Raw genomic sequence first — 162,260 nt, forward strand, 5'->3', positions numbered from 1 at the left:
GCACTAGAGCACCGATCTGTTAATCTGGTCCATCTGCAGCCGTTAAGTAGTTTTCGCATTCTTGGGGAAGATAGATGCGGCATATGTCGCAGATGGCGTTGAAAGCAATCGAAGATCCGCCCGGGGGCTTTTCGCAGTAGGTTCTTGAGTTGCGAGAAGGCCATTTCAAATAGATCTAGGTCTGGAGAGTATTTCGGCAGGAACAAGCGAAATTTAGGATCGACCAAGCCGACTGCCGTATTTTGCAGAGAGCAGACGGAGCTCTGCGACACGGCCCGATGTGCCCTGCAGGGTTTCGATGAAGTTCGCTATATGGGCGAAGCAGGTCATCACTTGAGAGCCAACAACATAGAGGGATCAGCAATGCCCAGCCCCGAACACGAAGCATTGACGGCGCAATTTCGAGCCCATCCGCTGGAGGCGAGCCAGACTCCAGAGCAGCTTCGTTCCGGCTTTGCGGCCATGGCCGAAATGCTCGCTCCGCCCCTGGACGATGCGGAGTTTGAAGCGGTCGATGCTGGCGGGGTCCCGGGCGAATGGGTGAACCTGCCCGGCACCATTCCATCCCGGGTTCTCCTCTACCTCCACGGTGGCGGTTACTTCTTCGGGTCTGCAAAGGACTACCGTGGCATGGTGTCTCGCCTTTGCCGGGCTGCGGACATGCGGGGGCTATCGTTGGACTACCGGCTTGCGCCCGAAAACAAATTTCCGGCCGCCCTCGACGACGCTCTGGCTGGCTACCAATGGCTGCTTTCCCAAGGTGTGCCGTCAAACCAGATCGTAATCGCGGGTGACTCGGCCGGCGGCGGGTTGACCTTGGCGGTACTCGTCGCTCTGCGAGATCAAGGGGCTCCGCTCCCCGCAGCGGCGGTGTGCATATCACCGTTCACCGACCAAGCCAAGGAAGGCAGCTCAATACTCTCCAAGGCGGCGTTAGACCCGATAATCTCTTCCGACTTGCTCGATGTGGTGACCGACCATTACATCGGACGCGAGGGGGATCCGCGATCGCCGCTGGCGTCGCCGCTCTACGCCGAGCTTGCCGGCTTGCCACCAGTGCTGATCCTCGTCGGCTCATTCGAAGTGTTGCTCGACGATTCCACGCGCTTCGCGGCGCGCGCCAAATCCGCCGGAGTGGAACTGGAGATCGACGTTTGGGAAGGCATGACCCACATCTGGCCGTTCTTTGCGGCCATCATTCCCGAAGGTCGCCAAGCAATCGAGCAGATGGGCGCCTACATCGCCGACAAACTTGCCTGATGTAAGGTGACGTGACCGCCTTCTTGCATCCGGCTGCAACCATAAAACCAACCGCTATTGTTGTGCCGGAGCGCGAGCGAAGCAACGGGCGAGTTTCAACCCGCCGGTTGCATAATCGAGCGAAGATTGCGACCGCTCGATATTTTAGCCGTTGACCCAGTGCTTATGCAATGGGAGCGATTAAGGAGGATTCGATGAGCAAGCAAATTGTTTTCGATACGACCGGCGGGCCGGACGTGTTGCAGATCCGCGATGTCGTTCAGGCCTCTCCCGGCGCAGGCGAGGCCTGGATCGAGCAGGAGGCGATCGGCGTCAATTTTCTCGACGTCACCCACCGTAACGGGATGGTTCCAGTGGCGCTGCCAAGCGGACTGGGTGTCGAAGGAGCCGGCCGGGTGGTCGAGATTGGCGAGGGCGTCGGGAATGTCGCCGTCGGTGATCGCGTGGCTTATGCGCTAGGCCCGCTGGGTGGATATGCAAGTGCGCGCCTCATTCCGGCGGGCCGCCTCATTCGCATTCCCGACGTGCTGAACTTCGATCAGGCCGCGGCGCTGATGCTCAAAGGGCTGACCGCGCAATATCTGCTGAAGACTACGTTCCCGGTAGGTGCTGACAGCAACGTGCTGATCTACGGCGTGGCCGGCGCGCTCGGGCAGATCATGGTGCCTTGGGCGAAGCATCTTGGCGCGAAGGTGATCGGGGTAGTGTCCAAGGAGTCGAGCGCGGCGGCTGGCCGGGATGCGGGCTGCGATGAGGTTCTGGTCTGGGGAGCGTGTGACCTGCCCTCCGAGGTCAAGCGCATCACCGGCGGCGCGATGGCGGACGTGGTCTATGACGGCGTCGGGTGGTCCACATTCGATACCTCGCTCGACTGTCTGCGCGTGCGCGGCACCATGGTTTCCATCGGCGCGACCTCCGGCGTGCCCGATCCGATCGACATTCGCCGCATTAACAAGACCTCGCTCTTTGTCACCAGGCCGAGCCTCGCCGCCTATGCGACGGATCCCGAAGAATATGCCGAACGCGCCGCCGATGTTTTCGCTGCGGCACAGGCAGGGGTGATCCCGCCGAAGGTCTGGCGTAGCTTCCCGCTGGAGGAGGCGCCGCAGGTCCATCGCCTGCTGGAAAGCGGCCAGACGCAAGGCAGCGTCCTGCTGAAGCCCTGATCCAATCGCTTGCGAGATCGTCCATGCCCGATGAAGCTCCCGTGCGCGATCAGTCCTTCCTGCTCGATACCATGAGCTGGAGGACGACAGGTGTGCCGACGCACGCAGGAGCCACGCCGCACGTGTCGAGCCATCAGCGCTAAGGCCGCGTTGTTTGATCAAGGGCAACCCGCCTGTCCACCGCAAGTCTGGACTTGTAACGGTTTTGCGCGGGTCATCCTCGAGACCGGCAACGACAGCTTCCGGTTCAAGAACAGCTCGGCTCAGCAGCCCAAAACCAGGAAGGAGAAGACCCCATCTCGACCCAACCCTGACATCCGAAACATAATCGCAAGGTGGGTCACTTCTCGATAAAAACCCGGGTCACTTCTCAGCGGCAATCAACAGCAAGACCAATGTCGGAGCCGCTACTCGTCATGCGCCGAAACTCGGAAAGTTCGGGTTCGCTCGGTAAAGTGCCCTGCCGCCACAGAATCAGGCCAGCCCCATTTCGCGGCGAAGCCGGAAAACAAGATCCTCCTGATCCCGGCGAGGCTTGACGAGGATGGGGGAAGTTATGTCGGTTTCCTCGGGAACTTCGAATGCCAGATGCTGGTCGGGAACCCCCGTTCGTGATGCGATCTTCCATGCCTTGTCACGCCGTTCGAAAATATCGACATAGCGGCCAAACGACAGAACATCGACCGGCCGGTTATCAGCTATGGTGAGACCGGCGACCTGCGCGAAGGCCGCCGCTCCCGCAGGTGAATAGCGGATGCAGACGGTTACGCGGGATTCCACCAACGCGCGGTCCGCGCTTTCGAATTCGATGAGAACATTGGTCACATTATGGCTGGCGTGCAGGATATTACGATGCCGTTCCCGCATCCATGCGATCAACCCCGGCACATCGCCTTCGTAAAAGCCGTGATTGTCCACGGCATCCTCATGAAACAGGGGCGCGATCGCTTCGAGATCGCTGCGGTCTGCCGCGCGACAGAATTTATAGATGACGTCGGTGATCGCGAAGCGAGCTTCGACTTCGGTCAATCGTTGTTCGAGGTCACGCATGACGGCCCTTCCTTCATCAGAAAACGTCGAGGCCTTAAGCCTTCAACAGCGGCGCGAAACGGTCAATATAATTGGTGAAGCGCGCCCGGATCGCTTCGTTTGTCGTGCCGAATTTCTCGGACGAATAGGAATGGCCTCCATGTTTGTTGCGTGGGTTGCGTTCGGACCAATCGCGCATCGCCTGCTTGCTTCTTTCGGTGAGCGGCAGGCCGAATGCCTCGTAAATCTTGCGGACGACCGCCTCGTCGTTCGAAGTGACGTCCGAAAAGGCGATGTCGAGGATTTGCAGATCCGGATCACTGTCGCGCCATGCAAGATGATCGTCGGAGGAATTGCCGAAATAGCTTATCATCGCCGGCCCCTCGTTCGCATCGGATTCCACGTCCACGTCCACGTAGCACATACGCCAGTTGTGATTGACGCCCGCGATCGACGGAATGCATTTGATTGGATCGCGATGGGTGACGATGAAACGCGGATTGTCGAAAATCCGGTTCAGCTGCGTTTCCTGTCCGAAATGGATCGGCGTCTTGAGGAGCCAAGGCTTCTTACGATCTTGCGGGTTCTGCCATTGCAGATATTGCATCTGCATTTTCATATAATCATAAGCTGGCGTAGGATCGGCGCTTAACAACCACTGGAAATGGGAGGCCGAGCCGAACAGCCCGAATCCCGTGGTTCGAAATGAATATTCGAGAAGCTGCATCTCCTCTTCGGCCTCATCCGTGAACACGGGATGGCCCGTGATCATGTCAGGCGACACCTCATACAGCCATTTTTCATAGGCGCGCGTCTCGGCAATTCGCCGCTCGCGGCCGCCGTCGGGCGCGCCGGGGATGCGGGCGAACATATGACCCTTCCAATATTCGACGAGCTGGAAATCGCCCGACGCGCCCAGTAACCGGTGCAATTTCGTGCTGCCGGTGCGCGGCAACGACGTGATGATTATCGGCCCGTCGATGACTTCGTCGAGAATCTCGGGATGGTCGGTGAGATCCTTTTGAAACCACAGCCGGTTGATGAGGAGGCGCAGAAGATTTTCGCGCAACGCCTCCTCCCGATCGGGACGAACCGCAACGTCGGAATTGACGCATTTCACCACCATGTCCAGACCTTCGCGAAAATCGTCGGGTCCGAAATCGGACAGACCCGTCCGATCCTGCGCGATCCGCAGCAACTCTTCAGCGTCCAAGCTGTTCACTTCGCATCCTCCTTTAAAACCAGCGGCTTGTTGATGCCCCATAGCGCGATAGACGGATTGGAACACGGGCGCTGCGGAGCTCATCAGGGCCATCGGTCCAATGAGCACCTGTTCATCATGATGCAGCGCCGGAGCCGACCCTTTTTGCGAGATACGTCCCGCCGCTATCGACGGGATGCTCCGCCGTGCCCGCAACAGCGAAACAACGGCTCAGATCATGGGTTGAAGGTCTCGCCGACCATCTCTTCGCTGATTGTCCAGAGCCTGGTCGCGCGTGCGGGGTCCATCGCGTAGGCTCTGGGGCCGGCGTTCGAAGTGACCGTGGAATCATTCACAGGCACGACCCGACAATCCTGACTGTAGCGCCCTCCGACTTCGTCGGCTGGGGCCACGAACGCGCTCCACACCGTGGTCGCGGCGCCCTCTTCCATAGTCTTGATCCTGTGATGGAAGTCCTTTTCCGACTTCAGGAAGGCTACACGATCCTCCTCGCGCATGTGTCGCACCAGATCCGTGCCGAAGGCGACGCCCGGGTGCACAGCAGCGACGCGCACGCCACGGTCGCGCAAACGCCGATCCAGTTCGACGGCGAAAAGGACGTTGGCCGTCTTTGAACCCCCGTAGGAGGCCCAGGGATCGTAAGGCCTGCGTTCGAAATTGGGATCGTCGAGGTCCAGGTCGCCCATGCGGTGGGCCATCGACGAGAGCATGATGATCCGAGACCCGGAACGCAGGAGCCCAATAATCCGATTGACCAGTAAAAAATGTCCGAGATGGTTGACGCCGAACTGCGTTTCAAAGCCATCCTTCGTCCGCCCTTCAGGCGTGGCCATCACACCGGCATTGCAGATGACGACATCGAACGGGTCTCCTGCCGCCAGCAACATGTCGGCGCAGCGCCGGACGCTGTCCAGGGATGCAAGGTCCAGCTCGACGAGTTCGAAGGCGTCAGGAGCGGTAGCCGAGATCGTGGCGGTGGCCAGACGGGCCTTTTCCGTATCGCGAACGGCGCCAACTACGTAGGCGCCACGAGCGGCCAGGGCGCGACAGGTCTCCAGTCCAAGGCCGGAGCCCGCGCCCGTAACGAGGACCCGCTTGCCGCTAAGGTCCATGTCTCCCAACACCTCGTCGGCTGTCATGTCCCTGTCGATCTGATAATCCATCTTTTCTCTCCTCTTCCTACGTGCTGGCTTTTTTGTGCAAAGGCGCCCAATGACGGTACCCGCAGCCTGGCAAAATCCTTCGTGAATTACCCCCTTGATCGTTGCCCGTTTATTTGACCGTACTCACCGCTCTTTCCAGAATTCTTCGGCGCTCATTTTGAGCATTCGATATGATCGGGTTTTTCCGCAGCCTGCCAACCTCCATCGCCGAATACGGCCTGAACCCTTTGGGAATATGCGTCGGATCGAACCGCTGGATCATCCAGTTGAGGACATCGGCAAGATCCTTGTCGGAAATGTTCGACATGGCAACACCGGGCACCCGCGATAAATACTCTCGCCCTCCTTCCCGAGCGAGCAGACCACCCAGGCGCCCCGCGATCGCCGGCGCGCCTCCAGCGGACCCCTGCCCTTCGGTGCCGTGACAGCCCTGGCAGTGCATCGTCCAGTTGAGCGCCGCGCGCGATCGATCGATCGGCTGGGCGAGCGCGCGAACTCCGCCCCCGGCGAAACACGATATCGCCATGAGCAGGACGAAAGGCTGCCGAAGCGAACATCTCCAGCCACCCATCAAGGCGCCCCGCCAAGCGATGGCACCAGGCGACGCATGCCAAGGACAGTCGCCGCAGTAGCAGCGGGATAGCGTTTCTTCACCGCCGCCACCTCATCCCCGGTGAAGGGGCGCCATCCCGCTATTTTGTCGGCGCCATTGAGCTTGACGAGCACATAATTCAGGACGGTTGCGGTGCCGGCATCGCCAAGTACGGCGCCTTGCGGCGGCATCAGCCCGTTGAAGGTCAGTCCGTCGGCCCGCAGGCTGCCGAACAGCCCCTTCTGGACGGCCATGATGAGATAATCGCGCCCTTTCTGCGTCGATGGAACCTTGGCCAGCCGGTCCCTCAACGACGGCGCCAGCCCTGGAACGCCCTTTCCCGTGGCCAGATGGCATGCCGCACAGGGTTGAAAGGCGCGGGCGCCGTCGGTCGGGTCCGCCGCCTGCGCCTGCCCCCCGGCCGCGATGAAGGCGAACGCCATGATCGGCAAATGACATAAAAGTTTGCACATCTTGCTTCCGACCCTTTACCGACTGTCCATTGCGACGCCGACCACGTTTGCCGTGGTGCAGGCAATGGCGGATTCGCCGCTTCCACCGCACCAGAGATATCGTCCGCTGGTCTGTGGCCGCACTAGATGCGAGCTTTCATGGTTCTCAGATCCGCGATCGCAGGAACAGCGCTTGCACCCTGTTTTGCCGCAACAATCATTGTACGAGATGATGTAGCTTTTCCCATCCTTGGGATTTAGGCAGGTCCCGACCCACGCCAGCGACGACATCGTCGTACCTGGCGGGCACTGGTTTGCACTTCCTCCGCAACAGGCGCACAGATTTCCCGATATTCCGCAATAGCGCCAATAATCGCAGCTCGTGACGCTTCCCTCCTCATCGGGGCCAAGACTTGGCTTTGCCGCGACGCCAGGATAGGTGCCTTCCTTGTTCTTGCCCAGGTCCACAGGACCCGCGACAGCCCGGCCGACAGGAAGCAGCGGCAGCGCAGCGCCTCCGACGAGGAATATCCCCAGCCGTCCGATAAGACCGCGGCGCGATGTTCTGCCAGCCACGTTGCGGATCGCGCCTTCGACCGAATCCTCCACGCTCTTCATATTTCAATTCCTCTGACTGATGGATGGTTCGACCCGCCTGGTGTCCGCGCTGTGAGCATTACGAACCGGCACTTGCATGCCCTCGGAGTCACTCAAAAAATCTTGGATAGTCGGTTTCCCCAGCCGGCGCGCTTCGAGAAGGCTGTCCAGATGTTCGCGTGAATTGACGAGGCCGAGGGCCGTGATGTCGCCATCTTCGCCTATCAGCACGCCATAGGGCAGCTGCGCCACGGCATAGGCCCGGCCAAGAGCTTCTGAGAGGATATAGGGAAAATCCTCCAGCTTACGTTCGGTGACGAACGCGCGATGACTGTTCTCGGTGCCGCCGTCGCTCGCCAGGACAATGTCCAGCCAGGCAGCCTCGCGGCGGCGAAGCGACTGAATCGAGGGGAGCAGCGTTTTGCAGATGGGGCAGGTTGGGGAGAGGAAGAAAAGCAGCTGCGATCGCGCCTTCCCGACGTCACCGGAACCGCGAGGAGCAATTGCCACTTCCCGCCCATCGAGAGTGGTCAACACCATGCTGGGCGCCTTGTCGCCTCCAGCGAATTTCTGGTTCATGGCGAGCGCGCCGACGGGATCGATGCGCTGGTAGAGGATCCCCAACTGCCTCGCCAGGGCGAACACGACGACACTGAGAAGAATAACCATAAACCAAAGAAGTAGTTGCGATCCGATTAGGATATTAGCGTTCATCATGCATCTCCGGGTTCAAGTCGGGCGGCTGTGGAGATCATTTGATCACAAGCGAGATAGAGCAACCACAAGCAGCCAATTGCTGGGACTGCCTGAACAGATCGCCAGTCAGTTGGGCTGCTCGGCATATTCAAATAGACGATGGCGCTTGCGGCCGCGAGCACGGCGGCACGCACCACATGCCATCGCGAAAGTGGAGATGGCCGCTTCCCGAAGGAACAGCCGCAATCCGCGACCGCCAATCCTGACGAGATACTCCGCACGATGACGGCTAAATAGCTCAGCATGATGACGAGCACGAAGGGCGCCGCTATCGACACCGCTAACATCATGCCGGACAAGATTTCCGCTAAGGCGAGAAGCGTCGCCGCCAGCGGCAGAAGGGATCGAGGCACCATCCCATAGGATGCGAGAGCAGCGCGAAAATTATTGCCGGGAGCGAGCTTGCGACCACCCTCCACGACGAGGAGAGTTGCCAGGAACCCTTGCAGCGCGAGGACGACAAGCGGATCAATCATGGACGGCGCTGAGAGCGAGCGTCGATCCCTGCCTCCATCCGGCGATCTGTCGGAGAAGCTTGCCGCTGATCCCATCATAGACGTCAAGGCCGGCTCCGATGACCGGGTCCGGATCAGGTGTTACGACGAGATAGGGCCGACCGTGCGTCACGGCGATGGTCGAGCCACCGTGTACAAGCGGTATCCGAGCGACGCGCTTCTTATTGGCGACGTCATAGACCCAAACTTCGGTCGTCTCCGCCCTTCCTTTCGCCGCGTCGGCCGTTTGTCGAACCCGAACGTACAATCTATTCTGGTCGTCTGCGGCCAAATCGGATGTGTTATACTCGCCGATGCCGGTCACCCAACCCGCCGCCTTGTCTTCGGGGCTAATGAGCGCCCACTTGGAGAGCGCCTTCGGCGCATCGATGGACATGTCGATCGGCTGAACATTCCCACCGAGAGTCGAGAAATAGAAGATTTTCCCAATCCGGGCGGGCTCCGAATAGAGCGAATCATGCTCGAAATCGTTTATTTGCTCCAGCCTATTCTCGTGCGTGACATGACCGGCAGCATCCAGGACGAAGGTGGTCATCGAACCGTCGCCGCAAAGCGACGTGAAGGATCTGCGACCGGTTGGATAGATCAACGTACAGCCAGGAATGTCGACCTCGCCAACAATCTGCCGGCGATCCAGATCGACGACCGTCACCGACGTGGCTGGCGTGAAGTTGAAGATAAACACGAACTTCTCGTCTGCGGATAGCTGCATGCGGGTCAATCCGGCCGCGACGATCGCACGCTTGTCTTCGGGCAGGATAATTTCCCGGTCGGTCTTGAGGTTTTGCTTATTTGTAAATGCAAGAAAGTCGGTGCGCTTCCCAGTACCTGCCCGCTCGCGGACAGTAGTCGCCACGAGGACCTCAGGCCGCGTGCGCGGGACAAGAATACTTGAGATGTAACCGGCTTGAATGAAGCCTTTATAAGGATCTTGCTCATCGGCTACATCAATCACGGAGTAGCCATCGACGATAGGGTCGAGGAATTCGCGAACATATATCCAGCTGTCAGGATATTGCGCGGGCAGCGTCGCCACATTGGGCATCGTATCCACCGGCACCTCGGCCTGCGCCTGCGAATATAGCAGCGCCCCGCCAATCAAGGCGTACCGAAAGCCGCGAAAGAAGGAGAATTTACTCATCAAGGCTCCTTAAATCACTGAAAGGCGATGGCTCAGGCCGCCGACTTTATCGTCATGTGACAATCTTTGACGGTCCCGGTTCGGAAATTCCCGTCTCGAAAAACTGCAATGGAAGCGAACGGGTTTGACACAGAGGCGATCCAATTTTTCGGTTAAGCCGGTTGGAAGTATATTTTCAGAATATTTCCTAGTCTCTCACCGCTGTCTGTCCCAACATATGGGGACATGCATTTGCAGGGATCATGCAAGTCACCATATTCACTGACCTGAGGCGAGGCTGAAACAGGCCGAAACTTGTGTCTTCGATCCATTCGAGGATGGCGAGGCTCTGCGTGATCGCAGCATCGCCGTGGAGGACGAGTTGCTCGGTCATGGAGCGGGCAAGACTGTCGCACTGCACGCACCGAACCCGATAGCGACATGCCCTTCGACGCGGGCGTGCGCGCACAGCGTCACTTCGTCTCCGTCTTCAAGGAATGTGCGTGTCTCGCCGCCTGGCAATGCGATCGGACTGGTTCCGCCCCTGCCGATCTCGAGAAGACTCCCCAGGGCACCCGGCTCCGCTCCCGAAAGCGTCCCGGTGCCGATCAGATCGCCCGGCTGAAGATTGCAGCCGTTGGAGGCATGATGCGTCACGATCTGGGCTGGGGTCCAGTACATCGACGTCGACGATCCGCGACTTAGGACAAAGGGCGGCAATCGCAACTCGCGCATTCGTTGCGTGACAATGTGCACCTCAAGATCAAGAGCCAGTGCGCCGTTCATCTGGTCGGATGCGTCGAGTAAATAAGGCAGGGGCGCGGGGTCGGACTGCGGGCGCGCAGGCTGCGCCGTGCGGAACGGCGCCAGCGCCTCCCCGGTCACGACCCAGGGCGAGACGGTCGTATGGAAATTCTTGGCGAGGAAAGGCCCCAATGGCTGATACTCCCAGGCCTGCACATCGCGCGCGGACCAGTCGTTGAGCAGGGAATAGCCCGCGATATGCCCCTGCGCCTCGCCGATCGGGATCGGATGGCCAAGCGCGTTGCCTGATCCCACCCAGATGCCCAGTTCCAGTTCGTAATCGAGCCGGCGCGACGGGCCGAAGCCTGGTTCGGCATCGTTCGGGCCTTTGTGCTGGCCGTTGGGTCGGACGACCGGCACGCCCGACGGGCGCACCGACGAGGCGCGACCGTGATAGCCGATCGGCACATATTTATAGTTGGGCAGAAGCGGATTGTCCGGCCGGAACAGCGCGCCGACGTTGGTCGCGTGGTGGATGCCAACATAAAAGTCGGTGTAGTCGCCGATCGCGGCAGGCAGATGCAAGGCGCAATCCTGGGCACGGAAAAGTGAAGGAGCAACCTCTGCCCACAGGGCTTCCGTTGAAAGGATATGCGATAAGCGGCGGCGCAAAGCGACGCGATAGACTGACGGCAGCGCCATCAGCCCGTTGAGGTTAGCGCCGTCGAGGCACGACCGCACTTCATCCGGGAGCAGAGAGGAAACGGCAACGAGATCGAGGATCATATCCCCGATCGCGACACCCGGTCTGGGCGAGTCCGGCCCCGGCGAAAAAATGCCGAAGGGCAAATTCTGAATCGGGAAGTCCGGGTGGCCGTTTGCGCTCTCGACCCAGCTGATGCGACTGGGATCATGGGTTTCGTCGAGCTGGCTCACGGCAATCTGGCCTTGGTGAAGTTAGCCCAGCAGTCGTCATAGTCGAGCTGGCAGAGCGGACTTTCCGCGGCCCAGCGCGTCGGCCGGATCACCCAGCGGCTTTCGAACATAAAGGCCATCGTGCGTTCTATCCTGTGGGGCGCAAGCTCGGTCGCGACCGCCTTCTCATAGGAGGCGCGGTCGGGGCCATGACCCGCCATCTGGTTGTGCAGGCTGGCGCCGCCGGGTGCGAAGCCGCCTTCCTTGGCATCATAGGCGCCTTCGATCAGCCCCATGAACTCGCTCATCACGTTGCGGTGGAACCAGGGCGGGCGGAACGTATGGTCCGCCACCATCCAGCGCGGCGGAAAGATAACGAAATCCCAGTTGGCGGTGCCATGATGCTCGCTCGGGCTGGTCAGGACGGTGAAGATCGACGGATCAGGATGATCGAAGCTGACCGTGTTGATCGTGTTGAAGCGGGTGAGATCGTAGCGGCAGGGCGCGAGGTTGCCGTGCCAGGCTACTACGTCAAAGGGCGAATGGTCCAGGGTGGTGGTCCAAAGCCCGCCCTGGAATTTCTGGACGACTTCGTAAGCCTCGTCCCGGTCTTCATACCAAGCCGGGGGCGTTTCAAAATCGCGTGGATTGGCGAGGCCATTGGAGCCGATCGGACCCAAGTCAGGCAAGCGCAGGAGCTGCCCGTAATTCTCGGCGACATAGCCGCGCGACGGGCCGGCAAGCTCTACGCGGAATCGAAGTCCGCGCGGAATGAGCGCGATCTGGAGCGGTGCGACGTCGAACCGCCCAAGCTCCGTGACGATGGTAAGCACGCCCTGCTGCGGCACGATCAGCATCTCGCCGTCGGCATTCTGGAAAGCACGCCGGTCCATCGATCGATTGGCGGCGTAGAGATGGATTCCCAGCCCGGTCCCGGTCGCGACATCGCCGTTGCCGCCATATGTGACGAGGCCATCCACAAAGTCGATCGGTGTTCCCGGGAGGCCCAGCGGATCCCAGCGCAGACGGTTGGCCGTGGGCGGAAGCTCCTCGAACGGGCCGGAACGCAGCAGGGCCGCGCCGTTATAGGGCTGGAACGGTTTGTGGCTGGCAATCGGACGCAGGCGATAGAGCCAGGAACGCTTGTTCTCCGCGCGCGGCGATGTGAAAGCCGTGCCCGAGAGTTGCTCGGCATAAAGGCCGAACGGCACCTTCTGCGGCGAATTCTGACCTTGGGGCAGCGCCCCGGGGATCGCCTCGGTCGCGAAGTGGTTGCCGAACCCGGTCAAAAAGTTCGCCATGCTCGAATTCGTCATCGGTTCGCACCCTGGTTCGTCGCGGCCGCGATCGCGAAGGCCTCCTGCAAAACTTCCGGATCACCGACGTGATTGATGAGAAGCAATATGAGCCGCGCATTTATACGGAGGCTCTCCTCGGGGCTGCGGTCGGCATGAAGGTCTATCAGACGTTCATAGATATCGTCGGGCCGCGCTATATTTGGATTGGTCATGAGCCGGGTCACGATTGCCGCCCCTTCGCGCGCAATATGGCGCGATCGACCTCTTCCGCGCTCGGCTTCCGCCAGCGGGCTGCAACATATTGATCAGGCCGGATCAGATATGCAGATCCGGGTGTCAGATCCCATCGCTCGATCAGCAGGTCCGGCACCTCATCGGTTTCCGCTACGTCGAGGACTGTGGCGCCGCAGGGAGCGGCGCCGCGCCACCCGTTCGCCAGAACGACGAACCCGTTGCCGACGCGCTCAAGCAGCCATCCGCTTCCAAGCGGACCATCCAGAGGCGGGCAACCGGGCGCCGGCCCCCGCCACCTTTCGCCGTCTCCATCAGCTGTGTTCAATACGCTGTCGGGATAGCTGACGGGCGTCGACAATCTGCCTGAATTCACGAACGGTCGGGCGAAACTATGGTCATGCGCCAGCTCCAGCACCGCATCGCGAAAGGCATGGCCGACTTCACTCTTGGGCGTCATGAAATCGGTCGAGCGGCTAGAGCAGCGGATGTTCTCGTCTGCTGCGGTAATGGCCTCGTCATTATAGCTTTCGAGCAGCGCTGCCGACGCTGCGCCCGAAAGGACGAGATCCAGCTTCCAGGCAAGGTTCTCCGCATCCGCAACGCCGCCGTTGCACCCGCGCGCACCGAATGGCGAAACCACATGTGCACTGTCACCCGCGAAGATCACGCGGCCATGAACGAAGCGCGCCATCCGCCGGCATTGGAACGTATAAACGCTGTACCATTCAGGCGTGAATTCGACGCCTTCTCCCAATAAGCCACGGACGAACGGGGCGACGTTCTCGGGTTTAACGCAAGCCTCGCGATCGATGTCCCAGCCTAGCTGGAAGTCAAGGCGCCAGACATCGTCAGGCTGTTTATGCATGAGGGCGGAGCGGCCAGGGTTGAAGGGCGGATCGAACCAGAACCAGCGCTCGGTCGGCCGGGGGACCTTTACCTTGACGTCGGCGATCAGGAAATTGTCTTCGAAGACCCTTCCTTCAAAGGCGAGGCCAAGAAGGCTTCTGATCGTGGAGCGGAAGCCGTCGCAGGCAGCGACCCAATCGGCCTCTATCGCATATTCCCGACCCGCCGCCGAGACTTTCAGGTCCGCGCCGTCGGCACGCGGATCGATCCCGATGACTTCGTGTCCCCAACGGATCTCAACATTTTCAAGTTTCGACAGGGCGGAAAGCAGCACCTCTTCAGCATGATATTGCTGAAGATTGATGAAGCCAGGCATCTTCTGATCTTTCACCGGAAGCATGTCGAACTCGTATACCGGCTCTTCGCGGTCGCCCCAGAATACTTTGCCGAGGCTCCAGACCACCCCGCCCGCCAACATGTCGGCGCCGACGCCCAGGCGATCCCAGATGTCCAGGGTTCGCTTCGAGAAGCAGATCGCCTTCGACCCAGCGGGCACGAAGTCGAGGCGGCTCAGGACTGTCACACGCCGACCCAGCCGACCCAGCGCAAGTGCGAGTGTGAGGCCCACGGGACCTGCGCCGACGATCACGGTCTCAAGCCGTACTCGCTCGGCATCCGGGAACGGGCTGGCGCCCACTTGACGCCAGACCGGAATCGATGTCGTGCTCGCCATCGCTATCAGCCCTGAAGCTCGGCCCAAACTTCGCGGTCGCGCTCCATCGTCCAGATGCGCGGCCAGTCGATACCATCGAACTCGTCCCACAGACGCTGCACGTTGAAGGGCAGGCAGTGCTCGAAGATCGGCCACATGCCGAATTTCGGCGCCAAAGCTTCGTGCGTCGCCTCGAACGCCGCCTTCAGGCCCCGTCCATTGCGATGGGCATCGCCCACATGCTTGATCATGCCTGCCAGGAACTCGCGGGTCTGCTCGACTGCGGCGGTGCAAGCGTCGCGCCCACGCGCCACTGCACCGCGACCACCGATCAGGAACTCGGGATCGAAGGCGCGGACGCGATCCAGCGTGCCGCTGGACCAGTCCATGTGGAAGGCGTCGCCCGTGTACAAAGCCGCCTCCGCTTCGACGAGATCGCCGGCGAACAGGGTCCGGCTCTTTTCGTGCCAGGCGACGATGTCGCCCGCCGTGTGGCCACGTCCGCAGAACTGAAGATCGATCTGTCCGCGATCTCCGCCAAGCTGGATCGTCATGTGATCGGCGAACGTCAGATCCGGCCGGGTCAGGCCCGGAATGCCCTCCGGCTCCTTGAACAAACGTGGCATACGACCGAATTCGCTATCCCAGTCCTGCTTGCCACGCTCCTCGATCAGGTGACGTGTCATGTCGCTGGCAATGATGGACTCCGCCTCGAAGGCACTCGCGCCCAGCACTCGCACGGCATGATAGTGCGTCAACACGAGATAGCGGACCGGCTTGTCGGTATGTTCGCGCAGCTTGGCGAGCCAACTGCGCGCCGCGGCAGGTGTCGCGCGCGCCTCGAAGCACACGAGAAAATCCTCGCCCTCAATCGCGCCTACGTTCGGATCACCCTCCGCCGTCAGCGCGTATACGCCATCGGCAAGCACCTCAAGCGTCTCCTTCTTTTCCTGCGTGTCGGCACTGGAGGCGAACGGCTTAGACATCGACTCTATCCTAATTTTTCAGGTTATCTGCCGCAGATTGGCACCTCATGCGTATCGCCGCATTCATTCAGGCCGTCTGTCGCAATAGAAAGGGACATGCATTGTACAGACTAATTATGGTACACTTAAAGAACCCGGCGCGATCGTTAGCGCCGGCTGGGCAGATCCAAAAATTTGTCCGTGTTTACGATCTATAGAGGATCGCAAGTTTGCGCATCTTCGTTCTTATGCGCGAAAGTCCGCTGAAACCTTTGGGAACAAGAAACGTCTCACCCGCGCCGAACACCACGGTCTCGCCGGCCGCGTTCGTAAAATCGACCTCGCCCTCCAGCAGCAGCCAAAACTCGTCCTCCTTGTAGGGAAGGAGGCGAACAAGGGCGGGCGCGGCCTCGAACACCATTATAATGAACTTGCCGTCCTCGGACTTGTAAAGCAGGTCTCCGGCGCCCATCGGCATCGGACTGCCGGGCACCTGCCAGTCAGGGCCCATCGGACCCGCGGCACCAAGCGCCTTGCGAGGATCGAATTTGACGACCTGGCTCGTGTCGCCTGCCGCGGCCGCCGCCCCGGTCGTCAACATCTGCGACAACAGGCCCATTCCCGCGCCAAGCGCCACGGCGCGTGGGAGAAGGCCCAACGTCGCCCGGCGATCCAGCGCGCCTGTCACCCCATCCGGCTCACCGTTCATAGACATTTCCTTTCCTGCTCGCCTGTCGGCGTTCACCCTCGCAATGCATTCTGTTCCTTCGCCGCCCTGATACCCATCATCGCGGCGGACCCGGTTTCGGCGGACGCCGCGGCGTCCGAGTTGGCGATCGACACGCGACCGAAGCGCTCGCGCCCAATCTCGTTCGGCGCTTGCCCCGGACCCCACTTCGGATCGTCCATTCCGGATAGATTATCGGCATAGCCATGTGGCCAGCGATTGACGGTGATGGCGACGATGTCGCGTTCGGAGTCGAACCCGCCCGGACCAAGCGCGCGGTCGAGTTGATCGCGTATCTTCTGCTCGAACGTCTCGAACGGGGTCTGGTAGAGGAACATGCGCGCCGCGCGTCGCTGGTCGCGCGGCGACAGCGAACGATCCGTCGGGATGTGCGCAACGATGTGCAAAATGCACGGCTCGTCCGGGTTCATCGGCGTCTGATAATCGCCGATGCTCACCGCGAAATCGAGGCAGATCGAGTAAAACAGGCTGCCCGGACAGTAAATCTGGTTCAGGCCGAGCTTCTGGAGCGCCTGCGAATTCCGGATCGCCACATTTATGTATACCAGCGGAACCTTGACCTGGTAAAGGAGCGCCTCCTTCTGCTTTTCCGGCAGCTCCGGCATCAGGCGCGGTATGATCATGTTGTAACAGGCGAGGATCACGTGATCGGCGGTCACGAGATAGGGCTTGTTGCCCATCACATAGGTCACGATGACCTGCCTGGATGTCGCCGGATCACCAAGATGCTTCACCCTGGCGACGGTGCTGTTGAGCCGAATCCGCACGTTGGACGCCGGATCGTCGAGCTTGGCGTAATTCAGCCTGGATGTGACCAGATCCTCCATCGTCGAACCCGGCAGCGCGTCGGGTATCAGGCCACGCGCCAGAGACCGCGCGACCGAGGCATTGCCGTCGGGAAAGTGGCAAATATAGCCATAGCCGTCGATCGGCGTCATGCCCAGGTGCATGGCATCGGACAGATTGAACAGCGGGCACAGGAAAGCCGGATATGTCGGCAACCAGGTGCCCTGCGCAATCACGATCCACGCCGAGGTGACATCCGATCCAAGGCTATTCAACTCGCATGGGGAGGCATCGAAATATTTTACGACGTCCGGATGCGCCTTTACCTTGTCGATCAGGAACTGCTTGAAACTCGTCTGGCTGAGATAGTCGCGCTTCTCCTCGAACGTCATCCCCGCGAGAAAATCCTCGCGACCTGAATATAGGCGCGCCAGATCGGTCTTCGCCTGGTCGGCGATCGGCGCGTCGCGCCACATTTCGGGCGAGGGATTATCGGAGAGGCCCCGGATGGTCTTGTCCGCGCCGAACGTCTCCCGGTCGAAGAAGACGCCGGGCTGTAGTTCGCGGGTAACGTCTCGCTCGAACTTCCAATATTTTCGAAACCGGCGCATATCGATGCCGACCTCCGAAAATAGCGACAAGGCTTCCGGCGGATAGTCCGTCGACATCGTCTGGGTGCCGCCATAGCCAATGAGCTTTCGGTCGCCGACCTGGAACTCATTACGCTTGGCATGCCCGCCTATGTCGTCATGATTGTCAAGAACCAGAATACGCGCGTTCGGGTTGTTCTTGCGAAAGCTGTAGGCTGCGGAAAGCCCGCTAATGCCGGCTCCGACGACGATGAGGTCGTAGCGCTCGCCCCTATCTTCCCCGAGTGCTTCGGTCCATTGCCCCGCATCGCGAATCTGGTGCGCCGTCTGGAAGGAACCGGGATGGCTGCCGCGCATGCCGGTCAGGCCCGGCGGGTAATAGCGGGGGTCCTGCTGCGAAATCCCTTCTTCCATCAGCGGCGGAAGCGCCGACTTGTCCGGCCCGTCCACCGCCAGGTCTGCCTGCCGCTTTTTGGCTGCCGCGGGCGCTGCTACCGCGCCGATCGCAACCGCGGCACCCTGCAGAAAATCGCGCCTGTCGATGGTCGGCTTGTCGGCACGCTTGCAGTCGTCAGCCATGAAGCCCTCCAAAACTACTATTGCGCAAAGTCAGCGCGACTGGGATGACTGCGCTTTCAAAAAAGCGATCACGTCCTTTCGGGCGGCCGCATCTGGAACGCCGCCGAAAAACATCTTCGTTCCGGGAAACGTCGCGGATGGAGCTTTAAGAAACTTGTCGAGCAGCGCCGCGGTCCATGCGCCCTTCGCTGAAGCAAGGGCGCGAGAATAAGTATAGCCTGTCACCTTGCCGATCGGCCGGCCAACGACACCGTGCAGGTTCGGCCCCATTCCGTTCGGCTGTCCTGCACCCGTGCTATGGCAGACCGCGCAACGCTGAAAGATGACCTTTCCATTCTTGACGTTCTGCGCCTGGACAGGAGCGGAAACACTCACCAGGGCGCACATGGCAGCCGCTAGGAAACCCGACGCTGACCTGACCGACCGCGACATTTGGGCATGATTCATGCAGAAAATGGCCTTTTTCGTGAACAACGTAGATATCCCCGGATCAGGATGAGGACGCTTCCCGGCATGTTCGATTCTATTACAGGATGACGAGAGGAACTTGATCGGTCGCGCCATCAATGTTGACGCCCCGCGCTAATCGCAGGCGGCTCGATCGAACGCCGCCGGAACTCCCGCGGGCTCGCACGATATTTCTCCCTGAAGGCGCGACTGAAATGAGTCATGTCGTTAAACCCCCAGCTGAAAGCGATGTCGGTGATGGATGCTGACCGCAGCCGAGGCTGGTGCATGTCTTCGGCACATTTATGCAATCGCCGTTCGCGTACCAATTGGCTGAATGTCGTCCCGCTGCTCGCCAGTAGCCGTTGCAGGTGCCGCATGGACAATCCGTACTCGCTGGCGATGTCGTCGATCGTGAGGTCCGGGTCGCTCAGACGGCGCTCGATGAGGTCGAACAATTGGTCCAGGTGAATATCGTAAATCTTGGACCCGGTCCCCTCGCCCCTGGTACTGTCCGCAGCCATGCAGGCCACCAGATCGAGGAGCTGGGAGGCCAACAGACCGGAAAGTCCGCGACCGAGGGCCTCTTCCTCGGCCGCGGCAAGCATCGCCCCGACGACCCTGCCGGCCCCACCATCGCCCGAGAATGTGCGCGCGGCGTGGAGTGGTCGTCCAAGGGAGCGCGCATCGAGAAGCCGCCTCGGAAGGTGCACCGACAACTGGCGGCTGAAACCGTCGAAAACGAATTCCGATGACGTTTCGGATCGGATAAGCGTCATATTGCCGGCGGACAAAAGAGCTTCCTCGCCCCCCTGAATCATACGGCTCGCGCCTTCGATTTGCAGGATCAGGAAATACATCGGATCGGACACGCGCGCAGTCCGATAGCTGCGCGTGACCCGGTCCACATTGCAACCGACTTCAACCGCCGAACAGCCGAACACGTCCCGCTTCAGCACCTGCCCCTCAAACTGTGAATGCGGCCGCCGATCGACTTCCAGATCGCCGCATATGCCGCGCAGGGAACTGCACCAGCCGGTGAAATCGAACGACCCTTGGCCGGCTACGAAATTTTGCGCCTGTTGCATACGCTTAGCTCGATCTCCTGAACGACTCAGATCTTGGGGTTTCCTCACCAAGTGCAGCGGCAATTCTGACCAGATAGGCCTTTCATAGTCAAAGATGCTATTCCGTCGTGCAGCGACAGGCTGTCCCAATCGCTTATGACAGGCTTAATCTCTTCAAACGCGGGGCGAACAGGTCGTACTCAAGCTTGCAGGAACGCGCCCGTCGGCTCGACGCCGGTAAATCAGCATGCTGGAAACCGTGATGTTGAGATCGAGCGCGATCCCCCTCGGATGTGGATCCCAAACGGAAATGAGGTGAGGGTCGACCCGAATCATGGCATCGGTCGATAGGCCAGTTTGTTGGCGGTAAACGAGCCGAGCCAGAGTGTCTTGCCGACAGGAAGCCCAAAGGAGACGCCGGAAAATTGCGGATTGGCAGGCCGCCTGGTCAAGAACGTCACGGCCAACGTCTTAGGATTAACCACCTCGACATGATAGCCATCTACGCAAGGGGTGCCGTCCGCCGCTGCGGGGCAAGTATCGGTTCTCGGTCCGCCCGACATAAGGCGCCCGTTCACCCAGTGAATGTTGTCGAGTAGGCTACCCTTGACCTCGATACTTCTCAGCTTCCTGGCGGGGTTGGTGGTGGAAAAGGACGTGATGGTGCCATCACCGATGGTGATCGCGCTCATGCTGGCGACATATAGTGTCTTACCGTCTGGCGACACTTCGATGCCGTTATTGCCGACGAGGTCGGTCCCCGCCATCCGCTCGAACGCCGGGCTGCCGGGGGTCCATTTGTAGACGGCGCCGGTTGGCTTGGGCACGCCCGTCCACCAATCTCGTACAGAATAGCCCGGATGGTTCATTACCGTCGCGTAAACGGTCCCGTCGGATGCCGCGACAACGGCGTTGCCTTCCAACTTGCCGGACCAAGGAAGGCACCCCGCCCAGGTCAGGGTCGGCTTATCTTGCGCCATGTCGATGTCGAAAACTTCAATTCTTTCCCCGACGCCTCGACTGGCTCCGCCATGATTGACCGCATAGAGGGTCGCATGCCGGCGTCCGTTCTGACGAAGATTGATGCCGTCAATTACCAAATCGTCGGGGGCAGGCTGAACCTTGCATTGGTCAAAAGGAGCGCGGGCCTTGGCGCCGGCAGGCGCAATCCACCGCTGCCATCGTTTCGTGGCTCCGTCGACGAGGTGAAGCCCGCTTCCGCGCGCCGCCCCACTCGTGATGATCCAGCGTCCACCTTGCAGCACTGCCAGATCTTCGGGGATCTGGATCCCGCATAGGAACTTGAGGTCGCCCGAGGACGGGCATGTCTCCATGGCCGGTTTGGCCGAAATGGCGGACCCGGCCAATCCCAGAAGACCGACAAATAAACCCCCGATCGAAGCCTGTACCTTGTTCATGCGATTTTCCCCTCCATCGCCCAATCTCAGGGGCGCGAATAAGTGGACGCCGATCTACGTCGAGGCCGCCCAATAAGCCGCGCACGACGTTGCACCAACGGGTGAAATCGAACAGCCTTTGCCCGGCTAAATTTTGCGCCTACCGCATACGCTTTGCTCGATATCCTGAACGACCGGGGTCTCGGGATCACTCACCAGGTGGTACAGGCCATCTTGGTCAGAGGGCCTCATCATAGTCGGAGATGCTATGCCGTCGGCAAGCGATCGGCTGTCGCAAGGGCTTATGACAAGCCCAAACTCTCCAGGCAGAGGGCGAACAGATCATGCTGCGAACTTATCTGGAGGCGCTCGTAGGCACGACGCCGATACGTGAGGACACTGGAAACCGCGATGTTGAGATCGAGCGCGATCGCCTCCGACGTGAAGCCTAACAGGATGCGCTCGCAAACGGCCCTTTCCCGCTGCGTGAGCCGCGCGAACTGGGGATGATCGGAACCCAGCGCCTCGTGGACGAAGCTGCGTACGGATCCTTTGCCCCCCAGCGGCGAGCCAAGCCGGGGAACGCTCGCATGCGCCGCGATGACCGAACACAGCAGCGGGGCGGCCGTCTGGACGAGGCGCCTTTCATCCTCATTAAACAGCCCCTGGCGTTCGGTGCGGTAAAGGTTGCAGATCAACGTCCGGCTGTCGTCCCCGCCGCGCATCGAGATTTTGTCGATCAATCCCGTTCTCGAGAAAAAATGTTCCCGATACTCCCGGTCGTAACCCTCCTTGAAGTTCAGATGCTGAACATTTTCCGAAGGAAAACCGCTGCGCGCCAAGCCGAGCAGCCTGTAAAGCGGATCCCGGCGGAAATAGCGGCCGATATAGTCTTTCGCGAGATCATCTGCGGTCGTGCTAGCGACTGGACCGTCCGAAAATATGTGCTCGACCCCATCATACCTATAGGAAAAGACCGAACAATGGGTCGTAGGCGCCAGCCGGTTAACGAGACCCAGGAAGGCAGCTGGAAAGGCCGGCGTCCCGATCATCATTGATACGTTGCTCAGCGCGGCGAGCCAGCGCGCGGATCCAAGCTCTTCAGGAGAAAATCTGTGTCTTGCCGCTTCAGCCACCATTTACTCCAGACTGTTACCTCTCAGCATAGGTTGGGCTGTCGGAATCGGCAACCAAAGCGTGCCGCGATGAAGCAATTCACCCAGGGGGTATTGGAACATCGCGGCACCAAAAGTGACTGCAAAGGCCGCCCTGTCCGCTCAGTGACGATAGACGAGCGTTAGGCCAACCGTTCGAGGGCGGAATGTGGTGAGATAATATACCTGATTCCCGATCTGCGTATGCGAACGCGTCAGCTCCGCATGCGAATTGAGAACATTGTTCACGAACAGCGACAGGTCGGCGGGGCCGAATTTCGCGCCGATACGAAGGATCGTGTAATTGGACATTCTGAGCGGCGTGAAGTCCGGGTCGTAGCTTCCTGCCGTCGGATTGAGGCTCGTGACATTTCTGCTAACGGCTGCTGAATACTGATAGTCCCCACGAAAATAGGCGGGGTAGCCAAGCGCATCAAAGCTATAATCGACAGCCACCGACGCCGTCCACGGCGGGATTTCCACCTTGTCCCCTTTGCGCACGATGTAATTCACGTCGGCAGGATTCCCGCTGAGCAGCGTGCCCGCGTTAACCACGTCCTTCGTAAATTTTATGTTGTTGTAGCCAAGCGTACCGGACAGGTTCAAACCCCGCGCGATGTTCAACTGTGCCTGGATGTCGAAGCCTCGGCTGCGCGCATTACCTGTATTGGCGATATAGCCATAGCCGCAACTTGCAAGGATGATCGGCTGCTGAATGCTTTTCCAGTCGATCTGGTAAACGCTGGATGCAAGCTGCAACTTGCCGCCGAACAGGCGGTTCTTGGCGCCGAGTTCATAGCTCCAGACCGAATCGCCGTCGTAGGTTTGCGGGACCTGCGAAAGCCCAAGACCGGCAAGCTCGTCGTTGCAGGTGGATGAAACGGGATTGTTCGCGCCGCCGATGCGGAAGCCCTTCGATGCCGTGGCGTAGAACAGATTGTTCGTATCTGCCTGATACTGGATGTTCACCTTGGGCGTGAACGGATTCTGTTTGCTGGTGCCGTTGCCGGTCGTGACCCCGCCATTGTAAGGGCCATATTGATCGTTCTGGAAGCTGAACTTGGTCCGTGAGTAGCGGCCCCCAAGCGTCAACTTCAGCTTGTCGGTAAGAGCGTAGGTTACATCACCGAAGAATGCCAGTTGGCTGTCGATCGTCGTGAGCCGGGCATCCAGGCCGATGTCGCCGATCACAGGCGCGCCGAAGATATCCGTAGGCGTTGCTCCTGGAAACAGGCCGTCGATATAGGCTGCTATATATTTGTTACGGACAAGCTCCTGATTATATTGTTTGGCGTGTGAATAAAATAGGCCGAAAACATAGGTGAACCTTGACGACGGGTCAGACGACTGCAGTCGAACCTCCTGGGTCCAGTTCTTCTGTGTCGTCGTCGCGCGATCCGTTTCCTGGAGGTCCGGCACGCCGGGAAAAGCCGGCCCGGTCGGCGTGGTCACACCGAAAATGCCGGCGGTATAGGAGGAATAGTCGCGCGTGTTACTCTGACGCCGATCATAATATGAGGTGTTGGAAATCAGGTCTACGTCGCTGAGGGACATCTGTATCTTAAGGGCGGGAAGGATGAACCGATCCGTCCCGGACACCGGGACATTCCACGCGGCCTGCATCCTGCCCGACTTGAGATCGGAGAAACCGGCCCATAGAGTATCGGGAGCGTTCTCCTGCCGCTTCTGATAATATAGCGACGGCGTGATCTGAATATCTTCGATTGGCGCTAATGTAACAGCGGCCTGAAAGCTCGTTGCTTTGCGCGAATTGATGTTCTTGTCGACGCGCGCGCCATTCAGCCGATCGACAAGATCGATATAGCCACTATCGTAACGATGATAGGCGCTGATCCGAAAGCCGATCTTGTCCTCTATGATCGGCCCGCCGACACCCAGGCCCGCCTCGTAATTTGCGCCGCCGCCGTCGGTGGCACTCCCTTCGGCCCTTCCATAGACGCGAAACGCCTTCAGACTGGGCTGAGGCGTGATGTAGCGCAGCGTGCCGCCCTCTGAGCCGGCTCCGAACAGCGTACCCTGCGGCCCGCGCAAAATCTCGATACGATCAAGGTCGAAGGCCACAAGGGCGCTATTCTGCATACCCGCGCCACCGCCGCGAACCTGGATCGGGGTGTCGTCGATGTAAATCCCGGTCGTGCCGGCGCCCACGATGCTGCTGATGCCGCGGATGGCGATGAAATTATTCTCGCTATTCAGCGTGACGCCGGGGGTCAGGCGCGCGACATCTGCGATGCCCCTGACGCCGGCCTTGTCCATCGAGTCTTGCGAATAGGCGCTGATGCTGATCGGAACCTTGCTGATCCGCTGGTCCTGGCGCGTCGCGGTCACGATGATCTCGCCATCGGGCAGATCATCATTGGCGTTCGCCGGCGATGCGGCCTGGCCGGCCGTATCGCCATCGCTGCCGGCGGTCTGCGCGTGCAAGGCGGTGACGGAGAGTGACGCGGCGACTCCCGAGAGGAGCATAGTCTTGAAACAGGATTTCATCTTGATAACCCCCTTGGCTTTCGTTTTCGTGACTTAGTAAGAAGCCCAGATTGTTTTCATCTGCTGATACTTCTCTAGGCTGTGGAGAGACTTGTCCCGTCCGTAGCCGGACTGCTTGCATCCGCCGAATGGCACTTCGATCTGATGCGCATCCTCGTTGTAATTGTTGATCGACACAGAGCCGGCACGGATCGCGTTCGCCATGCGGTGTGCACGCGAAAAATCGGAGGTCCACACGGCCGAAGCAAGACCATAGCTGGTGCCGTTGGCGATTTTCAGCGCCTCGTCTTCGTCGGTGAAGGTCATCACCGACAGGACGGGGCCAAAGATTTCCTCACGAGCAATCGTCATATGCGGCCGGACTTCGTCAAAGATGGTCGGCTGCATATAGAAGCCGCCAGTCTCTTCGAACGCCCGGCCGCCGCCGGCGTACACTGTCGCGCCCTCTTGGACACCGAGACTGACATAACCCTCGACGCGGCGGAGCTGCTCGGCACTGGCGAGCGGGCCGGACAGGCTGGATTCGTCCAGCGGATCGCCCGGCCCGAATACAGGCAAAACCTGCATCACGGCCTCGAGCAAACTGTCCTTCATATCGGCATGCACGATCAGGCGGGAGCCGGACGCGCACACCTGACCGCCATTGACGAACACGCCTCCGGCGATACCCCGAACGAGCGCTTCCATATTCGGCGCATCCGGGAATACCACGCTCGCGCCCTTGCCGCCACATTCCAGCCAGACCGGCTTCATGTTGGATTCAGAGGCGTATCGCTGAAATCGCCGACCCACCTCTCCCGATCCGGTGAAGGTGATGACATCCACGTCCGGATGGCGACCAAGCGCCTCTCCAGCCGCGGGTCCACCCGTGACGACGTTGAACACGCCTTCCGGAAGGCCCGCCTCAAGCGCAAGTTCGGCGATGCGAATGGCGCTGGCCGATGATTTCTCGTCGGGTTTGACAACGACGCTGTTGCCCACCGCCAGCGCCGGCGCGACCTTCCACGCCAAAAGGCCAGTAGGCCAGTTCCAGGGCAAAACGGCGCCCACCACGCCGATCGGCTCACGCCGGATCATGGCGAGCACATTTGATGCGGACGGTGCGATCTCGTCGTAGATTTTGTCCACGGCTTCGCCAAACCAGCGAAAGGCGTTGACGGCCCAGGGAACACAGAAGCTGCGGCCCAGCGTGATCGGCATGCCCATCGAAACCGTATCGAGAAGCGCGATCCCGTCGGTGTTGCGCTCGATGAGTTCTGCGAGCCTGACCAGCACGAGCTTGCGTTCGCGCGGCGACCGGCCTGACCAGGCGCCGCTCTCAAAGACCTGGCGCGCGTTACGGACCGCGGCGTCCATGTCCGCTGCCGCGCCGCTGGCGGTGTCGCCGACGATCTGCCCATCGATCGGGGAGATCAGTTGGGTCACCTCGCCGCTCTGGGAATTTGTTAGACATCCACCGATCACGAGACGGTTCGATATCTTCAGCGTCTTAGCCGCCTCGCGGATGTCCGATCCGTTGGCCATCGTGTCGGTCTCATGCATGAACTAGCGCCTCTACCGCCCCGCGGTGAATGGATGGGATGATGGTCTCATTTAAGCAGCCGACCCGCACGAATTCTTTGCCCAACCCGTCAAGCTAGTTTGCCTGCAGCGCCATTCCTAAGCTGCATTGATTACGCCCCACGCGCCCATTGGCGACGACCGATGGTCATGATGCGCCAAGGCTGATCGATGAGCTTGGCCGCGTCCCGCGCCTGGCCCAGCGGCGTATGGTCTTGTTCTTCTGGCCGATGCGGGCCTCGTCCTGGAACCATATCTCTATCGGAGCGTCACGCGGAAGGGCGACTTTGATCTTTGCCAACTCGGCTGCGAAACCCCCTTTTTGAAGTCCTCCATCGCATATTCGTTTTGGGCGTGGTGGCGGGGGCGAGCCGTAAGTGTGACATAACCCAGCTTCTTCGACTCCCGCCCCGCGGTCGTCTCGTCCAATGACAGCGGAAACTCCTCGTGGAGCCACCGCACCAGATCGATCAGCCGCCAACGCACAACCCGAATAGGGCCGCTCTCGTCCACGGAGCGCCGACGCATCTGACGATACAGACGCATATGCGGATACACTTGTCCGGTCCCTATTCGGCCATGCGATCAGCGCCGTCGCTCAAGGCATCAGCCTAGAGCAGGCCGCACCATCCGCGCCTGTGCGATTGTCGCGCCGCCCGTCAGCAGGTCCGTTACCGGCCCTGCCTGATCCAGCCGCCTGATGATGGCCAGGAGCCGCTCGGCAGCTTCGGCGCCGACGACGGGAACGGCAAGGCTCATGAATTTGGCTTCTATTCTGGCACCCTGCCGCGCGAGATCATGCTCGACGACGCCGCTATCATGATCTGCAACATGACGCGTCCCGTCAGAGCACTCGACCACCACGTTCACCGCTCCGCCCGCCGGCATGTCCCCGTAAACCGATACCCGCTGCCGAATGGCTGCAAGCTCCGGGTCAGCGGCCCCTTCATCCGAAAAGGTCGCCAGCGCCGAGCTGTCTCGTCCGTGAAGGGCGAGCGCGGCGGCGTGTCGCAAGCTGAATTTCGATTGAAGCGCGTTCGATGGGTCGGCAATGTTGCACGCCGACAGATGGCCCGGCGCGACGTGGATTTCGACCGCCGCCACAGCCTGCGGGGAAAGCTTCGCCCGCTCGCGCAATTGGTTGAGGCAATCGATGGTCGAATGCGTCATGTAGCAGGCCGCATGATATTTGAAGAGGGTCTTGACGATCTGAACGCCTGGCCGGCTGATCACGACCGGGCGAGAAGGCTCGGCGCTCAGAGTCGAGATGAACCCTTGATCCGCCTCCAGAGCGGCCGGATTGGCGGTGAAGCCGCGCCTTGCCAGCCTGGCCGCGAGAACTCCGTTGGCGGCGGCCTTACCGGCATGCAGCGGCTTTGCCATGCTGCCGAACATCGCCTTCAGCCCGGCAGCTTGTGTCGCTGCCAGGCCGATCGCATTCACCATCTGCGCCTCGTCGAGGTCCAGCAACAGCCCGGCAGCGACGGCAGCGCCAACGGTGCCGATCGTGCCTGTTGCGTGAAAGCCCTTTGCATAATGCGAAGGAGCGAGCCGCGCGCCCAGAATGCAGGCAATCTCGTAGCCGGCGATATAAGCGTTCATCAGGTCGCGGCCGCTCTTCCCCTCCGCTTCGGCAATGGCGAGGGCGGCTGGGAATGTCGCTACGGTGGGATGACCCTGCATGGCGCGGCTGACGTCGTCGAAGTCGAGCGCATGCGCCGCAACGCCATTGGCGAGCGCCGCGTCCTGCGCCGAAAGCCGATGATGCCGGCCAATGACCGTGCACGATCCATGACCCGTAGACTCCAGTTCATCGGCGACAAGGATCGCGCATTGTTCCAGCGCGCCCGGCAGAACAACGGCAAACCAGTCGATGATGCACTGTGTGGCGACGGTCAGGGTGTCGGCAGGCAAAGCGGTCACGCGATAGTCAAGCGCCGTTTGGGCAAGCAACCTTGTCAGATCTTCCCGCCCCGCCATTGCCGGTCGGCCGATGCTGCGCATGTCGTCATCCATGAGGCATAGCCAGATTATTTTCCGGTTGCGGCACGTATCGACCCAAATGCCTTGACGCAATCGTCCTATCCGACACTATTACTCTCCACATCATTACCGTTTGTTTCCTGATCAATCTAGCGGTCCGGACGGACACGTTGGCAAGACCCAGCCGCCCGGCGCGCATTGAAATTGCATCAGTAATGACGATGATTTTGGGCTGTCGGCGCCGCGCATATAAGTGGGCGCTCCACAGATCTGCCATTCGAATACAGATGTAATGCCTTGGCCGGCGACTTGCCGATGCGTTCGGCCGCTGCATAATGGTCGATGAGAAAAGCAGACGTCCGCAGCGAACGGATGGATAGTGTCAAGGGGAGTGAAATGACGACCAAAATGGCTTTATTATACGGCTCGATCGGTATGATCATGATGATCCCGAGCGCCGCTCAAGCTCAACAGACCGCTGCCGAAGACTCTGGCTCTTCGGTCGGTATTCCCGAAATCGTCGTGACGGCGCAAAAGCGCGCGGAGAATATTCAAAAGGTCCCGGCAACTATAACCGCGCTGGGGGCGGAGGCGCTGGAAACACGTCAGATCACCGACGTCGTTGCGTTGCAGTCTCAGGTCCCTGGCCTGGTCGTGGGCGAAACGTTCGGCGCCAGCCTGATTTCGCTGCGCGGAATCAGCACCGGCGTGACGTCCGGGGCGGAGGACCCTTCCGTCGCGACCCATATCAACGGTGTTTATCAGCCGCGCTCGCGGACGATCGACTCCGCCCTGGCGGATCTCGAGCGCGTCGAAGTGCTCGCCGGCCCGCAAGGCACGCTGTATGGCCGCAACGCGACGGCCGGCGTCATCAACTATATCCTCAAACGGCCTGGCGACAGCTTGCAGGGCGAAGTGACGGGCAGCGTCGGCAATTATGAAACGCTCGGCATAAAGGGTCGGATTTCCGGCCCCCTGTCGGACAATATCCGGCTGCTCGTTTCCGGTGTGTATGAGAATCGCGACAAGGGCTTCACCAAAAATCTTGCGCCCGGCGCACCGCAGTCGCGTTTGCAGACCAACCGCATCGCAGGTGGGCGGGCCGCGCTCGATGTCGATCTGCCGGGCGGTGCGGAGATCCAGCTTGATGCGATCTATCTCGACAGCAAGAGCACGCCTACCACCGTTGCGTTCGGTGCGTCGCAGGAGGCATTCATTCAACCGGTGCTCAATCCGCAGTCGTTCAGGCCGTTCGAGGTATATTCCAACTACAGGTCGCTGGACCGGACCAAATATCTGCAGTTCATAGCGACCATCAATATTCCGTTGTCTGACAATGTGGATCTGAGGTCGATCACCGGATATCAGCGCTTTCGCAATCATCTGAGGTTGGATGGCGATGCCAGCGCGACTGCCATCGTCGAAAGCGACATCCGGTTCCGCAGCAATACTTTCAGCCAGGAATTCAACCTGAATGCCTCTCTATTCGATGACAAGCTGAAGTCTATCGTCGGGCTGTTCTATTATAACGACAAATTCAATCACAAGGGCAACAGTCCTTTCGATACATCGGCAATTTTCCCGACGTCATCAGCCTTTAATTTCTCGGTCGAAGGCCCCATCAAGGGCGAATCCTATTCCGTATTCACCGACCACACATATTCGGTAACGGATCGTCTGCGACTTCAGGCTGGCATTCGTTACAATCACGACAAGAAAACGGCGGCGACCAATGTCATTTTCGACGGGTTCGATGTCTGCCCTGCCCCGCCGGCCTCCAAGTCCTGGAACAGCTGGACACCGCGGTTCGGCGCCCAATATGACGTAGCCGACAACTCCATGCTCTATGCCCAATATACCAAGGGGTTCAAGGCAGGCGGCTTCGCGGCCTCCAGTTGCATGGATGATTTCGAACCTGAAAAGATCACTGGCGTGGAAGTCGGCTTCAAAGCCAAATTCCTGGACAATCGTGTCATGTTCAACATCGCCGGTTTCAGTTATCGCATCAAGGATCTCCAGGTTCAGAAGGTCGTCGATGTCGGGACGCTGGTGGTCGACAATGCCGCTCGCGCCAAGGTCTATGGCGTTGAAGCATCGCTGCAGGCGCAGTTGGCCGAGCATTTGCGTCTCGATGCATCGGGCGTGGTGCAGTCGGCCAAATATGACGACTTCCTCAACTGCAACCAGTTGCTGTTCATCGGCGCCTGCGGCGCATTCGACCCACGTACGGGCGCGGATCGCCTGTCCGACGCTTCGGGCAACCGGCTCAATCGTGCTCCGCCGTATACGGCCAATGTCGGGCTGGAATATGATGTGATGCTGAACGGCGGCGGCAAGATCCTGCTTCGCGGCGAATCCCTGTTCAGCGGACGAGTGGACTATGCCGAATTCCCGTCGCCGGGATCGCGGCAAAAGCCCTACAGCTTGCAGAATGCCTTCCTGTCATACACCAGCCCCGGCGACCGCTTCGTACTTCGAGGGTATGTCAAGAATATCGCCAACAAGGCTTATAAGAGCGGATATCTGTTCTTCCCCGCAACTCGCCAGGATACTGGCCAGTGGGCGCCGCCCCGCACCTTCGGGGCCGAAGCTACAGTGAAGTTCTAGATTCCGTTACCTTACTGTCCCCGCAGCGCATATTTCTGTGCTGCGGGGATTTACTTTCTTCCTTAGCCTGGAAAGAAGACAGCGATGATCGGCTATGTAACCTTGGGCACCAACGATCTGCCCCGCGCGATTGCCTTTTACGACAAGATCTGTGCCGAGTTGGGCGCCGGGCGGATGATCGAAATGGAAACGGGCGTTGTCTGGGCGAAAGACGGCGTGTGGCCTGGGCTGACCCTGACCAAGCCGTTCGACAAGAAGCCGGCGACGGTCGGTAACGGCGTGATGGTCGGCTTTCAGGCCAAAGACCATGAGCAGGTCCGGCGAATCTACGAAATCGCGCTGGCCAATGGCGGCACTGACGAGGGCCCTCCCGGCCCGCGTATCGACGGCTTCTATGCCGCCTATTTCCGCGATCCCGATGGTAACAAGCTCAATGCGTTCGTGATGGACTGAGCGGCAATGTCCGGGCCGGGATCAGGATCCCCGCCCCTTGAACACCGCGCGGCGCTTGGCCAGGAAGGCCTCCACGCCCTCGCGAAAATCCGGTTCGGTCACGCACTGGCCGATAGTCAGCACCTCCCGATGCATCTGGTCTGCCAGGCCGAAGCTGGCGCTGCTGTTGATCAGGCTCTTCGTGCGCCCCGCGGCAGCCGGCGCCGTGGCCGAAAACGACCGGACCAGGGTCTTCAACGCATCCTCCAGCGCCTCGGCGGAATGAATTTCGTCGATGATACCCAACGCTCTCGCCTGATCCGCGTCGAGCCTCGCGCCGGTGAAGGCCAGTTGCCGTGCCTTCTTGGCGCCGACCACGCGCGGGAGATAGTGAGTCAGACCAAGATCAAAGGGCAAGCCTACGCGCGTCTGCGCGAAAACCAGCATCGCATCCCCTGTCGCCAGTACGAAGTCGGAAGCGAGCAGAAAGCTCAAGCCCGCACCGGCGGCCGCCCCTTGCAGGAGCGAGATGACGGGGATCGCAAGGGCATCGAGACTGAGGAAGCACGCGCCATTTCCGCCCACACGCGCTTCGAAAAAGGCGCGGCGATGGGCATCCGGCAGCGAAAGCGTGTCGGCATAGGCGGCAAGATCGCCACCCGCGCTGAAGTTTCCGCCCGCGCCCCGAAGAACGACATAACGCACGTCCGGATCGTCCCGGATCGAATCCAGGAAATTGCGCGTGGCGTGCATCATCTCGGGGTTGAGTGCATTGCGCGCCTGAGGGCGGTTGAAGATCACAAAAGCGCCGCCGTCGCGCTTATCGAACAGAACTTCGCTCATTGCGTCTCAAATGCCTCATCATGAATTCACGGGTCGCGAAACGATGCCGCAAGCGGGCTGTTCGCGACAATGCGGAACACTGCCGAACAGGGAAAGATTACATGTGAATTCCCTGTCCTTTCTGGTTCGCCTGGCGTCGCCTGCCTTTCATCATGGGCCGTTTTCTCCATGATATTGCCCTTGTAATGCCTCTGGCTGCATGCCGTGATCCGTCGTGAAAATTTTTCCGCGCCGTCGTATCAGCATGGCCATTCATGCCGGCTTTTTCGGTTCTACTGCAGGTCCTGAAAATATATTCAATCTAGGGAGTGTTCGTGAGCAACTATAACCGCCCCGCCCGCTTGCGCCGGGTCCAGCTTTCCGTGCCGGGGAGCAGCGAAAAGATGCTGGCAAAGGCCGCCGCGTCGAATGCGGACCATGTATTTTGCGACCTGGAAGATGCCGTCGCCCCTTCCGCGAAGGTCGGCGCGCGGAACTTGATCGCCAATGCGCTGAATGAACTCGACTGGGGCCGCAAGACGCGCTGCGTGCGCATCAACGATGTCACGACGCCCTGGTGCCATGACGACATCATCACGCTGGTCGAGAAGGCCGGGCGCAACATCGACACCATCATGCTCACCAAGCCGCGCAATGCCGGGGACGTGCTCTTCCTCCACCATATGCTGTGCCAGTTGGAACAGAAGCTGAAGCTCGAACGCAGCATCGGCATCGAGGTGCTGATCGAGGAAGTCGAGGCGTTGCAGAATGTCGAGGAAATCGCGTCCTGCACCGACCGCATGGAGTGCCTTATCTTCGGCATGGGCGATTATTCGGCGTCGCAGGGCATCGACACGCGCGCCATCGGAGAAGGCGGCGCCTATCCTGGCGACATTTTCCATTATGCGCGGTTCCGCATGACGATGGCTGCCCGTGCGATTGGCATCGACGCTGTCGATGGCCCTTTCGGCAATTTCAAAAATGAGGCTGGCTACCGCGAACAGGCCACGCAGGCGCGTTCGATCGGTATGGTGGGCAAGTGGGCGATCCATCCCTCGCAAATCGACCTGGCGCTCGATGTGTTCAGCCCCGCACCCGAAGCCGTCGCACAGGCGCGCAAACTGGAAGCGGCTTATCGCGAAGCCGAAGCGCAGGGCCTGGGCGCGGCGCAGGTCGACGGCATGATGATCGATGCCGCGACCGTCCGCCTGGTTCGCAATACCCTGATCAAGGCCGACCTGATCGGCATGTGAACCGCGCGCGGCGCCGTCCGGCGAACCGCGCAGCAAAGGAGATCAACTCATGGCCGAAGCCTATATCGTGGACGCATTCAGGACGGCGGGTGGCCGCCGCCGCGGTCGTCTGGCTGGCATGCACCCTGCTGTTTTGGCTGGAAAGATGCTCGACGGACTGGTGAACAGGACGTCGATCGATCCGTCCGCCATTGAGGACGTCATCATGGGCTGCGTTACCCAGGCCGGCGAACAGGCGGTCAATATCGGTCGCCTTGCGGTCCTGGAATCCCGTCTGCCGCTGACTATTCCAGCAGTGACGATTGATCGCCAATGCGGGTCTTCGCAGCAGTCGCTGCAATTCGCGGCGCAGGCCGTCATGTCGGGCACGCAGGATGTGGTCATTGCTGCCGGGGTGGAAAACATGACCCGCGCCCCACTCGGCATGAACATTCCGCCAGATGGCGGCAATCCGCGCACGCCGGAGGTTCTTGAAAAGTTCGGCATCCAGCGGTTCAGTCAATTTGATGGCGCCGAAATGATCGCCGCCAAATGGGGCTTCACTCGTGAGCAGATGGACGCTTTCGGTCTTGAAAGCCATCGACGCGCCATCGCAGCAACTGAAGCCGGCGCATTCGACAAGGAAATCATTCCGGTCGAAGTCACCTTGCCGGACGGCACCACCGAAATGCACGTCCGCGACGAAGGCATCCGCTATGATGCGACATTGGATTCGATGGCCAGCTTGCAACCGCTCGCGCCCGGAGGATCCATCACGGCTGCCACCTCGAGCCAGATTTGCGATGGCGCCAGCGCTGCGCTCGTCGTTTCCGAACGTGCGCTCAAGGATCATGGACTGACTCCATCCGCGCGGATCGTGAATCTGACCATTTCAGCGGGCGATCCGGTCATCATGCTGGAAGAGCCGCTGTTCGCGACCGAAAGGGCGCTTAAACGCGCCGGCATGCGTCTTGACGACATCGACTTGTATGAGGTCAACGAAGCGTTCGCATCGGTGCCGATGGCATGGCTGCAGCATCATGGCGCCGATCCCTCGCGGCTGAACGTGAACGGCGGCGCCATCGCCCTGGGTCACCCGCTGGGCGCGAGCGGCACGAAGCTGATGGCGACGCTCCTCCATGCCCTGCATGCGCGCGGCAAGCGTTATGGGCTGCAGACGATGTGCGAAGGCGGCGGCATGGCCAATGTCACGATCGTCGAACGGCTGTAATTGTCAGCACCGCCCCTCATGCCCGAGCGCTCGCATCATTCGCGAGCAGCATGATCCGAAGCTTGACGAATATTTTCGTCCGCCGACAATGCACTGGCAAATTTCTCCAGCTCCTCCAGGATAAGGGCCTTCTTGGACTGTATACGGTCGATCTGCCCTCCGACCGCCACCGCGATCGGTGACTGGCCGAGCAAGGGGCGGATCGGCATGGCGATGACGGCGATCCCATCCAGGACATCGCCGCTCGTTTCCGCATAGCCGTTCTTCCGCACCTCCTCCATTTCGGCGATGATCCGATGCAGGCTCATCTTGTGGCGCGGTTCGACCTCCTCGTCATTTGCCCGATGGACCAGGCTTCGCACGACATCGTCCGGCTTCAGGCTCAGCAACGCCCTTCCCACGGCGGACGTGGCCAGCGGACGGGCCATTCGCGCCTGGACATCGAAACGCTGCGGCGTGTCGGGCTTCATGAACAGGATATACTGGACATGCACGCCATTCTGGATACCGATGAATGTCGTTTCCTGAACCGCGTTGAAAAGATTGCTCAATCGCCATTCCAGCTGACGATCCTGGACATAGGTCTGGTGGATCCAGCTGCCGATCAGAGCGATCCTGATCGTCGGCGTATAGGTCCGGGCATGGCGGTCCTGATCCAGATACCCCAGGGCGACCAGATTCTGCACCAGCATCGTCACGCTCGGCTGAGGTATCGCCAAAAAGCGCGAGATTTCGCCGACGGTAAGGGGCCGCTGCTTCGCGGAAAATAATTCGAACAGCGCCAGCGTCCGCTCCGCCGATTTTATGGAACGCAAAGCCATCTGTCCTGTCCCGTCTCCGCTCGATCAACCAGCTTCAATCATATCATTCCCGGCACGGCGTCGCCGCAAGTCATACCATATGTAATCCACGCTTTTGCAAGGACTGACTGTTCGTTGCGGGCGGGAGGGGGACCGGCGAACCCCCTATCGATCATGAAAGACTGGCGCGCGCTTTTGCAAAAAGGCGGCGACGGCCTCTTCATGATCCTGGGTGTGATGCGCCAGCGCCTGATAGGCGGCGGACAGTTCCAGCAGCGGCCCGAGTTTCATGTCCTGACCCTCGCGCAGCAACCGCTTCGCCAGCCGGGTGGCATGGCCCGGATTGGCCGCGATCGATTGGGCCACGGCCATGGCGCGAGGCAGTACGTCTTGCGGCGCCACCACTTCGCTGACCAGCCCATATTCCAGCGCCTTCGCCGCATCGATCATGTCGCCGGTCAGCGTCAGCAGCGTGGCGCGCGCCATCCCAATGACGCGCGGCAGCAACCATGCCCCGCCATCGCCGGGCACGATGCCCAGTTTCACGAAGCTTTCCGCAAACAGCGCCGATGAAGACGCGATCCGGACGTCGCACATGCAGGCAAGATCGAGGCCGGCGCCGATGGCGGGACCGTTCACCGCAGCGATTACCGGCACTTCCAGTTCGTAGAGCGCCGCCGGAATGCGCTGGATGCCGGCGCGATAGGAATTTCGCAGCGTCTGGGGAGATCCTTCGAACATTCCCTTCTTCTCGAGCATATGCTTGACATTGCCACCGGCGCAAAAGGCCGATCCCGCGCCGGTGAGGACAATGGCGCGAACGGACGTGTCCCGCTCCATATCACGGCAGAAAGCGGCGATTTCGTCGCTATGCGCGATTTCGGTGATGGCGTTGCGGACATCGGGCCTGTTGAGCGTCGCAACGACCACGGGACCGTCTCTTTCAACGAGCAGGAACGGCGCTTCTGACATGGTGCATTCCTCTTCTATGGCGCTGCGTCTCTTGGCGGCATTTGGCCGTGCCGAATCGTCAGCCTGCATATCGGGCTAGTGGCTGTGACGCCGATGCTCTAATATTGATTCTGAATTTTTCGATAGGCAAGGCATATCATGGATCTTCGCCAACTCCGCTATTTCGTTGCGGTCGCCGAAACCCGCAATTTTCATCGCGCGGCCGAACGGCTGAATGTTTCACAGCCTCCCGTCACCGTGGCGATCCGCAAGCTGGAAAGCGAACTGGGCGAACCCCTGTTCGTGCGCGATCCCCGTGGCGTGGCGTTGACGCCAGCGGGGCGCGCCGCCCTCCCCGCCGCTCGCGATGCAATCGCGGCGGCGGAACAGCTTCGCGACGTGGTTCGCGACGGCGCATCAGGTCTGCGGGGGCGGCTCAGGCTGGGCATAATAGGCTCGGCCAACAGTGATTTGCTGCCGCGTGTCATCCCTGCCTTTTGCAAGGCCTTCCCGGACGTTGAACTCGTGCTTGCGGAAATGAACAGTGTCGAGATCGTCCAGGCGATCGCCGCTCAGCAGATCGACGTCGGTTTCATTCGATTGCCGATGATTGAAGCAGCTCCGGTCAATGTCGAGGTCATCGAGCATGATGAACTGGTGGTGGCGATGCAGGCGACCGATCCTCTCGCTGGCCGCAAGCGCCTGGCCCTGGCCGAACTTGCCGACCGACCGTTCATTTTCTTCAATCCCGTCAGTGTCCTCAACGTCATCACGCATATCGCCTGCCAAAAGGCGGGCTTCGCACCCCGGATCCAGCAACAGGCCATGCAGGTTCAGACAGTGCTGAGCCTGGTCGAGGCGGGTTTGGGCATCGCGCTGATTCCCGCGCGCAGTGCCCGGTTCACCAGCGCCCGGCTGCGCGTCCTTCCCCTGGCAGAGCCGATCCCGATCGAGCTGGGCATGGCGTTTGCGCAGGATCCAAGTCCGCTGGCTCGCAACTTCGTCATGTCCGCGCGGCAGAACCGCGATAGTCTTTAGTTATCGGGATCGTACGATTAAATATTTGAACGATTGCCACGTTCGGCCCATCCTTTGCGCTCTGGAAGGATCATTGGCGCACATCGCGCACATATGACCAGGAGGAGAGCAAGTCCGCGTGTTCGACACATTTTCCATGGCTTCCCTGCCGGAAGCCGATGAAGACCTTCGTCCAGCAGTCCGCGATCTCGTCGCCCGATTCATCGCGGCCATGCCGGTCGACCGGCGGGCGCGCTCCTGGCAGGGATTCAGCGCGGAATTCAGTCGAATGCTCGGCACAGAGGGTTTTCTGGGCCTGACCCTGCCCGAACAATATGGTGGACGTGGTCGCGGCCCCTTCTCACGCTTCGTCGTTGTGGAGGAATTGCTCTGCGCCGGCGCGCCAGTCGCGGCGCACTGGATCGCCGATCGGCAGAGTGCGCCTCTCATCCTCAACTATGGCACAGAAGCCCAGCGGCAATTCTACATACCGCGCATATGCCGCGGCAAAGCCTTTTTCTGCATCGGCATGAGCGAACCGGGAGCCGGATCCGACCTTGCGGGAGTGCGCACCCGCGCAGAGCGTCAGGACGGCGGATGGTTGCTGAACGGGCAGAAAATCTGGACCACCAACGCCATGCATTCCGACTATATGATTGCGCTGGTGCGCACATCGGGTACGCTGGCAGACCGGCATAGCGGGCTCTCGCAATTGATCGTCGACCTGAAGGCGCCAGGCGTCACCGTGCGCCCCATCGTCGACCTGACGGGCGACGCGCATTTTTCGGAGGTATTCTTCGACAATGTCTCGCTGGGCGAGGATGCGCTGATCGGACATGAGGGCGATGGATGGAAACAGGTCACGGCCGAACTTGCTTTCGAGCGCTCCGGTCCGGAACGCATCTATTCCAGCGTCGTCCTGCTGGATGCCTGGGTCAGGCATCTCCAGGCGGTCGGGCGTGACGAGGCGTCGGGTCTGGTCGGCAAGCTGACGGCGGAACTCGCGACGCTGCGCGCCATGTCGATCGCCTGCACGGCCAGGCTCGCCGCAGGGGAAAGTCCGGTGCTGGAGGCCAGCATCGTGAAGGATCGCGGCACCGGCTTCGAACAACTGCTCCCGGTCGTCATCGGCGATGACCTCGCCGCCCATCCCGACGAGGCGGTGAGCGACGAGCTTTACCGCACCTTGATCTACGTAACGCACATCGCTCCGAGCTTCAGCCTGCGCGGCGGCACACGCGAAATCCTTCGCGGCATCATCGCCCGAGGCATGGGACTGCGCTGAGAAGGGAATGACCATGGACATGAACGAGCTGCTCGAACCTTTCAGGCGCCTGCTGGAATCCACCGTCACGCCCGCCGCCGTTCGCGCGGTGGAAGCTGGCGGCAGTTGGGAAAGCATGTGGCAAGCCATTTCGGAATCCGGCTTTCTGGATGCTCTTGTCGATGAAGATCATGGCGGCGCGGGTCTGACGCTCGCCGACATGGGGCCGTTGTTCCGGGCCATCGGCGCGCAGCCGGTGCCCCTCCCCGTCGCGGAAACGATGGTGGCCCGCGCCTTGCTCGCGGCGGCCGGCATGGCCCCGCCCGAAGGACCCATCATATTGGTGTCGGCCATGGGCCAGCCTGTCCCCTGTGCAGCCGTGGCGACCCATGCGCTGGTGGACACCGGCGACCATGTGCGCCTGGTCCCCATCGACGCGCTTTCTCCCCAGCCGACCGGCGCGCATCATTGCCTTTCCCGGCGTCTCGCGGGCCATCCGACAGGCCCTGGCCCTGCATTGCCCCGCCCCGCTGGCGGCCTGCGCGCGGTTGGCGCGGTCATTCGTGCCGCGCTGATCGCCGGAGCGGCCGAGCGGCTGACCCACATGTCGACCCTGTTCGCCAATGAGCGGGTTCAGTTCGGCAAGCCGATCGGCCGCCAGCAGGCGGTTCAGCATATGCTGGCTGTCATGGGTGAGGATATGATCGCCTGCCGCATCGCGGCGCAGATCGGTCTTTCGAAAGGGCTTCAGGTGCCGATGGCGGTCGCCGCGGCGGCAAAGGCAACCACATCAGCGGCAGCGCCGCGCATCGCGGCAACCGCCCATGCGGTTCATGGCGCGATCGGCATCAGCGAGGAATATGATCTCCAGCTGCTCACTCGCCGCCTGCATGAATGGCGTCTGGCGGATGGATCTGAAGGCTATTGGGAAAAATTGCTGGGTGCTGCGCGGCTGGCCTCTCCCGATGCGACCGTCGATTGGGTTCGGGCTGAAATCTTCGCCTGAGGGCGATGCCCGCAAACGTCAGACGACAGGCACATAAATTCATCGGCCGGAGGACACCCCGGCCGATGACATTTTTACCGTGTACCGCAAGGCGCGACCGGGATGATCAGCCCTTGGGTTTCCGAAATGTGATCGGCAGCGCGCGCAGGCCGTGCACCATGCCGGCTTCCGCATACTCGATGGGACCTTTGCTGGTATCGATGCAAATATCCTCGAGCCGGTCGAGGAGCCGGCCGAGCCCGATCCGGATTTCCGACCGCGACAGGTGGACGCCGACGCAATAATGGACGCCATGTCCGAAGCCGAGATGGTTCCGGACATTGCTGCGCGCCGGATCGAATTCGTTGGCGTGGCTGTATTTCGCTTCGTCGCGATTGCCCGATGCCAGACGGACATGCAGGCAGCTTCCCTTGGGAATATGCGTCTCGCCGATCATCGTGTCTTCCTTGGCCCAGCGCGTGGCCGCGGCGATGGGGCTGTCGAAACGCATCACCTCTTCGATGAACCTGGGGATCAGGTCACGATTTTCGGAAAGCTTTTTCAGCATCTCCGGGTTTTTGATCGCCGCGTAGAGCGTGTTGCCCAGGCCATTGGTGGTGGTTTCGTTGCCGCCCGTATTCAGGGTGGCAACCATCGAGATCACCTCCTGCTCGCTCAGATGATCGCCGTCGCGGGTTGCGCTATGGATCATATGGCTGAGCAGGCTGTCGTCGGGCTCGGCACGCAGCCTGTTGATATGCACCTGGACGAATTTCGTGAATTCGATCAGCTTGAGATGGGCGGCGACCCTTTCTTCCTCGCTCAGCAGACCGCCGGTCACGAGGGAAATGGAGGCAGCGCCCGCATCCTGCATCAGTTGGATATGGGTTCTGGGAACGCCCAGCGTGTCGCAAAAGAAATAGAGCGGGACCAGCAGCGCATATTCGCGATAGAGGTCGACGGAGCCTTCCCCATCCGCCCCGCGATCGATGAAGCCGTCGATCAATCCGTCCACGACCGCGACCAGTGCATCGTCCATCCGCTTGATCGCCGACGGCATGAAGCGGGGGTTGATCAGCTCCCGATACCGCAGGTGCAGATTACCGTCGGTCATCGCCAGCACCGGTACGCGGTGAGGAACGCCGGCTTCCTCGTAGAGCTTGAAATAGCGCTCGGTATAGGCGGCCATGGCCGTGGCCTGGTTGATCGGCGGCGTGTTCGAGAAAGTGCTGGTGTTCTGGAGCACAGCTTCGCTGTCGGCGAAACGGGAGATGACGAACGCATTGAGCGCCTTGGAGAAAAATATCTCCTCTTCGCCCCGAAGCTGCGAATAATAGTCATAAGGCGCCTTGAGCATTTCGGTTTCACCGAAACGATCGGGCAATTCCGTTGTGGCCATATCAACTCTCCGTTTCAACTTTATCGCGTGATCCACGCTCTGATGTCGGGCCGCGCACAACGTCGATGCGATCGACGCCAGGACAGGATGACAAGGGTAAAGGCGAATCACCGGACGATCCAGCGCACAGCATTTGCGCCATCGCCTTAGTGCGTATGTAATGGGGTAGACCCGGCGATTGCACCAGCGCTCCTGCAAGTCGACAGGAGCGTTGGCTGCCATGCAAGCAGATCAGACCTGTCGCCGACACCGGCCAGCCAACGAGGCGACCGGCACGCTCTCTTACGCCGTCTGCCCGCCTTCGACCGGGAGGATCGTGCCGGTGATGAAGGCCGACGCATCGCTCGCGTAGAAATAGATCGCCTGGGCGATTTCGTCCGGCTTGCCAAGCCGGCCCATTGGAACACCGCCGATGATCTTCTCGCGCGATGCCGGATTTGCTTCCACGGCAGCCAGCAGCATGGGCGTTTCGTGCGGCCCCGGGCAGATCACGTTCACGCGGATGTTCTGCTTGGCGAATTCGACCGCCGCGCCGCGAGTGATCGCCACCAGTCCGGCCTTAGAACCCCCATAGACGACCAGCGAAGGATAGCCCTTTATCGCGGCAGTCGACGCCACGTTCACGATCGACCCGCCGCCCCTGGCAATCATATGGGGAATGGCCGCCTTCATCGTCATGAAAGGACCGCGGAAGTTGACGGCGACCATCTTGTCGAAATTTTCGACGCTGCAATCGACCAGCGTCCCGCGATCGTCGCCGGTATAGCCGGCGATGTTGCAGAGGATATCGACGCCGCCGAACCTGGAAACGGCAAGGTCCACCATTGCGTTCGCATCCGCACTGTTGCCGACATCGCCGACAATTGCCGCCGCCCGATCGCCCAGTTCATCGGCGATGGCCATCACGCCATCGGAAATGTCCGCCAGGACAAGATAGGCCCCGTTCGCATGCATCAAGCGTGCAACCGACGCGCCCATCCCTGACGCGGCGCCGGTGATGACCGCAATCTTGCCTTCGACTTTTCCCGTCATTTCAATCCTCTCAATTGGCATGATGGCACAGCTTCACGATGACCGGATATCCTCCAGGCGGCTGTGCTCACGTCAGGCTGCGTCATAAAAGCTGCGCGGCCCGGAGTCAGGAAAAGATCGTTACTTGCTCGTTTCATCATATGTGCAATAGCGCGCGGTCCCCCATCGGATCATTCGAACCTCCGATTCTCCCACCAGGGGAAAAAGGACGGCATGTCCGTCGACACCTGGTCGGGGAAATGGGCCTTTCTCTTCTCCCGGAAGGCGGCGATCCCCTCGTCGGCGTCGGCGGAAAGGCCGCGTTCCGCCACCCCCCGGCTGTCGATCTTGTGGGCTTCCATCGGATGGTCGGCCGTCAGCATCTTCCACATCATCTGCCTGGTCAGCGCCACAGATACAGGTGAAGAGTCCGCGATGAACTGCTGCGCCAGTTCACGCGCGGCCGCCATCAATTGATCCTGCGGGTGAATCGAACGGATCAGACCTCGCTCGCTCGCCTCGGCGGCATCGAACACTCGTCCCGAATAGCACCATTCGAGCGCCGTCGATATGCCAACGATGCGGGGAAGGAACCAGGATGAGGCGGATTCGGGCACGATGCCTCTTCGCGCGAAGACATAGCCAAAGCGCGCAGTATCGCTGCTGATCCGCACGTCCATCGGCAGCAGGAGGCTGGCGCCAAAGCCCACCGCTACCCCGTTCACAGCGCCGATCACCGGTTTCAGGCTGTCGAAGATACGGAGCGTGACAAGGCCGCCTATGTCCAGATAGACGCCGTTGACCACCGGCCTGTCTTTTACGTCTTTCCGCTGACTGTAATCGAACAGGGCCTGCCCCTGTCCGATGTCGGCGCCGGCGCAGAATGCACGATCGCCCGACCCAGTGACGATCACCGCCTTGACCGCGTCGTCCGCATCTGTTGCGTCGAACGCGGCGATCAGGTCATTGGCCATTTCGCGGGTCAGGGCGTTCATGCGATCGGGACGATGCAGCGTTATGGTCGCGATGGAATCCTCGACCTCATATTTGAGCGTGTCGGATTTTTCCATCGATCGTCTCCTCGCCCTTTCCGTGCTCTCAGGGTCGGCACAGCGTCCGCCAGCCCGTCCCGACGACGATCAGAACTTGAACCGGATACCGGCAGTGAACGCCGTGCCGACCGTATCATAAACGTCCGTCAGGGTAGCCATGTAAAGGCCAGGGCTGGGTCCGGTGGCAATGAACGGGGGCTTCCGGTCGAACAGGTTGTTGGCCGTAAGGAACAACTCACTGCCCTGATTTTCACCCACGCGATAGGCCAGGGTGAGATCGGTGTAGAACACCGCCGGCAGATCGCGTTCGGCCCAGATGTTGATCGGCCCGCGCTTCATGCGTCCGATCATCCGTTCCTGCGCCGTCACGCTGAAACGATTGGCGGTATATGTCGCCTGGAGGCTCGCGCGCACCTTGGGCACGGACGCACCCACGGACGAGATGATGCCTTCCGTCCAGCCAGCCAGTTCGACCGGCGCCTGCAAGGCGCTGTCCTGAATGGTGTAACGGTCGACATAGGTCACGAACAAGCGGGTGAAGAGATCGCCCCCGAACAGCGGATGGCGGTAGCTTGCCTCGATATCGAAGCCTCTCGTCTTGAGGCCTGCAAGGTTGGCCGGCGTATTGATGATCGCGCGCGCCGCATTGGCGTCCGTCCGGTCGCTATAGGGCAGGGCGGGATTGCGAACGATGAGGGCGCACAGCGGGCTGGTTCCGCCGCTCGCTTCGCAGGTCCTGGCCGCCAGATCGGTATTGAGCGTCTGGATCGCCCCCTTCAATTTGACGTCATAATAGTCGACCGACAATGTGAAACCGGGCACCGCGCGCGGTTGGAGCACGACGCCCAGGCTCAACGTGTTGGCCACTTCCGGCTTCAGGTCGGGATTGCCCCGGGTCACGCGCGATACGACGATCTGCTTTTGCAGGTGCGGATCGAAGAAGGTCGCGTCGATTGCCGCTCCCCGGTTGTAAAGGTCGAACAACGTCGGCGCGCGGATGTCGCGGGACCGCGTCGCGCGGAAGCGCAGGCCGTCCATGATCTCCCAGACGGCGCCGCCCTTCCACGTCGTGACCGTGCCGCTGGTCGAATAGTCGGTGATGCGCGCGGCGCCGTTCAGTTCCAGCGATCTGGCGAAGGGTTGATCCTTGAAGATCGGAACCGCGATTTCCCCATAGGCCTCCTTCACATTGTAGGAGCCGTTGGCCGTCGCGAAATTGTTGAGCAGAAATCGTCCCGCGCCGGCCGGCAGGTTCCGAAGACCGGCGGGATTTGCAGGAATAAGCGGATCGGAATTGCTCGTCATGTTCAGGCTGGATTTGCGATATTCCGCGCCGACGGCGACGGCCAGCGGACCTGCCGGCAGGTCGAACAGGTCGCCGGTGATGTTGGCGGCGATATTGTCCAGCTTCGTGACCGCCGCATATTTCGACACATCGCGCACATAGGCGAGCGCATCTGCGGACGGCGCGCCCTGACCGAAGAGGTTGAGCGGAACGCAGTCGGCGAACCGTGCCCGCACGGCGGGATCGGGATCGAGCGTCGGCCGGCAGACGATCTGGCCGGACGGGCCCAGGACGGCATCGGTGGCGGCGGCCAGTCTTTCCTGCCGGATATCCTTGTTCCTGCTGCGATATTTCGACCAGGAATGCTGGTACGTCAGGTCCCAGTGAAATTTGTCGATATCGCCCTTCAGCCCGACAGCGGCATTGTAATAATCGTTGCTGTCGTGCGTACCATTATCCGCCGTTTCCAGGATCATCCGGCTCATTCTGAACGAGGATTGGCCCGCTGCCGTGAGGGCGGTCGCCATTGCAGGCGGGAGGAAGGGGTTTTCGGTGAAATATGTCCTGTTGAGCGGATAGAGCGTCTGCCCCTGGCCAACCCGGCCGTCGCCATCGGCATAACGCTGCTTCGTCTTGGCGCCGTTCACCTGCACGAACGCGGTGATGTCATCGCTGGCTTCGAAATTGACGCGCAGGAAGGCGGTGTCGGTTGTTGCTGGCACCGCCTGCCATTGTCCATCCCATTTGTGGTAATCGCCCCCGACGAACAAGCCTGGGCTTCCGGTCGCCCCGCCGACATTGATCGGCCGATAGACCCCTGGCGTGGTGAACACGTTATTGGCGAACGGTCCGCTGAGGATGTTGCCACCGGCGGTTGCAAGGGCAAAGCGGATATTCCTGCCATCGACCAGCGGGTTGGACAGGCTGCCTGGCGTTCCGCCGCCCGGTACGCTGCCGACCGCAATATTGTAATTCCCGTAGGGCGGCCGATCCTGGAATTTGAAGCCCCCCGTTTGATAGCGCTCGACTGCGGCTACTATATTGACGCTGTCACCCAACTGGGCACCATAGGCCAGCGCTATCCGATAATTCTGATTGTCGCCGCGCGATGCTATGGAACCCTGGGCAACGCCCTTGAAACCCACGAACTTGTCGTCCAGAATGAAGTTGACGACGCCGGACACCGCGTCAGACCCGTAGGTGGCGGAAGCGCCGGCGGTCACGACTTCGACGCGCTTGACCAGAAGCTGCGGTATGACCGAAGTATCGACGAGACCCGAGAATGTTGTTGGCGACAGGCGTCGCCCGTCCTGCAAGATCAACGTCCGAATAGCGCCGATGGCATGAAGGTTGACGAAGTCACCATGATTGCCGACGATGGCCGCAATCGATCGCGCACTGGTATTGGTCAGCGATCCGCTGAATTGCGGCAGCTGCGTAAGCCCGGCGATCAATGAGGTGGGCGCAACCTTGTTCAGGTCCTCCGCCGTTGAAACAGTCATCGGCGACGGCGCTTTCGATCCATCTCTTACGATGCGGCTGCCGGTCACGATGATATCGGAAATGGTGGCCGGCGCCTCTTCCTGGACCGGCGCCGCTTCTCCCGAACTCGGCGTCTCCTGAGCGAACACCAGGCCAGGACTTGATATGATCGCTGCCAGCGAACCAATCGAAATGGCTACCTTACGGTTCATCGAACCCCTCCCGTTCAAATCTTGTCGATTTTATGCGGCGCATTCTGTTGACGAGCGCCATGTTGCACAAGGAGTTGATCGAGATTTCGGGCAGCCGCAATATGCGGTGGTCAAGATTATGGATGCAATAAACCCCGAATAATCGGGCATCATTCCGTCCGTAATCTATCAATAAGACAGCAATCGTTTCATACCGTCCCAATATTTGAGGATTATGGGAGAGTGGACATCGTGCGTGCAGCAGTGATCCGGGGCATAGGCGAAAAATTCGAAATCGCGGACATCACGCTGGCGGCCCCTATAGGCCAGGAAGTGCTGGTCGAAGTGCGCGCCTCAGGGCTTTGCCACAGCGATATCACTGTCGCGCAGACCGGCATGGGCGTGTCGACGCCGATCGTGCTCGGCCACGAAATCGCCGGCGTGGTCAAAGCGGTCGGCCCGCTCGTCACGCGTATCAAGGTCGGGGACCATGTCGTTGCCGCGGCCTTGCAGCCCTGTGGCCGTTGTCCGGCCTGTCTTCGCGGCAACCTCAATGCCTGCTCGAACCCTGGAGCGCTCGACCGGGATCCCTCCGAAGCCGAATGCAGGTTGCATGATGATTGCGGATGTCTCGGTCAGCTGCAAGGCTTGGGCGGCTTTGCCGAACAGGCTCTGATCCACGAAAATCAGCTTGTCGCGATCGACAAGTCCATGCCTTTCCCGCAGGCGTCGATCATCGGCTGTGCGGTCGTAACCGGATGCGGCGCCGTCTTCAATGCCGCCAGGGTTTCTCCAGGACAATCGGTCGTCATCTTCGGCTGCGGCGGTGTCGGCCTCAATGCGATCCAGGCCGCGAAACTCGCGGGCGCAACCCGGATCATTGGTGTAGATATCCAGCAGGCGAAGCTCGATCTTGCCCGCAGGTTCGGCGCCACCGACATTGTCGACTCGTCTCAGGTGGACGCGGTCGACGCTGTCCTAGGCCTCACCGACAGAGCAGGCGTGGATCATGCCTTCGTGATGGTCGGCGTGCCGGCTGTCGCGGAAACGGCGATGGCGGTCCTCGGCTTTGGCGGCACGACATATCTGATCGGCGGCATGGCGCCCGGCGCCGAACTGACCTTGCATCCCTCGCCGGTAGAAAGCGGCATCCTGCCGCGTCAGCAGGGCATCCGGGGGCTATGGCTAGGCTCCTCGAACTTCTACCATGACATCCCCTTATATGTTGACCTGTATCTGCGTGGACAGTTGAACCTCGACGATCTCGTCGCCCGCACCATCGACCTGGATGAAATCAACGAGGCCTATGAAGCGCTGGAACATGGCGCCGTGGCCCGCAGCGTCATCACCTTCCCGCCTCGCGGATAAGCGAACAGCGTCCCGCAAGCGGCAGGACGCTGTTCCACCATCATGCGCGGGCGGCGACGACCGGGAAGCCCGCGATCGCTTCCCGTTCGAAATCGGCACGGATCCACCACAGCAGCATCATGCCGACCGCGCTGAGGACGGCGCAGACGATCGCCAGCCCGCTGCTCAGTCCGTTGACTTCGTTCACCATCGCTCCGACCATCGGGACGAGGACGGGAATCGCTCCCGCGCCGAACAGCGTGATGCCCATATAGAGAAGCGCCACGAAGGTCGCCCGCATCCGGTCTGGCGCCACCTCCTGCATCGCAATCACGATATTCATGCTGCCGCCCAGCGAGCCAATCAGGCCTGCCCCGATCAATGTCAGCCGCAGCGTGGGATTGGACAGGACGGGGCCGATCGCCAGCGACGCCAAGGTTACCGCCGCGAACGCGAAACAGACCAGAATGACGGCATCCGGGCGCCCCCATGCCCTCACGCGGCTGGTGAGCCAGGGCGCTCCCAAAGCGCCGGCCACGCCGCCGATGAAGATGACGGGCCCGAATGCCGACCCGGCCTCTATCGCGGTCCAGCCGAAATCCCGCTTCAGCGACTCGATCGTCCAGTAATTGAGCGCATAGCTGCACCCGGATGCGAACACGGAGCTGAAGAACAGGCCGGCATACAGCTTCTTGCGCGATGCGATCTGCCGCATCACGTCGCCCCTGGCGGGAGCGTGCGCCTTGCCACCCCCGCTTGTCCTCTGCGGTTCCCGCACCAGCAGCAGGAACAGGATCGCCAGGGCGAGGGACGGCACCCCCACCACGAAAAGCACGAGCTGCCAGACCTGCATATCTGTTTGAAAGCCGCCCGCCATCAGGCCTTCTATCCCGGAAATGACAAGCGCCCCGCCGCCAAAGGCCAGTGGCGCGCCGATCAGGCCGGCGGATGTGTAGAGGCTCGCGGCCAGGCTGCGCTTGTCGCGGGGGAACAGGTCGCCGATCATCGAATGCGCGGCGGGCGTCAGCACTGCCTCGCCGGCGGCCAGGCCCAGCCGAAGCAGAACCAGCGCAATATAGCTGTTGGCAAAGCCCGAAGCGATCGTCGAAGCGCACCAGATGAGCGCGCCGGCGACGATCAGCAATTTGCGGTTGCCGCTATCGGCAATGCGGCCCGCGGGGATACCCAGGAAGGAATAGACCGCCGCAAAGGCTGTTCCGATAAGCAGGCCGATCTGCACGTCGCTCAGCTGGAACTGCGCCTTTATCGGGCCGATCAGCAGGACGAAGATCTGGCGATCGATGAGGGAAAAGACATAAAGCGCGGACAGCATCGCGAGCACCAGCCAGGCCCGCGCGTCGGCATGGAGAGACGTTGGCGCTTGGGAGCGGGTGGACGCGGACATGAATTTCCCTCTCAGACGCCTTTTCCGGCTTGGCGCAGACACTAGGATGGGGCGCTGGCCAGGTCACGTGTGGATAGATTGCATGCGTAATGTCATGCTCGCCTCGACATCGACGCCACCGCCGCATTGCATATGAGATAACGGCGGTGCGGGAACCGTCTTGCTCCCGCCGCACCTTGCTGCCCTGTCCGGATATGGCCATGCTTCGGTCAAACAAAGAATGAAGATGCAGAGGACCGGCATGGACCAGATATTCACCTCAGGTGACGAGGCTTTCCGCCGTGAAGTGGCGGATTTCGTCGCCAGCGAATATCCGCAGTACCTGCGCGAAAAGACCGCGAGCAATGAAGAATATAGTCGCGAAGACTATATGACATGGATGCGAATACTCGCGAAGAAAGACTGGCTCGGATCAAGCTGGCCCAAGGAATATGGCGGAACCGGCTGGACCCTTACGCAAAGACACATCTTCCGGGAGGTGCTGGAAAACGCCGATACGATCCGCATATTTTCGATGGGCGTGTCGATGTGCGGCCCTGTCATCCAGCGGTTCGGAACGGCGGAACAGAAGGCCCGCTTCCTGCCCCCGATCGTGCGTGCCGAAACCTGGTGGTGCCAGGGTTTCAGCGAGCCGGGCGCCGGGTCTGACCTGGCAAGCCTGCGCACCACCGCCGAACGGTTCCGGGGCGACGATGGCAAGGACTATTATCGCGTCAACGGCCAGAAGACCTGGACTACTTATGCGCAACATGCGGACTGGGGATTTTTCCTGGTCCGCACCGACACCATGGCCAAGAAACAGGAAGGCATATCCTTCCTGCTGATCGACATGAAGTCGCCGGGCCTGACCGTGCGGCCCATCGAGACGCTGGGCGGGGATCTGGAAGTCAACGAGGTCTGGCTCGACGACGTCATCGTGCCGGTCGAAAACCGGATTCATGACGAAAACAAGGGCTGGACCTGCGCGAAATATCTGCTCCAGCATGAGCGGTCCAATCTGGCCGAGGTCAGCCGCTCCAAGAACCGCATCAGGAAGTTGCGGGCGCTTGCGTCCGAACAGCGGGACGCTCATGGCGATCCGCTGATCGATGTCCCGGCGTTCAGGCGGCAGATCGCGCAGCTCGAAATTGAACTGATGGCGCTTGAAGTCTCCGACTTGCGCGCGCTGGCCGCAACCACATCGGGCCAGGATGCAACGCCGCTGTTGAGCGCGCTGAAAACAAAGGGCACCCGGATCGCGCAGCGTGCCGCGGAATTGATAATGGACGCGGCCGGGCCTCAGGGCCTGATCGACCATGAAGGCAAGCCGCCCAGCGCCGATGGCGGCATGGCAGGCCCACGGGGCGGCAGGCGTGCCGCCGACACATATCTGAACATGCGCAAGGCGTCGATCTATGGCGGATCGAACGAGATACAGATGGAGATCATCGCCAAACGGGGGCTTGAACTGTGAACCCGGTTCGATGCTTGCGGCAGATGGATGCGACGAGATGAATTTCGATTATAGCGACGAACAAAATATGCTGCGGGAAGCGCTCGCGGCCTTCCTGCGGGACCGTTTTCCTTTCGAAAAGCGCCGCGAGACGGTGAAGACCGCCGAGGGCGTCGATCCCGGCATCTGGCAGGCATTCGCAACCGAACTGGGTCTGCTGGCCGCCCCCTTCCCCGAAGCCATGGGCGGTTTTGGCGACGGTGCGACCGGCAACAGGATCATCATGGAAGAGATGGGCAAGGCCTTGTCGCTAGAACCGTGGCTGGAATCCATCGTCATGGCCCCGCCGCTGCTCATCGGCTCGACCCCTGCCGCCGATCAGGCTGTTCAGGCGGTGATAGCCGGAGAGGGGATCGTCATCCCTGCCATGAACTGGCCGGTCGTCGCTCCAGGCGGCATCAACGCGCTTGTCGCGCGGCCGTTTGATGAAGGCTTCACCCTGTCCGGGCATGTCCAGCTCGTGCGCCATGCGGCCAGGGCTACGCAATTCCTGGTCGCTGCCGATCTGGGCGGTGCCTCCGGCCTCGCCCTGTTCCTTGTGCCGGCCGATCTTCCCGGCATCTCTCGGGAGGACGCCAAGCTGGTAGACGGCGGGCGCTGTGCGGATATTCATTTCGAAAATGTCGTCGTCCCTGCCGAAGCGATGATCGCCCGGGGCGAGGATGCGGCGAGCAGAGTGTCGGCATCCTTCGATGCCGGCGTTGCCGCGCTGTGCGCGGAATGCCTCGGCATTCAGCGGATGCTGCTGCAATGGACCGTGGACTATTCCAAGCAGCGCAAGCAGTTCGGCAAGGCGATCGGCGAATTTCAGGCGCTCCAGCATCGCATGGCGGAAATGTTCATCAAGGTTGAAGAGAGCTTTTCCGCGACGATCATGGCGGCCGCCAGCCTTTCGGCGCCGGCCGAAAGCCGGGCCAAGTCGGTTTCGGCGGCAAAGGTCCTGATTGATCAGGCGTCCAGGTTCGTTGGCGAGGCGGCCGTGCAAATCCATGGCGGCATGGGCATGAGCAAGGAATTGCCGGTCGCCGATTATTTCACCCGCCAGATTGCGATCGCACATCAGTTGGGTTCGACCGAATATCATTTCCAGCGCTATGAAGCGGCGTCCTTTGCCGCCTGACTCCGCATCGAGAGCACAGGCCGATGGCCCGCACGCTCGCTGACCTGCTGCGCAGCGACGATGTGGTTCGTGACGATCCCGCCGCCCGCCGCGCCGCGAAGGCGGCCATCGCGCGCTTTTACGCGGCGATCGGGCGGCGCGACTGGGATCCGGTGCGAAACGCGCTGACTGCCGATGCCGTCTATGAATTTCCCTTTTCCGAAACGGGGTCGAGCGATCCGTCGGAATGCCGCCGCTTCGAAGGAGCCGATGCGATCGTCGGCTTCTGGCGCGACACGCTTGCGCGCGACATGCGGTTTGCCGCGCCGGAGGATGTGGACCTCTCCATCCTGGCAGACGGAAGCCGTCTGTTCATCGAACAGCGCGGCAATATCGTGCTGGCCGACGGCACGCCCTACCGGAACCGCTACATCTTCCGCTACGACATTCGCGGCGGCCGGATCGCGCATGTTCGCGAATATATCAATCCCGTTATCTCCGCCCGCGCCTTCGGGCGGCCTCTGGGCCCGTCAAATGGCGCCTAACCCGGCGACTTTCAATGAAACAGGAACAGGATCATGCAGAACAATCCCGTGATCGTCGACGTTGTTCGGTCCCCGATGGGGCGTGGCAAGGCAGGCGGATCGCTCAGTCAGGTCCATCCGGTCGATCTGTTGGCGCAGACGATCGCCGGCCTTCTGGCGCGTCATCCGTCGCTCGACCCTGGACTGGTCGACGATGTCATTGTCGGCTGCGTGAGCCAGGCGGGGGAACAGGGCTTCCCGCCTGGCCGGTCCGCCTGGCTGGCCGCCGGCCTGCCCGCCCATGTTCCCTCGACCACTGTCGACCGGCGGTGCGGATCGAGCCAGCAGGCGCTCCACTTCGCGGTCCAGGCCATTGCATCGGGCGACTATCAGATCGCGCTCGCGGGCGGCATTGAATCGATGAGCCGCGTACCGATGGGCAGCGCCCGGCTGGGGCAGGATGTTTTCGGAAAGGGATATCGCGCTCGCTACCCTGTGGATGTCGGGCAGGGCGTAGCGGCCGAACTGGTGGCGGCGAAGTGGCAGATCAGCCGGGAGGAAATGGATGCCTGCGCGGTTCGCTCGCACAATCTGGCCGACGCTCGGCGGCGTGACGGATCGCTGGCGCGTGAGATCGTGCCCATCCTGACGCCGGAAGGGACGGTCGGGGAAGACGAGACGATCCGTCCCGGCACGACGGTCGAAGCCTTGGGGCAGTTGCGCACGGCGTTCAACGACGATGCCATCGCCGCCCAATTCCCGCAGATCAACTGGAGCGTGACCGCAGGCAATTCCTCGCAGATCACCGACGGAGCGGCGATGGCGCTGGTCATGTCGGAGGCTGCGGCATCGCGGATGGGACTGACGCCGCGCGCGCGCATCGTGGCGCTGGACGTCATCGCGGATGATCCACTGATGATGCTGACGGCGCCCATTCCCGCGACGCAGCGCGTGTTGGGCAAAGCCGGACTGACCGCCGACGCCATCGACCATTTCGAGGTGAACGAAGCCTTCGCATCGGTGCCGCTGGCCTGGCAGCGCGAAATGCGCGTCGATCCCGCGCGTCTCAATCCCCGTGGCGGGGCGATTGCGCTGGGCCATCCGCTCGGCGCGTCAGGCACGCGCCTGCTCGCTTCGCTGCTGAACGGACTGGAAGAAACGGGCGGCCGCTTCGGCCTGCAGACCATGTGCGAGGCGGGCGGTCAGGCCAACGCCACCATCATCGAACGACTTTGAGGATGTTGTAAGATGAATATCGATGGATTTTCGGCCGTCGTGACCGGCAGCGCGTCGGGGCAGGGCCGGGCGCGGGGGCACGGTGCGCGTGGTCGAACGGAGCGGTGATCCCGGCTCGCTCGACCTTTTCGAAGAGATCGTGCGCGTCAACCTGATCGGCACCTTCAACGTGCTCAGCCAGGGCGCCGCCCGCATGGCGAAGAATGAGCCTGTCGATGGCGACCGCGGCGTCGTGATCCTCACTTCCTCGGTCGCCGCTTTTGAAGGCCAGATCGGGTAGATCCCCTATGCCTCGGCCAAGGCCGGGATCGTCGGCATGACCTTGGTCGCCGCCCGCGATCTGGCACGGCACTGCATCCGCGTCTGCACCATCGCGCCGGGCACCTGCGACACGCCGATCCTGTCGCGTTTCGGCCCGGACGTGCTCGATGGACTGGGCAAGGCTGTCCCTCACCCCGCCCGCCTGGGCCGCCCATCCGAATTCGCTTTGCTGGTCGGACAGATCATCGAAAATCCCATGCTCAATGGCGAAACGATCCGGCTCGACGGCGCGATCCGCATGCCTCCGCGCTGATGGCGCGGGCGCGACGGAGCTGCCGCCATTACTGATGCAATCAAAGTATTCGGGGGCTCGATTGGGCTTGCCAATCGGCCGCCCGGAACGCCTAGAATGTTAAACGCCGATGCCGACTGGCATATTCAAGGAGCATATGTCCGCAATGGAATATAAGCCGGTTCGCAGCACATTATACATGCCTGCTTCCAAACCCAAGGCCATCGCCAAGGCGCGCACCCTGGATTGCGACGCGGTCATACTCGACCTTGAAGATGCCGTGGCGCCGGACGAGAAGGCCGACGCCCGCGCCCGTGCACTGGCTGCGGTGTGCGAAGGCGGATTTGGCCATCGGGAAGTGGTGGTACGTGTCAACGGCCTCGATACGCCCTGGGGCCGCGCGGATCTGGAAGCCATCGCCGCCTCCTCTGTCGAACCCGACGCGGTGCTGGCGCCCAAGATTTCCACGGCCGATGACGTCCGGGCCTATGACGCCCTGTTGGGGCCGCTTCCCCGCCGCACGCGCTTGTGGGTGATGATCGAAACCGCGCGATCGATCTTCAACTTGCCCGACATCGCCGACGCAGCGCGGGATACCCGCCTCGCGGCCTTCGTCATGGGCACCAACGATCTTTGCAAGGAAACCAACGCCCGCCTTGTCGCCGGCCGCGCCGCCCTTACGCCGCAACTGGCCCTTGCCGTGACAGCCGCGAAGATGGCGGGTCTGACGATCATCGACGGAGTCTATAACGACCTGCAGAACGCGCCGGGGTTCGAGGCGGAATGCCGCCAGGCGCTGGAATTCGGCTTCGACGGCAAGACGCTGGTCCATCCCGGCCAGATCGAGATCGCCAACACCGTCTTTTCGCCGACCGATGCCGAAATCGCATTCGCGACGGCGGTGATCGATGCTTTCGCCAAGCCGGAAAATGCCAATGCCGGCGTATTGCGGGTGGAAGGCAAGATGGTCGAACTGCTGCATCTGGAACAATGCCGCAGGCTGATGGCCATCGCACGATCGCTGGTCAGATAAATCCGGGTCCAAAAGAACCGGAAAAAGAGAAATACAGGAGAGGCAGGTCATGAAGATCGGAATGATCGGCGCGGGCAAGATCGGCGGCATATTGGCAGAAAGATATGCCGCTGCGGGCCATGCGGTAACGATTGCCAACTCACGCGGTGGTGACAGTCTGAGGGATTTGGCGTCGGACCTTGGCGTGCAGGCGGGTTCGATCGCGGATGCGGTCGATGGCGCGGACGTGGTTTTCGTCACCATCCCGCAAAAGAACATCCCGGCCCTGCCCGACAACCTGTTCGCCGATGCCAAAGTCACGCTCGTGATCGTCGACACCGGCAACTACATGCCCTTTCGCGACCCGCCGATCGAAGCGATCGAGGCCGGAGAAGTCGAAAGCATGTGGGTGTCTCGTCACCTCGGGCGGCCGGTGATCAAGGCGTTCAACAGCATCATAGCGGAAAGCCTGCGGGACCAGGGCCGACCCGCCGGTTCCCCCGGTCGCATTGCCCTTCCCGTCGCCGGCGACGATCCCCGCGCCAAGCGGATCGTCATGGATCTGGTCGATCTTGCGGGTTTCGATCCCTCCGATGCGGGCCTTTTGGCCGACTCGTGGCGACAGCAGCCTGGCATGGCTGCCTACTGCACCGATCTGACGCTCGCACAGCTGCCCGATGCATTGGCACGAGCGGACCGCGCAACCGCGCCAGGAATCCGCGATGCGTTTACCCGCGAACTGCTTGAGAGTTGGGATAGCGCGACGGCAGCCGACCGGGTCCAGATCATCCGGCGCCATCATGCCGACATCAGCGCACAACAGCATTGAAAGAACAGAAGATGGAATCGCAGCAGGAACTCGGTTTCGCTCCCGGAATGACCGAGGAGCGACTGATGATACAGCAGCTCGCAAGGGATTTCACCAGCAGCGAGGTGCGCCCGCTCGCCGATCGACTGGACCCGGAAAAGGCCGACTTTCCACTCACGCTGATCGACAGCATGGGGGAACTGGGCTTCTTCGGCATATTGATCCCACAGGAGCTGGGCGGCCTTGGCCTTGGCGCCTATGAATATTGCCTTGTGACCGAGGAATTGGCCAAGGGCTGGATGAGCGTCGCGAGCCTGCCCGCTCGCGGCAACGCCTTCTACCGGGCGATAGGGGGCACGGAAGAGGAAAAGCGGCGAAAGATCGCCGCCATGGCGCAGGGACGCTATCTGGGCGCGGCTGCCTTGTCCGAACCTGGCACGGGATCGGACCTGTCCGGCGTCTCCTGCCGCGCTCGCCGCGAAGGCGACGAATGGGTTATCACCGGCAGCAAATATTGGTGCACTTTCGCCGATGGCGCGGACTTCATCCGTGTGCTTTGCCGGATTGACGATGGCAGCGGCGCCAAGGCAGGCACCATCAGCCTGAACGTCGACAAGCCGCGCGGCCAGTTGCCCGAAGGCGTCACCGGTTCGCCGATCCCCAAGATCGGCTATTTCGGATGGAAGACGTGGGAACTCTATTTCGATGGCGTGCGGGTGCCGGCCGATCCGTCAGCGGACGATAGCGGACGGGCCTTTCAGAACACCGCCCACAATCTGGAACTGGCGCGCGCGCAGACCGGCGCGCGGTCGATCGGCCTGGCGCAGGCGGCGCTCGACCACGCCGCCGCCTATGCCAAGGAACGGGTGCAATTCGGCCAGCCCATATCGGATTTCCAGGCGATCCGCTTCAAGATCGCGACCATGGCCACGAAGATCGAGGCGGCGCGCCAGTTGCTTTACCATGTCTGCGAGGAAATCGACGCCGGCCGTCCCGCCAGGGTGAAGACGTCCATGATCAAATATCTCGCCGCCGAAATGGCCGAAGAGGTGACGAGCGAAGCGTTGCAGATCGTCGGCGGCGCGGCCTATACCACGCTCCATCCGATCGAGCGTTTCTGGCGCGATGCCCGCCTGACGAAGATATTCGAAGGCACGTCGGAAATTCAGCTGCGCATCATCTCGGACGCGATGCTTGGCAAGCCCGTCGGCAAGAAAGAAAAATGAGCTGTCCGGGCCAGTCCTGCCCGGTGTCGTCGTTCAGAAGCCGCATTCCGTCCGCAGCCATGACGTGACTATGCGGGCGAGCGCAATGCGCTTTGTCAGGAAGAAATGGTCAGAATCCAGAACGATGTCGGTGAAGTTGGTGGCGCCTGCGTCGCGGAAGGCGTTCCTGATGGGGATATGGCAGGTCTTCAGGGGCGTGGGCATGTCGTTGGTTGCGCCGATCAGCAGCAGCTTCTTCGATAGCAGTCGGGGAATGTTGTGAATGATGCTCAGGCGATCAATCTCTCCACTGGTCATCCCCTTGAGCCGGGTCAGGACATCGATCCGTCCCGCGCTTTCCGATTTCAGCCAGGAAAACCAGTCCGTTGGAACATCATCGACGTTCAGATCGCGGAATAGTTCGTGATTTGATGGAGCGATGGCGATACCATATTTCACATGGTCGAGTTCAGCACATGAGCTGAAAGCAACGGAACCGCCGGCTCCACTAAGGCCGAGCACCGCAATACGCTCGGGGTCGATCCTATAGCCTTTGCCGTTCGGCGTCGTTTTCCCGGCCGCATCGGCAGTCCGAATAAACTCTACTCCAGCATTGAGGTCGTCCAGCGCGCTGATGAGGGAATATTCATGTTCGCGGTCCCACATCCCCCTCGGCTGAAAGGTCATCACGCTGATGCCCATATTCAACAGCGGAATGATCAGGCTTTCCAGTCGATCCCCGCCAAATGCCTGGCAGGAAATGATAACGCACCCCTTGGCCTGCTCTCCTTGTGCGATCCATATCAGCGCGTGCACCGGCACATCCTGGCTGATGAAATGGGTTACGAAATGCTCGGCCGGACATTCGATGTCCTGAAGCGGTGGATCGGTTACGACATAATCGGCAACCGCATGGGGATCGAAAGGCATAAATCCTCATCCTTTGTCTATCATTGAAGGGGCGGCATTGGTTTCTGCGCCGATCACCATCGCTGCAAAAAAGGGACTGGGCGCATGAACCGATCGATGATGACCGGATCATGCGGCACAGTCGTCAGCCGGTGAAACTGCCGCCCGATTCCGCCTTTTCCACCAACAGGCGCGCCGGTTCGAAGCGAGGGCCATATTCCAGCGCCATCTCGCGCAATTTGGCGACGATCTTCGGCAGTCCGACCTGGTCCGCCCAGAACATCGGGCCGCCCGTGTACAGGGGCCAGGCATAGCCCAATATGCAGGCGACATCGATGTCGGACGCCCGCAGGGCAATGCCATCCTCCAGGATCCGCGCGCCTTCATTGACGACCGGGTAAAGCAGCCGGGCAATGATCTCCTCTTCGTTCAGCGCCGGGCGCTGGGCGATGCCGCGTTCCGCCGCCACTTCGGCGATGATCCCGGCGACCAGCGGCGAAGGCGACGGCTTGCGGTTCTCGTCATAATCATAAAAGCCCGCGCCGGCTTTCTGCCCGCGACGTCCGGCATCCAGCAGGTCCTGCTTGACCGTGCGGTACGGTTCGTTGCGGACGACAACGTCCAGGCCGACCAGGTCGAGGGTCGCGAACGGTCCCATCGGGAAGCCGAAATCATAGACGGCCCGGTCGATCGCTTCCGGTGTCGTTCCCTCCAATATCAGCGCGTCCGCCTGCTCGCGACGCTGCGTCATGATCCGGTTCGCGATGAATCCGTCGCAGACGCCGCTGACGACCGGCACCTTGCCGATCCCGGACGCGAGCTTCAGTGCGGTCGTGAGCACCTGGTCGGATGTCCTGGCGCCGCGCACGATCTCCAGCAGTCGCATGACATTGGCCGGCGAGAAGAAATGCAGGCCGATGACCGCTTCGGGTCGACCGGTCGCGGCGGCGATCTGATCGAGGTCGAGAAAGGATGTATTGCTCGCCAGGATCGCGCCCGGCTTGGCGACACTGTCCAGTTTCGCGAAGATCTCCTGCTTCACGTCCATCCGTTCGAAAACGGCTTCGATGACCAGGTCGACATCCGACAGATCCGCGATGTCGAGCGACGGGGTGATCAGCGCCATGCACTTTTCCACCTCCGCTTCCGTCAGGCGGCCGCGCCTGGCGCTGTTTTCGTAGTTCTTGCGGATGATGCCGATGCCGCGGTCCAGCGCATCGCGCGACATTTCCACCAGCGTGACGGGGATGCCGGCGCTCAGGAAATTCATCGCGATCCCGCCCCCCATGGTGCCGGCGCCGATCACCCCCACGCGCTTGACCGGCAAGTGCGCGATATCCTTGGCGAGGCCCGGCACCTTGCCGGCCTGTCGTTCAGCGAAGAAATAATAGCGCTGCGCTGCGCTCTGGGAGGAAGAGCGCAGTTCCAGGAACAATTCCCGTTCTCGCGCCATGCCCTCTTCAAAGGGAAGGGATATGGCGGCTTCGACCGCATTGATGATGTTTCCGGGCGCCATGAAACCGCGCGCCGCCTTGGCCGACTTGGCCCGGGCGGCGGCGAATATCTCCGGCGTGTCCTTGAAAGCGGCGATCTGGTCCTGTCGATCCCTGATCTTGACCAGCGGCCTGCCCTCCGCGACCACCGATCGCGCGAATTCGATCGCGCCTTCCAGCAACCCATCCTCGGCGACGATCTTGTCGACGATGCCCAGCCGCAAGGCTTCCTCAGCGCCGATGGGTCGGCCGGAAAGCATCAGGTCCATCGCCAGTTCCGGCCCGGTGATGCGGGGCAGGCGCTGCGTTCCGCCAGCGCCCGGCAATAGGCCCAGCTTGACTTCCGGCAAGCCGATCTGCGCGCTCGGCACGCAAACGCGATAGGTGCAAACCAGCGCGAATTCGCATCCCCCGCCCAGTGCCGATCCGTGGATGGCGGCGATGACGGGCTTGCCGGCATCTTCGATTTCGGCGAACACCGTGCCCAGCAGCGGTTCTTCGAGCTGCTTGCCGAATTCGGAAATGTCCGCGCCGGCGAAGAAGGTCTTGCCGGCGCAGATCACCACGATCGCCTTGACCTCGTCGTCGGCCTTCATCGCATTGAATGTCGCCTGCAGACCCCGGCGCACGGCGATGCCGAATGCGTTTACGGGAGGGGAATCGATGGTGACGATACCTATGTCACCGCGCTTTTCGGAAAATGCGACCTCGTTCATGATGTCTCCTCAAATTCTATGCGATCAGAAGCGACCCGTGCCCGTCATTCGGCCGGTCGGCGATCGGATCAGGTGAGCGTCCTGCCGCCGTCGGCGACGATCGTTTGTCCCACGATGTAGCTCGCCATGGGCGAAGCGAGGAAAAGCGCGATGGACGCGATTTCCTCCGGGCTCGCGAGCCGCCCCAGGGGAATGCCTTTCAGCCGCTCGGCCAGGCGCTCGGGATTTTCCGTGGTGACGGAAATCATCCTGGTGTCGACCAGGCCTGGGGCGATGCCATTCACCCGGATGCCGTCCCGCGCCCATGCCGCGCCCAGCACCCGCGTCAGATGGATGAGGCCCGCCTTGGACGCGGAATAGGCAGGGTTGGCGATCGTCGCGCGCACGCCGCCCACCGAACTGATGGTGAGGAGGCAGCCGGAACTGGCGGCGAGCAGAGGCTTCATCCGGGCGGCGCAATCCATCATCGAGTTCAGGTTGACATCGACGATGCGACGGAATGTCTCCGGCTCGAATTCCTGTCTGCGATAGGCGACCGACCCTTGCGACAGCACCACAACGTCCGCCCGCTCGACATCGGGTTGCCATGCCGCGACGGATTCCGCGTCGCCGACGACCAGCTGCGAATAGCGCAGGCCCGCGAAGCGGTGCGCCTCTTCGGGACCATAGTCTTCTGGCGACGCTCTCGTGCCGGTGACAAGCACATCGGCGCCCGCATCGCGAAATGCATAGGCGGTGGCATTGCCGATGCCGCTGGAACCGCCGACGACGATCACTTGCTTTCCGGCGAAGTTCAGATGGGTCATTCCGTTCGATCCCTGCCTGTGCCATGCCCGCGATGCCGGCCCGGACTGGCAAAAACCGTCCGGGCCAGCGTCGCAGCCACTCGCAGATTACCGTTATGCCGGGTTCTGCAGCCCATAGACCTTGGCGGCCGTGCCATGGAACAATGCCGCGCGCTCTTGCGTGCTGTAGCGGTTCGCGAGGATCCGGTGCGCATTCCAGAGAACGCCGTAGGAAATGCCCAGGCGGTCGCGCGGGAAATTGCTGGTGAACATGCAGCGTTCCGGCCCGAACAGGTCGATGGTGGGGATATAATGATCCTCCATCGCGTCCGCTGCCTGCTGCGAGGTGGGCGGCATGGGCTTGTCGTCGAACGCCCGGCCCGAAAAGCCCATCAACAGCCCCGACACCTTGACATAGACATTGGGATAGCGGGCAAGGTCGGTCATCATCGCCAGCCAGTTCTGGTATGTTTCCCGCAACTTGTCCTTGAAACGGCCGGTATAGATCGGAATGCCGACATGGTTGAGGATGATCGGCAGGTCCGGCAGCTTTTCCGCAAGGGCCGCCACATAGGGGATCTGGGGATGGAACACGGCCGCGTCCCAGGAAAGCTTCTGGTCCACCAGCCGCTTCGCGCCGGCGACGAAGGCCGGATCGACGATCAGGTCGACCGGCGCCTCATAGGGCAGCGTGATATCCGGGTCGCTCATCGTCCAGGAGCGCACCCCACGCAGCCGGCCCTTCGCCGCCTCGCGATGCGCGGCGAGCACATCGTCGAGCCGGTCGCCAAGCGTCAGATCGGCGGCACAGATGATCCCTTCGGAAAGGCGCGGGCCTGCCGGGTCACGCTGCATCGCCTCTTCGCCCACGCGCGTCGCGGCGCGCGTTTCGGCGACCGCCTGCAATTCGGGCGGCGCATCCTCGTCGACGAACGTCCTGTAAGCCTCGCAATGGACGGTCGACACGACCTTATGGCCTGAATCGCGGATTTCCTTGAGGAATTCCTCGGTCATGAAGCCGCCCATGGTGGCGCGACGGACAGGATCGTCATACAGATGGCAATGCGGATCGATGATCGGCAGATCCGGGTCGATGGGCGCCTCCTGCATGAGGCTCAGCCACTCGGGCTTATATTGGGCCATCTTCAACTCCTTTCCCATTGCGGCGCCAGGGCCGCTTATCTGCGTTTATGATGTGCGATGACTGCTACGGCGCCAAAGCCGTGGCAAGCGCGCCCCTGAAGCTATTACAGGTGCATTGACTCCGGTCGATCCACGCCTGGGACGTGGGAAAACCGGGCGGACCATCATCCTGTATCTGCTCTCCAGACGTGCCGCGCGCCAGCCGGAGCGCGCCCATATTAAGGATGAAATTTGCATCCGGTGGCTGGAGCGAAGATTGCCAATCCAGCCATTATCAACGATTACCGGTCAAAGGAATGCGTCATGCGGCGGCAGTTGTCATTGCCATGCCGGGAAGAAAAAAGACCGGCATATCGCGCCGGCATCAGCAGATCAGGAGACATGATGTTTCGGCATCTCCATTTCATCGGACGGGACAGCGAGCCGGACACTGGCCGCTTCATTGACAAGATTTCGCCTTCGTCGGGCAAGAAGATCGGTGAAGTCGCGGTCGGCTCTGCCACCGATGTCGACCGGGCGGTGCAACATGCCGCGCAGGCATTCCCCGCCTGGCGCAACCAGCATCCCATGGCGCGCGGCCGCATCCTGAACGCGATTGCGGCGAAGCTGCGCGAACAGATCGACAGTTTCGCTGAGATAGAAGGTCTCGAAACCGGCAAGCCAGCCTGGCAGTCGCCGATTGAAATCGAGGTCGTGGCCAAATATTTCGAATTTTATGCCGGGCTCGTCAGCATTGGTCATGGCGAGATCATCAATCTGGGTCCCGCCTATCACTCCTATACGTTGCGTGAACCCTTTGGCGTCGTCGGGGTGATCCTGCCCTGGAACGCGCCGCTGCAACAGGCCGCGCGCGCCATCGCGCCGGCGCTTGCCTCGGGCAATGTGGTGGTCGCCAAGCCTTCGGAAGAAACACCCGGATCGCTTGGCATGCTGGCGCGCGTCGCCGTCGAGGAATGCGGCCTTCCGCCAGGCGTGCTGAACGTCGTCCACGGGCTGGGCAAGGAAGCTGGATCGGCGCTGGTCGGTCATCCGCTGGTGCGCAAGGTCGCCTTCACCGGCAGCCTGCGGGCCGGGGTGGAAATCGGCAAGATCGCGGCCGAGCGCATCATTCCGCTGACGCTCGAACTGGGCGGCAAATCAGCCAATATCGTGTTCGCGAATGCCGACATGGACGCCGCCGTCGCGGGCGCTGTCCGTGCCTTCAGCGCGAATGCGGGCCAGGTCTGCCTCGCTGGCACGCGCCTGCTGGTCGAGCAATCGATTCACGAAGCCTTTGTCGCGCGCCTCGTCGCTGCGGTGGAGGCGCTGACGGTCGGGCCGCAGCCCGATGCCAGAATCGGCGCGATAACGACTGCGGCCCAGTTCGAAAAAGTCCGGTCCTACATCTCCATCGGCATCGAGGAAGGCGCGACGCTCGCGGCCGGGGGACGAGCGCTGAGCGCGGAGGAAGGCCAGGGCGGCTGGTATGTCCGGCCCACGGTCTTTACCGGTGCCCGTCCCGACATGAGGATCGCGACCGAGGAAATCTTCGGCCCTGTACTGGCCGTGCTGCCCTTCAAGGACGAGGCGGATGCGATCCGCATTGCCAACGACAGCAATTACGGCCTCGCGGCCGGCATCTGGACCCGCGACCTGGGCTGCGCGCATCGCGTCGCATCGCAACTGGAAGCGGGTCAGATCTACATCAACGAATATCTGGCGGGCGGCGTCGAAACGCCGCTCGGCGGCTACAAGCAGAGCGGATATGGCCGAGAGAAGGGTGTCGAGGCGCTGCACCATTATACGCAGCTCAAATGCATCACCATCAAGTTATGACATGTCACGCAAACTCAGCGGCGGAGCAGGCCGCGCCCTTGTGGCGCGGATTTCGGCGACAGGCATCCGGAGCGGTATAATCCATGTCTAATGCAATCTTGGAAAAGGCTGCCCTCTGGAAGAAGGGCCATCTCTACGAGGATTTTTTCGTAGGACAGACGTTTCAGCATCATTGGGGCCGTACCATATCGGAAAGCGACAATATGCTTTTCAGTACCCTCACGCTGTCCTTCGTGCCGCTCTATTTCAACCGGGCCTATGCCATGCAGCAAGGTCATCCTGACATCGTTCTCAATCCCCAGCTGATATTCAACGTCGCCCTGGGTTTGTCCGTTGAGGATTGCAGCGAAATCGGCGGACCCTTCCTGGGGGTCTATGACCTTCGCTATCATCGTCCGGCCTATCCGGGCGTGACGCTCATCGCGAGCAGCACGACGGTCGAGGCACGGATCTCGGGCAACAACCCTGCCGTCGGCATCGTCACCTGGGAGACCGAGGGCCGCGACGAAAACGGCGATCTGCTGGTCAGCTTCCGACGATCAAACCAGGTCCGCCGGCGGGAAGGAGCCAGTCAATGAGCACGCATGTGAACCTGACCGGCAGCAAGAATTATTTCGAGGATTTCGAAGTCGGTGCCGTCATCCGCCATTCACGGGGCAAGACGATTTCCAACCTGGAAAACGTGCTGATCACCAACATGGTCATGAACAGCGCGGATGCCCATTTCAACGAAGACAAGATGTCCCGTACGCCGTTCGGACAGGTCGTGTCCTATGGCGGCGTCAACTTCTCGATGGTCCTGGGATTGGCCTCGCAGGATTGCTGCGAAAATGCCATCGCGGAACTGGGGCTCGACAATATTCGCCTGAGCAAGTCGGTCTTTCACGGCGACACGCTCTATGCTTATACCGAAGTGCTGGAAAAGTCGGATTCCGATCGCCCGGACGCCGGCATCATCCTGTACCGTCATTATGGCGTGAACCAGAAGCAGGAGATCGTCGCGCAAGTCGATCGCAAGGTCTTGCTGAAACGTCGTCCCTGATCAACTGGAGCATTATCCGATCGAATTGGATCGGATAATGTTCGTGCTCCCGCTGGTCTCGCGCAATCGGCCCTGTCCGGCGGGGCATCGCCCTGCCCCACCCCGGCGCAGGATGTCAGTCGACCGGAATCGTGACGACTTTGGGGATTTCGAACGCCGCGACATAGTCCGAAATCGTGTTGGCCGCGATCCGGTCGGGGCTGTTGAGATAATCCAGATTCTGGTTGACGAAGTCGCTGTCGAGGCTGACCGCCCAGATGAACCGGTTTCCGGGAATATCGGCCACCGCGAACTCGACCTTGAAGCCGGCGGCCCGACGCAGCTTGACGATCTTTCTCCAGCGGCTGAGGAAATGCGGCCAGCCGCCTTGCTTGACCTCGTAGACCTTCAGTTCGACGGTCGGCCCGCCCTTGAGTTCCTCGATCGATGGGAAGCTGGTGCTCATGTAAACCTCGGCAAATGGGGGATATCATTTGGGTGTCGGTCCGGGGGGATCAGGCGGGCATCTCTTCAGGCGAGGCCTCAAGCGCGTCATAGCGGGCGCCTGCCCACAGACACATGGGCAATTTGGGATATTTGCCAAGGTAGAAGCGGTTGGCCAGATCGAAGCCCTTCTCATATCTGTGGATCCAGATCAGGCGATTGTTGGCCAGGTCGGCGCAGGCATAAATGATCTTGAAGCCCTCGGGCCTGTAGTCGGCAAATGCGTCCTGAAAGGCAGCGACAGCCTCGTCCATTCGCCCTGGCTGAACATGGTTGATATTGACTTCGATCTTCGATCCGTCGTCGATCAGGCCCAGCGCCGCGGGGTCAAAGTCCATCTATCCATCCTCTCAAGCGGTCGCGCGACCGGCGGCAAAGCCAGCGCGCGTCTTTGTGAAGGGCGCAGACTGCACATGCGCCCGCTTACAATCAACTCGATCGATTTCGGGCGCAGCGTTCATTGCATATGCAACGCCGCTTGCCACAAAGGGGGGTCAGGCCGGGGCCGAACCGTCGAGAACTTCCAGGCTGCGCTCGACCATGACGGGCACGGACCGGACCAGGTCGGCCCACAGCGGATCATGCTTCTTGCCGCGCCGGTGCAGCATCTCGTTGAACAGGGCGATCACGGCGAACCGATATCCCGCCATCGCGCGGTGCCATGCGATCGCCATCGTGTCGTTGGAGCGTCCGGCCGCATGGCGGTAGGTTTCGAGGATTTCGGCCGGAGACAGCACCCAGCGCTCGGCGCGATAGCGATGCTCGGGCAGCACGGCATCGGGATCGGCGTAGAATGCCAGGGCGCCAAGGTCGAGCAATGTCGACCCCAGGAAGGCGATCTCCCAATCCAGCACGGCGCGGACATCGTCGGGGCCAAAGATCATATTGCCGAAATGCATGTCGCCATGGACGCAACCGGCATGGAACTCGTGCGGAATGGTCGACACCAGCCGCTCGCGCAGCAGCGCGATGCGCCCGGCCCAGTTCAGGTCGATCGTCGGCCGGTCGAACAGGCGCAACAGGCGGTCGAACTCGGCGGCGGGCGCCTGCACTGGCCCCCACGCCTTTTCAAGGCCAGCCGTGGGAACCGCATGGAGCCGCGCCATCACCTCCACCCCCCGCCGGGCAAGCTCGACATGGGCAGGCGTCTGGTCGACCGCACGCGCGGGTATGGCCGTGCCGGTGACGAAACCGGCGATGAAATAGGGGCGTCCGAAGACCGAATCATGACCGCCAAACGACCGGATCGGCGGCACCGGCACGGGCGTGCCGGCGAGCGATTGCATGATCCGGGCCTGACGAACCACATCGGACGGCCCGGTCGAGGGCGCATCGGGCGCGATGGTGCGGACGATCAGTTTTTCCCGGCTTGCGCCGTCATCGGCGACAAAGCTGAAACCCACCCCGGCATGACCGGAAAGCGGCTCGACCTGGTCAACGATGACGGCGCGGCCCGCCTCGCTCGTCAACAGCGCGGCGAGCAGATCCTTCATCGGCCGCTCCGGCTGGACGGCCGCACCGCCGCCCTCCGGCGCTGCTGGGGCAGCGGAGGTCACTCCGCGCCCACGGCTTTCAAGGCTTCCCCGAATTTCGCCTCGGCAGCCGCCTGCTTTTCGTACAGCATATAATCCGGGAACATCCCCTTGGCCGGCTGCACGCCCTTGAGCACTTCGCGCGCGGCCAGGATCTTGTGGACTTCGGTCGGGCCGTCGGCCAGCCCCATATGATAGGCGGTCATGATCATGCCGGCGAACGGCATCTGGTCGGTGAGGCCGAGCGAACCATGGACCTGGAGCGCGCGCGAGGCGATGTCGTGCAGCACCTGCGGCATCAGGAACTTTACCGCGGCCACGTTGCGGCGCAGGTCCTTCCAGCTATGGCCATTGTCAGCCAGCCACGCCGTTTCCAGCACCAGCAGGCGGAACTGCCTCAACTGCGCCCAGGAGTCCGCGATCTGTGCCTGAACCAGTTGCTTGTCGCCCAGCAATTCGCCCTTGGTGCTCCGCGACACGGCGCGTTCGCACATCTTGTCCAGCGCGCTTTGCGCCAGGGCAATCGTGCGCATCGCATGGTGCATGCGCCCCCCGCCCAGCCGCTGCTGGGCCACGATGAAACCATCCCCCTGCTTGCCCAGCAGGTTTTCGGCCGGCACGCGTACATTGGTCCATCGCATGTGCGCATGCGTCGGCAGATGGCCGTAGACGCCATAGTTGCGGATCACCTCGATTCCCGGCGCATCGGCAGGAACGATGAACATGGAACTGCGCCGGTGCGGGCGCTCCTCTGGATCGGTCACCGCCATGATCAGGAAGAAATTGGCGACGGACGCATTGCTGGCGAACCATTTTTCGCCATTGATCACCCATTCGCCGCCCTCGCGCACCGCCGTCGTCTCGATCATCGTCGGGTCGGCGCCGCCCTGCGGCTCGGTCAGGGCGAAGCAGGACACCACCTCGTTCGCGAGCAGCGGTTCCAGATAGCGCTTCTTCTGCTCTGGCGTGCCATATTCGGCCAGCACGTCGGCATTGCCGCTGTCGGGGGCCTGCGCGCCAAAGACGATGGGGCCAAAGCGGGAGCGGCCGATCAGTTCGTTGATCAGCGCCAGCTTGAGCTGGCCAAACCCCTTGCCGCCCATTTCCGGGCCAAGATGACATGCCCACAGGCCACGTTCCTGCACCCGCTTCTGCAACGGACGGACGAGCTTTCCAAAACGGGGATCGTCAATGTCATGCTGTGGACCCAGCACGAGATCGAGCGGTTCGACGTCTTCGCGAACGAACTGATCGATCCAGTCAAGTTCCTTCTGGAACTCCGGGTCCGTCGAGAAATTCCAACTCACTGATATCCTCCGGAAAGTTAAGCGAACGCCGTCATCGCAGACGCGGTCGACCCACCTGCATCGACGCTCGCCGCCGGCGGGGGGGAGATGTCGTGCAGCTTCCTGGGCGAAGTCTTGGTGGCAACATGCCGGGATTAAGCCAAGACAATTTGAACGACTTGACTAGTCTATCACAATTGCAATGAGCCAGCATGCGCTTGACCATGATACCGCTGGCTTTGTCGGGTAAGAAGGATTGAAGTTTCTCCGCCGGCTGGCGACATTGCAAGCGTAATGGAATCATGGCTCGCGCCTATTCGTCATTGCCTCCCCGCCAAATCGGCCAAAGATGTGCGTGGGTTGCGCAACTGCGTCGGGCCGGGAAAACATCCGCCGTTCAAGGGCGGGAACTGCGCGACGATTTGGATGGGATGACTGGATTTGACGGACAATGCTGCCCCCTTTGGCGCTTTAGCAGACATAAAGATCATCGATCTCACGCAGATGCTGGCCGGTCCCTTCGGCACCATGCTGCTGGCGGATCATGGCGCGACGGTGATCAAGGTCGAACCCCCCGCAGGGGACCTGACACGGCCGGGCGGCCCCTTTCGCGAGGATGACACGCAACGCGTGCTGGGCGGCTATTTCCAGAGCGTGGATCGCAACAAATACAGCATCTGCCTGGACCTCAAGACCGAAAAGGGCCGGGAGGCGTTCAAGCTGCTGGTGCGGGACGCCGATGCCGTGGTGGAAAATTTCCGCGCCGGCGTGATGGAGCGGCTGGGGCTGAGTTACGAGGTGCTGCGTGATATCAACCCCCGGCTCGTCTATGGCGCGCTGCGGGGGTTCGGCGACACGCGGACCGGCGCTTCGCCCTATCTCGACTGGCCTGCCTTCGACGTGGTGGCCCAGGCCATGGGCGGCATCATGGCGATCACGGGTCCAGATCCCGCCACGCCGACAAAGGTTGGACCGGGGGTCGGAGACATCATTCCCGGCATGATGCTCGGCTTCGGCGTGCTGGCGGCGATCCATCATGCGAAACAGACCGGCGAGGGCCAGTTTGTCGACGTCGCCATGACCGATGCCGTGCTTGCCGTATGCGAACGCATGATCTGGCAGAATTCCGTGCAGGGGGTGGTGCCGGGGCCGGAGGGCAATCATCATCCTTTCCTCTGTCCGTTCGGCATGTTTCCCGCGAAGGACGGCTTCGTCACGATTGCCGCGCAGCAGGACGCCTTTTTCGCCACGCTGTGCCGGGAACTGGGCGACGAGCAGCTGGGCGCGGATCCGCGTTTCGACAGCCGGGAAGGCAGGAAGGCGAACCGGCTGGCCTTGATCGACGAGTTGAGCGAACGCACCGGCGCGTTCACCAAGGCGGAATTGATGACCCGGCTGGGCGGCAAAATTCCCTTCGGACCTGTCATGGATATTACGGAAGTTCTGGCCAGCGACCATTTCAAGGCCCGCGAGATGCTGGTCGATGTCGAAAATCCCGGGACCACGCCGGTCACCATCGCCGGCGTCCCGATCAAGATGACCCGTACCCCAGGCCGGGTGTCGCGGCGGGCGCCGATTCTTGGCGAACATACGCGCCAGGTCCTGCTCGATGCCGGCGCCTGCGAGGCGGAAGTGGATGCAATCATGCGGGACCATGTGCCGGTGAAATTCTGACGCGGCACGAATTGCCCCTCATCGGTTTTAGGAGATAATCATGACGACAGACGCAATCGACAGCGCGCAGGAACTTTACGACCTCGTCCAGAAGAACAAGATCCATGAAAATCTCATGCGATACTGCCGGGGACAGGACCGGAAGGAACTTGAACTGATGAAGTCGAGCTACTGGCCCGATGGCACCGACGACCATGGCGCTTTCGTCGGCAATGCGCACGACTTCTGCGAAATGGCCTATGAAGGTCAGAAGAAGACGGGGCACATCGCTCTTCACCACTGCTCCAATGTGCTCATTGAATTGCAGGGCGATCAGGCAAAGTGCGAATCCGTCTTCCTATACGTCATGATCCACCCGGGCCGGAAGACGCAGTTCCTGGGCGGCCGTTACAAGGATCTTTGCGAAAAGCGTGGCGGAGAATGGAAGATCCTTCGCCGCACCTGCATATTCGATTGGGCCAACGAGATGGAGGGCGCGCAGGACTTCCAGGGAATCTTCAATTTCCCGCAGGACACGATTACCGGCCGCAACTACCCCAACGATCCTATCTACGCGGAATGGTGACGGATGTCGGCCTCGGTCCCCGTGCCGAGGCTGATGGCCGACCCTGTCCCCCTGCCCAGTCCTGCAAACGGAGATTTTCATGGCAAACTCCCTTGGTTACGGCATTATCCGCAACCCGGATCAGTTTTTCATTGGCGGCCGGTGGGTAAAGCCTTCCAGCGACGCCATGCTGGACGTGATCGCGCCCGCCACGGAAACCGTGTTCCTGAGCGTGGCGGAGGGGAAGGAAAGCGATATAGATCATGCCGTGGCCGCCGCCCGGCATGCCTTCGACAACGGCCCCTGGCCCCGGCTTGCCCACGCCCAGCGCGCAGAGTATCTCCGCGCCCTGAGCGCGAAACTGAGCGAACGGGCCGGTGACATCGCACAGGCCTGGCCGAGCGAAATGGGCGTCATACTGCCCGTGGCGCAAGGCACGGCCTCTTTCCTGCCGTCCATCTACGAATATTATGCGGGCCTTGCCGATATCTTCCCGTTCGAGGAGCGCCGCGTCGCCAGCACGGGCGGGACCGGCCTCCTGATCCGCGAGCCTGTCGGGGTCGTGGGCATCATCATTCCATGGAACGCGGCGCCGTTCCTGCTCGCGTTCAAGCTTGCGCCCGCCTTGCTGGCGGGATGCACCGTCGTCATCAAGCCTTCGCCGGAGGCCCCCGTCGCTTCCTACATCATGGCCGAAATCGCCGAAGCGATCGGGCTGCCGCCCGGCGTGATCAACGTCGTCACCGCAGACCGTCAGGCGTCGGAATCGCTGGTCCGCGATCCCCGCGTCGACAAGATCAGCTTCACCGGATCGAGCGCGGTGGGGCGGCGTATCGCGTCGATCTGCGGCGAACGCCTGGCGCGCTATACGCTGGAACTGGGCGGCAAGTCCCCTGCCCTGCTGTTCGACGATTATGATGTCGAGGCGGCGGCGGCGTGCATTTCGCAATCGACCCGGGTCATGACCGGACAGGTCTGTGCCGCGCTGACCCGCGTGATAGTCGAGGAAAGCCGGCACGACGCTTTCGTCGAGGCGCTGAGCGCGTCGTTCAAGACGATCCGGATCGGCGATCCCTATGATCCGCAGTCGGATATGGGGCCGCTGGCGATGGCGCGTCAGCGCGATCGGGTCGAGGAATATATCGCGAAGGGCGTGGCGCAAGGCGCGCAACTGGCCACCGGCGGCGGGCGCCCGGCCTATCTCAATCGCGGATTCTACATCGAACCGACGGTGTTCGGGCGGGTCGATAACCGATCGGTCATCGCGCAGGAGGAAATTTTTGGCCCGGTGATCTGCGTCATACCGGCGAAGGGCGATGACGAGATGGTCAAAATCGCCAATGACAGTCCGTTTGGCCTTAATGCATCCGTGTTCACCAATGATCATGGCCGCGCGCTCGCGGTAAGCCGAAGGCTGCAATCGGGAAGCGTGGGTCACAACGGATTCCACGTCGATCCAACGCTGGGCTTTGGCGGCTTCAAGCAATCCGGGGTAGGCCGCGAAGGCGGCATCGAAGGGCTGCTGCCTTACCTCGAAAGCAAGGCGGTCGTAATGGACGATGCCATCGCATCGACAACCAAACCCCATGCTGCTGGAGTTCTTTAATGCGGATAGGAATAATCGGCACCGGCCATATCGGCAAATCGCTGGTCAAAAAGCTGAGCGCCGCGGGACACGACGTCAAGGTCGCGAATTCCCGCGGACCGGGATCCATCGACAACGATACGCTCTCGACGGGCGCCACGGCGGCAGATGTTGTCACCGCGCTGACCGACGTGGATGTCGCCATTCTTTCCGTGCCGCTGTCTCGGCTGCCCGACATCGCAGAGACGGTCCGGGCGCTTCCGGCGACATGCGTCATCGTCGACACGTCGAACTATTATCCCGCACGCGACGGTGTCATTGCGGCCCTCGAAAATGGAATGACCGAGAGCCTCTGGGTCGCCGAACAACTCGGGCGAACCGTGGTCAAGGCATGGAACGCAATCGGATCCGACTCGCTTGCGCGCAAGGGCAAGCGGAAAGGCGATCCCGATCGCATCGCCATCCCGGTGGCGGCAGACAGCGACGCGGATCGAAAGATCGGCATGACGCTCGTCGAGGATACGGGGTTTGACGGTTTCGATGCGGGACCGCTCGAAACGTCATGGCGGCAGCAGCCCGGCGCGCCCTGCTATTGTACCGATCTTCAGGCGAGCCAAATGGCGGCGGCGCTCGAAGCAGCCGACAAATCGAGGCTGCCCAAGCGGCGTGACCTGTCGGTCGCGGTCATCATGGAGCGCATGGGCGACCCCAAAACCAACCCGGATGCGGACTTCGGCGTTCGGATATGCCGCGCGATTTTTGGCTGATCGACCGGCTTCGTCGTCGCCGAGCGGCCAAAGACCCTCATATCAAAAGCCGCATCCGCTTAGGCATCCGGCCCGGCAGGCAGAGTGCAGCCCGATCCCGGATTCGCGGGCAATGATCTTGAAATCATCCATCACTGAATTGCCGGGCGTGGAGAACCCGATTATCCAGTGCGGAAAGTCATGGGTTGACGCCGGTGGACTATACGCGGCGCGGCCACATGACAGGGCGAGGATGGCGAGCGATGAATGGTCCGGGCGAGATTTCTGGCGGCCTGCCCAAGACGGAGCGGGCCATTAGGTTCGGCCTTGCCTATGCCTATCTGGACGGGGATCGCGCCACCGCGGCGAGCGATGAACGCCGGACATATGAGTATCAATGGGGCAAAATCCTGGAGCAGATCGTCTGGGCGGAATCGCTCGGCTTTGATTCAATCTGGTTCGGCGAACATCATTTCGACGCGTTGTGCCCCTCGCCGATGCTGATGTCGGCCGCCGCCGCCGCCCGAACGAAGTCGGTGCGGTTCAGCAGCGCCGTGATGCTGGCGCCGCTCTACCATCCTGTCCGTCTTGCCGAGGAAGCGGCCATGGTTTCGGTCCTGTCCGGCGGGCGGTACGACCTGGGCATGGGCATGGGGTATAGCGAGCTGGAATATGAGGCGTTCGGCGTCAACATGCGCCATCGCCCCAGCCTCTTCGAAGAGGCTGTGGAAATTGTTCGTCGCGCATTCTCCGGCAAGCCCTTCTCATTTCAGGGACAGCGATTCCAGCTGCCCGAGATCGCCGTGACGCCGGTGCCCGTCCGCGCCCCGCGGATACTCCTTGGCGGCAATGTGGAGGCGGCCATCAAGCGGGCCGCGCTGATCGGGGACGGCTTCATCTCAAGCAGGAATAGCGATCTGCCGATATATGAGGAAGCCTTGCGCGCCGCCGGGCGAAAGGGCACCGCCATCGCATCGCAGGTGGCGATGATCGTCGAGGACCCGGATCGTGCGGCCGTCGATCTGAAACCTTACGCCCTCAATTATGTGAATACCTATGTCGAGCGCGGTTTCGTACAGCGTGCGCGGTTCGAAACGGTCCAGGACGCGGTCGATTCAGGTCTTTACAACATCTGGGATGGCGACAGGGCTGTTTTCGAAATCGCCTCCGCGATCCTGTCGCATCCTTCGGTTGATGAAGTGCTCTTTCTGGCGAGCAGCGGGCCGGGAGAGCCGATCGAGAATAGTTATGGGCGCATCCAGTACATCATGGACCGGGTCGTCCCCGACATTCGTCGCAAGGTCGCAAGCGCGATGTGAATTTCAGGGGCATGCCTGCTCCGTCGGCGCCGCACGGGCCTTGCGAACGGCGAACCGGGGCTCACATCTGTCGCCAGGAGTCTGCGTGACCTGAGCCATCAATGCTGGCCTGGCTCTGGACCGGCGCGTCTGCCGGGCCGGGCGGTCGGTTAGCCGCGCGCGTTGCCGACACTCCGCGCGCACCTTGATACAAGCGCCGATAACCATCCGGTTCGACCAACCATGGCAGGGGAAGCTGACGGAAAGCCCCTGCCACCGCGCTTTTGACAAAAGTCAAAGAATGACGCGCCTGCACGCCCTTATACTGCGCGCTGGAACATGAACCTTTCAGGAAAGCGGCTATCCATGAATTCCGGCTCCAGCACCGTCTGCAAGATGCACGACCCGCGCCCTTCGCCAAACCGGCAATCGGACAAGTCATGAACAGCCCGGCGCCAGATCTCGCGGCGGGTCCGATACGGCAATGGCAATGCAACTATTGCAGCCATGTTTACGACGAAGCGCTTGGCGATCCCGACAGCGATATACCGCCCGGGACAAGGTGGGAAGACGTGCCGGACGACTGGTATTGCCCGGATTGCGGCCAACCCAAGGCCAGTTTCACATTAATTGAAAACTGAAAGGGAGAGCAGAAATGTCAGAAACTTTGGACCGACCGATTGCAACCGCGCACTGCCCTGCTCGCCCGGAAATCTGCAAGGAACAAGCCAACCTCATCGCCTGCGAGGCCGCCCATGCGGATGGTCGCCTCTATGACGTCCTGGCCGAACTCAGACGGACCGAGCCATTGGGTCTCGCTCGTCCGGACGGCTTCAACCCTTTCTGGGTCGTCACCCGCCAGGCGGACCTTCGCAAGATCACGATGAACAGGGATGATTTCCTTACGTCCGTCAATTCAGCATTTATGTCGATCGCCGCAAGCGAGCAGATGCGCAAGATGCTCAAGGGCGACAATTTCCCTGTCGAAATCATGCTCTATATGGACGAGCCGAAACATACCACATATCGAGCAGTCGCAGCCGACTTCTTCCACGCTCGCAATCTCGACAGGATCGCTGACCAGATCCGGACGATCGCCGGGCAATTCGTCGATCATATGCTGACGTTCGACGGGATGTGCGATTTCGCCAGGGATGTGGCGCATCTTTATCCCTTGCGCGTCATCATGCAACTCATGGGTGTCCCGGTCGAGGATGAACCGCTGATGCTGCGGCTCAGCCAGGAATTCGGCGGTGGTGCGGACGAGGATCTGATCCGGGCCGGCAAGACTCCGGGCCAGGTTGCCGTTGGCCAGTCGATGGTCGAGGTGGCCGCCGAATCCGGCGTCTATTTCACGAAGATGATGGCCGACCGGCGGGCCGATCCCCGCAATGACATCGTCAGTGTGATCGCCAATGCGCTGATAGACGGAGAACCGATGCCGGAGCCTGAGGCGCGGGGCTTTTGCTTCTCGGTGGCAACGGCAGGCCATGAAACCACCGCGGGCGTTACAGCCGGCGGCATGCTTGCGCTGTGCCAGAATCCGGGACTGATTGACGAGATCAGGGGTGATCCAGAGAAGATCAAGGCGTTCGTCGAAGAAGCCATTCGCATGTACGCGCCGATCAAGTTCGGCATTCGCTGTGCGGCCAAGGACATGGAAATCGACGGCCGGCAGATTCGGGCCGGAGACATGATCAACCTGGCCTTCTGTTCGGGCAACCGCGACGAAGCAATATTCGACGATCCGGATGTTTTCCGTATCGACCGCAAGCCGAACAAGCATATTTCCTTCGGCGCCGGACCGCATGTCTGCCTGGGGCAACATCTCGCGCGCCTGGAAATGCGCCTGTTTTTCGAGGAACTGACCAGCAGGATCGAATCGGTCGAACTGGCCGGCGAACCCCGCTGCGTGGCCAACCTGCTGATGAGTCCGTTCAAAAGCATCCCGATCCGCTTTGTCCCCAGGAAATAATGGCAGAACCGTCTGGCGCGGACGGTTCATCGTTCGATAGGAGGTTGCCGGGGCCGGGGCGCGCACTCCCCCCGGCCCCTTGGGCAAATGGACGTGCATCGGGCGCAAACGACGACGCGGCCGCGACGATCATCGCGTCAGGGGCGGCTCTTTGCCGCCGATCAGGCGCGCGGACTGCCAGAAATCCTCGCCGGCGTTCGACAATTGAGAGACGGGACGCACAAGCTGAAAAGGCACCAGCGCCGGGGCGGCAAGGGGAATGCGAACGACATCCGCAAGGCCTGCGTCATACCCGCCGAAATCGAGATAGGCAGCAAGGGCATCGGGCGATCGCATGCGATCGGGCGGGCCTTCTGCGACTTCGGGCACTTCGATGAACGCCGCGCCGGCATCGATCAGCGGGGCGTAGAGCGTGTCCCACAGGATGGGATTGAGGTTCCGGACGAACACCTCGACAGGGCGCCCCGCCAGGGCCTTGGGCGACAGCGTCGGCTCTGCACTCCATGGATGATCTCGGGCCATCGTGAGGGCAACGCCAAAGCGTCTTAAAATCACGCTTTCAAAGCCGGTGATGTCGAGGTCGCCCATGATGAACGCCAAGTCGATATCCCGCCGATCCAGGCGACCGAGCAACGCCAGCGACCAGCCCGTTTCGATTTCGACACTCACGGTGGGATGGGCGATGGCGAAAGCGTCAATCAACTCGCGACGCTCGCGAATCGCCTTGGAATAGGGCGGAGCGCCGATCCGCAGGACGCCCCTATTGCTGCGGCCCAGCTGAAGCGCCAGGCAGTCCGCGGCTTCGGACGCTTCGGCGACATTGCGGGCCGCAGCAAGGAACTCCGCTCCCTTTTCTGTCAGGGACAGGCTTCTTGTCGTGCGCTCGATGAGACGGAACCCCAGCATCTCCTCCAACTTGTGCAGGCGCGCGGAAAGCCAGGGCTGTGCGACCCGCAGCCGCCGCGCGGCCCGCGTGAACGAGCCTTCCTCGGCGATCACGGCAAAATGGATGATAAGCTTGGGATCTATACGCACGTGGAGGCCCTGAGATCTGCCCGATAACATTATGATGATTTTCTTATAAATCAAGCATGAATCCGGCTTGGACCCACTATCGCCGGTCGGGCATTCTCGCGCGGGTCCGGCGGTGTCCGGTTCCAGGCATGAAAAAATAAGAGCTGGCCGGCGCATCGGATCGCCGGCGACATTCGGGGGAGGAAAGCATGAGGAAAATCGGACCGATGGCCGTTGCGCTGGGCGCGATGCTGGCATCGACAAGCTACGCCCAGACGCCGGCAGAAGCCGCCGCCGCCGCCGCGCCGCCGCCCGGCAGCGAAACCGGTGAGATCATCGTCACGGCGCAGCGCAGATCGGAAAGCCTGCAAAACACGCCGATCGCGGTGACGGCCGTGACGGCCGAAGTCGTTCAGCGCCTAGGGCTGAACAGCGCGGTCGACATCGCCGCGGTCACCCCTGGCGCCAGCTTCACGACGACACTCGGCTTCTTCTCTCCGCATATTCGCGGGATCGGCACGGATTTCGTGTCGGTGGGCATAGAAGCCCCGGTCGCGGTCTATGAAGACGGGGCCTATCTGACGCGCACGCTGACCGTGAACGAAATTCTCGACAATTTCGACATCGGCAGCATCCAGGTGCTGCGCGGACCGCAGGGCACGCTCTATGGCCGCAACGCGACCGGCGGCGTCATCATCATCAACAGCGCCGATCCCACCAGCAAGTTCGAGGGGCGGGTGCGCGCGGAATATGGTAATCTGGATCATCAGCAGGTCAATGCGATGATCAACGTGCCGCTGGGTGAGGATCTCGCCCTTCGCGCCACGGGTAGCTACAAGCATGACGACGGTTTCGTCCACAATCTGACCAGGGGCGACGATGTCGGTGGCGGGCGCGTCTACAGTGCCCGGGCCAAGCTGCGCTGGACGCCCGGCAATGCCGACATCGTCCTGGGCGGCCAATATTACAACACGCAATATTCCCTCGGCCCGCTCGCAACGCTCGGACGCAATGATTCGACCTGCTATGCCTGTGTTCTCGTGCCGGGCGTCGTGAGGCCCTCTGTCGGCTTTTACGAGACGGAGAATAATACGACCATTCAGCCGGTGCGAACCGAATATTACGGTGCCAACCTCAGCATGACCTTCGACATGGGCAGCTTCACCCTGTCCAGCACGACGACATTTCGCCGTCAGAAGTCGGTCAACAGTTCGAGCGACTCTGACTATACGCCCTTTCCCCTGTTCGAATTCTCGGTTCCGAAGTCGGGAGGCACATCCTACACGCAGGACCTGCTGGTCACATCGAAACTGGAAGGCCGGTTCAACTATCTGTTCGGCCTCAGCTACCTGCATGACAAGGGCTTCTTCAATCCACGCTTCCTGGGAGTTGCCTTCGGTGGCAACATGGACCCCGATACGGCGCCGGGCTTCGACGACAGCGCAAAGACGCAATCCTACGCCGCTTTTCTGGAAGGCTATTATGACCTGACCGACCAGTTGAAAGTGACGGTCGGTGGCCGCTATACCTATGAAGAGCGCACGGCGCACGGTTTCACCAATGCCGGCTTTGCCGCCCTGTTCGGCATTCCGGGCGCATTCTCGATCGATTTGCGCGACGCCCAACGGGCGTTTACGCCCCGCTTGGTGCTGGCCTGGGACAATGGTCCGACCAATCTCTATTACAGCTTCACGCGCGGTTTCAAGGCGGGCGGCTTCCCGGGGCCGTTCATATTCCCGGTCGAACCTGTGCAGGCGGAGAAAATCTTCAGCCACGAAGTCGGTCTCAAGCAGACGATGTTCGACAACCGTGTCCGCCTCAACGCCGCCGCCTTCTATTTCAAGAACAAGAACCAGCAGGTTCAGACGCTTGATCTGAATTCGGGTGGCACGATTACGGACAATGCGGGCGCGGTCGAAAATTACGGTCTTGAGCTGGAGGCGCAGATCACGCCGACCGAAGGGCTGAACCTGGGCCTAAGCGGCGCGTGGCAGCATGCGCGCTACAAACCGTTTCGCAATGCCGCCCTGGCCTGCTTCGATCCGACCGGCGCGTCCAATCCGACCGCGCCGGGTGCGACACTCTATCCTTGCTTGATCGACGTAACCGGCACCGCGCCGTCCTTCGCCCCGGAATGGACGGGTTCGTTCAACGCCAGCTATGGCTTCGCGATCGGCGACTGGACCGCTTCGCTTTCGGGCATTGCGCAATATCGCTCCTCGATCAACTTCCAGCCGGGCGCCGGCGGCGAACTCCAGGAGGATCGCGACGGTTCCCTTTTCACGGCCAACCTGTCGGGTTATGTCAGCCCGCCGGGAGAGAAGCTGCGCGTCGGCTTCTATGCCAACAATGTGTTCGACAAGGCCTATCAGGCGTTCCGCCAGACCGCTCAGCCCTATGGCGTCTACTATAACGCCGCCAAGCCGCGCACCTATGGTCTGCGTCTGGAATATGCCTTCTAGCTCCGGTGTGGCGAATGTGACATTTGAGCGACCTGCGGAGCCAGGCCGCGCTTGGATGTCACTGTACATTCGCGGGCGGATGTGGCGGCGCGTTCCGGGAGGCGCTGCTGCTGTTCGAACGCATGACCTATGCGGCGGTGAGCGCCGCGGGCTAAAGAGGATTGACCATGACCCCTGCTGAATTGAGCCATGTCGTCGGCGCCACCGAACCGCCGCTGCTGGCCATGACGATCGGGCAGGCGCTGGCGCGCGCGGCGGCCAGCTGGCCCGATCAGCCGGCCCTGATATCGCGACACCAGCATGTGCGTATGACCTGGGCCGAACTGCGGCAGGCGGCTGATGATCTTGCCCTTGGCCTGGCCGCGCTGGGCCTTGCGCCCGGCGACCGGGTCGGCGTCTGGGCGACCAATTGCGCCGAGTGGACGATCGCCCAGTTCGCGACCGCCAGCATCGGCATCATCCAGGTCAACGTCAATCCCGCCTACCGGCTCGCGGAACTGGAATATACGCTGCGCGAGGTCGGGGCGGCCGCGCTCATCTGCTCGGCCAGCTTCAAGACCAGCGATTATCTCGCCATGGTGGAGGAACTGGTGCCCGGCCTGGCGAAATCCGGCGGCATCATCGCCGATGATGCGCTGCCCGCCCTGCGACATGCGATCAAGATCGGCGGCCCGCCACGGCCGGGCTGGATCGACCTTGACGATGTCATGGCGCGTGGCCGCGAAGGCCCCCGTTCCGACCTCGCCACCCTGGCTGCGGGGCTGAACCCTCACGACCCGATCAACATCCAGTTCACCAGCGGTACGACCGGCCTGCCCAAGGGGGCCACGCTGTCGCATCATAATGTGGTGAACAATGCGCATTTCGTCGGCCTCGCCATGGGTCTGCGACAGGGCGACAGGCTCTGCATCCCGGTGCCGCTCTATCATTGCTTCGGCATGGTGATGAGCAACCTTGCCTGTCTCGTGCACGGCGCGACGATGGTCTATCCTTCGGCGGTTTTCGAGCCGGGCGCCGTGCTGGAGGCCATAGAAGCCGAACGCTGCACCGCGCTGCACGGCGTGCCGACGATGTTCATCGCCGAACTGGAGCATCCCGACTTCGGGCGTTACGACCTGTCGTCGCTTCGCACCGGCATCATGGCCGGCGCGCCCTGCCCGATCGAATTGATGACCAAGGTGATGACGCGGATGCACATGCGCGACATCGGCGTGGCCTACGGAATGACCGAGACCAGTCCGGTCAGCTTCCAGACCGCGCTGAGCGACCCGATAGAAAGGCGGGTATCCACGATCGGCCGCGTACAACCGCATCTTGAGGTCAAGATCGTCGATCCCGCGACGGGCGAGACGGTGCCGCGCGGCATCCCCGGCGAACTGTGCACGCGCGGATATGCGGTCATGCTCGGCTATTGGAACGACCCCCGGCGAACGGCCGAGGCGATCAGCGACGGATGGATGCATACCGGCGACCTCGCCGTGATCGACGAGGCCGGATATGGCAGTATCGTCGGCCGGTCGAAGGACATGATCATCCGGGGCGGCGAAAATATCTACCCGCGCGAACTGGAGGAATTCCTGTTCCGGCATGACGCGGTCGAAGATGTGCAGGTGGTCGGGATGCCCGATCCGAAATTTGGCGAGGAGGTGTGCGCGTGCATCCGCCTGCGCGCCGGAGCGGACGTCACCGAACAGGCGATCATCGACTTCTGCCGTGGCCGGATCGCCCATTTCAAGGTGCCCCGATACGTATATTTCGTCGATTCCTTCCCCATGACCGTGTCCGGCAAGGTCCAGAAGCATGTGCTGCGCGAAATGGTCGCCGTCGCGCTGGGGGAACGGCAATGAGCCTGCGGGCAGCGCGGCTGACCATCGCATGGATAGGGCGCGGATGACCGGCGCTACGGAATGCCGGTCATGCTGACGCTCTACCACTGCCGCGAGGCGCGCTCGCTGCGTCCGCTCTGGGCGCTGGAGGAAATGGGCCTTCCCTATCAGCCGGTGCCGCTGCCCTTCCCGCCCAGGGCGCTGGCCAAATCCTATCTGGATATCAACCCGCTCGGAACCGTGCCCTTCCTGACCGACGGTCATGTCCAGATGAGCGAATCCTCGGCCATCTGCCTCTATCTGACGTCACGCCATGGTCCGACGCCGCTCGCATTGACCAGCGCGGAGCCGGATTTCGCGCAGTTTCTCAACTGGCTCTTTTTCAGCGACGCGACCCTCACCTTTCCGCAGACGATCGTCCTTCGATACCGTCAGCTCGAACTGCCCGAACGGCGCGCGGAGCAGGCGGCGGCGGATTATGAGCGGTGGTTCTTCGGTCGCTTGCGCAGGGTCGAAGCGGCGCTGGCCGATCGCGAGTGGCTGTGCGGGGGGCGGTTCACCATCGCCGACATCGCGATTGCCTATGCCCTGTATCTGGGCGATGCGGTCGTCGGCCTGGGCCACGGCTTCGGGCCGAACGTGCGGGCCTATCTGGAACGGGCCTGCGCTCGCCCGGCCTTCGCCAGGGCGATGCAGGTCGATGCCCAGGCGCCCGCCTGGCGCTAGGCAGCGTCGACCGCTGCCAACGCTGTTCTGCTCCCACTCTCAATAGTGCATGCAGGGGTGTAGTCTTTGGGGTGCGAAAACAGCACGCCCCAGTCTTCACCCGCCCATTCGTGAAAGGATAGCAAATCTTAGGTTGAGTCCTGCTGAAAGTCGGGAACAGTGTCATTGAGCTTGACCGACATACATTGTCTCCTGAGGGATGGTTAGAAAAAATAGAGACGTCAAAGCGTTGCGAGGGAATCAACGAGGTAACGGACCTGGGCCTCGCTGGTGTAGATGTGCGGAGATATCCGCAGGGCGTTCAGCGATGCGAATGCAGCGGAATTGACCTTGATCTGGAACCGCTCCCACAAAAGGACGGCGATCTCATCGGCGGACCGGTCTTCGCCTACATGAAAGGCCGTGAGCGCGGCTGCCCGACCTGGCAAACGGGGGGTCAGCACGCGGCCCCAACGGATTTCGTCCAGCCCGTCGCGCATCAGCCGCGACAGATAGTCCAGCCGGTCATGGAACACGTCTTCGCCGATGGTCTCGTAGAAGTTGATCGCTTCGAGAAACCCCATCTCGGAAGCAAGGTTCTTGGGCCCATGATTGTCCAGCTTGCGCGCGGTTTTGCGCCATCCAGACGGCGTGCCGGGCACATGCGCCGGCCCGGCAATCGGCCAGACCCGGTCGATGATGCGCTTGCTGAAGAAGGTGAAGCCGGCGCCGGGTCCACCCAATATCCATTTGTGGCTGGGCGCCGCGAGATGGTCGATGCCGCTGTCCACCACATCGATCGGCAGCGCGCCGAACGCCTGGGCGGCATCGACCGATACGATCAGGTCATGACGATGCCCAAGTTCCGCCAGCGCCTTGACCGGCATGCGGAAGCCGGCGCGATAATTGACCCAGTTGAGGAATAGAATGCGCGTGCGGGACGTGATCGCGGCTTCATATTTGGCAATGATGTCCGCGTCGGAGCCGGGTTCCGCGCTTAGATCGACGAAGACCAGCTTGACCCCATGGCGGCGCGTCAGGTTGAGAAACGATTGGAAGGCGGTGAAATGATCGTGGCGATCGAGGATGATCTCGTCGCCCTCCTGCCAGTCGAGGCCCTGGGTGAGCAGGTTGATGCCCTCGGTCGTGCTGCGCGTCAGGGCGATCTCGTCGGGATCCGCATTGACAAGCGCGGCGGTGCGGGCGCGGACCTGTTCGAGGAGTCCGGTCGCAGCACTGTCCTGAGGATAGCTGGCCAGATGGCGCTGCCAGCGCTTTTGCGCTTCCAGCACGATCCGGGGCGGGGGGCAGTAAGTGCCGTTGTTGAAGAAGGTGACGCCGTTGACGATGTCAAACTGGGAGCGGATGCGGTTCCAGTAGGCAGCATCGGGGCCGCCTTTGGGGGGCGCGAACGCGCTGCGATCGGTCGCAAAGCCACCGTCGAGGATCGCATAGGCGCCGACCTGTTCGAGCCGTATGATCGGCGGCAGCTCCTTTTCGGGCGGGGTGTCGCGCAGGATGACGCGATCGAGCAAAGCCTGGGTCATAATAGCTGTCCTTTCTGGGGCGGTGCGGCTTATCGGGCTGCGAGTTCGAACGTGGGGCTACGGTGCGTCCGCTTGGTGCCGATCGCGAAATAGCTGTTCGCCGCGATGAAGAAGAAGGCGACGAAGGCGATCAGCGCGCCGTTGTAGCTGCCGGTCCGGTCATAAACCTGGCCAAGCAGGGTCACGCCGAAGGCGCTGGCCAGGAACATCGCAGTGAACATGACGCCTGAGATCGCGGAATAGCTTTTGAGCCCGAATTCGCGGGCGATGAAGAAGGGCAGGATGTCGCTCTCGCCGCCATTCTGGATGCCCACGATCGCAATCGCGAGCGCTGCGACCGCGAAGCTCGGCGCAGGGAGCGCGATCAGCATCGCAAGGCCGATGGCGGGCACCAGCGTCACCGCGAAGGCGACATGGTAGGGCGGCAGGCGATCGAGCAGGAACCCCGCTCCGACCCGACCGATGACGACCGCGCCCGAGTAAAGCGACAGGAACAGTGCTGCGTCGGCGGTGGTGAAGCCGTTGTCCATGACCAGTGGCGTCAGTTGGCTGAGGAAACCCTGGGCGGGCGCGGTGCAGAACAGGACCGCGACCAGCAACAGCCAGAAAGCACGAGTCCTTGCCGCCTCCTTGAGAGTGGGACCCGCATCGCCGGGCCGGTCCGCCAACTGGTCGCCCCGTGGTGGCTCACGCAGGGTGGCTAGAACGATCGGCAGGCCGACCAGCGCAACCAGAGCCGACAAAGCGACATAGCCTGCCCGCCAACCGAATTCGGCGATGATGTAATGGACGACAAATGGGGCGATCATCGCCATCAGCGGAATGCCGCAGGCGGTCAGGCCCAGGGCCAGGCCACGATTGGTGACGAACCAGCCGGTCAAGGACTTGGCGAAGACGGGCCCGGAATTGGCCGGCGCGGCGATCAGCATGCCGGCCATCAGAAAGGCCAGCGCGACGAGACTTCCGCTGAGCGAGGCGTAGCCAAGATAGAGCATTGCCACCATCAGCGCGCCGAGTGTCGACATGACCCGCACGCCGAAGCGGTCGATCGCCCGCCCGATGAAGGGCGCGGCCAGCACCCCCGCGCAGCCGATCCCCTGCGCCGTTGCGATCTCGCCGCGTGTCCACCCGAAAGCCGCTTGCAGGCTGGGAATGAACAGGCTCGAGATATAGGTGTAGAGAGCAATGCCGGTGCCGTTCCCGACGGTCGCGCCGAGCGCGAGGCGCCAGTGCTGCCGCCATTCGGAAGAGGCAATCCTGGGAGAGATACTGGTCATGGGACAGGTCTCGTCGTCACGGGGTTGGCTTTCAGGCGGCGCTGAGGCGGGCAAGCGCCGCGACCGCGCGGTCGATGTCGTTCAGGCTGTTGTGGATGTGGGGCGACGCGCGCAGCCGGGCGTTGGCACCTTCACCGACCAGGCCGATGCGGACATTGTCCCGCCGCAGCAACTGCTCCTGCACGTCCCGCGCGCCGTGGCCATCGACCGTGAACACCGTCAGAGGACTTGCGGCGGCATCGTCGGCGCCATTGAGCAAGCGGACGGCGGGGAGGCCGGCAAAGGCTTCTCTCAGGTAGGCCGAAAGCTCCAGCAAGCGGGTCTCAATCGAGCCACGCCCGACGGCGTTCTGCCATCCGACCGCAGCGGCGAAACCCAACAGGAACGGGATGTTCTTCTGCCCCGCATTGCGATCGAGCCTGCGGGCGCTCTGGTCGAAGATCGAGGTCGACTTGGGGTCGTAACCGCCGCCCACGGTCGGCCAGATGAGCCGCTGGATATCGCGACGATAATAGGCAAAACCGCCGCCATGGCCGGCAGCCGCCCATTTGTGACCCGGCGCTGCGGCGAAATCGACGCCAAGATCGCGCACCGAGAATTGCAAGGCCCCGAAGGACTGGCTGGCGTCGAGCGCAACCAGCGTGCCGTTCGCATGGGCGAGTTCCGCCAGCGCGCGTATCGGAAGCCGCCTGCCTGTCCAGGCGTTGATGTGTGAAAGGATCATCAGGCGGGTGCTTGTCGTGAGGCTAGCAGAATAGCGGGAAACGATCTCGGCGTCCGCCAGCACCTCGCCCCCCATCCCTGCGTCCACGGCACGCACGCCATAGCGCGCGCTCAGGGTCTCGATGATTCCGACGATGCTGGGATGATCGCCGCGATCATAGAGAATCTCGTCGCCGCGATGCCAGTCGAAGCCGTAGAGCAGCAGGCTGAACCCGTCGGTGGCGCTGCGCGTCAGGGTGATTTCGTTCTCCGATGCGCCGATCACCTGGGCGACGTCGCCACGAACCGGCTCAAGTTCGCCAAGTCGCATGGGATTGGCCGGATTGGCGGAGAGTTGATGCTGCCAGCGTTCCTGCGTTTCGAGCACGAGGCCTGGTGGCGGCGAATAGGATGCGTTGTCGAGATAGGCCGTGCCACCCCCGATCGTGAATTGCGGGCGCAGACGGTCCCAAAAGGCGGCGTCGCGTTCCCCGGCCTGACGCGGAATGTCGCCGATATCGGCGATCAGGGTGGGAGAATGCGCTGCATAGCCGCGCATGGCGCTGTTGGCGTTCGTTGCCATCGATGTTTCTCCTGAAAGCTGAGGGGCCGGCATCAGAAATCCACGCCGAGCCGGACAAAATAGCGGCCGCCATCGGCCTCATAAGGACGGTAGATCGGATATCGCGCACCCAGCGATGCCAGCCGGAGTTCGCGGTCGGGGTAGTTGTTCAGGAAGTTCTCGACGCCGACCGTTGCCTTGATCGCTGGCGTGACAGCATAGCTGACGCTGGCGTCCAGAAATGCCTCGCTGCCAAAGCGCTGGTTGATCGCAACATTGTCGAAGAAGGGCTGCGTCCATGCGCTTGCCCAGGTTCCGCGCAAGGTCGCCTGGATCCTGCCGTGCGTAGCGTCGATCGTGAACGACGCCTTGTGATGCGGCAGCCGGTCTTCCAGTGCTTGCCGGCGCAGGGGAGACACCACGCCCGGGTTCGAGCCTGTGATCCTGGTCTTGTTGTAATTGTAGAGCGCCGTCAGGCCGATCGTCGTTTCGGCATTCACGGGGATTTCGTAGGACAGGACAGCGTCGACGCCTTGGGTTCGGGTAATGAACCCGTTCACATAGAAATTGAACGTGTCCAGTCCCTGCGCCAGGGTAACGCCCGATGCGACCAGATCGGCTCGCTCCTGCGGCGTCAGCGTGAAGTTGGCGGAGATACCGAGGCGGTCCTTGACCCGGATATTATAGTAATCGACGCTGAGGTTTGCCCGCCGGGAGATCGCGTAGGTGAAACCCCCGCTGATGTTGACCGATCGCTCTGGCTTGAGCGCCCTGCCACCGCGCAGGATGGCGACCGGATTGATAGAGGGGATCGTTCCACGCGTGATGATCACGCTGCCATCGGGCGACGGCTGTTGACCGGTGTTGGTGAGGTTCGCCTGCCCCGGGGTTGGCGCCCTGAAGCCTGTGCTGAACGCGCCGCGCAGCGCCAGCCCGCGTACAAGTTCATATCGGGTCGCGATCTTGCCGGTCCAGGCGGAGCCCGCGTCGGAATAGTCATCGAACCGGCCAGCGACATCGACTTCCCATGACTTGGTGATTTGAGCATCGACATCGACATAGGCGGCGACGCTATGGCGACCGAACGTGCCAGCTTGTGTCGGATCGGTGCCGAAAAAACCATTGGACCCGCCGGGATAGCCAAAGGCGGCACCAGGCCCGAGCGCATAGGATGCCGGCTCCCCAGTTCCGGCACGGTAGCGCTCGTGCCGATACTCGCCACCAAACGCCACGGTCAGTGGCTGTGACAGGCCTATTTCAGGCTGCCATGTGAGATCCAGGTTTGCGCCATATTCCGATTGCGACTTGCTGCCGGCGAAGAAGCTCGTAGGCGAGTCAGGCCCCAAAGAGGCGTTGATCGTGTTGTCGATATTGTAGCGGATCCGATTACGGCCATATCGACCACTCAAATCCCAGGCGAAGTTGTCCGAAAGCTTGCCCTTCAGGCCTGCTACAAGGTCAATATCCTTGCTGCTTGCCTGGAAATTGGGGGTGAAGCCGCCGGGATAGACGGAGCGCAACGTCCAGTCTCCCCAGATTGGAAGCGGGTTGAAGAAGCCCGTCGTCTCCGGGTTCCGCCAAATGAAATCGTTGGCGCCTTTGCTGGTGCTGTAGCTACCGAAGGAATAGAGGCTGACATCATCTGTGAGGTCGAAGTGGGCGTTCACGAAACTGCGGTAATTTCGCAGTTTCGGTTGGCCGATCCGCTGTACCGGATCCCGTATGGCATCTTGGTAAAAGGCAGCACTCCCGTAGAGGCCGCCGTTGTCGACCAGTGCCTGGGCGGCGAGGTTCTGGTCGTTGCGGGCGGTGCGGGCATTATCGGTGAATTCAAGGCTGAAGTTGATGGCGCCGCGATCGCCCAATGGCAGCCCGGCGTTGATCCCGAACTGATAATTTTCGCCGTCGCCGGCATAATATTGGCCTGCCTGCGCATAAGCGCGCACGCCGGGCCGGTCGTCGAGGATGAAATTGACGACGCCGGCGATGGCGTCCGATCCATATTGCGCGGAAGCGCCATCCCGCAAAACCTCGACCTGCTTCAATGCGACGGACGGGATCTGCGCGATGTCGACCGCTTGCGCGCCAAGCTGCGAGACGTCGATGAAGGCAGAGCGATGCCGCCGCTTTCCGTTGACCAGAACGAGCGTGTGGTCGGGTGACAGGTTACGCAACGTAGCCGATCGAAAGAAAATGTTCCCGTCGGCGACCGTGTTGCGCTGGACCTGATAGGACGGAATGAGCCGCGTCAGCTTGTCGTTGAGATCCGACGAGGGCACCGTTTCAAGCGCCTTGGCTGGAATCACGTCGATGGGGGAAAGAGACTCGGCCGCCGTGCGATCGGACCGCCGCGTGCCGGTGACAATGATGTCGTCCTGCGTATCGGCGCTTGCGTCACTAGATGCATTGGCGGCGTGAGCTATGCCGCCGCTCAAGGGCAGCCACGCAGCGGAAAGCAAGAGAAGGAGGCGTGAACAATCAAACGAGGTTGTTTTGGAAAAACTCATATTTCCCCCGGTGGCGCGTGCGTCGTGAGACCCTGCGCTTCATCGTGAGCGCTTTGGCAGTATGGCCATAATGTCAAAGCGCTCACGATGTCTACTGAATTAGTAGTGAATAAAAATTGTTGAGCTTGAAAGGGTTACTTCGCCGATCGGACGTACGACCGGCTTCGCGATCTAGCGAACAGGGCTGTTGCTTGGCCGGGGCGCGAAGCTGCGCTAGGCAGTCTGGACTTCAACCCGATGGACTTGCGAGGCTAAGACAGCGACCGATGGTACGATATAGCCCGGAACATAATGAAGCGATCCGTAAGAAAATCGTGGAGGTAGCCTCGTTCAGGTTTCGCAAGGACGGCATCGGCGCGGTCGGTCTGGCGCCTCTGATGAAGGAAGCGGGCCTCACGCACGGAACATTCTACACGCATTTCAAGTCGAAGGACGATCTCGTCGCGGCAACTGTCGCGGAACTGAACCGCGAACGGCTCGAGGCGATTGGTGCAACTCTTGAGCGGCCCAATGGCGTTGAGACGTTCCTGCGCTCCTTCCTGAGCGAGGGCCACCGCGACAACTTTTCCGCAGGTTGCCTCAACGCCAGTATCGTGGGCGAGATTGCACGGGAGAGCGAGGTGGTGCGAGCGGTCTATACCCAGGGCACGTCTGACCTTGTGGATATGCTGGCCCTGCGCCTCGAACGCTTTGAGACGGACGAGCGGCGGCAGGCGGCAATCGCGCTGCTGGCCATGATGACCGGCGGCATCCAGTCCGCGCGTGCCGTATCCGATCCTACCTCATCGGCGGAAATCCTCGACAGCACCTTTGCCATGGCCATGCTGTTCGCGCTTGGCGAAGAGGCGGTGCGCCAGCCTGGCTAGGATCGGGCTCTTCCGGATTTTCCTTCAGGTTGGCGCCAAACCGCACCCGATTGCACCGCTGCGATGCAGATGCCGGCATAGACCACAATGCCCAGGGCAGTCGCGACGCCTAGCGCAGCGAACCCCTGCCCGAGCCGGTCGACGGCGATCCAGCCCACACCTGCGGCACAGATGAGACGCGCCGTCACCCCCATGGCCGGCCAGAAAGAATGCCCGGCGCCTTGGGCTGCGAAGCTGAGGATGAACGCAATGGCCATGACCGGATAGAATGGGCCGGTGATATGCAAATAGGCCTTGCCCTCGGCGAGCACCTGCAGATCCGAGGAAAAGAGGCCCAGCCAGATATGCGGCCAGATCGCGAAGAAGATACCGGGTAGCCCGGTCAGCACCATGCCGACAGCCGCTCCGGTCCATGCGATCCGGTTTGCCCGCTCGATGTTTCCCGCGCCCGCGTTCATCCCCACCATCGTGAGAACCGCAGACGCCAGCCCGAACAGGACCGGCACCATCATCGAATCGAGACGCGATGCGATGCCATAAGCCGCCAGCGCGCCGACACCAAATCGGGCCGCAAGTCCGGTCAAGGCGACCGACATCAGGCTGGCCTGGAGGGCGTTGAGCGAACTGGGTATGCCGACACCGAAGATGTCGGAGAAAATGGTTTTGTCGGGCCGGAATTTGGCTCCGCCGGAAGCGGCCCGCGACTGAAGCCATGCGCGCAGGAGAGCAAGTGTAGCGCCCGCCTGGTAAATCACCACCGCCGTCCCTGCGCCGGCGATACCCATGGCCGGGATCGGCCCGAAGCCGAAAATAAGCGCGGGAGATGCGGGGATCATGAAAGCCGCTCCGATCAGCGATATACGCGCGGGAAGCATGGCGTTGCCGCTACCGCGAAACGCGGCTCCGAGAAGATTGCTGACCCACAGGAAAGCGACGCCGGCAAAGATGATGTTGGAGTAGCTGAGCGCTGCTGCCAGCGCTTTGCCTTCTCCACCCAGGGATCGATAGATCGTCGGCCCGGCCAAAAGCATGATGGTGCTGAAGCATAGGCCAACCGCTAACGCCGCAACTACGGCATGGGCAAAGATTCGCTGCACGTCATGCAGGCGGCCCGAACCTATTGCGCGCGCGACCGCTGAGGAAACTCCGCTGCCGAGCCCGCCCGCCGACATGGTCGTCATGAGCATATAAAAAGGGAACACGAGAGAGGCACCCGCCAGTGCGTCGGTGCCAAGTCGGCCGATATAGAACACCTCCGCTACGCCAACCCCGATCTGCGCCAAAATCACCGTCATGGTTGGCAGCGCCAGCGCGATCAACGGTCTGAGAACCGGGCCGTCTAACATTCCAGCCACGGGTGACTTTCCCGTGGATGTGGCCCGCTGGCTATCGGGGCTGTCCTCTTTTGCTGATGAAGGTCGGGAGCGCAGCGTTGTCATGAGGTTCCTAAGATCCGAGGCCAGATAGATCTATTGCATTATAATCATAAGGCAATGATTCATGATTATGGGAGCGCGTGCGGAGACGCGCACGCCGGATCCGCAATCATGGCACTGAAGGTCGCTTCACAGGTCACTTTGCCCGCCACACTTGCTTCGCCACAGAATTTGCTGACGCGTGCGCGCCGCTGGATGAAGCGCGTTTCAAATCGAGAAGGACGCCCGGCGATACCCTCCGCGACCAGCAGTGGATCGTCGGTCTCGGCCTTGCGTCGCATGTCTAGGAAAGCCGGTGCGGAGACTGTTCCTGCGCCGCCGGCAAACCTGCCTCAGTGCGAGCGATGCGTTTTTCCAGCCCCGCGATCCAACGCCGCTGCTCCTCGACGGGATCATATTCCGCCGCCCAGGCGAGCGCTTCAAAATAGCGCCCGACCCTGGACCATGCGCTCCGCAGCGCTTCCATTACAGCCATGGAACGTCTCCTGAGAGATGAGACCCTGCTGGTGGGGACAATGCTCATGCCGGGCGCTCCCGGTGCGTCACGGTGTCCGCAGCGGACGTCGTCGCCGATTGACCGTCGTCAAATGGCGGCGTGATGCGATACCAGAGCGCATAGAGGGCGGGCAGGAACAGCAGGGTCAGGACCGTCCCGCCGAGCGTGCCACCGATCAGCGTTACCGCCATCGACCCCCAGAACACCGAGCTGATGAGCGGCACGAACGCCAGCACGGCGGCGAGCGCGGTCAGGATGACGGGCCGCGATCGCTGCACCGTCGCCTCGACCACCGCGTCGAACGGCGTGAGGCCCGCGCGCTCATTGTCGTGGATCTGGCCCATCAGGATCAGCGTGTTGCGCATCAGGATGCCGGCGAGCGCGATCAGCCCCAGAATCGCGTTGAACCCGAAGGGCTGGCCCGTCAGCAGCAGGATCGGCACCACGCCGACCAGGCCGAGCGGCGCGGTCAGAAGGACGATCCACATCGCCGACAGGCTGCGCACCTGCAGGATGATGACGACCATCATCAGGACGATCATGATCGGAAAGATCGGGGCGAGCGCCGCATTGGCCTTGCCCGCTTCCTCGATCGAGCCGGCCATGTCGACATGATAACCGGCCGGCGACTCCTTGATGATCGGTTGCAGCTTCTTCATCATGGCGGTGGACACGTCGGGCGGCTGTAGCCCGTCGGCGATGTCGCCACGCACAGTGATCGTCGGCACCCGGTCACGGCGTTGGAGGATGGGATCCTCCATGCGCACTTCCATCCGGCCGATCTGGCTGACGGGCACGCGCTGGCCCTGTGCGCCGGTCAGCGTAAAATCGCCGATGCGCGCGGGATCGAGGCGATCCATGCCCGTCGAGCGCACGACGACATCGACGGTGCGGATGTCTTCGCGGGCTTGGCTGACGGTGACGCCGGTGAGCAGGAATTGCAACTGCTGAGCGACGTCGCTCGATGTGAGACCAAGGGCGCGCAAGCGATCCTGATCGAGCACGAAGTGCAGCGAGGGTGCCTGGTCGCCCCAGTCGCTGTTGACCGTGCGCATCATCGGGTCGGCCTGCAGGACGTCCTGGACCTTGGCCGCAATGGTGCGAACGGTGGCGATATCCGGTCCTCCGACGCGAAATGCGACGGGGAAGGGCGAATAGGGTCCGAACACGAGTTGGGTGGCACGGACACGGGCGGTCGGGGCGAGGCCATCTGCGGCCGCCTGACGCAACCGGACCTTGAGCGCGTCGCGCGCTTCCTCATCCGGCGTGCGCACGATGATCTTGGCGAAGGAGGGATCGGGCAATTCGGGCGAGAGCGACATGAAGAAGCGCGGCGCACCCTGGCCGACATAGGTGGTGACGACTTTCGCCTCTGGCTGCTTGCGCAGCCAGGCTTCGACCCGCTCGGCCGCCTTTTGCGTCTGCGCGATCGCAGTGCCCTTGGGCATCTGCACCTCGACCAGCACTTCGGGCCGGTCGGACGCGGGGAAGAACTGCTTCTTGACCAGCGGCATGCCGGCCCCGGCGATGAGGAACGCGCCCAGCGTCGCTAGCGCCACCAGCTTCTTGCGGCGCACAGCCGAACCGATGAGCCTTCGCACCTTCTGATAGCGGGGCGTCTCGTAAATCGCGGCATGCCCGCCTTCGACGGGCTTCATATCGGGCAGCAGCTTGACGCCCATATAGGGGGTGAAGATGACCGCCACGAACCACGAGGCGATGAGGGCAAAGCCGACGACCCAGAAGATGTTGCCGGCATATTCGCCGGCGGTCGACTGCGCGAACCCGACCGGCATCAGGCCGATGACCGTCAGCAGCGTGCCCGCGAGCATGGGCGCGGCAGTGTGGCTCCAGGCATAGGCCGACGCCTTGATGCGGTCATAGCCTTCCTCCATCTTCACCACCATCATCTCGATGGCGATGATCGCGTCGTCGACGAGGAGACCGAGCGCGAGGATCAATGCGCCCAGCGTGATGCGGTCGAGCACGCGGCCGGTCGCCCACATGATGACCAGCACCACCGCCAGCGTCAGCGGCACGGCGGCGGCGACGATGATGCCCACCCGCCATCCCAGGCTGATGAGGCTGACGATCATCACGATCGCAAGCGCCTCGAGGAAGGTGTGCATGAACTGGTCGACGGCTTCGCTGATGTTCACCGACTGATCGGTGACAGACGTGAGCGTCATGCCGACCGGAAGCTCGGCGGCGATCTTGGCGGTCTCTTCCTTGAGCGACTTGCCCAGGTCCAACCCGTTCCATCCTTCGCGCATCACGACGCCGAGCAGCAAAGCCGGTTCGCCTTCGCTGCGGACGAGGAACGTGGCAGGGTCTTCGTAGCCGCGATCCACTTTGGCGATGTCCGACAGGCGCAGCGTCCTGCCGCTCGCGACGATGGGTACATCACGGATCCTCGACAGGTCATCGAAAGCGCCATCCAGGCGCACGACCGTCTGCTGGCCCTTGGTCTCGATCGAGCCGGCGGGCGTGATCAGGTTCTGGCTGGCGAGCGCGGTGAAGATGTCGCGGGGCGACACGCCCAGCGTGGCAAGCCGTTCTTGCGCGAACTCGACATAGATTCGTTCGGCCCGCTCGCCGACGATGTTGATCTTGTTGACGCCCGGCACATGGAGCAGCCGCTGGCGCAGGGCTTCGGCCTCACGGGCGAGATTGCGCTGCGGCTCGCCCCTGGCCTTGAGCGCATAGAGGGCAAAGGTGACGTCGCTATATTCGTCGTTGACAAAGGGGCCGACGACGCCTTGCGGAAGCTGCGCGGCTTCGTCGCCCAGCTTCTTGCGCGCCTGATAGAATTGCTCCTGCACTTCGCGCGGCGGTGTCTGGTCGCGCAGCGTCAGCGTGGTGAAGGCGAGGCCTGGGCGAGTGAAGGTCTCGCTGCGATCATACCAGCGCAGCTCCTGCAGCCGCTTCTCCAGCGGTTCCGCGACCTGATCCTGCATCTCCCGCGCGGTGGCGCCGGGCCATGCCGTCACCACGGTCATGACCTTGATGGTGAAGCTCGGATCTTCGGCGCGCCCCAGGCTCAGGAACGAAAAGATGCCCGCGCCGACAATGGCGATCAGGAAGAACAGGGTGACGGATTTCTCGCGGACCGCGAGCGCGGAGAGGTTGAAGCCACGCTTCTCGGGCGCGGAAGCCTCAGGACCGCGCTCGCTCATCGCGCCGCTCCGGCCACGGGGGCCGCGATACGGACGGCCTGACCCTGATGCAGCATGTGGGCGCCCATCGCCACGAACCGCTCGCCGGCCTTGAGGCCCGATGAGAGGGTGGCGGTCTCTTCCGCGACACCTGAAATGCGCACGGGCCGCCATGTAATCGTCGCGGGGGAACCGGGCTTGATGATCCAGACGCCCGGCCCCTTGCCGGCATCGCGGATCGCGCCCAGCGGCACGACCGTCGTGGCACTCTCGCCCGGCTGCGTCAGGGCGACCGTCACGGTCGAGCCGAGCGGCGCCCGGGCAGCCGCTCCGTCGAGTACATAGCGCGCCTCGAATGTCCGGGTCGCCGGATCGGCCGCGTCCGAAAGCTGCCGCAAACGCGCCGTTCCCTCTTCACCGCCATAGGTGCGTGCCTGGGCCGTAGAGCCGATCGCCGGCCGCACCGTTTCGGGCAATTGCACCAGCGCCTCGCGCGGACCGGAACGGGCCAGCCTCACGACGATCTGGCCTGCGGTGACGACCTGACCGGGTTCGGCGAGCGTTTCCACGACGGTGCCGTCGGCGTCCGCCACGAGCAGGGAATAACTGGCTTCGTTGCGCGAGACACGGGCTTGCGCCTCCGCCGCCGCGAGCTGCGCGCGGGCCGAATCGGCGGCTGCCCTTGCCTGATCGTAGGTGGAGGCGGACACGGCCCCAGCGCCGACGAGATCGCGAAGACGCCGCTCGTCCGCCGCCGTCTGCGAGGCACGCGCGCGGGCGGATACTACCGTTTGCTGGGAAGCTCGCGTCGCGAGGGCGAGGTCGGTCTGGTCGATCCGCATCAGCGGTTGGCCACGATGAACCACCTGCCCTGCCTCGACGAGGCGCTCGATGACCTTGCCGCCAACCCGAAAGCCAAGATCGCTCTGCACGCGCGCGGCCACGATCCCTGTAAATTCCCGGTGGGCGTCATCTTGCGATGCCGGCGTCATCACCCGCACCAATGGTGGCTTCGTCCGGGGATCGCCCTCAGCCTTGTGGCAAGCGGCCATGGGCAATGAGAGTGCGAAAGCGGACAATCCCGCAGCGATGAACCGACTCGACAAAGGCTGATCCTCCAGACTGTGAGGATCATTTGTTTCCTTGTGACTATTATGTCAATGGGTCACTAGTCATTTTATTATGGCGCAAGGCTGCGCAGGATAAGACTGGTGACCTCTTGCGGCGCGTCCGGCAGTAGGTCGAGATTGCGCTCGAGATGCAGTGGGTCGACGAAAGGCATCATGGCGTAGAGGATGGCCCGGCACGTCTCGTCGAGCGGCGTCTTGCGTTCGAACTCCCCGCTTTCCCTGCCGCTTTTGATGATCTCAGCCAGGATATGCCTGAGGGTGTTCTTGTAGGCCTGCGAAGAGCCCCATTGCTCTGCCGCCGAATGGGCGGTGATGTCATAGATCTTACGATCATGGAAAAAAAGGTCGACACTGCGGGTGGTCAGGCTCTTGAACATCCGCCGAAGTCGGTCGGTCGCGCTATTGCCCTGCTCGATCGCCGCTCGCGTCTCGGCGACGATCTGCTCCAGGCGCGAGCCGCAGATTTCCTCGCCGATCGCCTGTTTCGACTCGAAGAAACGATAAATATAGGCCTTCGAAAAGCCGATCTCATTGGCGAGGTCGGCGACGGTTGTCTTGGCGTAGCCATAGCGGGCGAAGCATTTGTAGGCTGCGGCGATGATCTGGTCGCGCACGGCATGTTCTGCGGGACCGCGGGCTGGGGCGTCTGTGGTGCTGTCGTTCATCCCTAGAGCATAATGACATCCGGCCAGATTGACAACGAGTAACCATTATATATATTAGTCATATACCGGTCATCAGATTGAGGAAGCGATGCGCTCCATAAGTCCAATCCTTGTCGCCCTCACCGGCTCCGGCCTTCTCGCCGGCTGTGCGATGGGACCTCATTATCTCCAGCCCACCCCAACGCAGCCGCCCTCCTTCCAAGGCAGCGCGGCCGTGGAAGAGCGGACCATTGCAGCGCAGGCCGCAGACCTTGTTTCGTGGTGGCAGTCATTCGACGATCCGCTTCTTACGAGTCTCGTGGAAAGGGGACTGGCGCAGAATCTGGATTTGGAGCAGGCCAGAGCCCGTGTCGCCCAGGCAAGGGCAGCGCTCAAGGGCGCGAATTCGGCGCTGCTGCCGTCGGGGCAGATCAACGGACAGGCCGGCGAAGTGTACCAGTCTGTCGAGACGCCGATCGGGAGGATCGGCAGCGCCTTCCCACAGTTCGAGCGTTCGACCGAGACTTACGAGCTGAACCTTGGCACCAGCTGGGAAATCGACCTGTTCGGCGGGAGGGACGCGGCGCGAGATGCGGCTCGTGCCGATTGGCAGGCTTCGCAAGCCGGCGCGGTCGCTGCCCGCCTGTCTGTGGCGGCGCAAGTGGCCGACACCTATGTCGCCATCCGGATGCTTCAGGCTAGGCTCGACGTCGCTCGCGCCCAACTGGATACCCAGCAACGCTTGGTCGACCTTGTGGGGCTCCAATACCGCAAGGGCGTCGCTGCCGAATTGCAATTAAGGCAAGCCGAGGGGGCATTGGCACAGGTTCGCGCCACAATTCCGGCGCTGCAAAACGAACTCGACATGGCGATGAATGCACTCGACGTGCTGCTCGGCATGCAACCTGGCACGACGCGGCCAGAGTTGGCGAGCCTCGCCCCGATACCGCATGCCCCCGCGGTATCAGCGGCCGGCGGGCCGGCTGCGCTCCTGCGTCGCCGGCCCGATATCATCGCCGCCGAACGGACGCTCGCGGCATCCAATGCTCGTGTCGGGGCGGCAGTCTCTGAATATTACCCGAAGTTTTCGCTGAGCGGCCTGCTCGGCACGGCCTCTACCGCGACCGGCGGTCTCCTCACAGGCAATGCAATGGAGGCCAATGGCATATTGGGGCTTCGCTGGCGGCTGTTCGATTTTGGGCGGGTGGACGCGGAAATCAAAGCCGCCAAGGGCCGCAATGCCGAGGCCCTCGCAACCTATCGCCTTACCGTGCTGCGGGCCTCGCAGGATGTCGAGGACGCATTCTCGACATTAGTCCAACAGGAGGTACGCGCAGCCGCTCTCGCGCAGGGTGAAGGTTCGCTATCACGCGCGCGCGACTCTTCAATGGCAGCTTACAAAGGCGGGATGGCGAGCCTGATCGAGGTTCTCGATGCGGATCGGCGACTGCTGGAAACCCGCGATGGCGCTATCCAGGCGCGCGCTGCGGCAACCCGCGGCGCGATCGCTTCATTCCGCGCGCTGGGAGGCGGCTGGGATCCGCAGCGTCAAATGGGAGATCAAGTTGCACAAGCGCCTGTCTTCAAATGATGCGCGCTCATCCTGGCTGTTGTGTCCCTGACGGTAACGGCGATTTTGGCGTAGCCCCGGCTCCCTCTGGAATGCCCTGAATCACTCCCACTCGATCGTGCCGGGCGGCTTGGACGTATAGTCGTACACCACCCGGTTGATGCCCTTGACCTCGTTGATGATGCGGGTCGCGACGCGGCTGAGGAACGCGGCGTCGAAGGGGTATATGTCGGCGGTCATGCCGTCGGTCGATGTTACGGCGCGCAGCGCGCAGACGCTGTCATAGGTGCGCAGGTCCCCCATCACCCCCACCGTCCGCACCGGCAACAGCACCGCGAACGCCTGCCAGATCGCGTCGTAGAGGCCCGCATTGCGGATTTCCTCCAGATAGACCGCGTCGGCCTTGCGCAATATGTCGCACCGCTCCCGCGTCACTTCGCCGGGGATGCGGATGGCAAGGCCGGGACCGGGGAAGGGGTGGCGGCCGACGAAGATGTCGGGCAGGCCCAGTTCCTTGCCCAGCGCGCGCACCTCGTCCTTGAACAATTCGCGCAGCGGTTCGACCAGCTTCATGTTCATCCGCTCGGGCAAGCCACCGACATTATGGTGCGACTTGATCGTCACGCTGGGTCCGCCGGTGAAGGACACCGATTCAATCACGTCGGGATAGAGCGTTCCCTGCGCCAGGAAATCCGCGCCGCCGATCCTGGCCGCTTCCTCCTCGAACACGGCGATGAACTCGCCGCCGATGAACTTGCGCTTCTTTTCCGGGTCGGTAAGGCCCGCGAGGCCGCCCAGAAACCGTTGCTCGGCGTTCACATGGACCAGCTTGATGCCGTAATGTTCGCGAAACAGGCTGACCACCTGCTCCGCCTCGCCCAGCCGCATCAGGCCATGGTCGACGAATACGCAGGTCAGCTGGTCGCCGACGGCCTCGTGGATCAGCACCGCCGCCACGGCGGAATCGACACCGCCCGACAGGCCGCAGATCACGCGGCCTTCACCGACCTGCGCACGAATATCGGCGATCTTGGTCGCGCGAAACTCGGCCATCGTCCAGTCGCCGGCCAGGCCGCAGACATGGCGCACGAAATTGGCGAGCAGCCTGCCGCCGTCGGGAGTATGCACGACTTCTGGGTGGAATTGCGTGGCATAGAAGCGCCTGGCTTCGTTCGCGGTCACGGCAAAGGGCGCGCCCTCGCTGGTCGCCACCACCTCGAAACCGGGCGCCAGGCTCGTCACCTTGTCGCCATGGCTCATCCACACCTGATGGCGCTCGCCTTCGCTCCACAGGCCGTCGAACAGCGCGCAGCTTTTCTTCACCTCGATGAAGGCGCGGCCGAACTCCCCGCTCTCGCCGCCTTCGACATTGCCGCCCAGCTGCTGCATCATCGTCTGCTGGCCATAACAGATGCCCAGCACCGGCACGCCCGCATCGAAGATCGCCTGCGGCGCGCGCGGGCTGTCCTCCCACATGACCGATGACGGACCGCCCGACAGGATCACGCCCTTGGGCTGCATCCGCTCAAAGGCCTGTGCGGCGCTGTTGAAGGGGGCGATTTCGGAATAGACGCCGGCTTCGCGCACGCGGCGCGCGATCAGCTGCGTCACCTGGCTGCCAAAGTCCACGATGAGAATCGAATCCTGGATCGGCAGCGTCATCGAATCGCCTTTATGAATGGGCAGGAGAAGGGATGCGCGCCGGTTAGTCCGCCCGCCCCGATATGTCCAGTTATCCGCCCCCCTCGACCGCCGGCTCCAGCCCGCGCCCGGCCGCCCATCCCAGGGTCGCCGCGCTCGCCAGCACCAGCGCGGCGATGACAAAGGCGGTGCCGATGAACGGGATCGTCGGCGCGGGGCCTGCCGACAGCGAATAGATCCAGCCGAAGAACAGCGGCGAGGCGATGCCGGCAATGCTGCCCACGCTGCTGTTCGCGCCCTGAAGCTGGCCCTGTTCGGATTGGGACACGCGCCGGGTCATCAGCGACTGGATCGTCGGCATCGCCAGGCCCCACAGCGCATTGGGCAGCATCGCCATCAGGAACAGCCCGCCCGTCGGCGCAAGCCCCATCGTCATGATGCCGACCGCGCCGAACGCCAGGCCCACGACCATCGTCCGCCGGTCGCCCAGCCGCTTGACCACCGGGCCGACGAGCAGCCCCTGCACACCCATGTCGAGCAGCCCGACCGCCGCCAGCAGCGTTCCCACCTGCCACGCCCCCCAACCATAGCGGTCGCCGGCATATAGAACGAAAACCGCCGAAAACAGGTGATGCGCGAAAAACAGCAGGAAGTTGACCATCGCCAGGCTCGACAGTTCGGGATGCGAGCGCAACAGCCGCAGCGCGCCGAAGGGATTGGCCCGTCGCCAGGCAAAGGCCATGCGCCGTTCGGGCGGCAGCGATTCGGGCAGCACCAGCAGCCCGTAGAGAAAGGCGATGCCCGACAGCCCCATCGCCGCCCAGAAGGGCGCGCGCATCGACACTTCGCCCAATATCCCGCCCAACAGCGGCCCGGCGACGAACCCGGCGCTGAACGCCGCGCCGATCAGGCCATAGCCCCGCGCGCGCTGTTCGGGCGGGGTGATGTCGGCCATATAGGCAAAGACCGTGGTGAAGCTGGACGATGTCAGCCCGCCCAGCAGCCGCCCCACCGCCAGCCACCACAGATTGGGCGCAACCGCCATCAGCCCGAAATCCAGCGCCAGCCCCGCGATCGACACCAGCAGCACCGGCCGCCGGCCATATCGGTCGGACAGCGATCCGATCACCGGCGAACACAGGAACTGCATCGCTGCCCATAAAGCGACGAACAGCCCGTTCCACAGCCCCGCCGCGCTGCTGGAGCCGGCCAGCTGGACGATCAGTTGCGGCAGCACAGGGACGATGATTCCCATCGACATGATGTCGAGCAACGCCGTCACCAGGATGAAGGCGATCGCCGCGTTGCGGCGGCGCGGGACGGACGCGGTCATGAAAACGGGCTCCGGCGGCGGAAAGGCCCTGCCTAGCGGGGTGCGTGGGGCGGGGCAAGGATGGGACAAACTGCCCCATTGCAACATCGGCCTCAAGCGCGCAGATGCGCTGTTGAAGGAACAAGCTCGTGCCGAACGAACCCGACCAACAGCGCCGCGTGGATGGCGCGGCCTATCCCCATCGGCTGTCGCTGATCGAGGCGGGGGTGCGCGGGCGCTGCCCCCGCTGCGGTCAGGGCCATATTTTCAGCGGCTTCCTCGCGGTGCGCGATCATTGCGAGATGTGCGGCCTCAGCTATGATTTCGCCGATCCGGCCGATGGCCCCGCGGTCTTCGTCCAGCTGTTCGCCTGTGTTCCGGGCGTCATCTTCATCGTGATGCTGGAAATCATGGCGCGACCGCCGCTGTGGGTGCATCTGGCGCTGGGCGTGCCGATCCTGCTGCTCACCACGGTCCTGCCGCTGCGGCCGATCAAGGGCTGGCTGGTCGCCGCCCAATATGCCACCCGCGCCCAGGAAGCGGGGACCGCAAAATTATGGGGCCAGCTTCACGGGCGCGACGAGGGATCCGGGCAGTAAACGCTCATTCTTCCCCCGCCCCGATCTTCAATCCGGTGAAGTGCGCGGCAAAGGCATAGCTGTCGGCATATTCCTCGATCAGCTTGTCGGTCGGCTTGCCCGATCCATGGCCCGCCCGCGTGTCGATGCGGATCAGGCGCGGCTTGTCCCCCAGATCGCCGGCCTGCAACGCGGCGGCATATTTGAAGCTGTGCGCGGGCACCACCCGGTCGTCGGTGTCGGCGGTCGTCACCAGGATCGCGGGATAATCCCGGCCGCCCGCGATATTATGATAGGGCGAATAGCTGTGCAGCAGGCGGAAATCCTCCTCTCGCGCCGGCGATCCATAATCGTCCACCCATAGCCGCCCGGCGGTGAAGCGGTCGAAGCGCAGCATGTCCATCACCCCGACCGCCGGCAGCGCCGCGGCGAACAGGTCGGGCCGCTGGTTGACCACCGCACCCACCAGCAGGCCGCCGTTCGACCGGCCCTCGACCGCCAGGCCATCGGCCGTGGTATAGCCGGCCGCCTTGAGATATTCGCCCGCCGCGATGAAATCGTCGAACACATTCTGCTTGTTGGCGCGCCGCCCCGCCTCATGCCAGGCGCGGCCGAATTCGCCACCGCCGCGCAGGTTGGCGATGGCATAGACCCCACCCTGTTCCAGCCAGGCGAGCCGCGCGGGCGAAAAGCCGGGAGTCATCGAAATGTTGAAGCCGCCATAGCCATAGAGAATGGTGGGCGCGGGCATTGCGTTCGCCGCCAGGCTGCGCTTGCGGATGACGAACATCGGGATCGCCGTGCCGTCGCGGGACGGGTAATGGACCTGCTCGGTGACGAAATCGTCGGGCGCGAATGCCAGCCTGGGCCGGGCGAACAGCGTGACCGCCCCGCTTGCCGTGTCGAAACGATAGATGGTCGATGGCGTCGTGAACCCCGAAAAGCTGAAAAACGTCTCCGGGTCGCCATCGCGCCCGGCAAAGCCCGCGGCGGTGCCGATACCGGGCAGCGGCACGTCGCCCACCTTGCGCCCGTCCAGCTCGAACAGCGCGGCCTGGGTGACGGCGTCGTCCATATAGGCAAGGATCAGCCGATCGCCGACCAGCGACCCGCCCGCCAATATCTCGACCCGCTCCCCCACCACCTGGCGCGGCCGCGCGCGCGGCCGCGCCGCATCGAGCGACACCAGGCGACCGCGCGGCGCGCCCTTGTCGGTCAGGAACCACAGCGTCGATCCCCGATTGCCCACCAGCCGCCACTCATTGTCGAAGCCGCGAACGAGCGGGCGCGGTTGCGGCCGCGCGCCGTCGAGCGCCACGACATGCACCTCATGGCGCGGGTCGGTGCCCTGCGAAGAAGTGATGACCAGCCAGCGCCCGTCATCGGTCACCGTGCCGCGATGACCCAGCAGGGGCCGATCCGGCGTCGCATAGACCAGCCGGTCGGCCGCCTGCGGCGTGCCGATCCGATGATAATAAAGCTGCTGGTTGTCGCTCGCGGTCTGATGGGCCAGCCCGGCGGATGGCGGCGCGAACCGTGAATAGAAAAATCCCGCGCTCTTCCCGTCCCAGCTCAAATCCGAAAATTTGACCCATTCGATCCGCTCGTCGAGGATCGCGCCGGTATCGACGTCCAATATGCGCAGCGTTCGCCAGTCGCTGCCGCTGTCCTGCACCGCATAGAGGAGATAGCGGCCGGTCGGCGACGGACGCCATTCGGCCAGCGCCGTCGCGCCATCCTTCGACCAGCCGTTGGGATCGACCAGCAAGCGCTCGGCGCCCGCCAGCCCCTCGCGCACGAACAGTGGCGCCTGATTCTGCAGGCCCTTGTTATAGCTGTAGAAATATCGGTTCCCCGCCTTGCGCGGCAGGCCGTAGCGGCCATAGTCGTACAGCGCCTTCATCCGCGCTTTCAGCACATCGCGCGCCGGCAGGCCGGACAGGAAGCGCGCCGTGACCCGGTTTTCCGCCGCCACCCAGTCGCGCACCGCCGGATCGGCGCGCACATCCTGTTCCAGCCAGCGATAGGGATCGGCCACCCTGATGCCGAAATGCTCCTCGACCAGGTCGATGCGCGGCGCGTCGGGATAGGCGAGCGCCGGACGGCGGCCAGCGTCGATCTGCGCGGCGTCGGGATCGGCCCATGCCGTTTGTGCGGGCATGATGGCCAACGCCATCGCCAGCAGCCACGCCGCCAGACCGCGGGTCGCGAACATCGGCCATCCTCTCCAAACGACAACAGGCCGCAGCCTAATGGGCCGCGGCCTGTTTGTGAAGCGGATCGCGGCGCTTTGACGCCGCATATCCTGCCGATCAGGCGGCTTCGTATTCGTCCTCGTCGGCGGTCTGCACCGGGCCCGAATCCTGGCCCTTGGCACTGACGTCGCGGTCGACCAGTTCGATGATCGCCATCGGCGCGGCATCCGAAGCGCGGAAGCCCGCCTTGATCACGCGGGTGTAGCCGCCGTTGCGGTCCTTGTAGCGTTCGGCCAGGACTTCGAACAGCTTGGCGAGCTGCGCATCGTCCTTGAGGCGCGCGTCGGCCAGGCGACGGTTGGACAGGCCGCCCTTCTTGGCGAGCGTGATCAGCTTTTCGACATAGGGGCGCAGCGCCTTTGCCTTCACCGTGCCGGTCATGATCTGCTCATGCTTGATCAGCGAAGCGGCCAGGTTGCGCAGCAGCGCGGTGCGGTGGCCGGTGCTGCGCTGCAGCTTCTTCTGGCCCATTTTATGACGCATTCGATAGTCCTTCGTTCGTTAAGGGACCGTGTCAGGTATCCCAGACCAGGCGGCGTTCAAGGGCGCCGCCCATTGCCCTGTTCCTCCCCGCAAGCGGGGAGGATGTGCTTAGCCCAAAAGCTCCTGTTCGAGCTTCTTGGCCATTTCCTCGATATTTTCAGGCGGCCATCCGGGGATGTCCATGCCCAGGCGCAGGCCCATGGACGACAGCACTTCCTTGATTTCGTTCAGCGACTTGCGACCGAAATTGGGGGTGCGCAGCATCTCGGCCTCGGTCTTCTGGACCAGATCGCCGATATAGATGATGTTGTCGTTCTTGAGGCAGTTGGCGCTGCGGACCGACAGTTCCAGCTCGTCCACCTTCTTGAGCAGGTAACGGTTGATCGTGTTGGTGTCGCTTTCGCCTTCCGACGACGCGGCGACCGCATGGCCACCCGACGACGGCGCGGCGCTGGGCAGCGCGTCCTCGAAATGGACGAACAGCTGGAGCTGGTCCTGCAGGATGCGCGCGGCATAGGCGATCGCGTCCTCGGGCGTCACCGTGCCGTCGGTCTCGACCGTCAGCGACAGCTTGTCGAAGTCCAGTTCCTGGCCGACGCGGGTATTGTCCACCTTGTAGGCGACCTGGCGCACCGGCGAATAGAGCGCGTCGACCGGGATCAGGCCGATCGGCGCGTCGGCCGGACGGTTGGCGACGGCGGGGACATAGCCCTTGCCGACGTCGGCGGTCAGTTCCATGTTCAGCGTCGCGCCCTGGTCGAGGTGACAGATCACCAGGTCCGGGTTCATGATCTGGATGTCGCCAGACACGGCGATATCGCCGGCGGTGACGGTCGCGGGACCGGTGGCGGACAGTTGGAGCCGCTTTGGCCCGTCGCCTTCCATCCGCAGAGCGACCTGCTTGATGTTCAGGACGATGTCGGTGACATCCTCGCGAACGCCGGCCAGCGAGGAAAATTCATGGAGGACATTTTCGATCTTGATCGAAGTGACCGCCGCGCCCTGGAGCGAGGAAAGAAGAACCCGGCGCAGCGCGTTGCCCAGCGTCAGGCCAAAGCCGCGCTCGAGCGGCTCGGCGACGAAGGTCGCCTTGCGCTTGCCATCGCTGCCCGACTTGATGTCGAGAGCGGTGGGCTTCTTCAATTCCTGCCAGTTCTTCATGTTGACAGTCATGTAATTCCCCTGGGAATGTGGCTGGAACGCTTGTTCCCTGGACCCGTCAGGGCGTTCCGGCCGATGCAAATGGGTAAACGAGCGACGCGTCCGCCGCTCGCCAGTCGACGGCTACAGGCCCCTAAACGCGACGGCGCTTGGAAGGGCGCACGCCATTGTGCGGTATCGGTGTCACGTCGCGGATCGAGGTGATGTGAAAGCCGACGGCCTGCAATGCGCGCAGCGCCGACTCACGACCCGAACCGGGACCCTTCACTTCGACTTCCAGCGTCCGCACGCCATGTTCGGCCGCCTTGCGGCCCGCGTCTTCGGCGCACACCTGCGCGGCGTAGGGCGTCGACTTGCGGCTGCCCTTGAACCCCATCATGCCGGCCGAGGACCAGCTGATCGCATTGCCCTGGGCGTCGGTGATGGTGATCATCGTGTTGTTGAAGCTGGCGTTGACGTGCGCGACGCCGGCCGAAATATTCTTGCGCTCACGCCGCTTGATGCGTTGAGGTTCGCGTGCCATGTTGCTCTATCCTACTGAAATCGTTAAAAAAGAAGTGACCGGAGGGTGCCCGGAAGCGCCCCTCGACGATTACTTCTTCTTGCCGGCGATCGGCTTTGCCTTGCCCTTGCGGGTGCGCGCATTGGTGTGCGTGCGCTGGCCGCGGACCGGCAGGCCCTTGCGATGACGCAGGCCGCGATAGCAGGCAAGGTCCATCAGACGCTTGATGTTCATCGCGGTTTCGCGGCGCAGATCGCCCTCGACCGTCAGATCGGCGTCGATCGCCTCGCGAATCTGCAGCACTTCGGCGTCCGACAGGTCCTGGACCCGGCGGCTCTGGTCGATGCCCAGCTTGGTGGCGATGTCGACGGCGGTCTTGCGACCGATGCCATGAATGTAGGTGAGCGCGATGATGACGCGCTTGTTGGTCGGGATATTCACACCCGCGATACGTGCCATGGTAATCTGGTCTCCTGCTCCACGGGGCGGTTGGCGTCGCCCCATCTCAAAGCGTCCTGCCGCCGGCAGCCCATGAAAGGGCGGAACGGCGACGTCATGTTGACCCGATGACGCAAAAAAGACGGCCAGTGCGAATGCACTGCCGCTACCAAGCGTGTCGGGATGGGGGGGCCCTAGCGATTCGGCGGCAAACTGTCAACAACGCCCGGCCGCGCCGGGTAACCCGGTCATGGCGCAACCGGCGCTTTGCGGTTGAGGCCGGCCGTGCGCTCGGGCATGGGTGAAGCATGCGCTTTCCCCTATCTCTCGCCTTCGCCCTGACGCTCGCCGGTTGCGTCGGCCCTGCGTCGCCGCCACCGCCCGCGCCGCGCCCGGTTCAGCCGGCCCCTGCGCCCGCCACACCGCCGCCCGCAGCAGCAGCAGCCGCGCCGGCCAGCGACGACTGGACACTGCGCCCCGCCACGCCGGGCGAGTGGCGCTATCGCACCGAAGCGGGCGGGTCTGCCGCGCTGTTCGGCGCGCCCGCCGGCGGCACGCTGCTGACCATCCGTTGCGACAGGCCCGGCCGCCGCATCCATCTGATCCGCGCGGGCGCGGGCCGGGGTCCGATGATCCTGCGCACCAGCTATGGCGCGGTCAGCTGGCCCGCCGCCCCCGGCGCGGGACCTTCGCCCGAAACCGTCGCGATCCGATCGGCCAGCGACGCCGCGCTCGACCAGCTGGCCTACAGCCGGGGGCGGTTTGCGGTCGAACTGGCGGGGTTGCCGCCGCTCGTCCTGCCCGCCTGGGCCGAACCTGCGCGCGTGATAGAGGATTGCCGGGGCTGAACGGCGCATCGCGATCCGCCGGTTCCGTTTCGTCGGCGCGAGCGAAGAAGTATGATTCCAAAAAAGATTAATACAAGCCTTGTTTGAAGCGCGATGATGATTCACATTCGATCCGTGGCCGTATCCAAGGCTTAAGGTCGAAGTCGGTCACGCGGGCTTCAACTAGCGAAAGGAGGTGATCCGATGTCTCATGGTTCAGCAATGGGGTCGGTCAAGTCCAATCGGGAAACGCGCCGCTGAGCGACGCCTTAGCGTCGATCCAACCCTTATTTGACGAGCTATCCCGCGCCCCGGCGTGGGACCTGTTGCAGCAAGCAGGGGCCGTCACAAGGCAAAGATAGCGCGATACACCGTTTCCCTGGGCGGCGCTTCCGGCCGCTGACCATGCACATGATGGGCCGTCGGGCACCGACCCGGCGGCCCCTCTCATTTTCCGGCGCCCGGCGCGCGGCGGCGGGACCGGCCCGCTCGCCCGGATCATCCCGCCGCGATCATCGAAATCTGCCGGCCATAGCCCGGCTCGCCCAGGTGGCAGGAGCGGCGATAGCTGAAAAACCGCTCGGGCTGGCCATAGGTATCCTCGTCCAGCATCTCGACCCGGCCGATCCCCGCCGCCGCCAGCCGCGCCGCGACATAGCCGGCGATGTCGAACTGGCGGTGGCCGGCGCGCCCTTCGGAAAAAAATCGGCCATTGTCGGCATCGTCGGCCTCGAACCGCGCGGCGAAATCGTCCCCCACCTCATAGGAAGCCCGGCCGATGCACGGCCCGATCGCACAGGCGATCCGCCCCCGGTCGGCGCCCAGCGCCGTCATCGCCGCGATCGTCGCGTCCGTGACCCCGCCGATCGCGCCCTTCCACCCGGCATGGGCCGCGCCGACGACGCCGACCTGCGCGTCGGCGAACAGCACCGGCACGCAATCGGCGGTCAATATGCCCAGCACCAGCCCCGGCCGGTCGGTCACCAGCGCGTCGGCGGCGGGCCGCTCCCCCTCCGCCAGCGGCCCCGTCACCGTCACCACATCGGCCGAATGCACCTGCCGCACCGTCACCAGCGCCCCGCCCGGCAACAGCGCGTCGCGCGCCAGATCGCGGTTGGCGAGGATAGCGGCGCGGTCGTCGTCCGACCCCAGGCCCACGTTCAGCCCGGCGTACAGCCCGGTCGACACCCCGCCCCGACGCCCGGCGAAGCCATGGCGGACATCCGCCAGCACCCGTGCCTTTTGCAACTCTATCACGTCGCCGCTTCCTTCTTTCCTGTCATAGGCGAGCAACTTACTTGCGCGCGCCGAAATAGGCGATAGTCTCCCCGCCCATGGCATAGGGTGCGCCCAGGGGCGCATCCTGCAAGGGAACAAGAGGTCTCCATGATATTCGGGCGCGCAAAGTCGCTAGACGCCATTCTGGCGACAGCCGAGAAGAAGTCGCTCACGCGCTCGCTCGGGGCTTTCCAGTTGACCATGCTGGGCATCGGCGCGGTGATCGGCACCGGCATCTTCGTGTTGACGGCAGAGGCCGCGCAGAAGGCCGGACCGGGCATGATCCTGTCCTTCGTCATCGCCGGTTGCGTGTGCGCGGTGGCGGCGCTGTGCTACGCCGAAATGGCGGCGATGGTGCCGGTATCTGGGTCCGCCTATACCTATAGCTATGCGGTGATGGGCGAACTGATCGCCTGGATGGTCGGCTGGGCGCTGATCCTGGAATATGCGGTCGCGGCGGGGGCCGTGTCGGTCGGATGGTCGGGCTATGTCGTCGGGCTGCTCGAACATACTTTCGCGATCGACATCCCCGATATGCTGACGCGCGGGCCTTATGACGGCGGCGTCGTCAACCTGCCCGCGATGCTGATCGCCGGTCTCGTCACCTGGCTGCTGGTGATCGGCACGAAGGAAAGCGCGACGGTCAACGCCGTTCTGGTCGCGATCAAGGTGTCGGCGCTCAGCCTGTTCGTGGTGCTGGCATTGCCGGTCATCAACATGGAAAAATTCACCCCGTTCATGCCGCTTGGCTTTTCCGGCGTATCGGCGGCGGCGGCGTCGATCTTCTTCGCCTATGTCGGCTTCGACGCCGTGTCGACCGCGGCAGAAGAAACCAAGAACCCCCAGCGTAACATGCCGATCGGCCTCATCGGCTCGCTCGGCATCTGCACCATTTTCTACATGCTGGTCGCGACCGGCGTGATCGGCACCGTGGGCGCGCAACCGGTCGCGGGGCCGGCGGGCGAAGTCCTGGCGCCCGGATCGACCGCCCTTTCGCAGCAATGCGCCGCGCTCGCCGCCGCCGGCACCCAGGCCGTCACCTGTTCGAAGGAAGCGCTGGCCTGGACCCTGCGCGAAATCGGCTGGCCGCAGATCGGCAACCTGCTGGGCCTGGCCGCGGGACTCGCGCTGCCCTCGGTCATCCTGATGATGATGTTCGGCCAGACCCGGATTTTCTTCGTCATGAGCCGCGACGGCCTGTTGCCCTCTGTCTTTTCAAAGGTCCACCCGACCTACAAGACGCCCTATGTCATCACCATCCTGACCGGTATCTTCGTGGCGTTGTTCGCCGCCTTCTTCCCGGTCGGCATCCTCGCCGACATCTCCAACTCGGGCACCCTGTTCGCCTTTGCCGCCGTGTCGATCGCGGTGATGGTGCTGCGCCGGACAGACCCCGACCGCCGCCGCCCGTTCCGCACCCCGGCGGTGATGATCACCGCGCCGATCTCGATCCTGGGCTGCGTCTATCTGTTTTTCAGCCTGGGCAATGAAACCAAGCTGATGTTCCTGGGCTGGGCCGTCGTCGGCCTGATCGTCTATTTCCTCTATGGCTATCGCAAGAGCCATGTTGGCAGGGGCCTGGTGGCAACGCATGAAGGCGACGCCGACATCCCGCCCCAGCCGGTGCCGCCGATGCCCGGCGCGCCGACGCCGGGCGGCAAGGACGCCTGACGAACCTTTGCCGCGACGGCATGGGTGATCGTGGCGCCGCTGGCCCTGTCAGGCGGGCGGCACCGGTTCGCGCGCGCTGGCCAGGCCGGGTCGGGTGAACAACCGGCCCCTTTCCGCCCATAATATGATCGCCAGCGCCGCTGCCCCGCACAGCAGCGTGCCCAGCGCCATGGGAATGGTGGTGTCGTTGAACGCCTGCCCTATCGCCCCGCCCAACAGGCTCGACATCAATGTCGAGAAGAACGCCTGGAAGGACGACGCGACGCCAGCCCCCTTCGCGAACGGTTCGAGCGAGATTGAGCTGAAGTTGGAAAAGGTGAAGGCGATGCACAACATCGTCGCGGACTGAAGCAGGATGAAGCTGGCCAGCGTTTCCCAGCCCCGCGTCGCGACCAGGACATGCATGCCCGACACCAGCATCAGCGCCACCAGCGCGGCGTGGCTCATGCGCCGCGCGCCGAACCGCGACACCAGCCGGCCGTTGACCAGGCTGCCCACGCCCATGCTCGCGGCGATGGCGGCGAAGGCGAGCGGAAAGATGCGCGCCGCGTCGAAAATATCGAAGAAAATCTGCTGGACCGACAGGATGAAGCCGACGAGGCCGCTCATCACGATCCCGCTCGCGACCATGTAGCCGATCGAACTGCGCGTCAGGACGATGGTGCTGATCGTCCCCCTCACCGCCCCCAGGCTGATCGGCAGGCGATTGTGACGGTGCAGCGTTTCGGGCATCCGCAACAGCATCCACCCGGCAATGCCCCCCGCCAGCAATGCCAGCGCCCCGAAGATCCAGCGCCATGGGGCGACCCACAGGATGGCCTGGCCAAAGCTCGGCGCCAGGACCGGAACGATGATGAATGTGGAAAAGATGAGCGACATGACGCGGGCCATCGCATCGCCGCGAAAGCGATCGCGCACGATGCCGACGGTCACGATCCGGCTCGCCGCCGCGAAGAAGCCCGCCCCCGCCCTGCTGACCAGCAGCATGGTAAAGCTCTGCGCGAGCGCGCAGCCGACCGTCGCGACCATGAAGCAGACCATCGCCGGCGCCAGAACCGCCTTGCGGCCATAACGGTCCGACAACAGGCCAAACAACAGCGAACCCACCCCCAGCGCCGCGAAATAGACGGTGATGATCAGTTGCCGGTCATTGGGATTGGCGATGGCGAGCGCCCGGCCGATATCGGGCAGCGCCGGCAGCATCGGATCGATCGACAGCGCGTTCATCGACATCAGCGCGGCGCAAAGCGCCACGAATTCGCGAAAACCGATGTCGGGCTTGGCCGGCGGGGCAGTATCATGTTGCATTATGCAACCCTATGGGGATTTTGCCCCGCCGACGCCACCCCCGCGCCCCGCCGTTCGGCGCATCGACATGGTAATCGCGCCGTTAACCATTTTTTATGACCTGCTGCTCCATTCTGCTCTTCATCGAAAACCGTAACCGGAGAAACGGTCATGGCCAGCAGTGCGAAGAGTGCGCAGTTCCTGATGGAAAGCCGCCTGACGGGCGCGTCGTTCGAATCGGCTCAAGCCTGTTTCGAGCTTGGGGTCGCCTATAGCTGCGGCACCGGCGGCGTCACGATCGACCTGATCGAGGCGCATAAATGGTTCAACCTCGCCGCACTTGGCGGCAGCGAAGAAGGGCAGGCGCTGCGCGCCGAGATCGCCGAGGAAATGACGGCGCGCGAAATCGCCGAGGCCCAGCGCCAGGCCCGCGCCTGGATCGCCGCCAGCCAGGCCCGCGCAGCGTAGCTTTTATCCACTTGCATGGGCGCCGCACCGGCCCGCGCCCCCACCCGGCCTCCCACAATCTATCCTGAATGGGAGGCCGGGTGGGGGGCGCGGGCCGGTGCCGTCTTACGCAGCTAGGCGTCACCCTTGCGGAACGGCACATGCTCCGCCAGCCATTCGCGGCTACGCTGCACGTCGCGCCGCTCGACCGCCAGAAATTGCGCCACCGCCCGCCGGAACGAAGGATCGGGAATATAGTGCGCCGACCAGGTCGGTTCGGGGGCATAGCCGCGCGCCAGCTTGTGCTGTCCCTGCGCCCCCGCTTCCACCCGGCCCAGCCCGCGCGCGATCGCCGCGTCGATCGCCTGATAATAGCATAGTTCGAAATGCAGGTTGGGCACGTCCTCGACGCAACCCCAATAGCGCCCGTACAGCGCCTCGCGCCCGATCAGGTTGAGCGCACCCGCAATCGGCCGCCCGCCGCGCAGCGCCAGGATCAGCAACAGCCTGTCGCCCATCGTTTCGCCGATCATGCTGAAAAAGTCGCGCGTCAGATAGGGCCGCCCCCATTTGCGTGCGCCGGTATCCTGGTAGAATTGCCAGAATATGTCCCAATGCGCCTGCGTGATCGCCGCGCCGGTCAAATGGACGATGTCCAGCCCCTCGACCGCGCGCGCCCGCTCCTTGCGGATATTCTTGCGCCTGGCGCTCGACAGGTCGGCCAGGAAATCGCCAAAGCTGCCATAGCCGCGATTGGTCCAGTGAAACTGGCTGTCCTCGCGGATCAGCCAGCCCGCCGCCTCGAACAGCGCCACCTGATCGCGCTCTACAAAGGTCGCGTGCGCCGACGACAGCCTGTTCTGGTCCACCAGCGCCTCGATCCCGCCGATCAGCGCCGGACCGCAATCGGCGTCCCGCGACAACAGGCGCGGCCCCGGCACGGGGGAAAAGGGCGCGGCGACCTGAATCTTGGGATAATAGCTGCCCCCGGCCCGCTCCCAGGCGTCGGCCCATTGATGGTCGAACACATATTCGCCCTGGCTGTGGCTCTTGGCATAGGCGGGTGCGACCGCCGCCAGCCGCCCGTCCGGGCCGTCGATCAACAGCGGTAGCGACTGCCAGCCGGTGCCCGGTCCGACGCTGCCCGATCGTTCGAGAGCGCTCAGAAAATCCCAGCAGACGAACGGATTGCCGGTCCCGGCGCAGGCGTCCCACTGGTCGCGCGGCACCTGGCCCACGCCTTGCGCGATCCGGGCGACGATGTCAGCCATGCGCGCCCAAGGTCAGGCGCGCACCTTGACGATGGCGTCGATCTCGACGACCGCGCCCAGCGGCAGCACCGGCACGCCGACCGCGCTGCGCGCATGCTTGCCCGCGTCGCCGAATATCTGGACCATCAGGTCCGACGCGCCATTGGCGACCCTGGGCTGGTCGGTAAAGCTCGCCGCGCTGTTGATGAATGCGCCCAGCTTCACCACGCGCTCGACCCGGTCGAGATCGCCCAGCGCCGCCTTGATCTGCGCCACCAGCATCATGCCGCACCGCCGCGCCGCCTCGACGCCATAGTCCAGGTCGCGATCCTCGCCCAGCCGCCCGGTCATCAGCTGCCCGTCGACAAAGGGCAGTTGCCCCGACACATGCAGCAGCCCGCCGGCCTCGACCGCGGGAACATAGGACGCCACCGGCGCCGCCGCCTGCGGCAGGACGACGCCCAGTTCGGCGATACGCGCTTCAATCGACATGTCCGTCTCCCATCATCCCGGTGGCAGCGCCGGCGCCGGCCCGTGGGCCAGCCGCGCCATGATCCATTGTTCGGCGCTCGCCCAGTCGTCGATGCGGGCATGGGCGTGCGCGGCGGGCGGAATGTTGACCGCCAGTTCGGGTTCGCCGACCATGTGCAGCCGCCACACCCCCGGCGCATCGCGCGCCGCCGACGCATGATGTTCGGCCAGGTCGTCGACGAACATCACCACGTCCGCGTCACGATCGGCGACGATGCGCGCGATCGGCGGTCCCTTGGGACCATGGTTCCAGACCACCGGATGCTGCATGCCATGGCCCGCCAGCTGCGCGACCCGCCCCTGGTGGTGCCGCTCGCCGATATTGGTCAGCACGACGATATCGGCCACCGCCGACAGCCGCGCCATCGCGTCGATCGCCCCCGCGATCGGCATCTGCCGCCCCATTTCGGTGTCGAAAAAGCCGGTCAGCAATTCCCACACCAGCGCACGCTCCAGCGGCTTGCCGCTGTCCTTGTGGCGCAACGCTTCGGTGAAATCATGGTCGTGCAGGCTGAAATGCACGTCATGCACCTCGTCCAGCCATTCGCGGAACGGCACGACCATGTGCAACAGCACCTCGTCGCAATCGGTGATGATCAGCGGGCGGCTCATGTCGTCAACTCGTCGCGCGCGGCGATCAGCGCTTCGGGCGACGCACCGACATCGGCGGCGCAGGCGATCAGGTCCGGCTCATGATCGGCCAGGAACGCCAGCACCGCGCTCAGCACCGCAGCGTCGCCGATGCCCCCGCGCAACGTGTCCGCGTCAAGGCCCGTCAGCGCCAGCAGCCGGTCGGCCCGCGCCGCGTCGGCCAGCGTCCAGCCCAGCGCCATCAGCGCCAGCGTTTCCGCTTCGCCCTTGCGGTCGGGCGCGTCCGCACCCTTGCCATTTTGCCCCTGGGGCCGCATGATCCTGTTCCCTGACGAAGGGCGCGAACCGATCCGGCGCTCCCTTCGATCTTTACCGATTGCGAGTGACTGGTGGCAAAGCGCGTGCTCGTTGTCGAGGACAACGAACTCAATCTCAAACTTTTTTGCGATCTCCTGCGCGCGCATGGCCATGAAACGCTGGCGGTGCGCGACGGGCGCGACCTGCTGCCGCAGGCGCGCGACTTCGCTCCCGACCTCGTCATCATGGACATTCACCTGCCCCATGTGAGCGGCCTCGACCTCATCATATCGCTCAAGGCCGATGCGGCGCTGGGCGCTGTCCCGATCATGGCGGTCACCGCCTATGCCGGCGCGGGCGATGAGGATCGCATCCGTCGCGCCGGGGCGCAGGCCTATGTGTCCAAGCCGATCTCGGTGGTCCGCTTCATCGAACAGGTCAACGCGCTGCTTTGACCGGGGCGGCAACGGCCCCGCGCCCGATACGCCGACTTCAATCCGTCACGCCGATTTCATCATATCGTCGCCGCCCTTACCCGCGCGCGTCATTCGCCTCTGCCACCTGCGGACATGCACCGGCCACTGCCGGGAACCATAGCCAAGGGTACATCCATGTCTCATCTCACCGACGACGCACGCGCGCCCTTCCGCGCCCTTCAGCCGCAGGTCACCAGCGACGACAGCCTGGAGGCGATCGTCGCCGCCAACCCGTCGCGCCGCTCGATCCTGCGCAACGGCCTGATGGGCCTGTCCGTCCTGCCGATGCTCGGCACGCTCGCCGCCTGCGACGATGACGACGACGCCAGCCCCGCGCCCGCGCCGACCCCCACCCCCACGCCGGCTCCCGCGCCCAGCTTTGCCGTCACCTTCACGGCCATTGCCGCCAACCAGAACGACACCGTGACCGTGCCGGCGGGCTACACCGTCGACGTGTTGCTCAAGGCCGGCGATTCGGTCGAAACCGGCACCGCCTATTCGGGCAGCTTCCCCACCCCCGCCGACGCCGAAAAATGGGCCGGCGGCAATCATGACGGCATGGAATATTTCGAACTGACCGGCACCAGCCCCAACAGCGGCGGGCTGCTCGCCATCAACCACGAATATCCCGACTTCAACATCCTGATGGCGGGCAGCTACGACGCGGCCACCGCCACCGCCGATCAAAAGGCGCTGGCGCTGTCCGCCGTCGGCATCAGCGTCGTTGAAGTCGCCAGGGGTTCGGACGGCAAATTCGCGGTCAAGGCCGGCTCGACCTATAACAGGCGCTACACCGGCAACGACACCTATCGCGCGGGCGGCCCCGCCGCCGGCCTGCTGTCGGGCGCGATCAAGGGCATGCTCAACAATTGCGCGTCGGGCCGCACCCCCTGGGGCACCTATCTGACCTGCGAGGAAACCACCGACAATTATCTCGACCCGACCCAGCCCGAAACCAATTATGGCTGGGTGGTCGAAATCGACCCCTATCAGGAACTGGCCCCGCCGACCAAGCGCACCGCCATGGGCCGCTTTTCCCACGAAAACGTCGCCTTCATGGCCAATGCCGACCGCCGCGTCGCCTTTTACATGGGTGACGACACGACGCCGGGCTGCATCTACAAATTCGTTCCCGACCGCGCCTATTCGGCCGGCAATCGCGGTTCCAACACCGACCTGCTCGACTATGGCACGCTCTATGTCGCGCGCTTCAACCCCGACGGTTCGGGCGAATGGCGCGCCCTGGTGCAGGGGCAGAACGGCCTGGTCGCCGGCGCGACCGACACGGGAACCTCCGTCACCCAGAAAACCACGCCCGACGCGCCTGTCACCGTCGATTTCAACAGCCAGGCCGATGTCCTGATCCGCACCCAGTCGGCGGCGCGCGTCGCGGGCGGCACGCTGATGGACCGCCCGGAATGGCTGACGGTCGCGCCCGACAACAGCGCGGTCTACTGCACGCTCACCAACAATAGCGGCCGTCGCGTGACATCGCCCCCCAATCCCCGCGCGACCAACCTGCACGGCCACATCGTCAAGTTCAAGGAAGAGGGCAATTCGCCGCTCGCCATGACCTTTACCTGGGAAATCTTCCTTTTGGCGGGCGATCCCAAGCTGTCGGCCGGCGGCGCGAACCTGGTCGGCGACATCAAGGGCGACACCTTCTCCAGTCCCGATGGCCTGCGCATCGACCCCAAGGGCCGGCTGTGGGTGCAGACCGACCATAGCGTGCCGGGCAATTCGGGCGTGACCGGCACCAGCATCGACCAGGCGTTCGGCCATAATGCCATGTTCTATGTCGATCAGGTCAGCAAAGAATCGAAACGCTTCCTGGTCGGCCCGGTCGGCTGCGAGATCACCGGCATCGCCTATACGCCGGACCTCAACAATTTCTTCGTCAACATCCAGCACCCGACCGGCAACTGGCCCGTCGCCGGGGAACGGCCGCGTTCCTCGACCATCGTCGTGCGCCGTACTGACAATACGCCCGTCGGCAACTGACCGGCGACGTCGCCCAAAGCCACCCTTCCCGTCCGGGAAGGGGGCATCTTTCCACCCGGTTCCATCGAACACCAACAGCAAAAGGCCCGTTCCTGTGCCGGAACGGGCCTTTTGCTGATATCGAAAGCCGATCGGGCGCGCGGGCGAAAGGCCCGCTGCGGCTTATTTGATCTTGGCTTCCTTGAACTCGACATGCTTGCGCACGACGGGGTCATATTTGCGGAAGCTGAACTTTTCGGTCTGGGTGCGCGGATTCTTCTTGGTGACGTAGAAGAAGCCGGTGTCAGCAGTGCTGACGAGGCGGATCTTGACGGTTGCTGGCTTGGCCATGGCCTTATGTCCCTGGGTCGTGATGACAATAAAGAAAAGCGGCTCCTTTGCGGAACCGCCCCGTTTCAGCGCCCGCCCATGGTCGAGATTCGGGGCGCTGTCAAGGGTTCGCCGCCCCTCGCTTCGCCTCCGGTCACCCTTTACGCGCTGTTAACGCTGTGGGCGCATGATGGTGATCGGGGCAAAATGGCAAGGGGCAGAAATCCCGTGAGACATGACGCAAAACTGGCCATCAGGGCCGATCTGATGCAGCGTATCGACGCGCTGGCGGCGCAGGGCGGCCATCTGTCGGTTCCCCGCATCCATGACGAGGTCGACCAGATCCGCTACACCGCCCGCGCCTTTCATTTCGACGCGCTCGAACGCCTTGCCGATACGCTCGAAAGCGCGCTGTCGGTCAACGGCCATGGCCCGGTGGTCCTGTCCTATCTCGACCTGATGCGCGAAACGCTGGCGCGCGATATCGAACCCGCGGCGATGCCGCTGGCCCACATCGCCGCCGCGTCCGCGCCCGCGCAATTGCGCGCCTGACCCGCCTGCCGCCGGCATGGACGCCCTGCTGACCGCCCTTATGGGCTGCCTGCTCGGCGAAATGGGCGACAAGAGCCAATTGCTGCTGCTCGCGCTCGCGACCCGTTTCAACCGCAACCGCGCGGTCATCGCCGGCGCGGCCGTCGCCGCCATCGCCAATGCCGCCATATCCGCCACCGCCGGCGCTGTCATCGCACCGATGCTGGGGGCCGACGCGCGCACGCTGTTCGCGGCGCTTGCGGTGCTGTTCCTGGGGGTCGGCCTGCTGGTGCGGGTCAAGCAGCCCGATACGCTCGACGGGTGGAACATCGGCGCGTTCCTCACGACCGCGCTCGGCCTGTTCATCCTGGGCTTTGGCGACGGCCCGCAATTCCTGATTCTCGGCATCACCACCCGCACCGCCGATCCGCTGATGGCGGGCATCGGCGGCGCAATCGGCATCTTCGTCGCGCAATTGCCCGTCATCCTGCTGCGCCACCAGTTCGCCGCCGCCTTGCCGCTGCGCGCGATTCGCATCGGGGGCGCGATCACGCTGCTGCTGGTCGGCGCGGTCCTGGCGCTCACCGCGCTCGCGCTGGTCTGATCGACCCGCTCTGTCAGTCTGAACGAAACATCGCGTGGCACCATATTGACCGACGATCATTATATGTCCGAAACCAGTTTCACGCGAAAACAGGAGGACCCCATATGACCGCGCCCGATCTCAAGACCCCCACCGACCTCAGGAGCAACGCGACCAAATCCGTCGCCCAGGCGCTGAACGGCGTCCTTGCGGACAGCTTCGCGCTCTATTTCAAGACCAAGAATTTCCACTGGCACGTTTCCGGCCCGCATTTTCGCGACTATCACCTGATGTTCGACGAGCAGGCGGCGCAGATCCTGGCGACCACCGACCTGATCGCCGAACGGGTGCGCAAGACCGGCAACGTCACGCTGCGCTCGATCGGCGACATCGCCCGGCACCAGAGCGTCGTCGACAATGACGCCGACTATGTCAGCCCGGCCGACATGCTCAAGGAATTGCGCGAGGATAATCTGAAACTCGTCGAAGCCCTGCGCGCGGCCAAGACCGCCGCGACGCAAGCGGGCGACAACGCGACCGAAGGCATTGTCGACGACTGGACCGACCAGGCCGAACAGCGCGCCTGGTTCCTGTTCGAAGCGGGCCGCAACGGCTGACCGGCTTGGGCAAGGCGCCGTCCGGTCATTGCCGGGCGGCGTCATCCTCCGGCGGGATCGGCTCGACCGCGACGATATCGATCGCGCCGCCGCCGAAATCCACCTGCTCGCCGGCCTGCGCGCCCATCATCGCGCGGGCGAGCGGCGCGGAAAAGGCGATCCGCCCCGCCGCCGGCTCCGCCTCGTCATCGCCGACGATGTCGATCCGCCGCTCCTGCCCGGCCCGCCGATAGGTGACGCGCGCGCCGAAGGATACCGACACGCCCTCGGCCGCCGGCATGACCTGCGCCGTCGCCAGCCGCGTGCGCCAGTAGCGCAGCGCCCGCTGCACCGTCTTGCGCGCCTCCTCGTCATCCTGCGCGGCGACCGCCGCTTCCAGCGCCGCGACCTTCGCCTGCGTCAACGCAAGGCCGCGTGCCGTCACCCGGTTGGGACCGGGCGGGATCGGCAGCTCGAATGTCGGCTCCAGATGCTCTTCGTCGCTTTCCCGGCGGAACGCGACGCTCATGGCCTAATCCTCATCGAACAGCCCGGCGAGCTGTTCGACCATCGTGCCGCCCAGCTGCTCGGCGTCCATGATCGTCACCGCGCGCCTGTAATAGCGGGTCACGTCATGGCCGATGCCGATCGCGACCAGTTGCACCGGCGACCGGTTCTCGATCCAGTCGATCACCTGCCGCAAGTGGCGCTCCAGATAGGTGCCGCTGTTGACCGACAGGGTCGAATCATCGACCGGCGCGCCGTCGGAAATCACCATCAGGATGCGGCGCTCCTCATTGCGCGCCAGAAGCCGGCTGTGCGCCCACAACAGCGCCTCGCCGTCGATATTTTCCTTCAGCAACCCTTCGCGCATCATCAGGCCCAGATTCTTGCGCGCCCGCCGCCACGGCTCGTCGGCCTTTTTATAGACGATATGCCGCAGGTCGTTCAGCCGCCCCGGCGCCGGCGGTCGTCCGGCCGCCAGCCATTCCTCGCGCGCCTGCCCGCCCTTCCACGCCCGCGTGGTAAAGCCCAATATCTCGGTCTTGACCCCGCACCGTTCCAGCGTGCGCGCCATGATGTCGGCGCTGATCGCCGCGATGCTGATCGGCCGGCCGCGCATTGAACCGGAATTGTCGATCAGCAGCGTCACCACCGTGTCGCGAAACTCGGTATCGCGCTCCACCTTGTAGGTTAGCGACCGGGTCGGATCGATGATGATCCGCGCCAGCCGCGCCGCGTCGAGCATCCCTTCTTCCTGGTCGAAGTCCCAGCTGCGCGACTGCTGCGCCATCAACCGGCGCTGCAAGCGGTTGGCAAGCTTGGTGACGGCGCCCTGCAAGCTCACCAGCTGCTGGTCGAGAAAGCCGCGCAGCCGCAGCAATTCCTCCTCGTCGCACAGGTCGCCTGCGGTCACGATTTCGTCATGGCGCACGGTATAGGGCTTGTAGTCGAATCCCGGCGGCAGGTCGGACATCGGCCGGTTGGGGCGAACGGGCATCATGCCCTCCTCGCCGCCCTCGCCCGCGCCATCCTCGCTGTCGGCGTCGGACTCCTCGCTATAGTCGGTCTCGCTGTCCTCGCTTTCGCCGCCCGTATCCTCGGCCCGCGCCTGCGCATCCATGTCGCTGTCGCCGGCGTCCTCCTCGCCGCTTTCGCCGTCTTCCTGCTGCTCGTCCTGGTCCTCGCCCTCGTCCTGCGCTTCGCTTTCGTCGGCGGCGGGCGGGATGTCGGCATCGACCAGCTGGAGATGCTCCAGCATCGCCTGCGCCAGTTTCTGGAACGCCCGCTGATCGTCGATCGCCAGGCCCAGCGCATCCAGGTCGGACCCGGCCTTGTCCTCGATCCATTCGCTGACCAGCGCCATGCCGGCGGCGATGTCCCTGGGAACAGGCTGCCCGGTCAGCCGCTCGCGCACCTTGAGCGCCAGCGCGGTGGACAGCGGCACCTCGTCGGCGTTGCGCGCACGGCGGATCGGGTCGGACTTGAGCCGCATCGCTAGCGCCTCGTTCAGGTTGGCGCGCACGCCGTCCATCTGGCGCGAGCCGATCGCCTCGACCCGCGCCTGCTCGACCGCGTCATAGACCCCGCGCGCCACCGCCTCGGCCGGCGCGGACGCGGCATGCATGCGAACGTCATGATGGCGCAGCCGCAGCGCATTGGCGTCGGCGAACCCGCGCGCCAATGCGACCTGATCGGCGGGCAGCGCGCGTCCGGGGGTCGGCACCTTGATCGCCTTGCCCGCCATATGCGGCGCGTCGGCGGTATAGCCCACCTCCACTTCCGCGTCGCGCGCCATCGACCGCGCCGTCCCCGACAGCACATCCTTGAACGCATCGAGGGGCGATCGTTCGGCCATCAGTCGAGCAGCATGGCCTGGATCGCCGCGCGCGCCCCGTCGTCCACGCCCAGCACGTCGGCGATATAGCCGTCCATGCCGCCATGCGCGGTGTCGAGCGTTTCGAACAGCGTCTCGATATAGGCACGGTCGGCGGTCAATACGGGGGCGATCGCCGCGCCCCGCGACCGGTGCGCCCGCGCGATCGCGCTATTGTCCTGCGCCAGGCGCCAGTCCCAGTCGGCATGGACATTGGTGAGCAGATAATCCTCGACGATCGTTTCGCGCGGCACCCCCAGCACCGCCAGGATCAGCGCCGCACCCACGCCGGTGCGGTCCTTGCCCGCCGCGCAGTTGATCAGGATCGGCAGCCGCCCGTCCAGTATCTGCGCGAACATCGCGCGATAGGATTCGGCATGGTCGGCGGCGATCACGCGGTACAGGCCGACCATCACCGCACGCATGTCCGCCGCGCTGGCGCCATCGGTGCGAATCATTTCGGCCAGCACGCCGCTGGTTTCGTCATAGTCGCGGCAATAATAATCGACCCCGTCCTCATGCCATTCGGTCGGTTCGGCCGCGCGCTCCTCTCGGCGCCTGAAATCGCAGATCGCGCGGATCCCCAGCGATCGCAGATGCGCGGCGTCGGCGGGCGACAGCAGCGCCATCGTGCCCGACCGGTACAGCATGCCCCGCTTGACGGTGCGGCCGTCCGCCGTCGCATAGCCGCCGAAATCGCGCAGGTTGAACCCGCGCTCCAGCGGCACGCGACTGCCCGGCGGACCGGCGGTGGTCACGACGCGCGCCCGACGACGCTTTCGGGCAGGTCCTTGCCGAACACCCGCTGATAATATTCCGCCACCAGCGCGCGCTCCGCCTCGTCGCATTTGTTGAGGAACGACAGGCGGAAGGCAAAGCCCACATCCTTGAAGATCAGCGCATTCTGCGCCCAGCTGATCACGGTGCGCGGCGACATCACGGTCGATATGTCGCCGTTGACGAAGCCCTGCCGGGTCAGTTCCGCCACCTTGATCATGTTTTCGACCTCCTTGCGGCCGCCCGCATGGTCATATTCGCCCGACTTGGCGAGCACCACCTGCGCCTCGGTCGCGGCGGGCAGGTAATTGAGCGCCACCACCAGGTTCCACCGGTCCATCTGGCCCTGGTTGATCTGTTGCGTGCCATGATAGAGGCCCGTCGTGTCGCCAAGCCCGACCGTGTTGGCGGTCGCGAACAGGCGGAACCAGGGGTTGGGGCGAATCACCCGGTTCTGGTCGAGCAGCGTCATCTTGCCGTCCGTCTCCAGCACGCGCTGGATCACGAACATCACGTCCGGGCGGCCCGCATCATATTCGTCGAACACCAGCGCGACCGGGCGCTGGAGCGACCAGGGCAGCAGCCCTTCCTTGAACTCGGTGACCTGCTGGCCGTCCTTGAGCACGATGGCGTCGCGGCCGACCAGGTCGATGCGGCTGATATGCGCGTCCAGGTTGATGCGGATGCACGGCCAGTTCAGGCGCGCGGCGACCTGTTCGATGTGGGTCGACTTGCCGGTGCCATGATAGCCCTGCACCATGACGCGGCGATTGTGGGAAAAGCCCGCCAGGATCGCCAGCGTCGTGTCCGGGTCGAACACATAGGCGGGGTCAAGGTCGGGCACGCGCTCATCGGCCTGCGAAAAGGCCGGGATTTTCATGTCGACGTCGATGCCGAACATCTCGCGCGCATCGACTACGCGGTCGGGCGAATCCATCAGCGTGTCGGCGCGGGCATCGGGCTGGACGTTGGAAATGTCGGTCATGCATCTTCTTTCTGCGAGTCATTCCAGCCCCTAACCGATCCGGGAAGGGCGTGTCGACAGTGGCGTACGCGGTGCCGGGGTTGTTGACGAACCCCTATGACGCCCGCTCGCCCTGAACAGGGGCCAGGCGAAGCCGAAGACCCGCATCGAAGGGTCGGTGCGACGCCCGGATGGAATATAGAGTCATAAAAAGCAAAGGATCAAGCGGCCCATTCGGCAAGATTGGCCTCCTGCCCGATCAGCGCCAGCCCATGCGCGATCGACGTCAGTTCCCCGCCGGTCGCGATCCGGCCCGATCCGAAACGCGCCGCGAACAGCGCGCGAATGGCGGGGATCAGCGACGATCCGCCGGTCAGGAACACCCGGTCGATCGCATCCGCCCGCACGCCCGCCCGGCCCAGCGCCCTGTCGACCGTCGCTTCGATCCGGGCGATGTCCGGGGCGATCCAGCGCTCGAAATCGGCGCGGGCGACGTCGGCCTCGATGGTCAGCCCGCCGCCCTCGAAGTGGAAATGCGCGGTATCGGCTTGCGACAGCGCCCGCTTGAGCGTCCCCACCGCATCATAAAGCGGATAGCCAAGCTCCTTTTCGATGATCGTGATCATCCGCCCGATCGCCGCCGGATCGCTCGCCGCCTTCATCAGCCGCGCCAGTTCCTCCAGCGTCCGCCGGTTGCGCATCAGTGCAAGGCGCGACCATTCGGCGAAATCGGCGAAATAGCTGCGCGGTATTTCCAGCAGCTTGTCGAAGCTCCTGTAACTGCCGCCCTTGCCCAGCATCGGCAGCACCAGATGATCGACGATGCGATAATCGAACCGGTCGCCGGCGATGCCGATGCCCGCGGACCCCAGCGGCGTGCAGCGCCGCCGGGTGCGTCCGTCGCTGCCGGGCGCTTCCACCCTGACGATCGAAAAGTCGCTGGTGCCGCCGCCGAAATCGGCGACCAGGATCGTCGCCGGATCGGTCAGTCGGCTGGCATAGCTGAATGCCGCGCCCAGCGGCTCGTAGACATAATGAACGGCCGCCCCGAACTGGCTGAACATCGCGTCATAGCGCTTGCGCGCCAGCGCCTCGTCGGGCCGGGAACCTGCATATTCGACCGGGCGGCCGACGACGATGCGTTCGGGGCGATCGTCCAGCGCGCCGCCCGCATGGGCGATCATCCGCGCCAGGAACATGCGCCCCAGCTCCTCGAAGCGATAGCGTTTGTCGAATATGCTCGCGGCCTCGAAGATCGGGCTGGCGGCGACCGACTTGAACGACTGGATGAAGCGGCTGTCCTGCGGATATTCCAGATATTCGGCGATCGCCCAGGGACCCGCCTCATGCGCGATCCCGCCCCTGGCGCCGTCCTCGTGCCAGAAGCACAGGGCCGACCGGAACACCGCGCCCGTGGCATGGCGCCCCGCAAAGTCGACCAGCCCGGATGCCGCGCCGTCGGCCATCGCCGCGACGCTGTTGGTCGTCCCGAAATCGAGGCCCAGGGCGCGGGTCATAGGGATGTCTCCGAAAGGGAGGCGGGCTATGGCAGCGGGGGAACGGCATCACAAGGCCAGGATGATTGCAGCATCCCCGGCTCGGCAAATACCTGTCCTACAGACCGCCCGGCCGCTATACCCGAACCGGCTCTTTCACACCGTCCGACGACCCCACCCCTCACACGCAACAATATTCCATCCGCTCGACAGAAAATGTCCGATCGAGCGTGAAAAGTGCGAAGTTAAGCGCCTGCTCAGGCGAACGCGACCGCCTTGCGCAACCGGCCATAGGCCTCGATCACCGCCTGCAACGCCCCTTCATGGCTGCGGTCCCCACCATTATGATCGGGATGATAGCGCCGCACCAGTTCGGTATAGCGCTGGCGCAACGCCTTGCGGTCGGCATCGACGCCCAGGCCCAGCACGTCCATCGCCTTGCGGTCGTCGGGCGACAGCGCCCGGCCATCCTGCCGCGCCTGCTGCGCCCGCGCCGCCCGCTCCATCCGGTCGCGATATTTCGCCCCGATCGCATCGAGCGGATCGGAAAAATCGGCCCATTTTGGCGGCGGGCTAGCCGCGTTGGTCGAAAAGGCGCGCGTCTCCCGCTCCCACCCGGCAAAGGGCCGCTGCGCCGCCTCGATCTCGTCGGGCGTCATGCCGCTGAAAAAATTATAGCCCTGGTTGAACGCCTTGATATGATTCAGGCAGAACCAGCGCCAGCGCGGCCCCTCCCCGCCCGATCTATGGCCGCCTTCGGGCGGCGCGCGAAATTCGCCCGGCTCCGCGCACCCCTCGACGCCGCAGGGCCGGTCGCCCTCCACGCGGCCGTGAAAGCGATTGAAACGCCGGTTCGAGAAGGGATCGGTAGCCAAGATTGTCCTGATGCAAGTCTGTGTCAGGCCGTCTATATAGGCGCAATGACCCAGATGCTCAAAGGCCCGGTGGCCCGCCAAATCGAGGAACGGCTGCGCGCCGCCCTGTCCCCGCAACGCCTCGCCGTCATCGACGACAGCGAAAGCCATCGCGGCCACGCCGGCCATGACGGATCGGGCGAAAGCCATTTCACGGTCGAAATCGTCTCCGACCGCTTTACCGGGCAAAGCCGCGTCGCGCGCCAGCGGCTCGTCAATTCGGCGCTCGCCGACCTGCTGCGCGACAAGGTTCACGCCCTCGCCATCAAGGCCAGGGCCCCGGAGGACGCATGACCCTCGACGACCTTGTCATCCAGACGATCGCGCCCGCCACTCATGACCTTGGCGATTTCAAGGTTCACCGCGCCCTTCCCGCCAGGGGCCGCACCATGGTTGGCCCCTTCATCTTCTTCGATCAGGCCGGCCCCGCCCGAATCGCGCCGGGGCAGGGCATAGACGTGCGCCCCCACCCGCACATCAACCTCGCGACCGTCACCTATATGTATGAAGGCGCGTTCCTGCACCGCGATTCGCTGGGCACGCAGCAACTGATCGAGCCGGGCGCGGTCAACCTGATGACCGCGGGCAAGGGCATCGTCCATTCCGAACGCTCGCCGGACGAAGACCGCGCCAAGCTGTCCAAGCTCTCGGCGATCCAGACCTGGCTCGCGCTGCCAGACCGCCAAGAGGAAATGGACCCGGCGTTCGAACATGTCGGCGAGGGCGGCCTGCCGATCATCGACTATGGCCACGCCCGCGCCCGCGTCATCATGGGCACCCTGTGGGGCCAGACGGCGCCCGTCACCACCTATGCCGACACCATCTATGCCGACATCATGCTCCAGCCCGGCGGCGGCGTGCCCATCGATGCCGATGCGGAAGAGCGCGCCATCTATCTGTCGGGCGGCGACGCTGCGCTCGATGGCGTCGCGCTGACGCCGCAGACGCTCTATGTCCTGCGTCCCGGCGTACGCGCCAGCCTCTACAGCGTCGATGGCGGCCGCGTCATGCTGTGCGGCGGCGAAGCGTTCAAAACCCCGCGCCATGTCTGGTGGAACTTCGTTTCCTCCTCGCAGGACCGGCTGATGCAGGCGCGCGAGGATTGGGAGGCGATGCGCTTCTCGCTGATCCCGGGCGACGACCAGGAGCATATCCCGGTGCCTCAGGGTCGTCCCAAGACGGTCAGCTATCCCTGATGAAAATCTGGCCCCGATGAAAATCGGCCTGCTGGGTGGATCGTTCAACCCCGCCCATGGCGGGCACCGGGCGATCTCGCTCTTCGCCATACGCGCGTTGGGGCTGGACGAGGTATGGTGGCTGGTATCGCCGGGCAATCCGCTCAAGCCCAGATCCGGCATGGCGCCCTTGCCCGCCCGTGTCGCGCGCGCGCGCCAGGTCGCGCGCCGCGCGCCGATCCGCGCCACCGCGATCGAGACGCGGCTTGGCACGCGCTACACGGTGGACACGGTGCGCGCCATCGCGCGCCGCTATCGCCGCAACCGCTTCATCTGGCTGATGGGCGCCGACAATCTTGCCCAACTGGCGCAGTGGAAGGACTGGCGCGACATCGCCCGCCAGTTACCCATTGCCGTGATCGCCAGACCGGGCTATGATGACGATGCGCGTGGCTCTGTGGCCATGGGCTGGCTGCGGCATTTCGTCCGGTCGCCAAGCCAGGGTACGGACTGGACGAATTGGAGACCGCCGGCGCTCGTGCTGTTGCGCTTTCGCCCTGATCCAAGATCGGCGACCCTGCTTCGGCAGGCGGAACCTCTCTGGCATCGCGAATATGAAGAAGTGCGTGTGCGCGATGCGCTCACGCGCCGGTATGTCGTCTAGAATGGAGCTTTTTTGACCAGACCCCTCCCTGCCAACGATACGGCCGCTTCGGTCGATTCCGTGGCCGCCCTGCATGCTCTCGTGCTTCAGTCGCTCGATGACGATCAGGCGCAGGAAACCATCTCGATCCCACTGGAAGGCAAGAGCAGCATCGCCGATTATATGGTGATCGCCAGCGGCCGATCGTCGCGCCAGGTCGCGGCGATCGCCCAGCATCTTGCCGAGCGCGTCAAGCAATCGACCGGACGTCCCGTTCGGATCGAGGGCCTGCCAGTGGCCGATTGGGTGCTGATCGACGCGGGCGACGTGATCGTCCACCTGTTCCGGCCCGAAGTGCGCAGCTTCTACAATCTGGAACGGATGTGGGGCTTCGTCGACGCGCCGGTGGCGGGAACGGCCTGAGGCTTGATGCTCGTCCGTTCGGACTGAGCCAAGTCGAAGCCTGTCTCTGAGCGGAGCGAAGCGCCTCGACTTCGCTCTGGACGAACGGATGTTTGTCAGATGCTCCTCCACATCATCGCCCGCGGCAAGATCGGCCGGACGCCTGAATCCGATATCGTCGATCGCTATCGCAAGCGACTGACCTTGCCGCATAAAGTCACCGAACTGCCCGATCGGGGTGGCAAACTGCCGCCTGCGCCATCGGGCACGGTTACCGTCATGCTGGACGAAAAGGGCCAGCAATTGTCGTCGATGGATTTCGCCCGTCATATTCAAAACTGGCGGGACGGGGGGACACGCGAATGCCGTTTCCTGATCGGCGCAGCGGACGGCTTTGATGAAGCCGAACGGGCGAACGCCGACCTGCTCATTGCTTTCGGCAGCATGACCTGGCCCCACATGATGGCGCGCGCGATGCTCACCGAACAATTGTGGCGCGCCTGCTCAATCCTTGCCAATCACCCCTATCATCGCGAAGGATAGCGCCGATCCCGAAAATGGGCGTCCAGTGGGAAGATGGATCAGGGTGCAGCGGACAAGGATCATCGGGGCGCTTGCCATTGCATCGGTCGCCGCGGCGACGCGACTGACCGGCGCGCCGGCGCAAGACATCATTCTGCCAGGCACCGCCGCCACCAGCATCGAACAAGAGCAGGCCGCACTCAAGGCCGCGCGCGCTCAGGCCGAAGACGCCCGCGAGCGCTCGACGCGGCTCGACCGGCAGGCCGCGCTCGCCCGCGAAGAGGCGGATCGCGCGCGACGCCGCGCTGCCGCCATGGCGGCGCGCATTCAGGAATCCGAAGCGGAAATCCAGATGGCGCAGGCCCGGATCGCGATCATCACCCGGTTCCAGCGGGCGCAGGCCGCGCGCCTCGCCACCCGGCAGGAGCCGGTGGTGCGCCTGACCGCCGCGCTCCAGATGATGGCACGCCGCCCGATAACCCTCGCGCTGGTCCAGCCGGGATCGGTGGCGGACGCCGTGCATATGCGCGCTGTCCTTTCCTCGGTCCTGCCCGTCATCCGCGACCGCACTGCCGGCCTTCGCGCCGAGCTAGCGCGCAGTCGAGCCTTGCGCGCCACCGCCGAACAGGCTGCACGGGCGCTTGCCGACAGCCGAACCCAACTGTCCGAACGACAGGCGGCGCTGCGCGCTCTGGAAACGCATAAGCGGCTCGCCGCCCGGGACCTGCGCTCAGGTTCCGCGCTCGAAAGCGACCGCGCGCTCGCGCTGGGCGAACGTGCCCGCGACATCGTCGACCTGATGGATCGGATCGAGGAAGCCGGTGACCTGCGCGAGCGGCTGGCCGCCCTGCCCGGCCCGATCCTGCGCCCTGCCCGTCCAAGCGAGGCCATGCCGCCCGCCGAGCAGCAGGCAAGCCGGGTCACGGGTCCTCCACCCTACCGCCTTCCCGTCGTCGGCCAACTCGTGACCGGCATGGGCGAGGTCGCCGACAGCGGCATCCGCACCCGAGGCCTGACGATAGCCACCCAGGCGGGCGCGCAGGTGGTTGCGCCCACCGCCGGCCGGGTCGCCTTTGCCGGGCCCTATCGCGGCTATGGCCAGATTTTGATCATTGACCATGGCCAGGGATGGACGACGCTCATCACCGGACTCGACCGCCTGTCAACCAGTGTGGGCGATGGCGTGCGGCAGGGCGATCCCGTGGGCGTCGCAGGAGCGGGACGCCCCAGCATCACCGTGGAGTTGCGCCGCAATGGCCGACCCATAGACATCGTCCCGCTGGTGGGGCTGGAATGAGTTCTTCGCGTTAACCGGACGCTCATCGCTTCAGAACGACATTGGTCGAGCGGCGCTTTTGCGTCGCGGCATAAAAGCGCCTATATTGCGGCTATACCTCTGTCAGGACTCACGAACCCGATGAAATCCGCTTTCTTCCAGCGCCCCTTGTTCCAGGCGACGATCGCGCTTGGCGCGATCGCCCTCATTCCTGCCACCACCGCCGCGCTCGCAGACGCCGAAGGCAGCAGCTACAAGGCGCTCGACGAATTCATGGACGTGTTCCAGAAGGTGCGCAGCGATTATGTCGAAAAGGTCGATGACGAAAAGCTGATCAAGGGCGCGATCGACGGGATGCTCGCCAGCCTCGATCCGCATTCGAGCTTCCTCGACGCGCGCGATTTCCAGAATCTGCGGACGCAGACCGAAGGCAGCTATGGCGGCCTCGGCCTCTCGGTCACGCAGGAGGATGGCGCGGTCAAGGTGATCGCGCCGACCGAAGACACCCCCGCCTGGCGCGCGGGGATCAAGGCCGGAGACTATATCACCCATCTCGACGGCCAGCTCATCTATGGCGGCACGCTCGATGAGGCGGTCGAAAAGATGCGCGGCGCGCCTGGCACCGCGATCAAGCTGACGATCGTCCGCTCGGGCCGTGACAAGCCGATCGAGCTGAGCATCACGCGCGAGATCATCGAGCTCAAGCCGGTCAAGTGGGAAGTGAAAAACGGCATCGGTGTCATCAATATCGTCAGCTTTTCGGCCAACACCGGGGCCGATGTACGCCAGGCGATCCGCAGCATCGACAAGTCGCTGGGACATCGGCCAACCGGTTATGTGCTTGACCTGCGGTCCAATCCGGGTGGGCTGCTGGACGAAGCCGTGTCGGTGAGCGACGTGTTCCTCGAACGCGGCGAAATCGTTTCGCAACGCGGCCGGCAGAAGGGCGATGTCGAACGCTATTACGCCAAGCCGGGCGACGACGCCAAGGGTCTGCCGGTCATTGTGCTGGTCGACGCCGGCTCTGCCTCCGCCTCCGAGATCGTCGCCGGCGCGTTGCAGGATCAGCATCGGGCGCTGGTGATGGGCGAACGCAGCTTCGGCAAGGGAAGCGTCCAGACCATGCTCCCCTTGAGCAATACGACCGCGCTCAAGCTGACCACCGCCCGCTATTTCACGCCCTCTGGCCGGTCAGTGCAGGAAGGCGGGATCGAACCCGATATCCGCGTGCCGCAGATTTCCGACCCCGATTACAAGAGCCGCCCCAAATTCCGCGAAAGCGACCTGCGGCGGCACCTGATCAACGAAGCCAAGCTCGATACCAAGACGCTGGAAGAGGATGCCAAGGACGATCCTCGCTTCGCGATGACTGCAGAGTCGCTCAAGAAAAGTGGAATCGAGGATTTCCAGCTCGACTATGCGCTCAAGACCATAAGCCGTCTGGCGCGACAGCCGGGCGCCGTCGTGGCGCGGGCGCAGCAGCCCGAGCGTCTGATGGCGCGCAAGCCCGCGACTCGCTGATAGCGTGACGCCGCTGCCCCTCGCCCGCGCACTGGCGCTGGCAACGCCGCTGATGTTGCTGGGCGGTGCCTATGCGTCGCAATATTTGGGCGGCCTGCATCCATGCGAAATGTGCTGGTGGCAGCGGTACCCGCACATGGCGGCGATACCGCTGGCGCTTATGGCCTATGCAACTGCGCGCAACAAGGCCATGAGCCGCCTGCTGACGGGGCTGGCCGCCCTTGCGGTCGCGACCAGCGGCGTCATCGGCCTGTTTCACGCCGGCGTCGAATATGGCTGGTGGGAGGGCCTGACCGCCTGCTCGACCGCGATGGGCGCGGGGGATGCCGCCAATATGCTTGACGCCATCATGGCCGCTCCGCTGGCGCGCTGCGATGTCGCCCCCTGGTCGCTGCTTGGCATTTCGCTCGCAGGCTATAACGGGCTCTTGTCGATGGGGGCGGCGTCCGCCATCCTGATGCTGTTGGCCAAATCGAGGAAGACAGCATGAGCAGGACGCAGGATTTTCCCCGCCCCGGCACGCGCGTTACCGATCGGGCACGCGCTGCCATGCTGCGGGTCGATCAGGCAGGCGAATATGGCGCGACGCGGATCTATGCCGGGCAACTGGCGGTGATGGGCGATCGTCATCCGGTCAGCCGGGTTATCGCCGGCATGGCGCATCAGGAAGAGCGTCACCGCCAGCGCTTCGACGCGATGCTGACCGAACGGGCTGTACGCCCGACGGCGCTGCAACCGATATGGAATGTCGCCGGGTTTGCCCTGGGCGCTGTCACCGCTGCAATCGGACCGAAGGCAGCGATGGCCTGCACGGCTGCCATCGAAACGGAAATCGATCGCCATTATACCGAACAGCTCGTGCAGCTTGGCACCGATGACCCGGAACTTGTTGCCGCGATCACGGATTTTCAGGCTGAGGAAGTCGAACATCGCGCTGCCGCTATCGCGCATGGTGCGGAACAGGCGATTGCCTATCCGCTCCTGTCGGGTGCGATCCGGCTGGGTTGCCGCGCCGCCATCGCGCTGTCGAAGCGCATTTGAGGATATTGCACCAATGAAGACGCCCCTGATCGCCGCCTTGCTCCTGATGGGCACCGCCTGGCCCGCGCTGGCGCAGGAGGCGGCTCCTGCGGCCGTGGCGGGGTCCGAGCGCGTGAACCTGGTGATCGTCTATGGCGACGACCCATGCCCGCCCAGCGCGAATGCCGACGACATCGTCGTGTGCGCGCGCAAGGGCGAGGAAGAGCGTTACCGCATACCCGAACCGCTGCGGGGCGATCCCAATGCGCCGGTGAATCAGGCGTGGGGCGAACGTGTCCGGTCGATGGAATATGTGGGCCGCACCGGCACCGAAAGCTGCTCGCCGGTCGGCGGTGGCGGTGCGACCGGCTGCTTTGCGCAACTCGCTCGCCTGGCGAAGGCGGAGCGGCAGCAAGCCGATAACGCCAGCTGGAAGGACCTGGTCGAAGCCGAGCGCGCCCGCCGCCTGTCGACCATCGACGTCGATTCAAAGGCGATCGAGGCGCGCGTCGCAGCCGAGGAAAAGGCCGCGACGCCGGCAAGTCCCGCGCCCTGACGGTTTCCGGCGCTTGGCGGCGTCGATTGGGCAGATATTGACGGCGGGGGCGCTGGCGGGATCAGGACAGGGGCGGCAAGGACTTTGAAATGATGCGCCCTCCCGCTTTCTACATCCTGTCCACGCTGGCGCTCGCGTCGCCTCTGCCCGCGCTGGCGCAACCCGAACCGCCGCCGGACCGCGTCTTCAACCTGATCGTCTATGGCGATGATCCCTGCCCGGCGAGCGCGGACGACAATGAAATTGTCGTGTGCGCCCGCAGGCCGGAGGCTGAGCGCTATCGCATCCCCAAGAAACTGCGCGAGAAGCCCGAAGCCATCGGCGGGCCGGGCTGGGGAAGCCAGGTCGCGACGATGGAAAATATCCAGCGCCAGACCTTGCCGGGCAGCTGTTCCGCCATCGGCAGCAACGGCTTTTCGGGCTGTACCGCCAAGATGCTGGAACAATGGTTCGCCGAGCGCCGGATGCGCGAACAGGCCGAGCAGCCCTGATCGCCGGCCATCGCCGCGACCGGACAGCCTGACTATCTGGCCGTACGTTCGCTTTGCCTGTTGATCGCGGGGTGCGTTCATGCTGTTCTGCCGGGGCGAGCTTGCGGGACATATGAATGGCTACGACTTTCGGCGACGGCGCGAGTGGACGGGGAAGAAACTATCGCAAGCGGATGAGCAGCCATCTCGCCGCGGCGCTCATGTGCTTTGCGCTGCTGCAGATTCTGATCGTCGTCGGCACCGGCGGTTCATTGCCGTTCCACCTGGGTGTCATCGTCGCGATCGGCGGCTTTGCCATCGCCGCAGGGGCGCTGGAGCGGCGATGGATTCTGCTGGAAGCCGGTGACGCGCCGGACGACAGGCTGTCGCTGCGGTTCCGCCGCGACGTGCGGCAATTGTGGGCCGCCAGCATTTTGGGCGCGTGCCTGTGGTTTCCCGTCAGCCTTTTTTTTCGTTTCCTTCTGGGGTGACGACGCCATCGGCGGAGCCAAGCTCGCCTGAGGTCGTTGTCCTTCTCCCACCCCCAGGAGATGCAGCCCATGGCAGACGCCACGATATTCGACCGCCTGAAGCAGGATCATGACGCACACCGCCAGCTATTGGCCAAGCTGGAGGATGCGCGCGACGAGCCGGAACGGAAGGAAAAGCTGTTCGCGCAGTTCAAGGTCGAAGTGACGGCCCACGCCGCGGCCGAGGAGGAAACGCTTTACGCGACCATGCTGTCGCGGCCCGACCTGCGCGAGGATGCGCAGCATAGCGTTGCCGAGCACAAGGAGATCGACGACTATCTCGACGATCTGGACGATATTGCGTGCGACAGCGCCGAATGGAACGAGACGTTCGACAAACTCAAGAAACGCTATCTCCACCATATCGAGGAGGAGGAGGACGAGATGTTCCCCGATGCGGCAAAGGAACTGACGGCCGACGAGGAGAGCAAGCTGGCCGCGCTGTTCGCCAGGCGCAAGCCCGACGAGCTGGAGCGCGCGCAAGCCGCCAATGACTGAGGCGAGTCGCGGCGCTTAACTTCGCACTTTTCACGCCCGATGTGATATTTTATTGCCCGGCACTGTTCCTATCGGCCGGTATGCATGTGGCGGATCGACGATGGGAAAGAGCTTGCTTGCGACGATGGCATGGCCGGGCGACTGTAGGACAGCGAATTTGTAGGGCAGGGAATTCACGCGCGCGTCACACCAGCCCGAGCTTTGCCAGTCGCCCGAGCAGCGCCGCGGGCATGGCGTCGCGATCGTCCGCTTCGCCATCGTCAAGGTCGGGCGGCGCATCCTGCTGGGCGAGGTAGCGCCAGCCCTGATGCGCGCGCCTGGCGCAGGCGCGTACCGGGATCAGGCGCGGTTCCAGCCTGATCCAGTAGCGGCCCTGCCCGTTTTCGACGAACCCCAGGATCGGGCTGCGCCCGACCAGCATATGCCCATGGATCCAGTAGAGCGAACCGCCGGCCATTTCCTCGATCCGCTTGGGCAGGTAGCGCGTCGTCAGCCGCGCCTCGCCCGCATCGCTATGGCTTTCCAGCCAGGCGCGCAGGCTGGCGGGGCTTTCGCTCTGAAACGCGATCTTGGTCAGGTGCAGCGGCATGGGGACGATCTGGGGCGTGAGCCGCCCCGGTTCAACGCAGGAACAGCGTGGCAAGGCCAAGGAAGGTGAAGAAGCCGAGCGAATCGGTCATCATCGTCACGAACACCGCCGACGATACCGCCGGATCGACATTGTTGCGGTCCAGCGTGACCGGGATCAGCACGCCCGCCAGCCCCGCGACCAGATTGTTGAGCAGGATGGCGCAGCCGAACACCAGCGACAGGTCGAGCCGGCCATAGATCATGTAGGAGCCGATGCCGATCAGCGTGCCCAAGGTCGCGCCGTTGGTGGCGGCGATGCGAAATTCGCGGCCGATCATCCGCACCGTGTTCGAATCGGTCAACTGGTTGGTGGCGAGCGCGCGGACGACCACCGCCAGCGTCTGCGTACCGGCATTGCCGCCCATGCCCGACACGATGCCCATCAGCGCGGCGAGCATCGCGAACCGTTCGATGGTTCCTTCGAACAGGCCGACGACGGACGCGGCCAGCATGGCGGTGCCCAGGTTCACCACCAGCCAGGTGAGGCGCGCGCGCACCGTCATCATGATCGGTTCGTTGATGTCGCCTTCGCCCGCGCCCGACAGGCGGAGAATATCCTCGCCCGCTTCCTGCGAAATGATGTGGACGACGTCATCGACGGTGATCATGCCGACCAGCCGACCGCTGCCATCGACCACCGCAGCCGAGATCAGCGCATATTTCTGGAAGCGCAGCGCCACTTCCTCCTGGTCCATGTCGACCGGGATCAGCGTCTGTTCGCGCTTCATCAGGTCGGTCATGGCGATGGTGCGCGGACAGGTCAGTATCCAGCTGAGCTGGCAGTAGCCGACCGGCCTGTGCATCGCGTCGACGACGTAGATTTCCCAGAAGTCGGTGGTGAGGTCGCCGCTGTCGCGCAGATAGTCGATCACCTGGCCGACGGTCATATGTTCAGGGACCGCCACCAGATCCCGCTGCATCAGGCGACCGGCGGATTCTTCCGGGTAGGACAGCGCGCTCTGGATGGCGGCGCGGTCTTCCGGGTCGAGCGCATCGAGGACGGCCTGCTGATCGGCCTCCTGCATATCCTCGATCATCGCGACGGCGTCGTCGGTGTCGAGTTCGGACGCGAATTCGGCGACCTGTTCGGGCGCGAGCGCGCCGATCAGGTCTTCGCGCACATAGTCGTTGAGTTCCGACAGGACTTCCGCGCCGACCAGGTCGCCGAGCGCCGCCGCGACATCGCCACGCCGGTCCGCCGGGGTCAGTTCCAGAAGGTCGGCGATGTCGGCGGGATGGAGCGGCGAAACCAGGGCGCGCGCGCGGTCGGTATCGCCATCTTCCACCGCGTCGAGCACGGCGGACACGAAGCCGGGTTTCAACCGGTCATCCTCGTCATGGCTGGATTGCGCCTCTTCGGCCCCGACCTGCTGGGTCAGAACCTCTTCGTCACCGTCGCCGTGCATCCGGGGATCGGCGGAATCGCCGCGCTCTGTCATGGCGCCCCCAACTGTCCGGTTCCTGTAGCATCGGCATGCTTTCGCTCACGCAGCATGAAAAAGCAATGGGGCGAATAGGATCCTGCCCCGTTCCGGCAAGGTGGCGCGCGAAGCGCGGCGGAGGGGCGGACGGCAAGAACATTGTCCTGATGCGAGGCCGCGTCAGGCCGCCAGCCCCCTCCACCACTCGCTTCGCCCCCTCCCCGGTCCGGGGAGGAATGGCCTTCCATCGTGCGGCGCAGCCTCTATATGGGCGGCATCATAACCCAAAGAGGACTCCCATGGCCGACGAAACGCTTACCCTTACCCTCGACAGCGGCGGCGATGTCGTCATCAAGCTGCGCCCCGACCTTGCCCCCGGCCATGTCGAGCGCATCACGTCGCTGGCGAAAGAGGGATTTTACGATGGCGTCGTGTTCCATCGCGTCATTCCCGGCTTCATGGCGCAGGGCGGCGACCCGACCGGCACCGGCATGGGCGGATCGAAGCAACCCGACATCAAGGCCGAATTCAGCCGCGAACCGCATGTCCGGGGCGTGTGTTCGATGGCGCGTTCGTCCAACCCCAACAGCGCCAACAGCCAGTTTTTCATCTGTTTCGACGACGCGACCTTCCTGGACGGTCAATATACCGTGTGGGGCCAGGTGACGTCGGGCATGGAGCATGTCGACGCGCTGCCCAAGGGCGAGCCGCCGCGCACGCCGGGCAAGATCGTCAAGGCGACTGTTTCCGCCTGATACCGTCTGTCGCCGAAATCGCGGCGGGTGCGGATTCAAGCTTCGTTTCCGCCGCGACATAGGCACCGATGCTGGAAATATGCCAGCGCCTGTCCGCCTCGCTGGAGCCGGGCACGTCATTGACCCGCCGCAACACGACCTTGCGCAAGGCATACCATGGCTTGCCGGTTGCAGCGACGCGGGCATAGACCTGAACCGGAACGGTCACGAACAGCGATCCCGCCGCGCCTTCCGGTTCGGACGGCGCACCGACATTGGCGTGAATTTCGCTAAAACCCCTGAAGCGTGTGGCGAAGGCAGCGGCGTCTTCACTGCCCGCCGGCGCGTTTTCCGACCACAGGTCCTGCGCCTCTTCGAACCGCTTTTCCTCCAGCAGGCCGTAATAGCCCTGGACCACCTGCGCCGCGCCCTGCGCGCTTGCAGGGTCGATCGCGCGCTCGACCACGGGCGTCGGCGTGATCGGCAGGCCGCCGGGCGTGCCCGGCGCGGGTGGCGCGAGCGGCTCCATCACCGACAGCGCCTCCGCCTTCACCGTATTTTCTACCACCGCCGGGTTTGCGCCGTTGGCCAGGTTTTCGAGCGCGCTTTCCTCACGCCCGTCACAGGCCGGCAGGAGCAAGACCATGCCGGCCAGAATGAAGCCGTAACTATGCCGCATCAATCGCCCCGGCCCCGCCGTGACGATCCGCCCCGTTCGCCGCGGGACCAGTTGCCGCGGCCTTCCGATCGCACCGAAGGCGTCGCCCGTTCAACGCGGGGTGTCACGGCGCGCTGGGGCCGTTCGACGCGCGGGGTCACCGCCCGCTGGCCATCGTTGCGCCACTGGCGGCCTGGCCGCGCGTCGGAGCGGCCATCGGGGCGGCCGTCATAGCGGCGCTGGCCCTGCCAGTTGCGTCCGTCATTGCCGCGCCGGTCGTCGTCGCGGCGATTCCAGCCGCCGGGCCGTTCGGCGCGCCGTCCTTCCCAATAGCGGCGCTGGCCATCGTTCCAGCGATAGCGCTTGCCGCCCCGGTCAAAGACATAATAGCCGGTGCCCGGATAATAATAATCATTGTACCAGCCGCCATAGCCGCCGGGGCGATAATAGCTCGACCCCCAATAGGGATCGCCGCCATAATAGCCCGAACCCACGCTGACGCCGCCATAGCCATAGCCGTCGTCATAGGCGCAGCCGCCGAGCATGAGCGCGCCGGTCAGCCCGAGCGCCGCCAGCAATCGCCTGGCCTTTCCTGTCCCGGTCCCGATCATCGTCTATCTCCTGCATCCTCACGCCCATCGCCACGCAAGGTTAACGCACGCAGGTTGAATTGGTTGTGAATGAGATCGGGTGTCCGACATTTATCGAGCGCTGACAGGCCATTGCGCCTGTTCATCGGAGCGACAGAAACAGTTGCAATATTATCGCGTTGCCGATGGTTCCGCTGAAATTCGGGTCAGGTCGAGCAACCATCCGCCAGGGCCGGGCATTATCGTCATTGTCCAAAGGGCGCGCGACTGGCCGCCCGGACACCGCCGGGTCCAAACCGCGCGGCTATTCCAATCCACAACAAAGGGTCATTCCCATGAAGAAGCTTATCCTGGCGGCGACTGCCGCTGCCTTTGTCGTCCCCGCTGTCGCCGCCGCTCAGGAAGAGACCGGTCGCCGGATCGAACCCTATGTCGGCGTCATGGGCGGCGTGCATAATTTCGACAGCGAAACCGGTGAGGAAGGCATCCCGCCCGTCGGCTACAAGGGCCGCATGGTCGAAGGCGTCGCCGGCGTGAACATGAATGTCGCGGGGCCGCTGGTCGTGGGTGTCGAGGGCACCGCGTCCAAGGGCGTGTCGGGCGACATCGACTGGGAATATGGCGCGGCCGGCCGGGTGGGCGTGAAGGCGGGCAAGGACAGCCTGATCTTCGGCAAGGTCGGGTACAAGTGGGTCAATTTCGACGCGCTTGGTCCCAATAGCGGCGATTTCCACGGCACCACCTATGGCGCGGGGGTCGAACTGTCCCCGGCCGACCTGGGCAGCAGCGCCCAGAGCAGCAACATCCGCCTGCGCGTGCAAGCCGACACGATGGGCAATTTCCGTTCCATCCGGCCGATGGCGGGCGTGGTCGCGAAATTCTGATGCCGTGATCGCGTAGCGTGACGAAAGGCCCCTCCAGCGATGGAGGGGCCTTTTTTCATGCCGCCTTGCCCCGCAGCGCCTTTTGCCGCCGCCGCTGGACCGATGAGCCGATGCCCATCGCCTCGCGATATTTGGCGACGGTGCGCCGGGCGATGTCGAAGCCCTTGGCGCGCAGCAGGTCGACCAGCGTGTCGTCGGAGAGGATCGCGTGCGGCTCCTCGGCGGCGATCAGCGCCTTGATGTGGCTTTTGACCGCTTCCGCCGAAACCGCCGCGCCACCGTCGGACGACGCGATGCCGCTGGTGAAGAAATATTTGAGTTCGTAGAGGCCGCGCGCGCAGGACAGATATTTGTTCGAGGTCACGCGGCTGACGGTGGATTCGTGCATGTCGATGGCGTCGGCCACCATGCGCAATGTCAACGGCTTGAGATGGGCGACGCCGTGGCGGAAGAAGCCTTCCTGCTGGCGGACGATTTCAGTGGCGACGCGGATGATGGTGCGCTGGCGCTGGTCGAGCGCCTTGACCAGCCAGTTGGCGCTGGCAAGGCAGTCGGCGAGCCAGGCCTTCGACGCCTTGTCCTGGGCGCCGCCCGACAATTCGGCATAATAGCTGCGGTTGACGAGCAGCCGCGGCAGGGTGGCACCGTTGATTTCGATCGACCAGCCATCGCCCTGCGCCCGGATGAACAGGTCGGGCACGATGGCGGGGACGCGATCGGACGAGAAGCGCAGGCCAGGCTTGGGATCATAGCCGCGCAGTTCGCGGATCATGTCGGTCAGATCCTCCTCGTCGACGCCGCAGATCCGGCGCAACTGAGGCAGCGCGCCGCGCGCCAGCAGATCGAGGTTGGCAAGCAGGCGCTGGATGCAGGGGTCGTAGCGGTCGGCTTCCCTGGCTTGCAGGGCGAGGCATTCGGCAAGGCTGCGCGCGCCGACGCCGGTGGGGTCGAACCCTTGCACCACGCCCAGCACGCGCTCGACATCGGCGAGTGGCACACCCAGCGCATAGGCGACGCGCAGCAGGTCGGCGTCAAGATAGCCCGCCGGGTCGATCTGGCCGATCAGTTGCGCGGCGATCAGCAGGTCGGCACCGTCCAGCGCGGCGCGCGCCTGACCCATCAGATATTCCTGCAATTCCGGTTCGGGATTGGCGAAGCTGTCGAAATCGGGGGCTTCGCTGCCATAGCCCGACAGCGGATCGTTCAGGCCGCCGCTGCCCCCGCCCGCCGCCATGCGATCGCCAGGGCCATCGTCGATGAAGGTGTCGGCGCCATGATCGACATCGAGCGGGGCGTCGGCCGCCCCCATCCCCTGCGCGATCAGTTGGTCCGCGCCGCCGGTTTCGGCAGGCAATGCGGGCGTGTCGGCGATGCTGTCGAGGCCGGTGGCGGCGTCGGCGGCGTCGGCCGACGCGGCTTCGAGCAAGGGGTTCCTGTCCAGTTCGGCGGCGAGAAAGCCCTCCACCTCCAGGTTGCTCAGCGCGAGCAGGCGGATCGCCTGCTGCAATTGCGGCGTCATGACGAGCGACTGGCTCTGCCGCAGGTCGAGGCGTGGCCCCAGCGCCATCAGCCGTGGGGGGCCTTTGTCGAAATGGCGGTGCCGGCCCGCCCGCCCCCCCGGCCGCCCACAGCATATCCTGAACGGGCGGCCGGGCGGGGGAGCGGGTCGGCGCCGCGACACGAGACAAGGCGCATCATCATGTCACAGCGTGAAATTCTCGCCCAGATACAGCCGCCGGACGTCGGCATTGGCGACCAGTTCGGTGGGGCTGCCCGCGAACAGCACCTGGCCGCCATAGATGATGCAGGCGCGATCGACGATTTCCAGCGTCTCGCGCACATTATGGTCGGTGATCAGCACGCCGATGCCGCGCGTCTTCAACTGCCGCACCAGGTCGCGGATGTCGGCGATCGACAGCGGGTCGATGCCGGCGAACGGTTCGTCGAGCAGCACGATCGAAGGATTGGCCGCCAGCGCCCGCGCGATTTCGCAGCGTCGCCGTTCACCGCCGGACAACGCCATCGCGGCGGAATCGCGCAGGCGCGCCAGGCCGAATTCTTCCAGCAACTGTTCCAGCCGCGCTTGCCGCGCATCCCGGTCGGGTTCGGCCAGTTCGAGCACCGCATCGATATTCTGCGCCACGGTCATGCCGCGAAAGATGGAGGTTTCCTGGGGCAGATAGCCAAGGCCCAATATCGCCCGGCGATACATGGGCAGGCCGGTAATGTCCTGCCCGTCGAGCACGATACGGCCATGGTCGGGCCGCACCAGCCCCATGACGGAATAGAAGCAGGTGGTCTTGCCGGCGCCGTTGGGACCGAGCAGGCCGACGACTTCGCCCTTGCCCACGGTCAGCGACACGTCGGTCAGCACGGCGCGCTTGTCATAGCTTTTGGCGATGGAAACGACCGACAGGCCCTGCGTGACCTCGTGCGGCACCGATGCCGCGGCGTCCGGCGCAGGCCGGTCCTGGGTGAGCATAGCAGTCATCGCCCGTCCTTTTGACGCCACCATGGTTAACCGAACGTAAAATCGCGCCCCGGCCGATCCACTTGGCAAGATTTGTGCATGGCTATTTGTGCAGCGGCGGCATGAAGGGCAAGCGAAAATTGCCCGGCCGGTTGAACCGCGCGCCCGGAACCCCGGTTCAGTTGGACCGCTGGGGAACCGTGAAGGTGCCCGACACCCGTCCGCCGCCGCCCGCGACGCCGGGGGTTCCGCCGGCCGAGGCGCGGCCATCGACGGTCGAACGGCCGCTGGCAAGGTCGATCACCAGTCGCCCGCCGGTCAGGCGGTTGGCCCCCTGGTTGAGCGCGACATTGCCGAGCATGGTGATGATGCGGCTGTTGAGATCGTAGATCGCGACATTGCCGCGCGCGGTTTCATTGCCGCGCGTGACGACGACATTGCCCGACGCGTCGATCCGGTCGATCTCGATGCCGCTCGCGCCGCCGCCGCCCTGGCGATAGGCCACGGTCATGCGCGCCGAATTGAGCGTCATGCCCGCCTGCGTCACCTGGACATTGCCCGACACAACGACGCGGTCGGCGCGGTCCTGCACCTCGATGCGGTCGGCGGTGAAGTTGACCGGCGCGTTGCTGTCATGATTTTTCATCACCTGCGCGCTCGCCCCCAGCGTCAGCAGGGTCGCGCCGGCGATGGCGGCGGGGATCAGCAAGGCATGGATGGCTTTCATGTCATTGCCCTTTGAGACCATTTTGTTCGATGCGCAAGCTGGCGCGACCGCGAAGCGTGACGGTGCGCGCGGCAAGATCGGCATCCAGATGATCGGCGCTGAAGGTGCCGATCGGGATGCGGCCATCGACGCGACCGGCGCTGTGCATCCGCCGCGTCTTGAGGTCGACGCCGACATCGCGGGTGGTGAGGCGATAGCCGCCCGCCGCCTGGAACTGCACCGGTCCGTCGATCGCAACCCGTTCGCTGTCCATATTGTAGCGCCCCCTGCGCGCGTCGAGCACGGCGGGGCCATCGGGCAGCAATATCCGCGCGGACATGTCGTTCAGATCGACCACCGGCTCGCGCGAGCTCTTCTGCACCGCCGACCCGGCGCGCAGCGAAAAGGGCTGACCCTTGCTGTCTTCGCCGCGATACAGCGCCTCTGTCACGCGCATCCGTTCCCTGGCGACTTCGACCTTGTTCTTGTCGAGCACGAAGCTGACCTTGTCGCCGCCGGTGAAGGGCGCGGTCAGCAGCAGCGCGGCGAGAATGCCGACCGCGACCGGCAGGTAATTTTTGAGCGCGCCGACCAGCCGGTCATGGCTGCCCCCCGGCCTTGCCCAGTGCCGCCGCTCGTTGCGTTGCTGTTCAGCCAGGAGGGACACGGGCGCCGGTGCCTTCACATATGCGAAAAGATGTCGGTTTCCGGCCAGCCGGCGAGGTCGAGCCGGGCGCGGTGCGGCAGGAAATCGAAGCAGGCCTGCGCCAGTTCCATCCGTCCTTCGCGAATCAGGCGCTTGTCCAGCTCCTCCTTGAGCAGGTGGAGATGGCGGACATCCGACGCGGCATAATCCTTTTGCGCGTCCGACAGGACAGGATTGCCCCAATCGGAACTTTGCTGCTGCTTGCTGATATCCTGCCCCAGCAATTCACGCACCAGCTCCTTCAGCCCGTGGCGGTCGGTATAGGTCCGAATCAGGCGTGAGGCGATCTTGGTGCAATAGACAGGCGCCGCCAGAACCCCCAGATAATGCTGGATCGCGGCAATATCGAACCGGCCGAAATGATAGAGTTTGAGCCGGGCGGGATCAGCCAGCACCGCCTTGAGATTGGGCGCTGCATAATCGCTGCCGGGGTTGAAGCGGACGAGATGCTCGTCGCCGCCGCCGTCGCTGATCTGGACGACGCACAGCCGGTCGCGCGGGGTTATCAGCCCCATCGTCTCGGTATCGACGGCAACGGAACCCTGCGCCAGGACGCCCGGCGGCAGGTCTTCTTCATGGAAATATACGGTCATGGCTCCACCCTCTATGAGCAAAGCCCGCGCAACTCAATCGACGCTTTGCAGGCGAGGCGGTGAGGGACCGGCGATAAAATGGCCGTACCGGGCCGCAATCGGGCCGAAAACATTCGCGCAGGCCCGAAAAGTTGATATAGTGATTCCCAAACCGCGCGTTGGCGGTGGATTCTGCATGTCATTCGCCCGATATGCTTGTCCGGTTTTTCTCTTGGGGCGAAGCGAAAGTGACTAACAGGGCATGAGTTTTGATAGAGGTCGCCGCGGCGGGCGCGGCAAGGACAAGCGCGACGGTTTCGGCGACGACAATTTCTACGATCAGGGTGCTGGCGGCGGCGGTAGCCGGTTCGGCGGCGGCGGTTTCGGCGGTGATCGCGGCGGCTTCGGCGGCGGCGGCTTTGGTGGCGATCGCGGCGGCTTCGGCGGCGGGGCCCCTGCCGGCGGCGGCTTTGGCGGTGACCGCGGCGGCTTCGGCGGCGGCGGTGGCGGCGGGTTCCGCGGTGGCGGTGGCGGCGGTCGCGGCATGCCCGCGCAGGTCGTTGGCGAAGGCACCGGCGTCGTCAAATTCTTCAACAGCCAGAAGGGCTTTGGCTTCGTCGTCCGCGACGATGGCGCCGAAGACGTGTTCGTGCACATCAGCGCGGTCGAGCAGGCCGGCCTCACCGGCCTGGCCGAAGGTCAGCCGCTCGGCTTTACCCTGGTCGATCGCGGCGGCAAGATTTCCGCCACCGACCTCAAGATCGAAGGCGAGCCTCTGCCCGTGTCCGATCGCGGTCCGCCGCGTGAACCCCGCGCGGGCGGCTTTGGCGCCGCACCGGGCGGCGATCGCGGTGGTCCGCAGCGCCAGCTGACCGGCGAACGCGCCAGCGGCACGGTCAAGTTCTTCAACGCCATGAAGGGCTTCGGCTTCATCCAGCGCGATGACGGCCAGCCCGATGCGTTCGTGCACATCAGCGCCGTCGAACGCGCGGGCATGGCCGCGCTCAACGAAGGCGACCGGCTCGATTTCGAGCTGGAGGTCGACCGCCGCGGCAAATATGCGGCGGTGAACTTGCAGACCAAGGACAGCTAAAGCGCCGGCCCGGCCTCCAAGGGGCCGGACATGCGTGGCAAACAGGGGGTCGCCTGCCCGGGCGGCCCCTTTTTTGCGCGCGGCGGACGTTTGCTGGCCTGCCACCCACAGGAGCGACGCGAAGACGTTCGCGCAGGCAGGCGCGAAGAGAGGGAGGAGGCGCCGAAGCGGCGTTTCGCCCCGCGCGAACGCAGATCAGCTGATCGCATCCGGTACGCCGGGTGCTGGAAACGACAGGGGCGGTTGATCCGATGGCATCGGATCAACCGCCCCTGCATTGTGCTATTGCCCGATTTCCAAGGGATCGGACGATCAGATCCGATTGGAAACCGTTTTTCTTCCAGCCCGCGACCCAAGCCTATAGGCGAGGCGTGTTCCGCATCGCCGATCAGGCAGGCGCTATCACACCGACCATGTCGGCGGGCCGTTGTAGCCGCGCTGCGGCATTTCGCGGCCACGGTTGATCGTCATGTTGGCAATGCGCCAGCCATCGCCTGTCCGGCGGAACTGGACCTTGTAGATGGCGAGCGACCAGTGGCCGTCATTGTCCTCGACCGGGCGGCCATTGGGCCATTTCGACAGCGCGATCAGATGCCAATGCCCCCGTGCGACATCGCCGTCGACGTCGATCAGCGGGTTCATGATATTGTGCGAGACATAGGGGGTGGCGCGCAGCGTATTGAAGAGCGCGCGCACGGTCTCGCGGCCTTCCGCCTTGCCGATGGTGCCGCAATCGTCCCAGACGCCATCTTCGGTGAACAGTTCGGCGGACGGGCCCATATGGCTTGGCCCCTGACCTTCCCAGCCGCCGTCATTATAGTGGGTGTAGAGCGACATCAGCCGGGCGATATCCTCATGATCCTCGATCAATCGCACCCGATCCTCGATCGTCGAGGGCCGGGGACCCTTTGGTCTGAAGGATGTACCCGCGAACGGGTCTGTGGCACTGGCCATGATAAACTGTCTCCTTGCACGCTGAGTGATTGAGCGAAGGGCCGGGCTTGCCGGCCGTTCGCGGCCATTATTGCGCGGTCAGCCCGCCATCGACCAAAAGCGACGTGCCGTTGCAGAACGACGCGTCGTCCGAAGCGAGGAAAGCGATCGCTGCCGCCATTTCCGAAGGCTCCCCCAGCCGCCCGGCCGGTATGATCGCCTGGATCTGCGCGGTCTGGGCTTCGGCGTCATCCATCGAATCGCCCAGCATGGCGGTTTTCGTCCAGCCAGGGTGGACCGCATTCACGCGAATGCCGAGCTTTGCGTTTTCGATCGCCACCACCCTGGTCAGCATCAGGACGGCGCCCTTGCTGGCGCAATAGGCGCCGCCATATTCGCCGGCCACCAGCGAGGCCGTGGACGCCACGTTGACGATCGCGCCGACCCGGCCGGTCGACTGCCACTCGCGGGTTGCGGTCCGGCACCCCAGAAAGGCCGTGGTGCCGTTGACATCCATCTGGCGACGCCAGTCGGACAGTTCCAAGTCGACGACATGGGCCTGGATGGCGATGGCGGCATTGTTCACCAATATGTCCAGCGGCCCCAGTTCGCTCTGGGTGGTCTGGAGGACGGCGTTCCAGGACGCTTCGTCAATGGCGTCGTGGGCGATCCCGATCGCGCGATAGCCCGCCTGCCGCAATTCGGCGGCCCGTTCCTCGACGGCGGCATGATTGATGTCGGTCAGCGCGACCAGCGCACCCTCTTCGGCCAGGCGCTTGGCCGTCGCGAAGCCGATCCCGATCGGAGAAGCCGCTCCCGTCACGATCGCTACCTTGTCCCGCAATCCTCTCATACCCACTCCTGCCTTTTCGAAATTCGTTATGCTAAGCCGCGTCGCCAGATGGCCTGGTGAATTGCCGCGGACCGTACAGGACGACCTTGTGCGTCTTGAACAGCCACTTTCCATCGACCTTTGCGTAGGTGTCGTCCAGATAGGAATGCACTCTCACGATGGTGCCGTCACGCAATCCACCTTCGAAGAAGACGCTGAAATACCCCTTCGCCGTGTCTTCGCTTTGCTCTGTTATGACATGGCCGGTTGCATAATGGGCCAGGAACGTCATGGCGCCATCGATCTGCTCCTTGAAAAAGGCCCTGATCTGCTCCCTGCCGACCGAGATCGGCCCGTCGACCGCAGTTTCATCGAACACGCCGTCTTCGGTGAAGCAGTCGGCCGCCTCGTCCCACATCCGCCGGTCCTCATAGGCCGAAAAGCGGTTCACCAGATCGCGGATCTCCTCGCGATCCAACATTCGCTGCAATTTTTCATCCATGCCGATTGTCATCCCTTCCAAAATCAGGAGGCTGCCGAGTCGCGACCGCACACCGCGATATCAAGCGGCAACCGGCTCAGCTTCGCTGCGCCTGGCCATCGGAAAATACGCGCCAGCCCCTGCACGCGGCCATGATCGCCCAGCGCCAGGCCCGGTCGGTCACGGCAGGCGTTCAGATGTGTCCGATCGCCTGCGCGCGATTGTCACTTGTCCTTGCGCGGCCGATCCAGCGGCTCATCGCCCAGGGCCTTATGCAACTCCCGATGGAAATGATGAATGGCGCTCTCGTTGCGACCGAAGGTGAAATATTTCTGGGCGCCGGAATAGACCGTCTCCTGAATACTGTTCACGACGGGACAATCCTCGGTAATGACGACCTTATGGGTCAGGTCGGCCCATTCACGAACCTCTTGCTCCATCGGCGTGCCCTCAAATTCGCCACTCACCACGGTACGCGAAATAGTCACCGATTCACCGGGACTATTGCCCGGCAGGATCTGGTTCATGAACATGCGTTCGAGCGGCGGGCCATCCCGCTCTTCTTCACCCGCAAACGCATTGGTGCTGGCGCAGGTGTAGAATGTGGACGGGAAGATAGTGAAGCCGCTTTGCACATAGCGCTTGAGATCATCGAGCGATGAAGGGTCGCATTTTTCCTGAATGCCCAGAACCGGCGATACGATTTCACCATGGATGCCACGACTATCGACCTTGATCACGCCGGGAATGACGAAACTGCCAAAGCTTTGTGCATGCAGGCTGGGGAAATGATAGGTTTCGACATAGCCTTCATAGGCCAGCTTCCAGTTCGCGGCGGGTACTTCCTTGAGGTTGACCACCTTGAAGCGTTCAAGGCCGAATTTGGGCAGCAGGCTCAAAAGGTCAGGGCCAAGGAACGCATCAAGATCAAGCGGCATGTCCGGGGTCAGAATGGCCCAGATCAAGCCGAAGCGCTCCTCGACGGCCAGTTCGGTCAGGCCGAAATCGGCCTTGTCGACGTCTCCGAAGATATTTTCGCTGGGCAATCCCACGAGCCGGCCGTCCAGCCCGTACGTCCAGGCGTGATAGATGCAGGTGAACCGCGGCTTCCTGCCGTGTCCATCTTCCAGGATCTTCGCGCCGCGGTGACGGCAGGCGTTGATGAACAGCCGGACCTCTCCGGATTTCTGGCGCACCAGGATCATCGGCACGCCAAGGCGCGTGAGCGCCCAATAGCTGCCCGGCTCGGTCAGTTCGCTCGACAACGCCAGCACCATGGGCGTGGATCGCAGCAACTCGACTTCCCGTTCCCAGCGTTCGCGATCGGTATATTCGCTCACCGGAACCTGGAAGATATCGGGCGCAAGGGTGGGACTTTTGTGCGCGACCAGCTCGACGAGCGCGTCATAGCGAGAGCGCATTTCGGAATGTTCGAAGCCTATCATTTCAACACCACTCCTCTGGATCCTCTGGACCTTGTTGTTAACGCGCATCGCGCCAATCGCGGCGCGAGTCGAATTACTGCCATCATATAGCAAGGTACCAGATCGCCGCCCTGCTCGTCAAGCAATTTTAGAATGTTCGTCCTCTATTTTTTGCGCGCGCCCTGCCCGCTGGAACCCAGGATCGAACAACTCCCTGCCTTTGCCTCCGTTCGGGACGGTTTCGAAAGCGCCGGATATGCGCCGGCGCCACCGTCCGCCGGTCGAGCCCGCTACCTACCGAGCGGGCTGTACCGGAAAATATCGGCGATTATATTCGGCGAAGGCCGCGTCGACCCCGGCAGGCGTCAGGCCATATTCCTCCAGGCTATAGGTATAGCTGCCAAATTCGCCATGGGTGTCGTTGGCCTCCCAATCGCGCAGCGCCGCTTCGCGAGCCGGCGTCAGTTCGCGCCCCATCAACTGATAGATGTCGCGCACCACGCCAAAGGTGTCTTTCCTCAGCCGGTCGTACTGGACATCGATCAGATCGATTTTCGAACCCAGAGCGTCGAGTTGCTCAAGATGCCGCGTCATCTCCTCGGACCAGAGCCGAAGTACATAGGCGCCCACCATTTTCTTGTCGACGACATCCATGCAGGTGCGGAACAGCATTTCGATCAGGCGAGCCGTCGACGCGATGACTTCATGGATGTCGCGATGCATGAAGACATATTTGGCATTGGGGAAAATATCGACCAGCATGTCCATATTGCCGATGTGCGGCGGCGTCTTCAAGATCCAGCGCCGGTCGCCATTCGCGCTCGGGCGTCCGCCCTTCTGCCATTGCAGATATTGCAGCATCTGCTTGAGGTAGACGTAGGAGTCGTGAAGGGACTGCGACCGTATCCAGTCATAATAATTCGGCGTCGGCAGCACCCAGCAGTGCCCGACCGTCTTGAAGGTCGGCAATTGCACGAAGATGTCTTCCTCGGCATCGTCGATCTTCACCGAATGCGACTGCATGAGGCCCAGATTATTCTTGATCATGGCGTCGATGATCTGACGGTCCATCTCGATCCGGGGATCTTCTTCATCCGCCGGCGCATCCGGCACGCGCGAGGGGTTCAGCGATTCCCAATGCCGGATGCACAATGTGTCGGGATCGGCGGCGAGCAGACGCTGCAACTTGGTCGACCCCACCCGCGTCATTCCCAGGATGACGAGCGGGTCATCGACCTGCTCGTCAAGAATTTCCGGGTGCTTCTTGATATCATGGGCAAAGCGCAGTCCGTTGACGAGCCAACGATTGATGATCGCCGACAGGCTGGCGAGGCCTGCATCGTTCAACAGGACGTTGTCGTTGATATCCTGGACAAATCGCGTCATCCCTTCGCGGGGATCGAAGGCGCCGAAGTCGTTCAGCCCCGTCTCGGCAAAGGCCGCGGCGATCAATTTTTCCACAGACAGTTTCGATGTCGACTGAATCGTGTCCATTAAAGGCTCCTCCCACCTTGAAAACATAGTTTGCGGCCAGGGGGCGCCGCGAAAGAAATAGTACCAGCTATCGACGGAGTGCCGAACCCCGCGACGCTGGCGGCCGCCGTCAATCGCCGGCGAAGGTGCAATCCACGCCGCAGCGCGACCCGTAGTCGAGGCGACGGCCTGCCAGTTCGGCCGATCGCTCCGCCGGTCCCACGGAGGGAAAATCGGTTGGCAGTTCGGAACGCAGCGCGCTCAACTTGACGAGCTTGACGCTTTTGATGGCGTCGTCGGTGTCGACCACCGGTGAATGCATCCCTTCCCAGCGCATCGCCAGGCAACCTTCGCGCAAACCGTCGGTATCCATCCAGTTCGCCACGCCCGGATCGCGGGGCGTCACCACATAGGTGTAGGTGCCGTCGGCATTTTGATGCGATTGATGGGCCGTCCGGCTGCCCGCCTTGCTGTGGGCGTTGCGCGAGATCAGCCAGGGAGACGTCACGCTGAAGCTCATATATTCCGCGCCCTGCGGGAGGAAGGTCACGACCAGCGCCTCGCCATCGGCCAGATGATAACGGCCTTGCGTGATCATCGAAGGCTTTGTCGCGTGCCCGCGCATCAGCGCCGCGCCGAACCCATTGACCGGGATCGATGCGTGCAGAGGCTCGAACTGCGCGATCGTTTGCGCGCCGAACTTCATGTAGCGCACGGCGATGGCGACACGATCTTCGAACGTCAGCACACGCGGTTCCGGCCCGGCGACCCTGCGGAACGACATGCTGCGCGGCCGCTGCGTATGCCAGTCGCTCAACGCCTCGCGAATGATCATGAAAACGCCGCCTTTGGACTTCAGGTGCAGGCTGCCGTCCTGGGGCGCCTCCGGCCCGATCGTGATGCGCGATGCGCCCGCGCTATCCATGATCATGCGGCCCTCATCGGCTGCATCCACCGTCCGTTCCCAGTCTGCCCAGCTTTCGACCTCGGCCCCCGTCAGCGCGACATAAATCGCCACGCTGAACCGACCCGTCGGGCCTGTGGGCCTGGAATCGAGGACATAGGTCGATTCGTCGTCGATGAACACGTAACGGTAGATATTGTCGGGGTTATCGAAGCAGAAGCGCGATCCCGTGACCGAATGCCCCAGCCACTGTTTTGGCGGCGTCTGGAGCCAGACGATTCCAGGGTTTTCATAATCGGTGCTCGCGGCGGACAGAAGCGCATAGCCGGCGCATTCGTCAACCACCTCTTGCAGCGTTTGCTGCGCCGTCTGCGAATTGGCCCATGGCAAGGTCAGCAGGAGTTGGCGCGCGTCCTCCATCGCCTTCTTCATCTCGGCCGTCTGGAGAATTGCCCCCGCCGTCGCTTCAATTTCACGCTGTCGCTCGGTCGCCAAGGGAGATGTTTGAGCGTTTTGGTCAACATCGAGCAAATTGTTGATCTCTACCATCCGATATCTCCTATTGCTTCCCGACACGTGCCACGATCCAGGGCCGACGGAAGTTCAGTCAAAGATTAGAGCGATTTTACCTCGACCGCCGAACTCCACTGGCGAGCGGAATGGCCGCACGAGGCGAGCGGACTTGCCATCGGCAGTTCCGTCGCCTTGCCGGCCGCGCCGATCATTTTTTGGACGACGCGTCGGCATTTGCCGCCATGACATCATAGGGCAATTCTTCGGGCTGCACGTTCCGGCGCAGGTGATTGCCGTTGTCGACGTTCAACGTATCGCCGGTGACGGCCGCGTCCGGGTGGCACAGCCACAGACAGGCTGCCCCCACCTGCCTCGGCGTGACCGGCCGACCGAGCGGAATTTCCTTGAGCAGCACCTTCCTGGCCACTTCATGCTCCAGCAGGATCTTCGACATCGGCGTGTCGATCAGCCCGGCCTCCACCGCGTTGATGCGGATGTCGCGCGGCGCATATTCAAGCGCGGCATGTTCGACCAGTATCTGGGCCGCGGCCTTGGCTGAACCATAGCTGCTATAGCCCGGCACCGGCATCGACGCCGCGGTCGACGTGATCACCACCATCGCGCCGCCGTCGCGCATCCGCCGCGCCATATGCTTGATGAAGAAGAACGGGCCAAAATAATTGATGTCGAAGGCCTTGCGCACATCTTCCGGGTCGATGGCGTCGATCATGCCGACAAAGGGCACGCCGGCGGCCATGATGGCGACATCGATGGGACCATAAGCGGCGAAAGCAGCCTCGGCCATCGCTTCCACCTCCGCTTCGATCGCCGCGTCGCACTTCACGGCAAGGCCGCCGGTGATCGCGGACAGCTCCTGAACACCCGCCAGGCTTCGCGCGCCGGCGGTGACGCGGGCACCCTGCTCCGCAAGCAGTTCGGCGGTTGCCCAGCCGGTGCCGCCACGGGCCGAAGCGCCAAGCACGACCGCATTCTTATCCTGGAATGATAGCATAGTATGTCCTTCCCATGTATCTTTATAATTATCGGCCGAATTGTTACGCCGATGACATTCGCGGTTTATAGTGCGCGCCGCTCGCCTGAGGCCGCGCGCAGACCATTTGCATTATATCCTTCGAGCCGACGCCCGCTTGCCAGACACAGTTCCGACGACCGGCAGACTTCGACCGGGCCAGCATGGATAAATTCATGCAAGGCTCGCAACCAATTCGCATATTTCAGGAATAATTGCCCAAAAAAACAGCTTTTCTCTCCACCATTTGGCGAAGAGAATTTGGCGGGCGGCCAAAACGGCGGATTATGTCGCCGCGTGTTCCATCAGGTCCGAAAGCTATACACACCTCTCCAGTCCATATGACTTATCGCGCCACATTCTCGATGGCCTCTTGGGGGCGCAGTATCCACCCCAAGGCACAATGTGTCAATAGAACGAACGTCCTTTTTTTCTGCTGACACCGCCTGAAAACGGGGCGCCAGCGCCGCTGCAATTGCAGGAACGGACGGGATGCGGCGCGGTCGCCCAGGCCGCGCCTCGGGCGCATCTTCGCCGATTCGCTGAAGGCTCCGGGCGTCCGGGACGCTCCCTCGTCGCTGCGTGCGGCGGCACGGGATTGCATGCCTGCGCGCGACGGGCGACCTGCCGGGCCTTGCGTGATCGGCATCCATGCAGCGCCGATCGCGGGTCGATCAGGATCAAAGAAGGTCGGCAGCTTTCATCGCTGCGACAGTATCGCCGTAGATAACCTCAAGCTTTTGCGTCTTGCCGTCGACGATCGTCCAGATTTCGACCAGTGGTATGGTGACGGCCGTTCCAGACTTTTTGCCGACGAGATCGAGGACGCCCCACGATATGACATTGTCACCGCTGGCGACGATATTATGCTTCGTGAATTTGAGCGAGGAGAAATGCTCCAGCACCTTGCCGATAAGCGTCGGAAAGCTTTGCACGCCTTTGTGGATGCCGCCATAGGGCAGCGAAGGCGCCTCGTGAATTTCCGTATCGGCGGTGAAGCTTGCCGTGAAGCCCTGCGGCTCGCCGCGCGCGCTGGCCGCATAAGCATCCTTTACAATCTGCAGATTATTTTCCTCGATCGGCGTCATGCTCATTCTCCATTTCGGCGTCTATGTTCGCGCCATTTCCATTTCTGCTATTCCGGTCATCGACTGGCACTTGCAACTTATTCGACAATAAGGGGAAGCATGGGTGCGGCGACAGCCGTTTGCGATCGTTGCCGCCCACCCGGACCCTCCCAATTTAAACTCACCTTTTTTACAGCTTCATACTTTCCAGTAGGCTATTGCCGATGCCACTACTTAGGCCTAAACTCCGGTGTAAAGCAACAGGGTGGGGCGAGGGGAAGCATGAAGCATGGCAGCATCGGCCGTCCCGTTGCGCGCGGCCCGGTCTTGACGACACATCATGCAAGCATCGCAATTTTCAGGGGCGTCCGGCATGCGCGGGCCTTCGCAGCCGGTGCGAATGGCGCCGACATGATGCGCCGGACCTTCGCCCGGTCCATCCGGCTCGACCGAGTCGCAAACCCCATCCAGCAGACGCGATCAAAGAGGAGGAAGGATAGAGGACTTTAGAATTCTGCTATCGCAATATTGAAACAATAATAGAGGGAGAGTTGTATGTTAAAGGTAAGACATTTTAGGTCATCCTCGATGATTTCGATCTGCCTGGCAATGACCGCCGGACTGGGCGCGGGCGCCGCCAACGCGCAATCCGCAGATTCAGCCGATACCGGCGCCAGGGCCAATGCCGGCGATATCATCGTGACCGCCCAAAAGCGCGAGCAACGGCTTCAGGACGTGCCGGCGACGATTGCCGCCTTTTCCGAAGAGAGCCTGGAAACGCGGCAGATAAAGGGACTGAACGACCTGACCACCCGCGTTCCGTCGCTGGTGATGGGCTATCAGTTCGGCAGCAACCAGATCACCCTTCGCGGCATCAGCACGGGCCTGACCAGCGGCTTTGAAGATGCGTCGGTGGCCGTGCATGTCAATGGCGTGTATCAGGCGCGCGCGCGCAGCCTGGACCTGGCGCAGATGGATCTGGAACGGATCGAAGTGCTGTCCGGCCCGCAGGGTACGCTCTATGGCCGCAACGCGACGGGCGGCGTCGTCAATTACATCATGCGCGGTCCGTCGGACAAGATGGAGGCCGAATTCACCGGCAATGTGGGCAACCGCAACGCCTATGGCGTTCGCGGCTTCATTTCCGGCCCGATCAACGACAAGGTCGGCTTTCGGATCACCGGCCTGTGGGACAATAGCGACGGCGACGTCAAGAACCTGCTCGCAGGCGCGCCGGACAAGAATTTCGGCGGACGCAAGGTGGCGGCGCTGCGCGGCGTACTGGCCTTCGACCCGACCGAAACCCTGCGCATCGAGCTGGAGGGAACATATGCGCACACCCGCAGTTCCTACGCGCCGACGGCGCTGGCGCCATCGATCAATCCGGGCCGCGCAGCCTTTTTGAAACCGCAAACCTATCGTCCGCACAAGGTCTATTCCGACCTGGATGCCGCAAACGATACGACACAATATAGCGCGACCGGAACGATCACCCTGGATGTCAGCGACAACGTCCAGTTGAAGTCGATTTCAGGATATCAAAAATATAAAAACTTCATGTCGGTCGATTATGACGCGAGCGGCGCCAATGCCGAACATATTCCAAGTTCCGGTCATTCCCGCACCTATTCGCAGGAATTCGACCTGAACACGGAAATGTTCGATGGACGGTTGAAGTCTATATTCGGCATGTTCTACTTCAACGATAGATACACCCAGCAGACCAATGTTTTCAGCAGCCTGTTCGGCGGCACCAACATCGACGTGTACCAGGCCAATTTCTCGCAAAAGGCCACGTCGCTGGCATTTTTCACCGACCATACTTTTTCGGTGAGCGACAGGTTCCGGCTGTTGGCGGGCATCCGTTTCAATAACGACAAGAAGAAGGGCAACCTGAACATTCGGGGTCAATGCACCAATGTCAACAGGGACCTGGAGTTCGAGGCATGGACGCCGCGCGCGGGCGTGCAGTTCGACGTGACCGACAAGATCATGGCCTATGCGACCTATCAGAAGGGCTTCAAGTCCGGCGGCATCGGTTCGGGGACGTGCGGCGACACCTTCAAGCCCGAAACGATCGAGGGTGGCGAGGCCGGCCTCAAGACCACGTTGGCCGACAACCGGGTCCACCTGAACATCGCCGGCTTCTGGTATGATTACAAGAATATCCAGGTGCAAAAGACGCTGGGAACGGCAGGCGGCTTCCAGGTGCAAAATGCTGCGGCGGCGCGGATCAAGGGCGTCGAAGCGAGCTTCGACGCCGCCATCACCGATCGACTGCGGCTGGACGGTTCGGCGATGGTCGAAAGCGCCAAATATACCGACTACACCAATTGCAGCCCCGCCGATTTTCTGGGAGCTTGTTCCGCCTCGGACACCCGTCCTGTCAGTGACCCGACCCGCAACAAGGACCTGCAAGGCAATTGGTTGAACCGTGCGCCGCCGTACAGCGTCAGCATCGGTCTTGAATATAGCGTCGACGTTGCAGGCGGGGAATTGCTGCTGCGCGGCGAATCCTACTGGAGCGGCAAACTTCGGTTCTCGGAGTTTGCAGATCCTATCTTGACCCAGAAGGCCTATAATATTCAAAACGCCTATGCGACATTTACGCCGGCCAATGAGAATTATATCCTGCGCGCCTTCATCAAGAATATCGGCAACACCAATTACAGGACGTCGGGCTTCTTCGATGGATTTACTTTCCAGAGAGAAACGACCTGGGGCGCCTGGCGCACCTTCGGCGGCGAGGTGACCGTCAGGTTCTAAAGCATTTCCTGTCAGGCGACGTCACCTGACCAATCGGAAAATGCTTTAAGCAAAAGATCCCGGAGCCTGGTCCGATCCAATCGGGTCGGACCAGGCTCCGGGATCGAAATGCGATAATTCGGCGTTCCGTCGATGCCGGCCGCGATAAGGAAGAGATGAGAGACAGACCATGCCCTATGTCACTGTTAACGACATCCAATTCTTTTATTGCGACGACGGTTTCACGGACCCCTGGAAGGAACCGGAAGTCGTCTTCATCCAGCATGGATGGGGCAGGAGTTCGAAATTTTTCTATCATTGGGTCCCCGGCCTGGCCCGCGACTATCGCGTTTTGCGCAGGGACATGCGCGGCCATGGCCAGTCCGACGATACGCCGGCGGCCGACTGGACCGTCGACAATCTGATCGAGGACATGAAGGGTTTCCTCGATGCACTGGGCATCGCGAAGGTCCATTATGTCGGCGAGTCCGCCGGAGGCGTGCTGGGCGCAGCTTTCGCCGCCACATATCCCGAAAGAATCCGGTCGCTGACCTTGATGTCGACGCCGCTTTCAGACCCGACGCGCGGATCGGACAAATATGGCTATGACGATCTGGCGGCGAAGATCGAAAACACGCCGATCGACGAATTTGTCGAGATGCTGATCAAGGGGCGCGGGCTGGTGCCGATCGGCCCCGACCACGAACGATGGATGGCCGCCGAGTGGCGCAAGAACCGTCCCGCGAGCCTGGCGGCGCTCGCGCGGCTCTTCCCGGACATAGACCTGGCGCCGGTTGTTCCCCGCATCACCGCGCCGACGCTGATCCTGGCGCCCGGCAACAGCCATACCGCGCCGCTGGAGCATCAAAAGCAGATGCACCAGCTGATCCCCGGTTCGCGCATGGAAATCATCGACGGAACCGGGCACGAGATCTTCGTCGAGCGGTTCGACGAATGTTTTGCGGCGTTCCGTTCATTCCTCGCATCGCTGGGAACCGCGGCCAAGGCGTGATCCGCCCGCCCTGCCCTGCCGCCTGACCCGAAGACCATGCTGGTGTGGTCCACGAAAGGGACGATGAATGCCAAATAGAACGCACCGCCGGAGGCGGCACGGCGAGGCATGGTCCAGCATAGCTGAACTTTGGGGGCTATTATCGTATATAGCCCCCTAGAGCATCGAGCCTTTAAGCCTGACGGTTCGCCCTGAGCCCTTCGACGGCCTGCTTAGGCAGGCCGTCGGGATAGACTCGCCCGGGGCTAGTCGAAGGGCTTTGCTGAGCCGAAGGCGAAGCGCCTTCGCTGCGCTCAGGAGAAGGCTTCGACTTCGCTCGGCCCGAACGGACGTCAGGTTATCCCGACTATTCCCACGCTGTCTTAGGTGTTTGCCACCCTATCCGATTGCCGGCGCTGCCTCGGCAATCAGCTTCAACACCTCTGCCGCATGCTCCTTCCGACAGATGAGCAGATCGGGAAGATAGACGTCGGCCTGGTTGTAGACCAGCGGCGAGCCGTCGATCCGCGAGCAGTGGAGGCCGTGCGCGAGCGCGACGGCGACCGGTGCCATCGAGTCCCATTCATATTGGCCGCCGCTGTGGAGATAGATGTCGGCCTGACCCAGGATGACCGCCATCGCCTTGGCGCCCGCGCTGCCCATCGGCACCAGTTCGGCGCCGAGCCTTTCCGCCACGGCCACCGCCTCGCCGGCGGGACGCGTGCGGCTAACCACCATACGCAGCTTGTCGGGCGCCTGCGGCAGCGGGCGAGGCTGGTCCGAACGCAGCACCGTACCGCCATCGAGGCCCGGCAGCGCCACCGCGCCGATCGCCGGCTGACCGTCGATCGCCAGGCCGACATGCACCGCCCAGTCGGCGCGCGCCTCGCCATATTCGCGCGTGCCGTCGACCGGATCGACGATCCAGACGCGGCTCTCGTCGAGCCGCGCGGGATTGTCCTTCTCCTCCTCCGACAGAAGCCCGTCGTCGCCCCGCACCTCGCGCAGGGCATGGACCAGGAACTGGTTGGCCGTCTGGTCGCCGGCCTTGCCCAGCGCCTTCGCGCTGAACAGGCCGGACGACCGGACTTCGAGCAGGATACGCCCGGCCACCTCGGCGAGGTGCGACGCAAGGTCTGCGTCACTCATCGCCTTGATGTCGATCGCCGCGCTCATGGGATGAGCTTGGCGACGATGGCGTCCGCCGCCTGCTCGGCCGTCATTTCCGCGGTGTCGATGTGGATCTCGGGATCCTGGGGCGCTTCATACGGGCTGTCGATGCCGGTGAAGTTCTTGAGCGTGCCCGACCGCGCCTGCTTGTAGAGGCCCTTGACGTCGCGCGCCTCGGCTTCCGCCAGCGAAGTGTCGATATGCACTTCGATGAACTCACCAGGCTGCATCATCGACCGCACCATGTCGCGTTCCGACCGGAACGGCGAGATGAAGGCGGTGATGACGATGAGCCCCGCGTCGGTCATGAGCTTGGCAACCTCGCCCACGCGGCGGATATTTTCCACCCGGTCGGCATCGGTAAAGCCCAGATCCTTGTTGAGGCCATGGCGCACATTGTCCCCGTCGAGCAGGAAGGTATGGCGGTTCATCCGCGCCAGCTTCTTTTCAACCAGGTTGGCGATGGTCGATTTGCCAGCGCCCGAAAGCCCGGTGAACCACAGCACGGCCGGCTTCTGGTTCTTGAGACCGGCATGGAACTCGCGGGTCACGTCCAGCGCCTGCCAGTGGACATTCTGCGCGCGGCGCAGCGAGAAGTGCAGCATCCCCGCCGCCACGGTGGCGTTGGTGATCTTGTCGATCAGGATGAAGCCGCCCAGCGTCCGGTTCTGTGCATAGGGTTCGAACACGATCTGCTTGTCGGTCGACAGGTTGGCGACACCGATGGCGTTGAGATCCAGCGTCTTGGCCGCCAGTTGCTCCATCGTGTTGACGTTGACCTGATATTTCGGGTGCTGGACCGTCGCGGTGACGGTCTGTGTGCCGACCTTGAGCCAGTAGGAGCGGCCGGGCAGCATTTCCTCGTCCGCCATCCAAACGATCGTCGCTTCGAACTGGTCGGCGGCCTGGGGCGGGCTGTCGGCAAGGGCGATGACGTCGCCGCGCGAACAGTCGATTTCGTCAGCGAAGCACAGCGTCACCGACTGCCCGGCGACTGCCTGATCGAGATCGCCCTCCAGCGTGACGATCCGGCTGATCGTGCTGGTCTTGCCCGAAGGCAGAACGCGCACGGCATCGCCCGGCTTCACCGTGCCGGTCGCGATCAGGCCGGAAAAGCCGCGGAAATCGAGGTTCGGACGGTTGACCCACTGCACCGGCATGCGGAACGGCTTTTCGGCGTCGGCGGCGCTGTTGACCTCGACCGTCTCCAGATGCTCCATCAGCGAGGGACCCGTATACCAGGGCGTATTGTCGCTGTGGCCCGTGATATTGTCGCCCTTGAAGCCCGAAATGGGGATCGGCACGAAATGATCGATGCCGATCGAACGGGCGAATTCGGTATAGTCCTTCAGGATGCCGTCATAGACGGCCTGGTCGTAATCGACGAGGTCCATCTTGTTGATGGCCAGCACGATATTCTTGATGCCGATCAGATGCGCGAGATAGGAGTGGCGGCGCGTCTGCACCAGCACGCCCTTGCGCGCGTCGACCAGGATGACGGCGAGATCGGCGGTGGACGCGCCTGTCACCATGTTGCGGGTATATTGTTCGTGACCGGGCGTGTCGGCGACGATGAACTTGCGCTTTTCGGTGCCGAAGAAGCGGTAGGCGACATCGATGGTGATGCCCTGTTCGCGCTCGGCGGCAAGGCCGTCGACGAGAAGCGCGAAGTCGATCTCCTGCCCCTGCGTGCCGACCTTTTTCGAGTCCGCCGCGAGCGCTTCAAGCTGATCCTCGAAGATCATCTTGCTGTCGTAGAGAAGGCGACCGATCAGCGTCGACTTGCCGTCGTCCACCGACCCGCAGGTGATGAAACGCAGCATCGTCTTGTGCTCATGCACCTTGAGATACTGGTCGATATCCTCCGCGATCAGCGCATCGGTCTTGTAAATGGGTTCGTTGTTTTCGAGAACGTCCGGCATCAGAAGTACCCCTCCTGCTTTTTCTTTTCCATACCGGCACCGCCGGCATCCTTGTCGATGGCGCGGCCCTGGCGCTCGCTCGTGGTGGTGAGCAGCGTTTCCTGGATCACCTCCGGCAACGTCTTGGCGGTGCTTTCGACAGCGCCGGTCAGCGGATAGCAACCCAGCGTGCGGAAGCGGATCGAGCGCATGACCGGCGTTTCGCCCGGCGCCAGCGGGAAGCGGTCGTCATCGACCATCAGCAGCATGCCGTCGCGCTCCACGGTGGGGCGCATGTCCGCGAAATAGAGCGGCACGATCGGCACATTGTTGAGATGGATATACTGCCAGATGTCCAGTTCGGTCCAGTTGCTGATCGGGAAGACGCGGATGCTTTCACCCTTGTTCTTCTTGGCGTTGTAGAGGTTCCACAGTTCAGGCCGCTGGTTCTTGGGGTCCCAGCCGTGCGATCCGGTGCGGAAAGAGAAGATCCGCTCCTTGGCGCGGCTCTTTTCCTCGTCGCGCCGTGCGCCGCCGAACGCCGCATCGAAGCCATAGAGGTCGAGCGCTTGCTTCAAGCCTTCGGTCTTCCACATGTCGGTGTGCAGCGCGCCATGATCGAACGGGTTGATGCCCCGGTCCATCGCTTCCTGATTATGATAGACGATCAGTTCCATGCCGCTTTCGCGCGCCATGCGGTCGCGCAGCTTGTACATCTCCTGAAATTTCCAGGTGGTGTCGACGTGCAGCAACGGGAAGGGCGGCGGCGAAGGATAGAAGGCCTTGCGCGCAAGATGCAGCATCACCGCGCTGTCCTTGCCCACCGAATACATCATTACCGGCTTGTCGGCTTCGGCAACGACCTCGCGCAGGATATGGATGCTTTCGGCCTCCAACCGCTCAAGATGCGTCAAAGTGGATTTATCGGTCAATTCAGCCCTCCTCAAGTCGTCATGTTTTCGCTACCCGAGCCTCATCGCAGTGCGCGCTTGACCCCAAAGCTCCCATGTGGGAACAAAATGAATGTCGACGCTTTCTGGATATCAGCGGGAATTGTCCCTGCCGCTGATTCTGGGGATTCACGAAGATCCTCCCTGGACGACATTCATGCGAACGCTGGTCAACCAGACCTATGCGCGGCGCGCCTTCCTCGTCATTACATTGGCCAACGCAATGGCTTCGCAGGAACCGGCGGTCGTCCATGTCGCCGCCGGCCGGGCCGCGCACGAGCCGCCCCTGGATTTCATGCGAATCGCGGCGATGGGCCTCAATCCCTATGGCCTCATGCGTCCGGGACGAGTCTATGCGCTGGAGGAAATGCTCGATCACAGCAATGCGGCGCAGCGCGACCAGCAGCGGGAGGCGCTCAATATCATGGGCATCCATTATGGGCGCTGGTTGAGGATAAGCGCGCCCTGCTTTGCCGATGCATGGATGCTACTGGTCCGCGAGCGGGAAGATTTCAGTTCCTTCGCCTCGTCCCTGTTGTCGTCGATCATCCCGCATTTCGCCGCCGCCCTCCAGACCTTCGTTGCCCTGAGCGAGCAGCGCCTGTCGTCCGCCATGGCGCACCGGGCGCTCGAACGATCGGGAATCGGACAATTGGCGTTCGACAGCAACGCGCGGGTGATCGCCGCCGACCCGCTTGCCGAAACGCTGCTTTCCTTCCTGCCCGAACCCGGCGCGATGGCAGGACGGCGGCTGCAGGTGCGTCCCCACGTCGCCGTGGCGCTCGAAACCGCATGTGCCGAACTGGCCGGCGGGCCCGCCGATCGGCGTCGGTTGATCCGGTTGGACATACGCGATGGCATGAACATGCTGCTGCGGCCGTCCGACCTCAATCTGGGCAAATTCGTGCCCCGCCCGTCGGTAATCGGCACGCTGAAGATCGATGCGCGCGATATATCGAGCCGGGCGGTGCAGATACTTTCGGAGCTGTACGGGCTTTCGCACAATGAAGCCTCGCTCGCATACGGCCTGGCGACCGGAGAATCGATTGGCGAAGCCGGCCGCCGCCTGCACCTCACGTCCGAAACCGCCCGGATATATTCGAAGCGAGTTTACGCCAAGACCGGGACAAAGGGTCAGGTCGATCTGGTTCGCATGGTCATGGCCGGCCTCGCGCCATTTGCATGACGCAACAGCTTTGCCGCGCTTTTCGCCAGTAGCCGGCGAGGGCGCGCCGACCCGCGGCGCGGCGGCGTCCGACCAACGCGCGGCTGGCAACGGCGCGGGACCATGGGGGCCGCGATAATGCCATGCCCGACGCGCCATGGCTCCAAGCGGAGCCATGGCGCGTCGGGCATGGGACACATCCCAGTCGCGATCGGGCACCGGCGTTCAGGCGAACGACTGCGCCACCTTGCGCAGGGTT

The 162,260-nt window shown here is 63.0% G+C and carries 153 protein-coding genes and 1 pseudogene; 64 read left to right on the forward strand and 90 right to left on the reverse strand.

Annotation, left to right across the window (positions count from 1 at the left end; translation table 11 throughout):
- Positions 1 to 363: 363 nt before the first annotated feature.
- Together WG908_RS11770 and WG908_RS11775 are read left to right on the forward strand one after the other, a co-directional pair.
- Positions 364 to 1,260 carry an alpha/beta hydrolase gene (locus tag WG908_RS11770; RefSeq protein ID WP_340186786.1) on the forward strand — a complete coding sequence of 299 codons (897 nt, stop codon included), beginning with the start codon at positions 364 to 366 and terminating at the stop codon, positions 1,258 to 1,260.
- Positions 1,261 to 1,430: 170 nt separating this feature from the next.
- Complete coding sequence (locus WG908_RS11775; protein WP_340186787.1) at positions 1,431 to 2,426, forward strand: quinone oxidoreductase family protein; 996 nt, start codon at positions 1,431 to 1,433, stop codon at positions 2,424 to 2,426.
- 474 nt (positions 2,427 to 2,900) lie between these two features.
- Here WG908_RS11775 and WG908_RS11780 read toward each other — a convergent pair whose 3' ends face one another.
- From WG908_RS11780 to WG908_RS11880, 21 genes are all read right to left on the reverse strand, one after another.
- Positions 2,901 to 3,476 (reverse strand): nuclear transport factor 2 family protein, encoded by a 576-nt coding sequence (locus tag WG908_RS11780; protein WP_340186788.1) that lies wholly within the window; start codon positions 3,474 to 3,476, stop codon positions 2,901 to 2,903.
- A 34-nt stretch (positions 3,477 to 3,510) separates the two neighbouring features.
- Positions 3,511 to 4,677, reverse strand: a complete 1,167-nt coding sequence (locus WG908_RS11785; RefSeq protein WP_340186789.1) for a sulfotransferase family protein — start codon at positions 4,675 to 4,677, stop codon at positions 3,511 to 3,513.
- A gap of 215 nt (positions 4,678 to 4,892) precedes the next feature.
- On the reverse strand, positions 4,893 to 5,840 hold the full coding sequence (locus tag WG908_RS11790) for an SDR family NAD(P)-dependent oxidoreductase (protein WP_340186790.1): 948 nt from the start codon (positions 5,838 to 5,840) through the stop codon (positions 4,893 to 4,895).
- Between the two features lie 109 nt (positions 5,841 to 5,949).
- Positions 5,950 to 6,147 (reverse strand): hypothetical protein, encoded by a 198-nt coding sequence (locus tag WG908_RS11795; RefSeq protein ID WP_340186791.1) that lies wholly within the window; start codon positions 6,145 to 6,147, stop codon positions 5,950 to 5,952.
- Between the two features lie 263 nt (positions 6,148 to 6,410).
- Entirely contained in the window at positions 6,411 to 6,905 is a 495-nt protein-coding gene (locus WG908_RS11800) for a c-type cytochrome (protein WP_340186792.1), read from the reverse strand.
- Between the two features lie 15 nt (positions 6,906 to 6,920).
- Positions 6,921 to 7,502 (reverse strand): methylamine dehydrogenase light chain, encoded by a 582-nt coding sequence (locus WG908_RS11805; protein WP_340186793.1) that lies wholly within the window; start codon positions 7,500 to 7,502, stop codon positions 6,921 to 6,923.
- Between the two features lie 3 nt (positions 7,503 to 7,505).
- Positions 7,506 to 8,198 carry a thioredoxin domain-containing protein gene (locus WG908_RS11810; RefSeq protein ID WP_340186794.1) on the reverse strand — a complete coding sequence of 231 codons (693 nt, stop codon included), beginning with the start codon at positions 8,196 to 8,198 and terminating at the stop codon, positions 7,506 to 7,508.
- Entirely contained in the window at positions 8,195 to 8,713 is a 519-nt protein-coding gene (locus tag WG908_RS11815) for a MauE/DoxX family redox-associated membrane protein (protein ID WP_340186795.1), read from the reverse strand. The genes WG908_RS11810 and WG908_RS11815 overlap by 4 nt, the downstream gene beginning before the upstream one ends.
- Positions 8,706 to 9,893, reverse strand: a complete 1,188-nt coding sequence (locus WG908_RS11820) for an amine dehydrogenase large subunit (protein WP_340186796.1) — start codon at positions 9,891 to 9,893, stop codon at positions 8,706 to 8,708. Before WG908_RS11820 ends, WG908_RS11815 begins: the two co-directional genes overlap by 8 nt.
- A gap of 369 nt (positions 9,894 to 10,262) precedes the next feature.
- Positions 10,263 to 11,558 (reverse strand): fumarylacetoacetase, encoded by a 1,296-nt coding sequence (fahA, locus tag WG908_RS11825; RefSeq protein ID WP_340186926.1) that lies wholly within the window; start codon positions 11,556 to 11,558, stop codon positions 10,263 to 10,265.
- Complete coding sequence (hmgA, locus tag WG908_RS11830; RefSeq protein WP_340186797.1) at positions 11,549 to 12,832, reverse strand: homogentisate 1,2-dioxygenase; 1,284 nt, start codon at positions 12,830 to 12,832, stop codon at positions 11,549 to 11,551. The genes fahA and hmgA overlap by 10 nt, the downstream gene beginning before the upstream one ends.
- Positions 12,833 to 12,843: 11 nt before the next feature.
- Entirely contained in the window at positions 12,844 to 13,053 is a 210-nt protein-coding gene (locus tag WG908_RS11835) for a DUF2783 domain-containing protein (protein WP_340186798.1), read from the reverse strand.
- Complete coding sequence (locus WG908_RS11840) at positions 13,050 to 14,642, reverse strand: FAD-dependent oxidoreductase (protein WP_340186799.1); 1,593 nt, start codon at positions 14,640 to 14,642, stop codon at positions 13,050 to 13,052. Before WG908_RS11840 ends, WG908_RS11835 begins: the two co-directional genes overlap by 4 nt.
- Positions 14,643 to 14,647: 5 nt before the next feature.
- Positions 14,648 to 15,607 (reverse strand): MBL fold metallo-hydrolase, encoded by a 960-nt coding sequence (locus WG908_RS11845; protein ID WP_340186800.1) that lies wholly within the window; start codon positions 15,605 to 15,607, stop codon positions 14,648 to 14,650.
- A gap of 184 nt (positions 15,608 to 15,791) precedes the next feature.
- Positions 15,792 to 16,295, reverse strand: coding sequence for a cupin domain-containing protein (locus WG908_RS11850; RefSeq protein WP_340186801.1), 504 nt, complete (start codon positions 16,293 to 16,295; stop codon positions 15,792 to 15,794).
- A 32-nt stretch (positions 16,296 to 16,327) separates the two neighbouring features.
- Positions 16,328 to 18,289, reverse strand: coding sequence for a flavin monoamine oxidase family protein (locus WG908_RS11855; protein WP_340186802.1), 1,962 nt, complete (start codon positions 18,287 to 18,289; stop codon positions 16,328 to 16,330).
- A 30-nt stretch (positions 18,290 to 18,319) separates the two neighbouring features.
- Positions 18,320 to 18,763, reverse strand: a complete 444-nt coding sequence (locus WG908_RS11860) for a c-type cytochrome (protein WP_340186803.1) — start codon at positions 18,761 to 18,763, stop codon at positions 18,320 to 18,322.
- Between the two features lie 89 nt (positions 18,764 to 18,852).
- A complete protein-coding gene (locus WG908_RS11865) occupies positions 18,853 to 19,824 on the reverse strand; it encodes a helix-turn-helix domain-containing protein (RefSeq protein ID WP_340186804.1) in 972 nt (323 codons plus the stop codon).
- A 311-nt stretch (positions 19,825 to 20,135) separates the two neighbouring features.
- Positions 20,136 to 21,221: an SMP-30/gluconolactonase/LRE family protein gene (locus WG908_RS11870; RefSeq protein ID WP_340186805.1), complete on the reverse strand. Its 1,086-nt coding sequence runs from the start codon at positions 21,219 to 21,221 to the stop codon at positions 20,136 to 20,138.
- Between the two features lie 281 nt (positions 21,222 to 21,502).
- Entirely contained in the window at positions 21,503 to 22,339 is an 837-nt protein-coding gene (locus WG908_RS11875) for a helix-turn-helix transcriptional regulator (protein WP_340186806.1), read from the reverse strand.
- Between the two features lie 138 nt (positions 22,340 to 22,477).
- Positions 22,478 to 24,631: a TonB-dependent receptor gene (locus WG908_RS11880; RefSeq protein ID WP_340186927.1), complete on the reverse strand. Its 2,154-nt coding sequence runs from the start codon at positions 24,629 to 24,631 to the stop codon at positions 22,478 to 22,480.
- A gap of 22 nt (positions 24,632 to 24,653) precedes the next feature.
- Here WG908_RS11880 and WG908_RS11885 point away from each other — a divergent pair, with 22 nt between their 5' ends.
- A complete protein-coding gene (locus tag WG908_RS11885) occupies positions 24,654 to 24,899 on the forward strand; it encodes a hypothetical protein (protein WP_340186935.1) in 246 nt (81 codons plus the stop codon).
- On the opposite strand, the gene WG908_RS11890 is transcribed toward WG908_RS11885, so the two are convergent.
- The 3 genes from WG908_RS11890 to WG908_RS11895 all read right to left on the reverse strand — a co-directional run bounded on the left by WG908_RS11890 (position 24,896) and on the right by WG908_RS11895 (position 28,426).
- Complete coding sequence (locus WG908_RS11890; RefSeq protein WP_340186807.1) at positions 24,896 to 26,404, reverse strand: aldehyde dehydrogenase; 1,509 nt, start codon at positions 26,402 to 26,404, stop codon at positions 24,896 to 24,898. The two genes, WG908_RS11885 and WG908_RS11890, sit on opposite strands and share 4 nt — an antisense overlap.
- A 276-nt stretch (positions 26,405 to 26,680) precedes the next feature.
- The gene (locus WG908_RS16560; RefSeq protein ID WP_445326715.1) at positions 26,681 to 26,968 is read right to left on the reverse strand and encodes a helix-turn-helix domain-containing protein; all 288 of its coding nucleotides are present in this window, start codon (positions 26,966 to 26,968) and stop codon (positions 26,681 to 26,683) included.
- A 60-nt stretch (positions 26,969 to 27,028) separates the two neighbouring features.
- Positions 27,029 to 28,426 carry an MmgE/PrpD family protein gene (locus WG908_RS11895; protein ID WP_340186808.1) on the reverse strand — a complete coding sequence of 466 codons (1,398 nt, stop codon included), beginning with the start codon at positions 28,424 to 28,426 and terminating at the stop codon, positions 27,029 to 27,031.
- Between the two features lie 375 nt (positions 28,427 to 28,801).
- On the opposite strand from WG908_RS11895, the gene WG908_RS11900 reads away from it, so the two are divergent.
- Positions 28,802 to 31,012, forward strand: coding sequence for a TonB-dependent receptor (locus tag WG908_RS11900; protein WP_340186809.1), 2,211 nt, complete (start codon positions 28,802 to 28,804; stop codon positions 31,010 to 31,012).
- Positions 31,013 to 31,096: 84 nt separating this feature from the next.
- Positions 31,097 to 31,465: a VOC family protein gene (locus WG908_RS11905; RefSeq protein ID WP_340186810.1), complete on the forward strand. Its 369-nt coding sequence runs from the start codon at positions 31,097 to 31,099 to the stop codon at positions 31,463 to 31,465.
- Positions 31,466 to 31,486: 21 nt separating this feature from the next.
- On the opposite strand, the gene WG908_RS11910 is transcribed toward WG908_RS11905, so the two are convergent.
- Positions 31,487 to 32,287 (reverse strand): enoyl-CoA hydratase/isomerase family protein, encoded by an 801-nt coding sequence (locus WG908_RS11910; protein WP_340186811.1) that lies wholly within the window; start codon positions 32,285 to 32,287, stop codon positions 31,487 to 31,489.
- Positions 32,288 to 32,601: 314 nt separating this feature from the next.
- Between WG908_RS11910 and WG908_RS11915 the strand changes: the two genes are divergently transcribed.
- Together WG908_RS11915 and WG908_RS11920 are read left to right on the forward strand one after the other, a co-directional pair.
- Entirely contained in the window at positions 32,602 to 33,519 is a 918-nt protein-coding gene (locus WG908_RS11915) for an HpcH/HpaI aldolase/citrate lyase family protein (RefSeq protein ID WP_340186812.1), read from the forward strand.
- A gap of 49 nt (positions 33,520 to 33,568) precedes the next feature.
- Positions 33,569 to 34,729, forward strand: a complete 1,161-nt coding sequence (locus WG908_RS11920; protein ID WP_340186813.1) for an acetyl-CoA C-acetyltransferase — start codon at positions 33,569 to 33,571, stop codon at positions 34,727 to 34,729.
- A gap of 35 nt (positions 34,730 to 34,764) precedes the next feature.
- Here the strand turns inward: WG908_RS11920 and WG908_RS11925 are convergent, their stop codons facing one another.
- Complete coding sequence (locus WG908_RS11925; RefSeq protein WP_340186814.1) at positions 34,765 to 35,550, reverse strand: IclR family transcriptional regulator; 786 nt, start codon at positions 35,548 to 35,550, stop codon at positions 34,765 to 34,767.
- Between the two features lie 144 nt (positions 35,551 to 35,694).
- On the reverse strand, positions 35,695 to 36,501 hold the full coding sequence (locus WG908_RS11930) for a crotonase/enoyl-CoA hydratase family protein (protein WP_340186815.1): 807 nt from the start codon (positions 36,499 to 36,501) through the stop codon (positions 35,695 to 35,697).
- Between the two features lie 138 nt (positions 36,502 to 36,639).
- Here WG908_RS11930 and WG908_RS11935 point away from each other — a divergent pair, with 138 nt between their 5' ends.
- From WG908_RS11935 to WG908_RS11945, 3 genes are all read left to right on the forward strand, one after another.
- Positions 36,640 to 37,518, forward strand: coding sequence for a LysR substrate-binding domain-containing protein (locus tag WG908_RS11935; protein ID WP_340186816.1), 879 nt, complete (start codon positions 36,640 to 36,642; stop codon positions 37,516 to 37,518).
- Positions 37,519 to 37,636: 118 nt separating this feature from the next.
- Entirely contained in the window at positions 37,637 to 38,782 is a 1,146-nt protein-coding gene (locus WG908_RS11940) for an acyl-CoA dehydrogenase family protein (protein ID WP_340186817.1), read from the forward strand.
- A gap of 13 nt (positions 38,783 to 38,795) precedes the next feature.
- On the forward strand, positions 38,796 to 39,767 hold the full coding sequence (locus WG908_RS11945) for an acyl-CoA dehydrogenase family protein (RefSeq protein WP_340186818.1): 972 nt from the start codon (positions 38,796 to 38,798) through the stop codon (positions 39,765 to 39,767).
- Between the two features lie 106 nt (positions 39,768 to 39,873).
- Here WG908_RS11945 and WG908_RS11950 read toward each other — a convergent pair whose 3' ends face one another.
- The 4 genes from WG908_RS11950 to WG908_RS11965 form a co-directional block, all read right to left on the reverse strand.
- Complete coding sequence (locus WG908_RS11950) at positions 39,874 to 41,145, reverse strand: cytochrome P450 (protein ID WP_340186819.1); 1,272 nt, start codon at positions 41,143 to 41,145, stop codon at positions 39,874 to 39,876.
- 282 nt (positions 41,146 to 41,427) lie between these two features.
- Positions 41,428 to 42,177: an SDR family NAD(P)-dependent oxidoreductase gene (locus tag WG908_RS11955; RefSeq protein ID WP_340186820.1), complete on the reverse strand. Its 750-nt coding sequence runs from the start codon at positions 42,175 to 42,177 to the stop codon at positions 41,428 to 41,430.
- Between the two features lie 170 nt (positions 42,178 to 42,347).
- Positions 42,348 to 43,226 (reverse strand): crotonase/enoyl-CoA hydratase family protein, encoded by an 879-nt coding sequence (locus WG908_RS11960; RefSeq protein WP_340186821.1) that lies wholly within the window; start codon positions 43,224 to 43,226, stop codon positions 42,348 to 42,350.
- 69 nt (positions 43,227 to 43,295) lie between these two features.
- Positions 43,296 to 46,187, reverse strand: coding sequence for a TonB-dependent receptor plug domain-containing protein (locus WG908_RS11965; protein ID WP_340186822.1), 2,892 nt, complete (start codon positions 46,185 to 46,187; stop codon positions 43,296 to 43,298).
- Positions 46,188 to 46,409: 222 nt separating this feature from the next.
- Here WG908_RS11965 and WG908_RS11970 point away from each other — a divergent pair, with 222 nt between their 5' ends.
- On the forward strand, positions 46,410 to 47,534 hold the full coding sequence (locus WG908_RS11970; RefSeq protein WP_340186823.1) for a Zn-dependent alcohol dehydrogenase: 1,125 nt from the start codon (positions 46,410 to 46,412) through the stop codon (positions 47,532 to 47,534).
- Positions 47,535 to 47,574: 40 nt separating this feature from the next.
- On the opposite strand, the gene WG908_RS11975 is transcribed toward WG908_RS11970, so the two are convergent.
- Positions 47,575 to 48,918: an MFS transporter gene (locus WG908_RS11975; protein WP_340186824.1), complete on the reverse strand. Its 1,344-nt coding sequence runs from the start codon at positions 48,916 to 48,918 to the stop codon at positions 47,575 to 47,577.
- Between the two features lie 226 nt (positions 48,919 to 49,144).
- Between WG908_RS11975 and WG908_RS11980 the strand changes: the two genes are divergently transcribed.
- The 9 genes and pseudogenes from WG908_RS11980 to WG908_RS12020 all read left to right on the forward strand — a co-directional run bounded on the left by WG908_RS11980 (position 49,145) and on the right by WG908_RS12020 (position 56,868).
- A complete protein-coding gene (locus WG908_RS11980; RefSeq protein WP_340186825.1) occupies positions 49,145 to 50,371 on the forward strand; it encodes an acyl-CoA dehydrogenase family protein in 1,227 nt (408 codons plus the stop codon).
- A gap of 37 nt (positions 50,372 to 50,408) precedes the next feature.
- Positions 50,409 to 51,530 carry an acyl-CoA dehydrogenase family protein gene (locus tag WG908_RS11985; protein WP_340186826.1) on the forward strand — a complete coding sequence of 374 codons (1,122 nt, stop codon included), beginning with the start codon at positions 50,409 to 50,411 and terminating at the stop codon, positions 51,528 to 51,530.
- Positions 51,531 to 51,553: 23 nt separating this feature from the next.
- Positions 51,554 to 52,054, forward strand: a complete 501-nt coding sequence (locus WG908_RS11990; RefSeq protein WP_340186827.1) for a nuclear transport factor 2 family protein — start codon at positions 51,554 to 51,556, stop codon at positions 52,052 to 52,054.
- Positions 52,055 to 52,087: 33 nt separating this feature from the next.
- Positions 52,088 to 53,269: a thiolase family protein gene (locus WG908_RS11995; RefSeq protein WP_340186828.1), complete on the forward strand. Its 1,182-nt coding sequence runs from the start codon at positions 52,088 to 52,090 to the stop codon at positions 53,267 to 53,269.
- 82 nt (positions 53,270 to 53,351) lie between these two features.
- Positions 53,352 to 53,549, forward strand: a complete 198-nt coding sequence (locus WG908_RS12000; protein WP_340186829.1) for a Rossmann-fold NAD(P)-binding domain-containing protein — start codon at positions 53,352 to 53,354, stop codon at positions 53,547 to 53,549.
- Entirely contained in the window at positions 53,550 to 53,843 is a 294-nt protein-coding gene (locus WG908_RS12005) for an SDR family oxidoreductase (protein WP_340186928.1), read from the forward strand.
- Between the two features lie 136 nt (positions 53,844 to 53,979).
- Entirely contained in the window at positions 53,980 to 54,855 is an 876-nt protein-coding gene (locus WG908_RS12010) for an HpcH/HpaI aldolase/citrate lyase family protein (RefSeq protein ID WP_340186830.1), read from the forward strand.
- A 19-nt stretch (positions 54,856 to 54,874) separates the two neighbouring features.
- A pseudogene (locus WG908_RS12015) lies at positions 54,875 to 55,663 on the forward strand (NADPH-dependent F420 reductase); the annotation flags it as partial.
- 11 nt (positions 55,664 to 55,674) lie between these two features.
- Entirely contained in the window at positions 55,675 to 56,868 is a 1,194-nt protein-coding gene (locus WG908_RS12020; protein ID WP_340186831.1) for an acyl-CoA dehydrogenase family protein, read from the forward strand.
- 33 nt (positions 56,869 to 56,901) lie between these two features.
- Here the strand turns inward: WG908_RS12020 and WG908_RS12025 are convergent, their stop codons facing one another.
- The 4 genes from WG908_RS12025 to WG908_RS12040 all read right to left on the reverse strand — a co-directional run bounded on the left by WG908_RS12025 (position 56,902) and on the right by WG908_RS12040 (position 61,893).
- Positions 56,902 to 57,777 carry an alpha/beta hydrolase family protein gene (locus WG908_RS12025; RefSeq protein WP_340186832.1) on the reverse strand — a complete coding sequence of 292 codons (876 nt, stop codon included), beginning with the start codon at positions 57,775 to 57,777 and terminating at the stop codon, positions 56,902 to 56,904.
- A gap of 124 nt (positions 57,778 to 57,901) precedes the next feature.
- Entirely contained in the window at positions 57,902 to 59,965 is a 2,064-nt protein-coding gene (locus tag WG908_RS12030) for a 3-hydroxyacyl-CoA dehydrogenase NAD-binding domain-containing protein (protein WP_340186833.1), read from the reverse strand.
- A 68-nt stretch (positions 59,966 to 60,033) separates the two neighbouring features.
- Positions 60,034 to 60,771, reverse strand: a complete 738-nt coding sequence (locus WG908_RS12035) for an SDR family NAD(P)-dependent oxidoreductase (RefSeq protein WP_340186834.1) — start codon at positions 60,769 to 60,771, stop codon at positions 60,034 to 60,036.
- Between the two features lie 93 nt (positions 60,772 to 60,864).
- Positions 60,865 to 61,893 carry an amidohydrolase family protein gene (locus WG908_RS12040; protein WP_340186835.1) on the reverse strand — a complete coding sequence of 343 codons (1,029 nt, stop codon included), beginning with the start codon at positions 61,891 to 61,893 and terminating at the stop codon, positions 60,865 to 60,867.
- A gap of 384 nt (positions 61,894 to 62,277) precedes the next feature.
- On the opposite strand from WG908_RS12040, the gene WG908_RS12045 reads away from it, so the two are divergent.
- The 3 genes from WG908_RS12045 to WG908_RS12055 all read left to right on the forward strand — a co-directional run bounded on the left by WG908_RS12045 (position 62,278) and on the right by WG908_RS12055 (position 64,750).
- Complete coding sequence (locus WG908_RS12045; RefSeq protein ID WP_340186836.1) at positions 62,278 to 63,708, forward strand: aldehyde dehydrogenase family protein; 1,431 nt, start codon at positions 62,278 to 62,280, stop codon at positions 63,706 to 63,708.
- Between the two features lie 83 nt (positions 63,709 to 63,791).
- The gene (locus WG908_RS12050; RefSeq protein ID WP_340186837.1) at positions 63,792 to 64,286 is read left to right on the forward strand and encodes a MaoC family dehydratase; all 495 of its coding nucleotides are present in this window, start codon (positions 63,792 to 63,794) and stop codon (positions 64,284 to 64,286) included.
- Complete coding sequence (locus tag WG908_RS12055) at positions 64,283 to 64,750, forward strand: MaoC family dehydratase (RefSeq protein ID WP_340186838.1); 468 nt, start codon at positions 64,283 to 64,285, stop codon at positions 64,748 to 64,750. Before WG908_RS12050 ends, WG908_RS12055 begins: the two co-directional genes overlap by 4 nt.
- Before the next feature lie 115 nt (positions 64,751 to 64,865).
- Here the strand turns inward: WG908_RS12055 and WG908_RS12060 are convergent, their stop codons facing one another.
- The 4 genes from WG908_RS12060 to WG908_RS12075 form a co-directional block, all read right to left on the reverse strand.
- Complete coding sequence (locus WG908_RS12060; protein WP_340186839.1) at positions 64,866 to 65,195, reverse strand: hypothetical protein; 330 nt, start codon at positions 65,193 to 65,195, stop codon at positions 64,866 to 64,868.
- Positions 65,196 to 65,244: 49 nt separating this feature from the next.
- Positions 65,245 to 65,571: a hypothetical protein gene (locus tag WG908_RS12065; protein ID WP_340186840.1), complete on the reverse strand. Its 327-nt coding sequence runs from the start codon at positions 65,569 to 65,571 to the stop codon at positions 65,245 to 65,247.
- A gap of 156 nt (positions 65,572 to 65,727) precedes the next feature.
- Positions 65,728 to 66,726 (reverse strand): phosphotransferase family protein, encoded by a 999-nt coding sequence (locus tag WG908_RS12070; RefSeq protein ID WP_340186841.1) that lies wholly within the window; start codon positions 66,724 to 66,726, stop codon positions 65,728 to 65,730.
- A 59-nt stretch (positions 66,727 to 66,785) separates the two neighbouring features.
- The gene (locus WG908_RS12075; RefSeq protein ID WP_340186842.1) at positions 66,786 to 68,072 is read right to left on the reverse strand and encodes an acyl-CoA dehydrogenase family protein; all 1,287 of its coding nucleotides are present in this window, start codon (positions 68,070 to 68,072) and stop codon (positions 66,786 to 66,788) included.
- A gap of 420 nt (positions 68,073 to 68,492) precedes the next feature.
- Between WG908_RS12075 and WG908_RS12080 the strand changes: the two genes are divergently transcribed.
- The 7 genes from WG908_RS12080 to WG908_RS12110 all read left to right on the forward strand — a co-directional run bounded on the left by WG908_RS12080 (position 68,493) and on the right by WG908_RS12110 (position 75,873).
- Positions 68,493 to 69,725: a CaiB/BaiF CoA transferase family protein gene (locus WG908_RS12080; protein WP_340186843.1), complete on the forward strand. Its 1,233-nt coding sequence runs from the start codon at positions 68,493 to 68,495 to the stop codon at positions 69,723 to 69,725.
- 40 nt (positions 69,726 to 69,765) lie between these two features.
- The gene (locus WG908_RS12085) at positions 69,766 to 70,290 is read left to right on the forward strand and encodes a nuclear transport factor 2 family protein (protein WP_340186844.1); all 525 of its coding nucleotides are present in this window, start codon (positions 69,766 to 69,768) and stop codon (positions 70,288 to 70,290) included.
- A gap of 79 nt (positions 70,291 to 70,369) precedes the next feature.
- A complete protein-coding gene (locus WG908_RS12090; RefSeq protein WP_340186845.1) occupies positions 70,370 to 71,875 on the forward strand; it encodes an aldehyde dehydrogenase in 1,506 nt (501 codons plus the stop codon).
- The gene (locus WG908_RS12095; RefSeq protein ID WP_340186846.1) at positions 71,875 to 72,621 is read left to right on the forward strand and encodes an NADPH-dependent F420 reductase; all 747 of its coding nucleotides are present in this window, start codon (positions 71,875 to 71,877) and stop codon (positions 72,619 to 72,621) included. The genes WG908_RS12090 and WG908_RS12095 overlap by 1 nt, the downstream gene beginning before the upstream one ends.
- Positions 72,622 to 72,863: 242 nt before the next feature.
- Positions 72,864 to 73,919 carry an LLM class flavin-dependent oxidoreductase gene (locus WG908_RS12100; RefSeq protein WP_340186847.1) on the forward strand — a complete coding sequence of 352 codons (1,056 nt, stop codon included), beginning with the start codon at positions 72,864 to 72,866 and terminating at the stop codon, positions 73,917 to 73,919.
- A 419-nt stretch (positions 73,920 to 74,338) separates the two neighbouring features.
- On the forward strand, positions 74,339 to 74,539 hold the full coding sequence (locus tag WG908_RS12105; protein ID WP_445326716.1) for a rubredoxin: 201 nt from the start codon (positions 74,339 to 74,341) through the stop codon (positions 74,537 to 74,539).
- 14 nt (positions 74,540 to 74,553) lie between these two features.
- Positions 74,554 to 75,873: a cytochrome P450 gene (locus tag WG908_RS12110; RefSeq protein WP_340186848.1), complete on the forward strand. Its 1,320-nt coding sequence runs from the start codon at positions 74,554 to 74,556 to the stop codon at positions 75,871 to 75,873.
- A 129-nt stretch (positions 75,874 to 76,002) separates the two neighbouring features.
- Here the strand turns inward: WG908_RS12110 and WG908_RS12115 are convergent, their stop codons facing one another.
- A complete protein-coding gene (locus tag WG908_RS12115; protein WP_340186849.1) occupies positions 76,003 to 76,908 on the reverse strand; it encodes a LysR family transcriptional regulator in 906 nt (301 codons plus the stop codon).
- Positions 76,909 to 77,096: 188 nt separating this feature from the next.
- Here WG908_RS12115 and WG908_RS12120 point away from each other — a divergent pair, with 188 nt between their 5' ends.
- The 4 genes from WG908_RS12120 to WG908_RS12135 all read left to right on the forward strand — a co-directional run bounded on the left by WG908_RS12120 (position 77,097) and on the right by WG908_RS12135 (position 81,901).
- Complete coding sequence (locus tag WG908_RS12120; RefSeq protein ID WP_340186850.1) at positions 77,097 to 79,349, forward strand: TonB-dependent receptor; 2,253 nt, start codon at positions 77,097 to 77,099, stop codon at positions 79,347 to 79,349.
- Between the two features lie 23 nt (positions 79,350 to 79,372).
- A complete protein-coding gene (locus WG908_RS12125; RefSeq protein ID WP_340186851.1) occupies positions 79,373 to 79,504 on the forward strand; it encodes a hypothetical protein in 132 nt (43 codons plus the stop codon).
- A gap of 12 nt (positions 79,505 to 79,516) precedes the next feature.
- Positions 79,517 to 81,196, forward strand: coding sequence for an AMP-binding protein (locus WG908_RS12130; protein ID WP_340186852.1), 1,680 nt, complete (start codon positions 79,517 to 79,519; stop codon positions 81,194 to 81,196).
- A gap of 69 nt (positions 81,197 to 81,265) precedes the next feature.
- Positions 81,266 to 81,901: a glutathione S-transferase family protein gene (locus tag WG908_RS12135; RefSeq protein WP_340186853.1), complete on the forward strand. Its 636-nt coding sequence runs from the start codon at positions 81,266 to 81,268 to the stop codon at positions 81,899 to 81,901.
- A 221-nt stretch (positions 81,902 to 82,122) separates the two neighbouring features.
- Here the strand turns inward: WG908_RS12135 and WG908_RS12140 are convergent, their stop codons facing one another.
- Genes WG908_RS12140 through WG908_RS12155 form a run of 4 tightly spaced genes read right to left on the reverse strand, consistent with a single transcriptional unit; the run spans position 82,123 to position 88,403 of the window.
- Positions 82,123 to 83,427 carry an aminotransferase class V-fold PLP-dependent enzyme gene (locus WG908_RS12140; protein WP_340186854.1) on the reverse strand — a complete coding sequence of 435 codons (1,305 nt, stop codon included), beginning with the start codon at positions 83,425 to 83,427 and terminating at the stop codon, positions 82,123 to 82,125.
- A gap of 29 nt (positions 83,428 to 83,456) precedes the next feature.
- A complete protein-coding gene (locus WG908_RS12145) occupies positions 83,457 to 84,704 on the reverse strand; it encodes an MFS transporter (RefSeq protein ID WP_340186855.1) in 1,248 nt (415 codons plus the stop codon).
- A 31-nt stretch (positions 84,705 to 84,735) separates the two neighbouring features.
- Positions 84,736 to 85,989, reverse strand: coding sequence for an aminotransferase class V-fold PLP-dependent enzyme (locus tag WG908_RS12150; protein WP_340186856.1), 1,254 nt, complete (start codon positions 85,987 to 85,989; stop codon positions 84,736 to 84,738).
- A 32-nt stretch (positions 85,990 to 86,021) separates the two neighbouring features.
- Positions 86,022 to 88,403 carry a TonB-dependent receptor plug domain-containing protein gene (locus WG908_RS12155; protein WP_340186857.1) on the reverse strand — a complete coding sequence of 794 codons (2,382 nt, stop codon included), beginning with the start codon at positions 88,401 to 88,403 and terminating at the stop codon, positions 86,022 to 86,024.
- A 338-nt stretch (positions 88,404 to 88,741) separates the two neighbouring features.
- Between WG908_RS12155 and WG908_RS12160 the strand changes: the two genes are divergently transcribed.
- Positions 88,742 to 89,341: a TetR/AcrR family transcriptional regulator gene (locus tag WG908_RS12160; RefSeq protein ID WP_340186858.1), complete on the forward strand. Its 600-nt coding sequence runs from the start codon at positions 88,742 to 88,744 to the stop codon at positions 89,339 to 89,341.
- On the opposite strand, the gene WG908_RS12165 is transcribed toward WG908_RS12160, so the two are convergent.
- From WG908_RS12165 to WG908_RS12185, 5 genes are all read right to left on the reverse strand, one after another.
- Positions 89,338 to 90,780: an MATE family efflux transporter gene (locus WG908_RS12165; RefSeq protein ID WP_340186859.1), complete on the reverse strand. Its 1,443-nt coding sequence runs from the start codon at positions 90,778 to 90,780 to the stop codon at positions 89,338 to 89,340. The genes WG908_RS12160 and WG908_RS12165 overlap by 4 nt on opposite strands.
- A gap of 280 nt (positions 90,781 to 91,060) precedes the next feature.
- Entirely contained in the window at positions 91,061 to 91,252 is a 192-nt protein-coding gene (locus tag WG908_RS12170) for a hypothetical protein (RefSeq protein WP_340186860.1), read from the reverse strand.
- Between the two features lie 44 nt (positions 91,253 to 91,296).
- Positions 91,297 to 94,449 carry an efflux RND transporter permease subunit gene (locus WG908_RS12175; protein WP_340186861.1) on the reverse strand — a complete coding sequence of 1,051 codons (3,153 nt, stop codon included), beginning with the start codon at positions 94,447 to 94,449 and terminating at the stop codon, positions 91,297 to 91,299.
- Entirely contained in the window at positions 94,446 to 95,480 is a 1,035-nt protein-coding gene (locus WG908_RS12180; RefSeq protein ID WP_340186930.1) for an efflux RND transporter periplasmic adaptor subunit, read from the reverse strand. The genes WG908_RS12175 and WG908_RS12180 overlap by 4 nt, the downstream gene beginning before the upstream one ends.
- A gap of 128 nt (positions 95,481 to 95,608) precedes the next feature.
- Positions 95,609 to 96,223 (reverse strand): TetR/AcrR family transcriptional regulator, encoded by a 615-nt coding sequence (locus tag WG908_RS12185; RefSeq protein ID WP_340186862.1) that lies wholly within the window; start codon positions 96,221 to 96,223, stop codon positions 95,609 to 95,611.
- Positions 96,224 to 96,311: 88 nt separating this feature from the next.
- On the opposite strand from WG908_RS12185, the gene WG908_RS12190 reads away from it, so the two are divergent.
- Complete coding sequence (locus tag WG908_RS12190) at positions 96,312 to 97,793, forward strand: efflux transporter outer membrane subunit (RefSeq protein WP_340186863.1); 1,482 nt, start codon at positions 96,312 to 96,314, stop codon at positions 97,791 to 97,793.
- An 81-nt stretch (positions 97,794 to 97,874) separates the two neighbouring features.
- On the opposite strand, the gene guaA is transcribed toward WG908_RS12190, so the two are convergent.
- Both guaA and WG908_RS12200 read right to left on the reverse strand, forming a co-directional pair.
- Positions 97,875 to 99,434, reverse strand: coding sequence for a glutamine-hydrolyzing GMP synthase (gene guaA, locus WG908_RS12195; protein ID WP_340186864.1), 1,560 nt, complete (start codon positions 99,432 to 99,434; stop codon positions 97,875 to 97,877).
- Positions 99,435 to 99,504: 70 nt separating this feature from the next.
- Complete coding sequence (locus WG908_RS12200) at positions 99,505 to 100,746, reverse strand: TCR/Tet family MFS transporter (RefSeq protein ID WP_340186865.1); 1,242 nt, start codon at positions 100,744 to 100,746, stop codon at positions 99,505 to 99,507.
- 128 nt (positions 100,747 to 100,874) lie between these two features.
- Here WG908_RS12200 and WG908_RS12205 point away from each other — a divergent pair, with 128 nt between their 5' ends.
- A complete protein-coding gene (locus tag WG908_RS12205; RefSeq protein WP_340186866.1) occupies positions 100,875 to 101,324 on the forward strand; it encodes a DUF983 domain-containing protein in 450 nt (149 codons plus the stop codon).
- Between the two features lie 4 nt (positions 101,325 to 101,328).
- Here WG908_RS12205 and WG908_RS12210 read toward each other — a convergent pair whose 3' ends face one another.
- The 5 genes from WG908_RS12210 to rpsM form a co-directional block, all read right to left on the reverse strand.
- Positions 101,329 to 103,518 (reverse strand): prolyl oligopeptidase family serine peptidase, encoded by a 2,190-nt coding sequence (locus WG908_RS12210; RefSeq protein ID WP_340186867.1) that lies wholly within the window; start codon positions 103,516 to 103,518, stop codon positions 101,329 to 101,331.
- Positions 103,519 to 103,615: 97 nt separating this feature from the next.
- Positions 103,616 to 104,041 (reverse strand): 50S ribosomal protein L17, encoded by a 426-nt coding sequence (gene rplQ, locus WG908_RS12215; protein WP_340186868.1) that lies wholly within the window; start codon positions 104,039 to 104,041, stop codon positions 103,616 to 103,618.
- A gap of 108 nt (positions 104,042 to 104,149) precedes the next feature.
- Positions 104,150 to 105,214 carry a DNA-directed RNA polymerase subunit alpha gene (locus WG908_RS12220; protein WP_340186869.1) on the reverse strand — a complete coding sequence of 355 codons (1,065 nt, stop codon included), beginning with the start codon at positions 105,212 to 105,214 and terminating at the stop codon, positions 104,150 to 104,152.
- A 121-nt stretch (positions 105,215 to 105,335) separates the two neighbouring features.
- Positions 105,336 to 105,725 (reverse strand): 30S ribosomal protein S11, encoded by a 390-nt coding sequence (gene rpsK / locus WG908_RS12225; protein ID WP_092952865.1) that lies wholly within the window; start codon positions 105,723 to 105,725, stop codon positions 105,336 to 105,338.
- Positions 105,726 to 105,794: 69 nt separating this feature from the next.
- Positions 105,795 to 106,163, reverse strand: a complete 369-nt coding sequence (rpsM, locus tag WG908_RS12230) for a 30S ribosomal protein S13 (RefSeq protein ID WP_037467883.1) — start codon at positions 106,161 to 106,163, stop codon at positions 105,795 to 105,797.
- 287 nt (positions 106,164 to 106,450) lie between these two features.
- Here rpsM and WG908_RS12235 point away from each other — a divergent pair, with 287 nt between their 5' ends.
- Entirely contained in the window at positions 106,451 to 106,990 is a 540-nt protein-coding gene (locus tag WG908_RS12235) for a hypothetical protein (protein WP_340186870.1), read from the forward strand.
- Between the two features lie 477 nt (positions 106,991 to 107,467).
- Here WG908_RS12235 and pgeF read toward each other — a convergent pair whose 3' ends face one another.
- Positions 107,468 to 108,226, reverse strand: coding sequence for a peptidoglycan editing factor PgeF (pgeF, locus tag WG908_RS12240; RefSeq protein WP_340186871.1), 759 nt, complete (start codon positions 108,224 to 108,226; stop codon positions 107,468 to 107,470).
- Between the two features lie 129 nt (positions 108,227 to 108,355).
- On the opposite strand from pgeF, the gene WG908_RS12245 reads away from it, so the two are divergent.
- Positions 108,356 to 109,918, forward strand: coding sequence for an amino acid permease (locus WG908_RS12245; protein WP_340186872.1), 1,563 nt, complete (start codon positions 108,356 to 108,358; stop codon positions 109,916 to 109,918).
- 48 nt (positions 109,919 to 109,966) lie between these two features.
- On the opposite strand, the gene WG908_RS12250 is transcribed toward WG908_RS12245, so the two are convergent.
- A complete protein-coding gene (locus WG908_RS12250; RefSeq protein WP_445326719.1) occupies positions 109,967 to 111,229 on the reverse strand; it encodes a multidrug effflux MFS transporter in 1,263 nt (420 codons plus the stop codon).
- 147 nt (positions 111,230 to 111,376) lie between these two features.
- Here WG908_RS12250 and WG908_RS12255 point away from each other — a divergent pair, with 147 nt between their 5' ends.
- Positions 111,377 to 111,673, forward strand: a complete 297-nt coding sequence (locus WG908_RS12255) for an SEL1-like repeat protein (RefSeq protein WP_340186874.1) — start codon at positions 111,377 to 111,379, stop codon at positions 111,671 to 111,673.
- Positions 111,674 to 111,786: 113 nt separating this feature from the next.
- Here WG908_RS12255 and WG908_RS12260 read toward each other — a convergent pair whose 3' ends face one another.
- The 4 genes from WG908_RS12260 to WG908_RS12275 are packed head-to-tail and all read right to left on the reverse strand — an operon-like array spanning position 111,787 to position 114,341.
- A complete protein-coding gene (locus tag WG908_RS12260; RefSeq protein ID WP_340186875.1) occupies positions 111,787 to 112,923 on the reverse strand; it encodes a GNAT family N-acetyltransferase in 1,137 nt (378 codons plus the stop codon).
- 12 nt (positions 112,924 to 112,935) lie between these two features.
- Positions 112,936 to 113,394, reverse strand: a complete 459-nt coding sequence (locus tag WG908_RS12265) for a RidA family protein (RefSeq protein ID WP_340186876.1) — start codon at positions 113,392 to 113,394, stop codon at positions 112,936 to 112,938.
- Positions 113,395 to 113,406: 12 nt separating this feature from the next.
- Complete coding sequence (locus tag WG908_RS12270) at positions 113,407 to 114,045, reverse strand: HAD family hydrolase (RefSeq protein WP_340186877.1); 639 nt, start codon at positions 114,043 to 114,045, stop codon at positions 113,407 to 113,409.
- Positions 114,042 to 114,341 (reverse strand): DUF3572 domain-containing protein, encoded by a 300-nt coding sequence (locus WG908_RS12275; RefSeq protein ID WP_340186878.1) that lies wholly within the window; start codon positions 114,339 to 114,341, stop codon positions 114,042 to 114,044. Before WG908_RS12275 ends, WG908_RS12270 begins: the two co-directional genes overlap by 4 nt.
- 72 nt (positions 114,342 to 114,413) lie before the next feature.
- On the opposite strand from WG908_RS12275, the gene WG908_RS12280 reads away from it, so the two are divergent.
- Together WG908_RS12280 and WG908_RS12285 are read left to right on the forward strand one after the other, a co-directional pair.
- Positions 114,414 to 114,776: a response regulator gene (locus WG908_RS12280; protein WP_340186879.1), complete on the forward strand. Its 363-nt coding sequence runs from the start codon at positions 114,414 to 114,416 to the stop codon at positions 114,774 to 114,776.
- A gap of 156 nt (positions 114,777 to 114,932) precedes the next feature.
- A complete protein-coding gene (locus WG908_RS12285) occupies positions 114,933 to 116,798 on the forward strand; it encodes a PhoX family protein (protein ID WP_340186880.1) in 1,866 nt (621 codons plus the stop codon).
- A 162-nt stretch (positions 116,799 to 116,960) separates the two neighbouring features.
- Here WG908_RS12285 and rpmG read toward each other — a convergent pair whose 3' ends face one another.
- Complete coding sequence (gene rpmG / locus WG908_RS12290) at positions 116,961 to 117,128, reverse strand: 50S ribosomal protein L33 (protein ID WP_340186881.1); 168 nt, start codon at positions 117,126 to 117,128, stop codon at positions 116,961 to 116,963.
- A gap of 207 nt (positions 117,129 to 117,335) precedes the next feature.
- Here rpmG and WG908_RS12295 point away from each other — a divergent pair, with 207 nt between their 5' ends.
- The 3 genes from WG908_RS12295 (at position 117,336) to WG908_RS12305 (ending at position 118,838) form a co-directional block, all read left to right on the forward strand.
- The gene (locus WG908_RS12295) at positions 117,336 to 117,659 is read left to right on the forward strand and encodes a hypothetical protein (RefSeq protein ID WP_340186882.1); all 324 of its coding nucleotides are present in this window, start codon (positions 117,336 to 117,338) and stop codon (positions 117,657 to 117,659) included.
- Positions 117,660 to 117,675: 16 nt separating this feature from the next.
- Positions 117,676 to 118,242 carry a TMEM165/GDT1 family protein gene (locus WG908_RS12300; RefSeq protein WP_340186883.1) on the forward strand — a complete coding sequence of 189 codons (567 nt, stop codon included), beginning with the start codon at positions 117,676 to 117,678 and terminating at the stop codon, positions 118,240 to 118,242.
- Positions 118,243 to 118,346: 104 nt separating this feature from the next.
- Positions 118,347 to 118,838, forward strand: coding sequence for a Dps family protein (locus WG908_RS12305; RefSeq protein WP_340186884.1), 492 nt, complete (start codon positions 118,347 to 118,349; stop codon positions 118,836 to 118,838).
- A 25-nt stretch (positions 118,839 to 118,863) separates the two neighbouring features.
- Here the strand turns inward: WG908_RS12305 and WG908_RS12310 are convergent, their stop codons facing one another.
- The 6 genes from WG908_RS12310 to WG908_RS12335 form a co-directional block, all read right to left on the reverse strand.
- Positions 118,864 to 119,346 carry a GreA/GreB family elongation factor gene (locus WG908_RS12310; protein WP_340186885.1) on the reverse strand — a complete coding sequence of 161 codons (483 nt, stop codon included), beginning with the start codon at positions 119,344 to 119,346 and terminating at the stop codon, positions 118,864 to 118,866.
- A 3-nt stretch (positions 119,347 to 119,349) separates the two neighbouring features.
- Positions 119,350 to 121,176: a cobaltochelatase subunit CobT gene (gene cobT / locus WG908_RS12315; RefSeq protein ID WP_340186886.1), complete on the reverse strand. Its 1,827-nt coding sequence runs from the start codon at positions 121,174 to 121,176 to the stop codon at positions 119,350 to 119,352.
- Positions 121,176 to 121,952: a tyrosine-protein phosphatase gene (locus WG908_RS12320; RefSeq protein WP_340186887.1), complete on the reverse strand. Its 777-nt coding sequence runs from the start codon at positions 121,950 to 121,952 to the stop codon at positions 121,176 to 121,178. The genes cobT and WG908_RS12320 overlap by 1 nt, the downstream gene beginning before the upstream one ends.
- The gene (cobS, locus tag WG908_RS12325) at positions 121,949 to 122,956 is read right to left on the reverse strand and encodes a cobaltochelatase subunit CobS (RefSeq protein WP_340186888.1); all 1,008 of its coding nucleotides are present in this window, start codon (positions 122,954 to 122,956) and stop codon (positions 121,949 to 121,951) included. Before cobS ends, WG908_RS12320 begins: the two co-directional genes overlap by 4 nt.
- 200 nt (positions 122,957 to 123,156) lie before the next feature.
- On the reverse strand, positions 123,157 to 124,452 hold the full coding sequence (locus tag WG908_RS12330) for an Hsp70 family protein (protein WP_340186889.1): 1,296 nt from the start codon (positions 124,450 to 124,452) through the stop codon (positions 123,157 to 123,159).
- Between the two features lie 236 nt (positions 124,453 to 124,688).
- The gene (locus WG908_RS12335; RefSeq protein WP_340186890.1) at positions 124,689 to 125,306 is read right to left on the reverse strand and encodes a J domain-containing protein; all 618 of its coding nucleotides are present in this window, start codon (positions 125,304 to 125,306) and stop codon (positions 124,689 to 124,691) included.
- Between the two features lie 45 nt (positions 125,307 to 125,351).
- Between WG908_RS12335 and WG908_RS12340 the strand changes: the two genes are divergently transcribed.
- From WG908_RS12340 to WG908_RS12400, 13 genes are all read left to right on the forward strand, one after another.
- The gene (locus WG908_RS12340; protein ID WP_340186891.1) at positions 125,352 to 125,639 is read left to right on the forward strand and encodes a BolA family protein; all 288 of its coding nucleotides are present in this window, start codon (positions 125,352 to 125,354) and stop codon (positions 125,637 to 125,639) included.
- The gene (locus tag WG908_RS12345) at positions 125,636 to 126,541 is read left to right on the forward strand and encodes a pirin family protein (RefSeq protein ID WP_340186892.1); all 906 of its coding nucleotides are present in this window, start codon (positions 125,636 to 125,638) and stop codon (positions 126,539 to 126,541) included. The genes WG908_RS12340 and WG908_RS12345 overlap by 4 nt, the downstream gene beginning before the upstream one ends.
- Before the next feature lie 16 nt (positions 126,542 to 126,557).
- Entirely contained in the window at positions 126,558 to 127,184 is a 627-nt protein-coding gene (locus tag WG908_RS12350) for a nicotinate-nucleotide adenylyltransferase (protein WP_340186893.1), read from the forward strand.
- Between the two features lie 12 nt (positions 127,185 to 127,196).
- Positions 127,197 to 127,586 (forward strand): ribosome silencing factor, encoded by a 390-nt coding sequence (gene rsfS, locus WG908_RS12355; protein WP_340186894.1) that lies wholly within the window; start codon positions 127,197 to 127,199, stop codon positions 127,584 to 127,586.
- 99 nt (positions 127,587 to 127,685) lie between these two features.
- The gene (locus WG908_RS12360; protein ID WP_340186895.1) at positions 127,686 to 128,108 is read left to right on the forward strand and encodes a 23S rRNA (pseudouridine(1915)-N(3))-methyltransferase RlmH; all 423 of its coding nucleotides are present in this window, start codon (positions 127,686 to 127,688) and stop codon (positions 128,106 to 128,108) included.
- A 43-nt stretch (positions 128,109 to 128,151) separates the two neighbouring features.
- Positions 128,152 to 129,384: a murein hydrolase activator EnvC family protein gene (locus WG908_RS12365; RefSeq protein ID WP_340186896.1), complete on the forward strand. Its 1,233-nt coding sequence runs from the start codon at positions 128,152 to 128,154 to the stop codon at positions 129,382 to 129,384.
- Positions 129,385 to 129,504: 120 nt separating this feature from the next.
- Positions 129,505 to 130,884: a S41 family peptidase gene (locus WG908_RS12370; protein WP_340186897.1), complete on the forward strand. Its 1,380-nt coding sequence runs from the start codon at positions 129,505 to 129,507 to the stop codon at positions 130,882 to 130,884.
- 4 nt (positions 130,885 to 130,888) lie between these two features.
- Positions 130,889 to 131,374 carry a disulfide bond formation protein B gene (locus WG908_RS12375; RefSeq protein WP_340186898.1) on the forward strand — a complete coding sequence of 162 codons (486 nt, stop codon included), beginning with the start codon at positions 130,889 to 130,891 and terminating at the stop codon, positions 131,372 to 131,374.
- Positions 131,371 to 131,925: a demethoxyubiquinone hydroxylase family protein gene (locus tag WG908_RS12380; protein WP_340186899.1), complete on the forward strand. Its 555-nt coding sequence runs from the start codon at positions 131,371 to 131,373 to the stop codon at positions 131,923 to 131,925. Before WG908_RS12375 ends, WG908_RS12380 begins: the two co-directional genes overlap by 4 nt.
- 13 nt (positions 131,926 to 131,938) lie before the next feature.
- Positions 131,939 to 132,460: a hypothetical protein gene (locus tag WG908_RS12385; RefSeq protein ID WP_340186900.1), complete on the forward strand. Its 522-nt coding sequence runs from the start codon at positions 131,939 to 131,941 to the stop codon at positions 132,458 to 132,460.
- An 89-nt stretch (positions 132,461 to 132,549) separates the two neighbouring features.
- Positions 132,550 to 132,951, forward strand: coding sequence for a hypothetical protein (locus tag WG908_RS12390; protein ID WP_445326717.1), 402 nt, complete (start codon positions 132,550 to 132,552; stop codon positions 132,949 to 132,951).
- Positions 132,952 to 133,067: 116 nt separating this feature from the next.
- Complete coding sequence (locus tag WG908_RS12395; protein ID WP_340186901.1) at positions 133,068 to 133,421, forward strand: hypothetical protein; 354 nt, start codon at positions 133,068 to 133,070, stop codon at positions 133,419 to 133,421.
- Positions 133,422 to 133,490: 69 nt separating this feature from the next.
- Complete coding sequence (locus WG908_RS12400; protein WP_340186902.1) at positions 133,491 to 133,958, forward strand: hemerythrin domain-containing protein; 468 nt, start codon at positions 133,491 to 133,493, stop codon at positions 133,956 to 133,958.
- 184 nt (positions 133,959 to 134,142) lie between these two features.
- On the opposite strand, the gene WG908_RS12405 is transcribed toward WG908_RS12400, so the two are convergent.
- Together WG908_RS12405 and mgtE are read right to left on the reverse strand one after the other, a co-directional pair.
- Positions 134,143 to 134,547, reverse strand: coding sequence for a DUF1489 family protein (locus WG908_RS12405; RefSeq protein WP_340186903.1), 405 nt, complete (start codon positions 134,545 to 134,547; stop codon positions 134,143 to 134,145).
- Between the two features lie 31 nt (positions 134,548 to 134,578).
- The gene (mgtE, locus tag WG908_RS12410) at positions 134,579 to 136,027 is read right to left on the reverse strand and encodes a magnesium transporter (RefSeq protein WP_340186904.1); all 1,449 of its coding nucleotides are present in this window, start codon (positions 136,025 to 136,027) and stop codon (positions 134,579 to 134,581) included.
- Positions 136,028 to 136,308: 281 nt separating this feature from the next.
- Between mgtE and WG908_RS12415 the strand changes: the two genes are divergently transcribed.
- Entirely contained in the window at positions 136,309 to 136,764 is a 456-nt protein-coding gene (locus WG908_RS12415; protein WP_340186905.1) for a peptidylprolyl isomerase, read from the forward strand.
- Here the strand turns inward: WG908_RS12415 and WG908_RS12420 are convergent.
- Together WG908_RS12420 and WG908_RS12425 are read right to left on the reverse strand one after the other, a co-directional pair.
- Entirely contained in the window at positions 136,742 to 137,422 is a 681-nt protein-coding gene (locus WG908_RS12420; RefSeq protein WP_340186906.1) for a hypothetical protein, read from the reverse strand. The two genes, WG908_RS12415 and WG908_RS12420, sit on opposite strands and share 23 nt — an antisense overlap.
- Positions 137,422 to 138,012 carry a hypothetical protein gene (locus WG908_RS12425; RefSeq protein WP_340186907.1) on the reverse strand — a complete coding sequence of 197 codons (591 nt, stop codon included), beginning with the start codon at positions 138,010 to 138,012 and terminating at the stop codon, positions 137,422 to 137,424. Before WG908_RS12425 ends, WG908_RS12420 begins: the two co-directional genes overlap by 1 nt.
- Before the next feature lie 314 nt (positions 138,013 to 138,326).
- On the opposite strand from WG908_RS12425, the gene WG908_RS12430 reads away from it, so the two are divergent.
- The gene (locus WG908_RS12430; RefSeq protein WP_340186908.1) at positions 138,327 to 138,875 is read left to right on the forward strand and encodes an outer membrane protein; all 549 of its coding nucleotides are present in this window, start codon (positions 138,327 to 138,329) and stop codon (positions 138,873 to 138,875) included.
- A gap of 55 nt (positions 138,876 to 138,930) precedes the next feature.
- On the opposite strand, the gene rpoN is transcribed toward WG908_RS12430, so the two are convergent.
- The 5 genes from rpoN to WG908_RS12455 form a co-directional block, all read right to left on the reverse strand.
- Positions 138,931 to 140,442 (reverse strand): RNA polymerase factor sigma-54, encoded by a 1,512-nt coding sequence (gene rpoN, locus WG908_RS12435; RefSeq protein WP_340186909.1) that lies wholly within the window; start codon positions 140,440 to 140,442, stop codon positions 138,931 to 138,933.
- 135 nt (positions 140,443 to 140,577) lie between these two features.
- On the reverse strand, positions 140,578 to 141,366 hold the full coding sequence (gene lptB / locus WG908_RS12440; RefSeq protein WP_445326718.1) for an LPS export ABC transporter ATP-binding protein: 789 nt from the start codon (positions 141,364 to 141,366) through the stop codon (positions 140,578 to 140,580).
- 157 nt (positions 141,367 to 141,523) lie between these two features.
- A complete protein-coding gene (locus tag WG908_RS12445) occupies positions 141,524 to 142,072 on the reverse strand; it encodes an LptA/OstA family protein (RefSeq protein ID WP_340186910.1) in 549 nt (182 codons plus the stop codon).
- Between the two features lies 1 nt (position 142,073).
- Entirely contained in the window at positions 142,074 to 142,718 is a 645-nt protein-coding gene (locus WG908_RS12450; protein WP_340186911.1) for an LPS export ABC transporter periplasmic protein LptC, read from the reverse strand.
- 14 nt (positions 142,719 to 142,732) lie between these two features.
- Positions 142,733 to 143,350, reverse strand: coding sequence for a ribonuclease D (locus WG908_RS12455; RefSeq protein ID WP_340186912.1), 618 nt, complete (start codon positions 143,348 to 143,350; stop codon positions 142,733 to 142,735).
- A gap of 241 nt (positions 143,351 to 143,591) precedes the next feature.
- Between WG908_RS12455 and WG908_RS12460 the strand changes: the two genes are divergently transcribed.
- On the forward strand, positions 143,592 to 144,422 hold the full coding sequence (locus WG908_RS12460) for a cold-shock protein (protein WP_340186913.1): 831 nt from the start codon (positions 143,592 to 143,594) through the stop codon (positions 144,420 to 144,422).
- A 402-nt stretch (positions 144,423 to 144,824) separates the two neighbouring features.
- Here WG908_RS12460 and WG908_RS12465 read toward each other — a convergent pair whose 3' ends face one another.
- The 8 genes from WG908_RS12465 to WG908_RS12500 form a co-directional block, all read right to left on the reverse strand.
- Entirely contained in the window at positions 144,825 to 145,376 is a 552-nt protein-coding gene (locus WG908_RS12465; protein ID WP_340186914.1) for a nuclear transport factor 2 family protein, read from the reverse strand.
- Positions 145,377 to 145,443: 67 nt separating this feature from the next.
- Positions 145,444 to 146,208, reverse strand: a complete 765-nt coding sequence (locus tag WG908_RS12470) for an SDR family NAD(P)-dependent oxidoreductase (RefSeq protein ID WP_340186915.1) — start codon at positions 146,206 to 146,208, stop codon at positions 145,444 to 145,446.
- Positions 146,209 to 146,239: 31 nt separating this feature from the next.
- A complete protein-coding gene (locus WG908_RS12475) occupies positions 146,240 to 146,668 on the reverse strand; it encodes a nuclear transport factor 2 family protein (RefSeq protein WP_340186933.1) in 429 nt (142 codons plus the stop codon).
- A gap of 224 nt (positions 146,669 to 146,892) precedes the next feature.
- Positions 146,893 to 148,113, reverse strand: coding sequence for an aromatic ring-hydroxylating oxygenase subunit alpha (locus tag WG908_RS12480; protein WP_340186916.1), 1,221 nt, complete (start codon positions 148,111 to 148,113; stop codon positions 146,893 to 146,895).
- Between the two features lie 273 nt (positions 148,114 to 148,386).
- The gene (locus tag WG908_RS12485) at positions 148,387 to 149,586 is read right to left on the reverse strand and encodes a sulfotransferase family protein (RefSeq protein WP_340186917.1); all 1,200 of its coding nucleotides are present in this window, start codon (positions 149,584 to 149,586) and stop codon (positions 148,387 to 148,389) included.
- Positions 149,587 to 149,695: 109 nt separating this feature from the next.
- A complete protein-coding gene (locus tag WG908_RS12490) occupies positions 149,696 to 150,964 on the reverse strand; it encodes a hypothetical protein (protein ID WP_340186918.1) in 1,269 nt (422 codons plus the stop codon).
- 226 nt (positions 150,965 to 151,190) lie between these two features.
- A complete protein-coding gene (locus WG908_RS12495) occupies positions 151,191 to 151,994 on the reverse strand; it encodes an SDR family NAD(P)-dependent oxidoreductase (protein ID WP_340186919.1) in 804 nt (267 codons plus the stop codon).
- Positions 151,995 to 152,692: 698 nt separating this feature from the next.
- Positions 152,693 to 153,100, reverse strand: a complete 408-nt coding sequence (locus WG908_RS12500) for a nuclear transport factor 2 family protein (RefSeq protein WP_340186920.1) — start codon at positions 153,098 to 153,100, stop codon at positions 152,693 to 152,695.
- Between the two features lie 534 nt (positions 153,101 to 153,634).
- Here WG908_RS12500 and WG908_RS12505 point away from each other — a divergent pair.
- Together WG908_RS12505 and WG908_RS12510 are read left to right on the forward strand one after the other, a co-directional pair.
- Positions 153,635 to 155,845 (forward strand): TonB-dependent receptor, encoded by a 2,211-nt coding sequence (locus WG908_RS12505; RefSeq protein WP_340186921.1) that lies wholly within the window; start codon positions 153,635 to 153,637, stop codon positions 155,843 to 155,845.
- Positions 155,846 to 156,014: 169 nt separating this feature from the next.
- Positions 156,015 to 156,836 (forward strand): alpha/beta fold hydrolase, encoded by an 822-nt coding sequence (locus WG908_RS12510; protein ID WP_340186922.1) that lies wholly within the window; start codon positions 156,015 to 156,017, stop codon positions 156,834 to 156,836.
- A 378-nt stretch (positions 156,837 to 157,214) separates the two neighbouring features.
- Here WG908_RS12510 and WG908_RS12515 read toward each other — a convergent pair whose 3' ends face one another.
- From WG908_RS12515 to cysD, 3 genes are read right to left on the reverse strand one after another with little or no spacing between them, the layout of a single operon-like run.
- Entirely contained in the window at positions 157,215 to 157,964 is a 750-nt protein-coding gene (locus WG908_RS12515; protein WP_340186934.1) for a 3'(2'),5'-bisphosphate nucleotidase CysQ, read from the reverse strand.
- Between the two features lie 23 nt (positions 157,965 to 157,987).
- Complete coding sequence (gene cysN, locus WG908_RS12520) at positions 157,988 to 159,907, reverse strand: sulfate adenylyltransferase subunit CysN (RefSeq protein WP_340186923.1); 1,920 nt, start codon at positions 159,905 to 159,907, stop codon at positions 157,988 to 157,990.
- Positions 159,907 to 160,818, reverse strand: coding sequence for a sulfate adenylyltransferase subunit CysD (cysD, locus tag WG908_RS12525; RefSeq protein ID WP_340186924.1), 912 nt, complete (start codon positions 160,816 to 160,818; stop codon positions 159,907 to 159,909). The genes cysN and cysD overlap by 1 nt, the downstream gene beginning before the upstream one ends.
- 91 nt (positions 160,819 to 160,909) lie before the next feature.
- Between cysD and WG908_RS12530 the strand changes: the two genes are divergently transcribed.
- On the forward strand, positions 160,910 to 162,022 hold the full coding sequence (locus WG908_RS12530; RefSeq protein WP_340186925.1) for a helix-turn-helix transcriptional regulator: 1,113 nt from the start codon (positions 160,910 to 160,912) through the stop codon (positions 162,020 to 162,022).
- Positions 162,023 to 162,260 lie beyond the last annotated feature (238 nt).

Origin of the sequence: Sphingobium anseongense (assembly GCF_037725245.1) — a bacterium.
Classification (GTDB): Bacteria; Pseudomonadota; Alphaproteobacteria; order Sphingomonadales; family Sphingomonadaceae; genus Sphingobium.

Bases quoted from the DNA above. Each gene is read 5' to 3' on its own strand.
- WG908_RS12495 (WP_340186919.1), bottom strand. From the start codon at position 151,994: ATGCTATCATTCCAGGATAAGAATGCGGTCGTGCTTGGCGCTTCGGCC.
- WG908_RS12170 (WP_340186860.1), bottom strand. From the start codon at position 91,252: ATGGCTGTAATGGAAGCGCTGCGGAGCGCATGGTCCAGGGTCGGGCGC.
- WG908_RS12235 (WP_340186870.1), top strand. From the start codon at position 106,451: ATGCGCTTTCCCCTATCTCTCGCCTTCGCCCTGACGCTCGCCGGTTGC.
- WG908_RS12105 (WP_445326716.1), top strand. From the start codon at position 74,339: ATGAACAGCCCGGCGCCAGATCTCGCGGCGGGTCCGATACGGCAATGG.
- WG908_RS12415 (WP_340186905.1), top strand. From the start codon at position 136,309: ATGGCCGACGAAACGCTTACCCTTACCCTCGACAGCGGCGGCGATGTC.
- WG908_RS11990 (WP_340186827.1), top strand. From the start codon at position 51,554: ATGGCCCGCACGCTCGCTGACCTGCTGCGCAGCGACGATGTGGTTCGT.
- WG908_RS11980 (WP_340186825.1), top strand. From the start codon at position 49,145: ATGCAGAGGACCGGCATGGACCAGATATTCACCTCAGGTGACGAGGCT.
- WG908_RS12135 (WP_340186853.1), top strand. From the start codon at position 81,266: ATGCTGACGCTCTACCACTGCCGCGAGGCGCGCTCGCTGCGTCCGCTC.
- WG908_RS12345 (WP_340186892.1), top strand. From the start codon at position 125,636: ATGACCCTCGACGACCTTGTCATCCAGACGATCGCGCCCGCCACTCAT.
- WG908_RS12210 (WP_340186867.1), bottom strand. From the start codon at position 103,518: ATGTTCGCGACCCGCGGTCTGGCGGCGTGGCTGCTGGCGATGGCGTTG.
- WG908_RS12020 (WP_340186831.1), top strand. From the start codon at position 55,675: ATGGAATCGCAGCAGGAACTCGGTTTCGCTCCCGGAATGACCGAGGAG.
- WG908_RS11890 (WP_340186807.1), bottom strand. From the start codon at position 26,404: ATGCATGAGACCGACACGATGGCCAACGGATCGGACATCCGCGAGGCG.
- hmgA (WP_340186797.1), bottom strand. From the start codon at position 12,832: ATGGCGAACTTTTTGACCGGGTTCGGCAACCACTTCGCGACCGAGGCG.
- WG908_RS11925 (WP_340186814.1), bottom strand. From the start codon at position 35,550: ATGGCTTTGCGTTCCATAAAATCGGCGGAGCGGACGCTGGCGCTGTTC.
- WG908_RS11930 (WP_340186815.1), bottom strand. From the start codon at position 36,501: ATGTCAGAAGCGCCGTTCCTGCTCGTTGAAAGAGACGGTCCCGTGGTC.
- WG908_RS11935 (WP_340186816.1), top strand. From the start codon at position 36,640: ATGGATCTTCGCCAACTCCGCTATTTCGTTGCGGTCGCCGAAACCCGC.
- WG908_RS12050 (WP_340186837.1), top strand. From the start codon at position 63,792: ATGTCTAATGCAATCTTGGAAAAGGCTGCCCTCTGGAAGAAGGGCCAT.
- guaA (WP_340186864.1), bottom strand. From the start codon at position 99,434: ATGACGCTGCCGATCCAGGATTCGATTCTCATCGTGGACTTTGGCAGC.
- WG908_RS12400 (WP_340186902.1), top strand. From the start codon at position 133,491: ATGGCAGACGCCACGATATTCGACCGCCTGAAGCAGGATCATGACGCA.
- cysN (WP_340186923.1), bottom strand. From the start codon at position 159,907: ATGCCGGACGTTCTCGAAAACAACGAACCCATTTACAAGACCGATGCG.
- rpsK (WP_092952865.1), bottom strand. From the start codon at position 105,725: ATGGCACGCGAACCTCAACGCATCAAGCGGCGTGAGCGCAAGAATATT.
- rplQ (WP_340186868.1), bottom strand. From the start codon at position 104,041: ATGCGTCATAAAATGGGCCAGAAGAAGCTGCAGCGCAGCACCGGCCAC.
- WG908_RS12510 (WP_340186922.1), top strand. From the start codon at position 156,015: ATGCCCTATGTCACTGTTAACGACATCCAATTCTTTTATTGCGACGAC.
- WG908_RS12200 (WP_340186865.1), bottom strand. From the start codon at position 100,746: ATGACCGCGTCCGTCCCGCGCCGCCGCAACGCGGCGATCGCCTTCATC.
- WG908_RS12110 (WP_340186848.1), top strand. From the start codon at position 74,554: ATGTCAGAAACTTTGGACCGACCGATTGCAACCGCGCACTGCCCTGCT.
- WG908_RS12245 (WP_340186872.1), top strand. From the start codon at position 108,356: ATGATATTCGGGCGCGCAAAGTCGCTAGACGCCATTCTGGCGACAGCC.
- WG908_RS12330 (WP_340186889.1), bottom strand. From the start codon at position 124,452: ATGACCCGCGCCCTGGGCCTCGATTTCGGGACGACCAACAGCGTCGCG.
- WG908_RS12425 (WP_340186907.1), bottom strand. From the start codon at position 138,012: ATGATCGGGACCGGGACAGGAAAGGCCAGGCGATTGCTGGCGGCGCTC.
- WG908_RS11870 (WP_340186805.1), bottom strand. From the start codon at position 21,221: ATGAACAAGGTACAGGCTTCGATCGGGGGTTTATTTGTCGGTCTTCTG.
- mgtE (WP_340186904.1), bottom strand. From the start codon at position 136,027: ATGACAGAGCGCGGCGATTCCGCCGATCCCCGGATGCACGGCGACGGT.
- WG908_RS12100 (WP_340186847.1), top strand. From the start codon at position 72,864: ATGAATGGTCCGGGCGAGATTTCTGGCGGCCTGCCCAAGACGGAGCGG.
- WG908_RS12055 (WP_340186838.1), top strand. From the start codon at position 64,283: ATGAGCACGCATGTGAACCTGACCGGCAGCAAGAATTATTTCGAGGAT.
- WG908_RS12370 (WP_340186897.1), top strand. From the start codon at position 129,505: ATGAAATCCGCTTTCTTCCAGCGCCCCTTGTTCCAGGCGACGATCGCG.
- WG908_RS12120 (WP_340186850.1), top strand. From the start codon at position 77,097: ATGAGGAAAATCGGACCGATGGCCGTTGCGCTGGGCGCGATGCTGGCA.
- WG908_RS11965 (WP_340186822.1), bottom strand. From the start codon at position 46,187: ATGAACCGTAAGGTAGCCATTTCGATTGGTTCGCTGGCAGCGATCATA.
- WG908_RS12265 (WP_340186876.1), bottom strand. From the start codon at position 113,394: ATGTCGATTGAAGCGCGTATCGCCGAACTGGGCGTCGTCCTGCCGCAG.
- WG908_RS12300 (WP_340186883.1), top strand. From the start codon at position 117,676: ATGGACGCCCTGCTGACCGCCCTTATGGGCTGCCTGCTCGGCGAAATG.
- WG908_RS11885 (WP_340186935.1), top strand. From the start codon at position 24,654: ATGCTGATCGGAACCTTGCTGATCCGCTGGTCCTGGCGCGTCGCGGTC.
- WG908_RS12470 (WP_340186915.1), bottom strand. From the start codon at position 146,208: ATGAGAGGATTGCGGGACAAGGTAGCGATCGTGACGGGAGCGGCTTCT.
- WG908_RS11960 (WP_340186821.1), bottom strand. From the start codon at position 43,226: ATGGAAAAATCCGACACGCTCAAATATGAGGTCGAGGATTCCATCGCG.
- WG908_RS12095 (WP_340186846.1), top strand. From the start codon at position 71,875: ATGCGGATAGGAATAATCGGCACCGGCCATATCGGCAAATCGCTGGTC.
- WG908_RS11880 (WP_340186927.1), bottom strand. From the start codon at position 24,631: ATGGACAAGGCCGGCGTCAGGGGCATCGCAGATGTCGCGCGCCTGACC.
- WG908_RS11820 (WP_340186796.1), bottom strand. From the start codon at position 9,893: ATGAGTAAATTCTCCTTCTTTCGCGGCTTTCGGTACGCCTTGATTGGC.
- WG908_RS12165 (WP_340186859.1), bottom strand. From the start codon at position 90,780: ATGACAACGCTGCGCTCCCGACCTTCATCAGCAAAAGAGGACAGCCCC.
- WG908_RS11875 (WP_340186806.1), bottom strand. From the start codon at position 22,339: ATGGTGGCTGAAGCGGCAAGACACAGATTTTCTCCTGAAGAGCTTGGA.
- cobT (WP_340186886.1), bottom strand. From the start codon at position 121,176: ATGGCCGAACGATCGCCCCTCGATGCGTTCAAGGATGTGCTGTCGGGG.
- WG908_RS11900 (WP_340186809.1), top strand. From the start codon at position 28,802: ATGACGACCAAAATGGCTTTATTATACGGCTCGATCGGTATGATCATG.
- WG908_RS12530 (WP_340186925.1), top strand. From the start codon at position 160,910: ATGTCGACGCTTTCTGGATATCAGCGGGAATTGTCCCTGCCGCTGATT.
- WG908_RS12475 (WP_340186933.1), bottom strand. From the start codon at position 146,668: ATGTTGGATCGCGAGGAGATCCGCGATCTGGTGAACCGCTTTTCGGCC.
- WG908_RS12480 (WP_340186916.1), bottom strand. From the start codon at position 148,113: ATGATAGGCTTCGAACATTCCGAAATGCGCTCTCGCTATGACGCGCTC.
- WG908_RS12390 (WP_445326717.1), top strand. From the start codon at position 132,550: ATGATGCGCCCTCCCGCTTTCTACATCCTGTCCACGCTGGCGCTCGCG.
- WG908_RS12380 (WP_340186899.1), top strand. From the start codon at position 131,371: ATGAGCAGGACGCAGGATTTTCCCCGCCCCGGCACGCGCGTTACCGAT.
- WG908_RS16560 (WP_445326715.1), bottom strand. From the start codon at position 26,968: ATGCGTCTGTATCGTCAGATGCGTCGGCGCTCCGTGGACGAGAGCGGC.
- WG908_RS12500 (WP_340186920.1), bottom strand. From the start codon at position 153,100: ATGACGCCGATCGAGGAAAATAATCTGCAGATTGTAAAGGATGCTTAT.
- rpoN (WP_340186909.1), bottom strand. From the start codon at position 140,442: ATGGCGCTGGGGCCACGCCTCGACCTGCGGCAGAGCCAGTCGCTCGTC.
- WG908_RS12160 (WP_340186858.1), top strand. From the start codon at position 88,742: ATGGTACGATATAGCCCGGAACATAATGAAGCGATCCGTAAGAAAATC.
- WG908_RS12145 (WP_340186855.1), bottom strand. From the start codon at position 84,704: ATGACCAGTATCTCTCCCAGGATTGCCTCTTCCGAATGGCGGCAGCAC.
- WG908_RS12360 (WP_340186895.1), top strand. From the start codon at position 127,686: ATGCTCCTCCACATCATCGCCCGCGGCAAGATCGGCCGGACGCCTGAA.
- WG908_RS12065 (WP_340186840.1), bottom strand. From the start codon at position 65,571: ATGGACTTTGACCCCGCGGCGCTGGGCCTGATCGACGACGGATCGAAG.
- WG908_RS11770 (WP_340186786.1), top strand. From the start codon at position 364: ATGCCCAGCCCCGAACACGAAGCATTGACGGCGCAATTTCGAGCCCAT.
- WG908_RS12465 (WP_340186914.1), bottom strand. From the start codon at position 145,376: ATGGCCAGTGCCACAGACCCGTTCGCGGGTACATCCTTCAGACCAAAG.
- WG908_RS12150 (WP_340186856.1), bottom strand. From the start codon at position 85,989: ATGGCAACGAACGCCAACAGCGCCATGCGCGGCTATGCAGCGCATTCT.
- WG908_RS11995 (WP_340186828.1), top strand. From the start codon at position 52,088: ATGCAGAACAATCCCGTGATCGTCGACGTTGTTCGGTCCCCGATGGGG.
- WG908_RS12035 (WP_340186834.1), bottom strand. From the start codon at position 60,771: ATGACCCATCTGAACTTCGCCGGAAAGCAAGTGATCGTCGTCGGCGGT.
- lptB (WP_445326718.1), bottom strand. From the start codon at position 141,366: ATGACTGCTATGCTCACCCAGGACCGGCCTGCGCCGGACGCCGCGGCA.
- WG908_RS12070 (WP_340186841.1), bottom strand. From the start codon at position 66,726: ATGAAGGATCTGCTCGCCGCGCTGTTGACGAGCGAGGCGGGCCGCGCC.
- WG908_RS12045 (WP_340186836.1), top strand. From the start codon at position 62,278: ATGTTTCGGCATCTCCATTTCATCGGACGGGACAGCGAGCCGGACACT.
- WG908_RS12175 (WP_340186861.1), bottom strand. From the start codon at position 94,449: ATGAGCGAGCGCGGTCCTGAGGCTTCCGCGCCCGAGAAGCGTGGCTTC.
- WG908_RS12420 (WP_340186906.1), bottom strand. From the start codon at position 137,422: ATGCGGCATAGTTACGGCTTCATTCTGGCCGGCATGGTCTTGCTCCTG.
- WG908_RS12485 (WP_340186917.1), bottom strand. From the start codon at position 149,586: ATGGACACGATTCAGTCGACATCGAAACTGTCTGTGGAAAAATTGATC.
- WG908_RS11845 (WP_340186800.1), bottom strand. From the start codon at position 15,607: ATGTCTAAGCCGTTCGCCTCCAGTGCCGACACGCAGGAAAAGAAGGAG.
- WG908_RS12445 (WP_340186910.1), bottom strand. From the start codon at position 142,072: ATGAAAGCCATCCATGCCTTGCTGATCCCCGCCGCCATCGCCGGCGCG.
- WG908_RS11920 (WP_340186813.1), top strand. From the start codon at position 33,569: ATGGCCGAAGCCTATATCGTGGACGCATTCAGGACGGCGGGTGGCCGC.
- WG908_RS11775 (WP_340186787.1), top strand. From the start codon at position 1,431: ATGGGAGCGATTAAGGAGGATTCGATGAGCAAGCAAATTGTTTTCGAT.
- WG908_RS12405 (WP_340186903.1), bottom strand. From the start codon at position 134,547: ATGCCGCTGCACCTGACCAAGATCGCGTTTCAGAGCGAAAGCCCCGCC.
- WG908_RS11810 (WP_340186794.1), bottom strand. From the start codon at position 8,198: ATGATGAACGCTAATATCCTAATCGGATCGCAACTACTTCTTTGGTTT.
- cobS (WP_340186888.1), bottom strand. From the start codon at position 122,956: ATGACCGACATTTCCAACGTCCAGCCCGATGCCCGCGCCGACACGCTG.
- WG908_RS12190 (WP_340186863.1), top strand. From the start codon at position 96,312: ATGCGCTCCATAAGTCCAATCCTTGTCGCCCTCACCGGCTCCGGCCTT.
- WG908_RS12285 (WP_340186880.1), top strand. From the start codon at position 114,933: ATGTCTCATCTCACCGACGACGCACGCGCGCCCTTCCGCGCCCTTCAG.
- WG908_RS12140 (WP_340186854.1), bottom strand. From the start codon at position 83,427: ATGACCCAGGCTTTGCTCGATCGCGTCATCCTGCGCGACACCCCGCCC.
- WG908_RS11985 (WP_340186826.1), top strand. From the start codon at position 50,409: ATGAATTTCGATTATAGCGACGAACAAAATATGCTGCGGGAAGCGCTC.
- WG908_RS12010 (WP_340186830.1), top strand. From the start codon at position 53,980: ATGTCCGCAATGGAATATAAGCCGGTTCGCAGCACATTATACATGCCT.
- WG908_RS12025 (WP_340186832.1), bottom strand. From the start codon at position 57,777: ATGCCTTTCGATCCCCATGCGGTTGCCGATTATGTCGTAACCGATCCA.
- WG908_RS11815 (WP_340186795.1), bottom strand. From the start codon at position 8,713: ATGATTGATCCGCTTGTCGTCCTCGCGCTGCAAGGGTTCCTGGCAACT.
- WG908_RS11780 (WP_340186788.1), bottom strand. From the start codon at position 3,476: ATGCGTGACCTCGAACAACGATTGACCGAAGTCGAAGCTCGCTTCGCG.
- WG908_RS12040 (WP_340186835.1), bottom strand. From the start codon at position 61,893: ATGGCCCAATATAAGCCCGAGTGGCTGAGCCTCATGCAGGAGGCGCCC.
- WG908_RS12275 (WP_340186878.1), bottom strand. From the start codon at position 114,341: ATGCGGCCCCAGGGGCAAAATGGCAAGGGTGCGGACGCGCCCGACCGC.
- WG908_RS12395 (WP_340186901.1), top strand. From the start codon at position 133,068: ATGGCTACGACTTTCGGCGACGGCGCGAGTGGACGGGGAAGAAACTAT.
- WG908_RS12180 (WP_340186930.1), bottom strand. From the start codon at position 95,480: ATGGCCGCTTGCCACAAGGCTGAGGGCGATCCCCGGACGAAGCCACCA.
- WG908_RS11945 (WP_340186818.1), top strand. From the start codon at position 38,796: ATGGACATGAACGAGCTGCTCGAACCTTTCAGGCGCCTGCTGGAATCC.
- WG908_RS12505 (WP_340186921.1), top strand. From the start codon at position 153,635: ATGTTAAAGGTAAGACATTTTAGGTCATCCTCGATGATTTCGATCTGC.
- WG908_RS11850 (WP_340186801.1), bottom strand. From the start codon at position 16,295: ATGAACGGTGAGCCGGATGGGGTGACAGGCGCGCTGGATCGCCGGGCG.
- WG908_RS11950 (WP_340186819.1), bottom strand. From the start codon at position 41,145: ATGGCCACAACGGAATTGCCCGATCGTTTCGGTGAAACCGAAATGCTC.
- rpmG (WP_340186881.1), bottom strand. From the start codon at position 117,128: ATGGCCAAGCCAGCAACCGTCAAGATCCGCCTCGTCAGCACTGCTGAC.
- WG908_RS12460 (WP_340186913.1), top strand. From the start codon at position 143,592: ATGAGTTTTGATAGAGGTCGCCGCGGCGGGCGCGGCAAGGACAAGCGC.
- WG908_RS11955 (WP_340186820.1), bottom strand. From the start codon at position 42,177: ATGACGGGAAAAGTCGAAGGCAAGATTGCGGTCATCACCGGCGCCGCG.
- WG908_RS12310 (WP_340186885.1), bottom strand. From the start codon at position 119,346: ATGAGCGTCGCGTTCCGCCGGGAAAGCGACGAAGAGCATCTGGAGCCG.
- WG908_RS12515 (WP_340186934.1), bottom strand. From the start codon at position 157,964: ATGAGTGACGCAGACCTTGCGTCGCACCTCGCCGAGGTGGCCGGGCGT.
- WG908_RS11910 (WP_340186811.1), bottom strand. From the start codon at position 32,287: ATGAGCGAAGTTCTGTTCGATAAGCGCGACGGCGGCGCTTTTGTGATC.
- WG908_RS11855 (WP_340186802.1), bottom strand. From the start codon at position 18,289: ATGGCTGACGACTGCAAGCGTGCCGACAAGCCGACCATCGACAGGCGC.
- WG908_RS12060 (WP_340186839.1), bottom strand. From the start codon at position 65,195: ATGAGCACCAGCTTCCCATCGATCGAGGAACTCAAGGGCGGGCCGACC.
- WG908_RS12255 (WP_340186874.1), top strand. From the start codon at position 111,377: ATGGCCAGCAGTGCGAAGAGTGCGCAGTTCCTGATGGAAAGCCGCCTG.
- WG908_RS12350 (WP_340186893.1), top strand. From the start codon at position 126,558: ATGAAAATCGGCCTGCTGGGTGGATCGTTCAACCCCGCCCATGGCGGG.
- WG908_RS12270 (WP_340186877.1), bottom strand. From the start codon at position 114,045: ATGAGCCGCCCGCTGATCATCACCGATTGCGACGAGGTGCTGTTGCAC.
- WG908_RS11895 (WP_340186808.1), bottom strand. From the start codon at position 28,426: ATGCGCAGCATCGGCCGACCGGCAATGGCGGGGCGGGAAGATCTGACA.
- WG908_RS12430 (WP_340186908.1), top strand. From the start codon at position 138,327: ATGAAGAAGCTTATCCTGGCGGCGACTGCCGCTGCCTTTGTCGTCCCC.
- WG908_RS11865 (WP_340186804.1), bottom strand. From the start codon at position 19,824: ATGCAACAGGCGCAAAATTTCGTAGCCGGCCAAGGGTCGTTCGATTTC.
- WG908_RS11905 (WP_340186810.1), top strand. From the start codon at position 31,097: ATGATCGGCTATGTAACCTTGGGCACCAACGATCTGCCCCGCGCGATT.
- WG908_RS12185 (WP_340186862.1), bottom strand. From the start codon at position 96,223: ATGAACGACAGCACCACAGACGCCCCAGCCCGCGGTCCCGCAGAACAT.
- WG908_RS12090 (WP_340186845.1), top strand. From the start codon at position 70,370: ATGGCAAACTCCCTTGGTTACGGCATTATCCGCAACCCGGATCAGTTT.
- WG908_RS11975 (WP_340186824.1), bottom strand. From the start codon at position 48,918: ATGTCCGCGTCCACCCGCTCCCAAGCGCCAACGTCTCTCCATGCCGAC.
- WG908_RS12220 (WP_340186869.1), bottom strand. From the start codon at position 105,214: ATGACTGTCAACATGAAGAACTGGCAGGAATTGAAGAAGCCCACCGCT.
- WG908_RS12130 (WP_340186852.1), top strand. From the start codon at position 79,517: ATGACCCCTGCTGAATTGAGCCATGTCGTCGGCGCCACCGAACCGCCG.
- WG908_RS12260 (WP_340186875.1), bottom strand. From the start codon at position 112,923: ATGGCTGACATCGTCGCCCGGATCGCGCAAGGCGTGGGCCAGGTGCCG.
- WG908_RS12385 (WP_340186900.1), top strand. From the start codon at position 131,939: ATGAAGACGCCCCTGATCGCCGCCTTGCTCCTGATGGGCACCGCCTGG.
- WG908_RS11840 (WP_340186799.1), bottom strand. From the start codon at position 14,642: ATGGCGAGCACGACATCGATTCCGGTCTGGCGTCAAGTGGGCGCCAGC.
- WG908_RS12085 (WP_340186844.1), top strand. From the start codon at position 69,766: ATGACGACAGACGCAATCGACAGCGCGCAGGAACTTTACGACCTCGTC.
- WG908_RS11790 (WP_340186790.1), bottom strand. From the start codon at position 5,840: ATGGATTATCAGATCGACAGGGACATGACAGCCGACGAGGTGTTGGGA.
- rpsM (WP_037467883.1), bottom strand. From the start codon at position 106,163: ATGGCACGTATCGCGGGTGTGAATATCCCGACCAACAAGCGCGTCATC.
- WG908_RS12305 (WP_340186884.1), top strand. From the start codon at position 118,347: ATGACCGCGCCCGATCTCAAGACCCCCACCGACCTCAGGAGCAACGCG.
- WG908_RS12340 (WP_340186891.1), top strand. From the start codon at position 125,352: ATGACCCAGATGCTCAAAGGCCCGGTGGCCCGCCAAATCGAGGAACGG.
- WG908_RS11795 (WP_340186791.1), bottom strand. From the start codon at position 6,147: ATGTCGAACATTTCCGACAAGGATCTTGCCGATGTCCTCAACTGGATG.
- WG908_RS12030 (WP_340186833.1), bottom strand. From the start codon at position 59,965: ATGAACGAGGTCGCATTTTCCGAAAAGCGCGGTGACATAGGTATCGTC.
- WG908_RS11805 (WP_340186793.1), bottom strand. From the start codon at position 7,502: ATGAAGAGCGTGGAGGATTCGGTCGAAGGCGCGATCCGCAACGTGGCT.
- WG908_RS11800 (WP_340186792.1), bottom strand. From the start codon at position 6,905: ATGTGCAAACTTTTATGTCATTTGCCGATCATGGCGTTCGCCTTCATC.
- WG908_RS12455 (WP_340186912.1), bottom strand. From the start codon at position 143,350: ATGACCGTATATTTCCATGAAGAAGACCTGCCGCCGGGCGTCCTGGCG.